The organism is Lentzea sp. NPDC055074 (assembly GCF_053608005.1).
This window is the reverse complement of record NZ_JBSGUQ010000007.1, coordinates 145,146-375,831: the sequence shown is the minus strand read 5'-3', so window position 1 is coordinate 375,831 and position 230,686 is coordinate 145,146. Positions and strand designations below refer to the sequence as shown.

Genomic DNA, 230,686 nt, shown 5'->3' with positions numbered 1-230,686 from the left:
GTGCGGCTCGATCTGCCCGCGTTGCGGAAGAGGGCGTTGAGCGACGGCGTACCCGTTGTGCTGCAAGGCCTGGTGCGCACGCCGGTGCGCAGGGCGGCGGACATCGCGGCGGACGACTCGCTGCTCGCCGGGCTCTCGGGCGCCGAACGGGCGCGTGCCCTGCTGGACCTCGTGCGGTCCCACGCCGCGACCGTGCTCGGCCACCGCTCCGGTGACTCGCTCGGCGCGCGGCAGGCGTTCCGCGACATCGGGTTCGACTCGCTGACGTCCGTCGAGCTGCGCAACCGGCTCCGTGCCGCGACCGGGCTGAGCCTGCCCGCGACGGTGGTGTTCGACCACCCGAACCCGGAGGCGCTGGCCGCGCACATCGACGCCCAGCTCGGCGGCACCACGCGACGGGCCGTCGTGCGGTCGGCCGCCCCCGCCGACGAACCCATCGCGATCATCGGCATGAGCTGCCGGTTGCCGGGCGGTGTCACCACACCGGACGAGCTGTGGCGGCTGGTTCTCGAGGAGGGCGACGCGATCGGGGAGTTCCCCGCGGACCGCGGCTGGGACCTCGACTCGCTCTTCGACACCGACCCCGGGAGGTCCGGCACGTCCTCCGCGTCGACCGGCGGGTTCGTCGGCGACGCCGCCGGGTTCGACCCCGCGTTCTTCGTGATCAACCGGCGTGAGGCGCTGGCGATGGACCCGCAGCAGCGGTTGCTGCTGGAGACGTCCTGGGAGGCGTTCGAACACGCCGGCATCGACCCGCATTCGGTGCGGGGCAGCCAGACCGGGGTGTTCGTCGGCGCGAGCAGGCAGGACTACGCGACGCTGCAGGCGGGCACGCCCGAGGAGCTGGAGGGCTACCTCGTCACGGGCAACGCCTCCAGCGTCGCGTCCGGCCGGCTGTCGTACACGTTCGGGCTGGAAGGGCCCGCGCTCACCGTCGACACGGCGTGCTCGTCGTCGTTGGTGGCGATGCACCTCGCGGCACAGGCGTTGCGGCAAGGGGAGTGCTCACTGGCGCTCGCCGGTGGCGCGACGGTCATGGCGACGCCGGGGATCTTCGTGGAGTTCTCCCGGCAGCGGGCGCTCGCCTCGGACGGGCGGTCGAAGGCGTTCGCCGCGCAGGCTGACGGGTTCGGCATGTCCGAGGGCGTCGGTGTGCTGGTGCTGGAACGGCTGTCGGACGCGCGGCGCAACGGGCATCGGGTGCTCGCCGTGATGCGCGGGTCGGCCGTGAACCAGGACGGTGCGTCGAACGGGCTCACCGCGCCGAACGGGCCGTCGCAGGAGCGGGTGATCCGCGCGGCACTCTCGAACGCTGGTCTGTCCACTTCGGACGTGGATGTGGTGGAGGCGCACGGGACCGGCACGACGCTGGGCGATCCGATCGAGGCGCAGGCGTTGCTGGCGACCTACGGGCAGGACCGCTCGGAGCCGTTGTTGCTGGGATCCGTCAAGTCGAACATCGGGCACACGCAGGCCGCGGCCGGTGTCGCCGGTGTGATCAAGATGGTGATGGCGATGCGGCACGGTGTCGTGCCGCGCACGTTGCACGTCGACGCTCCTTCTCCGCACGTCGACTGGGCTTCCGGTGCGGTGGAGCTGCTGACCTCCTCCCGTGAGTGGGCTGCTGACCGGCCGCGTCGTGCGGGTGTGTCGTCGTTCGGCGTGAGCGGGACGAACGCGCACGTGATCCTGGAAGGGGTCGAGGAGAGCTCCGAGGTGGCCGATCCCGGTGTGACGGTGCCCTGGGTGCTGTCCGGACGGACCGAGCGCGCGGTGCGGGAGCAGGCCGCGCGGTTGCGTGATCACCTTGCCGTGCACGAGATCTCTTCGGTGGACGTCGGGTTCACGCTGGCCGGTCGGGCCTCGTTCGAGCACCGGGCGGTGGTGTTCGACGCCGAGTCGCTGGCGGCCCTCGCCGACGGTGAGCCTGGTGTGGTGGTCGGTACCGCGCCTGATGACGCGCCTCGGATCGCGTTCGTGTTCCCCGGTCAGGGGTCGCAGTGGGTCGGGATGGCGGAGGAGCTCGTCGCGGTCTCTCCGGTGTTCAGGGCTCGGTTGGATGAGTGTGCGGAAGCGCTTGCGCCGTATGTGAAGTTGGATTTGTGGGAGACTGAGCGTGTTGATGTGGTGCAGCCTGCTCTGTGGGCTGTGATGGTGTCGTTGGCTGAGGTGTGGCGGTCGTTCGGTGTCGAGCCGGATGTGGTGATCGGGCACTCTCAGGGTGAGATCGCCGCTGCTGTGGTGGCGGGTGTGCTGTCCATTGAGGACGGCGCCAAGGTCGTTGCTTTGCGCAGTCAGGCGATCTCGCGGTCGTTGGCGGGCAAGGGCGGCATGGTGTCGGTCTCGCTGCCCGTCGAGCAGGTGAAGGCGCTGGTCGGTGACCGGTTGTCGATCGCGGCGGTCAACGGTCCGGCGTCGGTGGTCGTGTCGGGTGATGTCGACGCGCTGGACGAGCTGCTGGCGTCGAGTGATCGGGCTCGGCGGGTGCCGGTGGACTACGCGTCGCACTCGGCCCACGTCGAGCTGATCGAGTCCGAGCTGCTGGAACTGCTCGACGTCACGCCTCGGCAGGGGACCGTTCCGTTCCTCTCGACCGTCACCGGCGAGTACGAGACGGAGCTGGACGCCGGGTACTGGTACCGGAACCTGCGGCAGACCGTGCAGCTCGACGCGGCCGTGCGGGCCCTGGAGGGGCACGCGTTCATCGAGGTCAGCGCGCATCCCGTGCTGACGCCGGCGATCCAGGACGCGACGGCCGTGGGCACGCTTCGGCGTGACGACGGCGGGATGGACCGGGTGCTGCGGTCCGTCGCCGAGGCGCACGTGGCCGGTGTGGAGGTGGTGTGGCCGCTCGACGGTGGCCGGCTCGTCGACCTGCCGGCGTACGCGTTCCAGCGCGAACGGTTCTGGCTGTCGTCGGGTCCGGTCGCCCAGGCCGGGTTCGGGCACCCGTTGCTCGGCACTGCGGTGCCGCTGGCCGGGAGCGGTGGGCTGCTGTTCACCGGCACGCTCTCGCGGCAGAGCCACCCCTGGCTGGCCGACCACTCCGTGCACGGCTCGGTGTTGCTGCCCGGCACGGCGTTCGTCGAGCTGGCGATCCGCGCCGGTGACGAGGCCGGGTGCGGGGTGGTGGAGGAGCTCACGCTCGAGGCGCCGCTGGTGGTGCCGGAGAAGGGCGTCCTGCACCTGCAGGTGGTGCTCGACGCGCCGCAGGAGTCAGGACACCGGACGATCGAGGTCCACTCGGCACCGGACGGCGGGCCGTGGACGCGGCACGCCAGCGGACGGCTCGCGCCCTCGACGTCCGGGCACGTCGACGATCTGCGGGCCTGGCCGCCGGCGGACGCTCAGGAGGTCGACGTCGAAGGACTCTACGACCGGCTGAACGACGGCGGGTTCTTCTACGGCCCGGTGTTCCAGGGGCTGCGGGCGGCGTGGCGGCGGGGCGACGAGGTGTTCGCCGAGGTGGCACTGCCCGATGGTGCGGCCGACGACCGCTTCGGTCTCCACCCGGCGTTGCTCGACGCCGCACTGCACGTGGGCGCGCTCGACTCCGTTGCCGGTGGTGAGGGCAGGCTGCCGTTCGCGTGGACCGATGTCGTGCTGCACGCGACGGGTGCGACGGCGTTGCGGGTGCGGGTGTCACCGTCCGGTTCGGACGGTGTGGCGCTGCTCGTCGCCGACGAGGACGGCGAGCCGGTGGCCTCGGTCGGTGCGCTCGTGTCCCGGCCGGCGGCGCCGATGCGGTCGCGGGTCGCGGACGACTCGCTGTGGCACGTGACGTGGTCGCCGGTCGAACTGGAACCCGTTGTTCCGCAACGCCTCACCGTGCTCGGTGAGGACCACCTCGGCTTCGCGGACGCCGGGTTCGAGCTGGTGGACGACGCCGCCGACGTCGTGCTGCCGTGCGTCTTCGCGGCGGAGATCACCGATTCCGCGTCCGCGGCGCAGGCCGTGCACGGTGCGGTCGGACGGGTGCTGGAGGTCGTGCGGGACTGGCTCGCGGACGACCGTCGTGCCACGTCCCGGCTCGTCGTCGTGACCAGACGGGCGGTGTCTGCGGCGTCGGGTGAGGACGTCGTCGACCTGCTGCACGCCGGTGTGTGGGGCCTGCTGCGCTCGGCGCAGTCGGAGAACCCCGGCCGGTTCGCGCTGGTCGACGTCGACGAGGTCGATGCCACCTTCGCGGCGGCGCTGACGTCGGCCGAGCCGCAGCTGGCTCTGCGCGGTGGTGTGGCGAGTGCGCCGCGACTGCGCAAGGCACCCGCGAGCGGCGAGGTGACCCGGCTGAACGCGGACGGCACCGTGCTGATCACCGGCGGGACCGGTGGTCTCGGTGCGGAGCTCGCCCGGCACCTGGTGACCGAGCGGGGAGTCCGGCACCTCGTGCTGGTGAGCCGCAGCGGTGGCGCCGAGGAACTCGTCGGCGATCTCACCGCGCTCGGTGCGACGGTGCGGGTGGCCGCCTGTGACGTCGCCGATCGCGACGCACTGGCTCAGGTGTTCGCGGACGTTCCCCTGGAGCACCCGCTGACCGGTGTCGTGCACGCGGCCGGTGTCCTCGACGACGGGCTCGTCTCGGCGTTGACCACCGAACGGCTCGACGCGGTGCTGCGGCCCAAGGTCGACGCCGCGCTGCACCTGCACCAGCTGACCGTGGGGCTCGACCTCGAGCTGTTCGCGTTGTTCTCGTCGGCGTCCGGAGTGCTGGGCTCTCCGGGGCAGGCGAACTACGCGGCGGCCAACGCGTTCCTGGACGCACTCGCCGTCCACCGCCGGGCGCACGGCACGGTCGCGCACTCCCTGGCCTGGGGCCTGTGGGAGCAGGGCAGCGGCCTCACCGGGAACCTGGGCGAGGCCGACCGGCGGCGCATGGCCCGGGGCGGCATGGCTGCTCTGTCTACTGAGGACGGACTGGCGCTGTTCGACCGGGCGACCTCCGGCGGTGAGGCCGCCACCGTGCCGATCCGGCTCGACGTCCGCGCGCTCGGCCGGGACGTCCCGCCGGTGCTGCGCGACCTCGTCCGGCAGCCCGCGCGCCGGGTCGTGCGCACCGAGGAGGCCGACTTCGCCACGAAGGTCGCCGGCATGAGCGACGCCGAACGGGCGAGGACGGTGCTGCGGCTGGTGCGGACGCACGCGGCGGCCGCGCTCGGGTACGACGGCCCGGACGCGATCGAGCCGAGGCGCGGGTTCCTGCAGTCGGGCTTCGACTCGCTGACGGCGGTCGACCTGCGCAACCGGCTCACCGCGGCCACCGGGCTGCGGCTGCCCGCGACGCTGGTGTTCGACCACCCGAGTCCGTCGGCGCTGGCGGACCACCTGGTCGCGGCGCTGGCGCCCCGCACGCCCGAACCCGCCGCACCCGTTGTGGCGCAGGAGGTCTCCGTGGATCTGCGGGACGCCGGCGCCGACGAGATCTTCGACTTCATCCGGAAAGAGTTCGGCAAGTCCTGAGGCCTGGGGTGACCAAAGCTGTGTCCAACGAAGAGAAGCTGCTCGACCACCTCCGCTGGGTGACGTCCGAGCTGCACGAAACGCGTCAGCGGCTGCAGAGGGCCGAGGCAGGCGGGCAGGAACCGATCGCGATCATCGGCATGAGCTGCCGCTATCCCGGCGGTGTCGCGTCGCCCGAGGACCTGTGGCGGGTGGTGTCCTCCGGCGAGGACTCCGTCTCCGGGTTCCCCGCCGACCGCGGCTGGGTGACCGAGGGGCTCTACGACGACGACCCGGACCAGCAGGGCACGACGTACGTGACCGAGGGCGGGTTCCTCGACGGCGCGGACCGGTTCGACGCGGCGCTGTTCGGCATCTCGCCGCGCGAGGCCCTGGCCACGGACCCGCAGCAGCGGTTGCTGCTGGAGGCGTCCTGGGAGGCGTTCGAACGCGCGGGCATCGCGCCGGACTCGGTGCGCGGCAGCGACACCGGTGTGTTCGCCGGCGTCATGTACCACGACTACGCCGCACGGCTGCCGGAGATCCCGGACGGCCTGGAGGGCTACATCGGCAACGGCAGCGCGGGCAGTGTCGCGTCCGGCCGGGTGTCGTACACCTTCGGTCTCGAAGGTCCCGCCGTCACCATCGACACGGCGTGCTCGTCGTCGTTGGTGGCGCTGCACCTGGCCGCGCAGTCGTTGCGGGCGGGGGAGTGCTCGATGGCGCTGGCGGGCGGTGTGACGGTCATGTTCACGCCCGCGGTGTTCGTCGAGTTCTCGCGGCAGCGCGGACTCGCGGCCAACGGGCGGTGCAAGTCGTTCGCGGACGCGGCCGACGGCACCGGCTGGGGCGAGGGCGTCGGGATGCTGGTGCTGGAGCGGCTTTCGGACGCCGAACGCAACGGGCATCGCGTGCTCGCCGTGCTGCGGGGCTCCGCGGTGAACCAGGACGGCGCGTCGAGCGGGCTGACGGCGCCGAACGGGCCGTCGCAGGAGCGGGTGATCCGGTCGGCGCTGGCCTCCGCCGGTCTGTCCACTTCGGACGTCGACGCCGTCGAGGCGCACGGCACCGGCACGCGGCTCGGGGACCCGATCGAGGCGCAGGCCCTGCTGGCGACCTACGGGCAGGACCGTGCGGAGCCGTTGTGGCTCGGGTCGGTGAAGTCGAACATCGGGCACACGCAGGCCGCGGCCGGTGTCGCCGGTGTGATCAAGATGGTGATGGCGATGCGGCACGGTGTGCTGCCGCAGACCTTGCACGTCGACGCGCCTACCTCGCAGGTGGACTGGGCAGCAGGCTCCGTGTCGCTGCTGACCTCGGCGCGGGAGTGGCCCGCTGTCGACCGGCCGCGTCGTGCCGGTGTGTCGTCGTTCGGGGTGAGCGGGACGAACGCGCACGTGATCCTGGAGCAGGGACCGGAGCAGGAAGCGCGGCCCTCGGCACCGGTCGGGGCCGTGCCGTGGGTGTTGTCGGGACGGACCGCGCAGGCGGTGCGGGACCAGGCCGTGCGGTTGCGCGACCACCTCGCCTCGCGGGAGGTCTCGCCGCTCGACGTCGGGTTCACGCTGGCCACCAGCCGGTCCCGGCTGGAGCACCGGGCCGTCGTGTTCGGTGTCGATCAGCTGAACGCGCTGGCCCGGGGTGAGAGTGGTGCCGTCACCGGGGTTGCCCGCGGTGCTGCCGATGTGGCGTTCCTCTTCCCAGGTCAGGGGTCGCAGTGGGTGGGGATGGCGGAGGAGCTCGCCGCGGCTTCTCCGGTGTTCAAGGCCCGGTTGGACGAGTGTGCGGAAGCGCTTGCGCCTTATGTGAAGCTGGATCTGCGGGAGACCGAGAAGGTCGATGTCGTGCAGCCTGCGTTGTGGGCTGTCATGGTGTCCTTGGCTGAGGTGTGGCGGTCGTTCGGTGTCGAGCCCGGTGTGGTGGTCGGGCACTCGCAGGGTGAGATCGCTGCCGCTGTGGTGGCGGGTGTGCTGTCCATTGAGGACGGCGCCAAGGTTGTCGCTTTGCGCAGCCAGGCGATCGCGCGGTCGTTGGCCGGCAAGGGCGGCATGGTCTCGGTGCAGCTGCCGTTGGACGAGGCCCACGGGCTGATCGGGGACCGGTTGTCCGTCGCCGCGGTCAACGGGCCCTCCTCGGTCGTCGTGTCCGGTGACGTGGACGCGTTGGACGAGCTGGTCGCCTCCTGTGAGGCCGCTCGGCGGGTGCCGGTGGACTACGCGTCGCACTCCGCCCACGTGGAGCTGATCGAGGCAGAACTGCTGGAGCTGCTGGACGTCTCGCCGCAGCGCGGCACCGTGCCGTTCTTCTCGACGGTCACCGGGGAGTACGAAACCGAGCTGGACGCCGGGTACTGGTACCGGAACCTGCGGCAGACGGTGCAGCTCGACGCCGCTCTGCGTTCGCTGGTGGCGGAGGGTTTCGGGCCGTTCATCGAGGTGAGCGCGCACCCCGTGCTCGCGATGGCGGTGCAGGACACCGTGGACGTCGCGCTCGGGACGTTGCGGCGGGACGACGGCGGGATGGACCGGATGCTGCGGTCCGTCGCCGAGGCCTACGTCGCCGGTGTGGACGTGACCTGGGACTTCGCGGGTGCGGCCGTGGTCGACCTGCCGACCTACGCGTTCGAGCACGAGCGGTACTGGCTGGACGGGCGTGCGCGCACCGCGGACGTCTCGTCGGCCGGCCTCACCTCGGCCGAGCACCCGTTGCTCGGCGCCGCGCTGTCGCTGGCCGACTCGGGTGGTGTGGTGCTGACGGGTGTCCTGTCGCTGGAGGCGCAGCCGTGGCTGGCGGACCACGCCGTCAACGGCACGGTGCTGCTGCCCGGCACGGGCTTCGTCGAGCTGGCGTTGCGCGCGGGCGAGGAAGTGGGCCTCGACCAGGTCGAGGAGCTGATGCTGGAGGCACCGCTGGTCATCGGCGGGCAGGTGCGCGTCCAGGTGTCGGTCGGCGCCGAGGAGGACGGACGGCGTGCGCTGGCGGTGCACGCCCTGTCCGGCGACGAGTGGGTGCGGCACGCGACCGGCCTGCTCGGCGCGGGAACGTCCACTGTGGACGACCTGACGTCCTGGCCGCCTTCGGGTTCGGAAGTGCTGGAAGTGGAAGGGCTCTACGCGCAGCTGGCCGAGGGCGGCTACGGGTACGGGGCCACGTTCCAGGGGCTTCGCGCCGCGTGGCGGCGAGGTGAGGACCTGTTCGCGGAGGTCGAGCTGCCGTCCGGTGCCGATGCCGCTCGGTTCGGCGTCCACCCCGCCCTGCTCGACGCCGCACTGCACGTGCTGGGCCTGGCCTCGGAGCCGGACGGTCAGGTGCGGCTGCCGTTCGCGTGGACCGGTGTGCGGGCGCACGCCGTTGGTGCCACGGCGTTGCGGGTGCGGATCAGGCCGTCCGGTGACGGTGTCGCCGTGCTGGCGACAGACACCACCGGCGCGCCCGTCGTGTCGGTGGGCGAGCTCGTGATCAGGCCGATCTCCACGGCGTTGACGCCTGACTCGCTGTTCCGCGTCGAGTGGCACGCCGTCGAACCGGACGGTGAGCTGCCGGCGCTGGAGGTCCACGACGACCTCGCCGGCGTCACCGACGTGCCGGACGTGGTCGTCGTGTCATTGGTTCCGGAGGCGAGCGAGGACGTCGTCGCGGACACGCACGCCACCGTCGGCAAGGCGCTCGAACTCGTGCAGACCTGGCTGGCCGACGAACGCTTCGCCGAAGCGAAGCTCGTGCTGCTGACCAGCGGTGCCGTCCGGGTCGACGAGAACGACGCGATCACCCTCGCCAGCGCGGCGGCGTGGGGCCTGGTGCGTTCGGCACAGTCGGAGAACCCCGACCGGTTCGTTCTGGTCGACGTGCGCGAGGAGTCGATGGAGCACGTGCCCGCGGCGATCGCCACGGGAGAACCGCAGACCGTCGTGCGGGCGGGCGTGGTGCTCGCGCCGCGGATGGCGCGGGCCGAGGGCGGGCTGCTGGAGGCGCCCGCCGGTGCCGAGGCCTGGAGCCTCGACCTGAACAGCCGTGACACCCTGGAGGACCTGGCATTCGTGCCGGCGCCCGTGGTGCTGGAGCCGTTGGCGGAGGGACAGATCCGGGTGTCCGTGCGGGCGACCGGGCTGAACTTCCGGGACGTGCTGCTGGCGCTGGACGTCGTGCCGGCGAGCGACGTGCCGTTCGGTGGTGAGGGTGCGGGCGTCGTCACCGAGGTCGGTCCGGGTGTGCCGGACCTGCGTCCCGGTGATCGCGTCATGGGCTTCCTCGAGGGCTCGTACGGCGGTCCGGTCGCGGTGGTGGACCACCGGCTCGTGACGCGCGTGCCCGCCGGCTGGTCGTTCACCCGGGCGGCGTCGGTGCCGGTGGTGTTCCTGACGGCGTACTACGCGCTGGCTGACCTGGCGAAGGTTCAGGCAGGGGAACGGGTTCTGGTGCACGCCGCCGCGGGTGGTGTGGGCATGGCCGCGGTGCAGCTGGCGCGGCATTGGGGTGCCGAGGTCGTCGCGACGGCGAGCCCGGCCAAGTGGGACGCGGTGCGGGCGTTGGGCGTCGAGCACGTCGCGTCGTCGCGGGACCTGGCGTTCGAGCAGGAGTTCGGGCGGGTCGACGTCGTGGTGAACTCGCTGGCACGGGAGTTCGTCGACGCCTCGCTGCGGTTGCTGGAGCCGGGTGGCCGGTTCGTCGAGATGGGCAAGACCGACATCCGCGACGCGTCGGCCCACCCCGAGATCACCTATCGCGCGTTCGACCTCGTGGGCGACGCCGGACTCGACCGGATCAAGGTCATGTTCGCGGATCTCCTGCGGTTGTTCGAAAGCGGCTCGTTGCAGCCGTTGCCGGTGACGACCTGGGACGTGCGGCGCGCGCCCGAGGCGTTCCGGTTCCTGAGCCAGGCCAAGCACATCGGCAAGGTCGTGCTGACCCTGCCGCGTGCGCTCGACCCCGAAGGTTCTGTGCTGGTCACGGGAGCGAGCGGCACGCTCGCCGCCGCGGTGGCCCGGCACCTGGTGGCTCAGCACGGCATCCGCCACCTGGTGCTGGCGAGCAGGCGTGGTGCGCCGGTCGAACTGCAGGCCGAGCTGATCGCGCACGGAGCCGAGGTGCGGTCGGTCGAGTGCGACGTCTCCGACCGCGCCGCGGTGAAGGCGTTGCTGGAGTCGGTGGAACGTCCGCTGACGGCGGTGGTCCACACGGCCGCCGTGCTGGACGACGGCCTGGTCGGCTCGCTGGACGCCGAGCGCGTCGGCACCGTGCTGCGGCCCAAGGCGGACGCGGCCTGGCACCTGCACGAGCTCACCGCGGACCTGGACCTGGCGGCGTTCGTGCTGTTCTCCTCGGCGGCCGGCATCCTCGGCGGGCCGGGGCAGGCGAACTATTCGGCCGCCAACGCGTTCCTCGACGCACTCGCCGCGCACCGCCGTTCGCTCGGCCTGCCCGCGGTGGCGCTGGCGTGGGGCCTGTGGGCGGAACGCAGCGGCATGACCGGCCACCTCGACGACACCGACCTCGACCGCATGGCCCGCGGCGGGATCAGGAGCATGCCGTCGGACGTGGCACTGGCGTTGCTAGACCGGGCGCTGGACCGCGACGAACCGGTGCTGATGCCGATCGACGTGGACCTGGACGTCGTGCGGGGCAACGGCACCGTGCCCGCGCTCTTGCGCGGCCTGGTCCGGCCGAAGACGCGGCGGGTCGCCCGTGCGTCCGCGCAGTCCGGGGCGGCCTCGCTGACGGACCGGCTGACCGGCCTGGCCCCTGGGGAACGAGCGCGCGCGGTGCTGGACCTCGTGCGCACCAACGCCGCCGCGGTGCTCGGCCACGCCTCCGTGCAGACGGTGGAGGCCACCAGGGCGTTCAAGGACCTCGGGTTCGACTCGCTCACCGGCGTCGAGCTGCGCAACCGGCTCAGCACGGCCACCGGACTGCGGCTGCCCGCGACGCTGGTGTTCAACCATCCGACGCCGGCCGCGCTCGCCGACCGGATCGTCGCGGACCTGTTCGGCGACGAGCCCGAGCCCGAACCCGCCGACGTCGAACGGCTGCTGGCCTCGATCCCGGTCAGCAGGCTGCGGGAGGCCGGGCTGCTCGGCCGGTTGCTGGAACTGGCCGACACCACCGCGGCCGACGAACCCGCGCCCGCGGACTTCGACCTCATGGACGTCGACAGCCTCGTGCAGCGGGCTCTCGGCGGCACCGAATCCTGACGCGCCCCGGGGGAACAACATGGCTACAACGCAGGAAAAAGTCGTCGAGGCGCTGCGGGCTTCGCTGAAGGAGAACGAGCGGCTGCGCCAGCAGGCCCGCGAGCCGATCGCGGTCGTGGCCATGAGCTGCCGCCTGCCCGGCGGCGTCGAGTCGCCGGAGGAGCTGTGGCGGCTCGTCGAGTCGGGTTCCGACGCGATGACCGGGTTCCCCGAGGACCGCGGCTGGGACGTCGACGCGCTCTACGACCCCGATCCCGACGCGCCCGGCACGAGCTACGTCCGCGAGGGCGGGTTCGTGCGCGACCTCAGCGGGTTCGACGCGGCGTTCTTCGGCATCTCGCCGCGCGAGGCCGTCGCGATGGACCCGCAGCAGCGGCTGCTGCTGGAGGCCTCCTGGGAGGTCTTCGAACGCGCCGGGCTGTCGCCGGACTCCTTGCGCGGCAGCAAGACCGGGGTGTTCGTCGGCGCGGGCGCCGCGGACTACGCCACGTTGTTCGCCGGCAACGCCCCCGAGGGGTACGTCGTCACGAGCAGCGCGAGCAGTGTCGTGTCGGGCCGGGTGGCCTACACGTTCGGCCTTGAGGGACCGGCGATCACCGTCGACACGGCGTGTTCGTCGTCGTTGGTGGCACTGCACATGGCCGCGCAGTCGTTGCGGCAGGACGAGTGCTCACTGGCCGTTGTCGGCGGTGTCGCGGTCATGTCGACGCCGGGCGGGTTCGTCGAGTTCTCGCGGCAGCGCGGTATGGCTTCCGACGGACGCTGCAAGGCCTTCGCCGACGCCGCTGACGGCACCGGCTGGGGTGAGGGCGTCGGCGTGCTGCTGCTGGAGAAGCTGTCGGACGCGCGGCGCAACGGGCATCGTGTGCTCGCGGTCGTGCGCGGGTCGGCGGTGAACCAGGACGGTGCGTCGAACGGGTTGACGGCGCCGAACGGGCCGTCGCAGGAACGGGTGATCCGCGCGGCACTGGCGTCCGCTGGTCTGTCCACTTCGGACGTCGATGTGGTGGAGGCGCACGGGACCGGCACGACGCTGGGTGACCCGATCGAGGCCGAGGCTCTGCTGGCGACCTACGGGCAGAACCGCGCGGAGCCGTTGTGGCTGGGGTCGCTTAAGTCGAACATCGGGCACATCCAGGCCGCCGCGGGCGTCGCCGGTGTGATCAAGATGGTGATGGCGCTGCAGCACCGCGTGCTGCCGCAGACGCTGCACGTCGACAAGCCGACCACGCACGTCGACTGGTCGGCGGGCTCGATCGAGCTGCTGACGTCGTCTCGCGAGTGGGTCGCCGACCGGCCGCGTCGTGCGGGTGTGTCGTCGTTCGGGATCAGCGGGACGAACGCGCACGTGATCCTGGAGGAGGCCGAGAACGCGGAGGTCCCGGCGGCCGAGTCCGCCGGAGTCGTGCCGTGGGTGTTGTCCGGGCGGACCGAGCAGGCGGTGCGGGAGCAGGCGGCGCGGCTGAGCGAACACCTCGCCTCGACCGCGGTCTCCGCGGCCGACATCGGGTTCACGCTCGCCGGCCGGGCTCTGTTCGAGCACCGGGCCGTGGCGTTCGACGCCGAGTCGCTGGCCGCTGTCGCGTCCGGGGCCGCCCCCGTCGGATCCACGCCGGCCACGGGGACGCCTCGGGTCGCGTTCGTGTTCCCCGGTCAGGGGTCGCAGTGGGTCGGGATGGCGGAGGAGCTGGTTTCCAGCTCTCCGGTGTTCAGGGCTCGGTTGGATGAATGTGCGGAAGCGCTTGCGCCGTATGTGAAGTTGGATTTGCGGGAGACTGAGAAGGTCGATGTGGTGCAGCCTGCGTTGTGGGCTGTGATGGTGTCGTTGGCTGAGGTGTGGCGGTCGTTCGGTGTCGAGCCGGATGTGGTGATCGGACACTCGCAGGGGGAGATCGCCGCGGCTGTGGTGGCGGGTGTGCTGTCCATTGAGGACGGTGCGAAGGTCGTTGCTTTGCGCAGTCAGGCGATCTCGCGGTCGTTGGCCGGCAAGGGCGGCATGGTCTCGGTGCAGCTGCCGTTGGACGAGGTCCGCGGGCTGATCGGGGACCGGTTGTCGGTGGCGGCGGTGAACGGTCCCGCCTCGGTCGTGGTGTCCGGTGACGTCGACGCGCTGGACGAACTGGTGGCGTCGTGCGACCGGGCGCGGCGGGTGCCGGTGGACTACGCGTCGCACTCCGCGCACGTGGAGCTGATCGAGTCCGAGCTGTCGGAGCTGCTGGAAGTGGCGCCGCGACAGGGGTCGGTGCCGTTCCTGTCGACGGTCACGGGCGAGTACGAGACGGAGCTCGACGCCGGGTACTGGTACCGGAACCTGCGGCAGACCGTCGAGTTCGACGCGGCCGTGCGGGCGCTCGCGGACCACGCGTTCATCGAGGTCAGCGCGCATCCCGTGCTGGTGCCGGGCATCCAGGACGCGACGGCCCTGGGCACGCTGCGGCGGGACGACGGCGGGATGGACCGGGTGCTCCGGTCCGTCGCCGACGCACACGTCGCCGGGGTCGAGGTCACGTGGCCGGTCGAGGGGCGCACCGTCGTGCTGCCGACCTACCCGTTCCAGCGCGAGCGGTACTGGCTCGAGTCCGGCCCCGTCGTGGCCGACGCGGCCGATCTGGGGCTGCAGCCGGGGGAGCACCCGTTCCTGCGGGCCTCCGTCGCGCACGCCGACTCGGGCGAGGTGCTGCTCACCGGTGTGATCTCGGCGCGCACCAGCCCGTGGCTCGCCGATCACGCGGTGAACGGCACGGTGCTGCTGCCGGGGACGGCGTTCGTCGACCTCGCCGCGCACGCCGCCCAGCAGGTCGGGCTGGACGTCGTCGACGAGCTGACGCTGGAGGCACCGCTCGTGCTCTCCGGGCCCGTCACGGTGCAGGTGGCCGTGGCGCCCGCGGACGAGTCGGGGCTTCGGGCGGTCACGGTGCACTCGCGGTCCGGCGACGAACTGTGGGTGCGGCACGCCAGCGGTCTGCTCAGCTCTCGAACGTCCGAAGTGGACGATCTCGTGGCATGGCCTCCGACCGGCGCGGAAACGCTCGCGGTGGAGGGGCTGTACTCGCGGCTGGCCGAGGGCGGCTACGGGTACGGGCCCGCCTTCCAGGGCCTGCGAGCGGCGTGGCGGCGTGGGGACGAGATCTTCGCCGAGGTCGTGTTGCCGGAGGAACACCACGGCGACGCGGCGCGGTTCGGGGTGCATCCCGCACTGCTGGACGCGGCCCTGCACGCCACGGGCCTGAGCGGTCCCGCGTCCGAGGTGCGGCTGCCGTTCGCGTGGACCGGGGTCTCCGTGCTGGCCGCTGGGGCCACGGCCCTGCGAGTGCGGATCACTCCGGCCGGTGACGGGATCGCGATCCTGGCCGCCGACCCGTCCGGGCAGCCCGTCGTCTCGGTGGCCTCGCTGGTGTCGCGGCCGCTCGAGGGCGGGCAGGTGCGGGCGACCGGCGCCGAGCAGGAGGCGTTGTTCGCCGTCGACTGGACCCCGTTCTCGGGGGAGCCCCTGACCGGACCCGTCGGGGTGCTCGGCGAGGGGCTCGTGCTGCCGGGCGTCGACGTGGTGACCGACCACGCCGAGGTCGTGCTCACCAGGGCTGATGACGTCCACCACGCACTGGAGCAGGTGCAGCGCTGGCTTGCTGAAGAGCGGACCGCACGGCTCGTGTTCGTCACTTCGGGAGCGATGCCGATCGCCCACGAGGACGTGACCGACCTGCGGGGCGCCGCGGTGTGGGGCCTGCTCAGGTCCGCGCAGTCCGAGCAGCCCGGCCGCTTCACGCTCGTCGACCTCGGTCCGGCCTGGACCCCGAACGCGCTCGCCACGGCGTTGGCCGCGGACGAGCCCGAACTCGCCGTCCGTGGTGACGAGGTGTTCGTCCGGCGGCTCGTGCGAGCGTCCTCGAACGCCCTGGTGCCGCCGAGCGGACCGTGGCGGCTGGACGTGCCGAACGCCGGTGCGTTCGACGACCTCGTGCTCACCCCGGCGACCGACGTCACCGAACCGTTGGGGGAGGGGCAGATCCGGGTCGGCGTGCGCGCCGCCGGACTGAACTTCCGGGACGTGCTGATCACCCTCGGGATGTATCCGGGTGAGGCGCAGCTCGGCAGCGAGGGCGCCGGGGTCGTGCTGGAGGTCGGGCCCGGTGTCACGGGTCTCGTGCCCGGCGACCGGGTCATGGGCCTGTTCTCCGGCGGGTTCGGCCCGGTCGCCCTCGCGGACTCCCGCACGGTGACGCGGATTCCGGCCGGGTGGTCGTTCACCCAGGCCGCGTCGGTGCCGGTGGTGTTCCTCACGGCGTACTACGCGCTGACCGACCTGGCGAACGTCCAGGCGGGCGAACGGGTTCTGGTGCACGCGGCGGCCGGCGGTGTCGGCATGGCCGCGGTGCAGCTCGCCCGGCTGCGAGGTGCCGAGGTCGTCGCGACGGCGAGCCCGGCCAAGTGGGATGCCGTGCGGGCGCTGGGCGTCGAGGAGATCGCGTCGTCGCGGGACCTGGTGTTCGAGGAGAGGTTCGGCAAGGTCGACGTCGTGGTGAACTCGCTGGCACGCGAGTTCGTCGACGCGTCGCTGCGGTTGCTCGGACCCGGTGGCCGGTTCGTCGAGATGGGCAAGACCGACGTCCGGGACGCCGCTGATCACCCCGGCATCACCTACCGCGCGTTCGACCTGACGGAAGCCGGGTTCGACCGCCTCCAGGAGATGCTGCGCGAGCTCGTCGCGCTCTTCGAGAGCGGTGACCTGCGGCCGTTGCCGGTCACGACGTGGGACGTGCGACGGGCGCGGGACGCGTTCCGGTTCCTGAGCCAGGCCAAGCACGTCGGCAAGGTCGTGCTGACCGTGCCGAGGGCGCTCGACCCGGACGGCTCGGTGCTCGTGACGGGTGCGAGCGGCACGCTCGGCGGTCTGGTCGCCCGGCACCTGGTCGAGACGCACGGCGCGCGGCACCTGGTGCTGGCGAGCCGGCGCGGCATCCCTGCCGAGCTGGAGGCGGAACTGACCGCGCTCGGTGCCGACGTCACGTCGGTGGCGTGCGACGTGGGAGACCGGGACGCGGTCGCGGGGCTGCTGGGGTCGTTGGAACGTCCGCTGACCGCTGTCGTGCACGCGGCCGGTGTGCTGGACGACGGCGTGGTCGAGTCGCTCACGCCGGAACGGCTCGACGCGGTGGCGCGGCCCAAGGCCGATGCCGCCCGGCACCTGCACGAGCTCACCCGGCACCTGGACCTGGCCGCCTTCGTGCTGTTCTCCTCGGTGGCCGCCACCTTCGGCAACCGAGGGCAGGCGAACTACGCGGCCGCGAACGCCTACCTGGACGCGCTCGCCCAGCACCGCCGGGCCACCGGACTGCCCGCGGTGTCGCTGGCCTGGGGGTTCTGGGCCGAACGCAGCGCGCTCACCAGCGGTCTCGGCGAGGCCGACCTCAACCGCATGAAGGCCGGCGGCGTGCTGCCGCTGTCCACCGAGGACGGACTGGCGCTGCTCGACGCCGGTATCCGGCGCGACGAGGCACTGCTCGCGCCGGTGCGGCTGAACATCGCCGCCTTGCGCCAGCAGGCCGTGCCGCCGTTGCTGCGAGGCCTGGTCCGCGGCACGCGCCGCCGGGCCGCCCAGGCCGGCACCAGCGGGTTCGCGGACCGGCTGGCCGCGGTCACCGGCCCCGAACGCGAACGGCTGCTGCTCGACCTCGTCCGCACGCACGTCGGCGCTGTCCTCGGACACGCGTCACCTGATGCCGTGGAACCGTTGCGGGCGTTCAAGGACACCGGGTTCGACTCGCTCACGGCCGTCGAGCTGCGCAACCGGCTCACGGCGGCGACCGGGCTGCGGCTGCCGGCCACGCTGATCTTCGACCACCCGACCCCGATGGCGCTCGCCGAGCACCTGCGGGCCGAACTGGTCGGCGTCGAACCCGCCGCACCGGTGGTGGTGCAAGCGGAACCGGTGGACGAGCCCGTCGCGATCGTCGGCATCTCCTGCCGCTTCCCCGGCGGCGTCACCTCCGCCGACGACCTCTGGCGGCTCGTCGCGGACGGCGTCGACGCGATCGGCGACTTCCCGGACGACCGGGGCTGGCCCGACCTGTACGACCCGGACCCCGGCAAGCGCGGCCGTTCCTACACGCGTTCCGGTGGCTTCCTGGACGACGTGGCCGAGTTCGACCCGGGTTTCTTCGGCATCTCGCCGCGCGAGGCCCTGGCGATGGACCCGGCCCAGCGGTTGCTGCTGGAGACGTCGTGGGAGGCCTTCGAGCACGCGGGCATCGACCCGCACGCGGTCCGCGGCAGCCAGACCGGCGTGTTCGTCGGGTCGAGCGGGCAGGACTACGCCTCGCTCGGCAAGGGTGCGCCCGAGGAGGTCGAGGGGTACCTCGGCATCGGCAACACGGCGAGCGTGGCCTCGGGCCGCCTCTCCTACACCTTCGGGCTGGAGGGCCCGGCGGTCACCGTGGACACGGCGTGCTCGTCCTCGCTGGTGGCGCTGCACCTCGCGGCCCAGGCGCTGCGCCGGGGCGAGTGCTCGCTGGCGCTGGCCGGTGGCGTGACGATCATGTCGACGCCCTCGCTGTTCGTGGAGTTCTCCCGGCAGCGCGGGCTCGCGGCCGACGGGCGGTGCAAGGCGTTCTCCGCCGACGCGGACGGGGCCGGGTTCGCCGAGGGCGCGGGGGTGTTGCTGCTGGAACGTCTCTCGGACGCCCGGCGCAACGGGCACGAGGTCCTCGCGATCGTGCGCGGCTCGGCGGTCAACCAGGACGGCGCGTCCAACGGCCTCACGGCGCCGAACGGTCCCTCGCAGGAACGCGTGATCCGCGCGGCACTCGCGAACGCCGGTCTGTCCACTTCGGACGTCGACGCGGTCGAGGCGCACGGCACGGGAACCTCGCTGGGTGACCCGATCGAGGCGCAGGCCCTGCTGGCCACCTACGGCCAGGACCGTTCGGAGCCGCTGCTGCTCGGGTCGGTCAAGTCGAACATCGGGCACACGCAGGCCGCTGCCGGGCTCGCGGGCGTGGTCAAGATGGTGATGGCCATGCGGCACAACGTGTTGCCACGGACGCTGCACGCCGACGAGCTCTCGCCGCACGTCGACTGGTCGGCGGGCTCGATCGAGCTGCTGACGTCGTCCCGCGACTGGCCTGCTGATCGGCCGCGCCGGGCGGGCGTGTCGTCGTTCGGCATCAGCGGCACGAACGCGCACGTGATCCTGGAAGCGGTGCCGCGCGAGCACGAGGAGTCCGTTCACGCGGACGAGCCTGTCGCGCTGGTCGTGTCCGGGCACTCCGAGACGGCGTTGCGCGAGCAGGCCGCCCGGCTGGCCGAACACCTGACCGGAGCACCGCAGGACCTCGCGTTCTCGCTCGCCACCACCCGGTCGCGGCTGACGCACAGCGCGGTCGTCACCGGTTCCGGTGACGAGCTGCGCGCCGGGCTCGAGGCCGTCGCACGAGGTGACCAGGTGCTGGCCACCGGATCGCCGGGCGGGCGCACCGCGTTCCTGTTCACCGGCCAGGGCAGCCAGCGCGCCGGGATGGGCGACGGCCTGCGCGGCCTCCCGGTGTTCGCGGCGGCGTTCGACGAGGCACTGTCCGTTGTGGACGTTCCGGACCTCGGCGTGGACGAGACCGGTCGGGCGCAGCCCGAGCTGTTCGCGCTGGAAGTCGCGCTCTACCGCCAGCTGGAGGACTGGGGCGTCCGGCCGGACTTCCTGATCGGCCACTCGGTCGGCGAGATCGCCGCCGCGCACGTCGCGGGCGTGCTCTCGCTGCAGGACGCCGGAAAGCTGGTCAGCGCACGGGGACGGCTGATGCAGGCGTTGCCCGGTGGCGGCGCGATGCTGTCGGTGCGCGCCTCGGAGGACGAGGTCCGCGAGATCCTCCTCGACGCTGTCGGCATCGCAGCGGTGAACGGGCCGGCGTCGACCGTGGTCTCGGGAGATGCCGAGGCCGTCGACGCGGTCGCCGAACTCGCCGCGCGGCGCGGCTGGAAGACCAAGCGGCTGCGGGTGAGCCACGCGTTCCACTCCGCGCACATGGACCCGATGCTCGACGAGTTCCGCGAGGTCGTGGCGGGGCTGTCGTTCGCGGAGCCGGAGATCCCGGTCGTGTCGAACCTGACGGGTGCGCCCGCGCGGTACGACGCCGAGTACTGGGTGCGGCACGTGCGCGAGGGCGTCCGTTTCCTCGACGGTGTGCGCTGGCTGCACGCCGCCGGGGTGCGCCGGTACGTCGAGGTGGGTCCGGACGCGGTGCTGTCGCCGATGGCGGGGGAGTGCCTGGACGGCGCGAAGCCCGCGTTGATCCCGGTGCTGCGCCGCGACCGCGACGAGACGCGGTCGCTGCTGACCGCCGTCGCGCAGGTGCACGCCCACCACGGTGACGTGGACTGGGCCGCCGTGCTGCCGTCCGCGCGCCGGATCCCGTTGCCCACCTACGCCTTCGACCGGCAGCGCTACTGGCTGCGGCCGGTCGGCGGGGACGACGCCGAAGCCGTCGACCTCGGCGCGTTGCTGCCGGTGCAGCGGGGGAGCAGCGTCCCACTCACCGAACGGATCGCCGCGGCGGCCGAGGAGGACCGGTTCGTGCTGGTGCTCGACTTCGTGCGCACGACGGCGGCCGCGGTGCTGGGCCACCCGTCGGCGGACGCCGTCGCACCGGACCGCGAACTGCTGGAGCTGGGCTTCGACTCGCTGACCGCGGTGGAGTTCAGCGGACGGGTCAGCGCGGCCACCGGTCGCACGGCACCTCCGACGCTGGTCTTCGACCACCCGACGGCCGAGGCCATCGCCCACCACCTGCTCTCCGCGTCCGAGCCCGCGGGGTCGATGGCGCAGCTGTACTGGGACGCGACGGCACGAGGGCAGCTGCGGGAAGCGACCGAACTGCTCAAGGCTTTGGCGGCACTGCGGCCCGCGTTCACCTCGGCGGACGCGGCGGCGCACGCGACGAGCCCGATCCGGCTGGCCGAGAGCGACGGCGACGAGCCGGTGCTGATCTGCCTGCCGTCGTTCAGCCCCGCGTCCGGACCGCACGAGTACGCGCGGTTCGCCGCGCACCTGCGCGGCCTGCGCGAGGTGTGGGCGTTGCCGCAGCCCGGTTTCCTCGACGGCGAGACGCTGCCGGCCGACGTGGAGGCGTTGTCCGCCGCGCACGCCGAGGGCATCACCCGCTGCGCCGGCGACCGGCCGTTCGTGCTCGTCGGCCGGTCGGCGGCGGGCTGGATCGCCAACGCCGTGGCCGCGCACCTGGAGAGCATCGGACGTCCGGCCGCGGCCGTCGTGCTGATGGACACCTACTCGCCCGCCGCACTCGACGGGCAGTGGTGGATCCGGGAGGCGATGACGGAGGCGACGTCGGGCCGGGAGAGCGACGTCGTGCTGAACAACGAGACGCGGCTGACCGCCACCGGTGGCTACGACCGCGTCTTCACCGGCTGGGCACCGGTCGAAGTGGACACACCGACGCTGCTGCTGCGGGCGCTGGACCCGTTCGCCGAGTCACTGCGCGACCGCGCGTGGCAGGCGACGTGGGAACCGCGCCACCACGAGGCGGGCGTGCCGGGTGACCACTTCAGCATCCTGGAGGAACAGTCCGAAACGGCGGCGAAGGCAGTTCACGACTGGCTTGTCGTGAACCGAGAGGGGTCTGTGAGATGAAGGTCGTGATCGTCGGCGCGGGGATCGGTGGGCTGGCCGCCGCGCTCGGACTGGCGTCGGCGGGGCACCAGGTCGAGGTGTACGAGCGCGGCGACCAGCTGCGCACCGAGGGCAACGGGGTGATCCTCTGGCCCGGTGCCACGGGGGTGCTCGGGGAGCTCGGCATCGAGACGGAGAAGCTGGGGCGCTCCATGCACCGCGGCGAGCTGCTCACGTCGAGCGGCGCGCTGATCGTGTTCACCGACATGAAGAAGGTGTCCGACGCCTACGGCGAGGACACGATCCTGGTGCCGCGCGGACGGGTCGTGCAGCGGCTCGCCGAGCGGCTGCCCGAGGGCACGGTGCGGTTCGGCAAGCAGTGCACCGGCGTGACCCAGCGCGGAAACGAGGCCGTCGCGACGTTCTCCGACGGCACGGAGACCGTGGCGGACGTGGTGGTCGGCGCCGACGGCTACCGGTCCTCGGTGCGCGCCAGCCTGTTCGGTGACGCGGCGAAGCTCACCGGTGTCGCCACCTGGCACGGGATCAGCACCGCGAACTCGGACCTGATCGACGGCAACACCGTGCGCACGTTCTTCGGCAACATCGGCATCTGCGCGATCCACCCCGTCGGCGACGGCCTGCTGCACTGGGCGTTCGAGGGGCCGTGGCGCGAGGGCGAGGACGGCCCGCAGCTGCCGAAGCTGCGCGAGTGGTTCGGCGGCTGGGCACCCGAGGTGACCGCGCTGCTCGACTCGGTGTCCGAAGAGGACGTCCACGTCTTCCCGCACGCGCTGCACAAGGTGCCGAGGTGGTGGGGCCGCGGCCCGATCACGATGCTCGGCGACGCGGCGCACGCCATCCCACCGCGCGCCGGCATGGGAGCGAACCAGGCGCTCGAGGACGCGTGGGTGCTGACGGACGTGCTCACCAGGGGCGCCCGCAACCCCGCGGAGTCGTTGCGGGCGTACGAGACCGCGCGGGTCAAGCGGGTGCGCCGGGTGCGCAGCAGTGCCGCGTGGATGAGCCGCAGCAACAACATGCTGCGGATGCTGCGGGCGGTCCGGGTGGCGCTGCCGATGGACAAGCTGGCGCACGCGAGTGTGCGCAGTGGCAGCAACTTCCTGAACGGGCACAAGGCGGCGGTGTGAAAGAAGGGCGGGGGCCACGTGGCCCCCGCCCTTCTCACCTGCCCAGCCAGCTCGGTGGACGTTTCTCCGTGAACGCGCGTGGCCCCTCGACCGCGTCCTCGCTGTGCATGCGCCGCTCCTCCCACACGTAGCGGGTGGAGAAGGCCTGCTCCAGCGGCATGACCGACGACCGGGCCACCGCTTCCTTGACCGCCCGCACCGACAGCGGCGCGCACCGGAGGATGTCCGCGACCCAGCCGTCCACGCACTCGTCGAGCTCCGCGGCCGGCACGACGTCGTTGACCAGCCCCAGTTCGAGAGCGCGAGCGGCACTCATCCGCCGCCCGGTGATCAGGTGCCCGACCGCGACCCGCGACGGGATCTGCCGGGACAGCCGGAACACCCCGCCCGCGCCCGCGATCAGGCCGAGCCGTGCCTCCGGCAGAGCGAACTCCGCGTGCTCGGCGGCCACGACGACGTCACACGCCAGCACGAGCTCGAAACCGCCGCCCAGCGCATAGCCGTTGACCCGCGCCACCACCGGTTTCGCGAGCGAGAACCTTTCGGTGAGCCGCGGCCAGCCCGGTTTGCCCCTGCTGCCGAACGTCGACGTGCCCGCGCCGGCCCGGTCGCGCTCGGCCAGCTCCTTCAGGTCCTGCCCGGTCGAGAACGCCCGGTCGCCCGCGCCGGTCAGCACCGCGACCCACAGGTCGTCGTCGCGCTCGAAGTCGTCCCACACCTCGGCCAGCTCGGCGTGCGTCCGCAGGTCCATCGCGTTCAGCACGGCGGGCCGGTCGAGGGTGACCCGGGCGACGCGGCCGTCCTTCTCGTAGCGGACCCGGTTCACCACGGGGTGAAGGGCTGGTCGGCGCGGACCGTGAGCCACTGCCACTGGGTGAACTGGTCGGCGTTCTGCTCGGCGCCGTACCGGGCACCGTTGCCCGACGCGCCCCGGCCGCCGAACGGCACGAACGCGTTGTCGTTGATCGTCTGGTCGTTCACGTGCGCCATGCCGGTCCTGAGCCGGCCCGCGACCCCGAGGCCACGGGCGGGGTCACCGGTGCGGATCGCCGCGGTCAGACCGTGCTCGGACGCGTTGGCCACGCGCACGGCCTCGTCCTCGTCGGCCACCACGATCACCGGCGCGACCGGGCCGAAGATCTCCTCGGCGGCCGCGGGCATCGAGGGCGTCACGGCGGCGAGCACGGTCGGCCGGTAGAACAGGCCGTCGAACGTGCCCCCGGTCCGCAGCTCGGCACCCGCCGCCACGGTCTCGCGCACCACTCGGTCCACGTTGTCGCGCTGCTCCGAGGAGATCAGCGGGCCGAGGTCCACCTCGGACGTCCACGGGTCGCCGACCCGCAGCTCCTCGGCGCGCTTGGCGAGCTTGTCCAGGTACTCGTCCGCGACCGCCTCGACGACGACGTGCCTGCTCGCCGCCATGCAGACCTGGCCCTGGTGGAAGAACGAGGCCCACGCGCCCGCGGACGAGGCGGCGTCGACGTCGGCGTCGTCCAGGACGATGAGCGCGTTGTTGCCGCCCAGTTCCAGCGACGTCCGCTGCAACGCGCGCCCGGCGCGTTCGCCGATCTCCCTGCCCACCGCGGTCGAGCCGGTGAACGCGATCATCGCGACGTCCGGGTGACCCACGAGCGCCGCACCGGGTTCCGCGTCACCGGGCAGGAGCTGGAACACGTCCTCCGGCAGTTCGGCCGCCTCGAAGAGGTGCGCGAGCACGTGACCGCCGCACACCGCGGTCTTCACGTCCGGCTTGAGCACCGCGGCGTTGCCGAGCGCCAGCGCGGGCGCGACGGCCCGCATCGCCAGCAGCAGCGGCACGTTCCACGGGCTGATCACGCCGACGACACCGAGCGGGACCCTCCGGGCGAAGCTCTGCCCGGACTCGGCCGGGAGCAGCACGCCGTGCGGACGGGTGGCGAGCGCCGCCGCGGCCCGCAGCTCGTCGAGCGCCGAGTCGATCTCGTGCTCCGCCTTGGCCTTGGTGCCACCGCCCTCGCGCACGAGCCAGCGCAGGACGCGGTCGCGGTGCAGGTGCAGCTCGTCGGCGGCCCGCCGCAACGCCGCGGCCCGTTCGGTGGCCGGGGTCGCGGCCCAGCCCGGTTGTGCCGCGACGGCCTTCGCCACCGCCGCGCGCGCGTCCTCCGCCGACGCGACGCCGAGGCTGCCGAGCACCTCACCGGTCGCGGGTTCGCGGATCGGTTCCACGCGGCCGTAACCGAGCTGGAGGTCGAGTGTCGTCATGCGGGTTCCCCTGTGTCGTGGCCGGTGATGGGAACGTCGATGAGCAGCGGCGCCCCGAACGCCCTGCCGACGAGTTCCGCGAGGTGGTCGGTGCTCTTCGCGCGGATCGCCTCGATGCCGAAGAACTCGGCGACGGCGGTGAAGTCGAGGCGCGGCGGGGCCAGGTCGAGCCCGAGGTACTCGCCCGAGCGGGTCGACCGGCTGTTCCACTGGTCGAGCGTGTCCTTGAGGGTGCGGTACTCGCCGTTGTTCATCACGACGAACGTCACCGGCACCCCGTAGCGGGCGGCGGACCACAGGCCCTGCAACCCGAACATCGTGCAGCCGTCGCCGAGCACGGCCACGACCGGACGGCCGGGATCGCCCAGGCGCGTCCCGATCGCCGCGCCGATGCCCCAGCCGAGTCCGCCGCCGACCGTGTGCACCAACGACTTCGGGCGGTCCTGCCGCAGCACCGAGCGCAGCCGCACCCCGGACGTGATCGCCTCCTCGACGACGACGGCGTCCTCGGGCAGCCCGGCGACCACCGCGTGCACGGCGGCCAGCGGGTCGAGCGGGGCGTCTCCCCAGCGCGACAACGCGGTCGCGTCGACGTAGACCTCCCGGGCCTTGGCGCGATCACCCGCTTGCTCGATTCGTCGGGAGGCCTCGGGAACCTTGCCCTGCAACTGCCATGCGAGCTCGTCGAGCGTGGGTTTGAGACCACCGACGAGACCTGCCGCGACGGCGAAGTTGCGGCCGACCTCGGCGGCGTCGGTGTCGAGCTGCACCACGGTCGTCGTGGGCGGCACGGCCGGGCCGGGCGTGTAGTGGTGCGCCATGAACGCGTGGCAGCCGACGATGAACACGACGTCGTGCGGCGCGAGGCGTTCGCGGATCGCCTGGTTGGTCGGGGTGAGCCCGCCCGCGTGCAACGGGTGCGAGGCCGGGAAGTTCACGCCGTCGTTCATCGGCTGGTGGTAGACGACGGCGCCGATCGACTCGGCCAGAGCCACCAGTTCGCTCACCGCGCCGTCCCGGCCGACGCCGTCTCCTGCCACGACGACGGGATTGCGCGCCCCCGCCAGCAGTTCGACCGCACGGCTCAGGTCACCGGGCGCGCCGAGCGGCGCGACGACCGACTTCGCCGGGACGTCGACGAGCACGTCCTCCTGCGGCAGGTCCATCGGGATGGACAGGAACACCGGCCCCGCGGGCGGCTGCACGGCGAGCGCGAACGCCCGGCGCAGCATGATCGGCAGGTCGTGCGCGTGCTGCACGTCGAACGTGTGCTTCACGGCCGCCCGCGCGAGCCCGACGAGGTCACCGGACAGCATCGGGTCGCTGGCGAGGTGCCGGCGGTCCTGCTGCCCGGCGGTCACGACCATCGGCGTGCGGGAGCGCGACGCGTTGAGCAGGCCGACGAGCCCGTTGGCCAGTCCGGCGGCGATGTGCAGGCTCACGAACGACGGCCGCCCGGTCGCGCGCGCGTACCCGTCGGCCATCGCGACGACCGAACCCTCGTGCAGCCCCAGGACGAACTCGAACTCCGGCCGTCCGACGAGCGCGTCTACGAACGGCAGCTCGGACGTGCCGGGGTTGCCGAAGATCTTGCCGACACCCTCGTCGCGCAGGATGTCGAGCATCGCGTCGATCGGGCGCCTGCCGGTCATCGGGCACCCGCCGCGAACCGTCCCACCTTGGCGACGACGTCGTCGCCGTAGAGCCGCATCGCCTGCTGCAACGCGAACTCCGCCATGTAGGCGCGGAAGGCCGCCGGTGGCTCTTCGGCGAGGTTGAGCATGTGCCGGTTCGCGACGACGGCCGGGCTGTCGAGCCGGTCCGCGCTCTCCTCGACCGCGGCACCCACCTCACGCGGGTCGACGACGTCGTCGAAGAGCAGCCGTGCGTCGGGCTCGGTGGCCCAGATCCGCCTGCCCCACAGGATGACCTGCCGAGAGACGCGTCCGCCCGCGAGCTGCGTGAGCCGCAGGTTGCCCGCGCCGGGCACGATGCCCTCCTGCGCGGCGGGCAGGCTGAAGTACGAGTCGGCGCCCGCGACCACCCGGTCGAACGCCAGCAGCAGCTGGGCACCACCGCCGATCGCGAACGTGTCGACCGCCGCCACCCACGGCTTGGCGATCGTCTCGAACTCGTCGACGACGAGACCGCGCACGATCTTGTTGATGTAGCCCAGCTCCCGGCGCAGCAGGAAGCCGACGAGCGAGATCTGGCCCGCGTGCAGGAACTTGAGGTTGATGCCCGCGCTGAACACGCGACGGCCGGCGTAGCGGGGATGGCTCATCTCACCGCCCCGCAGCACCCCGACCCGCACGTCCGGGTCCAGCAGGACCAGGTCCACGGCGGTCTCCAGGTCGTCGACCTGGTCCGCGTCCTCGGCGTTGAGGTTGTGCGCGCGGCACATCGTCAGGTGTGCCGCGCCGCCGCGGCGTTCGATCCGCACCGCCTCCAGTTCCACGACACCGGTGGCGCGGAACGTCGGCAGCAGGTCCAGCGCTTTCGGTGTGGCGCGGCGCATGCTGTCCACCAGGTGCGGGCCCGCGAGATCGGACCGCAGCACCTCGCGGAAGAACACGCCCTGGTCGATCTCGAGGCCGTCCTTCTCCGCCTGCGCCAGCAGGCGTTCCCGCGCGATCTCGTCGCTGCCCGGTACGAGACCCGGGAACCTCCCGGCGGCGGCGTCCACCAGCTCCGGCAGGCGGAGGTGGGTGGTGCGGCCGTCGGTCAGCTCGTCGTAGAGCTCCGCGACGTTCGCGCGCAGGAACCGGGCGCGCAGCAACCGGGTGTGCGCCAACGCTTCGGCGACCCGCCGCTGCTGCTCCGGGGTGCGTTCGGACTTCGGCGGCAGCGACGCCAGCAGGTCCGCGTCCGCCGCTGCCGCGGCCTTGAGTTCGGTGTGCACGATGCTCCTCAGCGGGTGGAGGCGTTCTCCCGGGACCGGCGCAGCGCCCGGTCGCACGCGGCCAGGTGGGTGCCGAGCGCGTCCTCGAAGCTCGTCGTCAGCGCGTCGAGCAGCAGCCTGCGCCGGATCGCGAGCTCCGTGCCGGCGGTGCCGCCGAGCAGGTCGTGGGCGACCTCGAGGCCCTTCGCCACGTCGTCCGCGACGTCGTCGACGAGGCTCAGCCGCAGCGCGTCCTGCGCGGAGACGGCTGACCCGAACAGCGCGAGCTGCCGGACCCCGGCCACCCCGACCTGGTTCGCGAGGCGGTGCAGCACCATCCCCGGCCACAGCTGGCCGCCGAGCGACGGCAGGCGCAGCGTCAGGTCCGGCGTCGCGATGCGGTAGTCGGTGGACAGCAGCACCTCGGCCGCCGGTCCGCCGCACTCGCCGGTGACGACGCCGACCGTGGCGACGCCGACCCGTTCGAGCTTGCGCAGCGCGCGTTCCCACTTGTTGACCAGGTGGATGCCGACGTCACCCGGCCACGCGCTGTCGTCCGCCCCGGTCACCCTGACGACGGCGACCTCGCCGGCGCCCGCACCCTCGGCCCGGCTGCCGAACGCCTCGACCTCGGCGACGAGCTCGGGCGTCAACGGTCCTGTTCCGGCTATCTCGAGATACAGGTCACTGGAAGTCAACGTGCTTTCCGCCCCTCTTTCGGTTCGCGCTCTCACCAGCGGATCAACGCGGTTTCGATGGTCGACCCCGGTCCCATGGTCATGAGAACGCCGTAATCGCCCGGTGTGACGGTTCCTTCTTCCACGAGTCGTTCGTAGGAGAAGAGGAAGGAGCCGCTGGAAAGATTTCCGTAGTCGCGCAGCACGCCGGTCGTGTGCCGGACGTCGTGCCGCGTGAGACCGAGATTGATCATCACGGAATCAATGACCTTCTTGCCGCCGGAATGCACGACCCAGTGCGCTATGTCACTGCGCCGCAGATCCGTTCCCGCGAGCAGCCGGTCGAGGATGATCTCGGCGTGCGCGCCGACCACGTACGGCACGTCGCGGTCGAGGAAGAAGCTGAACTTGCCGGCGTCGGAGTCCCAGTCGTAGCGCATCGCCTCGAGCGCGTCGGGGATGATGCAGCTGGAGAACTTCAGCACCTGCGGGCCGCGGTGCTCGCCCGTGCCGCCCGCCAGCACCGCGACGCCCGCGGCACCGTCGCCGAACAGGCTGTTCACCACGGACGTGCGCATCGTGCCGTCGAAGACGTAGGCCGCGGAGCACGCCTCGACGCACACCATGACCGCGAGCTGGCCGGGGTGCGCCGCCGCCCAGCCGCTGACGGCGGTGAGCCCGTTCAGCCCTGCGTTGCAGCCCATCCCGACGACGTCGAGCCTGCTGCAGTGGTGGCTCAGCCCCAGTTCGCGGATCAGCAACGCGCTGAAGCCCGGGGTCATGAAGCCGGTCGAGGTCACGCAGCACAGGTAACGCACGTCGCCCAGTTCGGCGTCGGCGTTCTTGAGCGTCGCCTGCAGCGCGCGCGTGCCCATGTCGATGCCGCTCGCCCGGTGCTTGCCGAGCAGTTCGCCCTGGTCCTCCATCCGCCGGGTACCGTCCCCGGCCTCCGGCGGCAGCGTGAGGAACCGCCGGTCGATCGCGCTGTTGCGGAACACCGAGCGCACCCGAGGATCCTCGACGTGGAAGATGTCGAGCACTTCTTCCTGGGAATACGACGCCGCCGGGGTGGCGGTGCCGACACCGATGATCCGCGGATTGTTGCCGCTCAACAGCGTCGTCGCCGACGATTTCTCGTCGAGCAATGTCTGCGTCATTTTCACTCCATCAGAAGTCGCCGGATGTCGGCCACTCCTGGCACACTACGCACGCGCCTTCGAGTCAGCCACGAGGTTGCCGGAAAATAACTGGTCCAGCGCTTGCTAGGGGGTCGCGACAAGTGGCCCCTAAGGGTGGTTAGGGGTTTCGCGCGGTATCGCCGCGTCAATAGCGTTGGGCAATCCTATGTGCATGGGGGCGTTCAATGTTGCTTTCCGAGCTGATCCGGCCACTGCCCGAGCTCCTGCTCGCACGGGCCGAGCGGCACGGGGACAAGGTCGCCTTCCGCGACTCGCGTCGCGGTGTCGGCTACGCGGAGCTCGAACGGCGGACCGCGAGTCTCGCCGGACACCTGGCGGGTCGTGGCGACACCGTCCTGATCCTGCTCGGCAACTGCGTCGAGTTCGTCGAGAGCTTCTTCGCCGTCACCAGGGCGGGCGCGGTCGGCGTGCCGGTGAACCCGCAGTGCGCGGACGCCGAGCTCGACCACTTCGTCCGCGACTCCGGTGCCAGAGTGGTGATCACCGACCGGGCCAACGCGGCGCGAGCCCGCCGGATCGCCGCCGGTGCGACGGTCGTGGTGGTGGGCGAGCAGTTCGAGGAGTGGGCGACCAACCCCGTCGGGCCCGCCCCGGACTCGCTCGGCCTCGACGACGTCGCCTGGCTGCTCTACACCTCGGGCACCACCGGCAAGCCGAAGGGCGTGCTGTCGACGCAACGCAGCTGCCTGTGGTCCGTCGCCGCCTGCTACGCGCCGATCCTCGGACTGTCCGAAGAGGACGAGGTCCTGTGGCCGCTGCCGCTGTACCACAGCCTCGCTCACATCATGTGCCTGCTCGGCGTGATGGCGACCGGTGCCTCGGCGCGCGTCATGGCCGGCTTCTCGGCCGAGGAAGTGGCTTCCTCACTGGGAACCAGCACGGTCCTCGCCGGTGTGCCGACGATGTACCACTACCTGCTGCGCGACGGCGCGGCCGACCTCAGCGGCCTGCGGGTGGCCCTGTGCACCGGAGCGCCCGCCACCGGCGCGTTGCGCACCGAGTTCGCCGAGAAGTTCGGCGTCCCGCTGATCGACAGCTACGGCAGCACCGAGACCTGTGGCGCCATCACGATGAACGCGCCGGACGCGCCCGTCGTGCCCGGTTCGTGCGGCACGCCGGTGCCCGGCACGTCGGTGCGGCTCGTGAACCCGGAGACCCTCGACGACGTCCCCGCCGGGACGGAGGGCGAGGTGTGGGTCAGCGGCCCCAGCCTCATGCTCGGCTACCACGGCCTGCCGGAGCAGACGGCCGCCGCGATGCCGGACGGCTGGTACCGCACCGGTGACCTCGCGCGGTTCGACGAGAACGGCTACCTGCACATCACCGGGCGGCTCAAGGACCTGATCATCCGCGCGGGCGAGAACATCCACCCCGCCGAGATCGAGGACGTCCTGCGCGGCGTGCCCGGCGTCGCCGACGTCGCGGTCGCAGGGCACCCCGACCCCGTGTTCGGCGAGGTGCCCGTGGCGCACGTCGTGCCGGAACCCGGTGGGGTGGCGCCGGGTGACCTGCTGCGCGCGGCCCGCGAGGGTGTCGCGCACTTCAAGGTGCCCGAGTACTTCTACGAGGTCACGTCCATCCCGCGCACCGGCTCCGGGAAGGTGCGGCGGCACGCGCTGGCGTCGTCGCCCGGCCGCCTGATCGGGACGCGCGGCCCGCGGCACGAGTCGCTGAGCCACGTCTCCTGGCTGCCGGTCGAGCCCGTCGAGTCCGCGTCGCCGGACGTCGTGGTCGTCGGCGCGGACTCCCTCGGGCTGTCCGTGCCGGTGTACTCCGACCTCGCGGCGATCGAGTTCCTGCCGGACGTCGTGCTGGTGCCGTGCTTCTTCGACGCGATCGAGGGCGGCGACTTCGCCGGTGCGGTCGCGGCGACCACGGAGTTCGTACACGACATGGCCGCGCGCTGGCTCGCCGAGGAGCGGTTCGCGTCCGCCCGCCTGGTGTTCGTGACCCGCCGCGTCGTGTTCGCCGTGCCCGGCGACGACGTCTCCGGGCTGGTGCCCGCGCTGGTGTGGGGCGTGGTGCGGGCCGCGATGACCGGGCACGAGGACAGGTTCGGGCTCGTCGACCTCGACGACGCCCCGATCGGGCCGGAGTTGCCGGCCGCGCTGGCCGCCGGGGAGAACCGGCTCGCGGTGCGCGACGGGCGGTTGCTGGCACCGAGGCTGTCCGCGCTGGTGACGCCGGAGACCGCGACGCCAGGGCTCGGCGGCACGGTGCTCGTCGTCGGTCCCGTCGCCGGGGCCGGCGGAGAGATCGCCCGGCACCTCGCCGGTGCGCACGACGTTCGCGAACTCGTGGTGCTCGACCCTTCGCCGTCCGAAGTGGACTCATTGGTAGCCGATGTCGCGGCGCTCGGTGCGACGGTGAACGTCCTGCCGGTCTCCGCCGCGGATCCTGCCGCGCTGGCGCCCGCGTTGCCCGCGTCGCTGAGCGCCGTCGTGCACGCGGCCGAACTGGCGGAGGGCCGGGTCGACCCCGTGCTGAACCTGCACGTGATGACGCGGACGTTGCCGCTGAACGCCTTTGTGGTGCTGTCGTCGCTGGTGCCGACGATCGGGGGCACCGAGCCGCTGGGACAGGTCGCCGCGCACGCGTTCCTCGACGTGATCGCCCAGCACCGGCGTGCCCAGGGGATTCCCGGTCTGGCGCTGGCCGGGCCGTTCTCCACCGGTGCGCTCGATCTGGCGTTGGCGTCCGGGCATTCGTTGGTGCTCAACGCCCAGGCCGACGCCGTGGCGCTGCCCGCGGTGTCCACGGGCACGTCGGCGCGTGACCTGCTGGCGTTGGTCCGTGCCGAGGTCGCCGCCATTCTCGGACGTGAGGTCGGCGCCGACGCGTCGTTCACCTCGTACGGGATCGACTCGCGGTCCGCGGTCGTGCTGCGCAACCGGCTCGTCGAGGCGACCGGTGCCGCGCTGCCCGTCACGGCCGCGTTCGACCACCCCACCCCGGCGTTGCTCGCGGAGGAGCTGAACCACCTGCTCAGCGGCACGAGCCGGGCGGAGGAGCAGCACGACGAGGCCGATCTCGGCGAGCCGATCGCGATCATCGGCATGAGCTGCCGGTACCCCGGCGCGGGCTCGCCCGAGGAGCTGTGGCGCCTCGTCGCGGAGGGACGGGACGCGGTCGGCGAGTTCCCGGACGACCGCGGCTGGCCCGACCTCTACGACCCGGACCCCGACGCGGCCGGCAGGAGCTACGTGCGCCACGGCGGTTTCCTGCGTGACGCGGGGGAGTTCGACCCGGGCTTCTTCGGCATCTCGCCGCGCGAGGCTCTCGCGATGGACCCGCAGCAGCGGTTGCTGCTGGAGACGTCGTGGGAGGTCTTCGAACGGGCGGGCATCACGCCGGAGCAGGTGAAGGGCAGCCGGACGGGTGTCTTCACCGGAGTGATGTTCCACGACTACGCGTCCGGGGTGTCGCGGCCGCCGGAGGACCTGGAGGGCTACCTCGGCACGGGTGGCGCGGGCAGCGTCGCGTCCGGCCGGGTGTCGTACACGTTCGGGCTGCAGGGCCCGGCGGTCACGGTCGACACGGCGTGTTCGTCGTCGCTGGTGGCGCTGCACCTGGCCGCGCAGTCGCTGCGCACGGGTGAGTCGTCGATGGCGCTCGCGGGTGGTGTCGCGGTGATGGCGACGCCGTCGGTGTTCGTCGAGTTCTCCCGGCAGCGCGGGCTCGCGGCCGACGGCCGGTGCCGTTCGTTCGCCGACTCGGCCGACGGCACCGCCTGGGGCGAGGGTGTCGGCGTGCTGCTCCTGGAGCGGCTCTCGGACGCGCGGCGCAACGGGCACCGCGTGCTGGCCGTGGTGCGCGGGTCGGCGGTGAACCAGGACGGCGCGTCCAACGGGCTCACCGCGCCCAGCGGGCCGTCGCAGCAACGTGTGATCCGGCAGGCGCTGCGTCGCGCCGGTCTGTCCACTTCGGACGTCGATGCCGTCGAGGCGCACGGCACCGGCACGACGCTCGGCGACCCGATCGAGGCCCAGGCGATCATCGCGACCTACGGCCAGCAGCGCTCGACGCCGTTGTGGCTGGGGTCGCTCAAGTCGAACATCGGCCACACGCAGGCCGCCGCCGGTGTCGGTGGCGTGATCAAGATGATCATGGCGATGCGGCACGGTGTGCTGCCGAAGACGCTGCACGTGGACACACCGACCTCGCACGTCGACTGGTCGGCGGGCGCGGTGTCGCTGCTGACCGAGGCCCGGGAGTGGCCGCAGGTCGACCGGCCGCGCCGCGCCGCCGTCTCGTCGTTCGGGGTGAGCGGCACGAACGCCCACGTGATCCTGGAAGGGGTCGCGGCCGAGACCGGGTCCGCCTCCTCGTCCGGACCGGTGCCGTGGGTGCTGTCCGGCCGGACCGAGCAGGTGGTGCGGGAGCAGGCCGCCCGGCTGCGCGACCACCTCGCGGCGCACGAGGTCTCCGCTGCCGACGTCGGGTTCACGCTCGCCGGCCGGGCCTCGTTCGAGCACCGCGCGGTGGTGTTCGACGCGGAGTCGCTGAGCACCGTCGCGTCCGGTGGCACGGCGCGGTCCGTGGTGCGAGGTGTGGCACGGGGAGACGCCGAGGTGGCGTTCGTGTTCCCCGGTCAGGGCTCGCAGTGGGTCGGGATGGCCGAGGAGCTGGCCGAGGCTTCGCCGGTGTTCAGAACGAGGCTCGACGAGTGCGCGGAAGCGCTTGCGCCGTACGTGGAGCTGGACCTGCGGGAGACCGAACGGGTCGACGTCGTGCAGCCCGCGTTGTGGGCTGTGATGGTGTCGCTGGCCGAGGTGTGGCGGTCGTTCGGCGTCGAGCCACAGGTGGTGATCGGCCACTCGCAGGGTGAGATCGCGGCGGCCGTGGTCGCGGGTGTGCTGTCCATCGAGGACGGTGCGAAGGTCGTCGCCCTGCGGAGCCAGGCCATCGCGCGGTCGTTGGCCGGACGCGGGGGCATGGTCTCGGTGCAGCTGCCGTTGGACGAGGTCCGCGAGCTGATCGGTGACCGGCTGTCGATCGCCGCCGTGAACGGTCCGGCGTCGGTCGTGGTGTCGGGTGACGTCGACGCGCTGGACGAGTTGCTGGCGTCGTGCGACCGGGCGCGGCGGGTGCCGGTGGACTACGCGTCGCACTCGGCCCACGTGGAGCTGATCGAGTCCGAGCTGCTGGAGCTGCTCGACGTCTCTCCCCGGACCGGGTCCGTGCCGTTCTTCTCGACGGTCACGGGCGAGTACGAGACCGAGCTGGACGCCGGGTACTGGTACCGCAACCTGCGGCAGACCGTGCGGTTCGACGAGACCGTGCGGGCACTGGAGGGGCACGCGTTCATCGAGGTGAGCGCGCATCCCGTGCTGGTGCCGGGCATGCAGGACGCGACGGCCGTCGGTACGTTGCGCCGCGACGAGGGCGGTCCGGCCCGTGTTCTGCGGTCGGTGGCCGAGGCCCACGTGGCGGGTGTCCGCGTCGAGTGGCCGCTGGAGGGCGCGCTCGTCGACCTGCCCACGTACCCGTTCCAGCGCGAGCGGTTCTGGCTGGAGTCCGACGCACTGGCGGGTGATCCCGCCGGTCTCGGGCAGGTGGACGCGGAGCACCCGTTGCTCGGCGCCGCCGTCACCGTGGCGGACGACGGCGGGATGCTGTTCACGGGCGTCCTCTCGACCCGGACGCACCCGTGGCTCGCAGACCACTCCGTGCTGGGCTCGGTGATCCTGCCGGGGTCCGCGTTCGTGGAGCTGGCCCTGCACGCCGGTGCCGAGGTCGGGTCCGACCTGCTGGAGGAACTGACCTTCGAGACACCGTTGGTGCTCGACGAGGCCCCGGTCCCGGTGCAGGTGCTCCTGTCCGCGCCCGACGACGCCGGTCGCCGCAGGATCTCCGTGCACTCCCGCGCGGACGACACCTGGGTCCGGCACGCGATCGGTTCGCTGGCAACGGAACCCGCGCCCGCCGCGGTGAGCGCCACACCACCGGCCGATGCGGAACCGTTCGACGTCAACGACTTCTACGACAGGCTCGCCGACCGCGGCTTCGACTACGGCCCGGCGTTCCACGGCCTGCACCGCGCGTGGCGGCACGGCGGCGACGTCTACGCCCACGTCCGGCTGGCCGACGCCGAACGGGGTGAGGCCGCGAGGTTCGGGCTGCACCCCGCGCTGCTCGACGCCGCGTTGCACGCGATGACGTTCACCGCGGCAGGCCACGAGGCGGGGGAGGGCAGGCTCGCGTTCGCGTGGTCCGACGTGCGGCTGCACGCGACCGGCGCCGAAGAGCTGCTGGTGAGGCTGACCGCGCACGGCGAGGACTCGATCTCGGTCCAGGCCGCCGATCCGTCCGGACGGCCGGTGCTCTCCGCCGCGTCGGTCACGGTGCGGCCCGCGTCGCCCGCCGGTGTGCGTCCGGCCCGGTCGCTGTTCCGGGTCGACTGGGTGCCCGCGACGAGGGAGTCCGCCGGGCCGTCCGAGCACGCGCTCGTGCCGCTGACGTTCGCCTCGTCCGGCCACCTGCCGGCCGACGTGCGCGCCGCCGTCACCGAGACGCTGGAACTCCTGCGGGACAAGCTCTCCGGCACCGACACGCTGGTGTTCACCACGCGGTTCGCCGCCGCTGTGCGCGACGAGGTCCCCGACCTGGTGCAGGCCGCGGTCAACGGACTCCTGCGCACCGCGCAGTCCGAGCACCCCGGCCGGATCGTCCTGGCAGACCTCGACGACGACCCCGCGTCCGCCGAGGCCCTCGGCGCCGCTGTCGCCACTGGCGAGACGCAGGTCGCGATCAGGGCGGGCGAGGTCCTCGCGGCCAGGCTGGTCCGTGCGGACGCCGGCGAACCCGTGCGCCTCGACCCCGAGGGCACGGTGCTCGTCACCGGAGCCACGGGTGGGCTCGGCCGGCTCGTGGCACGCCACCTCGTCACCGCGCACGGCGTCCGGAACCTGCTGCTGACCAGCAGGCGTGCGGCTGACCTCGGCGACCTGGCCGATCTGGACGCGACGATCACGTTCGCCGAATGCGACGTGGCCGACCGCGACTCCCTGGCCGCGCTGCTGGCCACGATCCCGGCCGAGCACCCGCTGACCGGTGTCGTGCACACGGCCGGTGTGGTGGACGACGGCGTGCTGGTGTCGCTGACCGGCGACCAGGTGGACCGCGTGCTGCGGCCCAAGGTCGACGCGGCGATCCACCTGCACGAGCTGACGGCCGGTCTCGACCTGCCGCTGTTCGCGCTGTACTCGTCCGCCGCGGCCGTGTTCGGCGCGCCGGGGCAGGGCAACTACGCCGCCGCCAACGCGTTCCTCGACGCGTTCGCCGCACACCGTCGTGCGTCCGGCCGGTCCGCGGTCGCTCTGGCCTGGGGCCTGTGGGCCGAAGAGGCCGGGATGGGCGGCAGGCTGTCGGACACCGACGTCCGCAGGATGGCCCGGGGCGGCACCGCACCGCTCGCCGCGCAGGAGGGCCTCGCCCTGTTCTCCGCCGCGCTCGCCGGGCCGAACGCCGCCGTCGTGCCGATCCGGCTCGACCGCGCGTCGTTGAGGGACAACGACGTTCCGCCGTTGCTGCGGGACCTCGTGCCCGCGCGGCGGACGCGCACCGCGACCGGGGGCGACCTCGCCGGCCAGCTCCGCGGTCTGTCCGAAGTGGACGGTGATCGGCTGCTGGTCGACCTGGTCCGCGCCCACGCGGCCGCCGTGCTCGGGCACGCCTCGGCCGAGCAGGTCGACGTCGACCAGTCGTTCAAGGAGCTTGGCTTCGACTCGCTGACGGCGGTCGAGCTGCGCAACCGCCTGAGCACGCCGACCGGGCTGCGGCTGCCGCCGACCCTGATCTTCAACTACCCCACGGTCACCGCGCTCGCGGTGTACCTGCGGACCGCACTCTCCGAGGCGCCCGCACGGGTCGTCGCACCCGTGGCGGCACAGGCGACCGAGGCCGAGCCGATCGCGATCGTCGCCATCGGTTGCCGGTTCCCCGGCGACGTGCGCTCGCCGGAGGACCTGTGGCGGCTGGTCGCGGACGGCGGTGACGCGATCTCCGCGCTGCCGGTCGACCGCGGCTGGGACCTCGACGCCCTCTTCGACGCCGACGCGGACAAGCAGGGCACGTCGTACGTGCGGGAAGGCGGCTTCCTGCACGACGTCGCCGAGTTCGACGCCGGGTTCTTCGGCATCTCGCCGCGCGAGGCCCTGGCGATGGACCCGCAGCAACGCCTGCTGCTGGAGACGTCGTGGGAGGCGCTCGAACGGGCCGGGATCGCGCCGGACTCGTTGCGCGGCAGCGACACCGGTGTGTTCGCGGGCACGCACGGCCAGGACTACGCGGCACTGCTGTCGCCGCCGCCGGAGGGCCTCGAGGGCTACCTCGTCACGGGCAACGCGGCCAGCGTCGTGTCCGGCCGGATCGCCTACACGTTCGGGCTGGAGGGCCCGGCGGTCACGGTCGACACGGCGTGCTCGTCGTCGCTGGTGGCGCTGCACCTGGCCACGCAGTCGCTGCGCCGGGGCGAGTGCTCGCTGGCGCTGGCCGGCGCGGCCTCGGTGATGTCGACGCCCGAGGGCCTGGTGGCGTTCTCGCGCCAGCGAGGCCTCGCCGCGGACGGCCGGTCGAAGGCGTTCGCGGCGGCCGCGGACGGGTTCGGCATGTCCGAGGGTGTCGGTGTGCTGGTGCTGGAACGGCTGTCCGACGCGCGGCGCAACGGCCACCCGGTGCTCGCGGTGGTGCGCGGTACCGCCGTCAACCAGGACGGCGCGTCCAACGGCCTGACCGCCCCGAACGGCCCGTCGCAGGAACGCGTGATCCGCGCGGCACTCGCGTCCGCCGGTCTGTCCACTTCGGACGTCGACGTCGTCGAGGCACACGGCACCGGCACACGGCTCGGCGACCCGATCGAGGCTCACGCGCTGCTGGCCACCTACGGCCAGGACCGGGCCGAACCGCTGCTGCTCGGGTCGGTCAAGTCGAACCTCGGCCACACGCAGGCCGCCGCCGGACTCGCGGGCGTGATCAAGATGGTCATGGCGATGCGGCACGGAGTACTGCCGAAGACGCTGCACGTCGACGCGCCGTCGGAGCACGTCGACTGGTCCGCCGGGTCGATCGAACTGCTGACCGAGCCGCGCGAGTGGCCCGCAGACCGTCCGCGCCGGGCCGGTGTGTCGGCCTTCGGCGTGAGCGGCACGAACGCCCATGTGATCATCGAGGGCGAACCCGCCGAGGAGCCGGGCGCGGACGATGCCCTGGTTCCCCTGGTGCTGTCGGCGAAGAGCGACGAGTCACTGCGGGAGCAGGCCGAGCGTCTGCGCGAGAAGCTGGCCGACCCGCGGATCTCACTGCCCGGCGTCGCCCGCACCCTGGTCGACGCACGGGCGCGGTTCGACCACCGCGCGGTGGTCGTGGGACACCGGCACGAGCTTCTCGACGGACTCGCGGTGCTCGCGGCCGGTGAACCCGGTGCCACCAAGGGTGTGGCGCCCCGCGGCGGACGGCCGGTGGCGTTCCTGTTCCCCGGTCAGGGCTCGCAGTGGGTCGGCATGGCCGAGGAGCTCGCCGAGGCCTCACCGGTGTTCGCCAAACGGTTGCAGGAATGCGCGGAAGCGCTTGCGCCGTACGTGGAGCTGGACCTGCGCGAGACCGAACGGGTCGATGTCGTCCAGCCCGCGCTGTGGGCCGTGATGGTGTCGCTGGCCGAGGTGTGGCGGTCGTTCGGCGTGGAGCCGGACGTGGTCGTCGGGCACTCGCAGGGTGAGATCGCCGCGGCCGTCGTCGCCGGAGTGCTGTCCCTCGAGGACGGCGCGAAGGTCGTCGCGTTGCGCAGCCAGGCGATCGCCCGCTCGCTCGCGGGCAAGGGCGGCATGGTCTCCGTGCAGCTGCCGCTCGACGAGGTGCGCGGCCTGATCGACGAGCGGTTGTCGATCGCCGCGGTCAACGGGCCGTCCGCGGTCGTGGTGTCGGGTGACGTCGACGCGCTGGACGAGCTGCTGGCGTCGTGCGACCGGGCCCGCAGGGTGCCGGTGGACTACGCCTCGCACTCGTCGCACGTCGAGCTCGTCGAGCCGGAGCTGTCCGCACTGCTGCGGGTCGCTCCGAAGCCCGGACCGGTGCCGTTCCTCTCCACCGTCACCGGCCGGTACGAGACCGACCTCGACGCCGGGTACTGGTACCGCAACCTGAGGCAGACCGTCCGGCTCGACGCGGCGCTCTCCGCGCTCGACGGGCACGCGTTCATCGAGGTGAGCGCGCATCCCGTGCTGGCGACGGGCATCCAGGACGCGGTGGGCACGCTGCGGCGCGACGACGGCGGCCTGGACCGGATGCTGCGGTCCGCCGGCGAGGCGTTCGTGCACGGCGTCCCGGTGGTGTGGCCACGGCAAGACGCCCCGCTGGCCGACGTGCCGACCTACGCGTTCCAGCGTGAGCGCTTCTGGGTCACGGCGCCGGTGAAGGCCGGCGAGTCCGCGCACCCGTTGCTCAGCGCCGACACCGAGATCCCCGAGATCGGCGGCTTCGTCGCGACCGGCCGGATCTCCCGGCACACCCACCCGTGGCTCGCGGACGAGGCGGTCCTCGCCGCGGCGTTCGCCGAGCTCGCGCTGTGGGCGGGCGGGGGCGGCACGCTCGAAGAGTTCACGATCACCACTCCCGCGCTGCTGCCCGAGGCCGGCTCGACGCACCTGCAGGTCTGGGTCGGCGCGGCGGACGAGCGGGGCCGCCGCCCGGTCGGCGTGCACACCCGCGGCGACGACGAGTGGACGCGCAACGCGTCCGGCGTGCTCGTCCCGGACGTGGCACCCGCGACCACCTCCAGCGACGGAACCGAGCTCACCCTGCCCGACGAGCACGACCCGACGGGCTTCCTCATCCACCCCGTGTTGCTGGCGGAGGCGGTCGGGGGCGTCGCGGGAACGTGGCGCGGGCTGCGGCTGCACGCGCCGGGCACGTCGAGCGTCCGGATCCGCTCGGCCGTCGGTCTGGAGATCACCGACCTCGACGGACGGCCGGTGCTGTCGGCCGACTCCGTGGTGCTGCGCGAACGATCCGCCGTGACGGACTCGCTGTTCGGCATCGACTGGGTTCCGGCCGAGGCCACCGCGCCGCCGTCGTGCTCGGTCATCGGACCGGACCACTTCGGCCTGGAGGAAGCGTTGCGTGCCCAGGGGGTCGTCCTCTCGGACGACGCCGAGGTCGCTGTGGTGGCGTGCGGTGGTCCCGGCAACGACCTCGTCCCGGACGCGCACGACGCGGTCCACCAGACCCTCGCGTTGATGCGGGACTGGCTGGCGACGCGTGAGGGCCGCCTGGTCCTCGTGACGCGCGGGGCCGTGGCCACCGGCCCGGGCGAGGACGTGCCGGACCTCGCCCACGCCCCGATCTGGGGCCTGGTCAGGTCGGCGCAGTCCGAGCACCCCGGCCGCTTCACGATCGTCGACGCCGACGACGTGGACGCGCTCGCCCAGGCACTCGGCAGCGACGAACCGCAGGTCGCCGTGCGCGACGGCAAGCTGCTGGTGCCCAGGCTGGCTCCTGTTGCCGCGCACCGGATCGAACCGGGAGCGTTCGACGGCACCGTGCTCGTCACCGGCGCCACGGGCACGCTCGGCGCTCTCGTGACGCGGCACCTCGTCACCGAGCACGGCGCCCGTGACCTCCTGCTGCTCAGCCGAAGTGGTGCGGCGGAGGGACTTGCGGCCGAGCTCACGGACCTGGGAGCCCGCGTCGCCTTCGGCGCGTGCGACGTGACCGACCGGACGTCGCTGGAGAAGGCCTTGCTGGGCCACCGGCTGAGTGCGGTGGTGCACGTGGCGGGCACCGTCGACGACGGTGTGCTCGACTCGCTGACGTCCGAGCAGGTCGAGCGGGTCCTGCGCCCGAAGGTCGACGCTGCCGTGCACCTGCACGAGCTGGCGGGCGACGTGAAGGCGTTCGTGCTGTTCTCCTCGGCCGCCGGCGTGTTCGGTGGCCCCGGGCAGGCCAACTACGCCGCGGCCAACACGTTCCTCGACGCACTCGCCCAGCACCGGCACGCGAGGGGACTGCCCGCGACGTCGCTCGCCTGGGGCCTGTGGGAGGAACGCAGCGAGCTCACCGGCGTGCTGGACGACGCCGACGTCGCCCGGCTCGCCCGGCGCGGCACGGTCGCACTGTCCACACAGGAGGGACTCGCGCTGTTCGACGCGGCACTGGGCTCCGGCCGCGCCGCGGTCGTCCCGGTGCGCCTCGACCGGGCCGCCGTGCGGGAGCAGGGCACCGTTCCGTCGATCCTGCGCGGCCTGGTGCGTGCGACGAAGACCCGCCGCACGGCGGACAACTCGCTGTCCCACCGGCTCGGCACGCTGACCGGGCAGGAACAGCTGCGCGAACTGGTCGGGCTGGTGCGGGCGAACGCCGCCGCGGTGCTCGGGCACGCCGACGCGACCGGGGTGGCGACCGACAGGGCGTTCCGCGAACTGGGCTTCGACTCGCTGACCGCGGTCGAGCTGCGCAACCGGCTGCAGACCGTCGCGGGCGTCCCTTTGCCCGCGACCATCGTGTTCGACCACCCGACCGCCGCGGCGCTCGGTGCCGAACTGCGGACCAGGATGCTCGGCGAGACCGTGCGCGCCGAGGACACGCGATCGGTCGCCACGACCGGGGACCCGATCGCCATCGTCGCCATGAACTGCCGGTATCCCGGCGGCATCAGCTCGCCCGACGACCTGTGGGCGTTGCTGGCCGAGGGCGGCGACGCGATCTCGGAGTTCCCCGGCGACCGCGGCTGGGACGTCGGCGCGCTCTACGACCCCGACCCCGAACGGTCCGGCACGAGCTACGTGCGGCACGGCGGGTTCCTGCGCGACGCGGGCCACTTCGACCCGGCGTTCTTCGGCATCAGCCCGCGCGAGGCGGCCGTCATGGACCCGCAGCAGAGGTTGCTGCTGGAGACGTCGTGGGAGGCCTTCGAACGCGGCGGCATCGACCCGCGCACGCTCAAGGGCAGCCGGACCGGCGTGTTCACCGGCATCAGCGGCCAGGACTACGCGACGCTCGCCGTGCACGTCGCCCCCGGTGACGAGGGCTACCTCGCCACCAGCACCGGGGCGAGCGTGATCTCCGGCCGCGTGTCCTACGCGTTCGGGCTGGAGGGCCCGGCCGTCACGGTCGACACCGCCTGTTCGTCCTCGCTCGTCGCGCTGCACCTGGCGAGCCAGGCGCTGCGCAACGGAGAGTGCGACCTCGCGCTGGCCAGTGGCGTCACGGTGATGGCGACGCCGTCGGTGTTCGTGGCGTTCAGCCGGCAGCGCGGACTCGCCGAGGACGGCCGGAGCAAGGCGTTCGCCGCTTCGGCCGACGGGTTCGGCATGGCCGAGGGCGTCGGTGTGCTGGTGCTGGAACGGCTCTCCGACGCCCGCCGCAACGGCCATTGGGTCCTCGCGCTGGTGAAGGGCTCGGCGGTCAACCAGGACGGCGCGTCCAACGGGCTCACCGCCCCCAACGGGCCGGCGCAGCAGAAGGTGATCCGGCAGGCGCTGCAGAGCGCGGGTCTGTCCACTTCGGACGTCGACGCGGTCGAGGCGCACGGCACCGGCACGAAGCTGGGTGATCCGATCGAGGCCCAGGCGATCATCGCGACGTACGGCCAGGACCGCGACCAGCCGCTGTGGCTGGGCTCGGTCAAGTCCAACATCGGGCACACGCTCGCCGCGGCCGGCGTCGCGGGCGTCATGAAGATGGTGCTCGCGATGCGGCACGGCGTGCTGCCGAAGACGTTGCACGTCGACGAGCCCTCCCCGCACGTCGACTGGAGCGAGGGCGCCGTCGAGCTGGCGACCGACGCCGTCTCGTGGCCGCGGACCGGCCGTCCGCGACGTGCGGGCGTGTCCTCTTTCGGCATCAGCGGGACGAACGCCCACGTGATCCTCGAAGGCGTCGAACCGGAGGCTCGACCGTCCACACCGGACTCCGGACCGGTCGCGTGGGTGCTGTCCGGGCACACCGAGGAGGCGCTGCGGGCCCAGGCGGCCCGGTTGCGCGAGGTGGACGCCGGTGTCGCCGACGTCGCTCTCTCGCTGGTGAGCACGCGTGCCGCGCTCACCCACCGCGCCGTGGTCGTGGGCGACCGGGACGGGCTCCGCGCCGGTCTCGCCTCGCTCGCGGAGGGCAAGCGGGCCGTGAACACCGCGCTGGGCAGGCAGTCCGACGCCCCGCTGGCGTTCCTGTTCACCGGTCAGGGCGCGCAACGGGCGGGCATGGGCCAGGAGCTGCACGCGCGGTTCCCCGTGTTCGCGGCGGCGTTCGACGAGGTGTGGTCGCGGTTCTCCGTCGACCACCTGGACGTGGACGACACCGGGCACGCCCAGCCCGCGATCTTCGCGCTGGAAGTGGCCCTGCACCGGCTGCTGGAGTCGTTCGGGGTCCGGCCGGACCACCTGGCCGGGCACTCGATCGGTGAGATCGCCGCGGCGCACGTCGCCGGGGTGCTCTCGCTGGACGACGCCTGCACGCTGGTGGGGGAGCGGGCCCGGCTGATGCAGGCGCTGCCCCGCGGTGGTGCGATGGTGTCGCTGGTCGCCGCGGAGGACGAGGTGCTCCCGCTGCTGACCGGGCACGTGTCGATCGCCGCGGTGAACGGGCCGCGGTCCGTCGTGATCGCCGGTGCCGAGGACGAGGTCCTGGCCGTCGCGGGTCACTTCGAGAAGACCAAGCGGCTCAAGGTGTCCCACGCGTTCCACTCGCCGTTGATGGAACCGGTGCTGGACGAGTTTCGCGAGGTCGTCCGCGGCCTCACGTTCTCCGCGCCGCGGATCCCCCTGGCGGCGTCGGGTGACGTGACCGATCCCGAGTACTGGGTGCGGCACGTGCGGGATGCGGTCCGGTTCGCGGACAACGTCGCGTCCCTGGGCGACTGCACGTTCGTCGAGATCGGCCCGGACGGCATCCTGTCGGCGATGGTCGACGGGGCGATCCCGACGCTGCGCCGGAACCGTTCCGAGGTCGAGGCGTTGCTGCTGGCGCTGGGCCGGGTGCACGTGGCGGGAACCGAGGTGGCGTGGTCCGAGGTGTACCCCGGGGCCCAGGTCGTCGACCTGCCGACCTACGCGTTCCAGCGGGCCCGCTACTGGCTCGACGCCCCGGAGTCCCGTGCCGAGGAGCGCGTGCGGTCCGACTGGCGCTACCGGGTGGACTGGACGCCGGTCGTCACGGGCTCGGCGGCACGGACCGATCGGTGGCTCGTCGACCCGTCGCTCGCGGGTGTCGTCGGCGGAACTCCGCTGGACCTGGGCGGAGATCGCGCGACCGTCGCCGAACGGCTGCGCGCGGCCGGACCCGCAGACGGCGTGCTCGTCGCGGCGGAGTCGGTCGAGCAGACCCTGGCCGTGGTGCAGGGCTTCGCGGACAGCGGGGTCGAGTCGAAGCTCTGGGTCGCCACCAGGGGTGCCGTCTCAGTGTCCGAAGAGGACGTTCTCGGCGACCCCGACGCGGCACGGGTGTGGGGCCTCGGCATCGTCGCCGGGCTCGAACTGCCCGCACGCTGGGGCGGCCTGGTCGACCTGCCCGCCGACGTCGATCCCGGCGTGCTGCGGCGGGTGCTGGCCGGCAGCGAGGACCAGGTGGCGATCCGTGCCACGGGTGTCCACGCCCGCCGCCTGCACCGCGCGCCGCTCGCCGCCGCCGGTGACTGGAAGGCCCGCGGCACGGTCCTGATCACCGGCGGCACCGGTGCGCTGGCCGGCCACGTGGCGCGGTGGCTCGCCCGGTCGGGCGCGGAACACCTGGTGCTGCTCAGCCGCAGGGGCGCCGACGCGCCGGGAGCCGCCGAGCTGCGGGACGAGCTCGGTGTCCGCGTCACGTTCGCGGCCTGCGACGTGACCGACCTCGACGCCCTGCGGAACCTCGTGGACGAGGTCGGCCCGGTGCACGCGGTCGTGCACACGGCGGGCGTCGGCGACCGCGCGTCGCTGGCCGAGACGACACCGGAGGAGTTCGCGGAGGTCATGCGCGCCAAGGTGATCGGCGCGCGCAACCTCGACGAGGTGTTCGGCGAGCTGGACGCGTTCGTGCTGTTCTCCTCGGCCGCGGCCGTGTGGGGCGGTGGCAACCAGAGCGCGTACGCGGCGGCGAACGCCTACCTCGACGCCCTGGCCGTCCACCGGCGACAGCGCGGCCTGACGGCCACGTCGGTCGCGTGGGGCCTCTGGGCGGGTGGCGGTATGGGTGACGGTGCCGACCAGCAGCAGCTGCACAAGCGCGGCATGCGTGCGATGGCGCCAGAACTCGCGATGTCCGCGCTCCGAGATGCGTTGGCCGCCGGCGAGACCTCGGTCGTCGTCGGTGACATGGAGTGGGAACGGTTCGTGCCGAGCTTCACCGTGGCACGGCCCAGCCCGTTGCTGTCGGAGCTCGTCGCGCAGGTGGCCGAGGAGCCCGTCACGACGAGTGGCGCGCCGTTGCGGGACCTGGTCCTGGCGGCGGGCCCGGACGACCGGGAACGCGTGCTGGTGGACGAGGTCCGGGCGACCGCGGCCGCCGTGCTCGGCTACTCCTCACCGGCCGAGGTCGACGTCTCGCGTGGCCTGCTGGACCTCGGGTTCGACTCGCTGACCGCGGTGGAGCTGCGCAACCAGCTCGCCGCCGCCACGGGCCTGAAGCTGGCCGCCACCCTGGTGTTCGACCACCCGTCGGTGACGGCGATCGCCCGGTTCCTGTCGGGTGAGCTGGCCGGCGGCGAGGTGTCGGTGCTGGACGAGCTGGACCGGCTCGAGTCGCTGCTCGCGGTCGCGTCGGTGAACGGCTCCGCCCACGAGGTCGAGACGCGGCTGACCAGGCTGCTCGCGACCTGGAGGGGAGCGCGCGGGCTGGACGAGGTCGACCTCGGCTCCGCGTCGGTGGACGAGGTGCTGGAGTTCATCGACGAGCTCGGGCTCTCCTGACCGCACAAAGGAACGGCCCGCCGGGGACTTCCCGGCGGGCCGTTCGCGTGAGGTGCCTACCTGCCGAACGCGAGGAGCACGAAACCCTTGTCGTTCGGGTAGTACGGCCGGTATCCGGAGTGGACGTACACCATGCCGTCGACCACCACGGCACCACCGGCGCCGGAAAGACCGCTGCCGCGCCCGGTGATCCCGTTGACGCCCTGGAAGTCCCGGACCGTGTCGTACTCCCACAGCACCCGCCCGTCCCGCGAGGCGTACGCGCGCATCTTGCCGTCGCTGCTGCCTTCGTAGACGACACCGGGGGTGGTGGTCACCGCAGGAAGGTTGGCCATGACGCACTTGTCGGGGTGCTCGGCCGCCCCGCCCCAGCTGCATCCGTCGGCGGGGTTGGGCGTCTTCCACAGCAACGCGCCGGTGGCCGGGTCGAGTGCGTGCAGCGCACCGGGTCCGGCCTGGTTCGTGGCGACGTAGAGCCGTTCGCCGTCGTAGCTGCCGCCCCACAGGATGCCGCCCAGGCCGAGGTCGTTCGGCCGCGGCACGGAGAGCTGCCGCTGCCAGACGATCTCACCGGAGCGGGCGTCGAGGACGTGGTAGATGCCGCTCTTCTGGCCGACACCGACGAGCGTGCGGCCGTTGACCGTGAAGATGTTCGGCATCGCGCCGAGGTCCCAGTCGAGCGCCGTGCCGTTCTCCATGCCGGGGCAGAAACCGGGAGGCGCGGTCGGGTCCACGCAGATCACGCGCCACGTGTCCGGGTGGGTCATCTGGCGCTTCCAGCGGACCTGGCCCGTGAAGACGTCGAGCGCCACCAACGAGTCCGTGTCACCCTCGGTGCCGGTGTAGTTCTGACCGGTGCCGACGAACACCGTGCGGGTGGCCGGATCGATCGTCGGCGAGCTCCACACGCCGCCGCCCGACGGCTCGTACCGGGTGGCGCCGCTCGGCCACGTGCCGACGGCCTTCGGTTCCGGCACCGTGTAGTAGCGCCACAGCACCTGGCCGGTGGCCGCGTCGATCGAGTCGAGGTGGCCGCGGAACGTGCAGCACGCGTACTCCGCGCCGCCCACGTTGTCGCCGCTGGACGTGCCCACGAGCAGCCGGCCGGCGAACGGGATGGGGGAGCTGGTGATCAGCGCCGACGGGTGCTCGTCGAGACGCGTCGACCAGAGGAGCCGGCCGGTGCGCTGGTCGAGCGCGTAGAGGTAACCGCGGTAGTCGCCGAAGTAGACGCGGCCGTCGGCCAGCGCGGGACTGTTGCGCACCACGGCCGTGCCGACACCCGGCGCGACGGTGTTGAGCTCGAAGGTCCACTTGGTGGCACCGGTCTTGGCGTCCAGCGCGTAGAACTTGCCTTCGGGGCCGCCGAAGTACATGGTCCCGCCGGCGATCGCGGGCTGGCTGTGGGCCGTGAACACCGGGACCTTCGGGAACGCGAAGGCCCACTTGAGCTTCAGGTCCCCGACGTTGCGCGGGGTGATCTTCCACTCCGCCGCGTTGTGCCTGCTGCCGGAGAGGTCCTTCTGCCAGGACGTCCAGGAGGCGCCCCCGGCCGACGCGGCGGACCCGGGCAGGGCCACCGAGGCGACCAGCAACGCGGTGAGAATCGCGGTGACGCGGGTTATTCGTTTCGAGAACATGTGCACAGACGCTGACACCCGCTTCGCGGTAGTTCCACCGTCAAAACCCCTTCTCCCGCCCGGCGGTACCCCTATTGCTTCCGGGGCCCGGCAGGGGTCGGCGGAAAAGGACCCCTGAAACAGCCGCGGAGGCATTCGAGCGCGGAATTTCTCGGGCACAGTTGCGATCGCCGTCGTTGTCGCCATCACGTTGGGGGATGTCCATGACAAACACAAGCACAAGACGCAGACCACTGCTGGTGGTCCTGCTGACAGCCGTGCTCGCACTGGTGGCCGGCGTCCTCACCGGCGCACCGGCTGCGGGCGCCGCCGCACCGGTCCAGCTGTCGTTCCCGGCGCCGACCGGCCCGCACACCGTCGGTGTCGTCAAGGCGCACCTGGTCGACAAGGGGCGCAACGACCCCTGGAAGCCCGAGCGCAAGCGCGAACTGATGACCAGCATCTACTTCCCCGCGCAGAGCACCTCCGGGCTGCAGCTGGCGCCGTGGATGTCGCCCGGCGCGCTGCAGACCTTCGAGCAGCTGATGGCCGACCCCCGGTACCTCGCGATCCCGTCCGGATCGGTGAACTGGGCGGGCGCCAAGTCGCACTCGTGGAACAACGCGCGGATCAAGACCTCGCAGAAGTGGCCGATCGTGCTGTTCTCCGCCGCACAGGGCGCCTCGCGCGAGCTGAGCACCGTGCTGCTGGAGGAACTGGCGAGCCGCGGCAACATCGTGATCGCCATCGACCACACCTACGAGCAGTTCGCCGTCGAGTTCCCCGGCGGCCGCGTCGAGCAGGGCCTGCCGCTCGACCGCACGCCGGAGACGCAGAAGAAGTCGATCGACTCCCGTGTCGCCGACACGAAGTTCGTGGTGGACAGCATCATCGCCGCGAAGAACGGCACGTCGTCCGACATCGTGCTGCCGCCCGCCGTCGCGGCGAGCCTGAACACGAACAAGATCGGCATGTTCGGTCACGTGCACGGCGGCTACACCACCGCCGAGTCGATGTTCCAGGACAACAGGATCATCGCGGGCCTCAACCTCGACGGCGCGATGGCCTACGGGCAGGCCCCGTACCTGCCGGGAGCCGCAGCGCAGAAGGGTCTCGGCACCAGGCCGTTGCTGCTCATGGGTGCTCGCATCTACGGAGCGAACGGTCAGCTCGTCGACCACAACCACGTCAACGCGAGCGACCAGTCGTGGACCGACTTCTGGACCAACCACCAGGGGTGGAAGCGCGACCTCACGCTCGACAAGTCGGCCCTCGACAGCTACACGGACTTCACCGTGTTCCTGCCGCAGATCGCCGCGAAGGTCACCATTCCCCCCGGCATGGTCGAGATCTTCATCGGCAGCGTCGACCCAACTCGTTCCATCATCGCGCAGAAGGCGTACGTGAACGCGTTCTTCGGCCTGTACCTGCGTGGCGTGCCGACCTCCCTTTTCGACGGGGCGTCCGCGCTGTACCCCGAGATCAAGTTCGTTTCCTGACCTATTCACAAGATATCGACAGGGGAGTTTCGTGAGCCCGTCCATCGTCAACAACCAGAGCTCGGGTCAGGTCGACCTCGAGGTCGACTGCGCCATCCCCGGTGAGTTCAGCCAGGAGAGCGTCAACTACATCACCGTCACCGCTCCGGCGCAGGCGCGCGCGGGCGAGCCGGTGGAGCTGGCGGTCACCCTGAAGAGCCGTGCCGCGACGCCCCGGGAGCTCGCGAAGAACGAGGTGACGGCCGAGCTGCAGCTGGAGGTCCGCGGCCCGTCCACCACCACGCTGACCGTCACCGGTCTCACCAACCCCGAGCTCATCCCGCAGGGCGAGGTCGTCTTCCTCGACCTCGGCACCGTCTCGTTCACGCCCGACGCCGCCGGTGTCTACGAGTTCGTGCCCGGTGACCACACCGTCGTCACGTCCGACCACCCGGTGCTGTGCAAGGTGACGGCCGGGTCGGGCGTCGCCGCCACGACCGAAGTCAGCGCATGACCGCGATCAAGGTCCTGCCCGACGACTCCCGGTACCCCGACCTCGTCCGCGGCTGGAACGCCCGGTTCGTCGGCAAGCCGGACCACGTCCGCGTCGTGACGTCCACGAAGGACGTCGTGGAGTCCGTGGGCGAGGCGGTCAAGGCCGGCAAGCACGTCGCCGTGCGCAGCGGCGGCCACAGCTTCGAGGACTTCGTCGCGAACTCCTCGGTGGGCGTCGTCATCGACATGTCGCTGATGACGGACATCTACCACGACGAGGTGATGGGCGCGATCGCCGTCGAGGCGGGCACGCTGCTCGGCACCGTCAACCGGGGGCTGTTCAAGCGCTGGGGCGTGGCCCTGCCCGCCGGCACGTGCCCGTCCGTCGGCATCGGCGGGCACATCGCGGGTGGCGGCTGGGGCCCGCTGGCACGCCTCTTCGGCTCGGTCGTCGACCACCTGCACGCCGTCGAGGTCGTGGTGGTGGACTCCTCGGGCGAGGCGAAGGCCGTCGTCGCGACCCGTGACCCGGAAGACCCGAACCGCGACCTGTGGTGGGGGCTGACCGGTGCCGGTGGCGGCAACTTCGGTGTCGTCACGCGGTACTGGTTCCGTTCGCCGGACGCGACCGGGGACGACCCGGCCCAGCTGTTGCCGCGGCCTCCCGCGAAGATGCTCGTGGCGACGCTGATCTGGCCGTGGCCGTTGATGGACGAGGCGAAGTTCACCACGTTCGTCCGCAACCACAACGTGTGGCACGAGAACAACAGCCACGCGGACTCGCCGTACGCCGGGATGTACAGCGTGATCGGTGCGACGCCGAGGGAAAACGGCGGCGTCATCATCATGAGCATCCAGATCGACGCCACCAAGGGCGACGCGGAGTCGTTGCTGCGGGCCTACGTCGCCGAGCTGATCGACGGTGTCGGGGTCGAGCCGGTCGTGGTCGAGCAGCGCGAGCTGCCGTGGCTCAACACCACGACGTGGCCGGGCGTCACCGACCGCGCCGACCACACGATGCGCGCCAAGTTCAAGACGGCGTACCTGCGCAAGCGGTTGTCGGACGCGCAGATCGGCGCGATCTACCAGCACCTCACGATGCCGGACTACGCCAACATGACCGCGGGCGTCATGCTCGCGAGCTACGGCGGCGCGGTGAACCTCGTCGACTCCGGCGCGACCGCGATGCCGCAGCGCGACTCGATCATGCGGCTGATCTTCGCGACGGAGTGGAAGGAGCAGCAGGAGGACGACAAGCACCTCACCTGGCTGCAGGAGTTCTACGCCGACGTGTGGCGCGAGAGCGGGGGCGTCCCGGTGCCCGGCGAGGTGGCGGACGGCTGCCACATCAACTACGCCGACGCGGACGTGGCCGACCCGGCCCTCAACCTGTCCGGAGTGGACTGGCACACCTTGTACTTCAAGGAGAACTACGCCCGTCTGCAGGAGGTCAAGCGTCGCTGGGACCCGCTCGACACGTTCCGGCACTCCCTGTCGGTGCGGCTGCCGTGAGCCGGGTGAGCAAGGCCGCGACCTGGGGCCTGCTCGCCGTCTGGGCGGCGCACGAGACCGAAGAGGTCCTGACGATGGCCCGCTGGCTGCGGGACAACGTCCCTCTCCTCCGGCAACGCTTCCCCCGCGTGCCGGAACGGGTCTGGGCCCGCCTGTCCGAGGACGTGTCCCCGGCGCAGGTGCGCACCGCGATCGGTGTGATGGGTCTCGTGATGGCCGCGGCGTCGGCCGCCGGTGCGCGCACCGGCGGCCGTTCGCCGTTCTACCAGGCGGCTCTGGCGGGCTACGGCTGGCACGGGGTCGTGCACCTGGTGCAGTCCGCGGGGCTGGGCCGGTACACCCCGGGCGTGGCGACGAGCCCGGTGATCGTGGTGCCGTTCGCGTGGTGGGCGTGGCGTGAGCTGCGCCGGTCGGGCGTCTCGCCGCGGCTCGGCCGGGCCAGTCTCCTCGCGGGCCTGCTGTTCCCCGCGAGCCTCGCCGGTGCGCACGTCGTGGCGCGAGCGGCGCTGAAGGCCGTGGGCGCCGGACCGGAACGGGATGCCGGATGAGCGACGCCGACCTGTGGGTCCGCCGGTACCACCCGGCGCCGGAGGCCGCGGTCCGGCTCGTGTGCCTGCCGCACGCGGGCGGGTCCGCGTCCTTCTACTTCCCGTTCTCCGCGGCGCTCAGCCCGTCCGTCGAGGTGCTGTCCATCCAGTACCCCGGCAGGCAGGACCGCCGCGGGGAACCGTTGGCGGGCAGCATTTCAGAGCTCGCGGACGGTGTGACCGAGGCGCTCGCGGGCTGGACGGACAAGCCGCTGGCGTTGTTCGGGCACAGCATGGGCGCGTTGGTCGGCTACGAGGTGGCGCGCAGAATCCCTGGCGTCACAGAGCTTTTCGTCTCGGGCCGGCGCGCACCGCACCTCCAGCGCGACGAGTCCGTGCACACCCGCACGGACGACGGGGTCGTCGAGGAGCTGAAGTCGCTCAGCGGCACCGGGCAGCAGGTCTTCGGCGACGAGGAGCTGCTGCGCATGGTGCTGCCCGCGATCCGCGGCGACTACCGCGCGGTGGAGACCTACCGGCACGTGCCGGGGCCGCCCCTGGACGTACCGATCCACGCGCTGACGGGCGACAGCGACCCTCGCGTCGAGGTGTCCGAAGTGGAGGAGTGGGAGCGGCACACGTCACGGTCGTTCGCGCTGAAGACTTTCTCCGGTGGGCACTTCTACCTCGCCGGGCACCTGCGCACGATCGTCGGTCTGGTGACGGACGTCCTCGGCGCCTGACCCGTCACGCCGTGGACTCCCGCACCACCAGCCGGCACGGCGGTCAGCGCTCGACAAGTCCGCGTGCTGATGACACACGCCGGCCGTTTCCGGTGCCGGGCTGACGGACGCGAGGATCTTCAGATGTGACAGGTGGCCCCGGTGTGGACACCGGGGCCACCTTCCGGTCAGGCACCCGCCGGTGTGCCGGACCAGGCTTCCTGCGGCGTCAACGGCCGCATCGTGACGGTGTACTCGTAGGTGGAGTCGGGACGGACCTGATTGCGTTGCCGCACCGGGTTCGGCGTGTCACCGACTCCGGTCACGGCGTGGTCGGCGTGCAGCGTGAAGTAGCCCTTGTTGCGCTGCAACATGAAGGGGTACGCCGCGCGTTCCAGGTCGTCGTACTGCGTGACGCTGACGTCCTTCACGCCCGAGACCAGCAGGCCGGACGTGCGGCCGTCGGTGAGCAACGCCCACCGGGTGTCGGTGTGGTTGCCGTGGTCCTGCGGCCGGTGGTACTCGACGTACTGGTCCGCGACGGAACTGGAGTGCACCCCGATCGGTGTGCCGTCCTTGCGGTCGACGTAACTCTCGGCCTTCCGCCCGTACCAGGAGAACGTGGAGTAGCGGTCCGGCACGGACAGCTGGACGCCGATGCGGGGCAGGTACGGCAGCGTCCGCACCGACCCCTGCGGCGTGACCCGGTGGCCGAGCCGCAGCACCCCGGCGGAGTCGATCGCGTAGACCATCGTCTGGTCGAACCAGGCCCCTGTCACGCCGGGCGCGGCGACCCTGCTGTCCACGACGATCCGCGTGGTCTTCACACCGTCCCGCTCGACCCGCACCCCGGTCACGCTGGTCTCCAGACGGTCGAGGCCGGCCTTGCGCCAGTCCTCGCCCTCCGCGCGGCCCCACGTGTAGGTCTCGTTGCTGATCGGCGCGCGCCAGGCGTCGAGCTTCGGGCCGCTGGTGAGCAGTTCCCTGCCCTGCGACCTGATGGACGTCAGCGAGCCGGACTTCTTGTCGACGGTGTAGGTGGTGCCGGCCGCGGTCGCGGTGACCTTGGAAGCGTCCTCCTTGGTGAACACGACGGCCCAGTCCTGCGGCGCCTTGTCCAGGCCCGGGATCTTGCCGCCACCCAGCGAGAACTGGTCGTGGGCGAGCACGTGGCCGTTCGAGGTGACCGTCTCGACGGTCAGGAACCTCTCCCGGTCGGTGTCGTTCGCCGGTACCGGCACCGGGATCGGCGAGGTCGAGGCGGCGGCGACCCGCAACGGTTGCCGTCCACTCTTGACCGTCTTCGACCCCTCGGTGACGCGCCACTTCAACGTGAGGTCGTCGGTGCCGGTGAACTGTCGTTCGTTGGTCACCGTCAGCACGCCGCCCGAGTAGGCGAACCGGATCGGCTGGTGCGCCCAGGCCATCTGCGTCGTCTCGGGTTGCGGCTTGCGGTCCGTGCCGATCAGTCCGTCCACACCGGACAGCGTCGACCCGTACGCGAAGTGCGTGCCGCGTTCCCGCACGCTGTCGAAGTCCAGTGCCAGCACGGCCCCGCCGGCCGGAGCGGCGGACGTGCCGAGCTCCGCGGGGGTCAGCGCCCGGTCGTAGACGCGCACGTCGTCGACGTCACCGCGGGACAGCCGGCCGACGTTCGACGGGTCGTTCCACGACATCTCGAAGTCACGGCCGATGTTCACGTCCGCCGCGGAGTAGTCGATCGCGCCGGTGAACGGCAGGGTGCCGACCTCGGCGCCGTCGATGTACAGCCGCAGCGCCGTCCCGTCGTACGTGCCGCTGACCCGGTGCCACTTGCCGTAGAAGTCGGCGGGCACCTTCGCCTGCACGGCCCGCCACGTTCCACTGTGGACGAAGAACTCCAGCGTCGTCTCGTTCTTCATCTTGAGGGTCCACTGGTGGTCGCCCTTGGCGATGATCGGGAACTGGCCGGTCCACGCACCGGGCCGCACCCACGCGTCGAGCGTCAGCGCGGTGCCGGTGATGTCGAGCCCGCGGTCGCGGTAGACCTCGACGAAGTCGTCGAGGCCCGAGAGCGACAGGGCCTTGCCCCGGTGGCCGTCGACGAGCTTCGGTGCGCCCGACAGCAGTGCGGTGATGTCGTTGCCGGACGTGTCCGGCGTGGTGCGGGTCTTCTGCCTGATGTTCTGCTCGGCCCAGTCCCAGATGAAGCCGCCCTGCGTCTGGGGGTTGGCGCGGATGACGTCCCAGAACTCGCGGAAGTTGCCGAGGCTGTTGCCCATCGCGTGCGCGTACTCACCGAAGATCAACGGTTTGGTCGTGCTCTTCGCCTGCTCGGCGAACCTCTCCGGCGAGGGGTAGCGCGGCCCCCACACGTCGGCGAACGGCGCGTCCCCGTCGGGGTTGTTGGACTGGTGGTAGATCGGCCGGCCGGGGTCGTTGGCCTTGAGCCACCGCGCCATCTCGTGGTGGTGCGCACCGAGTCCTGCTTCGTTGCCGGTGTCCCACATGAAGACGCTGGGGTGGTTCTTGTCGCGCTCGACCATGCCGATCAGCCGGTCGAGGAACGTGTCGCGCCACTCCGGCTGGTTCGCCTGGCACCACCGTGCGCAGTTCTCGTGGTTGTGGGTCTCGATGTCGACCTCGTCGTCGATCCAGATGCCGTGCCGGTCGGCCAGGTCGTAGAAGTACGGGTCGCTCGGGTAGTGCGAGGTGCGCACGGCGTTGACGTTGAGCTGCTCCATCAACGCGACGTCGCGTTCCTGCGCGGCCCGTGGCACGTGCCGGCCGTGGTCCGGGTCGGTCTCCGCGCGGTTGACGCCCTTGAACAGCACGCGCTTGCCGTTGACCAGCAGCGTCCGGTCGCGGATCTCGATCTCGCGGAAACCGGTGGTGTCACTGGTGATGTGCGTGACCTCGCCGTCGGGCGAGGTGAGTGTCAGCACGACGGTGTAGACGTTCGGTGTCTCGTCGGTCCACTTGGCCGGGTTGCGCACCGGCAGCGTCAGCCGCGCCGTGCTGCCGGTGACCTCCTGGCTCACCGAACCGACTTCCTTGCCATTGGTGTCGCGCAGGCCGGCGGTGACGCGATGCGGTCCCGTGGTACCACCGGGTTTCTGGCCGAGCTCGACGTCCGCGGTGAGGGTCGCGTCGGTGTAGGTGGCGTCGAGATCGGTCCTGAGGGTGACGTCCTGGATGAACGTGGCGGGCGTCGAGTAGAGCGACACCGAGCGGAAGATGCCCGAGTACCGCCACTGGTCGTAGTCCTCCAGGTAGGAACCGGCGCTCCAGCGGTGCACCTGCACGGCGAGCTTGTTGCGTCCCGGCCGCAGCGCGGAGGAGATGTCGAACTCCGCCGGGGTGTACCCGCCCTGGTCGTAGCCGACGTACTTCCCGTTGACCCACACGAAGTACGCGGACGTGACGCCCTCGAAGCGCAGGAACGTCTCGCGCTTCGTCCAGTCCGCCGGCACCTCGAAGTCGCGGACGTACGCACCCGTCGGGTTGAGGTCGCGGGGGACGCGGGGCGGGTCGTCCGGCTGCACCTCGGTCGCGATGTTGCGGAAGATCGGGTGGTCGAGGCCGTCGGTCTGCCAGGTGTGGGGCACCGTCACGGTGCGCCAGCCGGACGTGTCGTGGTCGTCGGCGTAGAACCGGGCCGGGACCTCGGCGGGCCGGTCCGCCATCGCGATCCGCCACCGGCCGTCCAGCGACCGGACGAACGGGCCGCGTTCCTCACCCCGTGCGGCCGAGGCGATGTCGGCCTGCGGGCGCAGGAACGCGTGGTGCGGCTCCTGTCCCTCGGCGATCCTGCTCGGGTCCTCGAGGTACGTGTGCACGTCGGGAGGGGGATCGACGGCGGCGGCGATCGGCATCGTCGAACCGGCCGTCACCACCATGACTGTCGCAAGAACGATCGCGCGCCGCACGCGGAACCTCCATGTTCGGACAGAAGTGAACACAAGTGAACAGCCGCTGGACGGCGCCGACAAGGGGCCGCGAGTTCAGGGCCGTTCACGGGGCTCTGGTGTTATCGAACAAGTCGACGCTTGCGTTCGATCCTGTTCGACTGCACGCTCCGAGGGCATGGCCAGGACGTTCGTCTCACTGCTGACCGCCGTTGCGCTGCTCGTGCCGACGCCCGCGCAGGCGCAACCGGGGGTCGGCCTCGTCTCCGACACGGTGCTGGACGCCTCGGCGCTGTACTTCGTCTCGTACGACGGGCTGGTGAACAACAACTCGTTCCAGCAGGACGCGATCCTGACCTACCAGGGCCGCCAGTACGCCACCTGGTACACCGCGAACCGCAGTGCCGTGATCGCGCGCAGAACCGTGGGCGGCACGCGTTGGGAGACCGTGGTCCTGCCGCACCAGCTCAGCACCAACGACTCGCACAACGTGATCTCGCTGGGAATCTCCCCGCAGGACAACACGATCCACGTCGCGTTGGACACCCACAACACCCGCCTGTTCTACCTGCGCTCGGAACCCGGACTGGCGATCGGCGCGCAGCCGTGGACCGCCGCGTCGTTCGGCACGGTGCGGCGCACGCTCGGGGACGTCGAGCTCGGCGCGATGACGTACCCGCAGTTCGTCGTCACGCCGGAGGGCAGACTGCAGTTCAGCTACCGCACCGGCGGGTCGGGCAACGGCGTCAACGAGCTGGCCGAGTACACCGGCGGAACGTGGCGCAAGCTGGGTGCCTGGTCGTCCGCGACGGGCTCGTACACCGGGCCGAACGGCGTGGTCTCCACGACCCGCAACATGTACCTGCACGGTCTGACCTATGACCGAAGTGGACGGTTGCACGCCACTTTCACTTGGCGCGAAGGCAATGCGGGTGTGCTGTGCAACGCCGGCGGCCTGACGAACCACGACACCGGCTACGTCTACAGCGACGATCGCGGCCGAACCTGGCGCAACGGCGCGGGGACCGTCGTCGGCACGACCGGCGGTACGCGGGTCGGTGTCGGCTCACCGGGACTGGTCGTCGACCCGCTCGACCCGAACCACGGCCTGATGAACCAGGAGAGCCAGGCGATCGACACCGGCGGACGGCCGCACGCGGTGATCAGCTACGTCCCCGGCCGCTTCACCCAGTGCGTCTCGAACTACGCCGCCCAGCGCGCCCAGTACGGCCGCACGTTCCACGTCTTCCGCCGTGCGGACGGCACCTGGGCCAAGAGGGAGGTCCCGATCCCGCCGAACCACACCCAGCGCACCAGGATCGTCCTCGACCGCGACGACAACGCCTACCTGGTGATGCCGCGCGGCAAGATCGTGGCGGCCACGAGGGCGAGCGGCTGGACGGACTGGACGACCGTGTTCGACCGCCCCTCGCTGCAGGCGTTCGGCGAGGTCAACGTGGACACGTCCCGCGTTGCCTCACAAGGGATCCTGTCGGTGCAGTACCAGCAGACCTCCACCGGCACCACACCGTCGCCGATCCGCGTCGCCGACTTCAGGCTGGGTTCTTGACCGGGCCGGGGAAGAACATGTTGGTGGTGGCCTGGTACCGCGCGTAGTCGGGACGTTTCTGGACGCTGTAGTGCTCGGCGGGCCGCGCGCCGGTGTGCTTGGTCAGCGTGACGTAGAGCGTCCAGGAGGCGAGGAACAGCCCCAGCGCCAGCAGCACCCACACGACCAGCGGCGTGTCTCCGAACCGGGCCACGAGCGACGGCAGCGCGAGCAGGACCAGCGCGTTCCACTGCATCCACTGGAAGAAGTAGTTCGGGTGCCTGCTGTAGCGCCACAGCCCCTCGTCGCACGTGCGCCGCCCGCCACGCGCGGCGAACCGCTGCTTCTGCCTGTCCGCCACCGACTCCAGCACGTAGGACGCGGCCCACAGGACCAGGGCGACCGAGGACCAGACCGAGAGCGCCGGGTGGTCGGCCGCGACGAGGAGGGCGGGAACGGCGAGCACCGACGCGTTCGCGAGCCCCTGCAACCAGATCTCGTACTGGACGGACCACGTCTCGCTGCGGAACCCCTGCCGCTCCCAGCGCCGCCGCTGGTACTGGTACCGGGGCAGCTCGACCTTGGGCGCGCCGGGCTTCCACCAGCCGTGCTTCACCGTGAGCACCAGGCTCCACAGCCCCATCCGCAGGCCCATGGCGACGTAGGCGGCCGCGGTCGCGACCGTCACCACGCCGGGCTCGGCCGTGAACAGGGTGACCAGGCCGATGCCCACCAGCCCCCACGGCCAGGCGACGTCGACGTACGACACGTGCCGCGTGAGGTACCCGGGGATCGCCGCGGCCAGGGTGAACAGGACGACCTGCACCCCGAGGTTCCACCAGGCGGCCCCCGCCGTCGCCGGAGCGAGCAGCAACGCGGCCCCGGCCAGCACGAACGGCAGCATTCCCCAGACCCGCGGCATGCCGCACTCCTCGTCGCCAGGTGAGACATTCTGGCTGTTTGTCTCAGTGAGACACTTTATACATGCTGTCTCACGCCGAGGCCAACGTGAACCTGACCACCGAGCCCGAGGTGGATCCGGTGATCGCCTGCGCGCTCCGGCAGTTCCTCCGCGAGAGCCGCATCGACATGGGCGACCTCGCCACCGAGGCGGGGATCGGCCGGGCGACCCTCTACCGCCGGTACGGCGACCGCGACCGCGTCCTGGGCGAGGTGCTGTGGGCCATCACGCACCGGGCATGGGCACGTCTGTGGCGGGCCAGCCCGCAGCGGGGCATGGCGCGGGTGGTCGCGGTGCTGGACCAGGCGATGCGCGACACCGTCGCCTCACCGGCCCTGCGCGCCCTGCTCGAACGCGACCCTGAGACCGCGTTGCGGGTGCTGACCTCCCAGCAGGGCGTGGTGCAGCACCGGCTCGTGGCCGGCCTGGCCGACCTCATCCGCGCCGAACGCGACGAGGCCACGTCGGAGATCCCGCTGGCCAAGCTGGCCTACGCGGTGGTCCGGCTCGCCGAGTCGTTCTGCTACTCCGACGTCATCACCGGCGCGCCGCCGGACATCGACACCGCGACCGAGATCATCCGGAAGCTGCTCGCCTGACGTCGCGGGCCGATCGTCGGCGTGACACCACCCTCTGTCGGCGGTCCGTCACCTCTTCTGGGGGTTTAGTCGCGTTCGCACTTGATCTGTGACCTCGCAACTTCACCATTGTGCGCATGACCAGGACACCGATCTTCGACGAGCTGTACGCCAAGTACGTGGCAGGCCCACCCGCGCGGGACGAGACGCCCGCGCCGGTCACGGCTCCGGCGACCGAGCCGCTCGCCGCCTCCTACGCGTGGACGCACCAGGCTCCGCAGTGGCCCGCGGAAAACTGACGGTGCGATGAAGCCGATCGCTGCCGTGCGCGCGACGCCGGCATCGTGCGGTCGTCGTCCGGCAAGGCGATCGACACCCTCATGAAGGGCCTCTGACCTCACAGCTCGGTGTTGATGACCGCCTCCACCAGGACCTCGCCGTCGTCGGTGAGGGAGATGCCGTCGGGGGCGACCACGACCAGACCGCGTTCGGCCAGCGAAGCGAACTTCTCCCGCCACGGGCTTTCGTGCAGGGACGTGCCGTAGGTCGCGCGGTGCAGGTCCTCGCGCACCGGTTGCAGCGTCGACAGGGCCATCTTGACCGCTCGTGCTTCCTGCGCGGTCGCGTCGAACCCGGTGGCGGAGCCCAGGGGCACGCGGCCCGCCTCGACGGCCTGGGCGTAGTTCTTCCAGTTCACGTCGGTGATCGCCTCGGAGGTGCGGCAGCTGGAGCTGCCGCCGAGGCCGATCGCGACCTCGGCCTCCTGCTTGTCCTGGTCGACCATGATGGACTTCCACTTCTCGGGGCCGAGGCCGTCGCGGGCGAAGTACATCGTGGGGTGTTCGGTGTAGCCGGCGGCGCGCAGGCCGTCGGTGAGGACCTCGCGCATCCGGTACTGCTCCTGCAAAGTGGGCCAGAAGTGGCCGTCGCGCACGAGCTTCTCGCGGTACTGCGGCAGCTGCCACGGCGCGGGCTGCTCGCCGGCGACACCGGTCCTGGTCTCGGCGTAGGACTTGAGGTGCAGCTTGGTGCACACGACGGCGGTGACCTCGTTCTCCAGCACCACGTCGAGGTCGCGCCGGACGCTGTCGACGGTCTGGTCCAGCAGGCCGTACATGAGGTCGATGCTGATCCACTCGAAGCCCGCGTCCTGGGCGTTGCGCACGAAGTCGACGCACATCTGCGCGCTGTGCTCGCGGCCGCACTCGCGCAGCACGTCGTCGTCGAACGACTGGACGCCGCTGGAGAGCTTGGTGCAGCCCAGTTCCCGCAACGCCTGCAGCTTCGCCGGGGTGAACGTGCTCGGGTCGCCCTCGAACCGGATCGTCGTGTCCTGCGTGAACCCGAAGTTGTCCTGGTAGAAACCGAGGAGCCGGCGGATGTCGTCCTCCGGCAGCAACGACGGCGTACCGCCGAAGACGTTGAACTCGCCGACCGGGGCGTTCGCGAGCTCCGGCACGCGCTGCAGCCACAACTGCGCCTCGCGGATGTTCCAGTCGACCCACTGCGACAGCTTCTCCCGGTTGCGGCCGCCCTTGACGAGCACGACCGGGTACTGGCAGAAGCGGCACTTGTAGGCGCACGTGGGGATGTAGGACCAGAGGTGGATCGGCGCCGTGGAGGCGAGCTGGCCGCTCAGGTCGGCGAGGAAGTCGTCGACGCCGTAGCCGGGCACGTTGCCGGGGAACACGTGCGCGCCGAACGGGTCCTCGGTCACGTACTCGAGCAGGTGCGCGTTGGCGGGGTCCTGCAGAGCCGCCCACACCCTGGGCTCGGTCAGAACGCGGTCCATCAGAACACCCCTCCGTTGCCGAAGTAGTTGTGCGCCTCGCCGGACTCCCGGTCCTCGCAGTAGTACTTCACGAACTCGGCGAACCGGCCCTCGGGCACCTCGTCGAAGCACTCCGGCAGTGGAGGCGGGTAACCGATGTCCTCGCCGACGGTCGCGCGCAGCCGGGTGAAGATCTCGTCCCGGAACTCCAGGTACAGGCGGTACGACGGTGTCTTGTAGGAGTGGATGGGCAGGAAGTCCACCACGCCCATCTCCTCCTTGATCTCGGTGATCCGCTCCGCCAGCCGGGTCGCGAGGTCGTCGCCGAAGAACGCGAGTACCGCTTTCTCGTCCAGAAAGGACGGTGTGAGCAGCACCGGCAGGACGACGTTCTTGGGCGCGAAGTCCTTGACCGAGAACTCCCACGCCTGCACCGCCTCCGCCTCGGTGAGATCGGCGGTCTGCTTCTCGGGGGCCTCGGGACGGATGTCCCGCATGACGATGATGCCGTCGCTGCCGTACGCGCGGCCGGTGATCACCTCGTCGATCGTGTGGTTGACCCGGCGCGGGTTGATCTCGACCTTCGACCGCGGCACGTAGGTGATGTCGTGGCCGGAGCCGCGGACCTTGATGCCGAAGTCCCAGTCGTCGGACAGGTGGTTGACGAACCGCCCGTTCCGCAGCTGGTAGAAGATCTCGATCCCGCCGACGCTCTCGTAGGCCTCGCGTTCCACCGCGAAGCCCTTGCCGTCCGGGAAGCCGCCGAACAACGAGAACGTCACCGCGCGGCACCGCAACGTCCGCTGGATCGCGTCCCAGAGCCGTGGCCTGCCGACGAAGTGCTCGGCGTTGTAGTAGTAGTCGCAGACGCCGATCGCCGCCTTGCCCTCCTCCATCGCGGAGAACAGCTCGGTGAGCCAGCGGCGGTCCACCCGGCAGTCCGCGTCGGCGGACACCAGGTAGAAGCGCTCACCGGGATCCTTGCGGGCGCGGCTTCGGTGCGCGGCGAACTCCATGCCGGTCCTGCGGGCACACGCGACGCCCTGCTCGCGTTCGCTGATCACGTGCAGGGCCACCTTCGACCGTTCCGCGAACTTGCGCGCGAGGGCGACCGTGTCGTCGGTCGAGTTGTTGTCCACCAGCACGATCTCGTACGTGCCGGGGTCGATGTCGTCCTGGTCGTGCAGGGACTGCAGCACGCCGGCGATGTTCGCGGCCTCGTCGAAGACCGGCAACACCACGCTGATCCGCACGTCCTCGCCCATCGGTGGCGGGAACAGGGAACCGACCAGCTCCTGCGTCGCCGCGCGGCCGTGCACGCCGAGTCGTTGGTTGTGCGCCACCACTTCCGCCCGCCTCTCCGGATCCGTCATGAGCTCCTGCACCCGCGCGGCGAACTCCGGCGTCGGCAGGTCGTGCTCGAGGACGTCGAGCACGGGGGCCTCGAAGCCCGCGTACACCGTGTCGTACAGGGCATATCGGCTCGCGACGTACGGCACGCCGGCCGCGATCGCCTCGCCTATCGGGTTGCCGAAACTCTCGTAGTCGTAGGACGTCAGGAACGACACCACGTCCGCGTGCGCGAGAAGGTCGCGCACCGAGAAACCACCGGACGTCGACTCGCACGGCTCGAGCACCCCGCCGAACACGACGGACACCTGCAGCTCCTCCGCCAGGGCGCGCAGTTTCCTGGTCTCGTCCGGGTTCTCCTCGGTGTCACCCGCGATGAACAGCCACGCGTCCGGCAGCAGCGCGAGCAGGTGCAGGTCCCGGTCGATGCGCTTCTGCGGGATGATCCTGGTGAACCTGGCGATGAGCTTCGCGTCCGGCGGAACGCCGTGGTGCTCGCGGAAGTCGCGCCGCACCGGGAGGCTGGGCGGGGTGAAGGTGTTGGGCAGGACGTCGAGGTTGCGCAGGTGCGGCATCCACTCCAGCGTGCGCCGCTTCGCCTCCTCGTGCAGCGCGAAGTAGTGGATGTGCGGTGAGTTCACCATCGGGGGAGTCGCAGGGTAGGGGAAGCTCCCGTACTTCTCCGGCTCGCTCTGCCACATCAGGTCGTGGTCGCGCCACAGCACGAACCGGCCGAGATCGTGCGCGGCACCGTACGTCGCGATGGCTCGGTACAAGGCCTTCGTGTAGGCGACGTTCTCCGGCAACGTGCCGTTCTCGACCATCACCAGCGTGACGCCGCGGTCCTCCCACGTCCGCACGATCGCGTCGGCGAGCTCCGCGACGACGCGGTCGACGTCCGGAGGTTCGTCGCGTCGCACGGACTCCAGCGTCGCCGCCACGAACTCCTGGTCGTACCCCTCGATCCGGGCCGTGCCGTCGACCCGGTCGAGGACGATCCAGTCCGGCACGCCCTCGTCCCGGTACGGCCGGAAGAAGCGGCCCTTGTCGGCCTTGATGTCGTAACCGAGGTCGAGGTGCACCCGAAAGCCCCGGTCAGCGAAGGACTTGGCGATCTTGACGAACTCCACCACCACGCCGGACATGGCCGTGGCGTCGAACGAGACACCCCAAAGGACGGACACAGGCCGCTCCACTCCGAGTGATTCACTCGTCATCGAACGTAGCGCACACTCGCGTCCCCGCGCCGATCGCGTCTCAACAGGCGTTCGCGCACTGTCCTTTAAGGACTTGCTGGTGTGCGAGCGCGCTGCGGCCGGTCGTTCGCGACTCGAACGCGGCGCGAGGGCCTTCCCGGGAAAGAGACCGGGAAAGGCCCTCGCGCCGCGTTCGGGTCAGCAGGACAGGTTGTCGCCGGTCGGGACCCCGAGGATCCCGGTGATCTGCGTGTACTTGTCGATCCGGCTCTGCACCTGCGCGGGGTTGCCACCGTTGCACTCGATGGACCCGTTGATGCTGCGGATCGTCTCACCGAAGCCGCGGCCGTTGACCATGGCGTCGTGCGGGGTCATCGTGCCGGGGCCGTTCTGGGTGTTCCAGTACCAAAGGCCGGTCTTCCACGCGACGGCCGAGTCCTGTTCGACGAGGTAGGGGTTGCCGAGCAGGTCGATGCCGAGGTTGTCGCCGGCGGCCTTGTAGTTGAAGTTCCAGCTCAGCTGGATCGGTCCGCGGCCGTAGTACGCGGCCTGGCCCGCGGGACAGCCGTAGGGCTGACCGGCGTCGCAGTAGTGCGGGTAGTTGGCCTGGTTCTGCTCCACGACGTGGACGAGGCCGCCGGTCTCGTGGTTCACGTTGGCAAGGAACGCCGCGGCTTCCTGCTTCTTCACCGTGTCGTCGCCGGTGTTGGCGAAGCCGGGGTAGGCGTCGAGAGCCGCCGTCAGGCCGCTGTAGGTGTAGAAGCTGTTGCGGCCGGGGAAGATCTGGTCGAACTGGGCCTCGCTCACCACGAAGGACGCGTCCGATGTGGACGGTTGGGCGGACGAGCTCGTGGCGGGCAGCACCAGTGCGCCGGTGGTGGCGACGAGCGCGGCCACGGCCACTCCGGCGCGCTTCAGGAACCGGGGGGTCGACATTCGGAACTCCTCTTGTCATGCCGGTCGTGCGCGGTACGACCGATCCCGTTGGACTACGGCAATAGGTATGGACCAATCGCAGGGGCGTGAAACCGCTCTCATGGCAGAAGACCGCGACCGGCCCAGTGATCGCCTCGACATCTGGCGGTGAGTAGAGGATCACTGGGCCGAATGGGTGGCGAACGAGGCTGGAGGAGTGCGACGTCTCTACTTTCCGTAGAGATGTCCTGACCGATGCGACGACCAGTCGAGTGGCCTGGTGAGCCGGTGGAGCTACCGCGCGCTGGTGTCAGGCCTTGAGGGGCAGTGGTCGGTTCGAGGGCTCGGACCTGCTGGTGTTCACTTCCGGGCAACAAATGTCAGACGCTTCGGCCAGCGGCTTGACCTGCGGTTTCGCCGCCGTGAACGGCTGGTCGGGCCGCTGCCTGCCCTTGTGTCGGTCGCTGGACCGTGCCTATATTTGCCGAAACGAAATGATGTAAGCGCTTACATTGAGCGTGCGTGAAATGTAAGCGCTTACATCGATTCAGATGGTCGACGACAGGACGGCAGCGCAGTGCGCAAGCAGCAGCAAGCCTCTCCCGGCACCCCGGCGGCGGGGGCGACGATCTACTCCGTCGCCGACCGCGCCGGCGTCTCGATCGCCACGGTCTCGCGGGTGCTCCAGGGCGTGACGGTCGTGGCCGAGACGACCCGGCAGAAGGTGCTCGCCGCCGTCGACGAGCTGGGCTACGTGCCGCTCGGAGCAGCGCGGAGCCTGGCGGTGCGCCATCACGAGGCGCACGGGCTCGTGCTGCCGGAGCTGTCCGGTCCCTACTACGCCGAGTTGCTGATGGGCTTCGAGGCCCGCGCCGCCGAGCTCGCGCAGTCCGTCGTCCTCGTGCTCACCGACAGCCGCACCGATCTGACCGCGGCCGTGCGGCAGCTGGCCACGCGGGTGGACGCCATCGCGGTGTTCGCGGCGATCCCGGACGGGGTGGTGCGGTCGTTGCGCTCCCGCAAGCCGGTGGTCGTCATCGCCGGGGAGCCGGGGGACGGCGTCGAGGCGGTCGCGGCGGAGAACCTGGAGAGCGCGCGCGAGCTCGCCGGGCACGTGCTGGACCACGGCAGGCGGCGGGCGGTGTTCGTCGGTGACCCGGACAGCGGGCCGGACGTCCGCAACCGGTACGCGGGGTTCGTCGCCGCGCACCGCGATCGGGGGCTGCTCGCCGCCGAACCCGTGCGGGTGGCGTTGTGCGAGAGCGAAGGCGTCGGTTTCGCACGTGGGTTGCTCGCCGGTTCGCACGAGGCGGACGCCCTGATGTGCGCCAACGACGAACTCGCGTTGTCGGTCATGACGACGCTGCAGGACGCGGGACGTCAGGTGCCGGGCGACATCGCGGTGGTCGGCTGGGACGACGTCATGGCCGCGCGGTACGTGCGGCCGGGGCTGACCACCGTGCGCCAGCCCGTTCACGAACTCGGTGCGCTGGCCGCCGATCGCCTGCACGAGCTCGTCGCCGGCGAGGCGCCCCGGGCACACGCGCAGATGCTGCCGACGCGCCTCGTCGTGCGCTCGTCGTGCGGCTGCTGAACCACCGTCCACTTCAGACTGAGAGAAGGCGAGGAGTCCATGGTGCACAAGACAGCCAAGTCTCTCGCGGGGGTGTCGGCCCTCGTACTGGTGCTGGCCGCCTGCGGGCGCGGTGACGACCAGGCCGGTGGGCAGAGCAGCGCCGGCATCGCCGACGGCCCCGCCACCGGCACCGTCACCGTCTGGGCCATGGGCGCCGAGGGGGAGAAGCTCCCCGCGCTCGCCGAGGAGTTCGAGGACGCCAACCCCGGCGTCGACGTCCAGGTGACCGCGATTCCGTGGGACGCCGCGCACAACAAGTTCACCTCGGCGATCACGGCGGGCCAGACCCCCGACGCGGCGATGGTCGGATCGACCTGGATGGGTGAGTTCGCGGGCCTCGGCGCGCTCGACCCGACCCCGTCCACGATTGACAAGAAGGCGTTCTTCGAAGGCGCGCAAAGCACGACCGAGGTGGACGGGACGTCCTACGGCATCCCGTGGTACGTCGAGACGAGGCTCCTGTACTACCGCAAGGACCTGGCCAAGACCGCCGGGTACGAGACGCCGCCGAAGGACTGGCAGGGCCTCAAGGAGATGGCCAAGGCGTTGCAGGCCAAGGCCGGCGCCAAGTTCGGGATCGGGCTGCAGGCGGGCGGCACGGGGTCCTGGCAGTCGTTGCTGCCCTTCGCGTGGTCGAACGGCGCGTCCCTGACCAAGAACGACAACGGGGCGTACAACTTCGACAGCCCCGAGCTGAAGGAGGCGCTGGAGTACTACGGTTCCTTCTTCGCCGAGGGCATCGCGGACAAGGGAGCCCCCGCACAGCCCACCACCGAGCCCGACTTCGTCAGCGGCAGGGTGCCGATGTTCATCTCGGGTCCCTGGATGATGTCGGCGGTCGAGAAGCTCGGTGGTGACGGCTTCAAGGACAAGTACGACGTCATGCCGATGCCGGTGAAGAAGACGTCGTCGAGCTTCGTCGGCGGGTCGAACTTCGTCGTGTTCAAGGAGACGAAGAACCGCGACTCCGCGTGGAAGTTCGTGAACTGGCTGACGGACAAGAAGACCCAGGTGAAGTGGTACCAGCAGGCGACCGTCCTGCCGTCCGTGCGCGACGCCTGGCAGGACCCGGCCCTCACCGCCGACACCTTGCTAGCGACGTTCGGCAAGCAGCTCGAGACCGCTCAGGCGCCGCCGACCTTCGCCACCTGGGAGCAGGCGATCACCGCGCTCGACACCGAGGTCGAGAAGGTGGCCCGCTCCGGCGCCGATCCGGCCGCGGCCCTCAAGGCGGCCCAGGCGTCGGCCGACTCCATCGGCACAGGGAAGTGAGCTCGCCCGCGGCGACCCGCCGCCGCGGGGCCGAGCGGGCGGCGTGGTTGCTGATCCTGCCGTTCTGCCTGCTGTTCCTCGTGTTCACCGCGTGGCCGGTCGTCCAGTCGCTGTTCATGAGCCTCACCGACACCCGCAACCGCGACCTGCGCACGCCGTTCGCGGTGGAGTTCGTCGGCCTGGACAACTACCTGCAGGCGTTCGCCGACCCGCTGTTCCGCACCGCGGCCGCGAACACCGCGTACTTCGTGCTGGCCGGCGTGCCGCTCACGCTGGTCATCGCGCTCGGGGCGGCCGTGGTGCTGGACAAGGGGATCTCGCGGTTCCGCGCGTTCTTCCGGCTGGGCTTCTACACACCCGTGATCACCTCGATCGTGGCGGTCGCGGTCGTGTGGAGGTTCCTGCTGCAGGACGAGTTCGGGCTGATCAACACCGTGCTGGGCTGGGTCGGGATCGACGGCCCGAACTGGCTCGGCGACCCGGACTGGTCGATGCCCGCGCTGATCCTGATGGCCGCGTGGCGCAACTTCGGCACCGCGATGATCATCTTCCTGGCAGGGCTGCAGGCGGTACCGGCGTCCCTGCACGAGGCTGCGTCCATCGACGGCGCCGGCGCGGTGCGGCGGTTCCGGTACATCACGCTGCCGCTGCTGCGCCCGACACTGCTGTTCGTCTCGGTGACCACGGCGATCGGCTACCTGCAGTTCTTCGAGGAGCCCTACGTCATGACCAACGGCGGTCCGCTCAACTCGACGATCTCGGCGTCCATGTACACCTACCGGCAGTTCGGTTTCGGCAACTACGGCTACGCCTCCGCCATGAGCTACCTGATCTTCGTCGTGATCGCGGTCGTCACCGCCGTGCAGTTCCGCCTGCTGCGGGAGAGGAGCTGACCATGACCCGGCAACGCTGGTGGCTCTACGTTCCGCTCACGGTCGCGCTCGTCGCGGTGGTCGCGCCGTTCGCCTGGATGGTGCTGGGCAGCCTCAAGGGCGAGGGCGAGATCCTGGCCAACCCGCCGACGTGGCTGCCCGAGTCCGCGTCACTGGACAACTACACGCAACTGTTCTCCCGTCTGCGGTTCGGGACGTACTTCCTGAACTCGGCCATCGTCGCCGTGCTGGTCACGGCGGGGAACCTGCTCTTCTGCTCGATGGTCGGCTACGCGCTCGCCAAGCTGGAGTTCCGGGGCAGGCGGACGCTGTTCCTGGTCGTCATGGCGACGCTGATGATCCCCGGCGTGGTGACGTTCGTGCCGCTGTACGTCCTGGTCGTCAACGCCGGGCTGGCGAACTCCCTGCCCGCGCTGATCCTGCCGTTCCTCGTGTCGCCGTTCGGGGTCTTCCTGATGCGGCAGTTCATCACGGGCCTGCCCGGTGAGCTGCTCGACGCCGGACGCGTCGACGGCGCGGGCGAGGTGCGCATCTTCGCCCGCATCGTCCTGCCGCTGTGCGGGCCCGCGCTCGCCACGCTGGGCATCCTCACGTTCCTGGGCAGCTGGAACAACTTCCTCTGGCCACTGGTGGTGGCGCAGCAGGAGAGCGAGTACACGCTTCCCGTCGCCCTCGCCCTCTACTCGACCGGCCAGAACTCCATCCAGTACGGCCTGCTCCTCGCCGGGGCCACCATCGTCGTCATCCCGGTGCTGCTCGTCTTCCTGGTCTTCCAGCGGCGCTTCATCGAAGGCATCGCGACCACCGGCATCAAGTGAGAGGTCCGAAGGGGACTCACATGAACTCAGCCGCAGGGATCACCCGCCGAACACTGTTCCTGGGAACCGCCGCCGCGCTCGCGCTCCCCGGCACCCCGTCCGCACTCGCGGCGCCCGGCCGGGGGTACGACCCGGCCCGGATCCGCGGCTGGGCCCGCGACACCTGGCGCAGCCTCGTCGCCATGACACCGTCGGGCACCGGCCTGCCCGCGGACAACATCCCCGAGTCGCTCGCCCCGGCCGATCGCTCCGGTTACACCTCGCCGACCAACATCGGCGGCTACCTGTGGTCGACGGTCGTCGCCCGCGAGCTCGGGTTCATCTCGAAGGACGAGGCGTCGGCACGGCTGCTCCGGACGCTCACCACCCTGGAGCGGATGGAACACCACACCGCGAGCGGCATGTACTTCAACTGGTACGACGAGGAGACGGGGGAGGCGTTGCGCGCCTGGCCCGGCACGGGCGCGGTCGTCCACCCGTTCTGCTCCAGTGTGGACAACGGCTGGCTCGGCGCGGCGCTGCTCGTCGTGGCGGGAGCGGACCGCGCGGCGGCCCCGCCGGCACGGCGGCTCTTCGCGCGCATGCGGTGGGACTCCTTCTACAACCCCGGCGACGACCCCGAGCACCCGGTGCGGCCCGGCGGTCTGGTCCACGGCGGGTTCTTCCCGTTCGACCACGACCGCCCCGGCGGCGTCTACCGGGGCACGCACATCGGCGGCGACCCGGTCTGGCTCACGACGCACCACTACGACACCACGGTCTCCGAGACCCGCATCACCAGCTACCTCGGCATCATCACCGGCCAGATCCCGCCGAAGCAGTACTTCGCGATGTGGCGGACGTTCCCGGCGTCGTGCGACTGGTCGTGGCACGAGACGCAGCCGGTGGGGGAGAACCGCACCTACTACGGCATCGAGGTCTTCGAGGGCGCCTACACCTACCGCGGCATGCGGATCGTGCCGGGCTGGGGCGGGTCGATGTTCGAGGAACTGATGCCGGACGTGTTCGTGCCCGAGGCCAGGTGGGCGCCGCGGTCGTGGGGCCGCAACCACCGGCTGCACGTCCGCGCGCAGCGCGAACACGGGCTGGTCGAGGCGAAGTACGGTTACTGGGGCTTCAGCCCGGCGAGCAACCCCGCCGGCGGCTACCGCGAGTACGGCGTCGACGCGCTCGGCATGGGCCCGGGCAACGAGCCGGGCAACGGCGCCAACGGGTACTTCTCCGACCAGGAGATGACGAACTACGACGTCGGGTTCGGCTCCTGCCGTCCCGCCACCGCCCCCACGCCCACGTTCGGCGACGGAGTGGTCACCCCGCACGCCGCGTTCCTGGCGATGATGCACGAACGCGATGAGGCCTACGCCAATCTCGTTGGCATCCAACAGGATCTGCGTGCCTACGGTTCGGGAGGCTTCTTCGACTCGGTCGCCGTGCGGTCGGGTGCCGTCGCGCGGCGCTACCTCTCGCTGGACCAGGCGATGGTCATGGGGGCGATCGGCAACGTCCTGTGCCGGGACGTGATCCGGCGCGCGTTCGCGACCCCCGCCGTGGAGCGGGCGTTGCGGCCGGTGATCGGTGTAGAGGAGTTCGGCGCGAGCCGGGCTTGAGCACAACGGAGGTGTTGGCATGCGGCCCGTGCGGCTGATTTCCGAGGACGGTGTCGAGTACCGCGACCTCAACGGCAACGGTGTCCTGGACCCCTACGAGGACCCGCGGCTGCCCGCGGCCGAGAGGGTGGAGGACCTGCTGTCCAGGCTCACGCTGGAGGAGAAGGCGGGACTGCTGTTCCACACCGTCATCGAGGCGGGAGCGGACGGCACCGTGAAGGAGGCGCCGGGTGACATCAGCAAGTCGCCCACCAGCGTCGTGATAAAGGAGAAGCACCTCTCGCACTTCAACGTGCACGCACTCCACGACGCCCGCATGGCCGCGCGCTGGCACAACAACCTCCAGCGCATCGCCGAGAGCACGCCGCACGGGATCCCGGTCACCATCTCGACCGACCCGCGGCACGCGTTCCTGGAGAACGCGGGTGTCTCCTTCACCGCCAAGGCCTTCTCCCAGTGGCCGGAGGCGCTGGGACTGGCCGCGCTGCGCGATCCGTCGCTCGTGCGCCGGTTCGCGGACATCGCCCGCCAGGAGTACGTCGCGGTCGGCATCCGCTACGCCCTGCACCCCGCGATCGACCTGGCCACCGAACCGCGCTGGGCCAGGCAGGCGGGCACGTTCGGCCAGGACGCCGCGCTGACGTCCGAACTCGCCGTGGCCTACGTGCGGGGGTTCCAGGGGCCGTCGCTCGGACCGGACTCGGTCGCCTGCACCAGCAAGCACTTCCCCGGCGGCGGCCCGCAGAAGGACGGCGAGGACGCGCACTTCCCGTACGGCCGTGAGCAGGTCTACCCGGGCGGCCGCTTCGACGACCACCTGGCGCCGTTCCGCGCGGTCGTCGAGGCCGGTACGGCGGTGGTGATGCCGTACTACGGCATGCCGGTCGGGCTGGAGGTCGACGGTGAGCCGATCGAGCAGGTCGGGTTCGGCTACAACCGCCAGGTGGTCACCGGGATGCTGCGCGACCGCCTCGGCTTCGAGGGGGTGGTGCTCACCGACTGGGAGCTCGTCATGGACAACCACGTCGGCGACAAGGTGCTCCCCGCCCGCGCCTGGGGCGTCGAACACCTGGACCCGCACGGCCGGATGGAACTGGCCCTCGCCGCGGGAGCCGACCAGTTCGGTGGCGAGGAATGCGTCGAAGTCCTGCTGGAGCTGGTGGCGCAGGGCCGCGTCACGGAGGCGCGGATCGACGAGTCCGCCCGCAGGATCCTCGCGCTGAAGTTCCACCTGGGCCTGTTCGACGATCCGTTCGTCGACGAGGACCAGGCGGCGGAGACGGTGGGACGACAGGACTTCCGCGACGAGGGCCACGCCGCCCAGGCCCGTTCGGTCACGGTGCTGCAGGAGGGGCCGGACGCGGCCGCGCTCCCTCTGAGGCCAGGACTCAGGCTCTACGTGGAGAACGTCTCGCCAGAGGTGGCGGCACGCCTCGGAACCGTGGTCACCACACCGGAAGAGGCGGACGTGGCGCTGGTGCGGCTGATGGCGCCGTTCGACCCGCGCTCCGACCTGTTCCTGGAGTCGTGGTTCCACCAGGGCTCCCTCGACTTCCCGCCGGGCCTGGTCTCGCGGCTCGCCCGCATCGCCGCCGTCTGCCCGCTGGTCGTCGACGTGACGCTGGACCGCCCGGCGGTGCTGACGCCGTTGCTCCCGCACGTGTCGACCCTGGTCGTCAGCTACGGCAGCACCGACGAGGCCCTGGCCGACGCGCTGACGGGCGTCTTCCCCGCCCAGGGCAGGCTCCCGTTCGACCTGCCCCGCTCGATGGAGCAGGTGCGCCGGCACGCCGAGGACGTCGCGGGCTACGACGACCCGCTCTTCCCGTTCGGGCACGGCGCACCGTCGAGCTAGCCCAGGCCGCGTCACGTGAGTGGGCGGGCATCTGGCAGGACCGTCTCGGTGATCTCCACGAGTACGTCGAGCAGTTCCGGGGCGACGATGTTGTCGTTGGTGATCGAGGCAATGCCCTGGAGCGTGGCGAACGGGACGATTCCGACGGGACCGTCGCGGCGGAGTCATCCACGAGCATTGCCATGCTGCTTAACCTGCATGGACGAAGTATTCGGCACGCACAAAGTCACGGCACCGATGCAGACGACGGGACGTGAGGTCGTCGCGGTGGTCAGTTCTTGCCGTGGCGGTCGAGGTCTCGACGCCGACCAGGCGGCGCACCAGCGGTACCACCAGACCGTGGTGAGCAGGCCTGTGACGAGCGCGCCGAGCCAGTGCGGCGAGAGCGCCAGCGGGTGCACCACCTCGGTCTTGAGCCTGAGGTGCATCAACTGGTCGAGCCACCAGCCCGGTCCGCCGTCGACCAGTTGGTCGAGGGCTTGGGACAGCGGCAGCGAGGCTAATGGCAGCAACCTACGAGCGGCAACGGGAACCGGTACCCATGACGGTCATCGCGGGCGCCCTTGCGCAGGTCGGCCAGTTCGTCGAGCAGTTCGCCCGGATCAGTCGTCGTCTCGTTCCTCCCAAACTGTGTTGCGATGCCGCTAGGTCTGCGTTGCGCACCGGTCTTGTCAGTGCGGGCGGGCTGCCGAGAGGAGACGATCAGGCGGACCCGTCCTCCCATTGGTCGCGCAGCGCGACCGCGGCTCGGTACTCCGGGCGCTCGTGACGGTCGAACAGCATGATCGCCTCCTCCAGAGCAGGCAGCGCGTCTTCCGGTTCGGACTGCAGCCGGGCGCAGGTGAACAGCGCGTTGGCCAGGTCCGGTTCGAAACGGGCCGGCGCAGCCTGGACCGCTTTGCGGTAGAGGTCCACCGCCTGGGTCGCGTGCTTCAGTGCCGAGGACACGGGGAGCCTGGCCGCGAGACACGAGTGCGCTGCCGCGCGCCGGTGCACGTGGGCCCACTCATTCGCCTCGTACAGCCGTGCGGCTAGGTCGACGGCCTCCTGCGCCGCGGTCAGCGCGAGGTCGTCGCGGCCGGCCTCTGCCGCTCGTTCGGACTGGTTGACCAGCACCTCGGCGAGCTCCGGCTCGTACTGGAACGGTTGCGCGGCAGCGAGACCGCGCAGAATTCGCACGGCCTGGGTCACGTCCGCCAGGGCGTTCGCGTGTCCGGATCTGGCTTTCTGCCGGCCGAGGTTCGCGAGGGCGGTGCCGAGGTTCGCGTCCGGCCGCTCCCACTCCCGCAGCTGCATCCTGCTCAGCATCGACTCGGCGTCCTGCGCGAGCCGCAGCGCGCGGACTGGTTCGCTCAACTCGCCCAGCAGCACGCTCTGCAGGATCAACGACTCGCACAGGCCGGTGGTGTACTGGCGCGAGTCGCTCGCCCTCAGCCTGCGGTAGTCGGCGGCCGCGCGTTCCGCCGAGGCCAGCGCCATCTCCGGTTTGCCCGCGCGGAACTCGCTGCGGGCCAGCCGCAGGTGCAACGGGGCGTCCCGGGCCGGGCTGCGATCGCCCTTGAGCAGTAGCCGCTTCACCAGCAACTGTTCGACGGCGGCTATCGCGGGGTCGAGGTGCACCTGCCGTTGTGCGGCGGGTGGTGCCGCAGAGCTGAGCACCTCCAGCAGTTCGACGTCGGCGTTCGGGACGACCAGCATGATCGCCGTCGGGCCCGCGTCCATGACCAGCTCGGGTCTCCTGCGCACGAGCGGATTCAGGAACCGGACGGCGAGCTGCGGGTAGCGCGCCGCCGCGTGCCCCAGCGCCTCGACCGACCGGGGTGCTACTGCGCGGTCGGGGAAGCGGGACTCGGCGATGGAGGTGAGCAGCTCGCGAGCCCACACCGGGTCGACGCCGAACCCGCCGTCGCCCTCGGCCAGTACCGCGCCGAGCAGGTGGTCGGCGAGCTGGCACGGCCCCAGCGGGTCTAGCGACTCGTGGTCGAACGGGTAGAGGCGTTCGTACGCCGCGAGCAGCGGCAACCAGCCGTCTGCGGAGGCGATCAGTCCCAGCTGGACGCACAGCGTACGGGCGGAGCCGACGTGCAACGGTCGCAACAGTGTGGCGAGGAACACCAGAGCCGCGAGCTGCTCGCTCAACGCCGACTCCTGGTTCGCGCGGTACAGGTGTTCCTCGCGCAGCAGCACTTTCGCCGCCCGTGGGTCACCGTCGCGCCGCGCCATCGTGCTCAGTGCCGCCGCGACATCCCCCTCAGCGCCGAGCGCGTCGACGGCGAGGTCCGGGTCCGGTGCGGCCTCGCGCGCGGGCACCAGCCTCTGCTCTCTCCAGTCCACTTCGGACGCCGTGAACGTGCGCGCGATCGCTGTCCACCACGCTCCGGCGTCGAGTGACAGCAGCAACACGCGCGTCTGCACCGTGCCGTCCAGCAACGCCGCCAGCATGCCGCGCAGGTGTTCGGGCCGCCACGACTCGGCGCGGTCGACGACTAGCAGGATGCCGCTGCGGCCGGCCCGTGGTTTCTCGTCGCTCAGCCAGTGCGCCGCCGCCGGGTCCTGCCGTCCCCGGTAGACCTGCCACCCCTCCCGCTCGGCCTCCGAGGCCAGCTGCTTGGCGAGCCGGACGCGCTGTTCCTCCAGCTCACCGTGCAGCAGCCGTACCGCCGACCTGCCGTCCTGCGTCAGCCACGTGTGCAGTGCGGCGAGCGACGAACGGTCGACCGGTATCGAGTCCAGCACCTTCGTCAGCAACGCCACAGGCTGGCTCGCCCGGTCCGCCGTGCTGGTCCCGAACCGCACCGGTTGCAACCAGAACCGCGCGGCTTCGCCTCGTGCGCCGTCCAGCTCGACCAGCACAGGGGAGGCCTCCACCGTGTTGCCGACCGCTTCGGGGACCTCGAACACGCGGCCGTCCAACGTTCGCAACCACACCGCACCGGGACCTCCCGGGTCGAAGTGGGACCACCGCGAGAGGTCACGCCACTCGCCGCGGTCGTGCCCGCGTTCGGCGAGCCAGACGTACGGTGGAACGTGGTGCGGCAGCTTGATGGTGGCGCCGCCCTGGACACCGTCGCCCAGCACCAGCCGGCCGTCGTCCCAGCGCACGCCGACGGTCCGTCGCAGGTCGTCCTCGCCGACATCGTGCGCGACCGGTCGCAGGATTTCGTCGATCACCTGGTCGGTCATCTCCGAGGGCTGCGCGGTGATGTCAGCCGCCCGCAGCTTCCGCGCGTTGAGCACGAGGTGCCAGCCATCGGTGCTCTGCAGGACCTCCTGGGGCAACCGGCGCATGGCGTCCACGACCCAGCCTGCCACGCCCTCGCGGCCGTCGACCCGCATCGCCCTGGACGCGCGTCTCAGCAACGCGCATGCAGTCGCCAGCCCGTCCTCCCCACCCGTGCAGGCGAGCCAGGTGGCTTCCTCCTCCAGGGCCAGCACGGGGGAGAGGTTGCGGTGGATCTCGGTGATCACCGCGCGCAGGGTCTCCAGCACCGGTCGTTCGAAGCGGTCGAGCTGTTCCCGCAGCATGCACAGGAGGTTCGGCCGCAACGCGACCACCTGTGGCTGGCGCGCCCCGACCCAGTCGCTGAACCAGAAGTCGGACTCCGCTCCCACGTCGAGGTGGGGCAGGACGGCGAGCCGCACCGCGCGGACCAGCTCCGCCTCGATCCGCGTCGCGAGGCTCAGCGCCACCGCGAGCTGCACGTCCGGCCGGTGTCGCGGCCTGGCCAGTTCCTCCCGCAGGCGGTCCCGGATCACGCCGCCCTCCCCAGTGCCGCCCTCACGCCGCCGACCGTCGTCACGCGGTCCCAGCTCACGACGGGCAGCAACGCCGTCAGCCAGGCTGGCCAGCGGTCGCGGGAGAACGGCACGAGCGCCACCACTCGGCAGTCCCGTTGCCGGAGCCACCGCACGTACGACTCCCAGGAGGGCTGGTCCGCCCGTCCCCAGCGGATACCGAAGCCACCGACCACCAGCACCGCCCGGCCGGGCGAGGGGTGCCGGTGGCCGGGCTCCAGGCGGCTCGGCGTCCCGGTCAGCACGCTCACCCGCGTGGACGACGCTCCGACGACGTCGCGCACCACGTCGACGAGAGCACACTGGTCGCGCCAGAACAAGGACATCGCTTCGGACTCGTCCAGCAGCACGTGCGCGCCGAACCGCAGCGTTGGCCGTGAAGTGCGTGGCAGCTCGCGCACCGCCCGTGCCGACGCAAGCTGCTCCACCAGGTTAGGCACGTCGATCTCGTCGTCCGGTGCCCGTCGGGAGAGCAACGTCTGCACCACCGCCGACATCGAGGCCCGCCGCAACAGCGGCTCGTGCGGAGGATCAGTCATGAGCTGCCGATCGCTGAGCTTCGGCAGCGTTGGCACGGCGTCCGGCGCCCACGGAGGATCTGCGACCGTCTCGAGCCACAGTTCGCGCAGCCCGATCATCGGGTTCCGGTCCGGCTGCAGGGGTTGCGGTGCACCGAGCCACGGATCCCGCCGCCGGTCGGCGTACTCCTCCTCGCCCTGCGGGACCCGGTTGAGCGGTGGCGTCTCGGCTGGAGGTGCCGCAGGCTCCGCGGGAAGCGTCGGCGCCGAACCTGCATCCGGTGTGGACAGGAACTCGGCCGGATCGACACCGAGCATCGCGCGGATCTTCCCGATCGTCACAGCGTCAGGTTGCTTTTCGGCGGCTACCGCCCTGATGACGTCGGCATACCAGATCGCGGGCGTCACGGCAGCCACTCCCCGGCATCGCCGCCCCCGGAGCGCTTCTCGAAGATCATCTTGAGGATCGGGCCCAGGTCCGCGTCCTGCGGTTCGGTGACGCCCACGCCTCGGCACGCCCTGATGGCGTCGATGAACTCCGCGGTGCTCGGCTGCCTGCGGCGGTCTGTCTCAGCCTGGGCCTGGGCGCGCAGCAACTCCTCGATCAACTGGTCCAGCAGGGCGGTCGGGTTCTCTCCGAAATGCTTTTCCGCGATCAGCCGTAGTTCTTCGCTGGTGTGGTTGCGCAGCTCGTACACGACGCAGCGCCGTTCGAATGCAGGGGGCAGCTCGCGTTCCCGGTTCGAGGTGATGATGATCAGGCTCGGCGTGGACGACTCCTGCACCATCCTCGGCTCGCGCAGGTCGGTGACCGTGAAGTACCGGCCTGCCAGCGGTACCAGCAGGCTGTTGGGCACGTCCGGGTCGGCCTTGTCGATCTCGTCGATCAACACGACGGAGCCCGGTTCCCGCTTCCCGGAGTTCCAGGACTCGTAAGACTCCCGTGCGCGCGGAAGATCCTGTGCGCTCGCGCGGTCGAACGCCCACCACAACACACCGGGGAGCACGTATTTCTCGTCCTGCAGGTCTTGCGACCGCAGCTGCGCGTCGCCCAGTCTGCGGACGCTGTCGAACGACCACAGCAGGTCCTGTGCCGACGTGCGCGCGGTGACCACGTGTTCGTAGTAGCGCAGGTTTTCGGTGTAAGCGATGTGCTTGGCCAAAGTGGACTTGCCCGATCCTGGCGCTCCGAACAGGAGCAACGGCCGCTGCGTTGCCCGCGCCACTCGCACGGCGAGATCCAGGTCGTCCGACCGCACGTATCTGCCGGCGAACTTCTCGATCTCCGCGGCTCCCGTGCCGATGCTCATTGCCTCTCCACACTCAGATAGGTCCGGATGTCTTCCATGGCCTCGATCGCGTCGAGTTCCTGCTGGTGTTCGACGACGGTGTGGCAGTAGTTCCCGCCCAGGTGGTCGCGGAAGGCCTCCTCGTCCGGGTCCGCGTCCGGCCCGATCACCAGGACCACGACGACGTCCGGCCAGTTCGCCTGCACCGCGTGGACACCGGTCAGCCGCGACGAACGGCTCCGTCCTGCCTCGAGTACCAGGTAGTTCGTCTGAAAGGTGTTCCAGCGGTACTGCCTGCGCAGCAGTGGCGCGACTTCGTACGGCTCGCCGTACGGGATGTCGCCGGCCTTCTCCACCCGCACCCGCCCTCTGTCCCAATGTGTTGCCCTGTGCACGAAGTTCTTGCCAGTGGCCACGCAGATGCCGGTGCTGTCTGCGTCCGGGACTGGGTTCGCAGTACCCAGCACGCAGACCCGGTTCAGGCCCGGTGAGTCGTCGATGACCCGGCGGGCGGAGTCGAAGTCGATCCAGCTCGGCTCGATCAGGTCCGCGAGCCGGGCTCGTCTCTCCTTGTCGACCGAGCTGAGCAGTTCATCGCTGCTGCCGGCGAACATCGCGCGAACCTGCATGCTCAGCCTGGAGTTGAGGATGCGGTAAGCGAGGTCCTCCCTGGGCAGCAACGGAGCCAGCGTGGCGTTCTCGTCGAGTTGGCCGCACATCTTCTCGAGCATCTTCGGGTCGCTCGGCAGGAAGTAGGCGAGCCGCCGCACCAGCGACATCTCGCGTTCATCGAGGTGGGCGAGCACGTTCAGCGACAAAACGTGCTCCAGTTGCCGCAGGGCGTCCGTGCTGTCCGCAGCCTCGATCGACAGCGTCTGGAGTTCCTCCACGAGCTTCGTGAACTCCGCGATCCCCGCTTCCTGCACCTGCCCTCGGGTGAGGTCGACCAAGATCGCGATGATGCGGTAGTTCTTGCGGGTCGGCTGGTCGAGCATCTGCCGGACCTCCCGGCGCACCCACTTGCTGTCCAACGCGTTGGCGTCCAGCAGGACGATGCCGAAGTGGCTCTCGTTGATCCGGTCGCCGATCTTCTCCTCCCACCTGTCTCCCGGGTGGAGGAAGATCTGGTCCGCCTGCACCCGGCAGGCGCCCAGCGGGAACCGGTCGACGAGCTCCAGCAACAACTTCCTGGCGTTGCCCTCAGGCGCCGACTTCGTGCTGTGGCTGATGAAGACGTCCCAGAGGTAGTCCGTCACGACCGCGCCTTTCCCGAGGACCGCAGCTGCTCCAGCCAGTCCTTGTTCTGCAGTTCCAGGACGTGCTCGCACGCCGTGACGAACTCGTGGTAGGCCGCCGGGTCCGGCGTTTTCGGGAGCCGCTCGCACACGTCCTTCAGTTCGCCAGCGGTGCGCAGGTAGCCGGTGATCAGCTGTTCGTAGCCCGCCTGGGTGACGTATGCGGCGATCGCGCCGGTGACGGAGGTGCAGACACCGACCCACACGAGAGTGTTTTGCCCGGTGTACACGCCTATGAACGCGAATATCGTGGCGACCGCCGTCACGATGATCCCGGCCAGTTCGGCCACCCAGAGCGCGTTCTGGTAGCCGACCGCCTTCTTCTCGTGGTGCTCGATCTGTCTGTCGATGCGGTACTTCCGGTAGCCGGCGGCGTCGGCGAAATCAGGAAGCCCTCGGACTCGCTCGGGCGCTACCTTCGTCTTGGTCTTGCCGTAACCGCTCGTCAGATTGATGAGCATCTGACCCGCGTCGGCGCGACCGAAGGGGCCGGTACCGGCCAGGTACCGGTAGACAGCGGCCTTGAGCCCCTCCGAGTTCTGACGTGCCTTCGTCCACACCTCTGTGAGGAACGGCTGGACGGCCGAGCGGGTCAACGTCCCGATGAGCATCGCCATCGCCGTCGCGGTCGCCACCTGGTTCATCAGCGCGACGTCACCGGTCGAGAACTGGGCGGTGGCCACGGCTCCGACCGCGCCCGCGACCAGCGTCAGCAGCACGAACAAACGACACGCCCGCACCCACTGCTTGGCTCTGCCGGCCCGCACCGACCACCGCTGCTGCTGCTCCCACACCGCCTGCGCGGGACGGAGATCCGGTGCGTGGACGGAGGTGTCGGTGGTCTGGCCGCCGGCGTCCTGCCACACGAGGTGCATCCGTTGTTCTGCGCGCCAGCGCAGGGCTGTTGCGCGGTCGAGCTCCGGGTCCTGCCACTCGTCGAGGTGTTCGATCAGGAACACGGCCAGCGAGGGCGGGAGGCGGAGGTCGTGGACCCAGGCCGGAGCGCTGTGCCGCAGGGTCCACGAGTCCACGACCTCGACCCACCTCATCAGCTGCCGCAGCCGCTCGGTGACGGGACCGTCGCCGAACAGCACCTGCTGCAGCTCCACCTGTTGTGCGATGTCCAGCGAAGCGGTCGGCGGCGCTTGCGGCTGGGTGAAAGGTCTCGTCCGGCCTTCGGTCCTGGTGACCACATCGGACGGTTCTTCTGGCGCGGGCACCCGTTCGAGCACCTGGGTGGGCTGCTCTGGCTGGTGCTGGGAGTGCCGCGGGCCGGGCTCCGCGGCGGGACTCCCGCCGGACTGGACCGGGGCCCGGTGCACCACTCCGTTTCCGGTGCCGCTCAGCATCTCCCTCGCGGCCGCCACCCAGCGGTCCTGGGTGTCGAGCACTTCGCCCATCACGACCTGCTGCCGTCCGTCCTGCCTGTGCCGTTGGCCGGTGGGCGACGAGGCGAGGAAGATCAGCCTTGGCAGGTGGGTCCTGGCCACGTCGTCTATCTCGTAGGTGGAGAACGTCCAGTCGTCTCCGGGCAGCAACTGCTGCAGGCGCAGCGCCACGGCGAGTCGCAGCCGCGGGTCGTCGGGAAACCCGATCACGCTGCAGCCCGCCCCCGGCCGTTTCAGAGCGGCCGCGAGCACCGGCATCAGCAGCTCGTCGTCCACAACGGACGTGCCGGGCGCAGTGAGATCGGCCACCGCCGCCGGCGACAGCTTCAGCTGGAGGGGAGCGTCGTCGTACCAGCCGGTGAAGCCCGCCAGCCTGGGCAGCAGCTGAGCGATCATCCGGTGTTCACCGACGAGCGCGTGCGCGGTGTTGCGCCCGACCGCACCCGGCTTGGCGAAGCGCCGCATCAACGCGGCGGTGGAATCCGGAAAAGCGATGTAGGTGAAGGATTCCGTCGGTGGTGGTGGCGCGGGCGGTTCGCTGAGCAGCCGCGCGTACAGCTTCAGCTTGCCTTCCCAGCCGTCCCAGTCGGCATTCGAGTCGGTCTGGAACGAGGCCGACGCAAGCTTCACGCCCTCGCCGCCGACGCCGGCGAAGACGATCTGATCGAGTTCGGTCATCTGCCCACCTCCTGGGCCAATGGGTGTTCGACCGCGCCGCACATCGCCAGCAGCGACAGCAGCGGCCACAACACCCGTGCGGGTCGGACACCTCGGGGGAACTGGGTGTTGTCGTTGTCGGCGCCGCCACCCGTCGCGGACACGACGTGCAGGGTGCCGCGCTTGAACCTCGCGAACACGTCGAGCATCGCTTCACCCCGATAGCGCTCCAGGAACGCGTACACGTCCCTGCTCTCAGCCCGGAAGAGGCCGTCGTCGAGCGCGTGGTCCAAGTCGTCGTGCCGGATCCAGTGGTCGACCGGTTGCTCGTAGCGCAGCTGGTCGGCCTTCGACACCGCCACCGCGATCGGCAGGTCGGCCATGTCCTTCCGCCTTTCCAGGCGGTCCAGTGCGGAGGCGAACGCCTCGTTGCGGGAACCGGGCCCACGCCCGAACAAGGCGGGTACCGCACCGGCCGGCTCGTCGACGAACATCAGCGCGGTCGCGCCGAGCACGAACTGGCCGCCGAGCCTGCGCGGTCCCACCCTGGTGAAGTCCTCACCGGCCACGTCGAAGAACACCACCGGCCGTGCCCGCCCGGACCGGGTGCGCAGCAGCAGGTAGGTGGTGATCTCCTCCTTGAAGAAGTCGGTGGCCTGCAACGGTGTGCCGCGCATCAGCTGTGTGATCTCGCGCTGGAACGAGGCGTGCCGCAGCTCGTCGACCGGCTCGAAGCCGAGTCCGTAGTGGCGCAGGTCGTTGCGCAGCGCCGCGTGCACGATGCTCGCCAGCAGATGGGTCTTGCCGGACTTGCTCGGTCCCACCAGCCCGATGATGATCGGCGGTTCGTGGTTGCGGTAGGTGACCGGGATGTGGTGCTCGCGGTGCTCCCCCGCGGGGTTCGGGCACTTCACGTAGCAGCGGTCGTGCCGGTCCTGCCACTTCACCGGGTTGTTGATGTTCGACAGATCGGCGGGCTCCCAGCGCGCGCCGCTCTCGTCGACCACCCAGCGGAACAGCTCGGTCTCGTTCCAGTCGATGAACTCCAGGCAAATCGGGCACTGCACCTTCTGGGGCGCGGGGGTGGTCATCGGATCACCCACAGGACTGCGGCGGTGGCGAGCACCAGGAACAGCAACACCGCGAGTGGTGCCAACGGGATCTCCTTGCGCCGGGAGGGCCGCGACACTGGCGCCGGTGCGGGTGCGGCCATGGCCCTAGGGGGCGCGGTGGTCTTCGGTGGGCGCAGGAGGTCGAACCTCTCGTAGCCGGTGCGCATCAGGCTCAAGACGTTCACCGGCCGCGGCAACGGGGCGCGGTCACCCAACCGGTTCAGCATCTCCTCCGCGGTCGGGCGGTCCGCGGGCTGCGGGGCGAACACACCGCTCAGCAACCGGGCCAGGTACTCCGACTGCGACGCGAGGTCGGGCACCTCGCCTGGGCCTAGGCGCCTGCTGGTGTACAGCTCGAACACCACGCGGCCCGCCGCCTGCACGTCGTCGCCTGGGTGCGCGGTGGACTCACTGCCCGGCGGGCTCGAACGGTAGGCCTCGCCGTGTGCGACCGAATGTTCCAGGTGGGTGAGCTGCGTGGTGTCGCGGTCCCAGTACAACGACGCGGGACCGACCGAACCGTGCACCAGGCCCACCGCTGCGAGCTGGGCGAGCGCCCGGAAGAGCCCGACGGTGAACTGGTCGCGTTCGGTGCTCATCAGGTCGCTCAGGCCGTTGTCAAGGCGCCTGCCCCGGTACAGCTCGAGCAGCAGGAACGGCTCCGCCGAGTCGAAGTCGTAGCCGACCAGCGCCGGCAACTCCGGTACTGGTGTGCCGTACCGGGTGCGCAGCCTGGTCAGCGCCCGGATCTCGTTGTCCAGCAACGTCTCCACGCGCTGCAGGCCGAGTACGTCATCGGTCTCGGGCAGGTAGCGGCACAGCAGCACCTCGCCCTCGTGGGTCTTCACCTTGTCTGTGGCGAGCGCCGAGTCGGGCACGGAGCTCGAGTCGACGACCCTCACCTGCCACGTCATGGGCTTGCCGTCGGGGCCGCGGCCGGTGAGCGTGTCGTAGTTCGTGGCGGAGTACGTCACGTCGTCCCTCCTTCCTCGGACGTGGAGGTGGTGTCCGCGGCGGACGCGTGCACCTCTCGTTGGACGTAGCCGTGCAGGATCGGGGTCAGCCGCAGGGCGCCGACGGCATCACCGGGGGTGCGGACGATCTCCGTGGTGCCAGTGGCGGGCAGATCCATGTCGGCGGACGCGAAGTGCACGACGACCGCGCCATCGGCCTGCAGCAGCCGGATGTCGCCGGCCGCGCAGAGCTGGGTCATGCGGCTGCGTTCGGTCAGCCCGAAGATCCTCCGAGGGGAGTCGGAGCTCTGCCACAGCGTCGCGGCGAGGCGCCGGCGCGGGCCGTTGTCGACGATGAACAGCGGCAGCTCGCGCAGCCCGACCCGTTCGACGTGGTCGTTGTAGTCGCCGATCAGCTCCTGCGCGCGCCGCAACGCCCGCTCCGTGTCATTGGACAGCGGCATGCGGGAGGAGATGTCCTCGAACGACGGGCGCAGCACCTCCATCGTGATCTCCACGAGGTCGTGGTGCACCACCTCGCTCAGGCCCTCCGCGCCGCTGCCCCCGATGGCGTGATCGTCGTCCTCCCGCCGGCTCTTGATCACGTCGGTGAGCACGGAGGCCATCGCGTCGATGCCGCCCGCCACCACCAGTAGCGCGTCCGCGAGCCTGCGGTTGTGATCGGCGGGCGCCCAGCGTTCCGCGATCGCACGATCGAATCGGCCGACGAACTCGCGGTGCGCCGCGCTCGCCCTGCGCACCTGCGCCACGGCGGGCCAGGAGGTCACCGCACGGTTCCAGGCCATCACGGCGGCGGCCACGGCGGTCGCCACCGCGCCGACGACCACGACCGCGCTCAGCACTGTTCCCGGTGTGAGCCCGGGGAACCGGGTGCCCGCCAGGACGCTCGGCACCGCCGTCGCCGCGGCGGCAGCCATAGGCAGTCGTGCGTCGAGACGGCTTGGCGCACGGGCGAACAGCAGCCCGATGGCACCCAGCCACACCAGGCCGACACCCGACGCCCAGACCGGACCCGCCACCCACGCCGTCAGCAGACAGGTCAGGAACACCACCGGGAGCAGGTGCATGACCGGCGTGGGCCAGAGCCGAAACGGCTGCGGGGACAGCAGGTCGGACACCCACGACGCCGTCGCGGCGCCGGCTTCCCCGGAGGAGCCGCCGAGACCGCGCGCGGAGCCGAGACGGTTGCCCAGACCACGAGCCTGCTCGGCGAGACCGGGCAGCGTCCGGCCGGCGGTCAGCTCGGTGCTGAGCGCCTTGCGCAACGAGCTCGCGAGCTCGACCGAGTTCACCTCGGTCGGCGAGGGCAGGCCCTGCTCGGCGAGCTCGCTCGGCGCCGGATACCCGTCGGCCAGGCTGGAGTCCATGTCGGACAGCGCGCGCCTGATGACGCGGTGGTGGTGCGCGACGGCTTCGCCGGCATCTGCGAGCCTGCCCAGCACCACGAGGTGTGCACGGCGGCCACCGAGCAGCCCGGCGAGGCCGTGCAACGACTCGACCGCCTTCACCGCCGCGCCGACCTTGACCTCGGTCGCCCTGGCGGCCTCCGCGAGCGGCGAGCCCGGCCGGACGGTGACCGGCGCTCCGTCGGTCACGCCGCGCACCACCGATGCCAGCTCGGTCGACTCCCGGTCGTGCTGGCGCGCGGCCACACCGGTGGCCACCAGCTGGCGCAGCACCCGCAGCCGCAACGCCCGCATCATCGCGGGATCGACGAGCGCGTAGTCCACCTCCAGGCCAGGGTTGGCCGCCTGGTGCGGCATGGTCGCGACAGCGGCGAACACGCGGTCGAACACCGCGGGGAACCGCAGCGCGGTCAGCAGGTCGTCGAGATCGGCCTCGGCCCGACCAGCGCCGGGCCGCTGCGAGCCACCCTCCCACGGCACACCGGGGCCGTCGCCCACCCACAGCGTCACGCCGACGTTGGCGAGCGCGGACGGGGTACGCAGCACCGGGCTCCGGTGGCCGGGGTCGATCGTGCCGACGGTCACCAGCACGATCGCGGTGACCTGGGGCAGCCGTGCGAGTCGTTCGAACCACAGGTGGTGGTCGCTCAACGCCGTCGTGGTGTCGACCACCAGCACCCTGCTCGACGGCCCGAGCTCGTTCGCGTTGGGGCGCTGGAGGTTCTCCGCGTAGGACTGGCCCTCCGGCGTGCGGAGGTCCAGCGTCATCACCGGATCAGAGTTCACGGGCGCAGCCATTCCGGATCGCGGGCGACCCACTCGCGCAGGTCGTACAGGTTGTCCTGCAACGGGTTGTTGACGCCGCGGAACGGCAGTCGCAGTGCGCCTGGCAGGGTGTCCTCCCAGAACTCGCGCAGCGCGTGCAACCGGCGAACGCCGCTGTCACCGGTGCGCTGCCGCAGCTCCTGGTCGACCTTGGCGAGTTCGTCGGCGGCCATGCCGATGATGCGGTCGTAGAGCCGGGAGGGCTTCATCGGCCTGCTGTCCACCCCGCGCGGGGTCGCGCCGATCAGCTTGGCGCAGAAGTCGCGGCGGATCTGCTCGTCGTCGGTGAGCACCCATGCCTCGTAGGCCGACAGGACACTGGCCCACGCGGACATGCGGCCGAACGGTTCGAGCGGCAGCTTCATGGTCGCTTGGGCGCCCTCGCCGAGCCGGACGTGGATCGCGGTAGGCGACTCCTCGTCGCCCTCGACGGAGATCTGGTCGTTCCACGCGGTGCACAGCAGGTGGTGCAGAATGCGTTCGCGGTGCTCGGGAACCGTTGCCAGATAACCGAAGTCGTACCCGAGGCGTTGGCGCCAGCGCAGGAAGTCCTGCTGCTCCTCGTTCTTGAGTGCGTCGGACCAGTGCTTGAGCACCTCGCGGACCTCGGGCACCTCGGTGAGCCCCATGGAGCTTCGGAACAGCACCACGGTGATCGACTCGGCGGCGATCGGGCGGAACTCCACCACCGCGCCGGTGCGCGGCAGCGTGACCTCCTGCTGGAGGTACTTCTCCAGCTCGGGGTCTTTAGTGCCGGCGGGATAGCTGAACAGGATGCGCATGCGACCGGTGCCGCTGGGCGCGAAGCCTCCCGGCACCAGTCCCGCGAGTTTCTCCCGGAACTGTGCGAGCTCGTCGTCGCCCACGGCCACGCCCGGCTTGCCGGCGGCCGCGGCGAGCAGGTCCTGCAGAGCGGGCAGCAACGGGCGGTGCTGCCCGTCGCGGTAGGAGAAGAGGCGCTTCACCGCCTGCTTGACCCGGTCCTTGATGTGCGCCACCGCCATGGTGGCGCCGCGTCCGTCGAGAATCATGTCGTAGACGAGCTTCCAGCCCTCATCACCGAGGATCTCGGTGACCAGGTCGCCGGGCGTGGCGGTCGGGTGCAGCCTGCCGCCCTGGTGCACGTAGAAGTCCACGAACCGGCGCACCACCGCCTGGTAGAACGGTTCCAGGTCACCCTGGCGCGGCAGCAGGTACGTGACGCCGACGCGCTGCTGGTAGAGCTCGCGGGCGCGGGCGGTGAAGCGGCGCTCGCTCTGCCGTGCGTGGTCCTCGAAGGCGTTGACCAGCGAGAGCACCTGCTGCTGCACGGCCTTGAGTTTGAGGTCCCAGCGCACCGCCTGGTCGTTCCACGCGGCGTGCCAGATCCGGCGGGCGCGCCAGCCGTACCACTCGTCCTGCCTCGCGAGCGCGGCGCGCACCGGTGGGTCGGAGAACTGCAGCTTGCGCAGGAACTTGCCCTTGATGTCGGCGGAGGCGGGCGGCTGCAGCGTCACCCCCGGCGGCGCCAGGGGTTCACCGCGGCGCAGTTCGAGGATCCGTGCGAACCCGAGTGCGCTGGCCTCGTCGGACAGCCCGTCGTGGCCGTTCAGCACCCGGCGCAGGCGGAACAGGTCGATCTCACCGAGCAGCGACTTCACCGCCCGGCCGGCGTCGAAGGTCTGCACCAGGTCCGGTATCTGCCGGGAGAGCTGCTGTTCGAGTGTCCGCAGGCCGGACTCCATCGTGCGGGCGCGGGTGGCCAGCACGCGGGTGATCGCCTCCGCTCCGGACACGGCGGTCACCTCGTTGATCGGCACTGGCGCGCGCAGTCTCAGCGGGTCCAGGTTGGACTCGGTGAAGAACCTCTCGATGTAGGCGGAGTTGTTCTCCGCCAGTCCGGCGCCCGGTTCGTCGAGCTCCGTCACGGCTGCGGCGAGCAGACGTGCGCTGATGATGTCCGCGATGTCGTCCACCGGCACAGTCATCGACGCGACGGAGCTGGTCGACACGCCGCGGTTGCCGATCCCGGTCGGCGCGGGTACCTCGCGTTCAACCGCGCTGTTGATGAAGCTGTCCGCGAATGACATGTAGGTCTGCGCGATGGCCTGGCGGCCGCCGTCGCCCTCGGTGCCGAGATCGGTGCCGATCAACGACAGCACCAGCGACACGATCGACCGGTGCAGGTCGTCGCGCTGTACTCCGGCACCTTTGCCGAACAGGAACGCGGTCTGCACGGTGGAGGCGCGCAGCCGGATCTCCTCTCGATCCGGGTAGCGCACCGACAACGTGCCGCTGACGCCCGAGCTGTCCAGCTCGGTACCCGCGACCTGCGCGTTCTGGTCGTCGACCAGCCGGAACAGATCGAGCAGCGACCGGCCCGCGTTGAGCCGCGCGGCCCGGCCGCCCCCGAGTCCCTCGTCGAACGCGGAGGGCATGAGCACCAACGGGAAGATGCGCGCGCGGTAGTCCTGGTGCGCGAAGACGTCGCCGATCAGGTGCAGGAAGTCGAAGAATATGCCGCTTCCCGTGCCGCCCGCGACCGAGAACGCCACGAAGACGTCGCAGGACAGCGATCTCTTGCCGCCACCGAGAAGCGCGAGCTCACCCAGTGAGTTGTTGATCGCGCCAACCGCCTTGCGCAACGGGGCTTGCGCCGCCGAGGTGCCGCCGCGGAAGGTCTCGAACAGCGCCGCCCTGCCCACGGTCGGCAGCTGGCCGGCGCCGCGGGCCAGCGGGCCGATGCGCGGCTCGCCCTGCGGCGGCGGCAACCAGGGGTCGACGAGTCTCGGTGCGGCCAGGCGCAGGCTGCGCGCGACCTCCGGGTACGTGTCATGGTGCGGCACCAGTTCCCGCACGAGGTGCATGGTGCGTTCGGCCGCCGGCAGGTACTCGGGGTCGGGCACCACCCGGCGTTCCAGCGCGCCGAACTCGTCCTCCGACAGGTCGGCGTAGACGAACTGCAGGCACGAAGGCAGCTGGTAGGGCAGGAAGTTCTTGCCCTGCATGCGGTGCTGCAGCTCGGTGCCGTCCGGTCCACAGAGCTCTTCGCGCAACCTGCGCTCCAGCTCAGCTCCGACCCGGCAGCCGGTGCCACCCAGTCCGACGTACATCATCGGTTGGTAGATCTGCATCGTGGTCCTTCCGCTGCCCGTGGCTAGAGCAGGTGGTGATTGCCACCGGCGGGCTGGTCGCCGGAGAACTGGGTGGTGGCGAGCGGGTCGTGCCGGTCGCCGGGAAGCTCGGCCTGGGCGTGCTCGTCCAGCACCTGGACGGACAGCGTGGGACTCACCTCGACGCGGTCGCCGACGGTCAGCTGCCGGGTCTCGCCGTACGGAGTGCGCAACGTGAGTCGGCCTCCGTTGCGGCTAAGGACGTATCCGTCCTCGGCCCCGGCCGAGTGCGCGAGCTGTGGTACACCCGCGCCCGCCTCGCCGAGGTGGAAGAGGAACCGCGCTGACGGCTGTTCCGGTGCTGCCAGGTCTCCACGCGACCTGTGGCCCTCGTAGAGGTGTACGACGAGTCCACGGACATCCCTGCGGCGGCGCCACCTGATGATCAGGAGTACCGCAGCGGTGACGAGCGCGGCGGCCGTGATCGCGGCCGTGATCGCGGCCGTGTGGTCCGGCTTCACGTCCGCGGTGATCCGCCAGTCGTAGATCACGTCGTCGGGCCGTTCGTCGTCGACCACCCGGAGTGTCAGCGCGTTGGCGCCCTGGACCGTGCCGGTGGCGAAGGCCAGGTCGAAACCGAACGTGCCCGTGCCCGACGGAGGCAGTGGCAGTACGGTCTGCTCGCCGGGGATGGTCGCGAGCGTTCCCGGAGCCGGGTCGGCCACCAGGATCCTGGCCTTGCGGGCACGACCAGAGCTGTTGGTAACGGTGACCGATCCCTTCATCGACCCGCCCGGCTCGACGGTGCGGTCCGAGTTGCCGAACGTGCCGGTCGCAGTGAGTTCGGGTGGACCTTGCACGATGTCCGCGTCGACTGTCCGGGTGTCACCGCTGATGCCGATGCCCGCGACCGTGCCGGTGAACTTCACGGATCCCTTGGCCTGCTGGGGAATGACGACCTTGCCGGTGTAGATCCCGTCCTGGCCGGTGGGGTCACCGTTCTGGCCGTCGTCGCCGAGCGTGATGGGTGTGGCCCAGCCGTCCCCTGTCACGTCTGCGGTGAATGAGAGGTCGCGCAACGCGGACGGGTCGGTGATCGACCGGGTGCGCGTCTGCAGGCTCAGCGTGACGGTGACCTCATCGCCGGGACGCGGTGCGGGTGGGTTAGCGGTCATGTTCGAGCGCACCGCGCCCTGGTACATCACGACGGTGCTGACGTTGAGTGCGGGCACCCCCGGCGCGGACTTGATCTTCACGGTCCAGGTGCCCGGCACCGGGTTCACGATCCGCAGCGCCTCTACAACGCCGTTCTCCCCGCTGATCTGGAAAGACGAACCGTCCTGGTCGCCGGACTTCGGCACCGTCCTTCCCGCCGGGTCCGCGTAGGACACCGAGACGCGGGGGTCGTGCTTCGTCACGATGATCGAGCCGTCGGTCGCGATCGCGGGAATGACGACCTCGGCCTCCGCCTCGCCGCCGCTGCTGAGGGGCGTGCGCTGGATCGCGCCGGCGCCCGCGCACCGCGCTGCCTGGAACGCCTGGACCAACGCCTCGCCCACGTCCGCGCTGCTGTTCACGACGGTGGCGGACGGCGTGGGTGACTTGGGCCCGCACTTGCCCTGGAACGATTCCGCCGCGAACCGGTCGAGCTGTCCGCGGTTGACCTTGCCGAACCCGAGCGGCCAGACCTGGACCTTCTCGGCCACCGCCTCTTCGAGCGTCTTGCCGACCCGCCGGGAGGCTTCCTTGTTGCGTTCGTCGCCGACGTTGTCGGTGCCGTACCTCGGGCTGTCACTCACGTTCAGCTCGCCGTCGGTGAGGATGAAAACGAGCTTCGGGCCCTGCTTGTCGCCACGCAGATAGGTGAGTGCCTGTTGCAGTGCGGCAGCGTGGTCGGTGCCGTCGCCCTGGCCCAAAGGGCGGCTGCGCAGGTTCCGCACGCACTCGCTGAGCCGTTGCCGGTCCTGGGCGGTCGTGACGGTGCTCGGCGGGCACACCACGTCGACCGGTGACTGGGCGCCGTTGTCGCTGCCGAAACCGACGACCGCGATCGAGCTGGAGGGCGCGAACTCGCCGAGCGCGATCAGCGCGGCGGCCTCCCGCTCACGTTCTATGTCCTGCTCACTGATGCTGCTCGACTCGTCGACCAGCACCACTATGTGCGCGGGTGAGACCGTCGGAACGGGCTGCTGCTGCCGCGCCGCCGCGCCTGGCCACGGCTGCACCAGCAATACGGCTGCCACCGTTGTGGCGAGCACTGAGAGACGCATGAGTAATTCACCCACTGACGCTGGTGGAATGGAGCACGGGCAGATCGCGGTATTTCGATCGGGGGCATGCGGCGATTCGTTACCTCGATCTCTCGCGACTGGGTCGCAGGCAGCGCTGGGTCCAAAATATTCCACTGTTATTGGATTGCGACTTGCTGCGCTAAGCGGGTGAAAAATGTGCGACAGTGAAACGCTCTGCCTGCCGTTCGCGACTCCTGGTGTCCGCATCGTTTGAATAGTGGACAAATTATGGCCAAAAGATGTCTGTGGTGGAGGGGAGGTGCCGAGTCGACCGAAGTGCCTGCTGATCAGGTGGATTGCGACCTCTGGTCACCCTCGTCTCAAGCCGGGAGCGCTTTCAAAATGGACGGGACGGTCGGGAGCGGCGGTGCGAGTATGCGGCGGCACTACTGACCCGGGCCTTTCGTGTAGGTGACGGTCCGGCTTGAGGGCGTGTCAGGTAGCTCGTGGGCGTCCTCCTTTCGGTGTTCGGGGTCGTCACGGTGGACCGTTTTCGGCTGGGCATCGTTGGGATCCACTGCTCGATGAGGGTGGTACTTGGTTCGCGGGAACGGGTTCATGCGGGTCGGGTCGGTTGCGGTAGGCGGTGCAGGCGTTGTTGGGCAGTCAGGACCAGTTCGGTCCAGGGTGCGTGGCGGGCCAGCCGGAGATGGATTTGTCAGGCGTGGCGCTTGAGCGTCCGGCGATGGAGAACAGGCGTAGCCGCGGGCGTTTGGATTCCCATCTGCGGGCTTGATGGCCGGTCAGGGCGAGCATCTGGGGTCCAGGCGGTCAGATCGAGGGCGAGGCGACGATCGCGACCCAGATCCGGTTGTGGGCGTAGCCGTGCAAGGGCAAGTTGGTCAGCCAGGTGGCCCTCGCGGTGCGGATGCGGTGTTCGGCGCGGGCCGGGCGGCGGTGACGTAGTTCAAGGTCGGCGAGCTAGCGGCAGTTGACGTTGGTGGCGAACGCGATCAGCCGGGCCGTCGGCGTCGGTGAACCGCAGCTGCGCGTCGGCGTGTGGGCGTTCCTTCCGCGCGATGATCCGCATGCCCTGAAGCCATCTGGACAGCTCCAGCACGCCGGTGGCCTTGGCGCCCCAGGGTCCGTCGCGTGGGGTGCGGTTGTCGTAGGCGGGGGCCACGCGTGTGCGGGGACGCGGGCCAGGCGCTCGACCGCGTCGTCGGGTAGGTGAACCGAGTGAGTAGCCCAGTTTCTTACGTGCAGCCATTCAAGAAATTCCTGAGTGCTGCCAGCGGCGTCGGTGCGGACGAGGACCTTTCGGTCGACCCGTCCGCGCTTGGTGGTGGATGGCAACTGCCGCAACGTATCCCGAGCTAACGCGATGTGGTCGGCGGCGGTGTTTTATCCAGCGTTGCCCGGCCGAAGCCTGATCGCCAGTGGTTTGCCGGTGCCCTGTGCAGTGGTCGGCAAATGAGCACATCGGGTGGGCTCTGCAGACCGTGATGATGGCCTGATCCCATTGAGCGTCAACAAGATCAGGCGCATGCACGCCGCCTTGACCTGCACCCCGTACCCGCGGTCCCACGCCAAAGCCTGGTCACACTGGTTTCGACGCCACCAAACCGAGCCCAATGATGCCACTATCAGCGACGACTCAAAGAACACGGCCTACTGCTGTAGTACTAGACAGCGATCGGTCTGTTTCTGTTGCCTTAGTGACGGGCCTGACCGGACACGCAACGAGGCGGGTTTACTGCTGAAGTCGCCGCTCACTCAGGCCAGCGGAACGCGTCACGGCGAGGTTCGATCCGCTGAACCCCCGGGCGACGAAAGAACCAGTGTGAGACTCAGTGACTGGATGGCCGCAGCGACGACGCACGCCACCGCCCGCTGGACCGTGCGCTATGGCGAGGTGCTCCGCTTCGCGGGCTCGGACCTGCCCCGGCCTCGGACGATCCGGGTGCCCACCCGGCACGGCCGCGTCCGCGTGCACGTCTACCAGCCGCACTCCGCGCCGGTGCCCGGCGCCGCGCACGTCCACTTCCACGGCGGAGCGTTCCTGATGCGCTACCCGTTCATGGACGACTGGTGGTGCCGCTACCTCGCCGCGACGACCAACGTCCCCGTGCTCAACGTCGACTACCGCGCCGCCCCCTACGTCGCCTATCCCGTCGCTCACCACCAGTGCCACGACGTCGCGGCGTGGGCGGCGGCGGGCGGCGACGAACTGCGGCTCGACGGCGAGAAGATCTCGGTCGGCGGGTTCTCCTCCGGCGGCAACCTGGCGGCATCGGTCAGCCTGCAGGCCCGCGACGGTGGACGCTGGCTGCCCGCCTTGCAGGTGCTCGGGATTCCCGTGCTGGACTTCCACGACGAACCCGGGCACGAGCCCGGCATGATCACGCCGCAGCTCCGCCGGCTCGTGCGCCGGGCCTACTTCCCCGACCCCGCCAGCCGGTTGGAGCCGTGGGCTTCTCCTTTGCTGGCGCCGAACCTGTCAGGCCTGCCGCCCGCCGTGGTGCTGACCGCCGAACGCGACGTGCTCCGCCACGACGGCCGACGCTACGCCGCACGTCTGCGCGAGGCCGGCGTGCCGGTGCACCACGACGAGACGCCGGGCGCCGACCACTACTTCCTCACCGAGAACCCCGTCCGCGCCCGCACCACGATGGCCATGGTCGCCGGGGCCATCGGCGCGGCGGTGTCCTGACCACGGCCTCGGTGTCACACCCGACGCCGGCATCACCCTGTGCTCTGGCCTGGGCGAATCGTGCGGTGACCACGCACGCGGCCGCCGTCGTGCAGACGGCCGGGGACGGCCCTAGCGTTGCGGGCAGCAGAAGACGGCGAAAGGTGATCTCATGCGCTTCACCACGGCGGCAGTTCCTCAGCCGTTCCAGGCGCAGTGCACCCGGAACTTCGACCGGCCGGGGACGTACTGGGTGTCACCGTGTCCCGCCGAGTGATGGCGTCTCCGGCGCGCGAGTCCACCGCGCAGGACGTGGAGGAGGCTTCGCCGACTCGCGGAGCCTTGCCATCGGCGCGGACTCCAGGATGCGCGCTCGAACGAATGTGCTTGGGCGAGCTGATGACCGCCGTCGCCCAGGGTGACCGGACCGCCTTCGGCCGTGTTTACGACCTGCTGTCGGTCCGGTTCTACCGCCTGGTCCTGATCAGTGTGCGGACCGGGGGCTCCCAGGCCGATCGCGAGACGGCAGCGGAGCAGGCAGCGCTCGACGCGTGGACGAGCGTCTGGCGCGACGCCCCGCAGCTGCTGCTCTCCTCGCGTCGGCCACTGACCTCGGCCGACGCCGTCGCCTGGATCACGAACAAGATCATCGGCAGTCTGCCGGCCCCGGCGCGGCGCGGCTGAACCGGTCCGAGGTCTGTCCAAACTGGACTTGCACGAGTGCGTGCATGCGTCTGGGAGATCGGTTTCGTACGTCATGGTGGGTGATCGGCGGACGCGATCAGGACGTGTGTGGCGACCGCGTGATCGATGGTGAACAATGATCCGCTGTGTTCACGAGCGGGGAAGACGCGGACCCGGTGGCGGCGGAACTCGCCTGCATGATGATCGAATGCCGGTTCGCGGAAGTCGTGGACCGCACCGAGAACCTCGGCCCTGAACCCGATCTGCCCGTGGACAGGGCCCGGTGGCGGCTGGCGCTGTACATCCGGTCGGTGGCTTTCGTGAACCTCCTTCGCTACGACGAGGCGGAAGCCGCGTGTCAGGCCGTCCTGCGGTCGGCGGACGCGGATGGCGACCACGTCGCGCGCATCAGGGTTCTGGGATACGGCATCGCCGCCGCCTTCCTGCAAGGGGAGGTGGACGAAGCCCTGGGCCGGCTCGACGAGGTGCTGGCCGCCGCCGAGACCATGGACCCCGGGCCGGAGCGGACCTTCGCGCTCGTCGCCGCCGCGACCACCACCGGGATCATCGGGCTCTCGGAACTGAGCGACCGGCTGATCTCCGAGGTCGTCGGTCAGGTGACGCGAGCCGCATCCGCCGGCGTGATCCACCCAGGGGTCATGCGCATGCTCCACGCACTCATGGTCGTGAGGCGCTGTCAGCTGGCCATGGCGCTGGAATCCCGTGATCCGGAGCGCGCCGCGGAGCTGTACCGCAGTGTGGTCCACCTCGTCCAGCAGGCGGGGTGCGGCCCCGCTTCCACAACGACGGGTGACGGGCCCTCGTCGCCGGTGGGGGTGGGTCCGCTCGAACGACAGGCTTCGCTCTTCAAGGCGCACCACGCCTTCGCGCGCATCGCCGTGGGGGAGGAGGGGACGGAGCTGGAGATCCCGGCCTCTTCCGTCCTGCGGTCCGACCTGGACCCGCTGGACATGACCGCGGCGATCATGTGGGGGCTGTGCCGGCTGCGCGCGTTCCTGCGCGGCGACCAGTCTCGACCGGCCGAGCTCCGCGCCATGCTGGAGCTCGGCCGTGGCGTCACGGATCTGGCCGTGCGCATGCCCACGCTCGTGCTCCGTGCCGAGAGCTATCGCCTGTACCTGGCGCTCTCCGAACGAGCCGGTGAGACCCTGCTGAGTGCGATGCTCGCGGAGAGGCACGAGGCCGCGGTCCACGAACTCGAGTGGAGCGACCGGCTCGAATGGGCGTCCTTCTCGGGGTTTCGCTCGAAGATCATGCGGAGCGTCCGGGACGGCCTCTGACCGCGAAGGCCGTTCAGGGGTTCGCAGGCGCGCATGAACACGAACTTTCTTTCGAAAGTGAAACCACGTGGACGTGTTTTCCGCGTCTGTTCTTGTGCTGGCGATCAGGTTGCTGCTCAGCGCGAAAAAGTGCTGTGGTGCGAGTAACCCTCATGTGTCGAAGCTTCTCCAGTTGAGACGGCAGCTCGGCTTTCTTGACACATCAGAAACAACGAACTTACAGTTTCGAAAGTGATCGACAGCGTCACGCCGAGCGGTGAGCCGGGCTGCCACCGCCACTTCGGGACGGATGGAGGTGCGAGCGGACGTGAACAAGACGAAGACCATCGGCGAACCGGTGCTCGAGCGGGCTTTTCGGGTGCTGCGCACGTTCGGTGCGGAACGGCGGCCGCTGTCGTTGACTTCGCTGAGCGCGCGTTCCGGCCTGCCGAAGTCCACCGTGCTGAGGTTGACGCGGACGCTGGTGCGGCTCGGGGCGCTGGAACGGTGCGCCGAGGGCGGGTACACCATCGGGCTCGGTCTGTGGGAGCTCGCGACGCTCGCGCCGCGGGCGGAAGGGCTTCGTGTCCGAGCTTTCCCGTTCATGCGAGAGCTGCACGGCGTCACCGGGCAGCACGTGGTTCTGAGTGTGCTCGACGGCGTGGAAGCGGTGATGACCGAGTTGCTGTCAGCACCGGACGCGGTGCGGACGCCGTACCGCGTGGGCAGCCGATCTCCGTTGTACGCGACCGCGCAAGGGCAGTGCCTGCTGGCGAACGGCCCGGCGGCCCTGCAGGAGCAGGTCCTCACGGGCGAGTTGCTCGCGGTGCCGGAGAACGTCCCGACCTGCCCTCAGCGGCTGCGGTCGCGGCTGGCCGCCGTGCGGAGCGAGGGCGTGGCGGTGGTGAGCTGCGCGGTGCCGGAGGCGCACACCGCGGTGTCCGCGCCGGTGGTGGACCACAGAGGACAGGTGATCGCCTCGCTCACCGTCGTCGTGCGGGCGCCCGGCTGCAACGTCCCGGCCCTGCGCGCCGCGATCATGGCGACCTGTCACGCCGTGAACCAGAGCATCCGCACCTCGCCCGTCCACGGTTTTCCGGAGGACCCGCCCTCGCCAGGAGCCGGGATCGCCGGTCGTTCCTTCGGGTAGCGCGGCTTCCGTTTCGACCACTCATCCCGCGATGCGTCGGGTGATGTCGCGGGTCGCCGCCGAGTCGGACGACCTCCAGCAACACGCGGGTCGTTTCCGCTTGCAGCACAAGCGTTCTGGTGCGGTGGGCGAGTTCGGCGAGGCGCTGGGCCAGGACTTTCCGGTGGGCGGGGTCGACCTCGTCGTCCTGCAGCCAGATCGAGAACGCCGCGGTAGAGGCCTGCCGACTTCCCGGGCTCCCGGTGTTCGGGCTCGCTCAGGACGCTGCCACGAGCAGCTGTGCTCCGGTGGCGCGCAGTCGTTCTAGAGCACGGCGGTTCTGGATCGGTGCGGTGATGAGGGTGTGTTCTCCGCCCAGTGCGAGCCAGGGCGTTCCGCCGGTCGCGGCGAGAACATCGGCGGAGGCGAGCAGAACGGTGCGTCCGGAGGAGATGGTGGAGAACGCTTCGACGGCGGCCGACTGGTCTTCGTCGAGGTGCACCACGCCGCTGGTGTCCACGCGGTGGCACGGGAGGAAGGCGACGTCGACACGATCGCGCTGTCCGGCTTCCGGAGCCGGCTTCAGCACCCCGCCGTGCAGCGTTCCGCCGGTGACGCGCACGGTGAAGCGGTCGAGGTCGCCCGCGAGCTGCTCGCACGCCGCCAGGTCGCCGGTCACGACCGTGATGCCGGTGAGGTCGGAGCGCTGGTGCAACGCGGCGGCGACGTCGGCCGAAAGCCGGCCCGCACCGAGGAAGACGGTGTCGTGCGAGCGCAGCAGGGCCGCGGCCATCACCGCCTCCGCCACGGGATCGCGGCGAACTCGGAGTGACTCGCTCGCGGCTGGCTGCGCGCCTCCCCACACGCGGCGCACGTGCCCGGCGGCCTCCAGGTCACGCAGGTCGGACCGGATCGTCACTTCCGAAACCTGGAGCCGCTGACTGAGGTCCCCGATGCCGACGAAGTCCGCCCGTGCCACGATCTCCAGGAGCTGCCCCTGCCTGCGGACACGGTCCGACGGTGGTCGTCCCGCCATCCCGTCCTCCTCGCCACCCGCCGGCGTCGCCACGGGCTGTGAGCGTGCTGGAGCCGCCGCTCACCCAGTGTACATTTAGGTTTCAACATTCTCGCCTTCGAATGTGAAGGCCGGGTACGGGACGGCGAGCGAGGAGGGGTCGTGGCCACCGAGCAGGGACCCGGCGATCTCACCGTCACCGAACGCCGGCACCGCATCGTCGCGGTGGTCCGGCAGCTCGGGTTCGTCCAGGTGCGCCCGCTCGCGCAGGAGCTCGGCGTGTCCGAGGTGACCATCCGCCAGGACCTGCGGTCGCTCGAGGAGTGCGGTGCGCTGCACCGGGTCCGAGGGGGAGCGGCGGCCAGCTCCGGCACGGCCGCGCCGGCACGACCGGCGCGCGCGGACTGGGCCGACCCGGCCGTGGGCACCATGGTGGCCGCGTTCGTCCGCAGCGGGGACACGATCGTCCTCGACCACGCCCCCGGCATCCGGGCCGTCGCGGAGGCGCTCGTCTCCCGGCGCGACCTGTCCGGCGTCGTCGTGCACACCGAGTCGCTCCCCGTCCTCGCGCCGTTCGCGGGCCACTCCGACCGCTTCACCGTCGTCGTGCCCGCCGGCACCCTGGACGCGACCCACCGCGTCGTGCCCGACCGCGAGACCGAGACGAACGCGGACCTCGCCGTGCTCGGCTGTGCCGGCGTCAGCGTCGACGGACTCCTCGCGCGCACCGAACCCGAGGCCTTCGCCCGGCGCCGTGCCGCGTTCGCCGCCCGGCGGGGCATCGTCGTGGTACCGCCCGATGCCCTCGACCAGCCGGGGGAGCACGTGGTCTGTTCCCTCGACCACGTCGACGCGTGCATCACGAGCCGAGCCCTCGACGAAGCGGTGGCCGGGCCGTTGCGCGCCGCGGGGCTCCGGATCTTCGCCGTCTCCTGATCCGGCGCAACGCTTTCCCGCCGTGCGGCAGGTTGTGCCGCTGAGCGGAACGAGCACGTTCCCGCGCGCCGGGCCTTGTTAGCGTCCGGAACACCTTCGCCGATCTCGTTCCTCCCGTGCTCCCCGAGTGCGGGATTTCCGGCGTTCTTCGTTCCAGGGCAAGGAGGCCTTGTGATTCGACGAATCTCCGCCGTCTGCATCTCCCTTCTCCTGATGACATCCGCTGTTCTGGCGCTTCCGGCCGCCGCCGCGGTCCCGCGCCCGGTCGTCGTCGTTGCGGGTACGTTCGGTCCCGCGTTCTTCTACAAGCCCCTCGCCGACCGCCTCCGCGCGGACGGACGTGCGGTGGCGGTCTTCCCGCTCACCGGCCTGGGAACGGCCGACATCCGCGTCTCCGCACGCGATCTGAACAGGTTCGCCGACGACTTCCGCGCCGCGACGGGCGCGAGCCAGGTCGACCTCGTCGCGCACTCGCAGGGCGGACTGGTCGCCCGGCAGTACCTCAAGAACGAGGGCGGCGCGGGAGAGGTCGCGAACCTGGTCACCCTCTCCACGCCCCACTACGGCACCGTCGTCGCGAACATCGCCGACTTCTTCGGCGGCGGCGACTGCCTGAGAATCGTCGCCTGCCAGCAGATGAAGGTGGGATCGGACTTCCTGAACAGCCTGAACGCCGGGGACGACACGGTCGGAGCGGTGCGGTACACGAACCTCTACACCCGCTTCGACGCGCTCGTGCGACCGATCGAGAACGCCCGGATGAACGACGGCGCCACGAACGTCCTGGTGCAGTCGCAGTGCCCGTACCGGGTCGTGGTCCACCTCGGCATGCCCTTCGACGGCACTGTCCACAGCGGGATCCGGGACGCGCTGCAGGGCAGGGCGATCGCGTTGGACTGTTTCGGAGTCTGACCGGCATTCGACGGAGAACCGCGAGCTCTTGTTTCGGTGGACGGCACTTCCGTTGAGGCTCTCGTCCTCGTCTTCCTAGTGTTCGCCGCGGATCTCCGGTCGACGGATCGTCCCGCGGGACAGGTGATTCGCGCCGGACACCCTGCACATGTTCCACAGAAGGGTTCAGTCCTATGAAAAAGATGTTCTCGCGGAGGGTCGCGGCCGTGCTGGCCGTGAGTGCCGCGATCTTCGGTCTGGTACCGGCGGGGGCGGCCAGTGCGGCCCAGCAGTGCGACTTCTCGTTCAGCACGGGCAAGTTCGGCTGCAGCGGTGCCGGCAGCGTGCGCAAGAGCACGGACGTCATCGGTGCGCGCATCTACACCGGCACCGACTACACCGGCGACATGCTCACGATCTGGGTGCCGGCGCCGTGCCCCAAGAACGACAGGGTCGACCACTTCCTGGCGCTCAACGACAGTTCCTGGCGCAACCGGGTCAACTCCGCGCAGGCGTTCTCGACCTGCTGGGTGTGGCTCTACCGCAAGGACGGCAACCGCGACGGTCCGTTCCAGGGCAACCACCCGGACCTCACGTTCGCCGGGTACCGCACCTCCCAGATCGGCCTGAGCTGAAGGAGCACGACATGATCAGCAGGAGCAAGGTGCTGGCGGCGCTGGCGATGGCGGTCGCGGCCATGTTCACGGCCCTGCCGGCCGCGAACGCCACGCACGCCGGCCAGCCGACCACGCAGGAACTGATGTACAGGTGCGCGGGTGCGGACTACTGCCAGTTCAAGCCCTACGGCGCCATGGAGATCTTCAACGGCTCCCGTCAGCTGGCGGGCAGCGGGACCAACTGCACGAGCAGCCTGATGACCAGGGTCATCAACTACTCCGCGACCACCGGCACGAAGAACACGTTCGGTGTGGAGATCAGCGGCGGCGTCGAGCTCGGGAAGATCTTCGAGGCGTCCATCAAGGCGAACTACTCCCGTGAGTGGTCGTTCTCGGAGACGAAGACGGACGAGGTCCGCCAGGAGATCAAGCCCCGCAAGAAGGTGAACATCTTCGCCTCGAAGCAGAAGTCGCGCGTGAACGGTACGTGGGAGATCCACTTCGGGAGCCGCTACTACGGCCACTACTACTGGTACGTGAACGGCAGCGTCGACGGCCAGACCAAGGGCCAGGCGTGGGACATCAGGGCCGAGGAGGTCAACGCGGTCTGCTGAGTCCCATCGCCCACCGGGGCCCCGGCACTCTCCCGTCCGGGGCCCCCTCGACCCGCGAGGCCCACCATGCTGATCAAGTCGCTCGCGTGCCTGACCCTGCTGTTCGCACTGGGCACGGGCACCGCCGCCGCCCACGTGACCGCGCACGCGCCGGACAGTCCGCCGGAGAAGGGCGGGCACGGCACCGTCGTGCTGCGCGTGCCGAACGAGGAAACCCGAGCCACCACCCGCTTCGAAGTCACGCTCGCCCCCTCCTTCGGCATCACGACCGCCCGCACCCGTCCCGTCCCCGGCTGGGACGCCGCGGTGCAGCGAGGTGACGGCGGTGTCGTCACCTCGGTCGTCTGGACCGCCCGTGCGGACAGCGGAATCCCCGGCGGCAACGAGCACTACGAGGACTTCGGCGTCACTCTCGGGCCCCTGCCCGCCGACGCCGACCACGTCCTGTTGCCCGCGACCCAGTTCCTCTCCGACGGCAGCACGGTGAGGTGGGACGACCAACCGGACCGTCCGGCGCCGATGGTCGCGCTGGCCGAACCGTCCGGGCACGGACACCACGCCACGATCGCCTCCGACGTGCCCTGGGGCGCTGTGGTGAGCCTGCTCGCCGTGGGCCTGCTGCTCGCCGTCGGCGGGTTCGTCCTCATCCGCCGCAAGGGGATCTCATGACACGCGTGCTGCTCGTGATGTTCTTGCTGTTCCTCTGCCTCACACCGCAGGCCTCGGCGTCGCCCGCCCTGGTGTCCGCCAACCCGGGCACGAACTCGACGATCTCGGTGGCACCGCGGGACGTCCGGTTGACCTTCGACCGGACGATCGGCGGTGCCGGTCCGTACTCGATCGCCGTGACGGGCGGGGGCGAGCAGTGGTCCGAGCCGATGATCGGCGCTGACGACACCGTGCTGACCGTGCCGTTGCGGCCCGCGATGCCGGCGGGCGACTACCTCGTCAGCTACGAGCTGACACCTCCGGACGGCGTGCAGGTGAAGGGGGAGTACCGGTTCTCGCTCCAGGGCAGGGCACCGACGCCGTGGTGGGTGTGGCTCGTGGCGGGAGCGACCGTCGTCGGCGTGGCGGCGACGGCGTACCGGCTGGCGCACCGCTGAACCCGCACGACGAGGTGCGGGTGTCCGCACCTCGTCGACGTGGGGGAAGTGCTTCGGGCGGGATGCGACTGTTTCAGCGCGCGGCGCACACCTCGACGCTGTCGGGAGCGCCGCCGTCCTGCGCGGTGATGCGGAAGTCGCACGGGTCGTATCCGTTGCGCACCAGCGCCTTGACGATGCCGGCGATGTCCTTTCCGGACGGACGGGGAGTGCGTGCCAGCACGAAGCCCGACTTCCGGTCCGGCGCACCGACCACCGCCCACGCGTAGTCGGAGTCCAGGCCGATCACCCAGTACGTGCCAGGCCTGTCGAAGTTCCACTCCCCGCCCACGTTGACGAAGGAGACCTCCAGCTTGGAGGTGGAGCCGGGTTCGGACTGACGTGCCCTTCCCTCGATCGAGGACGTCGACCCGTCCTGGCGCGTGCAGGAGTTGAGCACCTTGACCTGCCCCTGCGGGAGCAAGGTGTACGTGGCGTTGTCGTTGCGCGCGCACTGGGCCTGGAACGGCTGCGGGATGGCCGCCAGCTGCACCCAGCGGCCCTGGTAGCGCTCCAGGTCGACGGAGCGGACCGGCCTGACCTCGGTCTGTCCCGCGGCGGAGGCCGGCGTGGTCATCACCGCGACGCCGAGCAGAGTCGCCATCACCGCAACAAGAAGCCGCATGGGTTGCCCTCTCGTGAGAAGAACTGCCTTGCGTCGACGCTATTGCGGCCTCGGGTGGTGTGCATGATGAGCGGGAGCGGTCAGGACGTGAGGGCCGCCACCCACTCGTCGTCGTTGAAGGTGCCGGAGAGCACGTGCGATCGCCTTGGTGTGACAGGCGCTGAGGGCGTGGCCAGCGCGCGCAGGTCGATCGGGCGTTGCGTGGTGTTGAGCAGGCGGACCCGTGCCCTGACGGGAAGATGCGGGTAGACGCGGTGCAGGTCGTTGAGCGTGCCGAGCACCCGATCCGCCCTGGCCCGTGCGGTCTCCGGCGTGGCGCCGGGGAACACGAGCAGGAACTCCTCGGCGTTGAGCCGTGCCGCGCGGTCGATGGGCCTGAGCTCGGCACGCAGCACGTCGGCGACGTTGTTCTCGGTGTGGATGGCCGCGCTGGCGCCGTGCAGGTCCTCGACCGCGCTCAGCCCGGGCACCTCGATGACCACGATGCCCAGCTTCACCGTGTCCGAGACGGCGTCACCGAGCCAGGCGTTCACCGAGTCCACGGTGTGCAGGCCCGTCCACGGATCTCGGGCGTCACGCCGCTCGTCCGCGGCCCGGGCGGCCGCGAGCTCCGCCCTGCGGCCGGAGCGGGTGAGCCTGGAGGTGAGGAGGTGCACGGCGGCCTCCGCGCGGCGCTCCACCTCCCCGGACGGTGGTGCGACGATGCTCGCCAGCACCCGGTCGAACGTGGTGCGCACGTGCGGCGGCAGCCGGTGACCCAGCGAGTCCCGCAGGCGAACGGCCTCGGCGTAGGCCTCGTCGCGCCGGAATCCCCAGCGCCCGCGGAACAGCCGGCTCGCCTCGACCGCGGTGCCCTCGAAGTCGATCTCGTCGAGGTCCGTCGCGACCACGCAGGCGCCGAAGGTGGGCGTGAGCACCACGACGGACCACTCGTCGGCCAGGTCCTCGTCCCTGTGCAGCAGCACGGGCGTGACACCGGTCGGCAGGTCCGGACGTGTGTCCGCCACCATGCCCACGATCGTCGCGGACGCCAGTGCGCCGATGTCGCGGTAGACCGCCGCCTCGCGTTCGAAGTAGGGCAACCGCTGGAACATCGCGAGGACGATCGCCGGTTCGTCCCGGCGGCCCGCCAAGGCCGCTCGTTCCACCGCGTGCGACGCGATCACGAGGGTCCGCTTGGTGAGCAGACCTGCTCTCGTCCCGCTGTTCGAGCCAGCCACCTGGGTGCTCCTGCGCGTAGTCCGGTCTTGGGGTCCGTTCTGTGACAACGAGATGGTGGGGCACCTGCTCACTCATCAGCGTCAGATTCCACTCGTGTGGGTGACGTTCTTCGTCTTTGGCTGAGAACTGCGCTAATGGACGCGCGGGCCACCCCCGAACACCCGTGGACGGCGACCCATACCTGATCGATAGCGGGTCGACAGCCGGAATGCCCATCGTGGCAACAGAAAGCCCGACGTGCACGGGAGAGAGCGGAACGGGACGCCTCGTCACCTCCTCCCGCGTCACCAGGGCCGGACCCGTGTCGATAGGGCCGACCGCCGCGCACCTCCGGCGGAGAGGTCGGCCCCTGGAAAGGAAAGCCATGACTGACTTCGTTCCACGAGCCGACCTGGACGTGGTGATCGTCGGCGCGGGCCCGCGAGGACTCTCCGTGCTGGAGAGGCTGGTCGCGCGTCTGGCGGACTCGCCCAGGGACGGCGAGGTGCGCGTCCACCTGTTCGACCCCGACGAGGCCGGTACGGGGAGGATCTGGAGGACCTCGCAGTCGGTGTGCTTCCTGATGAACACGGCCGCCGGTGAGGTGAGCGTGTTCTCCTCCGGACCCGACGGCGGTCCTGCCAGGGCGGGGTCCGGGCCGTCGTTCTCGGACTGGCTCTCGACCCATCCGCGCTGGTCCGGTGTCGGGCCCGACGACTACGGGCCGCGGGCCGTGTACGGCGAGTACCTCCGGATGGCGTTCGAGGCGATCGTCGCCAACGCACCCGAGGGCGTGACGATCCGGCACGTGGCGGAGAAGGCCGTGTCGCTCACCCGTGAGTTCGGGCTGACGACGGTGACCGGGTCCGGCGGCACGGTGGTGACCGCCGACAAGGTGGTGCTGACCACCGGGCACCCGCGGGTCAGGCCGGAGGACGGGGAGAAGGAGCTCCTCACGTTCGCCCGGCACAGGACCGGCCTGACGTACCTGCGCGGGGACTCCGCGGCCGACATGCCGCTGGGCGTGATCGCTCCGGGGGAACAGGTCGGGGTGATCGGCCTCGGGCTGACCTTCTTCGACGTGCTCGCGGAGCTGACGATCGGGCGGGGCGGCAGGTTCGTCGAGCGCGACGGGCAGACCGAGTACCTGCCCAGCGGACGGGAGCCGCACCTGGTCGCGGGTTCCCGCAGCGGGCTGGTGATGCTGGCGCGCGGCCGCAACCAGAAGGCCCCGACCTACCGCTACCAGGCCAAGTTCGTGACCGAGGACGCGATCATGCGTGCCCGGCGCGGCGCCCAGCGGATCACCGGCTCCGCGCAGCTCGACTTCGTGCGGGACGTGTTGTCGTTGCTGCGCCTGGAGATCGAGCACGTCTACTACACCGCGCACGTCCGGCGCAGGCACGGGGACGAGGCGGCGCAGTGGTTCGCGGCCGGTCACCTGGCGTCCGACGACCGCGAGGAACTGCTGGCGGCGTGGGACCTCGAGGACGTGCCGCCACTGGACCTCGAACAGATCGCACGCCCGTTCGTCGACAGGGAGTTCGACAGCCCGGACGCCTTCCACGACGAGCTGCTGGAGCTGTTGCGGCAGGACGTCGCCGAGGCTCGTGAGGGCAACGTCGACAACCCGCTCAAGGCGTCGCTGGACATCCTGCGCGACACCCGCGGGATGGTGCGGCAGGCCGTCGACTTCGCCGGGCTGCGACCCGAGTCGCACCGCGAGTTCGTGACGTGGTTCAACCCCATCAACACCATGGTGTCCGCAGGTCCGCCCTGGATCCGAGTGGACCAGGCGGCCGCGGTGATCCGCGCCGGGCTGCTGACGGTGGTCGGGCCGGGAACGTCCGTCAGGGCGGATCACTCGAGCGGCACCTTCGTGCTGGAGTCCTCCTGCGTCGCCGGATCGCGGCGCGAGGTCTCCACGTTGATCGACGCGCGCATCCCGCGGTCGACCCTGTCGTCCAACACCGACTCGCTCATCGCGGGCCTGGTGGCCGACGGGCTGATCACCGAGATGGTCAACACCGACCTGTCGAGCGGTGTGCGGTTCCGCGCCGGCAGCGTCGCGGTCACCCGGCGCCCGTTCCACGTCATCGACGTGCTCGGCAACCCGGACCCCGACCTGTACGCGCTGGGCGTGCCCACCGAGAACACGCGGTGGTTCACGCAGATCGGCACCGGCAGGCCCGGTCCGATGACCGGCTTCCACACCGACGCCGACGGCATCGCCGAGGACGTCCTGCGCCACCGCGCCGCCGCCCGGACGCCGAGAGCATCGGCCGTCGCGCACCCGGCCGCCGCGATCTGAGGGGAAGACCTGTCATGTCACCGAGAACAGCCACCGAGAAGTTTCGCGCCGCCCGGAACCTGCTGCTGGAGCTCCGCGACGACCACGACCGCGCCCACGCCGAGTTCAGGTGGCCGGAGTTCGACGAGTTCAACTGGGCGCTCGACTGGTTCGACGCCGTGGCAAGGGGAAACGACCGCACGGCGCTGCACGTCGTGGGCGGCCGGTCCGAGGAGAAGGTCTCCTACGCGGAGCTCTCGGAACGGTCCGACCGTCTCGCCAACGGCCTGCGCGCCGCCGGTGTGCGCCGCGGCGACCGACTGCTCATGATGCTCGACAACCAGCTCGCCGTGTGGGAGTCGCAGCTGGCCGCGATGAAGCTGGGCATCGTCGTCGTCCCGACCTTCACCACCGTGTCCGGCGCCGACCTGGTCGACCGCGTCGAACGGGCCGGCGTGCGGCACGTGCTCACGACGCCGGAGCTGACCGGGGGATTCGACTGGTTGCCCGGCCACGTCACGAGGATCTGCGCCGGACGGGTACCCGGCTGGCTCGCCCTCGACGACCTGCGGTCGGCGCCGGCCGGCTTCACCCCCGACGCGCCCACCCGTGCCGACGAGACGTTGTTCCTGTACTTCACCTCGGGCACGACCTCGCGCCCGAAGCTGGTGCGGCACACCCACGTCAGCTATCCGGTGGGGCACCTGTCCGGCATGTACTGGAACGGTGTCCGCCCGGGGGACGTCCACCTCAACGTCTCCGCTCCCGGCTGGGCGAAACACGCGTGGAGCTCGTTCTTCGTGCCCCTCAACGCCGAGGCGTCGGTGCTGAGCGTGACCACCCCCAACGGCAACGACCTGCTGGACCGCATGGTCCGGCACGGCGTGACGACGTTCTGCGCGCCGCCGACCGTGTGGCGGATGCTCATCCAGGAGGACCTGCGCCGGTGGCCAGTGTCGTTGCGGGAGGCGGGAAGCGTCGGTGAGCCGCTCAACCCCGAGGTGATCGACCAGGTCCGTGCGGCCTGGGGCGTGACCGTGCGGGACGGGTACGGGCAGACCGAGACGACGGCGCAGATCGGCAACAGCCCCACGCTGCCGGTCCGGCCGGGATCGATGGGAAAACCGTTGCCCGGCTACGACATCGTGCTCGTCGACCCGGCCACGGGCGCGGCGGGCGACGACGGCGAGGTCTGCGTCAGCCTCACGCCGCGGCCGCTGGGCGTGATGCCCGGCTACGTCGACGACGACGAGAAGAACGCCAAGACGTTCGCCGGCGGTTACTACCACACCGGTGACATCGCGCACCGCGACGAAGACGGCTACCTGCACTACCTGGGACGCACGGACGACATGTTCAAGTCCTACGACCACCGGATCTCACCGTTCGAGCTGGAGAGCGTGCTCCTCGAGCACGACGCCGTGGCGGAGGCCGCGGTGGTACCCGCTCCCGACCCCGTGGGTCTGGTGGTGCCGAAGGCCTACGTCGCGCTCGCGGCGGGCGAGCTGCCCGACGCCGACACCGCGCGGCGGATCCTCAGCCACGCCAGCGCGAACCTGGCTCCGCACCAGTGGGTTCGGCGCCTGGAGTTCACGACGCTGCCGAAGACCACGTCCGGGAAGATCCGCCGAAACGAGCTGCGGGCCCGCGACGTCGAGCGGGCCGCGGGGACCGAGTTCCCCGGCACGACCGAGTACCTGGCAGCCGAACTGCTGGAGACCGCGCTGCCCGCGGCTCCCGGAATCGGCTGAGAGACATCAGTTCCACCACCCGCACCACGACACCGAGGAGAGAACCGCCATGCGCGACATCAAGATCTACTCGTCCCTCTTCACCGGCGGCCTGCACAACGGCCAGATCAAGTGGGAGGAGTACGTCCAGCCGGGGCGCAACGAGGTGGACGTGGAATGGCTCTACACCGCGGCGGAGACCGGCCCCACCGGTGCCGAGGCCTACATCGCCCACTTCAAGCCCGGTTCGCACGGCGACCTGCACGAGCACCTCGGTTTCGAGCTGCTGCTGATCCTCGAAGGCGAGCTGCACAACGACAACGGCGACCGCTACCCGGCGGGGACGATGTTCATCGAGAAGCCGGAGAGCGTGCACCAGGTGTCGTCGCCGTCCGGGTGCTACGCGCTCGTGGTGCGGGAGAAGGGCACCCGGCGGCTCACCGACGACGAGGTGAACGCCACCGTCGCCGCGAGCGCCGCGGCCGAGTAGGTCCCCTTCGCGGTGGGGCCGGGCTCCGGCCCCACCGCACCACGCCCGTGTCCTCACGACCGGCGACCTCGTGCAACGACCCAGGAGAACATCCGATGTCCCAGCAGACGCAGGACCGACCACAGACCACCCAGCCCCCGCAGTCCGACGACATCGTCATCGGGCGCACCGGAAAGAGGCACTCCTCCCGCTACCGCTGGGGCATCCTCGGCATCGGGATCTTCGCCCAGGCGGCGTTCAGCGCCGCGTTCCAGGGCATCCCGACCTCGGGTTCCATCCTCGCCACCGCCTACGGTTACTCCCTGTCCCAGTTGGGGCTCGTGCTCGCGGCCGTGACGGCGGGCATCTTCGTCACCGACGTGTTCTGGGGCATCCTCTCCGACCGCATCGGTGAGCGCACCGTGCTGATCGTCGGCCTCGGCGGCACGACCGCCACCCTCGCCTACGTCACCGCGTTCCTGGTTCCCGGAGGGAGCACGGCTCCCGCGGCGTGGGCGCTGGCCGCCGTGCTGTTCCTGTCCGGTGCGCTCGGCGGGTGTGTCAACGGCGCGTCCGGCCGCGCGGTCATGGGCTGGTTCCCGGCCAACAAGCGGGGCTTCGCCATCAGCCTGAGGGTCGCCGCCGTGCCGCTGGGCGGCGCTCTCGGTGCCGCCATCCTGCCCGCGCTCGCGCTCGGCGCCGGCTTCCGGTGGGTGTTCGCGTTCCTGACGGTGTTCATGCTCGCGGCGACCGTCGCGGTCGTGCTGTGGCTGGACGAGCCGCCCATCGCGCGCACCAAGGCGTCCGGCGGCATCGCGGCGACGACGACCATCAGCCCGTTGCGGCGCTGGGACATCTGGCGCGTCGCGATCACCGCGTTCCTGCTCGACCTCCCGCAGTTCACCGTCCTCACCTTCGGCACGGTGTTCCTCACCTCGGAGATCGGCCTGCCGATCGAGGGCGTCGTGGTGGCGCTCGTGGTGGTCCAGGTCCTCGCCGCCGCCTCGCGGGTGTGGAGCGGCCGGTGGACCGACAACCGGGGAGGCCGGTACCGCCGGACCCTCGTGCGCGGGTACAGCTGGGCGATCGCCGCCGCGTTCGTCGGTGTGGCGGGCTACTCGTTCGCGCCGACCTGGCTGGTGATCGCGCTCTTCGTCATCGCCGGGTTCCTCGCCTGCGGCTGGCACGGCGTGCACTACGCCGAGATCGCCACGATGGCCGGCGCCGAGCGGTCGGGTACCGCGCTCGGACTGGAGAACACGATGGTGTTCGGCGGCGCGTTCGTCACCCCGCTGATCATCCCGATCGTGCTGTCGGTGTCGTCGTGGCCGGTGGTGATGCTGGTCGTGGGCGCGGTGCCGGCGGTCGCCTCCGCGCTGATGATGCCGAAGGAGCAGCCGGTCGGCTGACCTCGCTGAGCCGCAACGGCCGGGAAGCAGATGCTTCCCGGCCGTTGCGGCTGTTCGGCCCAGGGGCGTGAAACACGAAAAACCCCCGTCCTGAGACTTCAGGACGGGGGTTCGTCAGGGGGTTCGCGGTGGTGCAGGTTCACCAGTGGGTGTCCTCGACGCAGACCAGGAGGTCGGTGCTCCAGTGGGTGTCCTCCGGGCAGTTGCCGGGGCCCTCGGTGGTGGTCGCCGGGGTGTTCCAGTGCGTGTCGGCCGCGGAGGCGGTGCCACTCGCGATTCCGAGGATGGCGAGCGTGGCGATGATGAGCGAGACCAGCGTCGAGGCGGCGGACTTGCGGCTGGCGAACATCTTTACCTCCGGTGTTTTCGGGGGCGTTCCCCCTGGCTGACACCAGTTCAGCCACCGGCTCCATCGGTCCTCGATCGGTGCTCTGTCGGTCTGTGCAGGGTGGTTCGATAGCGAGTCGATAGAGGGAGAGACGGGTCTTTTCCGCTCAGAAAAGGGCGTTCAGCGTGCCGTAGTCGACACCCCCTTCCAGCTCGGCGCAGGTGCCCTTGGACAGGAGCTCCGCGGCGGCCCGTTCGGCGACGGCGTACGCGGCCTGGGCGACGAGCGGGCCGACGCTGAGCCTGCGCACCCCCGCCGCCTCGAACTCGGCCGCGGTGGGGGCGCCGGGAAAGGCCAGCACGTTGAGCGGCAGCCGGGACGCCTCGGCGATGTGCCGGATCGCCTCGAGGTCGCTCAGCCCGATGACGTAGAGGCAGTCCGCGCCGGCGTCCGCGTACGCGGCGGCACGGGCCAGGACCTCGTCGAGCCGTCCCTCCGGTGCCCCGATCCCGAGCAGGTGCACGTCGACGCGGGCGTTGACCACCAGTTCCGGCAGGCCAGCCGAGACCGCCGCGGCACGGGCCTCGAGCAGGCGGTCCACCTGCTCGGCGACGGGGAACAGGGTGCCGTCGCCCTTCGAGTCCTCGATGTTGACGCCGACCGCGCCGGCTCCGATCACCTCGCTGACGGTGGCGGCCAGGTCGTCGTAGCCGCCCTCGACGTCGGCGGTCACCGGTACGTCGACCGCGGCCGCGATCCTGGCGACGGCGCCGATCGCCTCCGCGCGGCTGAGTCCCTGGCCGTCGCGGCGGCCGAGCGACCACGCCACGCCGGCGCTGGTCGTCGCGACCGCTTTCGCCCCAGCCCGCACGACGAGTGCGGCACTGGCGGCGTCCCACGCGTTGGGCAGGATCAGCAGGCCGTCGTCGTGCAGGCTCCGGAACGTCGTTGCCTTCTGGTTCACGTCATCGCCTCATTCGGTGTCGGTGCGGGGCCACGCGAGAGCGGCCAGGGTCTCGTCGACCAAGCCCTGCGCCGCACCGAGGTAGCCGCTGGGACGGGTGAGGTCGGCGAGCTCGGTCGCGGTCAGGTGCGCGGTCACCGCGGGGTCCGCGGCGAGGACGTCGTGCAGTGGCGTCCTCGTCTGATGGGCGGTGAGGGACGCGGCGCGGATCGCCGTGGCCGCCTCGGTGCGGCCGAGCCGGGGCACCAGGGTGGCGGACAGGCGCTCCGAGACGATCAGGCCGTGCGTGAGGCCGAGGTTGTCGCGCATCCGTTCGGCGTCCACGGTGAGACCTTCGACGAGCTCGACGGCGGTCTCGGCGGCGCCCGCGCTGAGCCGGAGCAGCTCGCGCAGCGGGTGCCATTCGGCGTGCCAGGCGCCGGCGGGGCGCTCGTCCTCCGCGGGCAGGCACGACGCCAGGGTCGCGACCAGGCCCGGTGTCTGCGTGGCCGCCGCCCGGATGAGGGTGGCCAGCGCCGGGTTCCGCTTGTGCGGCATGGCGGACGAGACTCCGCGGCCTTCCGCGAAGGGTTCGGCGACCTCGCCGATCTCGGTGCGCGACAGCACCTGGACGTCCACGGCGATCTTGCCGAGCACACCGGTGACGAGTGCCGCGGCGAAGCCGGTCTCGGCGATGGGGATCCTGTTGGTGTGCCAGGGGAGCAACGGCGCCGACAGTCCCGTCTGCTTGGCGAACTCCTCGCCGAGCCGGCGCGCGTAGTCCTCGGCGACCTCGCCACCCGACTCGGCCTTCGCGCTCTCCAGGTAGCCGGCGAGGGTGCCCGCCGCGCCGCCGAGCTGGATCGGGAGCGTCACCCTGCTCACCCGCTTCGCGGCGTCGTGCACGGCCGCCGCCCAGCCCGCGGCCTTGAGGCCGAACGTGATGGGGACGGCGTGCGCGCCGAGAGTGCGACCGGCCATCAGCGTGTCGCGGTGGGCCGCGGCGAGCCGCAGCGCGGCGGTCTCCACCCGCCTGAGGTCTTCGAGGATCTCGGCGTTGGTGCGCGCCACCACGAGCATGGCGGCGGTGTCCAGGATGTCCTGGCTCGTGGAGCCCCGGTGCACGTACTGCGCGGCAGCCGGGTCGACCTCCGCCACGGCCGCGCCGAGCGCGCTCACCACGGCCACCACGGGGTTCGCGGCACCGCGTGCCGCCCTGGCGAGGGCGACGACGTCGAACTCGGCGGTGCCGGCGACCTTCGTGATGACGTCGGCCGCGTGGCGCGGTGCCACGCCGAGCGCCGCCTGGGCACGCACCAGGGCGGCCTCGGCGTCGAGCATGGCGCGCAACCACGCGGTGTCGTCGGTCAGCGACGCGGCCACGACGCCCGCGCGCACGGGGGCGAGGAGCCCGCTGTCGAGGGAAGCGCTGTCACGGGAAGCGCTGTCGGGCATGACGGACTCCTGGCTGGAAGGGGGTTGGGGTCTGGGCAGAAGGGAGCGGGGCGCCGCCGGGGGAGGTGCGGCGCCCCGCGGGATCGGGCGAACCGGTGGTGCGTCACGCAACGCCGGCGGCGTGATCCGCGCTCGACAGGACGCCTCACGGCAGTCGGAGTGCGAATCCCACCGGCGACGTTGCGAGCCACACCGCTAGAAGCCGGCGATGAGCGACGACCGCGGCACCGCCACGGCCACCGCGACGCACGCCTGGGCGACCGCGTCGGCGTCGGCGAGGATCACCGAGTTGACGCCGGGACGAATGCCCGCCGCCGTCACCCAGTGCACCGTCTCGGTGGGCACGCCGAAGGCGAACCGCCGGGGGTGCGGCACCCTGCCGGGACCGAGCACGGGGTACGGGCGCGGTCCGACGGCGAGGCCGCCGGTCTCGTAGTGGCCTCCACCGGAGAGGGGGATGCGGTGCAGCACGCACTCGCCTCGCGCGAGCAGTCCGCCCAGCAGCGGGTCCGTGGTGGTGCGGATGTCCGGTTCCGGCAGCCTCGCCTCGATCAGCGTGGTCACCTGGACCGGCTCTCCCGGCACCTGGGACGAGCTCACGAGGAAGGCGGACCCGTCGGGAGCCGGACGGACCTCCATGCCCGGTCCCATCACGCGCAGCACGCCCGCCTCGATCAGCGCGATCATCTCCTCGATCCGCCGCACGGGCGGGCCGATGGACACGAAGGCGTTGAACGGCGTGTACCACTTCTGCAGGTCGTCCCGGTACGAGTCGCCGCTGATCCCGGAGTGGTCGACGATCTGGCGAATCTCGTTGCGCAGGTCCCGCATGGCGTCCAAAGCGGACTTGACGGGGCTCTGCACGTTGCCGCGCAACGCTTCCCGCACGTCGTCCTTCAGGTACGACACGAGCCAGGCGCGGTACGCGTCGGCGTCTTCGAACTCCAGGTCGCCGTACGGCTTGGAGATGGCGTTCCAGTCCCAGCGGTCGGCCTCCGCGATGCCGAAGCGGTCGAGGAGCATGTTCTCCGCATCCGACCTCGGCTGGTCGAAGGGCTCACCGATGGGGGTGTTCGCGAACTCCTCCTCGCACACCGCGCGGTACCGGCGGGAGAACACCTCCGACTCGCAGGAGCACGAGCGCTGGGCGACCAGTGCCGTGTAGTACACCGAACGGACCTCGCGGTCGATCAGCGGCCAGATCTCCGTGCGGAAGTCGGCGGGACGGCCCCGTTCGGCGCGCCGGCGCAGGGTGCGGATCACCCACGGGGTCAGGAAGAGCGGTTCGTGCCGGCCGAAGGCTCCCTTCTGGTTCTCGCCGCGGGCGGTGTACGGGACACCGCGGCGGGAGCCCGCGATCAGCACCGGTTCCGCGCCGGACGGGTGGTAGGTGAGCGATCCGTCGTCGGAGCGGGCGAACCGGCCGCCACGTCCCGTGGTCAGCAGGGCCATGTGGTCGAAGAAGTTGAGGCCCATGCCGCGCAACGCGATCTCGTCGCCGGGCTGGACGAACGACAGGTCGGCGTTCGCGGGGTTGCCGGGAGCGACGTAGTTCAGCCCGTTGCGGGCCGCGTGCTCGGCGAGCTCGAGCTCCGTCTCGGACATCATGGTCGGCAGGTGGCCCTGGGTGAGGACCACCGAGTCGAGTCCTTCGAGGACGGTGCCGTCGCCGAGCTCGACGACCTGCGTGCCGTCCTCGGCGTCGGTCAGGTTGACAGCGGTCACGGTGTGCAGGGTGATGGTCAGGTTCGCGGAGGCCGTCCGCAGCAGGTGCCGCAGCACCCACCGCAGGTAGTGGCCGTACAGCGCGCGGGTGGGGTAGGAGTCGGCGCCGAGGTCCCGGCACTCGGCGCGCACCCAGTCCGGCAGCGCGTCCTCCTTGCCGAGGTGTTCGGCGAACCGCGCCCACTCGTGCAGGCTCGGTCCCGGCACGATCGGCCCCGCACAGGTGACGGTCTCGTCGGCGAACATGGTGATCTGGGCTGCGACGGTGTTCATCAACAGCTCGCGTGACTGGTCGATGCGCCACACCGCGCTGCCGCTGTGCAGGTTCGGGTCCACGACGTGGACGGTGATCGACTGGGGTGGGTTCTGCGCCGCGGCCGTCGAGTGCAGGCGCTCCAGCACCGATAACCCGCGTGGCCCCGCGCCGATGATGCAGATGTGCGTCACGGTGTCCTCCAGTGGGCACGACCACACTCGGCCCCTCGCGGTGGGGGAGTCGGTCGGAAAAGGGTTGGTAAGGAAGAGATCAGCGCTCGCTGTCGGCGAGAACGGGGCGCATGACACCCGCCATCTTGCGGCCGAGACCCATCGCGAGGAGCTCGAGCTTGCCCATGAGAGCGCCGAAGTCGGACGGCAGCAGCGCCTGCTTGCCGTCGCACAGCGCCTGCTCCGGCGCGACGTGCACGTCGATCAGCAGGGCGTCCGCGCCGGCGGCCGCCGCGGCCATCGAGACGGGCTCGACGAGCGCCGGGATGCCGACGGAGTGGCTCGGGTCGACCATCACGGGCAGGTGCGAGCGCTGCTTCATCAGCGCCACCGCCGAGATGTCGAGCGTGAACCTGGTGGCGTGCTCGAACGTCCTGATGCCGCGCTCGCACAGGATGACCTGGTCGTTGCCCTGTGCCAGCACGTACTCCGCGGCCGCCAGCGTCTCGTCGACGGTGCAGCCGAAGCCGCGCTTGAGCACGACCGGGCGGCCGGACTTGCCGACCTCGGTCAGCAGCTCGAAGTTCTGCATGTTGCGCGCGCCGATCTGCAGGCCGTCGGCGATCTCCGCGACCCGTTCGACGTGGCGGGGGTCGAGCACCTCGGTGAGGATCGGCAGACCGGTGTGCTGACGGGCTCCGGCGAGCAGCTCGAGGCCGGCCCACTTGAGGCCCTGGAAGGAGTACGGGGACGTGCGGGGCTTGAACGCGCCGCCGCGCAGCCCGACCGACCCGTAGTTGGCCGCGACGTCGGCGCAGGCGAGCAGCTGCTGCTCGTTCTCCACCGCGCAGGGACCGGCGAACACGTTGAGCGAACCGTCGCCGACGGCCGCGTCGCCGATGCGCACGATCGTGCCCTGAGGGCGCAGCTCCCTGCGGCCCAGCCGGAAGTCGCCCGTCACCGCGACCTTCGCGACCGGTGCGGTGAACGTCTCGGGTGCCCTGGTATCGACGCCCGGACCGTGGGCGAGGATGACGGGCGTGTCGCCGAGGAACTGCTGGACGGCGGTGGTGCCGTTGGTGTCGAAGAACTGCAGCCACTCGTTGAGACGGGAAGCCGGGGTGCCGGGGGCGAAGGACAGGATCGACTGACTGGACACGGTGAACCTCCTGGGCGCGGAAGAAAGTCTGGTGTGGACACTCGTGCCCCGCGGCAGTGGACCACCGCGGGGCACGAGTAGGGGATGCGACCGGGCCGGTCAGGCCGTCACGGCGAAGGACCGGGGGTCTGCGGACGTGGTGTAGGCGGGCAGGTCGGCGTACTTCTCGCGGAGGTTCCGCTTGAGCACCTTGCCGGTGACGCCGACGGGGAAGTCCTCGTCGGTGCGGGCCAGTTCGAGCGCGCCGAGCGTGAGGTGTCCCGCGCGGGCGAGCTCCTCGTTGGCGAACCTCAGCATCTTGTCCGGGTCCGGGTCGGTGCCCGGCTGGGGCACGACCACCGCGACCGGGACCACGACGCCGTCGGCCCGGCCGGCGACGACCGCGCAGTCCACGACGTCGGGCACGTCGGCGAGCAGGATCTCCTCCATGAACACCGAGTAACCGGTGCGCTCGGGGGTGACCAGCGCGTCGACCGTCCGGTCCACCAGGAAGTGGTCGCCGTTGGAGTCGCGGTAGCCGTTGTCGCCGGTGAGCCAGTAGCCCGACAGGCGGCTGCTGTAGTTGAGGCCGTGGTTGTCCCAGTAGCCCGGCGTGATGGCCGGGCCCTTGGCGGCGAGCAGGCCGACCTCGTTGTCGTCGGCGAACGTGCCGTCGGGACGCAGGATCGTCACTTCGGCGACCCCGACCGGTTTGCCCGCACATCGGTCGTTGCGCTCGGTGTCGAGCGTGCGGATCTTGAGCAGCACGCCCCAGCCGAGCTCCGTGGTGCCGAGCCGGTCGAAGAACGCCGACTGCGGCAGGTCCGGGCTGCGCCGGCCGAGGATGTCCTTGATGTGCGCCTCGTGCACCGCGTCACCGATGGACACCCACACGTTCACCGAGTCCAGTGCTCCCGGCGCCAGGTCCAGCGCGGGGATCTCGGAGTACGCGTGGGCGAACGACATGACCGTGGTCGGCCTGTACTCGGCCACCGCCTCGGCCAGTTCCTCGCCGGGGCGGTCGAATCCCGCTGTGGTCTGCGAGCCCGACAGCACCGCGTACACGGTGTAGGCGATGCAGCCCAGGTGCGACTGGGGCAGGCTGGTCATGGTCATCGAGCCCGGCTGTTCCTTGAAGTCGACCAGCCGGAACTTCGGGCCCGCGACGATGGAGCCGTGGGTGTGGATGGTCGGCTTGGGCAGGCCGGTGGTGCCCGACGAGTGCAGGACCGTGACCGGGTCTTCGTCGTTGTGGCGGAACTTCATCTCCGTCGTCAGCTCGGCCTTCGGCGGGAAGGGCTGCTCCTCCGCCACCTGCTTCCACTGGACGGACGGCAGCGTCGCCGCGAAGTCCGCCAGCATGTCCATCCGGGACTGTCCGGCGAAGATGCCGACCGGGGTCGTCTGACCGGTCAGCGACTCGGCGATCTCCTTGGAGGCCTTGGTGTTGATCAGCACCGCGATGGCGCCGATCTGGGCCAGTGCGTAGAAGTGGACGTGGTAGGCGAAGGTGTCCTCGATCCACACGACCACGCGGTCGCGCGGGCGGACACCCTTCGTGTCGTAGTACCAGACCGCCCAGCTCTGCACGAGCTCGTCCAGTTGCAGCAGGCTGAACTCGTTCTGGGCCTCGCCCTCGGTATTCAGGAGCGGCCTCAGCGTGCGGAGGAACGGCTGGTCCGGAGCCGGGCTCGCGGCGATGGCGGACGCCAGCAGGTTGCCGCCGCCGATCGTGGGATCGGCTGCGACGGCCGCGCGCTGTTCGACGGTCAGGACGGTGGGTGCGAACTTGGTCATGAAGAATCCCCTCTCGCGGTGATGACAGGTACTTCGCTCTGGCCGGCTTCGTGCTGCTGCGCCTGGAACATCCGCGCGCAGGAGGCGCCGTAACCGGGCAGACGATCGCCCAGCACGGAACGCAGAGCCGACAGAAGATCGGTGAACTCGGTCTCGCCCGCGCCGACCGCGGCGGCTAGGGCGGATGTGCCCGCGCGCAGTGCGTCGCGGGCGGTCTCGGCGAACGGGTTCGCCGACTGGACGTCCCAGTAGACCTCGGGAGTGCCGCCCGCGATCCGCGCCAGCAGTGCCAGCAGGGTCGCGTGCGGGGGAGGGGCGAGCGCGGCGAGCTCGTCGACGGTGACGTCGAGCTCGGCCAGCGCCGCCCCGAACGACAGGACGGCGGCGTGGGTGAGCGCCTGGGTCGCCGCGGCCAGCCGGTCGTGCCGGTCGGCCGTCACGCGGACGACGCGCGCACCCGCGCCGGTCAGCAGGTCCAGCAGCTCCTCGGTGCGCGGGCCGCCGTTGAGCTCCACGGCGGCCACCGGTCTTCCCGGGAAACCCAGTGAGGGAGCGAACATCGGGTTGAGCCCGAGAAGCTCCACATCGGACCGCGTGGTGGCCGCCGCTGCGGCGTAACGGCTCTTGACCGACAACGTGTCGACGACCAGCGCACCGGCCGACAGCACCGCCGTGACCGGTCCCAGCGCCCGCAGCGCAACGGTTTCCGGCACCGCGAGCACCACGACGTCGGCCATGGCGAGCTCGGCGGTCAGCAGCGGGTCCGGATCGGTGATGTCCGCTCCGGACCCGCTGTCCGCGACGTGCACCTCGGCACCCGCCGCGACCAGCAGCTCGACGAACAACGTGCCCACCGCGCCGGCACCGCCGGCGACGACGCAGCGGGCTCTCATGCCACGTCCCCGAGCGCGGTCTCGAGGGCGGTGTCGACGACCGCGGTGACCATGGCGCGGGACTTCACCGCGGTCTCCGCGAACTCCTCCTCGGCGTCCGACAGCGCGATGATCGCGCCGCCGACGCCGAACCGGACGCCGGACTCGGTCGCCACGAGCGTGCGGATGACGATGTTGAGGTCCACCGCACCGCTCAGGCCGAACCAGCCGATCGCGCCGGAGTAGACGCCGCGCGGGCCGTCCTCCAGCCGGTCGATGATCTCCATCGTGCGCAGCTTCGGCGCACCGGTCATCGAGCCGCCGGGGAACGCCGCGCGCACGCAGGCCACCGACGACTGCTCGGGCCGCAGCGTGCCGCGGATCGTCGACACCAGCTGGTGGACCGGGGCGTAGGTCTCCACGTCGAACAGCTTCGGCACGTGCACCGAGCCGATCTCCGACACCACGTTGAGGTCGTTGCGGATCAGGTCGACGATCATCAGGTTCTCGGCCTGGTCCTTCTCGTTGGAGAACAGGTCGGCCTTGAGCGCCTCGTCCTCCTCGGGCGTCGCGCCGCGCGGCCGCGTGCCCTTGATCGGCTTGGCCTCGGCGACGCGGTCCACGCCGATCGACAGGAACCTCTCCGGCGAGGCGCTCATGACCGAGACACCGGGGAAGTCGAGGAACGCGCCGTACGGCACGGGACTGATGCCGCGCAGGTGCGTGTAGGTGGTGAGCGGGTCGATCCGCACGTCCATGCTCACCTCGTTGGTGAGGCAGACCTCGTACGACTCGCCGTGGTCGATCTCGTGGAAGCACTCGTTGATGCGCTTGAGGTAGGCGTCGTGGTCGTGCCGCAGCACGGCGACCTTGCGCACCGCCGGCGAGTTCATGTCGGACCACTGCGTCGTCCTGGCGGCCGTCTTGCCTGCCCTCGACGTGGCGGCGACCTGGTCGCCCATGACCGAGAGCCAGGCCAGGGCGTCGGCGTCGGCGCCGTCGAGGCTCAGCGCGAGCAGGTACGTCTCGCCCGCGACGTGGTCGACCGCGACCAGCCGGTCCGCGAACACCATCGCGGCGTCCGGTTCCTCGGCCTCGTTCACCGTCCGCGCGCCCGACTCTGCCTTGAGCTCGTAGCCGAGATAGCCGACGTAGCCGAGGTTGAAGTCGAACGGCACGCCTTCCGGTGTCGGGATGGCGCGCTGGGCGAGCTGCTCTTCCAGGTAGGCGAAGAAGGGCGACTCGATCCGGCTGGTGGTGCCGTTCTTCTCGACGGTGACGGTGTTCTCGGAGATCCGGTAGCTCAGGTACTCGGCGAGCGGTCCAGACGCGTCACCCAGGTAGGAGAACCGCGACAGACCGTCGATCACGGAGCTGCTGTCGAGCCAGAACGGGTGCCTGCCACCGGCGAAGAGCTTGCGGAACAACGCTTCCGTGTCCGGCAGCGCCGCGACCTTGCGCACGTGCACCTGGTAACCGCGCTTGCGGGACAGGGCGAGGTCCCGGAAGTTGGCGAGGAGCTCGCGGCCGTACTCGCTGCTGATGGACTCCGGGTGGAACTGCACGCCCCAGATCGGCAGGCTGCGGTGCCGGACGCCCATGATGATGCCGTCGGTCCAGGCGATCGGCTCCAGGCAGTCGGGCAGCGTGGTCGCGGCCAGCGAGTGGTAGCGCACGACGTTGTACGGCGAGGGCAGTCCGGCGAAGACGTCCACGCCGGTGTGCTCGACCGGGAACACCCGCCCGTGCACCGGTGCCGGCGCCAGCCCGACCGTGCCGCCGAAGAGGTGGCAGATGCCCTGGTGGCCGAGGCAGACGCCGAGCACGGGCAGTCCGCTCTCGAGGATCGCCTTGGCGCTCACCCCGAAGTCGGTCGCGACGTCCGGGCTGCCCGGACCGGGGGAGATGACGACCGCGTCGAACTCGCTCACGTCGATCGACGACCAGTCGACGTCGTTGCGGACCACGGTGGGTGCCACGCCGTTGACCTCGCCGAGCAGCTGGAAGAGGTTGTAGGTGAAGGAGTCGTAGTTGTCGATCAGAAGCGTGCGCATGGTGGGGCCGCCCTTTCGCAGCTCTCGCGGTGGCTCAGGCGCCGATGACCTCGTCCTCCACGCGGCAGGTCTCAGCGATGATCAGGTCGTAGAGGTTGCGCAGGAAGTCCAGGTCGACGCCGTGCTCGAGGCCGTAGTCGGCCGCGCGGCGCTGGACGATGCCTATCCGGTGCGGCTGCATCATCGGCACGTCGTGTTCGCGCTTGTGCACCGCGATGTCCACACACACCCCGATGCGCCGGCGCAGCGTGTCGAGCAGCACGACGTCGATCGCGTCGAGCTTGGCGCGCAGGGCTTCCAGGGCGTCGTTCGTGACGGGGACCGTGGTCGGAGCGGTCATGTCGGAACCTCCGAACGTGCGACGAGGCCCCCGGCTCGTGCGTCCGGAGGCCTCGTCGGCGGGGTGAAGTAGGGGCATGCGGCGCCCCTGGCTCGTACGTCCAGGGGGCCGCCGGCTTGGGTGTGCGACGAGGCCTCCGGCTCGTGCGTCCGGAGGCCTCGTCGGCGGGAGGTGTGGGGTCTGTGGGTACGCGGCGAGGCCCCTGGATTCGTCTCCAGAGGCCTCGCCGGTGGGGGTCGGTGGTGTGGCTCTCAACGCCGGCGGCGTAGTTCACGCTCAGCAGGGCGCCTCGCGGCACCGCCCCCACGCCCCCATACGACTCCGGTATGAGGACGTGGAGCGGCACCACGACGCACCCGTCTGACCACGAACTCCACCGGCGACGTTGCGAGCCACACCACCACTAGCTGAAGTCGAACTCGCCCGTGCGGGTGCGCTTCAGCTCGAAGAACCGGGGGTACGCGGCCAGCTCGACCGCCGCGTCGAACAACCGGGCGGCCTGCTCGCCGCGCGGGATCGACATGAAGACCGGACCGAAGAAGGCCACGCCGTCGATGTGGATCGTCGGCGTGCCCACCTCCTCGCCGACCGGGTCCATGCCGCGGTGGTGCGAGGCCCGCAGCTTCTCGTCGTACGCGTCGGAACCGGCGGCCTCGGCGAGCGACGCGTCCAGGTCGAGCGCGGCCAGTGCCTCCGCGATGACGACCGGGTAGTCCTTGTTGCCGCCGTTGTGGATCCGCGTGCCGAGCTCGGTGTAGAGCTCGCGCAGAACCTGGTCGCCGTACTTCTCCGCGGCGGCGATCGCGACCCGCACCGGGCCCCAGGCCCGGTTGCAGAACTCGCGGTACCAGGGCTCGATCTCCTTGTGCTCGTTGAGCACCGACAGGCTCATCACCTGGAAGGAGAGGTCGATGTCGCGGTGCTGTTCCACCTCGAGGATCCAGCGGGACGTGATCCAGGCGAACGGGCAGGCCGGGTCGAAGTAGAAGTCGACGCGCGGTTTCTGGGCCGTCATGAGGGTGTTCTCCGGTTCAGTTGCGGTTCGGTGGCTTCCTTCACGACGCGGGCGAGCCTGCGCACGCCGATCGTGATGGCTTCCGGTTCTGGATAGGAATACGACACCCGGAGGTGATCGTCACCGTTGCCGTCGGCGAAGAAACCCGTTCCGGGGACATATGCCACACCTTCCTGGATCGCCCGCGGCAGCATCGCCTTGGCCCGCACGCCGTCCGGCAGCGCGAGCCAGAGGAAGAAGCCCCCCTCGGGCACCTGCCACCGGGTGCCGCGCGGCATCAGGGCCGACAGCGCCGCGACCATGGTCTGCCGGCGTTCCCAGTAGAGCTCGCGCAACGCCTTGACGTGGTCGATCCACGGCTCGTCGGCCAGGTACCGGGCGACGGCGACCTGGGCGAGCCCCGAGTGGCAGAGCATCGCGGCCTCCGCGGCCAGCACCACCTTGGCGGTGACCTCCGCGGGGGCGAGCGCCCAGCCGACCCGCAGCCCCGGTGCCAGGATCTTCGAGAACGACCCGAGGTAAACCACGCCGGGGTGCGCGGCGCGCAATGCGGCCAGTGGCTCGCCCTCCAGGCGCAGCAACCCGTACGGGTTGTCCTCCACCACCTGCAGCCCGATCCGGTCGCAGGTGGTGAGCACCTCCGCCCGCCGCGCCGCGCTGAGCGTGACGCCGGAGGGGTTGCCGAAGTTCGGCACCGTGTAGAGGAACGCCACCCGCCGGCCGGACCTGCGCGCCCTGTCCACCGCCTCGGCGATGGCGGGACCGCTGAGGCCCGCGCCGTCGTCGGGGACGTGCCGGACGTGGACGCCGTGTGCGGAGAACGTGGCCAGCGCGCCGACGTAGGCGGGCGACTCCGCGAGCACGACGTCGCCCGGATCGGCCAGCACGGCGGTGACCAGGTCGAGCGCCTGCTGTGCGCCGGTGGTGACGACGACGTCGTCCGCGTGTGCGGCGATGCCTTCCTGCGCCATCACGCCGCAGATCATCTCGCGCAGGCCGGGAGCGCCCTGCCCGGTGGCGTACTGCAGCGCGCCGGGCTCGGCGGCGACCTCACCGAGGATGCGCGCCAGCACCTGGCTGGGCAGCGCGTCCGCGGCCGGCATGCCGCCTGCCAGTGACACCACGCCGGGGCGCGCGGCCACGGCGAACAGCGCCCGGATCTCCGAGGCGCGCAGACCCCGGCTGCGAATGCTGAATCTCTCTGAGGGATCCATCACGGACTCCTCCTCTCAGTGTGTCGCGGAATCGTCAGGGCCGCCCGCGGACGAAGCCCACGTCGTCGCGGGCGGCCCTGACGACGGCCCTAGTGGCAGCGGGAGTGGTGCTCCGCCGCCGCGAGGAAGGCGTCGTTGGCCCTGGTGTCGCCGATCGACACCCGGACGCCTTCGCCGGGGAAGGCCCTCACGGCCACCCCGGCCGCCGCACAGGTGGCGGCGAACGCGACCGACTCCTCACCGAGGGGAAGCCACACGAAGTTGGCCTCGGACTCGGGCACGGTCCGGCCCTGGTCGAGCAACGCGGCCCGGACGCGGGCCAGTTCCTTCACCGTGGCCTCGACGCGGGCGGTGAGCTCGTCGCCGGCGCGCAGGGACGCCACCGCGGCGGCCTGCGCGATCCGGTTCACGCCGAACGACAGGCTCGCCGTGCGCACCGCACCGGCGAGCCGCTCGTCCGCGACGAGGTACCCGACCCGCAGACCGGCCAGGCCGTGCGCCTTGGAGAACGTGCGCACCACGGCCAGCGACGGCCTTCCGGCCAGCAGCGTCAGGCCGTCCGGTGACTCCCGATCCCGGACGTACTCGAAGTACGCCTCGTCCAGCAGCACCGGCAGGTCCGGCGGCAGTGAGTCCAGAAAGGACTCCAGCTCGGCCCGGCGCACGCTGGTCCCCGTGGGGTTGTTGGGATTGCACACGATCACCGCGCGGGTCCGCGGCGTCACCGCGGCCGCCATCGCGGGCAGGTCGTGCCGCTCGTCGAGCAACGGCACGGGCACCGGGTTCATGCCGGCGAGCTTGGTCATCGTCGGATAGGCCTCGAACGACCGCCACGGGAACACGACCTCGCCGCCGGGTTCCTCCACCGCGGACAGGAGGTTCGCGATCACGCCGCACGACCCGCAGCCCACCGCGACCTGACCGGTGCCGACGCCCAGCGACGAGGCGATCTCGCCGACCAGCTCGGCCGAGGTGTAGTCCGGGTAGCGGTGCACGTCCGCGGCCGCGCGGGAGATCGCGGCCGTGACCGACGGCAGCGGGCCGTCGCCGGACTCGTTGGCGGCCAGCAGGAACGTCTCTCCCGAGGGGGAGACGACCGGTGGGCCCGGCTTGAAGGTCGGCAACGACTCGACGACGGGACGGATCACGACGGCACCCCCACCTTCTCGGCGACCGGCCTGCCGGCCAGGACGAACCTGTACTGCCACACGATCACCGCGCCGAGCGCGACGTACAGCGCGGCCATGCCCCAGGCCGGCACGAGGGCGCCGAGCGTGACGCAGGCGGCGGCAAGTCCTTGCGCGACCCGGATGTTGAGGTTGTAGACGGCCATGTAGCGGGTGCGGCTGTGGTCCGGCACCAGGTTGGCGAGCAGTGCCTGCTTGACCGGCACGCTCATCAGCTCGCCGACGGTGAACACCAGGCCGGCGGCCATCAGGATCCAGCCGGACGAGCTCACCGCCATCACCGCGTACCCGCCGACGAACAACGCCGTGCCGAGGTACAGGCCGGTCCGGTCGGACACCCCGCGGAACAGCACGGTGGAGAACAACGCCAGGACCACGACCAGGATCGTGTTCTCGGCCCTCAGCAGGCCGATCATCCCGACCCCGTCCACGGCGGGCGCGAACGACAGCAGCTGCTGCGTCGGGAAGTCCGTGGCCAGGCGGACCGCGATGTGGTTCACGAGCTGGAACTCGACGGCGAGCGTGAGCGTCCCGGCGACCATGAGCCGCAGGAACAGCTTGTCGCGCAGCACCAGCCGGTATCCGTCGCCGAACTCCCGCAGCAGCGCGCGAACCCCTTGCGGGCGTTCGCGGGGCACCTCACTGTCCGGTTTGGACTCCGCGATGAGGAAGTACGTCGTGGCCAGCACCGCCAGCGTCGCCCCCGTCGCCACCGCGAGCACCACCGCGAACCGCGAGTAGAGCGCGGCACCGACGAGCGCGCCGATGGCGAGCGCCAGGTTGGTCGCCCAGAAGTTGATCGTGTAGACGCCCTTGCGGGTCTCCGGCGAGGTCAGGTCCACGATCATCGCGTCGTTGGCGGGCAGTGCGACGCTGGCGGCGAACTTGTTCGCGACGTACGCCAGGTACACCAGCAGCGCGCTCGAGAGCACCGGCGAGTCGGCCAGCGCCATCACGCCGAACGTCACGGCCGCGCCCGCCTCGGCGGCGAGCAGCGTGCGCCGTCTGCCGTGCAGGTCCGCGACGTGGCCGCCGAACAGCATTCCGGCCACGCCGAGCGCCACCACGACGATCAGCAGCACGCCGGCGGCCGCCACCCCCCACGCCAGGGCGAGGTGGACGGCCATGAACGACGTGATCATCGAGTCCACGAGCCGGTTGACGAACCCGACGCCGATGCGGACGCGGAGACTCGGGTGCAGCGTCCTGATGTTCATGTCGACACCTCCGCGAGATCGTCCACGGACACCTGCAGGAGCGCCTCCACGTTCGTAACCCGCCGCGCCGCCTCCTCGTGTGAGGCGGCGGACACGACCACGAAACCGTGGCGCGAACGCCAGTCCACCGTGAACGGCACCCGCGCACCGGGCTCGAACGGGAAGGACAGCTCGTCGACGAAGGGCAGCGCCCGGATCTCGTCGAGGCCGCTCACCGACCGCAGAACGCCCGGTGGCAGCGCGAAGTAGTGGATCCACGCCACGTCCTGCCGCGCACGCGGCGCCGGGTCACGTCCCGCCAGCGCGGCGAACACCGCGCGCTCCAGGTCGATGCCGGTGGCGAGCTCCACCAGGCGCGGGATCCGGTCACCGCCCAGCCGGGCCTGCGACTCGATGATCCTCGGTCCGGCCGGGGTGACGCGCAGCTCGGTGTGCGCCGGACCCGTGCGGTACCCGGCGGCGTCGAGCATCGCCACCACCGTGGCGCCGATGGCGTCGTCGGCCGCCGGTGCGGGATGGGCGTGCCCGGCCTCCACGAACAGCGGCGGCGCGCCGAGCCTCTTGTGCGTCACGCCGATCACGTGGTGCCTGCCGTCGACGCTGATCGTCTCCACGCTGTACTCCTGGCCGGTGAGGTACTCCTCGACCAGCACGGGGCCGGTGTAGCCGGTCTCGTCCAGCGCGGCGCCCCAGGCCTCGAACTCGGCCAGGTCGCGCACCAGCACCACCCCGCGGCTGCCGGACAGCTGCGTGGGCTTCACCACGACCGGCAGCTCGAAGCCCGCGAGCAGCGGGGCGGCCGACCGCCAGTCCGCCGCGTCGGCGTGCCGGACGGGGGAGAGGCCGTGCTCGTCGAGCAGCCGGCGCAGCGCGACCTTGTCGTTGAGGCGGTGCACGGACTCCGCCGAGTTCGCCGCGAAACCGAGGTCCCCGGCGACCCGGACGGCGAGGCCCATGCTCTCCTCCTGGCCGACGTGGCAGATCAGGTCCGCGCCGAACTCCCGTGCCGCCTCGCGCAGCACCTGCTCGTACCCCGCGGGGTCGGCGAAGTCGGCCTCCCAGAACGCGTCGGCCTGCGCCCGCACGTCGTCGAGGTACCGGTCGGCGAGCCCGCCGAAGATCTCGGTCGCCACCTTCGGGTCCCAGACGGCACCGACGCGGAAGCCCTCGGCCTTGGCCTTCGCCAGGTAGGCGCGGTAGGGCATGACCATCAACAGGTTGCTCATCTCACGCCTCCTTCGGTGTCGTGCGGATGTCGACGGCGCGCCGGACGCGTTCGGTGATCTCGTCGAGCTCGGCCGCGGTGGGCGCGTCGACGAGGAACGTGACGGAGCGGTCCTCGGAACAGGTGATCGGGCCCAGCACGGCGCCGCGCTCGGCGTGCACGTGCACGGCGTGGAGCGTGGCGGGTGCGTCCGCCGGCAGCGGTTCGGGCTGCTCCCAGACACCGGCCTCGCCGACCCACTCGACCTCCACGCCGGGCCAGTCCACGACGACGTCGTCGAGCACGCCCTCGGGGTGCTCGACGTAGACCTGCCGGGTGTGGCGGCGCGGTGCCGGGTAGTCGGCGTGCTCGCCGAGCGCGATGCGCAGCACCTCGGTCTCCAGCGGGCGGCCGGTGGCCAGCTCGTAGAGCGAGCACAGGCCGTCACCCGGCGGGCGGGCCGCGATCTCCATCAGGACCGGGCGTCCGTTCGCGGTGACCCGCCACTCGGCGTGCGTGATCCCGTCCCGCACGTCCAGCCGGTCGAGGACCGCCTGGTTGGCGTCCAGCAGGAGCTCCGTGACGGCCGCGTGGTCGCTCGGCACGGTGTGCCCGAGCTCCACGAAGTGCCTGCCGTCGTGGTCGTTGGTGTCCTTGCGGGTCACCGAGGCGAAGATGGCCTTCCCGTGCTGCACCAGGCTTTCCACCGAGTACTCCTGGCCGACGACCTTCTCCTCGACGAGCACCGTCTCCTGGTCGCCGTACGCGGCGAGCTCGGCGCGCAGCGACTCTGCGTCCGTCACGGTGACGACACCGGAGCTGGAGTGCCGGCCCGACGGCTTGACCACCGCGGGGAACCGCACGCCGGACAGGTCGTCCCCGGCGAACGCCACCTGGGGGCTGAACTCCGGCAGGTACCAGCGCTGCAGGTACTTGCTGCGGCACACGCGGCTGGCGCGCAGGCCGGGCCCCGGTACGCCGAGCGCGTCGGCGATCAGCCCTGCCGGTTCCACCATGGTCTCGCCGACCGCGTAGGCACCGACGACGTCGTACCGGCGTCGCCAGGCGAGCGCCGCGGCGATCGGGCCCGCGATGAGCGATCCCTCGTGGCGCACGCCACCGTCCACGAACGCGATGTCCTCGACGCCCGCGAGCGGGTGGCCGGAGTCCCCGGCCACCCGCTCCGCCTCGGCTCGCCAGTTCGCCGAGGTGATCAGCAGTACCCGCAGTCCGCGCTCGCGCAGTTCCGCGAGATAACGCGGCGCGCGGCAGACGGCCAGCAAGGAGCCGGCCAGGATGAATGCTCTCGGTAACGACGGTTCGGACATGGCGGCGCTCCAAACAGAGAATCAAGTGAATGCAGTCATCTCCACAACGCGCATCCAGTCGCGTGGGAGGAAACGAATCAGGGTCAGTTCCGGTGTCTGTCCGCCGTGCGGGCAAAGCGGTGCCCCGAGAACAGCGTGACATCTCGGGGGTGGTCGGTCAACCCTTTGTTCGAGAAAGTCCACATGTAGTTTTTCGTGCTTTTTCCGGACACGCGAACAGGGGCCCTCCCGTGTGGAAGGACCCTGTTCGTGGCCGTTTTTCAGACTGCAATTCTCGCCGCGTTCTCGCGCAGAATCTCGCGTAATTCGTCGAGGCTGTACTCGGCTTTGTTCCTGCTGCCGTACCGGGTGAGCTTTCCCCGGCTGGCCCATTTGCGGATGGTGGCCGTCGAGACTCCGGCGGCGAGCGCCGCGAGCTCGGTCGGCACGGTTCGCCCGCGCGTCCGCTGTTTCATGCCACGGTCCCCTGCGCGGAGTGCTGCTGGACGTCGTCGGACTCCTCGAGCAGCAGCCACTGGCCGGCCGAGATGTGGTGGCCGGCACCGCAGGAGGCGGCGTGCGCTCCCGCGTCGGCGCCGGCGCCGATCGCCGCGTAGACGGTCATGCCGCAGCCCGCCTCGCCGCAGGGGCCGAGGTCGAGGCGCTCGCTCATCGACGGGTCCAGCACGGCCCGCGCCGCGTCGGCCAGGTCGGTGATCTCCTCGGCGAAGTCCTGCGCGACCTCGTGGTTCAGGATCCAGTCGAGGTTGCGGTACAGGAACGTCGACAGCACGTGCACCCGGCGCGAGGGCGGCTTCACGGTGCCGGTCTCCTCGATGACCATCGACGACCACGAGGCCAGCACGCCGAGGATGCTCGTGCGCACCGAGACCGCGGTGAGGTTGAGGCTCATCCCGCCGGGCACGCGCGAGTTCTTGATCTGCACGACCTCGGGCCGGCGACCCGGCGTGAGCGACTGGGCGCACTGTTCGTGCAGTCCGGGCAGCGCCCGCAGCTCGTCACGCAGGGCCTGGCGGCACTGGTCGCAGCTGCGCAGACCGGACAGCGCAGTCGAGGTGCAGGAAGGAACGATGCGCAACTCGCAGTGGCTCTGGGACACGGACATGGTCGGCTCCTTGGGTATCGGCTGCTCGCCGCGAACGGACATTTCTCGGGTGGAATCAGTTGTCAGCGAAGGTTCCAAGTCCGGCCGCGGCGGCGGCTTGGTGGATGCGGCCCGCGAGGACGGGGTCGAGCTCCGTCCCGCCGCCGATCAGCTCGACGAGCAGGACGTGGTCGTGGTCTGTGCGACCGGGGTGTTCGCCCGCCAGCACCCGGCCGAGGTCGGAGACGACGGACGGGGACCTGTGTCCACGGCCGCCTCTGCGCGTCTCCCGGCGGGTCCTGGCGAACGTCCGGTCGCTGTCGGCGAGCCCTTCCTGGTCGTCGACGAAGACCGCGTGCACGCCGTCGAGCAGGGCGACGGGCAGGTCGACACCGGTGGTGTTGACGAGGACCGCGCCCTTCGCCAGCCTCAGCGCGCCGAGCCGGGTGGACCCGGCCAGCACGACGAGGTTGGCGCCGAACATCGCGTCGGCGGGGGTCTCCACCAGGGAGAACCCGATGCCGTCGCGGTCGAGCCGGTCGAGCACCGCCCGGTCGGGCGGCTGGTTCCCCAGCGTCGCCACAGCTATGTGGCTGACGTTGGGGACGTGGGTGCGCAGGATCGTGAGCTGCAGTTCCAGCGCGAACCCCGAGCCGATGACCGAGGCGGTCACGACTCCGGGCGCCACCAGGTGGCGGGTCGCCAGCGCGGTGAGCACCGCGAGCCGGTACTCGCGCAGGCCGGCGGCGGACATCACGCACCGCTGCCTGTCCTGCGCGGTCTCGTAGATCGCGGTCTCGCCGTCGTCGCGGACGGCGGCACCGACGGCCGCGAGGCCGGTGAGGTCCTCGCGTCCCGCTGAGCGTGCGATCAACGCCGTCGCCATCGCCTGGACCGCGTCGGCGTCCTCCACCACGTGCCGGAGGTCGTCGTTGCTGAGGCGGAGCGTCGTGGCGTTCATCGCCGGTCCCTCCCGTGTTCGTTGAACTCGACGGGACGAACGTTGCAGGGCGGGGCTGTCGATCGACTTTCGAGGCCCTATCGGCCGGTTTAAGGCACCTCGATGGCGGACGGAACGAGGACCGATGGAGCCGGTGGCTGAACTGGTGTCAGCCAGGGGGAACGCCCCCGACAAATCCGGAGGTAGAAATGTTCGCCAGCCGCAAGTCCGCCGCCTCGACGCTGGTCTCCGTCATCATCGCGACGATCGCCGTCCTCGGAATTGCGAGCGGCACCGCCTCCGCCGACACGCACTGGAAGAACACGGACGTCACCGTTCAGGGACCGAACGACTGCCCCCAGGACACACACTGGAGCGCCGACCTCCTGATCTGCGTCGAAGACACGCACTGGTGATCAGGCAAGAAATGAAGAGAATTCACGATCTCGCACCCGTCCAGCCCGGAACGTCACGCACGACGTTCCGGGCAGTGTTTCTAAACGGAGGACGAGAGCGCGGCGCGGGTCATTTCCACCTCGGCCAGCAGCTGAGCGGATTCCTTGGAACTGAGCGGCGCGAGCAGTTCGGCCGCGCGGAGCACGGCCACCAGAGCGTCCTCGCCGGTCTCGGAGGCCTCGGACAGCGCGAGGAGGGTCTTCGCCTGCCAGAGCGCCGAACCCAGGTCCTCGAACAGCTGCCGCGCGCGTTCGAGATGCGTGGTGCCCGCCGCGCCACCGCCGCGGGCGAGTGCGATCTGCCCCAGGGAGTACAGCGTCTTCGCCTCGATCAGCCGTTCGCCCATCTTGCGGGACAGGTCGAGGGCGTGCACCAGGGTCGTCTCGGCGTTGTCGAGGCGGCCTTCCTTGTGCCGCACCACACCCAGGCTGTAGAGAGCGTAGGTCTCGCCGATGCGGTCGCCGGTGTCGCGCACGATCTGCAGGACGCGGTGCAACGACTTGCGCGCCTGGTCGATCTGGCCGGTCACCACGTGCAGCTCTGCCACGCGGTGCTCCACCTGGGCCTCGGCGCGCAGGCAGTTGACCTCGCGGGTGATGCGCACCGCGTCGTCGAGCAGCTCCCGCGCGGTGGCCGTGTCGCCCTCCTCCAGGTGGTGCTTGGCCAGGCTGCGCAGGATGTGCGCCTCGCCGATGCGGTCGCCGGAGGCGCGCATCGTCACCAGTGCCGCGCCGTACTTGACGAGCATCGAGCCGACGTCGCCGCGCAGTCCGTCGACGTGGGCGTCGTTGCGCAGCACCAGCGCCTGGCCGTGCTCGTGACCCGCCACCCGGAAACCCGCCAGCGCCTCGCCGAAGCACTGCGCCGCCTCGTGCAGCCGGGTCTGGAACATGTGCAGCGTGCCGAGCGAGTACCGCATCGCCGCGACGCCGATGTCGTTGCCGGCGACCCTGGCGACGGTCTCGGCGGTCCTCGCGCACTCCAGCCAGTCGTCGAAGTAGCCCTTGGACTCGAACAACGTCACCGACGTCAGCGCGAGGTCCCAGCACAGCTCGTCCATCCCCGCCGCGGCGGCCTGGCGGACGGCGGCGACGAGAGATCTCCGCTCGCTCTCCATCCAGTCGATGGGGTTCGCGGTCAGGCCCATGTTCGCCCAGGTGGCGTCCGCCCAGCGGGGAGCGCCGCCGTGCATGATCGTGTAGTCGCCGCCGTACTCGCGCCGGTGCGCCTCCTCGGCGAGCGAGAGCCACGCGCCCAGCAGCCGGGCGAGGGCCTCGGTGCGTTCCTCCTGCGTGGTCGACTCGGTGAGCTTCTCCCTGGCGTAGACCTGGATCAGGTCGTGGAACCGGTAGCGCGTCGCCGTCGCGTCGGCGTACTCGACGGTGTCCACGAGCTGCGCGTCCACGAGGCTTTCGAGGATGTCCTCGGCGTCGTAGATGTCTATGTCCAGCAGCGCGGCCGCTGTCCACGCGGGGAACTCGGGCGCGCGGATGAGAGAGAACAGCTGGAACAACCGCTGGGCGTCCGGGGCGAGGCCCTTGTAGGTCAGGCCGATGTTGGACCGCAGCTCCAGCCCGTGGTGCTCGAACTCGTCGAGCCGCCGCGCCTCGTCGCGCAGCCTGCGGACCAGTCCGTCGATGCGCAGGTGCGGCCGCGACGCGAGCCGGGCCCCGGCGATGCGCAACGCCAGGGGAAGGCCGCCGCAGAACGTGATCAGCTCGACCGCGGCCTCCGGTTCGGCGTTCACCCGTTCCTGACCGATGATCCGCGCGAGCAGGTCCGCGGACTGGTCGACGTCGAACACGTCCACGTCGATCCACTGGGCGCCCGGCAGCCCGGACAGCCGCGACCGGCTCGTGGTGATCACCGCACAGGACGCGCTGCCCGGCAGCAACGGCAGCACCTGGGCCTCGTTGGTGACGTCGTCCAGCACGAGCAGCAGCCGCTTGCCGGACACCTTGCTGCGGAAGAGCTCCTCCCGCTCGTCGATGTCGTCGGGCACCGCCGTGCCGGGCACGCCCAGCGACCGCAGGAACCGGGCGAGCAGCTTTCCGGTGCGGTCGTCCGCGCTGTGCACGCGCAGGTCGGCGTAGAGCTGGCCGTCGGGGAACCGGTCGGCGACCTCGTGCGCGACCCGCACCGCGATGCTGGACTTGCCGACTCCGCCCTTGCCGGAGATGGCCATGATGGGCACGGCGTAGCGCTCTTGCTCGGACTCGGCGGCGAGGCCCGAGCGCAGCACCTCGATCAGGTCGTCGCGCCCGGTGAAGTCGGTGATGCTCGCGGGCAGCTGGCGCGGGATGGTCGCCGGGGCCTCGGCCGCCGCGGGCGGCGCGGCCTGGCCTGCCGGGGTCTTCTCGCGCGCCGGGGGAGCGTTGAGGGAGGGGGCGCGGTTGAGGATGGCCTGTTCCAGGTCCTGCAGCTCCTGGCCGGGCTCGATGCCGATCTCCTCGATCAGCACCGTGCGGGCGGCGCGACCCACCTCGAGCGCGTCTGCCTGCCTGCCCGCGCGGTAGAGGGCGAGCATGAGGAAGCCGTGCAGCCGCTCGCGCAACGGGTTGTCGTGCACGAGGGTCCGCAGCTCCCCGCAGATCTCCTCGTGCCTGCCCAGCATGAGGTCGAGCCGGATGCGTTCCTCCACGGCCGCGAGGCGCAGGTCGTCGAGCGGCACCGCGGCGCGCTGGACCAGGTCGCTGGAGACACCGGACAGCGCCGACCCCCGCCACAGCGCCAGTGCGGAGCGCAGGGTGGCGGCCGCGATCTCACCGGAGCCGGCGTCGCTCTCCTCACGGGCACGCGCGACGAGCGCGGTGAACTGGATGCTGTCGAGGGCGTCGTCGGGGATCTCCAGGACGTAACCGGGTGGTCTGGTGCGGATGGCCTCGGGGAGTCCGGCGTCGGTGAACACCTTGCGCAGGGCCGAGATGCAGATCTGGATCTGGCCCTTCGCGGTGGAGGGCGGGGAGCTGTTCCACACCGCGTCGATGAGCTGGTCGACCGGGACCACCCGGTTGGCGTTGAGTCCGAGCATCGTCAGCACCACTCGCTGACGAGGCCCGCCCAGATCGAGCGACCGCTGGTCCACCACCAGTTCCACTGGTCCCAGAAGTCTCAGCATGGCTGGTCCGCCCCTCAACTACCCGCCCTAGCAGTACTACCCGCTGCCCTTGCAGTCCGTTTTGTCTCTTCGGTTCTGAAAGAACCGGACATGCGTTCGCCCCGCGAGTCGACGATGACGATCGGCTCACGGTGCGAGGTTCCCGAGTGATGATGATGTCACGTGACGAGGAAAAAGGAGCGCGATGTTAAGAAAATTGCTCCCTCCGGCAGGGCCATCTCATAGTTTGGCCGTTGCGCAGCTGACCAATGCGATTGGTGATGGTGCCTATTATGTTTGTTCGGTCCTGTACTTCACCCGAATAGTCGGCTTGACGCCGACGCAGGTGGGACTGGGTCTGACCGTGGGGTGGACGCTAGGAACGTTTGCCAGCGTCCCGCTCGGGCATTTGGCGGATCGGCGTGGTCCACGTGGCGTGGCGGTGGCGCTCGCGGCGGCTACGGCGATCGCGGTCGCGGCATTCGCGGTGGTGCGTTCCTTCCCCGCGTTCCTCGTTGTGGCGTGCATCTATACGATTTGCCAATGCGGGTTGGTCGCGGCCCGGCAGGCCCTTCTCGCGGGAGTGGTCGACGCGGCCGGGCGGACGAAGGCACGCGCGTACATGCAGTCGACTGCGAACGCCGGTATCGCCATCGGCGCCGTGATCGGTGGCGTCGCACTGCAGTTCGACACCGAGGCCGCGTATCTGATCGCGTTCGCGCTGGACGCCGCCACATTCCTGGCCGCGGCACTCGTACTGCGACGCCTGCCTCGGGTACCGGGGGTCGCCAGGGCCGACAAAGGCGAGCCGGTGCTCGTTGTGCTGCGGGATCGCCCCTATGCGGTGCTGACGGCGCTCAACTCCGTGCTGATGTTGTACATGCCGTTGTTGAGCGTGGTGCTGCCGTTGTGGGTGGTCGGGCACACCGGTGCGCCGCGCTGGATGGTGTCCGTGCTGATGGTGATCAACACGGTGGCGGTGGTGCTGTTCCAGGTCTCGGTGGCGAACCGGGTGCACGACCTCGCCGGCGCGGTCCGGATCGTGCGCCTGTCGGGAGTGTTCCTCCTCGCCGCGTGCGTGGTGTTCGCGTTCTCGTCGGGGAACCAGGCGGCCTGGGTCGCGGCGGTGGTGCTCGCGGCGGGCGCCGTGCTGCAGGTCGCCGGCGAGATGATGCTGGCCTCGGGCTACTGGGAGATCAGCTTTGGTCTCGCGGTGGAGGGCAAGCAGGGGCAGTACCAGGGGTTCTTCGGCAGCGGCATCGCCGTCGCGAGGACGCTCGGCCCGCTGGCGCTGACCGCGCTGGTGATCGACGGCGGTGCCGTGGGCTGGCTGGCGCTCGGCGGGCTCTTCCTGGCCGCCGCGCTGGCGACCGGTCCTGCGGTCGCCTGGGCGCGCCGCAGCCGTCCGGTGCCGTCTGACCAGGCGATTTAGCTCTATCGATCCGCTATCGGCCGGCGTGCCATCGCCGAAAGCCGACCCAAAGGGCCTCCGCCCACCCTGAGGTTGCTGACAACCGACGGATGGGGAGGAGGCCCTCACTATGGAGCGGGTCACCACAGCCGCGCCGGCGCCGGGCACCGAGCTCGGACTGCTGCGCCTGTGCGGCGAGGACTGGGACACCGTGGTCGAACGGGATCCATCGATCCGCGGCCACGTGGAGGGACTGCTGCACCCGGCGCTGCCCGCGATGTGGGCCCATCGCGTCTCGCATCGCCTGCACACCGGCGGACTTCGACGGACCGCACGCGCGCTGATGCTGCTCGTGCGTGCCACGACCGGGGTGGAGATCCATCCCGGCGCGAGGCTCGGCCGCCGGGTGTTCATCGACCACGGCACTGCCGTCGTCATCGGGGAGACGGCCGTCGTCGGCGACGACGTCACGATCTACCACCAGGTGACGCTCGGCGCGGTCGGCTGGTGGCGCGACAACCTGCGCCCGTCCGGCGAACGCAGACATCCCGTGATCGGCAGGAACGTCGTTCTCGGCACAGGTGCCACCGTGCTCGGCCCGATCACCGTCGGCGACGACGCCGTGATCGGGGCCTGCGCTCTCGTCGTCAACGACGTGCCAGGCCGTGCCGCGGCACTCGCGCCGACGGCGGCCGTGTCCACCAGCCACACCCTTCGGAGGACGGCGTCATGACCACGACCCTGGGCACCCGGCGGGTCGCCGAGTCGATCGACGAGCTGGTCGGCAACACACCTCTGCTGCGGCTGCCCACCGCGAACGCGACGGTGCTCGCCAAGCTCGAGTCGGCCAACCCCGGCTCCAGCGTCAAGGACCGGGCGGCGCTGTGGATGCTGCGCGGCGCCGAGCGCGACGGCCTGCTCGTCCCCGGATCCGGCACCGTCATCGAGGCGACGTCCGGCAACACCGGGATCGCGCTGGCCGCGTTGAGCGCCGCACGCGGCTACCGGTGCGTCATCGTGCTGCCCGACAACGCCACCCGCGAGCGCATCGGACTGCTCGAGGCACTGGGCGCGCGGGTGGTGCTGACTCCGGCCGAGCTCCGCTACCAGGGGTGCATCGACCGGGCCAGGGAACTGCACGAGGCGACGCCCGGCTCGTGGTTCCCGCAGCAGCACGCCAACCCCGACAACCCGGCCGCGCACTTCGAGTCCACCGGGCCGGAGATCTGGGCCGACACCGCGGGCACCGTCGACGTGCTCGTCGCCGGTATCGGCACGGGCGGCACGCTCTGCGGCACCGCGGCCTACCTCAAGTCCCGCAACCCGCTGGTGCAGGCCGTCGGCGTGGAACCGGAGGGGTCCCCGCTGCTGTCGAGGGGGTACGCGGGCAGCCACGCCATTCCCGGCCTCAACGGCGGGTTCGTCGCCGACACCACGGACGTCGCGCTGATCGACGACGTGCTGACGGTCACCGACCACGAGGCCGCGAACACCGCGCTGTGGCTGGCCCGGCAGGTCGGCGTGCTCGCCGGGATCTCGTCCGGTGCCGCCGCCTTCGGCGCACTGCGCGTCGCCGAGAGACCGGAGAACGAAGGCAAGACGATCGTCACCATCCTGCCCGACACCGGTGAGCGCTACCTGAGCGTGCTGACGTCGGCCGGCATCACGAGAGGAGCTGACCGATGAGCACTCTGCTGCTGGTCGGAGGTACGGACGACACGGTCGTCAAGGCGAAGGAGCTCGGTGTCACGGTGCTGCTCCTGCAGCACCCGACCAAGATCTCGGCGATCCAGGAGGCGGCTGCCGACGCCGTCCGGATCGTCGACTTCACGAGCTGGTCCGCTGTCGAGCCGGTGGCCGAGGAGCTGTGGGACGTCCACGGCTTCGACGTCGCGTTGTCGCTGACCGAACCGGGCCTCGACAACGCCGGCCGGATCAACGACAGGTTCGGTCTGGGCGGCACCGGTCTCGAGGTCACCAGGCTGTTCCGCGACAAGCTCGCCATGCGGGCGCATCTGGCGCTGCACGACCCCTCGGCGGTGCCGGCGGCGCCGTTGGCGGAGCGCGGTGACCTCGACGCCTACGCGGCGCGCCACGGCTTCCCGTTCATCGTCAAGCCGACCGACGCGACCGCCGGGATCGGGGTGCTGAAGGTCGACGGACCGGATGAGCTCGAGCGCGCCTGGGAGCACGTGACGCGTCTTCGCGGGACTCGCACCGACCGCGTCTCGACGCTGTTCCTGCTGGGCGAGTTCCTGATGGAGCGGTACATCGACGGCGAGGAGTACAGCGTCGAGACGTTCAGCTTCAACGGTCGCCACGTCGTGGTCGCGGTGACGGAGAAGTGGGTCGAGCCGCGGTCGTTCGCGGAGGTCGGGCACGTCGTGCCGGCGCGGATGAGCGAGGCCGACGAGGAGCTGATCCGGGCGGAGGTGCCGCGGTTCCTGACCACCATGGGGCTGCGCGACGGTGTCGCGCACACCGAGGTCCGGGTCGGCTCGCGCGGCGTGCAGGTGATCGAGAGCCACAACCGGGTCGCCGGTGACGCCATCACGGACCTGGTCGAGGGCGCCTACGGGATCGACCTGATCACGTACTCGGTCGGCTGGCCGTTCGGCCTCGTGCCCGAGCTGCCGGAACGGCCCGTGGCCCACGCGGGCGCGAGCACCCGGTTCGTCGTCGGAACGCCCGGCCGCGTCCTGTCGGTCTCGGGTGTCGAGGCCGCTGCCGCCGCACCCGTGGCCCTGGTGGTGCGGGTGAGCGCCAAGCCCGGCGACGAGGTCCGCGCACTGCGTGACAACTGGGACCGGCTCGGGCTGGTCGCGGTCACCGGTCTCGACGCCGACGACGCCATCGCGAACGGCGCCAGGCTGATCGAGTCGGTGATCGACATCCAGGTCGAGACCGAGGACGGCACCGTCGTCCGCGCGGGTGCCGCGGAGGTCGCCGAGGCGGTGCCGGCATGAGCGTGCTGATCATCCACCGCAACCCGTTCGAACCGTTCCCGTACCGCCACTGGCTGTCCGGGTACGACGCCGACGTCGTCGTCCTCGCCGCTCGTGACCGCATCACCGGTGCGGGGGAGGAGGTTCCCGCCGATCACCTGGGGCTGACCCACCTCGAGGTCGTGCCGGACTTCCACGACGAGGAGCTCGTGTTCGACCAGGCGCTGACGCTGGCCACGAAGTTCGAGGTCACCCACGTCGTCGCGCACCACGAGGGCGACATGCTGGTGGCGGCGCGGGTGCGCGAGGAGCTCGGTCTCACCGGCGCGTGGACCGCGGACACCGTGCCGTACCGGGACAAGTCGGTCATGAAGCGGATGCTCGTCGACGCCGGGATCGAGGTCGCACGCCACGCCGTGGTCTCGAGTGCCGCGGAGGTGTGGGAGTTCGCTGAGGAGAACGGGTTCCCGGTCGTCGTCAAGGACGTCGCCGGGTTCAACTCGATCGGCCTGCGCGTGCTGCACGGCCCGGAGCCGCTGGAGCTCGGCGGCCCGGTGCTCGTGGAGTCGTTCGTGCCGGGCCGGATGTGCCACGTCGACGGCCTGGTCGTCGGCGGGCGCGTCGTGCTGGAGTGGGCGTCGCAGTACCAGTACTCGCTCTCGTCGTTCGGCTCCGATCCGGGTGCGCGCGTCGACCTGACGCTCGACGTGGCGGATCCGTTGTCGGTGCGGTTGCTGGAACTGACCGAGCGGGCGGTGACCGCGTTGCGGACGTCGGACCGGCACCTCGACCACGGCTTCCACGCCGAGGTGTTCCACACGCCCGACGACCGGCTCGTGGTGTGCGAGATCGCGGCCAGGACCGGTGGGGCCAAGATCCGCGAGGTCGGTGCCGCGATCTTCGGCATCAACCACGGCGAGTACGCGACGCGCGCGCAGCTGGGCCTGTCCCTTCCGCTTCTCGCCGCCACCCTCGCCGGCGGGCCGCGGCCCAGGCCCGCCCGGATGGCCGGACAGGTGCTGATGATGAAGCGGCCGGGTCTCGTGGAGGCGCTGCCGTCGACGGTCGTCGAGCCCTGGGTGGCGCGGTTCTGGCGCTACGCGGCCGTCGGCGACGTCATCCCGCCGGCGGCGGGGTCCGCGGACTTCCTTCTCGCCGCCGTGGCCACCGGCGCCGACCGGGCGGAGGCGGAGTCCCGCCTGCGCGCGCTCGGGGCCAGGTTCGAGTCCCAGACCCGCATAGTCCAGGAGGGATCGTCATGAAGAAGCACGCTCTGCCGGAGATGGACGTCCTCAACCCCGTCGACCTGGTGCTCGTCGCCGCCAACCCGAGCGGCGCCCGCGTCGAGCGGCCCGCCGCGCGGATTCCCGAGCAGCGGAGGAAGGACCGGCGATGAACGGCTGGAGGACCCGGTACCTGACCGGGATGGTCGTCGACGCGACCGGTGCGGGCATGTACCTGCCGTTGTCCCTGCTGTACTTCCACCACGTCACCGGGCTGCCGATCGAACGGGTCGGCGTGCTGTTGACGGCGGGCGCGCTGTTCGCGTTGGTGGGCAACCCGATCGCGGGGGTGCTCGTCGACCGGTTCGGTGCACGTGCCGTGGTCGTCGGCGGATACCTGTTGCGGGCGTTCGGGTTCGGGCTCTACCCGTTCGTGGACTCGGCGCTCGGCATGTTCCTCGCCGTCGCGCTGGTGGCGGTGGGCGACGGGTCGTTCTCCCCGTCGGTCCAGTCGCTGGTGGCCGACATCGCCCAGGGCGCCGAACGGGACAAGCTGCTTGCCGCACAACGAAGTCTGCGCAACGCGGGACTCGGTGCGGGTGGACTGGTCGCGGCCGGGGCGCTGACGCTCGGCAGTGACGCGGCGTACCAGGTGATCGTGCTCGGCACGGGCCTCGCGTTCGTGCTGGCCGCGGTGATCGTCGGTTCCATCCGGTATCGGCCGGTGGCGCCGGCGGTGAGAACCCTGGCGCGCGGCGGATACCGGACGGTGCTGGCGAACCGGCCGTTCATGACCCTGACCGCGCTGAACGTGCCGGTCGCCTTCGGGTACATGGTGCTGGCGGTGGCGTTGCCGGTGTACATCACCACACGACTCGGTGCCCCGACCAGCCTGGTGGGCACGTTGTACGCGGTGAACACCATCGGGATCGCGTTGCTCCAGATCCCGGTCACCCGGTACCTGGTGCGGTACCCGCGCACCAGGACCACGGCCGCTGGTGCGGCGGTGATCGGCGTGTCGTTCGTCGTGTTCGCCGCGCTCGGGGTGGTGTCGTCGTCGGCCGCGGTGCTGCTCGCGGGCGCGTTCGCCGCCACGGCGTTGTTCACGCTGGGAGAGCTGATGCACGGGGCGACCGCCTCGGCGCTGGTGTCCTCCGCGGCGCCGGCCGAGACGCGCGGGCGTCATCTGTCGGTGTACCAGTTCTCCTGGGCGATCCCGACCGCCCTGGCGCCGGCGGTCCTGACGTGGCTGATGACGTTCTCGGCGACGGGCATGTGGCTGGTGCTGGCCGCGGGGGTGACCGCGTCCGCGCTGGCGCTGGTGCGCCTGGAGCCCAGGCTGCCGCAGGAGGCCGTGCGCATCGCCGTCCCGGTGCCGCAACCGGCTTGACGATCCTTTGTGGACTGAAAACGCCCGGTGGTTTCTCCGCCGGGCGTTTTCGCTTCTCCGCCGTCCATACCGGACCGATAGCGCTTCGACAGCGCTCTTTCTGAACCTGACAGGGAGAAGGCTGCTGCAACGAAGGGGGTCGACGTGAAACGCGCCTTGCTGGACGCCGATGCGCACACACGGGAGTTCAACCGGACCCTGCGGGACGTGCCGGACCGGACGCTGGTGGACCTGCTCGACGAGCAGGTGCGCCGGCGCGGCCAGGACATCGCGGTGGTGCACGGCGACGAGCGGCTGACGTTCACGGAGCTCTCGGCGCGGGCCGCGGCTGTGGGCACCCACCTGAGGGGCCTGGGTGTGCGCGAGGACGACTGCGTCGGTCTCTTCGTGCACCCGTCGTCCGATCTGATCGTGGGTGCCTGGGGAGTGCTGCACGCGGGCGGTGCCTACCTCCCGCTGGCCCCGGAGTACCCGGAGGACCGCCTTCGGTACATGGTCGAGGACTTCGGCGGGCACCTCGTCCTCACCCAGCGGGAGCTCGCCGGGAAGCTGCGCCGCATGGTGCCGCCGCAGACCACCATCGTCGTGCTCGACGACATCGACACCCCCGCGGGCTCGCCGGCGCGGCCCTCGCCGGGAGATCTCGCCTACGTGATCTACACGTCCGGCAGCACCGGCAAGCCCAAGGGCGCGATGATCGAGCACCGGGCGATCGTGAACCAGATGTGCTGGCTCGCCGAGACGCACGGCATCGACCACAGCCGGGTCGTGCTGCAGAAGACGCCGATGAGCTTCGACGCGGCCCAGTGGGAGATCCTGGCGTCGGCCTGCGGCAGCACCGTCGTCATGGGCGCGCCCGGCGTGTACCGCGACCCCGATGCGCTCGTGGACACCATCAAGGCGCACGGCGTGACGACGCTGCAGTGCGTGCCGACGCTGCTGCAGGCCATCGTGGACACCGAGCGGATCACCGAGTGCGCGACCCTCCAGCAGGTCTTCTGCGGGGGCGAGGCGCTCTCCCGGTCACTCGCCCAGCGGTTCTTCGCCGAGCTGCCCGACCGCGAGCTGGTCAACCTCTACGGGCCCACCGAGTGCACGATCAACTCGTCCTCGCACCGGGTGGACCCGGCCGTGGTCGCGGACGGGCCGCCGACCGTGCCGATCGGCACACCGGTGCACAACACGCAGTACTACGTCCTGGACGGTGATCGCGGACCGGTCGCGGTCGGCGAGATCGGCGAGCTGTACATCGGCGGGCGGCAGCTCGCGCGCGGCTACCTCGGCAGGCCGGACCTGACCGCGGACCGGTTCGTGGACAACCCGTTCCACGCCGACTTCGGCTCGCCCCGGTTGTACCGCACCGGCGACCTGGCGTACTGGAACCCCGACGGCACAGCGGTCTTCGTCGGCCGCACGGACAACCAGGTGAAGCTGCGCGGGTTCCGGGTCGAGCTCGACGAGGTGCGGCTGGCGCTGGAGACGCACGAGTGGATCAAGCACGCGGCCGTGGTGGTGCGCGACGACCCGCGCACGGGGTTCCAGAACCTCCTGGCGTTCGTCGAGCTGAACCCCAAGGAGGCCGCCCTGATGGACCAGGGCAGCCACGGCGCGCACCACCAGTCCAAGGAGGGCCGGGTACAGCTGCGCGCGCAGCTGTCCAACCTGGGGTGCCGGGAGAAGGGCGAGCTGAGCGGCAAGCCGGTGCTCGACCTGCCCGGCCGCGAGCCGACGGCGTTGCAGCGCCGCACCGTCTTCGCCCGCAAGACCTACCGCTTCTACGAAGGTGGCGACGTCACCAGGAACGACGTCCTCGACCTCCTGCGGACGCGGACGACCGCGACGACGTCACGTGATCCGGCGTCGGTGGGGCAGGAGGAGTTCGGCCGCATCATGCGGTACTTCGGGCAGTTCCACAGCGTCAAGCGGTTGCTGCCCAAGTACGGGTACGCCTCGCCCGGCTCGCTCTACGCCACGCAGCTGTACCTGGAGGTCGACGGCCTGTTCGGCCTGGAGCCGGGGTTCTACTACTACCACCCGGTCGAGCACCGGCTGTACCTCATCCAGCAGAAGGCGGCCGGTCCGCAGCAGCGCGCCCGTGTGCACTTCGTCGGCAGACGGCGAGCCATCGAGCCGGTGTACCGCACCAACATCCTCGAGGTCCTGGAGATCGAGGCGGGGCACATGGTCGGCCTGTTCGAGCAGATCCTGCCGGAGCACGGCCTGACGGTCCGCGCGGCGGGGCACGCACCCGAGGTCATGACCCACCTCGAATGCACCTCCGAGGACTACTACCTCGGTGCGTTCGACTTCGTGCCCGCGCACCCGGAACCGGCCGAGGAACCCATGGACGTGTACGTGCAGGCGCACGGCGACCGCGTTCCCGGCCTCCCGGCCGGCCTCTACCGGTTCGAGCGGGACGGTTTCGAGCAGGTCGCGGACGGCGTGATCGAGCGCAGGCACGTCATCGCCATCAACCAGCAGGCCTACGAACGCGCCGCCTTCGGTGTCGCACTGGTCAGCCGCACCGGGCAGGAGTGGCTCTCCTACCTGGAGCTCGGCCGGGTGCTGCACCGCTACCAGGCGGTGCGCGGCCTGGGACTCATGTCCTCGGGTTACAGCTCGAAGAGCGGGCACGACCTGCCCTCGCACCGCCGGCTCACGGCGTTGCTGCGGGAACGCGGGCTGCCGGTCGGCCCGTCGTACTTCTTCATCGGCGGCAAGGTCAGCGAGGAGCAGATCCGCCACCGCGGCATGAAGGAGGACGCGGTGCACATGAAGGGTCCGACCGAGCTGATCCGCGACGACCTGCGCTCGTTCCTGCCGGACTACATGATGCCGAACAAGGTGGTCGTGCTCGACCGCCTGCCCCACACGGCGAACGGCAAGATCGACACGCGCTCCCTGGCCGAGTCCGACCTGGCCGCCGCGGACTTCTCCGACCAGCCGGTGGTCGAACCGCGCACCGAGTCCGAACGCCGGATCGGTGAGATCTGGGGCAGGCTCATGAAGATCGAGACGGTCTCGGTCCAGACCGACTTCTTCGCCGCGGGCGGCAACTCCCTGCTGGCGGTGGGCCTCGTGAACCGCATCAACCGGGACTTCGGCCTGTCCCTGCCGCTGCAGGTGCTGTTCGACGCACCGACGGTGGAAGCGCTGGCGAAGGTCGTGGAGGGCGGCGCCGCGGACGCGACGTCCAGGCTCATCAGGCTTTCCGCCGCGGGCACCCTGGAACCCGTGTACTGCTGGCCGGGCCTGGGCGGCTACCCGATGAACCTCCGCGAGCTGGCCGCCAGGGCGGGCCGCCCGTTCTACGGTGTGCAGGCCCACGGCGTGAACGCGGGCGAGACCGCGTACCCGTCGATCGCCGAGATGGCGGCACGCGACCTGGAACTGGTGCGCCGCAGGCAGCCCAGAGGCCCGTACACGCTGTGGGGCTACTCGTTCGGCGCGCGCGTAGCCTTCGAGGCCACCCACCAGCTGGAGCGGGACGGCGAGCGCGTGGAACAGCTCTTCCTGATCGCACCGGGCAACCCGAGAGCGGGCGGCACCGACCGGACCCCGAGCTGGCGCAGCCGCGGCTACGTCACGATCCTGTTCTCGGTCTTCGCGGGCGCGGTCTCCGGCGACCTGCTGGAGGAGTGCCTGCGAGCGACACGGGACGAGACCACGTTCACCACGTTCGTGAGCACCCGCCTGGACCTCGACCCGGACCTGGTCCGCCGAATCGCGCGCGTGGTGCACCAGACGTACCGCTTCGACCACAGCGACCACGACCTGGCACTGCGCTCGATCAAGGCCCCCGTGACCGTCTTCCGCGCCGTGGGCGACCAGCCGTCGTTCATCGAGCGCCCAGCGGTGCGCGCATCAGTGTCCTTTGTGGATGTACCGGCGGACCACTACGGAATGCTCCGCCTCCCGCTCGTCGACACGCTCATCGATCACATCCGTTCCGCCCCAGGAGGCCCACAATGCCGCACGTGACCGTCAAGCACTTTCCCGCCACCCTCTCCCCGGACCAGGAGTCCGCGCTGTCGACCGCGCTGACCTCCGCCATCACCGAGGCGTTCGGATGCCCGGACACCGTCGTCTCGATCGCGCTCCAGCCCGTGCCGGCCGAGGCGTGGGACGAGCAGGTGTACCAGCCCGAGATCGCCGGCCGCGACTCGTTGCTCAAGCAACCGCGGTACTGACGTCCGTCCCGCAGCACGAACGGCCTGCCGATGAGCTCATCGGCAGGCCGTTCGGCGTCTCGCCGTGGGTCGAGTGTCCACAACAGACCGTCGACCGCATGCCCTCACCGAGCCGCACGCAAACGCATGCGCGGACCGTCGGCAGTCGTGTGGATTCCTGACTTCGTGCGACGAGCTCCGTTGTCCTCGGCACTCTGCCCGCTGTCGTGTAAGAGCCGGGTCAAATCACCGGACGTCGCGTCTACATCGGCCTGGAGATGAAATATTTCCTTGTTCTTCAAGGTTTAGCTGCTGGTCCGCACGCTGTGTCCCTTGCGGGGACTGCGAGTCGTGCCGCCCGCGTCGCCCCGCCGGTGTTGACAGAGCCGGATCGGCGATCAACCATGGAAGCGCTCTCATAACCGGTCTGCACCAGTTGTCGGAGCGCGGGCACCGGCCTTTCCCTGAAGCAGGGCCGGAGCCTGCTGACAGAAGAACCCCTGCACAAGGAGTTGCATGCGCACTCGAACAAAGTGGTTGAGCGCGCTCGCCACAGTGGCGGCGACCGCATCGGCGGTCATCGCGACCGCCCCTGCCCAGGCGATCGGTCCTGACCTGTTGCCACTGAACGTCACCAACAACAGCGGCCGGTCCGAGGCCGTGCACCTGTACGTCCTCGGCACGGACATCCGCAGCGGACGCCTGGGCCACGTCAACCAGGCAGGCACGTTCACGCCGTGGTCGCCGGGCGGCAACCCGCCCACGCCCGCGCCGGACGTGTCCATCGACGGCCCCGGTCAGGGCGCCAGCGCCACGCTGAACGTACCCAGGTTCATCTCGGGCCGCGTCTACATGTCGTTCGGCGAGAAGCTCAAGTTCCTCCTGACCCCCGACGGCCTGGTCCAGCCGGCGCCGTGGGCGGGCGGTGACCCGAACAGCGGCATCCTGTTCGACTGGAGCGAGTTCACCTACAACGACGCCGGCCTGTGGCTCAACAGCTCGCAGGTCGACATGTTCGCCGTCCCGCACGCGGTCACCGTGACGGGCGCGAGCGGTGCCACGAAGAAGACCGGCGAGCTCAAGCCCGGCGGTCGCGACGCGGTCATCAACGGCATCCGCACCCAGTCGGGCTGGGGCGGGTCGATCATGTCCCGCTCGGACGGCACCGTCCTGCGCGTGCTCGCGCCGGGCAAGGCGGCCGACGTGGGCAACTTCGACCGCAACTACCTCGACCCCTACATCACCGAGGCCTGGAACGCTTACACGGGCAAGGACTTGACCGTGCAGCCGTTCGGTGACCGTCCGGACGTGAAGTACTTCGGCCGCACCTCGGGCAACAACATGAACTTCACGAACACCTCCGGCCAGCAGGTCGCGTCGTTCGCGAAGCCGTCCACCTCGAGCGTCTGGGGCTGCGACGGCGAGCTGCACGCGCCCAACGACCAGGTGGTCGGCCCGATCGCGCGCACCTTGTGCGCCGCACTCCACCGCTCCACGCTCGGACGCATCGACGTCCAGCCCGGCGGTGGCGCCGCGGACTTCTACCAGGGCGCGATCACCAACCACTACTCCAAGCTCGTGCACCAGAACATGGTGGACGGCAAGGCGTACGGGTTCGCGTTCGACGACGTGCAGGCCCAGGAGTCCCTGGTGCACGACGGCGACCCGCGTTCCGCCGGCATCGTCCTGACCCCGTTCAGCGGCGCTGCCTCAGCGTCCACGAGCGGTGTCATCGGTGACTCGCACGGTGAGGTCGTCGTTCCGAACCGGAACTTCGCCTTCAACTGAGCACACACGACAAGGCGCGCCCGGCAACCGCCGGGCGCGCCTTGTCGCATGACAGCGTCAAGTGATGATGTGGAACGGTTTCCGGCCGAAGCCCAGCTCTTGGCCCTGCCTGTAGGGCCGGCCGTCGCGCTGCTGGGTGTCGCGATTGCTCGCTCCACGATGTGGGAGATCGTCAAGACAGCCAACATCGGTTCGGCCCCGAGCTGGGCAACCGTCCGGGTGCACCGCTGGTCTGGAACCAGACCCTGCGGCGCGCGCGGCGCGGGTGGGAGCGGTACTACTCGTACCTGACGAGATCGCATGCCCAGCCCTAGATCGGACAGGACCGCTTCGGAGTCCTCCACGAGTATCGGCATGCCGCTGACCTGTGCGGACGTAATTTTCGGCACGCACAGGGCTGATCTGACGTGGAAAAACGCCGATCTGCTACCGAAGCCCCCAAAACAGGGTTCTGCGGGCGATGCTGGGATCGAACCAGTGACCTCTTCGGTGTGAACGGATCCTGCCGAGTGCCAGACGGTCTGGTCAGTCTCAATGGATATGCGCTGACCTGTGCGAAAGCGCCTCGCAGATCTGGTGAGGGCCGCAGGTATCTCGTTGGCGTCTATGCGTCTCAGGTACCGGTTTTGCTACCGAGTCGGGCTCGATGGAGCTCGCGCAGGACCGCGACGAGGTTTCGCATTGTGAGCAGAGTGCCCGGGTAGTTTCGCCCAGCACGCGGAGTTGTCAGGCCAGGGGTTCTTGTCGAGTTCATGCGCCGCTGATGCTCGCCCACCCCCTTCCGACGGTTGGCGAGGAGAGCCAATGCGGTGAGGGGTGTGGTCGGGTCAGGTGTGTTGGTGGGTGTGCGCGGTGCGGCGGGGTTGCCCGCTGGTCTGCGGAGGCAACTCGACCTGCAAACCGCGGCTGATAGGAGCTGTCGCGGTGGCCGGAGTCGGCTGGGTGCCGATGGATCCGTACGGGTCCGAGAGCAAGGGGGAGGGCAGCGGGGCAGGGCTTGCCGCGGCGGTCGCGCGGGCGAGGGACCAGCTGCCTCCCGTCGAGGAGCTGCGTGACCCGCCGGTCGCGGCGCCGAACGGTGATGGCAGAGCGGCGAACGACTCCGCCACGCGGATCCCGTGGGGACTTCTGCTCGCCGTGCTCGCCGTCGTTGTCGTCGGCTGGCTGGCCGGGATTCCGCTTGCGAAGCGGGTCCGGGCCTGGCGCAGGCGACGGCGGCCGGGCAGCGGCGCGGTGCTCGGTGCGTGGCAGGAGGTGCGCGACCGGATGCGCGAGCACGGGGTGCCGTTCAGCGAGGGCATGACCCCGCGCGATCTGGCCGCCGTCGCACCCGCGGCCGGGCTTCAGTCCGCAGTGGAAGGACTGCTGTTGCTCGGGTCAGCGGTGGACCAGGCGCTGTGGTCCGGTGCCGAGACCACCGGCGAGGTGCGGGATCGCGCCTGGCACGCGGCCGGGTTGGTGCGTCAGCGGCTCGCGAGGCGGGGGCTGCGGGCCAGGATCCGGGCCGCCGTGGACCTCAGCACCCTGATCAGGCCTCGTACTCCCGGATCCAGTCGATCTCCATCGTCGACGTGGTCGCGGTGGACAAGGAGACCTGTGGGGTGCCAGAACTCCGCACACATGCGTTGAGCTGCGGTGGTCGGGCACTGTCGTTCGGGCGGCATGGTCGTGGGCGTGGCGCTGCGACTGCTGTACCTCGTCTTTGTCCAGCTGGGTGGCTGGCTGGTTCTGCTCGGCCGGTCTTCGGTGGCCAAGGACGTCGAGTTGCTGGTGTTGCGGCACGAGGTCGCGGTGTTGCGCCGTGGTAGTCAGCGTCCGCGGTTGGATTGGGTTGATCGCGCGGTGCTGCCGCGTTGACGCGGCGGCTACCGGTGTGGCTGCGAGAGCGCCGGTTGGTGTCTCCGGGTGGCATCGGCGGTTGGTCGCCAAGAAGTGGACCTACCCGAACCGGACTGGGCGACCGCGGGTCGACGATACCGTCGTGGCGCTGATCGAGCGTATGGCGCGGGAGAACACGGGCTGGGTTACCGCCGTATCCATGGTGAACTGCTCGAGCTAGGTCACCAGACGGCCGCGTCGACCGTGCGTCGTGTGCTGAAGCGTCTGCGGACACCACCCTCGCCGATCCGGAACACCGGCACGTCGTGGCGGCGGTTCCTGCGTGCTCAAGCGGTGAGCATGCTGGCATGCGACTTCTTCCATGTGGATTGCGTGGTCACCCTGAAACGGGTGTACGTGTTCTTCGTGGTGGAGGTCGGCACCCGCTACGTCCACATCCTCGGCACCACCACCAATCCTGACGGGCACTGGACCACCCGGCAGGCTCGCAACCTCCTGATGAGCCTCGGCGACAGGGCCAGTTACTTTCGATTCCTAGTTCGTGACAGGGCTGGTCAGTTCACCGCGTGGTTCGATTCCGTTCTCGCGGACGTCGGTACCGACGTCGTGAAGATCCCGCCGCACTGTCCGCGGGCGAACTGCTACGCCGAACGTTTTGTCGGCACCGTCAGACGCGAGCTCACCGACCGATTGCTCATCATCAACGAGCATCACCTCAAGTCACTGCTGAAACCCGACGTGTCCCACTACAACCACCGGCGGCCACATCAAGCGCGACACCACATGAGGTCACACTCGGCCTCCAGACGTTGTCGGTGCAGCCGGTCGCGTTCGGCCTCGGCTCACTCACCGTCTACGCCGGTGGGAGACGGGCTGCTGCGTGGACCTGCTCCGCGTGGCGGCGGGCCATCAGGCCGATTCAATCCCGCCGACCGCATTCCTGCGCCGAATCGGTGTGGGATGGCGTGCATTCGCCATCCGGTTGCCGATGGTCTGCGGCCGTCATTAGCGTCGCTGTTGCTGGTCATGAACAGCAAACGTCAGTTCGTTCATTCTCATGGAGGTAACCATGTTCGAGGAAGCCACGAGCGGCGGCGACGGCGAAGACCTGCTGGCCCCCGGCCACCACGTGCAGGTCTTCGCGTCCTTCTCCTGGGACGCCGACGAGACCGACGAGGCCTGATCGGTCCAGCGCATGTCGGGCCTGGGCCGGTACGCCGGCCCAGGCCCGGTTTCCGAAAGGGTTGACGATGGCTTCATGGGCGGATTTCACCGCTGAGCATCCCGAAATCGCTGCGATCGGTCGACGCATTCTCTCGAAATACGGAGTTGCCTATCTTGCGACCGTTCGCGCCGACGGTGCTCCCCGTGTGCACCCGATCAGTCCCGTCGTCCGTGACGGCATGTTGCTCGTCGGGATAATCGGGTCGTCGCCCAAGCGTCGTGACCTCGACCGAGATGGGCGTTTCGTGCTGCACGGCCTGCCGGGCCCCGAGAACGCGGAGCTCTGCATCCGCGGCGTCGTCCGGCAGTTCGCCGTGGACGAGGCCGCCGCCCTTCTGGCATTGCGGGAGGAGCGGGGTGACGAGGCGACTGACACGGTCTTCTACGAGCTGGTCATGAGCCGTGTCGACTACACGTCGTATGAGGCGGGGACCGGGCTTCGTCCGGTGCCGACGAGAATTGTGTGGCGAGCGCAGGAGGTGATGGCGTGAACGTGGACGACAAGCCCCGGCTCGGGCGGGTCGAGCTGTTCCGGCATCCCGAGCGCGGCGCCCTCCTCGGCACGCCGGACGGCGGGCTGTTCCGCGTCCCCCTGCCGGTGGACCAACTGCGTGCGTTGCTGGCTGACTGCACCGGAACGTCGTCGATGGGCGAGTTGATCGCGCGGCATCCGCTGAACGGCACTGCGGCGGAAGTGCTGGAGTCACTGACACGTCACGGGTGTGTGTCCACTGAGGATCCTGACCCGCTGCCACAGCTGTTCGTGCTGGGAGACGAGGAGCTGGCTGGGCTGGTCGGCACCACTTCTCTCGGTGGAGCCGAAACGCTCCGCGAGAAGCAGGAACTGGCCGGAGTCGCCGGCTCCTCGGTTCTGCTCGTACTGCGCACCAGGCTGGACCAGGCGGAACTGCTCGACATCGAGGAGCGGTGCCGTGCAAGGGGGATCAGGTGGACGCATTTCCACCTGGAGACGAGCAAGGGCTGGTTCGGCCCACACGTCGAGAGCGGGCGCGGTCCTGGGGTCGGAGACCTGCTCGACCGCCGCCGCACTGCCACCGCGGATCGGTTGCTCCTCGACGCGTTGAACGCGCCGGTCGACGTCGGAGAATCCCGGCTCCCAGGCGAAGCCGAACTGCACTGGATGATCGACGCGGTGGTCTTGGACATCGTGAACTGGGTCTCCGGCCGTGTGGCACGAGCGGCGTGGCACGAGGTCGAACTCGATCCGGTGCGCCTCGCTGTCACCGCCCATCCCGTACTGCCACTCGGCGAGGTCGACGTGCCGTCGCACGTCGGCAGGGAGCCGCACGACTGGCTGGTCGACCCGAGGACCGGCATCGTGCGCGGACTCACCGACGTGCGTCATCACCCGTCGATCCCGCGCACTCTGAAGACCGTGCACGCCAAGGTGAGTGACATCAGCCGGGTCAGTCCTTGGCGCAACGACCCGGTGGCCGGCGGCAGCACGTTCGGCGAAAGGGACGCTGCGGCGCGCGCCGCGGTCGGTGAGGCGGTCGAGCGGTACTGCGGCAACATCGTGCAGGAGGATCTGCTCGTCCACTCGTCCTACGACGACTTGATGCGATCGGGACAGCACGCGGTGGACCCGGATGCCCTTGTGCTGTTCTCACAGCGCCAGTACGACGCTCCTGGTTTTCCGTTCACGCGGTTCACCCGCGACCTCCCCGTGCACTGGGTCCGCGGACGTTCGCTCACCACGAACAGGTCGGCGTGGCTGCCGGCAAGCATGGTGTACGCGAACTGGTACACGCCGACCTTTGCCGCCGATCCGCCGACCAATCCGACGTTCTTCCCCGGCATTGCCGCAGGGGAGAACTTCGACTCGGCGGTCGCCGCCGGACTGCAGGAGTTGGTCGAACGGCACACCACGATGACGTGGTGGCTCAACGCCGTCAGGCTGCCCGCGGCTCGTCAGACCGCGGCGCTGCGGGCTGTGTGGCCAGAGGGCACCGCTCAGCGGAGCTGGCTCATCCCACTGGACAACGAGTTCGGCGTGCCGGTGATGGCCGGGTGCGTCGAGAACCCGGACGACCACCTCCTCACCATCGGTTTCGCCGCGCGCCCCGACCCCGTCCAAGCAGGACTCAAAGCGTGGACGGAAGCTTTGACGCTCCAAGACATCGCCCGCGACCTCATGGAGCCGAACGGCTCCTACCGCAAGGCCGTCGGTTCAGGCCGGATCGACGCGTCCGGCGTCAAACCGCATCGCGCGGACCGCTGTTACCTGAACGACTACCGGCCGGACTTCCGCGACGTCGCGGATCTCACGGGTCAGGTGCAGGTTCATCTGGACGTCCGCGCACAGAACCTCGTCCGGCCCTGGGTCGACGTGCCGGAGGAACGCGATCTGCCGCCGGCTCTGCACGGTGACTTGCGCATGGCCGTGGAAGCGCGCGGCTACGAGGTGTTCTGTGCCGACATCACCACTCCGGACGTGCGGGCGGCAGGACTGCGGGTCGTCCGCACGTTGGTGCCCGGCCTGGTGCCCAACTCGGCGGCGGCGTTCCCACACCTGGGACTGGGAGTGGTCACGCGCACCGCGGTGGCGCTGGGCTGGCGGGAGTCGGAATTGCCGGAGAGCGACGTGAACCTGGTGCCGATGCCCCATGCCTGAACCCGAGGTGGTCGGTGCGCCGGTGGAGCGCATCGACGCCTGGGACAAGGTCACGGGCGGTCAGCGGTTTCTCAGCGACCGCACATGGCCCGGTGACGCGTGGGCCAGGGTGGTCCGCTCGCCGTACCCGAAGGCGACTCTGCTCGATCTGCGGGTCGACTCGCCCGGTGTGATCGCCGTGTATCTGCCCGAAGATGTTCCCTCGCAGCGATTCAACCCGGCTTTGGCTCCTGCCAGTGACCAGTTGCGGCGGGCAGCTGACAAGCGGTTGCTCACCAGGAAGGCGCGTCACGTCGGCGACGGGGTCGCTCTGGTCGTGGCGAACAGCCAGGCGGAAGTCGATCACGCGGTCGAGTCCGCGGAGGCGACGTGGCAGGTCGAGCAGCCAGCACTGTCCACAACGGACGAGAACAGTGCACGACTGGGCCGGATCGGGTTCGGGGACGAGACCGTTGTGGACCGCGCGCTCGCGGGATCCGCCGCAGTCGTAGCCGAGACGTTCGAGGTCGCCGGTGCGCAACACGTGTGCCTGGAAACCCATTGCTGCCGCGCGGAAGCTGATGGCGACGGGATCGTCGTTTGGTCGAACACCCAGTCTCCGGGCGAGTTGCGCGCACTGGTGGCGGAGGTGCTCGGCCTTCCGCAGGCCGGTGTCCGGGTCCTCAAGGTGGAAGAGGGCGGTGGGTTCGGCTGCCGCCAGGAGATGTACGAGGAGGCGCTCGTCGCGTGGGCGGTGATGGGGACAGGGCGCCCGGTGCGGCTGACCTACGACCGCGCCGAGGAGTTCGTCGCGGCGCGTCGCAGGCACGGGGTGCGCGCGGATGTCCGTCTCGGCATCGCCGGCGACGGCGAAGTGCGCGCTGTCGACGTGCGAGCGGTGGTGGACTCCGGTGCGTACGGCTCTCACGCTCCATACGTGGCCAACGCGATGGCACTCACCGCCCGAACCGCCTACCCCCGAGCCGCCCACCGGTTCGTCGGCGAGATCGCTCGCACCAACACCTTGCCCGGCGGGGCATATCGCGGTTACGGCGTCGCGCAGCTCAACTTCGCCGTGGAGACCGCCCTGACCGCGGCGGCGCGACAGCTGGAGCTGGATCCGGTGGACGTGCGCGTCCGCAACGCACCCGCCCGCCTGGCGCACTGCCTCGAAGTCGGGCGCGAAGCGTTCGGATGGCCACGTCCGGCTGCACCAGGGCGGGGTCACGGCGTCGCAACGGCGATGAAGGCCACCGTGACAGGTGAAGAGTCGGAAGTCAGCACGGCGTGGGTAGAAATCGAGGGGGACCGAGCCACCCTCGTGACCGGGACCTGCGACAGCGGCACCGGGTCGTCGACGGTCCTCGCGCAGGTCGTGGCCGAGGAACTGGGCCTGCCGGTGGGCAACGTCCGGGTCGTCGAGGGCGACACCGAGCTCACTCCGGCGGACATCGGCAGCGCGGCACAGCGCAGCGTGTTCCTCGGGACGGGGGCGGCACGCGAGGCGGCGCGGCGCGCCCTGAGCAGTCCGGGCGAGCGGGTGACGTTCCGGGCAGGCCGCGCTCCGGCGAGCTACTGCGCGTGTTTCGTGAGCGTGGCGGTCGACGCTGAGCTGGGCACAGTGGTGGTGGAGGACTGCCTCGTCGTGACCGACTGCGGTCGAGTGCTCAACCCACTCGGTGCGGCCGGCCAGGTGCACGGAGGAGTGGTCCAGGGAATCGGGCTCGCCCTGATCGACCACTGCCCGCCAGGTGGTGTGACGACGATCCAGGAGCACGGCGTGCCGCTGGCTGTCGACGTCCCGTCGATACGCGCGTTGTTCACAGGTGACCCGGTGCCCGCGGCACCGTGGGGCGGCCTGGGCCTGGGGGAACTGCCGATCGTTCCGGTGCCGGCGGCGATCGCCGGTGCCGTGGCGAATGCCACGGGGGTCGTGCCGACGTCGATCCCGATGCGACCGGAAGTCCTGTGGTCTGCGTTGACGGGAGCGGAGAGGTGATCGGTCGGGGGGCTCCTCGCCGGATCTTGCGGCCCACGTCCGAGCGAGAACTGGACCGGATGATCGAGGAGCACCCCGAGGCGGCGCTGTTCGCGGGAGGAACGCTCGCGGTGCCGGACTGGCGTCACGGGAAGCCACCGGAGGTGGCGCTGCACCTGGGTGGCGTGGCCGGCCTGCGGTACCTCGGCAGCGACGGATGCGGCGCCTTGACCACGCTCGCCGACCTCGCCGCAGACGACCGCGTCCCCAGGGCGGTGCGCCAGGCCGCCGCCTCGATCGGCGGACCCGCGGTGCGGGCGATGGCGACAGCGGGCGGCAACGTGGTCGCCGTGCGGCCGGGCTGCGTCGCCGTCGCCCTGCTGGCGGCAGGAGCGACCGGACTCGGATCTTCTCCTGGGCACCGAAGTGTGAACGGAAACTTCTCTCTCAATGATTTATTTATGACGCAAAGGATTCTGCTACGTTCGATCCGCTGGCTCTCGGACCGCGACTCGGCTTTCGCGAAGGTGGCGATCCGCGCGGCCAGCGGGCCCAACGTGGTGAGCGTCGCGATCGGTCGCGGCGACGACGGGGCGGTGATCGCGGTGGGGGCACCCGGCGTCCTGCCGCACCGGCTCACCGCGGCGGAGATCCTGTGGGACGAGGGGGCGGAAGCGCGCGAGGTCGCTGCGGTGGTCGAGCAGGAGGTGTCGCCGACGGACGACATCACTGCGACGACCCGGTACCGGAAGGCGGCCGCGGCGGTCCTCGTGCGCAGGCTCATCACTGACATAGAGGGGGGTCAATGGTCGAGGCGGAGGTCAACGGCACCGCGGTCGAGCTGCCTGACGACGGACGAAGCCTGGCGCACTGGATCCGCGAGGACCTAGGACTCACCGGAACGAAAACTCCTTGTGGCAGCGGGCACTGCGGAGGATGCACGGTTCTGGTCGACGATCAGCCGATCCTGTCGTGCTGCACACCGGCGGTGCTGCATCAGGACACCCGCATCACGACGGTGGAAGGACTGGCGCGACAACAGGACCCCCTGCTGCAGGAGTTCGTGCGGCACGGGGCCGTGCAATGTGGTCTCTGCACCGCGGGAATGCTCGTCGCCGCACGGGCGCACCTCATCGGGCGAGGTGGTCGCGCCACGTCGGAAACCGAAGTCCGCCAAGCACTTGCGGGGAACGTGTGCCGCTGCAGCGGATACACGGCGATCGTCGCCGCGGTCCGGTCGGCGGCCGGGGAGGTTTCCGGTGCGTGAGACCCTCCACAACCTCGCTCTGGTCAAGCGGAATCCGGTGTTCCGCCGGTTCTGGCTGGGCATGCTGATCTCCCGGACGGGCGACGCGTTCACGACGATCGCCCTGTCCTGGCTCGTGCTCACCGTCGCCGGTCCGGCAGAGCTGGGTGTCGTGCTGCTCTGCTTCGGCCTGCCGCGGCTGGTCAGCGGGCCGGTGGCGGGACGGCTGCTCGACCGCTTCCAGCCAAGGGTGCTGCTCGGCTGGGACAACGCGCTGCGCGGAGTCTTCATCGGACTGTTGCCGCTGTTGAGCGTTCTGGGGGCGCTGAGCATTCCGGTGATCTGCGCGATCGCGGTGTGCTGCGCGGTGCTGTCCTCGGTCACCGAGGTGGCGGAGAGCGCACTGGTGCCGCGACTGGTCGAGGACCGCGAGCTGGAGGCGGCGAACTCCTTGCTCGGGGTGAACTGGGAGATCGCCTACATCGCCGGGCCCCCGCTGTCGGGGTTGTTCATCGCCTGGGTCGGCGCACCGACCGCGCTCGTGCTGGACGCGGTGTCGTTCGGCGTGATGAGCCTGATCTGCTTCGGGTTGCCCCGGATCGAACTGGACGGAGAACAGGACGGCGGCACGCAGAGCTTCTTCCGCAAGTGGCTGGGTACCGGCGCGTTGTTCCGGCTTCCGGCGGTGCTGGTGCTGACGATCTCGACCGTCGGCTTCCTGTTCCTGCAGGGCATGTCGGAAGTGTTCTTCCCGGTCTACAGCCGGACCGGACTGAACGCCGGGCCCGGGGTCTACGGCGTTCTCGTCGCAACGGCGAGTGTGGGAGCGCTGCTGGGCGTGGTCTTCGGACCGAGCGTCTACCGCAGGTTCAAGCCCCGGCTGAAGATGTCGCTGGTGCTCATGGCAGGAGCTCCGTTGTTCGGTGTGGTGGCCTTCGTGGACCACGTGCTCGCGGCGGCGGTCCTCCTCGGCCTGGCGGCGTTCCTGTGGGGTCCGTACTACGTCTTCGAGCGGTCGCTGGCGCAACGCTTGACGCCTCCCGACGTGCGTGGCCAGGTCATGGGGGCACGGACGGCGATCTCGTCGCTGGGCTTCCCCCTGGGCAGCGCGACCGCAGGGTTCTTGTTCGCCGAAGCCGGCCTGGTCCCGGTGGTTCTCGGTATGGCCGCGGCCTACGCCGTGCTCGGAGTCCTTCCGTTGTCGTCCGCGGCGCTGCGCAGGGCCGGTGAGGTCCCGGAGCCGGTCGCGGCACCGTAGGCGGCGGCTTGGGTCTCGTACATCTCGCGGTACAGGCCGTTCGACGTGATCAGTTCGTCGTGTGTGCCCTGCTCGACGATCTGGCCGTGAGCGAGGACGACGATGCGGTTCGCGTGCCGGATGTTGGCCAGCCGATGGGTCACGAGGACGGTGGTGCGGGTGGCACCGGCCTGCGTGGCGCTCGCGTTGCGCAGCGCTTCGAACACCTGCGCCTCCGCCTTGGCGTCGAGCGCGGCCGTCGGCTCGTCGGCGATGAGGATCGGAGCGTCGCGGTAGATCCCGCGGGCGATGCCCAGCCGTTGCCACTGTCCCCCTGAGAGGTCTCGGCCGTTCTCGAACCTTCGCGACAGCAACGTTTCCTGGCCGTGGGGAAGTGAGCGCACCACGTCCTCGGCGCCGGACTGGCCCACCGCGCGTCGCCACCGGGAGTCGTTGTGGTCGTCGTGGTCGAGCCGGCCCAGCCGCACGGCGAGCTCTGCGGTCACCGGCCACTCCGCGGGCGCCTGGGCGATGACCGCGATCTGGTCCTGGATGCTGAGCGGGTGGGCCGTGCTGAGGTCGACACCGTCCCAGGAGACGGTGCCGGCGTCCGGTGAGTACAGGCCCGCGACGAGTTTGCCCAGGGTGGTCTTCCCGGAACCGTTCTCGCCCACGAGCGCGACGACCTCGCCACGGTTGATGGTCAGGTCGAGGTCCTGGACTGCGGGGCAGTTCTGGCCTGGATAGCTGAACGAGACGCCGGACAGCCGGATCACCGCCGGATCGGACGGAGCCGCGACCGTCGTGACAGGACCGCAGCGCAGCGCCGCCTCGGTCAGGTAGTCGCGGTACAGCTCGAGGTAGTGGGATCCCTCGTACAGCACGTTGATCATGCGGAGGCATTCGGTGAGCGCCGATGAGGTGACGCGCATCGTCAGCACGGCTGTCCCTGAGATGGCCAACGGCATGTTCCCGGTCCAGAGCAGGACGGCCAGCACGCAGTAGGCCGCTGTGGTACCCGCACCCGAGACGGACCTGCCGACGAGCCGGACGAGCGCGCTGCGCCGGGCCAGCCGGACCTCCGCATGCGCCAGATCCGCGGTGATGCGGGCGTGCTCGCAGAGCAAGCGGTCCTGCAGCGCCAGCGCGTGTCGCTCGAAGGCGAAGGTCCGTGAGGTCGTGGCCTCCGTGACGACGCTTTTCATCATCTGGCGCGTCACCGTGTCGAGGAAGTGTCTGCGGTTGAGCCTGCTGATCCGATGTACGGCCCATCCGTCAGCGCTCGCAGCGGTCAACAGCACGAGGGCGAGCCACGGGTTGAGCACCGCCGCGGTGACCAGCGCCGCCCCCATCGACACCAGCGCCGCGGTCAGTCCGGCGATCTGCCGCACTCCGTTGCCCACCGACTCGATCCCGTCGCTCGACGCCCGTCTCGCCAGCTCCTGGAAGTCGGCGTCCTCGAAGGCGATCAGCGCGACACCGGCGGTCGCCTCGGTGATCCTCTGCTCGGCGGCACGGACGACCAGCGGGCGCAGCGCACCCTCGGTTGCGGTGAAGATGGCGTCGAGCAGCGCCTTTCCCGCGTAGGAGCCGCCGACGACCAGAATCGCCGGCACCGCGGCCGTGAGTCGCTGCGCCGGTGAGCCTCCCTGCAGCAGCGCCGTGAACACCTCTGCTGTGGACAACAGCCCAAAGGCCGAGACGCAGCCGGACACCACCTGCAGAAGCACGGCGAGCGCGGCGAGTGGGCGCGACACGCGCCAGGCCAGGCGCGCGACCAGCGTCACCGCCTGCGGCACACCGCGTGCCGAGCGCCAGAAGCCTGCTGCCGCGATCTCCTCGCCCTGCCGAGCCCACTCGGGCACGGAGAGGCGGTGCACTTCCAGCAACGACCTTCGGTTGTTCATGCTCGCCGACCCCCGGGAACGTGCGCAATGGGACAGTCAAGCGAGCTTAATGTCGCGGCGGCGATGATTAATAACCTGCGGAGTGGCGAGGTCTCGCCATCGGTGTGTTCTCGGCAGAAGCCTCGATTAATATCCCGGCGATCTTCGCTGCCTTACGCCAATCGGGTGATGTGTGGCTTGTGGGTGGTCGGCCTTGGGGTGATGGATTAAATTCGAGTCGTCCCTGCTGGGGGGAAGTGTTCGGGGCCGGAGGCTGGGGGGCCGTGGCGTTGTTGCCAGTTTATTGCATCTGTGCTGTGTTGCGCATTGATGCGGTCGGCGCGCTGTCCCGCCGAGTCTGACGGTGTTCGTTGACACTCGTCGACGGAACGGAGAGAGCGCCTTGTGCTACACCGACAGGCAAGGCTTGACACAGGGGGTTGACGGACCATTCGCGGCAATAGTCGAAGCGCTGCGAAATGTCGTCGTCACGTTGGTTCGCAGTGCACCGCACGCCACGTTCCCCGACACCGCTGCCGGGTGGTCGGCGGTGTCGGTGGCGCTGGCGCGAAGTCTGGACCTGAGTGGTGGTGATGTCGTCCGCAGTAGAGAACTGGTTCCGGCGCAGACATTGCGCCACATGCGAGGTGAGGACCAGCTGTTCGGGTTGCTCCCGGACGTTCTCGTCGATCGCAGAAGGGTCGTTTTCGCGAGCGGCCAGGTCATACCGGTTCGCAGTTCTGGAGACGCGCGGCTGGACGGAGCGCGGGTAGCGGACCACGAGTTCCCGTGGACTGTGGTGGCGGTCGAGCACTCGTTCGTCGTGATCCGTGACAAGGAGGAGGTGCTCAGGGTTCTGGCCAACGCCAAGGAGCTCGTCAGTGCGTTGGCGTTGCTGCATGATGCGTTGTGGCTGCTTCTTGGCCGGGAGGCGGAGCTGGAAGGGGCCTCGCAGGTGCCGCCAGAGCACCTGCAGCCGGTGCTGGAGACGCTCGCGGAAGGGGCCACCGACCAGGCAGCTCAACGTGCATTGGCGCTGTCGTCGAGGACTTTCAGCCGGCGAGCTTCCGAGCTGATGGACGCGCTGGGCGCGCGTAGCCGGTTTCAGGCAGGTGTGGAGGCGGCGCGCCGCCACTGGGTATGACGCCGTGGGGGCCCGGCAGGGCCCCCACGAGACGTTCAGGCGAGCGGCACCTGCCAGCGCAGCTCGAGCGTTCCGCCTTCGGGTACGGCTGCCCACTCGTCGGCCGCCGCAGCCATGAGCCGTTCGACAACGGTGAAGTCGATCTGCTCCAGCGGAGCTTCCTCGAGCTGCGGGTACTTTTCGACCATCCGCCCGCGCAGATTGTCGGCTGGAGTCGTTCCGGTCAGCGGCAGTACCTCCTCGATGGCGCTGATCAACGTCTCCGCCACGCCGATGCGCTTCATGCACCGCTCGGACACCGCTTCGGACTTCGCCGCGGCGGCGGAGCGATCGCCTTCGAGCACGGACATGCTCCTGAACACCATTCCCTGCGCGATCGAACCCCAATAGCCCCAGTCCATGCGCAGGTGGTCCTCGACCACGTAGTGAGCCATTTCGTGCGGAACCCGGTGTGCGTGATCGGTCTCGTAGGCGTGGACGACAATTCCGTCCTCGCGCACGGCGGTGGCGACGTGGCCGCCCGTTTGGGTCTTCTCAAGTCGGATGAGCATGGTTTCTCCTTACGTCCGGTGCGTCGTTCAGGACCGTACTTTCCGTTCACCGCTGCACCAGAACGGTTGGCGTGTGCACGCCATTCAATGGATCGTGCGCGCGGATCGTCGTCAAATCGCTCAGTCGTCGAGCAGAAGGAGGGGGCATGGGTAATGCACTGGGGGGCGAGGCCCGAATCGGTTTGCTGCGCCGCTTGAGCAGTCGTGACCGCACCAGGCTGACCGGAATGGCAGCGTTCGTGGTCCTCCTGCACATCCTCGGCGTCGGTCTGTTGCTGCTCGTGGTGAGCGGCGGGGCAGGAGCCGCCCAAGGCTTCGGGTTCGGGCTGGGGGTCACGGCTTACGTGCTCGGCATGCGGCACGCGTTCGACGCCGATCACATCGTCGCGATCGACAACACCACGCGGAAGCTGCTGGCCGACGGCAAGCGGCCCTTGGCGGTCGGGTTCTGGTTCTCGCTGGGACACTCCAGCGTCGTGTTCGTGCTCTGCCTGGCGCTCGGTCTCGGTATCAAAGCGCTCGCGGACGACGTGACGAACGAGTCTTCCGGGCTGCACCACGCCACCGGGCTGTGGGGGACCTTGATCTCAGGCCTGTTCCTGGTGGTGATCGGGCTGCTCAACGCGCGTGCGTTCGCCGGTGCGCTGAAGGTCGCCAGGGACGTGCGGAAGGGGCGGTTCGACGAGGCCGAGTTCGAGCGACTTCTGGAGTCGCGGGGCGTCATCGCCCGCATTCTCGCGAAGCTCACCAAGACCGTGCGCAAGGACTGGCACATGTACCCGATCGGGTTTCTCTTCGGGCTGGGCTTCGACACGGCGACGGAAGTGTCACTGCTCGTGTTGTCGAGCAGCGCCGCGGCCTTCGACCTGCCGTGGTACGCGTTCCTGGCACTGCCCTTGCTCTTCGCCGCCGGCATGTCACTGCTCGACAGCGCGGACGGCGTGTTCATGTCGGCGGCGTACGACTGGGCGCTGCTCAGCCCGGCCAGGCGGATCTACTACAACCTCATCGTCACCGGCTTGTCCGTGGGAATGGCCTTCCTCGTGGGCGGGGCAGGTCTGATCGGCTTGCTGGTGGAGGAGTTCGGCATCAGCTCCGGGGTTCTCGGGTGGTTCGCCGGGCTCGACCTCGAACACATCGGCTACGCGGCAGTCGGGTTGTTCATCGTCACGTGGGCGGTCAGCGCGATCGTCTGGCGTGTGTTCCGGGTGGAGGAACGCTGGAGCCAGCGGGTGTGATCTCCCGCGGCTCATCTCCTGCCTCGTTTCGACGAGATTGGCGAATCGTCGCCAAGCTCTTTGCCTGGCAACAAATCCCGGCCGACGATCAAACCAACCATTGAGCACCAACGAGAACAAGGGGTCGATGTGAGTCACGTTTCCACCGAAGCGCCGATCGAGGCGCCTGCCGACGGCTTCTTCTACCACGGCAGGCCGGACTGGCTGACCGACGACGTGCTCGGCGGCATGGTCGCCGAAGCGGACGCACTGCGTCCTGGCGCGGTGCAGCTGCATCGGCAGCACCACACGCCGTGTGGTCCAGTGGCGTCGGCGTTCGCGGACTCTCCCGAGATGCACGCGTTGATCCGCGAGCACGCAGGTCCCGCGTCCCCCGCAGGACGCGCGAACTACCTCTACTACGACGAACAGGGCCAGGGCATCGACCCGCACATCGACCATGGTGGCTTCCGGCTCAACGTGCTGATGACTTTGCAGCACGACGTCGAGAACACGGAGCGGTCGACCCTCGTCCTGTTCCCGCACGGCCCGGAGAAGCCGTTGCGCCTCCACCAGAGTCCTGGTGAGCTGGTGCTGTTCTGGGCGACGGCCGTCGTTCACGCGCGCACCAACACGGCGGCGGGTGAGAGGGTGCGCAACATCGGCATCGGATACCAGCCACGTTTTGTCCTGCCGTCATCGCCCTACTGGTCGATCGTCCAATGACCTTTGGCTGACAGCCTCCTACCCGACATTGGTGGTGTTGTGCTGTCGCCTGAGGGCGGCACGATCGTGAATGTGCCGGTTGTCCTGTTGCACTTCGTCTTTGTCCGGCTCGTCGGTTGTCTGGTTCTGCTCGGCTGGTGTACACGAACAAGGACCTGGAGTTGATCTCTCTGCGGCACGATGTCGCGGTGTCGCGCCGTACTCACAACTGTCCGCGCTCCCGGTGTGGCCTGCGAACGGTGGGCGTTGGTGCGCGGCGCGACGAGTCGCTCGTTGTCCAACCGCTGTGTTTCCTACTGCAACCATCTTTGATCACACCGGCGCGGACCGCACTCCACCGCGACCGGACCACCCGATCGCAGAGCCCGGCTGCAGGTCCGTACGTCGAGGCCGGGTAGTCGGCGACTTGATCAACGGGTGCGAACCTGCATCGGCTTGATGCGCCGTCCGCCTCGATGTCCGATCCGACGGCATGAACTGGCGCGACGTCGCCACCGGCTCCGACTGCGGTGACGCCGAGTTCTATCCAGCTCGCGTTCGGTCTCCCGGCGTTTGAACGCTCTCTCGCAGGCGTGGGGTCTGTGCCCGGCGATCACGCCGAGCAGGCCGGTCGGGTTCTCGGTTGCTGAGTCGGGTGCCTGCGTTCCAGCCCTGTAGTCGGCTGCGTCCGATCGACACTTTCAACGAGGAACGGTCCCCGGCCAGGAGGGTGGTCAGGTGACGGTCTCGCTCGCGCCGAACTGCACCTGACTTGCCTGTTTCGCAGGGTAGCGAGCCGTGAACCCGTATTTGGAGGTTGAGGGGCCAGCCAAGTGAGGGCGGTCGTTACCGAGGCGGTTCGCGGGCGGCCTGATTCAGGTCCCAGGAGAGATGCCCAGGTAGACGTGCCGGAGGCCTGGCGACCCCTTAGGTGGCAGCTAAGAGATCACCAGCAGTTCGATGAGTCCAATTCGCTGACCTGCGGATTTGCAAATCTCGGTGACAAGACTTCGCATAGACCTAGCGAGTTGAGGGAGGACTTATGCTCCCAATCTGCTCCCGCGCAACGCAAACGGGGTGTCGATGAAGATCATCGACACCCCGTTTGAACAGGTAAAACACACTATGGGCGATACTGGGATCGAACCAGTGACCTCTTCGATGTGAACGGCACCGGCCATGTCCCAGTAGGTCACCTGGTGCCCAGGCGTGACGCGCTGAGCTGGTGGTCTCTGCTGAGGCGTCTCGCCGCGTCTCGCTGAGCCCGGCCTGTTGCGTGCTGTGCTGGCTACCGTTTCGAGCGCAGCCTGCGCTGTACCAAGCCGATTGCGACCTCGGCAATTGGTCTAGCCGATCTGTACCGGGGCGTTGGCGTCGTAGCCGCGAAGGATCACGTAGGCGATTGGTCCGCTCTCGAGCGTCCAGTGGTGGACCACTGCGGCGACCTGTGCGTGCAGAGGGCCGTCAACTCGGACCGGTTTCTCGAACACGACGTGCTCGCCGACTCGAGCCAAGATGCTGCCGGGGTACTCGTCCATCACCTGCGCAGGTTCGAGGCTCAGTTCACGGCTGCCGCGTATCTCTCGCCAAACCGGCGTTACCTCCGGGGCTTCTGCCAGCAGCATCACGATAGTTGCTTCGTCGGACACGTCATGTTCCCTTCGAGGACACGCCGGCCATCTCGCCGCCCCGGACGTTGGAATGATGCGCAGCGGCCAGACTGCGTTCACGCTGATCACGTGGCTTCGGTGTCGACCTGATTGGGTTATTGCGTGGTCATTTCACGCGCGTTGGATCGAACAGAGTTGCTAGGTGCTGGCCGATTTTTTGTGCTGCACCAGCCCAAGTCAGTGCCCGGCTGGTTGTAACTTGCTCACCGTCACCGTGTGCAATCTTCTTTCTTGCGGCCACCATGGCGCCAAGTTGGCTTCGGAGTATCTGATCGTCGGCATCGAGCGCAGTTTTGAGAGCTTCTCTCCATGCTGCATCAAATGATCCAACAAATGTAAGCAGTTGGTCGGGCATGACCCCCTGTCCTGTGCGTAGATGATGTGTGATGCGTCGATGTAGACGCGGATGCCCAGTTGAGTAGGCATACAAATCTGCCAGGTCATCGCGGACGGCCTCGATGTAGCCGACTGCCCGCACCGTGAGATAGCGAGCAAGAGCGCGCGACACGGCATCGGGCTGATTTTTGTCGAGGTTCCGGAGGCAATCCTCGACCTCTTTGAGGTCGAGGAGGCGCTGCCGGATAGTTGCCAGGTGTGGCGTTGAGTTGACCATTACGTGAGTGCGGTCCGTGCTCGCATAAGCCTGGTCTCGACTGCATCTTTGTCGGCTGTTGCACGCCCGGTGTGCTTGAGGAACTGGCCATCCTCAAGTAGGCGCGTTATGCGGTCGGCAAGATTATTTGGTAGTCGGTCGCCTGCGATCGCCTCCATTGTTGCGACACATACAGCCTCGGCTTGGGCTGTGTTTACCTGCTTGCCGCCAGGGCGGCGAAAGGCTCGCTGGCCAACCTGATCATGGATCGCACTGCAGGCGCGAGTAAATAGGATCCCGAGCTCCTCCTTGGTTACGTCCACTGACCGGTTTCGCTGTGCAAACCTGTTTAGAAAATTCTTCAGTGGCCGATTGTATTCGTCGCCCATTGAGTAAAGTGCAAGAATTCTAGTGATGAGTTCATGGTCTCGAATTCGCTTAGACTTTGGCCCGAACATGACTCGCCACTCTGAGGCTTCGTTTAGGCTCTCGATCGAGGCCATTAGCGCGCCTGCGTACAAAGCCGCCCTAATCTCGTGCGGGGTTAGCTGAGTGCCGCCAGAGTTTAGACGCTCGAAGATTTGGAATATGGCTTCGTCGACCTCGGGTGAGCCGTCCGCAGCAACGATCGTTGCCTGTATGTAGGAGTCGTCGAGCTTGAACTGAAGGCTTTCATCTAGAGTGCTGTAGGTTGCGCCCTGGAACTCGTCGGCAACGTAGTTCAGGGAGAATTCTTTTCCGTCATGCAGTCCGTTGTAAAAGCGCTGTAGTGTAACTAGGCGCTGCTGGCCGTCCAGGATGAGCATGCGGTTGTCATTGGCCTGCTTGACAAGGAAGATTCCCGGTACCGGATATCCGAGCAATAGTGACTCGATGAACCTGTCCATTTGCGCTTTGGACCACACGAATCCGCGCTGAAAGCCGGGAACTTGGACCAATTCTTCCTTGCCGCCGAACTGTGGCACGAGCATCGACTTTCGATCGAGGCGCTTGACGAGGCCATCGACATTGAAGTCCTGCGTTGTGAAGGTCACCCTCGCGGGTGAGGATTCAGTGTCGATAAGGTCAGCGAGCTCGTCGTCACGTAGCGTCCGGTCATCGGTGCTAGCAAGATCCTCGAACAGATGGTCGTCCGTTGACATGGGTGAACGGTACATCCTGTTGGCGATCGAGAAGTCCAGGTCTGCGAGCGGTGCTGGTAGACGCGTGGTCGTGCGCGTGTCTCCGTGGCTTGGCGGACTCTGCACTCTGGGAGGGCCGACCTCGTTCGGGGTGTACAACCTAGGTCTGGTTCGTGTCAATCTTGCTATCGATGGTCTCTAGGGTGTTTGAATAAAGTCCTCGGCAGTGGCGTCCCAGTACCAGCGTGGAGTGCTTTGCCATAACCGTGGCAACGCCAGGATTTCCCGCTCCTCAGGGACGAGATATGGGTTGCTGCCGTCGAAATAGGTCGGCTGACCGGTTGACATGTCGACGAAGCCGCCAGTCTGCACTCGAATTTGGCGCACGCTTGGCTGCCAGTCCGGCTCTCCGATTAGCAGGGCTGCGACACGAACGACATCCAGGTTAAGTCCGGGAAGCTCGGGTAAAACTGGGATGCGCCACTCTCGCTCGGCTAGCCAGTCGGATCGATTTCCGGGAGCCGTTTCGAATCGCACTGCCCAAGGTAGTTGCGCCCGTTGGAGTTCGTCGTGCTGTGCGCTCCTGGCGTACCAGACTGACCCTCCTTCGATGTCATAGACACTCTGGCGCGTGAACAGCACGCCCCAAGGTGCCCATCCCTGATTGAGCAACCAACGCAGATGCTCTGGCGGGCTTTCGGACAGGCAGACCATCGGTTGGTCTGCCTGTGCGCCGAATGGTGGAAATCCGCGTAGATTCTCATGCCACAAGATTTCGTCAAGCCGTTCTGATGCTGTGAGCTTCAAGATTTCGGACGGTACTAACGGTGTTGATTTCGTGCCGCCTGGTCGGCCGCAGAAGTGAATCAGCCATTCGTGTTGAGCAGGTCCAGCCTGCTGTAGTGGCCCAGGCGCGCAAACCTCCTGTCGACTGAACCGGTGGAGTCTCTATAAAATGGAGATCTGGTCGGATGATATGTGTCACGCGTTGTTGAGGATGTGATTCCGGAACTGCCAAGAGCGAGCGAGTATGCAGGCTCCAGGTGAAGCCATCGGCTCCGACGTCAGCATCCGCTTGACCGTTTCCTCGGTGAACGGAACGCCCTCGGATACCGACGTCGACTCGATGGCTGTCACCAACGCTCCCTCAGCGTTGATATGCACCGTGTTCCCGAAGATGTCATCGAAGACATCGTCGCAAGTAATTGGTCCAGCCGACATGACGCTCGTAGGGCGCGGCAGTGGATGTGCTGTCGTACGGAGCTTCGAAGTATGAGCCGCTCATGGCTGACCTGCAGTTGGCATCCCGTTGACCGTTCTGCGGCCACAGCGGCCCGAACGTCCTCCGCCGCATCGTCCGTACTGCGCGACGATCACGCTGCCTGAACCTGGCCGCTGAGCTTGCTTGATCCGCTGCGCGCCGTGGTGAGGGGGCTGAAACCGCTGGTAGAGGCGCTGCGCACCCGACCCCCCTCAAGCCTGTGGACAACACCGGACTAGCTGTGCTCCAATGATGGAACACGGTTCGATCGGCGTTCCGTTGTTTCGGAAGGGCGTGAGGCGCGTGGAGAGCTTCCTTCGCGATCTCGAGAAGGTCGCACTAGATGATCTGTATCCAGACCCAAACAACCCGAGGCTCGGGCTTGATGACGCGCCGGGCTATCAGGACCCAGCTGCTCTGTTCGACGAGGCGGTTCGCCAGCGAATTTTCGATGATCTTGGCCAGGACGCGTACGACGTGGCGGGCCTGGTAGAGGCTGTCATCGCTCAGGGCTGGATGCCGATCGACAACATCATTGTGTGGCAGCATCCGCTGATGCAGGGTCGCTACGTCGTTGTTGAAGGAAACCGTCGGCGGCTGACTCTCGAACGCATCCGTACTGTTGAAATTGAGAAGGCCAAGAAGAAGCTCGCCAGGATGCGAGCCAAGGCCAGCGTTTACCCGAAGACGGACATCGATGAGCAAGCTGCGCTGGTGGCTAACCTGGAGCAGATCATCGCCGACACCTCGACTCTGGACGTCGTCCCGATCAACGCGACGACAATCGAGGAACTGGAGCACAAGCTGCCTCGTGTGTTGGCCGTGCGTCACATCACTGGCGCCAAGGGCTGGGGGAACTTCGCCGAGGATCTGTGGTTGCTCAACCGGTTCAACCAGCTGTTCGAGGACACCCACGGCGCCGATGCCGCGATGTTCTGGGATCAGAACGTGATGTCCCGGGTGGCTGATGAGGCGTCGTTGGGGCACACGGTGGCCAAGCGCAAACTCAAGGCCGCAAAGTGGTACAGCCATTTCCGCGCGGAGTGGGAGGACGAACTGCCCGACGGGGAAGAGTTCGAGTCCTCTGACTACTACCTTTTCGAGAATATCAGCCGCAAGCCGTGGGTCCGCCAACAGTTCGGCATTGGCGAAGACGATATGGTGATATCACCGGAGAGCGAGCAGACGCTCTTCGCCTGGGTGTTCCGGCTACCTCGAGGCAAGACCGCTGCGGACAACCCGAACGTCTTCTATCGCCACGAGAACATCCTGGTCTGGGATCAGATGAAGCGCTACGACGATGAGCACGGCTCAGACTTCGCTGGCCGCTTCCAGGTCGAGAACCCCGACGACGCACCGACAATGGCCGAAGTTGAGGCTGAGTGGCGGATGCATAAGGTGCGCCGCAAGCCGCACGCCGTCCTCGATGAACTGCTGCGTCGCCTGGCTGAGCTTTCGGCGGAAACCCTGACCTCGGAAGGGCGGGTACTGCGCGCCCAATTGCAGAGGCTCGGCGAACTCGCCGACAAGTACATCAAGATGATCGACGCGGCCGAGGCCTAACATGCCACGTCATCATCTCAGTGACCCACGAGTTCAACGTGTTGTAGATCGCTTGGTTGTCCAGTTTCTTCGCCTGGGCAGCGTAAACGCACTTGCCGAGGCACTCTCTCCGGCCGACGACGCCGGATTGGGCAAGCGTGTTCATCCGAACCGGCTGCATGGCCTGCTGAGTGAAGACGCCGCACGTAGCGTCAACACCGCTACTCTGGAGGTGATCGAGGCAGGTTTGCAGCAGCTGGAAGCGTTGCCGGTCGAGGCCGGCGATGACCGGATCAAGCAGCGCATTGCTGCCGCGGTCGACGAGGCGCCTCCGGAGGCCGACCGCATTACGTGGGCTGCTGCACACCTGGGGCTCCCCGTGGCTGTCGTTCGTCGGGTTGCGCCGCGCGAAACCGGCGACACCCTCACAACGCAGCCAGCATCACCTTCCTCGGACCCTGACTGGTCGTGGCAGAACGACGCGATCCGTGCAGCTCTCCATGCGCTGCGTAAAGCTCCGCGACACCGCGTGGGTTTGATCATCCCCACAGGTGGCGGGAAGACCAACATTGCGCTCCAGGTCGCACTGCAGCGACTGGATCAGGACGCTACTCGGTCAGATAGCACCGTCGTCTGGGTTACTCACCGGCGACAACTGCGTACTCAGGCGCGTCGTTCCCTGCAGCGGCTCCTTCAGCGGCCAGACATGCCTGAGAACGCTGCCGCGCTATTTGCGCATCGCATTGAGTTCATCATGGTTAATGACCTTGCGCCCACTATTCAGCGCTTGAATGACCGCCTAGAGCTGATCATCATCGATGAAGCGCATCACGCCGCGGCACCGTCGTACGAGCCGATCTTTACCGCGGCTAGGGCCCCCGTTCTGCTGTTGACCGCCACCCCTAATCGTACGGATCGGCAAGCCATCGGCATCGACGAGGTTGCCTACACGACGAGCTATCGTCATTTGTTCGAACGCGGTTGCCTAGTCACGCCTGTCTTCGATCCACCGCTCGATCTCTATGGGCTGGATTGGACCACGGTCAATGGTCTCTATGACCTTGCCGATTACCTGCTGGATCGCACTGAGAGCGACTTTCGCAAGTTGCTCGTTACCGTCACCACGCGCGACAAGGCTGAGATGCTGCACCAGGCTCTCATTGGCTTGAATGATGCGCGTGACGACCACCCCTTCGACGCAAGCGATATCGGCTACGTGCACGCTGAGCGCTCGAGCGTTGGTATAGCCCCTAGTGACTTTCTGGACGAATTTGCTGGACGGCCTGCAGGACTTCTGGTCGCAACCGGACAATTGATAGGTGAAGGCTTCGACGACCCTTCGATTGATGCCGTTGTTGTTACTTATGCCTCGACGAGCATCAGTCATCTGATGCAGGTAGCTGGTCGTGCGCTGCGTTGGGCGCCAGGCAAGGGCACGGCACACGTCGTGCAGGTTCGTGAGAACGCGTTGCAATACCATTTTGATCAGCGCTGGCTCTACCAGGACATCTCTGATCAACTGCGGCCGGCGCTGGTGGACATGACCTTCAGTTCGACCTCTGACCTGTCAGACCAGGTTGCGCGCCTGCTGGATCAACACCGCGTCAGCGCAGCTGTGCGTCGCCGAATTCTCGGTGAGCTGGCAGAGATAGAGCCGTATGAAGACGTCAGCATAATGTTTACCGGTGTGCCCTACTTTGGCGGATCCTCAACATTTAATCGAGACGCCGAGTGGGGGGCTATCTGTGTTTCACCTGCTGAGCGCGTTCGCTTCCTTCGGATCTTCAATGACGTCTCCTCTCGCGTAGAAGATATCAAGGAAGAGCTTCTCTATTTGCCTAAGTACATCCAGCCAGACAGTCGTGCGGGAAGTCTGTGGAAATCCTACGTCGATTTGATCGCGGCAATGGAGTATGCCCGCCGTGAAATCCAAGGAAGCGACTATGCCGATCGATCTAGCCGAGGCTACGAGCTCAATCTCAGCACCACATGGTTGCAGTACGTAACGATAAAGTATAGGCCCACGTTGCCGGATTCTCTGCAGGAATTCCTGCGCGACGTTGTAAACGCCAACGAAATTGCGGCTTCTTATGTTGCGACACCGTACGCGTGGTCAGCTGCAGTCAAAGTAGAACTTCCGCTAACCGGCTATTTCGCATACCTTCTCAGCGTTGAGCAGGAAAGCTGGCTAGAAGCCAATCGACGCGCATTGATCAACGAACTTCGCAATGAATCTGACATTGGTGGATGGGCGGTGCTGGTTGCATGGCGCTCCGGCCTGCCTGTGAGCCCAATGCCTATGGTGGTGATGGATCAAATATCTCAGCTAACCAGGCCGGAGCGCTTTGTTAGTCAGTACCTGGCGCTTGATTCGGAAAAGGAAAGCTAGCTCGGGGGTGTGTCGCCCTCGTGCGGTTGGCGTTCTCGCCGCTGTATTGCACAATCGGTGCCACGTTCCGGTCGATCGCGTGGATCATGACACTGCTGTAGTGGCGGAGGGCTCGCCGACGCCCGGCACGAGCTCGCCCTGCTCCACGACTTCGGCCCGCTCCTCGCTGCTCTTCCCGTCGCGCTCTCTGAAGCGCTGGACGTCCAGTTCGACGCTCCGGAAGGCAGGCTCGCCTGCCTTCCGGAGCGCGAGCTTGGCGTCCGGCGGGCGGCCGCCGAGGCCTCGCCGAACACGCGCTTGGTTTCGACCGCGCTCGACTTGGAAATGATCGTGCGCTAACGCCCAAGCGCGTCGTGGTGCGAAGCTCGATGTAACACGCTGGGCTCGTACTGGGGCATGACTATCGTCGGCTCCTCAGTCGGCGTAGATATCTAGCCGTGCTGGTTGATTTTCATTCCCTCCCACTGGCGTGAGATTTGAACCGTTTGATCTAATCGTAGGCTAGTAGGTCTCTACTGCGTTCCTGTTAATCTCCATCATACGCTTGGCGATATCGGCGATTTCCGTCTCGGCTGTCTCTATGGGTAGGTCAAAATGGCTTTCATGAAATTCTTCGTCGCGCTCCGACTCGAGGGTGACCTGCCACCCCTTGGGAGAGATAAAGAGCACTAGATCGATGGCATCGTCGGTTTCGCGTTCGACCCCCAAGAACTCCCTCGGATCTAGGTGAGCTGATTCTACCGGGACCTCATCTTCTTCGCGATAGGGCTGCCCAGGTTCCCAACCCTCAGGTTCTAGCCAATTTCCGCCTAGATAGGTAACGAAGTCATCCGAAGAGGAAAATTTCTTCAGCTCGGTGATGACGGTCATGATGCGCCGCGAGTATTCGTCGAGCTTGGACATGGCTCCCTACTTTACTGGTAACTAGACGGTGTGGCGACACCTGAGATCTCTGATGATCTCCTCGGTGTGAACTACCGGCATGAAGGTCATCTACGGTCTCTGTCGAGGTCAGACGGGTCGATGCGAGTCCCTCGCGGTCACCTTCGACCGATGCGGTTGCTGTACTTCGCTGCTGTGCAGCAGCGCCTCGACCGGTAGTTCGATCGCGTCGACCACCTGCCGGTTGTCCAGCACTCTGAGCACCACACTGCCAGCAACCAGCAAGGTGGGTTCAACCCGATGATCTCAAGCAACATGTCTCTGACCTGAGTGCGTGAGTGGCGCGGAGGTGGCTGCCGTTGCTGTCAACTGAGCACAACATCCGCTATTCGTCACCCTCGCCAGACTGGCTACCGTTACGAACGGATACAAGGTAGCCCCAGATCCCCTCTTGTCCTTCTATCACAGCTTCTTGCGGCGAATCTGGGCGAGTGACAAAGAATTGATCTGGCCAGCTTCTTAGTGGTTCTGGAAATACGCCGAGTCGAACTCGCGCCCTGTCGAAACTGGTTTGCCCCTCGAACGTCGCCTCGCCAAACCCGGTGCCTCCCTCGAACGTCGCCTCGTCAAACGAGGCGTCCTCGAACATCGCTCCACCGAACGTCGCGGACCCCTTGAACGTCGCCCTGTCGAACCCGACGCCCTCCTCGAACGTCGCCCCGCCGAACCAGGCGTCCTCGAACGTCGCCGAGCCGAACCCCGCGAACCTCTCGAACGTCGCCTCGCCGAACCTCGCATATCCGAACGTCGCCCTGCCGAACCAGGCGGTCCCCTCGAACGTCGCCCCGCCGAACGAGGCGGTTCCCTCGAACGTCGCCTCGCCGAAATCAGCTGTCCGAACGCGGCAATTCTCAAGGTCGAGTTCGGTGAGTGTTGCTCCGGTGAGATCGAGGTCAATGTTTTCCCAGAAGATTTCCGCTGGGTGGTCAGCGTCGCCTCCTGGGTGGAGATGCTTCGTGATAATGCGTTGCGCGGTAAGTCGTACTTCACGCTCCTGTATACGGCGTTCGTTCTCGGCGCGGTCCCCGGTCAGCCCTGCCTGCTCATCGGCCGGCGACTGGAAGGGCATCCGGAGATAGGAGCACAGCACGTTGACGATGGTCTGTCGTTGGTCCGGTACGTTCTGCGCCAGGCGTTCAAGCGCGTACATGCCGCCCAGGCGCACCGGGGCCTTCTCAGAGCCGAGCTGCTCCACCGCCTTGGTGTACAGCTCGGTTATCCGTCGTTCAGCAGCATCTTGCTCCTGGTGCGCTTGATCAATGTCCTTCTGCCGCAGTGCGATCTCTGCAGCTTGCTGCCTTCGGGCCGCCAACCACAACGCCGCCGCTCCCCCTGTGCCGATGACGATGGTTCCGGCTGTCTTGATCGCATCCAAGCGCGCCTTGTCGGCCTCCGTGCCGGTGCCGTATGCCAGGAGCAGCGCCGCCGCCACACCCGCCCCGACCACTACCAAGACCACTCCGAACCACACGATGGTCCTGGTAGATAGGACCTTGTAGGTTGGCCGGTCCTGCTGTTCTCTCATGAGAAGAGAATCGTTGGTCGACTACTGACGGTTACAACCGGGCTCTTTAAGTCAATAGAGGTGCTTCGCGCCATCCCGTCGACCATCCCTGGAGAACTGCCGCGCGGCGAGCGCATGTTTGATCCTTTGCGGACGCCTCCGGGGGCCGCAAGGCCCGCTTGGGCGCGCCCGCACTACAGGAGCGTCGGTCCTTCGCCGTCGGCCTGGCACCAACGGTCAGCGGCCCGCAGGGTCGCCTTGATGAAAAGAAGAGAAAGTTTGAATACCTGCGATTGCGCAGGATGCAGACTCCTTCGGTGTGAACGGCACCTGGCATGTCCCAGGATCACCACCGGAACTCAAGTATGGCGCGCTGAACTGGAGGTTCGTCTTGAGGCGTCCCAGCGTGTCTCATCGTGAGCGTCTTGGTGCGCGCTGTCCCGGCTACCGTTTCGGGTACAACAACTCCGGCGTGAGTCACGTTGTGGGTAGCGATTGGTCTAGCTGAGATGTATCGGAGCGGCGCCAACTCGTCATAGTGTCACGCAGACGGCAACTTGCTCACCTGCGTCCAGTAGCTAAACGCTCGGTCAGAACCTTGTAGGTCGGCTGGGTATTCTGAAACCGAGCCTCTCCGAAGCCGTGACGGCTCAGAAACTCGTCCTGTCCGATCTTGTCGCACTCGGCTATCGCAGCAAGCACGGCTGCCCTTGTGATGTCCTTCAATGCCATGACTTGAGCAGGTTAGAACGGTCCACCGTTACCCTAAGTCTGACCACTTGGGTGTGAACTGGCGACCAGACAGTCCATTAGAGTCTCCGCCGAGGTCAAGCAGGCTACGGTGGTCAATCACAATCGTCCGTGATCAGCATCATTGCTGTGTTGCTGCATGGCAAGCCGTTACCAAGTCCTACACCTGCGGCTTAGCTGACTTGGCGTCCGCGCTGCTGGGAGGACGTAGGTACCCCCACCTGCCGTTCTGATTTGATAGGTGTGAGTTTTCCTTGGTTGAGGGACCGACCACAACCAAGTCGGACGGCCAACTCCGCTCGATCTCCATAGAAACATCGATACGAACTCGTGCCTCGTTGAACACGACGTCCTGGCTGAATCGCGCCTTACTGAACTGGGCGGCCTCACTGAACTGCGCCTCGTTGAACCGGGCGGCTCCGCTAAATCCCGCCTCGCTGAACTCGGCGACCTTGGCGAACCGCGACCCGATGAATTCGGCGTTCTGCCTAAACCGTGCGTCGCTAAACCGGGCGGCCCCGACGAACTGCGCCTCGTTGAACCGGGCGGTTCCGCTGAACCCCGCCCCGTTGAACCAGACGTCGCGGCTGAACTGCACTCCGTTGAACCAGATGTCCCAGCTGAACTGCGCTTCGTTGAATCGGGCGGCCCCGATGAATCGCGCCTCGTTGAACCAGCCGGCCCCGGTGAACCCCGCCCCTAGGAACCGAGCCCCGACAAACCTGGCGTCCTCGCTGAACCGCGCCCTATCGAACAAGGCGACATCGCTGAACTCCGCCCCGCTGAACTCGGCAGTCCCGCTGAACCCTGCGCTGCTGAACACGGCAGTCCCGTTGAACCTTGCGGCGGCAAAGGAGGCAGTTCGGATTTGGCAATCGCGGAAGTCGAATTCTAAGAGTGTCGCGCCGGTGAGATCGAGGTCAATCTCAGTCCAGAATGTGTCGGCGGATCGGCTGTGTCCGTTAAACCTGCGCAGGTGTGTGGCTAGGATGCGCTGTGCAGTAAGGCGCACCTGGCGCTCCTGTTGTCGATGTCTGTTCTCTTCACCAGTTATGGGCCTAGTCGTTTCGGCAGTTGTACCCTTGACGCCGTCTGATGATGCGGTGGGCGTTTCGGGTTCGTCAGCCGTCGAATCGTCCTCGGTTGGCGGCAGGTAAGGCATTCGCAGGTAGGCGCATAACACGTTGACTATGGTTTGCCGCTGCCCCGGCACGTTCTGAGCCAGGCGTTCCAAAGCATACATACCGCCGAGTCGCACTGGAGCTTTCTCTGATCCGAGTTGCTCTACTGCCTTCGTGTAGAGGTCAGTGACGCGTCGTTCGGCAGCGTCGTGTTCGCTCTGGAGTGCTACCCGCTCTTGGTGAGCCTGCGTCGTCGCGGCTACCGACTCCGTGTGTGCCGCTACCCGTTCTTGGTGAGTTTGGTCCTTGTCCTTCTGGCGGAGTGCGATCTCCGATGTCTGTTGCCGACGGGCCGCCAGCCACAGTGCGGCAGCTCCTCCGGTGCCAACCACGATCGTGCCCGCAGTCTTGATCGCTTCTAGGCGCGCCTTGTCGGCGTCCGTGCCACTGCCGTAGGCCAGTAGGAGCCACACTGCCAAGCCAACTCCGGTGACCATCAAACCCATCGTGGCCCACACGATCGCGCGCGTCGACAACACTCGATACGCCGGGAATTTCTGCTCGTCGCCCACGAATCTCCAATCGCCGGCGGTGTGCTGCGAGTTACGCAATCACAAACCGCCACAACGCTCCGAGGCCCATCGTGCGGTGTTTCCCTCAAGGACAGCGCATGGCCAGTCGGCCCCTGCTACAGCGGGATGAGGTCTGTGAAGCGGCTGTAGTGCAGTTGGTGTGCCACAGTCGACCCTCATGACCTTTTCGCTGGTCACGAGTCAAGCTTTGAGTTGTGGCAGGTCGAGCGGCAACATGACAGCGCCAGTGCATTCTGGGCACAAGCCCCGGATCTGCGCGTGAAGTCGGTCGCATTCGAACTACAGCCGCAACGGCGCAGCCGGATCAACAGGCCGTGTCAGGACGTAGGCCATCGCCCCGACCTGCTCGCTCCAGTGGTGCACCACAGCGGCGACCCTCACCTGAGTGAACCCATCCGGGACTGCCGGTGATCCACTCATGATGTACTCGCCTACCTGCGGCACTACGTTCGCTTCGTAGTCGTCGACCAACCGCGCCGGCGTGTAGCTCAGCACGTGTTCGCCGCTTACGTCGTCCCAATGCGGCGACACGCTCTCGCTCTCCGCAACGAACACCAGCACATTCACGCCCAGCTTATGATCGTCTGCCACAAGGTCACCGTACGCACCGTTGCCTGCCAAGCCAGTGGAAGACTATCTGGCGAACCGTTCTTGGGGGTGTCATGGCTGACCGTGCTGCGGACGCACGTGACCTTGTTGAGCGAGAGGTACGAAACGGGAACCTCAGCGAGGTAGCTCAACGCGTCGCAGAAGGAAGATGAGCAGCAAGGTGTTTCCGCACGATCGCGACGACTGCGACAGCTGTCGCAGCTTCGATGCTGGTATGGCGGTTGACGTGCTCGATGACCACGGCGGGCTCGGGCAGCGCAGCCGCTGGTGTGAGCGTTGTGCAGGGCCGCTGCTCGCGCGGCTCGTGCTCCAGGGGCACACCGCGGTTGTTGCCCCACTCGATTCGCCGCTGCCTCGTCGGGAGAGCGTGGCCTCCGAAGTTCGACGTCGTCGCGACGCGGGTAAGCCCTCGTCGACGTGGAACGTCGACTTCGCGGTGGAGGTTCTGCGGCTGGCGCAGCCGTCCGCCTCGGTCTTCCTGCGGGCTCTGGTTGACGAGGGCGGCACCGCCAGCGCCGAGCGGCTCAAGGAGCGCACCAGCAGCGACAAGTTGCACCACATGACTCAGACGCTGAACACGGCGGCCAGATCACTGTGGGTCGGGCCGGTTCCGGGTGACGCGTCGCGGCTGTTCGTCGCGCAGCGACTACACGATCCGGACAACCCCCGTGACAAGACAGTGCGTGGCTACGCGTTGCCTGCTGAGCATGTGTCTATCTGGGATGAAGCCCTCCAGCGGCTCAACCGTTAGCTCACAGGAGTTGGTCACCATGGCGTGTATGACGGTTGGTCAAGTGCGCTTGGTGAACGTCTTAGCTGCTGAGGGCTCCAGGGCGTTGTCGTTGATCAGCAGCGGTTAGGGTTCCGGTGTGGGGATGAGGCGTTGGGTGTATCCGGCCTCCACGAGCCTGTTGAAGGCCTCCGTGACCTCATTCGGGATCTCCTGTGGAATCGCGTAGCCGGCTTCCGCGAAGAGACTCATCCGCTGTGTGTCACCCACCAACATGCTGATCACAAAGTCGACGTCGCCGATCCCTGCGACGTACTCATCGATCGGAGGCCGGTACGAGGTGCAGACGATGTCCAGCTCGGGCCATAGCTTCCTGCACGTCGCGTACGACCGCCGCTCCTGGTAGGGGCGTGAGACGAGCACGGCGGATGAGACCTCGATGCCGTTGGAGGCCAGGACCTTCTTGCTCAGTTCGAAGTTCTCTGCCGTGTTCGTTGCTTGCGTCTCGATCAGGATGCGCTCGTCCGGTACGCCTTGCTCCAGCGCGTACTCGCGATAGTGCACAGCTTCGCCGCGCGGGAACCTCTTGACGGTTGTCGGAGCGTTGGCGCCGGTGAACAGCAGTCGCGGAACGAAGCCGGCGTGGTAGAGCGCGACTGCGCGCAGGGCTACGCCGATGTCATGGCTGCCAAGTCCGATGCCGATGTCGGTTCGCCGGACTTCATGGCGCATGTCGTGGTAGTTCCACAGCGTCAGCACGTCGTCGCGAACCTCGTCAAGGATCGTCTTAGATGTCATTGGCGCAAGACCTCAATCGGGCATTGGGAAGCTGTACGACCACTCGAAACGGCTTGCCGCGTGCACGCCGCGGGCAAACTCGATGGGCACGTCGTCCTTGGTGAATGTCCGCCGCTTGAGGATCATCACTGGCTCGCCGGCGGGCAGTTCCAGCGTCTCAACCTCGTCGGGTGTCGGCATCCGGGCATGGAAGCTTTCGGTCATGTGGTCAGGCTCGAGACCCTGCAGCGTCAGGACGGCGAAACCGCCACCGGGTGTAGCTGGGCCTGGCTTCGGGTCGACTAGAGGTGTGCCCTCGACGTGGACCGGGTTGTAGTAGCTCGTCAGGGTGTGAGTCGGCGTGCCAGCGTCTTTGACGAGCCGTGCTCGCTCGTAGACCATCGCGCCCGGCTCAAGGTTCAAGGCTGCGGCGATCTCCTCATCAGCTTTGACCTCGCGGACGGCGTTCGTCTGATCTCCAGGCTTCCACTGCCGCCCGGAAGCCTCGCGGTCTGCGGCGAACGCGACAAGCCCGAACTTCCACTTGCTTTTCGCATAGCGCTCGACTCCGAGGCGCTTCATCGGAGGACGTTCACGGACCACTGTGCCGCGTCGACGGACAGAGTCGACTAGGCCCTCTGCTTCAAGCACGGCAACGGCCTTGCGCACGGTGTTGATGTTCACCCCGCGCTCGGTAGCGATGTCTTCCTGCTTGGGCAACGTGGTTCCTGGCGGGTAGTCGCCCGCATGGATCGCTTCCCGCAGCACTGCGGCCAGCTCGCGGTAGCCGGTCAAGCTCACCTCCTCGGTGTGGACGAATAACTCTATCTCTACACGACTCTGACCAGCGACTTTATCAGATAGAGCTATCTCTATTGACAACTCCTCTCGTGTCTGCCGTAATAGAGATAGTTCTAACCGGTGTTGGTCAGTCTCAGGAGGTAGCCATGTCGCTTCGGTCTCTCGCAGAGGTCCTGCGGGCCGATCAGTTGTCGCTGATCCAGTTGGACGTCATCGAGGACGCGGGCCCGCTTTCAGACCTCGACCTGCTGGCCGATGCGCTGGCCGAGGCGCGTGCGGCACGGGAGAGCGGCGAGATCTTGGGTCCTGAGGTCGACGAGTTGACCTTGCGCCGGGCTGAACGCCGCGCCCGCCTGTCGGACGGCAGCCGGGAGCACAACGCGCTGGTGTTGGGCGGTGTGGCATGAAGACGGCCCGCGAGATCGAGAAGGCCCGTGTAGAGCACTCGCTGAGCAGGCACAACGGGCTGTACCAGCTGCTGACGAACCTGCCGGGCACGAACTTTGGTGGCCACCCCGCGTGCGCCGACGACGACCCGGAGCTGTTCTTCCCTGAGCCCGGTCAGGTAACGCAGATCAGCGACGCGAAGTCGGTGTGCGCGGCCTGCCCGATCCGCACGGCGTGCGTGTCCTACGCGCTGCGGCACGGAGTGCAGGGCGTGTGGGGCGGGACCACCGAAGAGGAGCGCCGCGAGATCCACCGCGCGGACCGGACCAGGAAGGCGGCGGCCTGATGAGGGTGGAAATCACTCCGGCGTTGCGGCAGGCCGCGCACCTCATGGCACTGGCGCAGCACCTGACGAGGCACCCCGACCTGAGCCCGGTCAACGTCCACGAGCGTGGCGGCGACGAGGCGCAGCAGATCCAGGTTCGTCGCGGGTCCGCCGCCCGCATGTTGGTGGAGTGGGCGGACAGCTTGAGCGAGCCGCACGTGCGAGTCCGGCGCATCGAAGACGAGGCGTTCGTCTACGTGTCGGGCGGAGCGCCGGCGATGCAGGTGGAGGTGTGGACGACCGTGCCGGGACTGCTCGAACACCTCGGCTGGAAGTCCGCCGAGAAGACCCGCCTGGTTGCGGTGGAGGAGTTGCGGATGTTCGCCGCGGTCGAGGGGGTGGCGTGATGAGGTTCTTCGCGACGTTGCCGTTGGGTGCGTTCTGGACGCTGGTCAAGCTGGTGTTCTGGGCTGTGGTGATCGGCCTGTTCTGTTACTTGGCGTTGCCGGAGTCGTTGCTGCCGTTGGCTTTCACGGGTCTGGGCGGTTTCGTACTGGCGATGGCATTGGTGCTCAAGGCGGTCACGAAGTCGCGCTCGGGGCGGGGTGAGCGGTGATGACGCTGCTGGACCGCAAGGCCGTGCGGATCGCGGCGAGTACCGAATCGGAGATCCGACGCGCGGACGCCGCGGCGACGCGGTCGCTGGAGGCACAGCGCGCGGAGATCGAGCTGGCCCGTGAGCGTGCGGCGGACGAGCGTGCGGAACGCCTGGCGCGCAACGAGGATCGGCGTGCGGACCGCGCTCGCAAGTACGCAGAGAGCCAGGAGCGCAAGGCCGAACGGCTGGTGCGGGCTGAACAGCGCCGGGTGCAGCGTGCAGCCTGGTCTGCGCGGGTGACGGGGTGGTTGGCGGACCGGGTGATCGTGGTCCCGATCGTGCTGGCGATGGTTGGCGCGTGGTGGGGGCAGTTCCAGCTGTTCAGTCAGCGGCTCGGCTGGCCGGCGCCGCTGGCCGCTGCCGCGGCGACGGGTATCGAGTGCATCGGGTTCGTGTGCGGCCGGTTGGCACACGTGGCCCGGCAGCCCGTCGAGGTGGCTGGCGAGGTCGCGGTGACGCGGGATGACTCCGCGTGGGTGGAGCGCCTGGTGATGTGGCTCGTGGTCGGGTACGCGGCCGGGTCGAACTGGGCGCACTCGGGTGACCCGACGGTGGGCGTGTTGTCGATCGTCGGTGTGGCGGTGTGGGAGACCCGCGAACGCCGTGCGCACCGCCAGGCGCTCGCGGTGGCCGGTCGGCTGCCGGCGCGGCGCCCGCGGTTCGGTGCGGTGGGTGCGCTATCCGATGTGGACGTGGCGGGCATGGTCGGTCGCCCTGCGGCACGGCCTGACCGACGCGACCGACGCTCTTGCCGCCGCGGACCGCGAGGCGACCGAACAGCGCGCCCGCCGGACCGCGAACAAGGCTCTTGGCTGGAGGGCGCGGCGCCGGTTCGGTCGCGTCGTGGCCGCCCGGATCGAGGCGACCGACGAGGAACGCCGGCGTGCGGCCAAACAGGTCCTCCGCGAGGCAGAGCAGGTGACCGGGGCAGCCACACTGCTGTTCGGTCCGGCTGCTCTCCGGCAGCAGGCGACCGGCGCGGCCGGGCCGCGGCCGACCAGCGACAACGCCACCGACGACCGCGACGACGAGGGGCATGGCTGGTCGCGTCGGTTCGGGTGGCTGCGGGTGGCCGGTCGCAGCGACCACGAGGCGACCAAGGCCACCAGGGTTGAGCCCGTGGTGATCGACGGTGTGGACATCACGGACCTCATGCCCGCCGCCCGTCAGGCCGCGACCGAGCTGGGCGACCGGCTCTCCCGCGACGCCCTGTGTGACGCCCTGCGTGCAGCTGGGTTGTCGGTCGGGGGCAAGCGCCGCAAGGCGGTCTATGACGCGGTGCTGGCCGAACGCGACCGGGCTGCATGACCGGCGGGGTGCGGCACCCACACCCGCGGTGGGTGCCGTGCCTGGCAGGCCAGAGCAGTCGGCAGGCCACAGTCCCGAGAAGGGGAAGGCACATGAGCAAGCAACTGACCTTCGGTGAGCCGGAGTTCTTCGCCAGCTCCCACATCCACGACTACTGCAACAACGTGCGCGGCCTGATCCGCCCGTTGGTGAGCGAGCTGCACGTGAGCGCGGAGGAGATGGAAGCGGCGCTCAAGCACGTGAAGTCGGTCAACCCGCACGCGTTCGGTCTGGACTCGCGGGTGCGGGCCAAGCTCGTCGCCGCGCACCTGCGCCGCGCGTCGGAGGCGGCGGAGGTGATCTGCGCGTCGGCGGTGCGCACCTACCTGAGCTTCCGCAAGCACTACGTCGCCGAGATCGACATGACCGCCAAGAACCGCGGCAAGAACTTCCAGTTCGACAAGTAGGACGTCGCGAAACCGTTGGTACCGCGAGGAAACCGCACGGAAGGGAGAGATCAGTGGGAAGCAGGCGGATGGCAGGCGGCGACCTCGCGGCCAGCAACTCCGAGCAGGGCTACTACGTCCCGCGCAACTACGTGGGCAGCAAGGTCGCCCCGTACCTGGGGCAGTGGATGCTCATGCTGCTCGCGTGGCCGGTCGGGGCGCTGACGCACTGGATGATGGCCGACTCCGCGCAGCTGCCGTGGCTGACGCCGGGTCTGGCCGTGATGGGTGCGGTTCTCGCTGGTGTGGCGTGGAAAGCGGGCGGCACCCGGTCGCCGATCACGCAGACGCACGCCGCGGTGACGGTGCTGATCGGCACCGGGTGGATGGTTGCCTGCGCGATCACCGCGCCGTGGACGAACCCGCTGTTCGGACTGTGGCTCTACGGCGGCGCGGGCCTCGCGATCTCGTGGAACATCCGCCGGGCCATGCGCGGCGGTGGTGACGGGGACACCACGGGCGGGCTGTTCGAGAAGGTCAAGCTCGCCGGGGTGAAGACGAAGGCGATCGAGGTGGCCCCGAACAAGGTCACCGCGGCGCTTGCGCTGCCTGCGGGGGAGATCGCGGTGGAGGACGTGCAGGGCGCGGCGAACAAGCTGGCCGGCGCGCTGCGGCTGCACAAGGGCGCGGTGCGGATCAGCGGCGACCCCGACGACCTGTCGCAGGCCACCATGACGATCGTCCCCAACGATGTGCTGCGCCACCCGCAGGCCTGGCCCGGCCCGTCGGCGCCCGGTGGATCCATTGTGGAGCCGCTGGTTCCGGGACTGTACGAGGACAACGAGCCCGTTCAGCTGTGGCTGCCCGGTGACAAGAAGACCGCCCGCCAGCTCACCCACGTGCAGGTCAACGGAATGAACGGCTCGGGCAAGTCGCACGGCGCCAAGATCGCGTGGACCGAGATTGCCACCAGGCGGGACGTGGTGCTGATCGTGCTCGACCCGTCCAAGGGGGAGCAGACCGTCGGGTTCCTCGGGGACAACGTGCACACCGTGACCGGGCACAAGGAGTGCGCGCAGTTCATCACCCGCGTTCCCGCGGTCATCACCGAACAGGCCTCCCAGCTGGGCAAGTGGGGCTTTGACCAGTGGGTGCCGCGGGCCTACGCGGAGCACGACCTGCCGTTCATCGTGCTGTGGATCGAAGAGGCCTCGCGCGTGCTCGAAGACGCCGCGACGCTCACGACGATCGCCGAAGAAGCCCGCTCCGCCGGCATCTCCGTCGTGCTGTCGCAGCAGAAGTCGAGCTTCCGCCGAATGAGCACCGACATCCGTTCGCAGCTGGGTGCGGGCTGGTGCTTCGGCGTCAACGAAGCCGCCGACGCCGGGTTCTGCCTGTCCGACGAGGTCATGGAGGCCGGGGCGGCACCGGAGCGGTGGAAGAACCGCCGTGCGGGCGCGTTCTACCTGGAGGCGCCCGGTATTGAGGAGGACCGGATGGTCATGCCCGCCCGCACGTTCGCCACCACCGACGCCGACATGTCCGCGGCCATCACCGACTGTCGCGACGTGCGCGCCGCGCTGTGGCCGCGCACCGCCGAACTGCTCGGACTGTCTGTCCGCCCGGCGGGAACCGCCGCTGCGCCGGCGGGTATCCGCAAGGACTTCGCGCCGCTGCACAGCCTGGAGTCCATGCCCAACATCACCGACGAGGAAGCATCCACCCCGCTCGCTCTGCCGTCCGACCCGGAGTCCGATCTGGACGGCGACATGGACACCGAGTTGCCCGACGACATCGGAATGGACCTGCCGACCGGGCGCCCGCCGCGCCGTGTAGCTCGGGATCGCCTGCGCCGCATCGTGGAGAAGCTCGTGGCCGACGGCCGCCAGGAGATCACCGTCCGGGACCTGCCCGACCCCGAGACCACCTTCGGCCGTGGCCGGTCGTGGGTCTCGGGTGAGCTGGCCGCCCTGGTCCGCGACGGCGTCCTGGACGAGGTCGGCACCGACGGCAAGGCCACCGTCTACCGCCCCGCCCGCGACCACGCAGCGTGACACCTAGCGGGCACCTGACGTCGCAGCACGTCACCTGACGTCAGGCGCCCGCACTCCCGCCCAATGCGCGCGGGTGCGCGCGTGCGCGCGAAACCCCATTCATAACACCGTTTCTGACAACAGCTGACGACACGTCGGCCTGGTTCCGCACACCCAAAATCAGCTACCCAGAGTCACCACTGGAGGGCGTCATGAGCAGCACCGAGTTCATCGCAGTCCCCGTCGAACAGCACGACACCACGGCCGTGACGGCGGCAGAACTGGACGTGCGCGACGAGCTGCGCCGCACCGACACCAAGGCGATCGGACTGCTCGGCTTGTTCGGCGTCACGCTGGCCGGCCTGCTCGCGCTGATCGCCGCGAACCCCAGCACGTTCGCCACCGTCCTACTGCGACTCGCGGCCGGTCCCATCGGCGCATCGGTAGTGGTGCTGCTGCTCGTCCTGCGCCCGGTGATCCTCCGCGCCGGCGCCCACGGATTCCCCCGCTGGTCGACCTACCGCAAGCAGCCGGAAGCACTGCTCGAAGACCTGACCGCGCAAGGTTCCCTGCTCTGCCGAGTCGACGTCCTGGCCGACCTCTCCGCCGTCCTGATTACCAAGTACCGGCGCATCCGCCTGGCGGTGCACCTGCTGCTCACCGGCCTCGCCCTGCTCGCCTTCGCCTCATTCACCGCCTGAGCACAGGGGAGCCCACCATGACGACCGCCGCACAACAGGCCGTGTTCGAGATCGAGACCCTGGCGCACCACGAGGCCGCGCACGCCGTGATCGCCCTCGTCGGTGGCGGCACCGCCCCGAAGGTGCGGATCTGGCAGGCCAGCCCGACCCGGTGGCGCGGCTGGACCGACATGACGTTCGACGAGACCCCCGAGGGCGACCAGGCCGCCGCGCTCGCGCTGCTGGCCGGCGTCCCCGCCGAACGATTCTGGCTCGAAACCCACCACGTTCCGCGCGCCCGCTGGCCGCACGACGTCGAGAGCAGCGGCGCCTACGACCGGCAGATGGTCCACGAGTGCCTGGCCCGCATCCCGCGAGACCAGCGCCCCGCCTTCCACACCATGCAGGGCAAGGCCGAACGCCTCGTCGTCGCGCACTGGGACCGCATCACCGACCTGGCCGCGCGCCTGGCCGCCGACAACACGATCCACCACGTCACCCGCTGAACCACCGAGAAAGGGACACGATCATGGCCGGTCTTCCCGAGGTCACCGTCGCTGGAACCCTCACCGCAGACCCCGAGTTGCGGTTCACGCAGTCTGGTATCGCGGTCGCGAACTTCACCGTGGCGTCCAACGAACGCCGCCGCGACCCGCAGTCCGGGCAGTGGGTCGACGGCGACGCGACGTTCCTGCGCTGCACGCTGTGGCGCCAGCCCGCCGAGAACCTCGTCAACTCCGTCAGCAAGGGCGCGCGAGTCCTGGTCACCGGGACGCTGCGGCAGCGCAACTTCGAGCACGAGGGCCAGAAGCGCACCGTGCTGGAGCTGGACGTCACCGAGTGCGGGCCGTCGGTGCGCTGGGCCACCGCGAAGGTCACCAAGGTCTCCCGCACCGACGGCAACGGTGCCAGCCCGGCTGCGGACGCCTGGGGCAGCGCCCCGCCCGCGGGCGGTTCCGGGTTCGCCGACGAGCCGCCGTTCTGATCGGGCCGGTGTTGCGGGGCGACGCCGGCAAGCACCTGCCTCGCAACTCCGCTCTCCACCGCTTCCACGGTTTCGAGGAGCCACCCATGAGTACCACCAACACGATCCTGCTGACCAGCACCATGGCCGCGACCGCGGGCTACCTGGCCACCAGCGCCTACGCGGTGCACCTGTTCGGCCGCCTGCACATCGACGCACTGACCGGCCTGGGCAACCGCGAGGCACTGGGCATCCTGGCCCGCCGCACGAACTCACGCCGCCCCGGCGCCGCAGGGTTGTTGCTGCTGGACGTCGACAACTTCAAGGCCGTCAACGACACCCACGGCCACGAGGTCGGCGATGCCGTACTGAAAGTGATCGCCGCCCGGCTCGACTCCCTGCGGCTGCCGGGGGAGCGCGCGGTGCGGCTGCACGGGGATGAGTTCGTGCTGTGGCTGGGAAACGTGCCGTCCGGCGAGCCGGGCCGCCGGGCCGCCGCGCACCGAGTCGCCGCCGTCCGCGCGGCGCTGACGAAGCCGATCGTCGTGGACGGCCTGCGGCTGCACCTCGCGGTCAGCATCGGCGCGCAGACCCTGCCCACCCGCGGTGTGCAGCTCTCCGCGCTGCTCGCTGGCGCCGACGCGGCCATGTACGCGGACAAGCACGGACGCCGCCTCACCAGCCTGCCCACCACCGGTCGCCTGCGCGACCACCGCCCCGGACGGGAGAGCGCCTGATGGGCATCACCTACCACGGCGCCTACGCCGACCTGATCGACTCGGGCCAGCACGAGGGCTACGCCGCCCGCAAACTCCCCAGCGGCAGGCTCACCGCCACGTGGACGCACGCGACCTCCGAGTTCGTCGCCTATGTCGCGAAGTGCGCGTGCGGCTGGACCGGCACCACGCAGTTCGAGCCCAGTGAGGACGGCCGCGAGGCCGCGGGCGACGAGTGGGAACACGCGCACCTCAAGCCGCTCATCACCAAGGCCACGCGCGCGTGGGACCGGTGGGCCGATCAGACCGCCGAAGACATCCGGCACATCCCGCACCTGGTCCGCGACCAGGAGTTCGGCATGGCAGAACAGGCGCTGGCCTGGCTGATCGAGCAGTTGCAGACCCGCCGCCGTGTCGTCGCGGAACTCGCCGAAGGACGGGACTAGCGATGGGCAGCCGCACACGCCCGATCAACGAGGTAGTGCTGCCATGGAACGGGCAGAGCGCGTTCTGCCGCGGCAAAGAGGGCGGGCTGATCGTGTTTGCCTGGCGCGGCAGGCCCGGCGCGGTGCCGCCCGGTCTGGCGACCCGCCGCCAGTTGCGTGCGATCGGCCTGCGCCCCAACGGGCAGGGCGCGCAGGCGCTGCTGTGGTTCCGCCACCGCAGGCCGTTCCGCCGCGAGGAGCTGTGCGACCTGTTCCGGGTGGACCTGGCCGCGCCGGTCCGGCCGCTCACGGCCGCCCGGATCTTCGCGCTGGACAAGGCGATGGCCGCCCGCCGCTGGTGCCCGCAGTGCGAACAAGACGTCGGGTACTGCGTGCCCACCTCCTACGGCCGCTGCTGGACCTGCTTCGAGGCCAACGAATGTGCGGAGGCGGCGTGAACCCGCCCCTCGCGCTCGCCCTGGCCAGCGCCTGAACACCGGACTCCGTGGCGGGACGAGTGCCGCCCCACCTCGCCCGCCACGGCCACCACCTCACCCCATTGGGAGCCCCCATGACCGCCGAAGACGAGTACCTCAACGAGATCCTGCGCGCTGCCGCACGTGGGTGGCACGTCTTCCCCGCGGTGCCCGGCGCTAAGCGCCCGTTCGTCGACCAGTGGGAAGCCCGCGCCACCAACGACCACGGGGTGATCCGCGACTTCTACACCCGCTATCCGCGGCACAACGTCGCGATCGCCACCGGCCCCTCCCACCTCGTCGTGGTCGACTGCGACCTGGCCAAGCCTGGGGAGGTGGCTCCGGATGGCTTCAACATGCTCGGAGTGGCCACGGGGCTCGATGTCCTGACGCTGCTGGCCGAACGCGCTCACACCACGATCCCGGCCACCTACACCGCGCGCACCCCGTCTGGCGGCACGCACTTCTACTTCCGTGCCCCCAAGGGCGCGGCGCTGCGCAACACGGCAGGCACGCTGGGCTGGCTCGTCGACACCCGCGCACACGGCGGTTACGTCATCGCCCCGCCGTCGACCACTCCGACCGGTCGTTACGAGATCACCGACGACCGCCCGCCGGTCGAACTGCCCGCCTGGTTGGTCCAAGCACCCGCCGTTAAGCCGCCTGCGGCCGTCTCAGCGCCTAACCAGAGTGTCCCTGCGCAGCGCTCCGCGTACTTGGACGCCATCGTGCGCGGCGAGTGCCGCAAGGTCGCAGGAGCGCAGCGAAGCCGCCACAACAAGACCCTGTTCCAGGCCGCGTTGACCCTTGGCCAGCTGGTCGGGGGCAACGAGATGAGCCACTCCGACGCTGCCCGCATGTTGGAGCAATCCGCCACGCACATGGCCTCCGGTGACTGCGACTGCACCACCTCGCAGATCACCGCCACCGTCCAGTCCGGACTCAAGCTCGGAGCCACCAACCCGCGCAGCCTGGACCGTGGCGAAGGCGGTGCGGCGGCATGATCGAACCCACACCACGCTTCCTGCTGGGAGCACACCAACCGGGCTGGTTACGCACTGCGGGCGTGCCGCTGTTCGTGTCGGACTCCCGACTGCGCCGCTACCGAACCTTGCCGCGGGCAGCTGCGCCGTGGGCGCTCGACAGCGGCGGTTTCACCGAACTTCAGCAGAACGGACGCTGGACGGTCACCGCGACCGAGTACGCGGCCAGGGTGCGCCGGTACCGCGACGAGGTGGGCAGCCTTGAGTGGGCTGCGCCGCAGGACTGGATGTGTGAGTCCATCGTCATCTCCGGCGGCCGGGTCGGACGTATGCACTTCGTCGGCACCAAGCTGTCGGTGCCGGTCCACCAGCGCTACACCGTCGACAACGCCGTCGAACTCAGCATGATCGCCCCGGACCTGCCCTGGCGGCGCGTCCTGCAAGGCGACACCAGCGACTCGTACATGCGTTGCGCTGACCTGTACGAACAGGCCGGCATCGACCTCACCACCGAACCCCTCGTCGGACTCGGCTCCGTGTGCCGGCGCCAAGCCACCGGCGAGATCGCCGACATCGTCCGACGCCTGCGCGAACGCGGCATCACGCGGCTGCACGGCTTCGGCGTGAAAACCCTCGGACTCAAGCGCTACGGCCACCTCCTGACCTCCGCAGACTCCCTCGCCTGGTCCGAAGACGCCCGCCGCATCGGCCACCCCGTCTGCGGCACCACCCACCCCCGCGGCGGCAAGAACTGCGCCAACTGCCTTCCCTACGCCCTGGCCTGGCGCGAGCGCCTGCGTCAAGGCCTGCGACGCCCCATCCAGCTCGACATCTGGCACGGCCTCGACACCGCCGCGTGACCAGCCCCAGATCTGGTCCCCAAGCCCACCCCGGCGGGGTAGCGCATCCGGCACTGCCCACGCCACCGCTCAACAACACCAGGGAGAACCCATGTCGAAGTGCAGCACGTTCCTGTCCCACCTCGAAACCGCGGTCGAGGCGCTCAACGCCGCCAACGCCGCCAAGGGCTTCGAGTTCGCGAAGAAGGAGCAGATCACCACGGCCGCGCACGCCGGTGACCAGATCGCGAAGGACCTCACCGACATCCTGCTCGCGATCGACACCGCGCTGGAGAAGCTCGCGGAGACGGCCAAGGAGCAGGGTGTGAAGGCCACCGGCTCGATCAGCGACGCCAGCGCGGCGTTCTTCGCCGCCGGGCGCGCGGTCAACGCGGCGCTGAAGCACACGGCCAAGGCGACCGACGCCGCGCACGCCGTGAACTTCCCGGCCATCAACAAGTAGCACCACAGCCCGGTACCGGCCGCGTGCTGGTACCGGGCACCCATCCGTCCACTCCAGACACCGCAGTTGGAGGCACCCACATGAACGCGACGAACACGCATCCGCACGAGAGCGGTGCTGCGCGCGTTCTGCGTGCAGTGCCGGACGAACCCGGCCAGTTCGGAGACGGCTGGGAACAGCCGGTCCCGCTCACGACCACACAGCGCGCGTTGCCGCCGTTCCCAGTCCATGTGCTGCCCGGATGGATGGCCGACATGGTCAACGCCGTCACCGAGTTCACCCAGACCCCGCCCGACCTAGCCGGATGCGTCGCGCTCTCCGCGCTGTCGACAGCCGCCGGCGGGCGTATCACCACCTGCATTCGGCCCGGCTGGACGCAGCCGGTCAACCTGTTCGTCATCGTCGCCCTGCCGCCCGGCTCGCGGAAGTCCGACGTGTTCGCCGCCATGGCCGGACCCATCCGCGCCGCGCAGGCCGAACTCGTCGACCTCGCCCTGCCCCGCATCGAAGAGGCACGCGTGCAGAAGGCCGTCGCCGAACGCGAGGCGGAGAAGCTGGAGAAGAAGGCCAGCACCGCCGACGCCGTGTCCATCGGCATGGCCGGAGACGCCGCGCTGCGCGCACAGGAGATCGTGATCCCGGCCAAACCCCGCCTGGTCGTCGACGACGTCACCGCGGAGATGGCCGCCACCATCATGTCCCAGCAGGGCGGACGCCTTGCCGTGCTCGCTCCCGAAGGCGGCATCGTCGCCAACATCGCTGGGCGCTACTCCGGCACCCCGAACTACGAGGTCTTCCTGCGCGGCCACGCCGGCGAGTACCTCGAAGTCGACCGCCAGGGCCGCGAATCCGACTTCATCGAACACGCCTACCTCACCCTCGGACTCGTTGTGCAGCCCCAGATCGTCCGCGACCTCGGACAGATCAAGGCCGCCAAGGAACGCGGCCTGCTCGGACGCTTCCTCTACTCGCTCCCCGTCAGCACGGTCGGACACCGCGCGATCCGCGTCCCCGAGATTCCCGACCATGTCGCTGCGGACTACCGCGCCCGCATCGGCGGCCTGACGCTGCAACTGGCCATGTGGTCGGCACCCGAAGTCGTCGACTTCAGCACCGCAGCCGACGAGGCGATGTTCGAGTTGCAGGCCGAGATCGAGCCCCGGCTGGGACCGAGTGGTGCCTGGCACCACATCGCCGACTGGGCAGGCAAATACGCCGGAACCGTTGCGCGCCTTGCCGGACTGCTCCACCTCGCCGACCGACCGTCCGACGCCTGGCACTACGAGATCGGTGTCAGCACGTTCGCTCGCGCTCGGGAACTGGGCTCGTACTTCCTCGCACACGCACTCGGGGCGTTCGACCACATGAGCAAGGACGAGTCCTACGACGACGCCCGCGCCCTGCTCACGTGGATAGCCGGCGACCACGTTCCGCAGTTCACCCGCCGCGACGCACACCGCGCCAACCGCAAAAGGTTCGCCTCCGCCAGCGAGGTCGGCTCGGCTCTCGAACTGCTCGAAGAGCACGGCCACATCCGTCAGATCCCGCTCCCTGATCGCCAGGGAGTAGGTCGCAAGCCGAGCCCGACCTACGTTGCCCATCCGGTTCACCTGTCCGCAGGCCCGGGACAGTTTGGACAGAATGGACAGAATCATGGGTGAGCATGGTTTCCGCAGTTCAACGGCGTGCCAGCTGATCAAGGTCGCCGTGGACAGAATGGGACACAATCGGGACAGAATTCAGGCCGCTGCCGCCGCCCGAGGACCGCCAACCGGCCGCCGGCAATTGTGTCCCGATTCTGTCCCATTCTGTCCCGGCAAACCAAGATCACCGGGCACTGGCGCTGAGCAGCGCAAACGGTACCTCGCGACCAATTCTGTCCATTCTGTCCAAACTGTCCCGGCCCTGGCGCGCCCAGGTCTCTGAGGAGCACCCATGTCCGAGAGGCTCGCACTCATCCCCGGCCAGCCTGCTGGCCCGCGTGACGCGCAAGACGTAGCGACCACCGTGATCCAACCTCGTTGGCTCACCGTCAGGCAGGCAGCACAGCACCTCGGCTACAGCGTCTCGAAAACGAAGATGCTCGTGGCCACCCGGCAACTGCGATCGCTCAAAGACGGAGGCAGCCGGCGGATCCTGCCGGAGTGGGTCGAGGAGTACGTGCAGCGACGCGCTCAGGAGGCTGCCTGATGGCAGGCAAGGCGCGCGAGAACGGCGAAGGCTCGATCTACCCGCACCGCAACGGCTACGCGGCCTACGTGTGGGTCACCACCCCGTCCGGGCAGAGGAAGCGGAAGTACGTCTACGGGCCTGATCGGGAGACGGTCCACACCAAGTGGATCAAGTTGCAGAACGAGGCCAAGGACGGCCCGGTCAGCACCGCGGTGCCGAAAGTGGGGCCGTACCTGTTCTGGTGGCTGGACGAGATCGTCAAGCCCAGCTTGGCGCCGCTCACGCACAAGACCTACGAGACGTTCGTCAGGGTGCACATCGAGCCGTACCTGGGGGAGAAGGAGCTGAACTTCAGCGTCCGTGAGGGCCAGCTCTGGATGAACAAGCTCGCCCGGACCTGCCAGTGCTGCAAGCAGGGCAAGGACGCGCGGCGACCGGAGGAGAAGCGGCGGTGCTGCGCGGTGGGGAAGTGCTGCAACGAGTTGCTGACGTTGCGGTCGCTCAACGACATCCGGGCGTGCTTGCGTTCGGCCCTGACGTACGCGCTGGTCGAGGAGCTGATCAAGCGCAACGTCATGAAGCTGGTCAAGGTCAAGCGCTCCGGCGAACGCCAGCAGAAGCGTAAGAAGAAGCGGAGGTGGACGACCGCGGAGGCCAAGACGTTCCTGGTGTCCGCGCGTGAAGATGATGACCCGTTCTATTCCGCTTACGTCCTGGTGATCGCGATGGCGATGCGGAAGGGCGAAGTGCTGGGCCTGCCGACCTGCGCCGCAGACGAGGTGGACCAGGTCCTCGACATCAGCTACCAGCTGCAGCGGGTTGGTGGTCGGCTCCTGCACCGCGAGACCAAGACGGCCAGCTCCGACGACATGTTGCCGACACCGTCGATCGCCGCCACAGCGATTCGACTTCGGCGGAAGCAGCGCGAAGTCGACAGGAGAGAGGCCGACGTGTCGTGGCAGGAGAGCGGCTTGCTCTTCACGACCCGGCACGGTACGCCGATCGAGCCGCGGAACTTCAACCGGTCATGGGACCGCCGGTGTGAGAAGGCGGGCGTTCCGAAGATCACGGTTCACGACGGCCGGCGGAGCTGCGCCTCACTGCTCGCGGAGCTGAACGTGCACCCGAGCGTGATCATGCGCATCCTGCGTCACGCGAATATGAGGGTCACGATGGAGATCTACACCGAGATCTCCGACGAGGAGACGAGGAAGGCGCTTCAGCAGCTGAGCGAAAGCCTCGATTTCTGACCCGCTGCTGTACTTTGCTGCTTGCATCAACGTCAAAGGCCTGGAACCTCGTAAGGTTCCAGGCCTTTGACCTGCAATGGGCGATACTGGGATCGAACCAGTGACCTCTTCGGTGTGAACGAAGCGCTCTCCCGCTGAGCTAAACGCCCGTGTTCTGTTGTCTTGCTGTTCCGCTCTCGCGGTGTGGCCATAGCCTACAACATCATCAACGAGAACCAAAAATCGGGCTCTGCAACCAGCTCCACTCGACGCCGAACCAGCCGCCTACCAGCGCGAACACGTTGAGGAAGTAGCAGGTTACGAGCACGATGGCGCAGACGCCGGCCATCACCAGGCCTCGGACCCAGGACGGCTGGCGCTTGAGCCACTCGACCCAGCGGTCGTAGTAGCGCTTGGCGAACTTCAGGACTCGGCCCGCCCACTCGAACTCCGTGGCGAGGATGGCGAGGCCCGCGAAGACCACCAGCCAGCCCGGGCCGGGGTACGGGATCATGATGATGCCCGCGACCAGCACCAGGCCGCCGATCACGCCCACGCCGATCCGGTAGGCGAGGTTGAGCGCCGGGTTCCTGTGGAACCAGTGGCGCCAGCCCTTGTGCTCTTCGGGCTTCACGTCGGGCTTCGTCATGTGTCGATCATCCTGTTTGGAATCAGGCGGGTGCAACCTGGCCGCCTGCTAGCACTTCCGAGGGTTTCGGCGGGGCTTGGCGGCCTGGTTCGAGCGACACCGCGAAGGTCGTGTGCTTGTGCGCGTCGGAGGACCAGGCCAGCAGCTGCGGGTCGGTCGAACCGGCTCGTACGTCGAACACCGCCAACGGTACCGGCGCTTTCGTACTTGCGCCCCAAACTACGTAAACGTGGCCCTGGTCGTTTGGTTTGAGGTTCATCGGCATCACGGCGCCCGAGGTCGGGTTCGAGAGGACTACAGCCACCTCGTCGCCTGTGCCCGTGCGCAGGACGGCCCTGTTCGTGGCCGGGTCCGCGGCCAGGGAGAGGGCCTTGTTCAGGTCGTTGGTGCGAGCCTCGGAGGCCGCCACCTCGTCCGAGAGCTGGTTGACGCGCACGCCCAGGTAGCCGGCGCCTGCCAGGACCGCCAACGCTGCCGCAGCGGCCAGCAGGGCTCGGCCCGTGCCGCGGCGGCGGTGTTGCGGGCGCAGCGGTATCACCGGCGCCGCGTGCCGCGGGGTGTGTTGTGCGGGTGGTTCCTGGGGGATGTGCTCGATCTGTTCCATCAGCCTCGCGCGGAGGTGAGGTGGTGGTTGTTCCTGGCGGACCGCGCCGCCGATGCCTGCCAGCACCTCCTGCGTCGCCTGCACGGTGCTCCTGCACGTCGCGCAGGTCGGCAGGTGGTCGCTGACCAGTGCTTCCTCGTCGGGCTCCAAGGAGTGCATCGCCCAGCCGACGGCGAGCTCCTCGTGAGCGCACAGGTCGCCGTTCACCGGTGAACTCCTGTCGTCTCGCCGGTCTCGCCGGCCCACAAGTTCCCCAACGTGCCTCTCAGGCGTCTTATCGCCGCGAACGTGCGCGATTTCACAGTCCCCAGTGGGACGCCTGTCAGCTTTGCCACCTCGCACTGCGTGTAGCCGCCGAGATAGGCGAGCGCTATTACCTGGCGCTGTTCTTCCGGCAGCGTGTGCAGGGCCGCTCTGACCTCGGCGCTCACCACGCTGATCAACGCTGCGTGGTCGGAGCCTTCGACCGGAGGGGATGCATCGTCGGTGAGGGGAACAGTCCGACGACGCTGAGTGTTCTCTTTACGTACGGCGTCCACCGCGCGGTGGTGAACCAAAGTCATCAACCAGGTGCCGAAACTTCCGCGGGCGGGGTCGAACCTGGCGGGGTGCCGCCAGAGCGCGAGGAAGGCTTCCTGGACGACGTCCTCGGCCAGTTCCGGGTCCACGCAGATGCGCCTGGCCAGCGAATATGCTGGTGTGCCGTACCTGTCGTACAGCTCACCGAACGCCGACCGATCGCCCTGTGCGAGTCTTTGCACGAGCTCGAAATCGGTCGGCCGGCCGTCGCTCGACGCAACGGTTGGGCCGGGCGAGTCAGCCACCAGAGATGTCCTCACGTCCAACATTCGCGCAACAGCCGGTACCGGGTTCAGGTTAGACCCAGCAAGATGGGAGTCGCTGAACACCGGCTAACGAGCGAGGAGGCCACGGAGCGCGTGCACGCGGTCGCGTTACGGAGTCAAGCTGACCCGATGGGGTGATCTGTCCCCGAATCGCGAGCGTTCCTCGCCACATGCACGTCACAACTAAGCTGCTCGGTCGTTTCATTGACCGGGAAGGGAGAAGAGGGTAACGACGATGCGCAACGATCACGTGACGCTCCGCTCGACAGCGGTCTTCGACCTGCTGGCACCGAGGACCCCGGCGGTCCCGGTTCAAGTGGAGCTGCGATACGACACGAAGGACCCGTACGCGGTCGTCGCCGCGTTCCGCACCGGCCGCGCCGGTTGGGTCGAGTGGGTGTACGCCCGCGACCTGCTCGCAGACGGACTCATCGCCGACGCCGGCGACGGTGACGTCCGGATCCGCCCCGCCGCCGACGACCCCGAGGTCGTCGTGATCGAGCTGAGCTCGCCTTCCGGGCACGCCATGTTCGAGGCGTCCGCCCAGGAACTCGCAGACTTCCTCGACCGCACCTACGACGTCGTCGTACCGGGCAACGAGCACCTGTGGGTCAACGTCGACGAGGCGCTCACGCACCTCATCTCGAACGACCTGAGCTGAATAATCCGAGGTAGGGGGCCCGCGAAGGCGATGCGGGCACCCCCGGTGAAACCCGGTTGAACCCCTCGTATAAGCTTTGTTTCAACATCATGAAGTCAGTGATGTAAGCGGATGTAGCGCAGTTGGTAGCGCATCACCTTGCCAAGGTGAGGGTCGCGAGTTCGAGTCTCGTCATCCGCTCTGTGGTTCCACGGTGTACCTGCCGTGGGGTCATGCTCCTGGCGGAGTGGCCGAGTGGCTTAGGCAAGGGCCTGCAAAGCCCTGTACACGGGTTCGATTCCCGTCTCCGCCTCGGACGATTAGCTCAGCGGGAGAGCACTACCTTGACACGGTAGGGGTCACAGGTTCAATCCCTGTATCGTCCACTTCGGATCATCAGCGGGGCCAGGTGCACAGCGCACCTGGCCCCGCTGTCGTTTCCGGGTCCGGCAGGCTCAAGATCAGCCGATTTGGAACTTCGGGGGACCGTCGGATAAAGTTCCTCTCGCACCACGGGAAACCGAGGGGCAACGCGGATGTAGCGCAGTTGGTAGCGCATCACCTTGCCAAGGTGAGGGTCGCGAGTTCGAGTCTCGTCATCCGCTCGGACGATTAGCTCAGCGGGAGAGCACTACCTTGACACGGTAGGGGTCACAGGTTCAATCCCTGTATCGTCCACTTCAGACAGGAAGCCCTCGATCATCATGATCGGGGGCTTCCGTCGTTACGGGGTGGGTTCAGGCGCCCAGTTATTGTCCAATTTTTGGTCCGAAGCACTGAAAATGCCCACTTTTTCGTCTTTTATCGGCGCGGTGTCCGCATCTACCGTGATGCGCTGTGTCCGGCTACAAGTACGACTTCTTCATCAGTTACTGCCGCCATGGCAGCGTGCAGAGGTGGCTGCTCAACCACTTCCTCGACAAGCTCAAGGAATGTCTGGCGGATCAGTACGCGCCGACCCCGACGGTGTACGTCGACCGCACCATGGAGCGAGGGGTGCACTGGCCGTCGAACCTGCGGGACGCCTTGCGGCACAGCAAGATCATGATCCAGCTCCAGACGCCGCAGTACTACGAGTCGCGCTGGTGCATGGCCGAGCAGACGAGCATGCGAGCACGGGAGAACGTGCTCGGAATCGCCAGTCTGAAGAATTCTCAGGGATTGATCTATCCCATCCTCTACTCCGACTCGGAGAACTTCCCGGAGCAGGAGAAGGAAAGGTCCTGGGTGAACTTCAAGGACGTCGCCCATCCGGATCTCGTGTACCAGCAGAGCAAGAAGTACCTCCGGTTCCACACGCGGGTCAACGAACTGGCGGCCGATCTGGTCCGGCTCGCCAAACAGGCGCCGCCCTGGCAGTCGGACTGGCCTGACATCGACACCCCTGAACCGCCGCTCATGCCGCCGCCGCAGATGCCGAGGTTCTGACCATGACTGGCACCGTCATCACCTTCTACTCCTACAAAGGCGGCGTCGGGCGCAGTTTCACGATGGCCAACATCGCCGTTCTGCTCGCTCGGTGGGGATATCGGGTGCTGACGATCGACTGGGACCTGGAAGCGCCTGGACTGCACCACTACTTCAGGCCTGTCCTGCGGGAAGAACCCAAGGGCGGCGTGATCGACCTTGCGCACGACTTCCTCGCCGGCGCTGTGGAGCCCGCCCCGCACATCGAGCAAGTCGATGTCGGCGGCAGCGGCGCTCTCGGGTTGCTGGCCGCGGGGAAGATGGACCGCTCGTACATGGGTCGGATGCAGTCGATCGACTGGGACAACCTCTACAGGCGGGGATTCGCGAGCTTCCTCGAGGTGTGCCGGGCCAGGTGGACGGCTGAGCACGACTTCGTGCTGATCGACAGCAGGACCGGCATCTCCGACATCGCGAGCATCTGCACGGCCCACCTGCCCGACCGGCTGGCCGTCATCTTCACCGCCAACGACCAGAACCTGGACGAGGTCGTCGAGATCACGCGGCGCGCCGACGACGCGAGGGACCGGATGCCGTACGACCGGCCTCGGCACGTTGTGCTCCCTGTGCTCTCACGGCTGGACAACAGGGTGGAGTACAAGCGCGCGGAGGCCTGGAAGATCAAGTGCGCCGCGGCTGTCGCTCCGCTGTTCGAGAACTGGCTGGTCAAGAGCGTTCCTGAGGACCTGATGCTGCGGCACCTCACCGTGCCGTACGTGTCCTATTGGAGCTTCGGTGAACAGCTCCCCGTGCTGGAGGAGCCCACCCCCTCGCCGGAACAGATCTCGTACGCGCTGGAGACCGTCGCCGCGGTGATCGCACAGGGCTTCGACCGGACCGACGTGCTCGCGGACAACCGCGATGCGTACGTCGCCGCTGCTCGCAACCACCACCGCCAGTTCGACCTCGACCTGCTGGTCTCCAGTCCTCGGACTCTGCTCAAAGCCACCGAGAAGCTGATCGTGGAACTCAACGCGCTGGGCGTTCGAGCGGAGCGCTCTGTCTCCGGCGATCCGGAGATGCTGGAGCAGGCAGGCGAACAGGCGCAACACCTGTGTCTCCTCGTTGACGGGAACGCGAGCCGCTGGCAGATCACCGAGGCCGAGCGGTTCCTCCGGCACGCGATCGGCCTGGAAGGCGAGCAACGGCAGTTGTTCTGCGTGGTGTCGCGGAACACCGACCGGGACCAGCTACCGGGCTTCCTGCGCAACCTGCGCTATCTCGAGCTCGGCTCCCGGCCGGAGCTGGTCGCGCGGCAGCTTCACGACCTCATCCAGGGACGAAGCGAGCAGGAACCGAACTTCGAAGCCCTGACGAACGCGGCTGACGCGTTGCGCGGCGTGCCGGACCAGATGCCGTACGCAGGACGCTTCGCACTCGTCCAGGAGACGGTGCTCGGCATGAAGGCAGCACTCGACGCCGGCGACGTGAACCTGCTGCTCGACCACTCCGCCGACCTGGCGCTGATCAGCAAGACGCACGGCGACGGCGCTCACGCAGCCATGCCGCCGGACCTGCGAGCCGCAGTGCGAGAGCTGCTCGCGCGGATCGATCGACGACTCAACGCGTTCACCGACTGAGAGAGGCGGCGTGATGCCGGAGAAGTTTGGTGCCCCTGAACGTGCGGCACTGATGGTGCTGATGCTGGAGAACCGCAAACTGCTCAACACCGAGCTGAACGACCAGGTCAAGCTCACCAAGGCCGGTCGCGACAAGTTGAACAAAGCCGGTTTGATCCAGACCGACGACACCGTCAGGCCGATGGTCCACGAGATCACGGACGAGGGGATCTCATGGTGCCTGGGCGACCTCGTCAGCGGTGACCTGCCGCCGAGGACGCCGTCACATGCGCGAGCCGGTTTCGCGCTGCTCAGGAAGTTCGTTCTGCACCATCAGGAGCGCGGCACCCTCGTCGAGGTGATTCGGTCGCGCGACCTGGAGTCGCTGATCCGGTCTGTCTACGAGGACCTGACCGTGGAACCGCAGGACTGGATCCGGCTGGCACGCATCCGGCCCCGGCTCAACGGCGCGGACAAGGGCGAGGTCGACGTCGTGCTGGTGAAGATGATGAAGACCGGCACGGTCCACTTCGCGCCCGAGTCCAACACGAAGGTGCTCACCGCCGAGGACCACGCCGCGGCGCTGCGGGTCGGGAGTGAGGATCTGCATCTCGTGGCGATGGAGGAATCATGACCGCACAACTGCGGGAGGCACTCGCCGCGCTGAGGCTCAACTCCGTCCTGACGCCGGACGACGTCTGGCGCACCTCGCCGTCTCACGTGGAGGGTCTGCACACGAGGGCCGAGTACCGCATCAGGACGGCCATCGCGGATGCCAGGGACAGCCGGGGGCCGAATCCGATCGGACTCGTCCTCCAAGGGCGCAAGGGAGTGGGGAAGACACACCTTCTCGGCACCGTGCGCAGGATGGTGCAGGAGACGGGCGGTTACTTCTTCCTGATCGAGGTCTCGTCGGCGGTGATGTTCTGGGAGGACGTCGCCGACGCGATGCGCAGTGAGTTGCTCAGGACCGACGACGACGGCGAACTCCAGCTCGTCGTGTTGCTGAGGCAGCTCTGTCGAGGTGCGGACGTACCCGAGGACGTCACTCGGGCGATCCTCAACGAGGCGACACTGACTCCTGATCACCTGCGCGTGCTCCTCACCGGTCTGCGCAAGGTGGATGCCCGGATCGCGAGCGAATGCGAAGACGTCATCCGAGCGTTGGTGCTGTACGCGTCCAGCCACACGTCGATCGGCAGGACGTATCTCGAGGGGCTCGAAGACGGTGCGGCCGAGCGCCGCGAGTGGGGTTTGTCGGCGAGGTCGAAGCCGGCGCAGCACCTGGTGCGGGACATCTCGCGCGTGCTCGCGATGACGGGACCGTGCGTGGTCGCGATCGACCAGCTCGACACCGTCGTCAACAAGAGCCAGGACCTCATCGAGGACGAGATCAGTCCGGAGGAGGCTCGGGAGCTCGCGCTCATCTCGGACGGGTTGATGCAGCTGCGCGAGATCACTCGGCGAACGCTGACCATCGTGGCCTGTCTGCCGACGACCTGGGTGAGGGTGAACAAGGCCGCGAGTGACACCGTCGGCGACCGGTTCACGACGACCCCGATCCTCGGCGCGATCATCGACCCTGCGATCGCCAAGACGCTGGTCGCGAAGTGGCTGGCTGTCATCTACCAGGAGCAGGGAATCAGCCCTCCTCATCCCACCTGGCCGGTGGCGGTGGAGGCGTTCGGCGACGACTGGCAGGCGGAGACCCCGCGCACTCTGCTCAAGCGCGTCCACGCCCACGCGGAAGCCTGCCTGCACGGTGAGATCCGGGAACTCCGCTCGTTCAGGGAACCCCAGCGCGAAGAAGCGGCGCAGCCCGTCGCGCCGGCCGTGGAGAAGCCGATCTCCGAGGAGGGCTACCTCTCCGAGCTCGACGCCAAGTTCCGGCGGTTGCGGGAGAGAGCCGCACTCGCCGCCGCAGACGTTCGGCCGCACAACGAGGACGACGTCATGCCCGAGCTGCTGTTGGCAGGGCTGCGGTCCTGGGTCACCGAGATCGGCAACGACGACCTCACTTGGCATCCCGAACCCCAGTCCGCGGACAAGAGCCTGCACGCCAGTCTGCGGCACACCGTCGACGAGGAGCGGGACGTCGAGGAGCGCTGGGTCTTCCGGCTCATCGCGAGCAGTCACGGCAACCGGGTGCTCCGCAAGCTCCGGGACGCGAGGGCCGCTGCGGAGGACGGTCGTGGCAGGCACCTCGTTCTGATCCGCAACGGCTCCAAGGGATGGGCCGGGGCGAAGACCAAGGGTGAGGTCGCGGAGTTCGAGAAGCGCGGTGGCAAGAGCATCGATGTGTCCGATGACGACCTGCGCACGTTCATCGCGCTCAAGGAGATGTGGTCGTCTCAGTCGCACCAGCTGCTCGCGTGGCTCGTGGCGCGGAAGCCGGCCAGCAGCACCACGTTCCTGCAGGTGATCCTCCCAGACCCGGTGAGGAGTGCCGCGAGGACCGGACATCAGGAGACGCGTCCGCCGCCGCGACCGAAGCCGAAACCGCAGTCCTCGCCTCAGCCGAAGCCGCAGCCCGGCTCAGCACCACAACCGCAGCCTGAGGCCGAGAAGCCGGTGTCCGCATCGGGTCACGGAGCGATCTTGCTCGGCATGGACGGGGAGATCCGGATCGAGCTGGAGTCGTTGCGCAAGCACGCGATCGTGTTCGCGGGGTCCGGTAGCGGCAAGACCGTGTTGTTGCGGCGGATCGTCGAAGAGTGTGCGCTGCAAGGGGTTTCGGCGATCGTGCTCGATCCCAACAACGACCTGGCGCGGCTCGGGGACGCCTGGCCCGAGGTGCCGGGGGAGTGGCGGGCCGGGGACGAGGCCCTCGCGGCCGAGTACCTGTCGGGTACCGAGGTTGTCGTGTGGACGCCCGGGCGGGCCGGTGGGCGGCCCTTGAGTTTTCACCCGCTGCCCGACTTCGCGTTGGTTCGGGGGGACGAGGACGAGTTCGAGGCCGCTGTCGAGGCCGCTGTGGCTCGGTTGGTGCCTCACGCCCGGATCGCCAGCGAGACGAAGTTCGCTGTTCGGGGGCGGGCTGTGCTCAAGGAGGCGTTGAAGCACTATGCGCGCAATGATCGGCGTGATCTGAACGGGTTCGTGGACCTGTTGGCCGAGTTGCCGGACGGGGTCAGCAAGTTGTACTCCGCCACGGCCACCGCTGCTGACCTGGCGGAGACCCTGCGGGCGGCGATGGTCAACGACCCGTTGCTCGCGGGGACCGGGGAGGCCACCGATCCCGGGGTGTTGTTCGAGCCTTCGGCCGGGAAGAAGGCTCGGATCTCGGTGGTCAGCTTCGTCGGGTTGCCGTCCGACGAACAGCGGCAGGGGTTCATCAGCCAGTTGCAGCTGGAGGTGTTCGCCTGGATCAAGCGGAACCCCGCTGCCGATCGGCCTCTCGGTGGGCTGATGGTGATGGACGAGGCTCAGACGATCGCGCCGTCCGGTGGGGTTTCGGCCAGTACCCGGACGACGATTCTGCTTGCTTCGCAGGCGCGGAAGTACGGGCTTGGGTTGTTGTTGGCCACACAGGCGCCCAAGGGGGTGCACAACCAGGTCACGGGGAACGCGACCACGCAGTTCTTCGGGCGGTTGAACAGTCCCGCGCAGATCGCGGCCGCCACGGAGATGGCTCGGGCCAAGGGGAGTTCTGTTTCGGACATCTCGCGGCTGGAACGCGGGCAGTTCTACGTCACCGGGGACACCTTCGGGTTCCGGCGGATGCGGGCGCCGTTGTGCCTGAGTCACCATCCGCCCAGTCCGTTGCGGCTGGAGGAAGTGATCGAGAGAGCCAGGCAGTGAGCGAAGGGCGGTGCCGTGAGGCACCGCCCTTCGTCATTGCGTCACAGCGCGGTGAGCATGTCCTCGATTCGTTGCCACAGAACGGGGAGCTGTTCGGACGAGCCGCCGAGCACGACGAAGTTCACCGTCTCCTCGGCGTTGTCGACCTGGAGCGCGTAGACCGCGTCGCCCGCCCGTTCGACGCGCAGGGCGATCGTGGCGTCGCCCTGGTGCAGGGTGCCGGTGAGACCGCGGCCGGCCAGGGCCGGTGAGGCCGCGGCGAACTGTTCTGCCAGCAGGCGCAGGCCGTTGGCCGCAGGGGCCGGCTGCTTGTGCGCCGCTGCCAGGTCTGTGACCAGTGCTCGTTCCTCGCCCGCGGTCTCGGCGGCTTCCACTCGGGCGACCAGGGCGTCGACGAGGTGCTCGTCCGCGCGCAGGTAGACCACGTCCGACGACGCGGGGGCCTCGCCGGTCAGGACCGGCACCACGTGGTCGCGGTCGACCAGGTCGTCCACCGTGGACACGAACGGCACCAGGAAGCGCACCTGGGCTTCGGGCAGGTCGTTGCCCTCCAGCACCGTCAGGCCGCGCTGGCGGCACGCCTCGACCACCTCGTCGACCACGGGGCGCTGTTCCTCGGCGAACGACACGGCGATGTCGTAGGTCGCGGGTTCGGTCACTCCAACCTCCTCGGTGAGTTCCGGCCGGCGGCCGGGCGCGCGCAGCATTCACCTGGGGTGTCGACCAGAAGTGGATGAGGAGTGGACGTGTTGACCACCTCGGTGGGCAACGGGAAACACCTGGTTTCACGCTTTTCGAAGACGAATGCTCGAAGGGAGCCCGCAGAGAGCGGGCGAAATCCGGAAATCAATTCCGATCACCTTCGGAGGATTCGCCATGTCCAAAATCGTGTCCACTGTCGCCGCCGGCGCCGCCACGCTCCTGACCGCGATCGCCGTCGCGGCCTCCGTTTCCGGTGGTGTCGCGGCCAACGCCGACGGCAACCCGCCGCCGCCCCCCACCACGACCACCACGGAAACGCAGGACGGCGGGGGCAACGTGTGGCACGGCTGAGATAGTCGTGAAAATCGCCCCGGCCCATTGTTGATGAGGCCGGGGCGATTGCCTCGCACACGTTCGGATGATGTACTCGGAACACGCCGGAAGGGGAGGTAATCGTGGCCGCGACTTTTGGTGAGCTGTTGCGCCGGCATCGCATCGCCGCAGGAATGTCGATGGGGCAGCTGGCGAAGCTGATCCACTACAGCAAGGGCTATCTCAGCAAGATCGAGAACGACCTCAAACCGCCCACCCCGACGGTCGCGAGGCTGTGCGACGGCGTGCTCGACGTCGGCGGTCTGCTGGTCGAGGCGGCCACGCGCCCGGCCTCCAGCGGACGGAGGCAGGTGCTGGTCGCCGGGACGATGCTCGGCGCGGGCACCGTGCTCGGGGTCGCGCCGCTCGGAGGCGGCGGGGCGCGGTCGGTTCCGGACGAGATGGTGCTCGCCGGGATGCGCACGTCGTTCGAGACGCTGCAGGGCCTCGGGCTGCGGGCCAGCCCGCTCGTTCTCGTCGAGCCCTTGAAAGCCTTGCAGCACACGGTGCACGGGATGGCCCGCGAGAACACCGGGCCGGTCGGCACGCGGTTGCTGCGGCTCGCCGCGCGCATCGCCGAGTACACCGGCTGGATGTGCCAGGAGGCCGGGGACGAGCCGAACGCGCTGTGGTGGACGAGGCACGCGTCCGAACTCTCCCGCGCGGCGGGCGATCCCGACATCGCCGCCTACGCGTTCGTCCGGGAGGCAGGGCTCGCGCTCTACCGGCAGGACGCGGCCACCACGATCAGCCTCGCCCAGCAGGCGCAGTGGATCGGCAGCGCCGGGTCGAGGGTGCTCGCTCTGGCCGCACGCCGTGAGGCACAAGGACATGCGCTCGCCGGCGACCGCTACGGCACGGAGAGCGCGTTCGACCGGGCCGCGCACCTGATGCAGACCGTCGACCCGGACACCCCCTATCCGGCGCTCGGTTCCAGCGCGCCCGACCCGCTCGAGCTGGCCAGGGGCTGGTCGCTGTCCGACCTCGGGCTGAACGAGGAGGCGGCGACCGTGCTGGACCGCCAGCTCGCGCTGATCCCCGCCACGTCCCGCCGTTCCAGGGCCAGGTTCGGGACGCGCCGGGCACTCGCGTACGCGCTGTCAGGTGAGGTGGACGAGAGCTGCCGGACGCTCGCCTCCGCGCTGGACGACGCGGCGCAGGTCGACTCCGCGACGGTGCGGACCGACCTGCGGCAGCTCGCGAGGACCCTGGGGCGGTGGCACAACCACGGCGCCGTCCAGGAGGTCTACCCGGACCTCAAGCGCCTGCTCACTCACCGCTGACCGCACGCGCACGTGAACGCCGCCCGCTGAGCTCGCACCTCCTCGGCCTCGGGTTGTTCGAGCTCGCGGAACAACGCCCCGGCGGCGTTCCAGTGCGGGACCGCCTCGTCGTGCCGGTTCAGTTCGTGCAGCATCCGGGCGACACCGATCTCGCCGTGCGCCTGGTTGGTGCGGTTGCCCGTGCCGGTGGCCTCGTCCAGTGACTTCTGGAAGAGGAGCAACGCGCCGAGCAGGTCGCCGCCGTCCCGGACGGTGGCGGCGTGGTCGCGGTAGAGCCGTGCTTTCAAGTCCGGGTCGTGCAGTCCTGCCGCGGCCTTGAAGGCCAGGCCGTGGTGGTGCAACGCTTCTGTGAGCCTGTTCGAGAGCCGGTGGGCGTCGGCGATGTTGGTCAGGGCGAACGAGGCTGTGCTCGCGTCGCCGATCTCGTCGGCGATGTCGTGCGCCTCCAGGTGGATCGGGATGGCCTCGTCGAGATCGCCGAGGTGCTGCCGGATCGCGCCGATGTTGTTGAGCGCGTGCGCGAGTCCGAGCTTGAACTCGATCTCCCGGAAGACCTCGGCGGCTTTCTGGTGCTGCGTCAACGCGATGTCGTAGCGGCGGTGCTGTTCGTTGAGGAAGCCGAGCATGCTCAACGCGTGCCCGCGGCCGCGTCGGTCGCCGCACTGCTCGCACTTCGCCTGTGCGGCCTCGAAGTGCTTCATCGCCCGGTCGTGCAAGCCGAGTTGGAGTGACGACACGCCGAGCGCGCCCAACGTCACCGCCTCACCCGCCACATCGCCGAGCCGGGTCCAGCGCTCCAGCGCCTGCTCGGCCAGCTCCAGCGCTTCGGCGTGCCGGCCGGACCTGTCACTCGCGGTGGAAAGGCGTTGCAGCACATGGGCTTGGCTGTAGTCGTCCTCCGTGCGCACGTGTTCGACGGCCTTGATCCAGTCTTCGAACAGGTTCAGCGTGAGGAACTGCCGCCAGATCAGCGCCGCCAGCCGCCAGGCGTGGTCCGAGCCCGAACGCCGGATCGCGGCCATCAGGTTGTCGCGCTCGGCGGTGATCCACGTCAGCGCGTCGCTCTCGGACGAGAACCTGATGCTGTGCGGGCTCTCGCGTTCCGTGGAAGGCAGCGCGAGGCGGTCGAACGGGTAGGCGACGCTCACGGCGTCGGCCAGCGTGACGAGGTAGAAGTCCAGCAGGCGCACCAAGGCCTCGGCAGGTACCTCCTCCTGGGCGGCGAACTCCTTGACGGAGTCGAGCATCTGGTAGCGGTCCGGGGCGACCTCCTCCAGCAGGCAGACCTCGTGCAGGTCGTAGAGCAGCTTGCGGGTGCCGGCGATGTCGAGGCCGGCGAGGGCGGCCGCGCCGACGACGTCGACGTCGGGGCCGGGAAGGTGTCCGAACAGCCGGAAGACCTGCTGCTGCCGGTCGTCGAGCTCGCGGTAGGAGGCGTGGACGGCGGCGAAGCCCTCCTGCCACGACCCGCTGTCGTCCATCCGGCCGAGCAGGTCGTCGAGCGACCACCTGTCGTGCTTGCGGAACAGCGCCGCCGCGATCGTGATCGACATCGGCAGGTGGCCGCACCGCTTCACCAGCCCGGCCACGTCCGTCTGCCTGCCGCGCACCCGCGACCCGGCCAAGTTCCGGAACAGCGCCTCCGCGTCGGGGTGTGGCATCGGGGAGAGGCGGACGTGTTCGCTGATGTCGGGCTCGCCCATCCTGCGGCTGGTGACGATCGCGAAGCAGTCTCGTGCCTCGGGCAGCAACGGCCTGATCTGTTCGGGTGAGACAGCGTTGTCCAGGACCACGAGCGTTTTCGTGCCGTAGAGCTGGGTCTGGTAGAGCGTCGCCTTGCGGCCCTCGGTGTCCGGGATCTGCTCGGGCGGGATGCCCAGCTCGGTCAGGAGCTGCGTCAACGCCTCCGACACGGACATCGGGGCCACGTTCGGCGTGAACCCGTTGAGCCCGACGAGGAGCTGGCCGTCGGGGAAGCGGTGGCGCAGGAGGTGTGCGGCCTCGACGGCGAGGCCGGTCTTGCCGACGCCGGGGGTGCCGCTGATCCACACCGCGCGGCGTTCGTTCGATCCCGCGGCGGCGGTCTCGATCGTGCGGAGTTCTTCGGACCGGCCGGTGAAGCCGCCTGGGCGGGTCGGCAGCGAGCTGGCCGGTTCGCCGCGGCGGGCGCGTTCGGCGAGGTTGCGCAGCACGGTTCCGGGTTCGAGGCCCAGGTCGGCGAGCGCGTCGGACGCGGCGTCGAAGGCCTTGATCGCCCCGACCCGGTCGCCACCCGCGATCAGCGCGCGCATCAGCAGTTCCGCGTACTTCTGGTGGGCGGGCTCGAGGCGGGTCGCGCGGCGCATCCTGTCCCGGGCCGAGCGGTGGTCGCCGGTCAGGAGCTCCAGTTCGGCGAGGTCGCCGAGCGCGTCGAGGTACGCCTCGTCCGGCGGGATCACCTCGGTGCCGCCGATGCGGTCGATGTTGATGTCCTCCAGGAAGTCGCCGCGCCACAGCGCCACCGCCTCGCGCAGCAGTGCGACGGCGCGTCGTTGGTCGTTGTCCTGGAGGGTTTGGGCGGCCTCGGCGCGCAACCGGTCGAAGCGCAGCGAGTCGATCTGGTCGTCGGCGACGCGCAGCAGGTACCCGGTGGCCGTTCGCTCGATCTCCACGTCGGTGCCGTCGAACGCCTTGCGCAGTTTGTTGATGTACCCGCGCACCAGGGTGCGGCGTTCCGGGTTGTCCGGCCACACGACCTCGGTGATCCGTTCGGGTGACACGGGTTTGTTCGCGTTCAGCAGGAGCACGACGAGGATGAAGCGTTGTTGCTGGTCCCCCAACGGTATGGCGGCGTGGTCGTGCCACGCGTCCAGTGGACCCAGCATCCGAAATTCCACGCCGCCTCCTGGTCTGAAGCTTCCGTCTGGGGGGAATGTCGCGCAAGGTCCCTTCCGCGTGTCAGGGAATCATCTTTTTGTCCACGTTTGATCAACGCGATCCGGTAACGGTGCACGTCATGGTGCCCGATGTGTTGCCGTGCTACTTGGTGTGCGACGTGTCGTTCTCGATGAGCGACCACATCGACGAGGTCAACGCCGGAATGCGCGAGTTCCGCGGGGTGGTGCACGCGGATCGGCGTGCGGCCGCGCAGATTCGGCTGTGCGTGGTCGCTTTCGCGGAAAGCCCGCTGGTCGTGCGGCCTTTGCTGCCCGCGCTCGATCCGGCGGAAATGATTCGCCCTCGCCAGGAATCGGGATCCGACTTCGGGTCCGCGTTCACCCTCGTGCGCACCGTCATCGAACGCGACGTGCGCACCCTCAAGGAACAACGGTTCCGGGTGCGCCGCCCGATGTTGTTCTTCGTCTCCGACGGCAGGCCGACCGACCCGGCCTGGCCCGCCGCACTGGCACGGCTGACGGCCACCGCGTCGTGCCCGGAGATGATCGCCTTCGGGCTCGGCGCGGTCGACCAGCCGACGCTCGGCCGCATCGGCACCTCGCGCGTCTTCCTCGGTCGCGACGGCGTCCGCCTGGGCAACGCGCTGGCCTCTTCGGTCGCGCGGACGGTCCTGCGAGCGGAGCACCTGTGAGGAATCCACGGCGTGTCCACTTCTCGTCCACACGCGCACCGCAACCTGCCTCCGCCGCACGTCGGAGACCACGGGAGGGAGATCGGGAGATGATGACGAACCTGGTCCGGGAGCTGAAGACACTCCGCAAGGGACGGGGCGTGCACGCCGGCCGGATCGCGGACAGGGTGGGCCCCTCGCTGGCCGCCGCCTGCGGGATCACCAGCTCGGACGGGTCGGTCGCGGCGAAGCAGAAGCTCGTCACGCGGCTGACCGAGCTGGTCGAGCAGCTCCCGGAGGACCTGCAGCTCGCGGCACGTGCCGCGTTCGGGCTGATCGCCGACGTCCGGCAGCCGCTCTACCAGGAGCGCGTCACCTGGGTGGCCGCGCGGATCGACCGCGACTCCCGCACCGTGCGCCGGCGGGTGGACGAGGCCGTGGAGCAGCTGGCCGAGCTGGCCGCCACGACGTCCCCGCGCGCGGACGGCGGCTGGCACACCGCGGAGCTCAGCGTCGCCGTGGTGCTCGACCAGGGCCAGCCGGAGGTGCTGGAGCGCTACCAGGTCGTCGTCGACCAGGACGGCGTCGACTCGCTGGACTTCGCCCCGGTCTTCCCGGTGCGGCGGCGCGACGTGGACGTGCACCTGCTCTACGGCGGCACCCTGCAGGAACGTGGCGACGGCGGCCGTCCCGGCTTCACGCTGGTCCCGGCCGAACCGCTGGGGCGCGGCGAGACGCACGACTTCGCCATCCGCTACCGCATGTCGCACCGCGATGCCATGCACCCGTGCGTGCTGCACGTGCCCGAACGGCCGTGCGAGCTGTTCGACCTGCGCGTGCGGTTCGAACACGACCGCAAGCGGTTGGTGCGGGCGTTCGACGGGGTGCTGGTGCAGCGGTCCGACGCCGAGCCGGCCGGGATGCAGCAGACCGTGGACCGGGCAGGGGAGATCCACCTGCGGTTCCGGCGGCTGCTGCCCGGGCTGCTCTACGGGGCGCGGTGGGGGAGCGCGGCGGTGTGCTCGGCGCGCCGGGCGTCATGAGCGGCGGGGCTCGTACCAGCTCTCGCCCACCGGTTCGCCCGCCATGTTCCACGCCCAGACCCGCGTCGGCGTGATCCGGCTGTAGACGCCGGGACCGATCATGCCGACGCGGTCGGCCGGGTCGTCGGCGACGCCGTAGACCCGGATCGCCCTCGCGACGAAGGGGCTCATCGAGACCAGGTCGTCGACCACGAGCGACACCTGGCGGCGGCCGGCGGTGATGTTGCGGAACTTGCGGGTGTTCCTGACCTGGTCACCCGCACCGCCGACCCAGAGGTGCGTGCCGTCGTACTCGAACGCGACCGGGACCACGTCCGGCTGGCCGTCCTCGTTGACGGTGGCGAGGCGGGCGAGGGGTTGTTCGCGCAGGTAGGTGATCTCTTCTTCGGTGAACATGCCCCCCATACGAACAGGGCCGCGCGAATTCGACCAGCGGACGGGCATGCTGGACGGGATGAGACCGCTGATCCTGCTCGACGTCGACGGCCCGCTGCACCCGTACGCGGCGAACCCCAAGCCGGACAACTACCGGCTGTTCGAGATCAAGACCGGCTGGCGCCGCAGACTGAGGGTCTGGCTCGACCCCGATCACGGCAGCCAGTTGAGACAGCTGGCGGAGGACACGGGCGCCGAACTCGCGTGGGCCACGACGTGGCTGCACCGGGCGAACACCGAGATCGGACCACGTCTGGGCCTCCCGCCGCTCAAGGTGATCGAGTTCCACGACGAGACCGGGTGGAAGTACCCGGCGGTGGCGCGCTACGCCTATGAACGGCCCCTCGTCTGGTTCGACGACGACTTCGGGCTGCACGCGTCGCGCCGCGAGGAGTTCGTCCACAAGCGACGGCGGCTGACCACGGCGCTCATCCACGTCGACCCCGGTACCGGGATCTCGGCACAGCACCTCGCCGAAGCTCGGAAAGCATTCAGCGGCAACCCGTAGGCCGCCGAGAATTCACGGTTGGAGTCGAGAAGGTCTCAACCGGCGCGGCTGGCTTGACAACGAAAGCATCCCGAGCCAATCCTCCGCTCGTGCTGAAGCGAGGGAACGTCACGACGAAGTTGATTGGCGTCGGCGCGTTGGTGCTGGCGGTGGCCGCATGTGGCGCCCCGCCCGCCAAGGAGACGCCTGCCGGTGCAGCCGGGACCGCGAAGTCCGCGAGCGAGCTCGGCGGCATGGAGAAGCTGGTCGAGGCAGCCAAGAAGGAGGGCAAGCTCAACGTCATCGCGCTGCCCCCGGACTGGGCCAACTACGGTGAGATCATCAAGGCCTTCGAGGCCAAGTACGGCATCAAGGTCGACTCCGCGCAGCCCGACGCGAGCAGCCAGGAGGAGATCAACGCCGCCAAGCAGCTCAAGGGCAACGACCGCGCGCCCGACGTGTTCGACCTCGGGCTCAACGTGGCGCTGGCCAACAAGGACCTGTTCGCGCCCTACAAGGTCAGCACCTGGGACGACATCGCCGCGGAGCTCAAGGACGCGGACGGCGCGTACTACGGCGACTACGGCGGCTTCATGTCGATCGGCTACGACGCCGCGAAGGTGCCGGCGCCGACGAGCGTGAAGGACCTGCTCAAGCCCGAGTACAAGGGCAAGGTCGCGCTCAACGGCGACCCGACGCAGGCCGGTGCCGCGTTCTCCGGTGTCGTGATGGCGGCGCTGGGCAACGGTGGCTCCGCCGACGACATCGCCCCCGGTGTCGAGTTCTTCAAGCAGCTCAAGCAGGCCGGCAACTTCCAGCCGGTCGACCCGTCGCCCGCGACGATCGAGTCCGGTCAGACGCCCGTCGTCATCGACTGGGACTACACGAACGCCGCCCAGACCGACAAGCTCAAGGGCAAGCTCGACTGGAAGGTCGTCGTCCCGGCCGAGGCCCAGATCGGCGGCTACTACAACCAGGCCATCAGCAAGGACGCGCCGCACCCCGCGGCCGCGCGCCTGTGGCAGGAGTTCCTCTACTCCGACGAGGGCCAGAACCTCTACCTCAAGGGCATGTCCCGCCCGGTGCGCCTGGACAAGATGGGCGACAAGGCGGACAAGGCGGCGAAGGAGAAGCTGCCGAAGACCGACGGCAAGCAGGTGTTCCAGACGCAGGCCCAGGCCGACAAGGCCAAGGCCGTCCTGACCGCGACCTGGGCGCAGGCCATCGGATGACCTCTGTCGCTCCCGTAGCGGCGGCAAAGCCCGGCGGCTCCACCTCCAAGAAGGGTGGGGCCGCCGGTCGGCCATCTGTGGCCGCTTGGCTCGTCGCGGTGCCGTTCCTGGCGTTCGTCGGCACCTTCCTCGTCTACCCCACGGTGCTCGTGCTGTTCGGCGCCTTCCAGGACTCGAACGGCGCGTTCACGCTCGACAACCTCACGACCCTGTTCACGGGCGTCGTCTTCGACGCGTTCGTGCGCAGCATCGAGCTCTCCGCGCTCACGGCGGTCATCGGCGCGATCTTCGGCGCGCTGCTCACGTGGGCGATCGCGGTCGGCAACCCCGACGGGATGCTGCGCCGGATCGTCGTCGCGGGTAGCGGTGTGCTCGCCCAGTTCGGTGGCGTGCCGCTGGCGTTCGCGTTCCTCGCGACGGTCGGCTTCGAGGGTCTCGTCACGAAGTTCCTGCGTGACAACGTTGGCATCGACCTGTTCGCGGGCAGCGCGTGGCTGTTCGAGCTGCCCGGGCTGACGCTCGTCTACACGTTCTTCCAGATCCCGCTGATGGTCATCGTGTTCCTGCCCGCACTCGACGGTCTGCGGCCGCAGTGGCGCGAGGCGAACGCGAGTCTCGGCGGCACGAGCTGGACGTACTGGCGGCACGTCGGCGGGCCGATCCTGACACCGCCGTTCCTCGGTGCGCTGCTGCTGCTGTTCGCCAACGCCTTCAGCGCGTACGCCACGGCCGCGGCCCTCGTCTCGCAGGGCAGCCCGATCGTGCCGCTGCAGATCCGCGGGTTCCTCACCGGCGAGGTCGTGCTGGGACAGGAGAACCTCGGCAAGGCGCTCGGCCTCGGCATGGTGATCGTGGTCAGCATCGCCATGGGCGTGAACGTGCTGCTGCAGAAGAGGGTGGCCAAGTGGGTTCGCTAGTGAAGCAGCGCGTCCTGCGCACCGTCGTCCTGCTCGTCCTCGGCGTCTACTTCGTCCTGCCGCTGATCGCGATGGCCGAGTTCTCCACGCGTGGCAGGGAGGGCACGCGCAGCCTGGAGTCGTGGACGTCCATCGTCGACGACGAAGGGCTGATGGAGGCTCTCGTCAACTCGCTGCTGTTGTCCGTCACGAGTGCGGTGCTGATGCTGGTGCTGCTCGTGCCGACGATGGCGTGGATCCGGCTCCGGCTCCCGCAGCTGCAACGGCTCGTCGAGTTCCTGTGCCTGCTGCCTCTGGCGATCCCCGCGATCGTGCTCGTGGTCGGCATGGCGCCGCTCTACGCGTGGGTGAACTACTTCCTCGGCGACTCACCGCTGACGCTGACGTTCGCGTACACGATCCTGGTGCTGCCGTTCGCCTACCGCGCGGTCGACGCCGGACTCTCCGCGATCGACCTGAAGACGCTGGCCGAAGCCGCGCGCAGCCTCGGCGCGTCGTGGTTCACGGTGCTGTGGAAGGTCGTCGTGCCGAACATCCGCGTCGCGCTCATCGGTGCGTCGCTGCTGTCGGTGGCCTTGGTGCTCGGCGAGTTCACCATCGCGTCGTTGCTCAACTTCGACACGTTGCAGGTGCAGGTGAACCTCCTGGGCAAGCGGAACGCGGGTGTGTCCATCGCGGTCTCGTTGCTGTGCCTGATCTTCGCGTTCGTCCTTCTGTTCGCACTTTCTTATGTCGGCCAGCGGCGCCGTCAGACCGTGGTCGAGGAGTGAAGATGAGTCACCTGGTACTCAAGGGACTGCGCAAGACGTTCGGCGACAACACCGCGCTCGACGGTCTCGACCTGGAGCTGGCCGAGGGCGAACTGGTGTCGCTGCTCGGCCCGTCGGGCTGCGGCAAGACGACGGCGCTGCGCATCGTCGCGGGCTTCGAGACGTCCGACTCGGGCACCGTCACCGTGGGCGGCAAGGACATCACGAAGGTCCCCGCGAACAAGCGGGACATGGGCATGGTCTTCCAGGCCTACAGCCTCTTCCCGAACATGACCGCGGCGCAGAACGTCGCGTTCGGCCTGAAGATGCGCAAGGCGGACGCCAAGAAGGCCGGCGAGCTGTTGGAGCTGGTCGGTCTCGCGCACCTGGGCGGCCGGTACCCGCACCAGATGTCGGGTGGTCAGCAGCAGCGCATCGCGTTGGCGCGCGCTCTCGCGATCCAGCCGCGCGTGCTGCTGCTGGACGAGCCGCTGTCCGCGTTGGACGCCAAGGTCCGCGTGTCGCTGCGGGACGAGATCCGTCGCATCCAGACGGAGCTCGGCATGACGACGCTGTTCGTCACGCACGACCAGGAGGAGGCGCTCGCCGTCTCCGACCGCGTCGGCGTGATGTCGCACGGCCGGCTGGAGCAGCTCGACACCCCGTCCGTCGTGTACCGCGAGCCGAAGACGGCGTTCGTGGCGCAGTTCGTCGGCGTCACGAACTCGGTGGAGGGCAAGGCCGAGGGCCAGACCGTCGTCGTGAACGGCGTGACGCTGCCGGTGTCGCACGACCAGCCGTCCGGAAGCGACGTCCGGCTGATCGTGCGCCCGGAGGACATCGGCGTTTCCGCGCACGACGGCGACGCCGGTGGCAAGATCGTGGGCGACGTGCTGACCCAGTCGTTCCTCGGGCCGGTCACGCGGATCTCGGTGAGGGTGGGGGAGCAGGTGCTGCGCATCGACCAGCCCTCCAACACCGCCGCCGCGTACCAGCCGGGCACGCGGGTCGCGCTCGACCTCAGCGAATCAAGGATCATGGTGGTGCCGGGATGATCAGGAAGCTCCTCGCGCGCGACACGGCGGAGGCCCACCGGGTCGCGACGCCGTTGGAGCTGCTGTTCGACCTGAGCTTCGTGGTGGCGGTCGCCCAGGCCGCCGCCTCGCTGCACCACGCCGTCTCCGAGAACCACGCCGGGGCCGGCCTGCTGGCGTTCTGCATGGCGTTCTTCGCGCTGTGGCTGCCCTGGCTGAACTTCACCTGGTTCTCCAGCGCGTTCGACAACGACGACACGCTGTACCGGATCATCACGATGGTCCAGATCGCCGGTGTCCTCGTGATCGCGGCCGGCATCCCCGCCGTCTTCGAGCGCCAGGACTACCGGATCGTCGTCGGCGGTTACGTGGTCATCAGGCTCGCGATGGTCACGCACTGGCTGCGCGCCGCGCGGGACAACCCGGAGCACAAGGCGTGCGCGCACCGGTACGCGGGCGGCATCGCGGCCATGCAGGTGCTGTGGGTGCTGTGGCTCTTCGTGCCGCCGGGCCTCGCGCTCGGGCTCTGGGTGCTCGGCATGATCGCCGAGCTGCTGATCCCCGCCTGGGCCGAGCGGACGGGCGCGACGACGTGGCACCCGCACCACATCGCCGAACGGCACGGGCTGTTCACGCTGATCGTGCTCGGCGAGTCGATCCTGGCGGCCACGCTCGCGTTCCAGAAGGGCTTCGACACCGGCGTCAACCTGATCTCGCTCGCCGCGGCCTCGCTGGTCATCGTGTTCTCGGTGTGGTGGATCTACTTCGAGGCGCCGTCGCACCTGCACAACCTCAGGAAGGCGTTCCTGTGGGGGTACGCGCATCTCTTCATCCTCGGGTCGATCGCGGCGCTCGGTGCCGGGCTCGCCGCGTCGGTGGACTACGACCTGCACATCTCGCACGCGCCGGGGACGACGGTCGCCGCGTTCACGACGGTGCCGCTGGCGGTGTTCTTCCTCTGCGTCTGGTACGTGCAGGACTGTCCCGGGCAGGCCGGGGTGCGCAAGTACCTGCTGCCGATCGGGGCGGTGGCGGTGCTGGCGGCGACGTTCGGGCCGGCGCCGATCCACGTGACCGCGGGGATCGCGCTGGTGCTCTGCGTCGCGACCAGGCTCTCGCTCGGGGCTCAGCGCGTCGAGGTGTGAGGCACTTTCGCGTCTTCTCGTCCTTCTGACACCGGTGGTGCGATGATCGTCGCCATGACCGGTGTCCGTGAACTCCGCCTAGTCGTCACCGCGGCCGACTACGACGAGGCCCTGCGTTTCTATCGAGACGTGCTGGGTCTCGAGCAACGGGCGGCGTTCGCGTCCGACGGCGGGAGGGTCACGATCCTCGAGGCCGGGCGGGCGACGCTGGAGATCGCCGACCCGCCGCACGCCGAGTTCATCGACGCCGTCGAGGTCGGCGAGCGCGTCGCGGGGCACGTCCGGGTGGCGTTCGAGGTGACGGACTCCGAGGGGACGACCCGCCGGCTCGAAGCCGCCGGGGCCGAGGTGATCGCGGAACCGACGCGGACGCCGTGGAACTCGCTGAACGCGCGGTTGAAAGCGCCTGCAGGGTTGCAGCTGACGTTGTTCCAGGAGCTGGGCGAGTAGATGACGATCTCCGCTGCCGGGTACCGCGACCTCGCGAACCGGGACGTGCTGGCGTGCGCCGTGGTGACGGTCGCCGCGAAGCTGCCGATGTCGATGACGCCTCTGATGATGGTGTTCCTGACGAGAGGGCTGCCCGGCGGGTACGTGCTGGCCGCCTCGCTGGTCGCCGTCTACGTGCTCGGCGAGGTGCTCGGTGCCGCGCTGCTCGGGTTGTTCCTCGACCCGTCGCGGATGCGCGGGCAGCTGTCGATCGGGCTGGTCGTCGGCGCGGCCGCGTTCACCACGCTGGCGCTGACGCAGAACGTGACGGTGCTGGCGATCGCGGCGTTCGTCGCGGGTGCCGGGCCCTCGACGACACCGGGCGGGTTGCGGGCGATGTTGCTCGGGCTGGTGCCGGACGCGTTGGTGCCCAAGGCGATGGGCTTCGACGCCATGATCACGCAGGTGGTGTGGGCGGTGGCGCCCGCGCTCGTCACGGTGCTGGCGCTGAGCGTCGACCACCGGGCGCCCGTCGTGGTGTCGGTGTCGCTGGTCGTCGTGGCGGCGTGGCTCGTGTTCATCCTGCCGCGCGGACACGTGACGTCGCGGTCGGGCACGGCGAAGCCGCACGTGGTGGCGTCGGCGTGGCCGATCTACCTGGTGAGCGCGGCGGCGCTGGCGCAGCTCGCGGTCGCCGAGCTGGTGCTGCCCGCGTTGCTGGAGCACCGGGGGATCTCCATCGGCTGGATCGGGCCGCTGCTCATGGGGTTCGCGGCGTGCAGCGCGCTGGGTGCGGTGCTGTACGGGCTGCGGCCGTGGCCGGGATCGTTGCGAACGCAGGGTCTGGTGCTGCTCGTCGTCACGGCGACGTGTGTCGGCGCGCTGGCGTTGTTCCCCAACCTGCCGGGCATCGCGGGCGCGTTGCTCGCGGCCGGGCTGTTCCAGTCCGGGGTGCTGGTCACGCGCAGTCTGGCCTTGCGCGAACGGCTTCCGGTCGGCGCGCACGCGGCCGGGTTCTCGATGATGTACGCGGTGACGGGCGCGGGCTACGGGCTCACGGCCGTGGTCGCCGCGTGGGCGATGGACGTCGGCAACCCGGTGTGGGCGGTCTTCGGTGGTGTCGCGGTGACCCTGGTCCTGACAGCAGTCAGCGCGGCTGCCGAACGCCGGCAGCCGCGCTGATCAGTGAGGGAGCTTTCTACCCGCGGTAGAAGTTCCCCTGGGTCTGCACGTTCAGCTCGTCCGTGCGGAACAGCTTCGCGATGAACGTGCGCGGGTCGCGCATGTCGATCACGTCGAAGCCGCGGCCCATCTCCGAGGAGTAGATGTAGCCGTTGTACCAGTAGGTCGACCAGGTGCCGCCGCCCTGGTTGTTCGGCATCGGGCCGCGCTCGAAGAAGCCGATCTCACGCGGCTTGGACGAGTTCGTGAAGTCCCACACCGAGATGCCGCCCTGGTACCAGGACTGCACCATGATGTCCTTGCCGGGCACCGGGATCAGCGAACCGTTGTGCGCGACGCAGTTCTCCGAGTCGGTCTGCATGCGCGGGATCTTGTAGTAGGACTTGAAGACCAGCTTGCGGTCCTTGCCCTTGCCCACGATGTCGTAGATGCCGTTGGCGCCGCGGTTCGGGCCGATCTTCTCGTTGCACGTCGCCGCGCCACCGCCACCGAGCTCGTCGGTGAAGACGACCTTGGTGCCGCTGTTGTTGAACGTGGCGGAGTGCCAGAACGCGAAGTGCTTGTCGTCCTGGACCCGGTTGATCTCGACCAGGTTCTCGCGGTTCGAGATGTCCCAGAGGACGCCGTCACCCATGCACGCGCCGGCCGCGAGGTCGAGCTGCGGGTAGACGGTGATGTCGTGGCAACCGCTCGTGGCCGACGTGTAGCCGGTCTCGATGGTGCCGGGGACGCCCACGTTGCCGCCGTCCGGGAAGAGGACCGGTGCCTTGAGCAGCGAGGCAGAGGCCGGGTTCTTCACCGGGACCTTGACGATGGAGATCTTGTCGTGCGGCGGCTGGCAGTCCGGGAACGTGGCGTTCGGCGAGTAGGAAGAGACGTAGAGGTACACGTCCTTCTTGTTCTTGCTCGGCACCATCGTGTGGGTGTGCGAGCCGCAGGCGGTCTCGACGGCGGCGACGTAGCGGGGAGCCGCCTTGTCACTGATGTCGAAGACCTTGATGCCCTCCCACGACTCCTTGATCGTCGCGGGCTGGGAGACGCTGCTGCACGAGTTGTCGCTGCGCGACGAGTCGGTCGACAGGAACAGCAGGTTCCCGTACACCGAGATGTCGTTCTGCGAGCCGGGGCACAGGACCTGGCTCTTGATCGTCGGCTTCTTCGGGTTGCGGACGTCGTAGATGACGAAGCCGTCGTAGTTGCCGACGAACGCGTAGTTGTCCTGGAACGCGATGTCGGTCTGCGTCGAGCTGAGCGGAGCCTGCTTGTCCAGGTGGGCGACCGGGACCATGTTGCGGCTGCGACTGATCTCGTCGACGCCCGGAAGGGCGGTGCTCCCGTCCGCCCGCGACTCGAGCTGAGCCTCGCTCAGACCCTTGCCGTCGGCAGGCAGATCGGGCTCGGCGTTCGCGGGCGCGGTCACCGTCGACAGCGTCAGCGCGAGCGCCCCCAGAACCGCCAACGGCGCTCTGCGCCGCCAGGCCGTTGCGCGTGAAGTCACTGCTTTACCCCCTCATTACGGGTTGGTGAGGGGGAGTATGACCCTTTCGCCTTGCTAAGGGCCAGCTTCTTTCGGAGGGTTCTGCGCTCTTTGTCCACACACGGGGAACAGGACAGACGACTTGGAGTGATTGTCCGGTTCCTCCGCGTGACCGGCAGTATGCCACCCGACGAGGCCAGTGATCGCGGCCTCGTGAACTGTATTGTCCGAAGCATGCGTTCTGGGGTCTTGGTCATCGTGGCGGCGATCGCGTTGCTGGCGGGCTGCACGTCGGAGCCCGCCACCCCGCCGATCATCGCGCCGGACACTCCCGGCGGCTCCGCGCCGACGGTCGCGCTCTCCGACGTGACCGGGGTGACCCAGTCACCGCCGAACGACGCCGACCGCGAGTACGTGGCGATGATGATCGCCCACCACGAGCAGGCGCTCGCGATGACTCGGTTCGCCCCCGACCGTGCGGAGAACGAGACGGTGAAGGGCCTGGCCGACCGCATCCGGTTCAGCCAGGAGCCCGAGATCGGCGCCATGAAGCAGTGGCAGCGGACGTTCAACGCCATCGGCACGCACGGCGACCACTCGTCGATGCCCGGCATGGCGACGCAGGACCAGCTGACCGCACTGGGCGCCGCGCGCGGCAAGGCCTTCGACCGGATGTTCCTGGAGCTGATGATCAAGCACCACGAAGGTGCGATCAAGATGGCGACGGACGTGCGCGGGGCCGGTGCCAACGTCCAGGTCGAGGAGATGGCCGACGACGTGGTGGCGACCCAGGACGACGAGATCAAGCGGATGAGGAAGCTGCTGACGGAGCTGTGAGCCGGGCGCGGGCCTTCGCGGCGTCAGCGTGGCCCAGGCTGTCGTAGATCTCGACGGCCTCCTGCCAGACGCGGCGGGCCTCGTCGTGGTCGCCGGTCGCGGCGTGGGTGTCGCCGAGGTTCACCAGGGTCGTGGCCACCTCGAAGTGCTCGCCGATGGCGGCGAACGCCTCCAGCGACTGCCGGTAGTGCGTGATCGCGCCGGCGAAGTCGCCGTCGTGGTGCAGGGTGTAGGCGATGCTGTCGAGAGTGCTCGCCTCGCCGAGCCGGTCGCCGCACCGCCGGTGCAGCACCAGCGCGGCCCGGCAGTGCTCAAGTGCTTGCGCGCGGTCGCCGAGCAGGCCCAGGTACCAGCCCGCCTGGTTCATCGAGCCCGCGAGGCCGGAGACGTCGCCGACCCGCTCGCTCAGCCCGGCCGCACGCCGCGCGTGCCGCAGGGCGCCGGCGATGTCCCCCGACGTCTCCTTGCAGGACGCGAGGTGGCGGTGCACGCGGATCTGACCGTCGATGTTGCCCGTGCGTTCGTTGAGGCGCAGTGCTTCGGCGAGACGGGACTCGGCGCCGGTGACGTCACCGAGCCGGAGTTCGGTGTGGGCCAGCAGTTGGTGCAACAACGCTTCGGCGCGTTCGTCGTCGAGGCGGCGTGCGGCGGCCAGGGCGTCGTGCAGCAGGCCGGCCGACTGGTGCCAGCGGCCGACGGTGTCCATGTAGTTGCGGATGGCCCAGGTGAGCTGCCACGCGTGCCGGTCGGCGCCGCTCGCGAGGGCGAGTTCGCACGACGCGATCAGGACTTCGAGCTCCGCCTCGAGCCACAGCCGCGCCTCGTCGTGGCCGGACGTGGTCTCGGGCACGACTCCCGGGGCGGGTGCGCCGGTGTCCACATCGGACAGGAACTGGTGCAGCTCCCAGGCCGCGGTGACCGCGCTGTGCAGGTAGTGGTCGAGCAGGCGGCGCAGTCCCTCGGCGCTCTCCGCGTCGCTCGCCAGGGCGCGGGCATGAGCGCGGACGAGGTCGTGGAGCTCGAAGCGGCCCGGCCTGGTCTCGGTGACGAGGTTGGCGGCGGCGAGCTCGGCGAGCGGGGGAGCGCCCGCCGCGAGGCTGCGGGCAGCGGCGGCGGACACGTCCGGGCCCGGATGCACGCCCAGCAGGCGGAAGAGGCGTTGTGCCGCAGGGGAAAGGCGGTGGTAGGACCAGTCGAAGACGGACCGGACGCTGGTCGTCTCCTCGCCCGTGTCGAGGAAGTCGAGCACGTCGTCGTCCGCGAAGTCGTCGGCGAGCGCGGTCAGCGAGTGCTGCGGGTCGGCACGGGCGGCCACGATCGCGAGGGCGAGCGGGAGTCCGCCGCACAACGCGGCGAGTCTCGACAGGGCCTGGGGTTCGGCGGTGGCGCGGGTGCCGATCCGCTGGGACAGGACCTCCTGGGCCTCCGCGTGGCTCAGCACGTCGATCCGCACCCTGGTGGTGCCGTCGAGGTCGTCCATCCGGTTGCGGCTGGTGATCACCACACGGCAGGCGGGGTCGTCCGGCAGCAGCGGACGCACGTGGTCGGCGTCGCGGGCGTTGTCGAGCAGGAGCAGCATGTCCTTGCCGCGCAACAACGTCCGGTAGAGCTGTGCTTGTTCTTCTGTACCTGACGGCAGGTTGTCCGGCGGGACGCCCAGAGCGCCGAGGAAGCCGCGGATGGCGTCCTCGGCGCGTGCGGGTGCTGTGGGGTCGAAGCCGCGCAGGTTCACGTGCAGCTTGCCCGCGGGGAAGTCGGCCTCGTTCGCCCACTGCAGCGCGAGGGTGGTCTTGCCGGTGCCGCCCACACCGCTGAGCAGGGTCACCGGGCCGGAACGGCGCAGCGCGGCCAGTTCGCGGTCACGGCCGGCGAACTGGGCGGGTGGTGCGGGGACCTGGCACGGCACCGGGACGAGCGCCTCGGAGGCCTCGCGTTCGCGGGTCAGTTCCCGGGCGGTCGTGCTGACCGCGTCGATGCCCTCGAACGGGTCGCCGCGCCACAGCGTGAGCGCTTCGGCGTGCCTGCCCTGGTCGCGCAGTGCGCGGAAGTCGATCAGGTCCGAGTCGGTGACGTGGGCGAGGTACCCGGTCTCGTAGGTGCGGATGAAGTCCGCCTCGCCCAGTGCCCGCCGGAGTCTGCTGATGGCGGTGCGCAGGGCCTGGGTATCGCCGAGTTCGTGCAGTGGGACGACCTCGTTCGCGCGGGCGACGAGGAGCGCCAGCAGGTCTCGTCCGCGGCCCGCGGGCAGCACGATCGGCTGCCCGCTCACCTCGACCGCGAGCGGGCCGAGCACCAGGAAGCGGACGTCCCCCACGCGGGGGAGTATCGCCTACTCGGTGCGCTGGCGCGGGAGAACCATGTCCTCGGCGTGCGTGAACCGCTCCGGCTCGTTGCCCGTGACCAGGCGTGCGATCGTGCGGTGGCCCTTGTGCGCCTCGCGGAACGCGTCGGAGGCGACCCACGCGCGGAAGGCCTCTTCGGACTCGAACTCGTTGACCGAGACGTACGGCTGGTCGTCCTGGGTCGGCTTGAGCAGCGTGCTGCGCAGCAGGCCGGGGACTCCGGGCAGGTGGGTGCGCATGTTGCCGCGGAAGTACCGCTCGAACTCCTCGGACATGTCCGCGTTCACGAACATCCGGTTGGTCGCGATGAACATGCTGGCCTCCCCTGATCCCGACGCTCTGTCGGGAACTATTCCAACTCCCCGTCGGGAAATCAAGCGCGATACGATCCCGATGTGCCGAGGATCAGCGCAGACACCGTCGCGGAGCATCGCGCCAACCGGTTGCGCGCCCTGCTGGACGCCGGGCGCGACATCGTGGCGACCGAGGGAGCGGAGGCGCTGACGCTCGCGTCGCTCGCCAGACGGGTCGGGCTGTCGCGGCCGAGCCTCTACGAGTACTTCCGCTCGCGCGAGGAACTGGTCGCCGCGATCGTGTCCGACGCGCTGCCGGAGTGGGCGGACAAGCTGGAGGACGCGGTCAACAGCGCGTCGTCCGTGCCGGCGAAGATCGAGGCGTACCTGCGCACCGAGCTCGCGATCATCACCGACGGCAGCCACGGCGCGGTGGTGGCGTTGTCCGCGCACACGCTGCCGGACTCGTCGCGCGAGCAGATCCGGGCCGAGCACGAACGGTTGCTGGCGCCGCTGGTCGGGGTCTTCAAGACCGCTGGAGTGGAACGGGCGCCGTTGCGGGCGATGCTCGTGCACGCGATGGTCGAGGCGACGTCGCGGATGATCACGCCGGGCCGCAACGAGCACAACGAGGCGGTCATCCGGACGTTGCTCGACCAGGTGGTGCACGGGCTGGACAAGCCCATCAGCTGAACGGCACGACCTCGCCGTGGCGGACGAGTTCGCCGTACTGGGCGGGATCGAGCGGGCGGAGGGCGAGGTCCAGCAGTGCCCGCGCCGCCTGGTCCGCGGTCGGGGCGGTGCTGACGTCCCACCACAGCGCGGAAGTCGGCGTGTTGATCATTCCTGGGCACACCGCGGCGACCAGGATCCCTCTGGCCAGGTCGGTCTCCCGGCGTTCGCCCGCGAGCACGCGCACGGCGGCGACCTGGCCGATCTTGGACGGGATGTTCACGAACCCAGGCCACGCCCCGGCCCTCGCCCTGCCGCTCTTCACCTCGTCGCGCCAGCGGGCGATCTGCTCGTCCAGCTCATCCGCAGTGGACGGTCTGGTGAACCGCCCGTGCAGCACCGGTGCCAGCTGGTGGAGGGTGCCGAGCGAGCTCGCGACGACGATCAGCCTGCCGTTGTCCTTCAGCAGTGGCGCGAACGCCTTCAGCAGCCTGGTCGTGCCGAAGTTGTTGACCTGCGTGTAGTCGTCGATGATCTCGCGCGGATCGTCGTCGGGGCCCACGCGCATCACGGCGTTGCCGAAGACGACGTCGACACCTCCGTGCCGTTCTTCGAGCTGTGCTGCGACTTTCGCGGCGGCGCTCTGGTCCGCGACGTCCAGCAGCTCGCCGCGGACCTTCGCGCCACCGCCCGGCATCGACCGCACTGCCTGGGTGACCCTGTCGATGTTCCTGCCGGTGAGGTAGACGGTGTCGGTGGGCTCCAGCCGCTGGGCGAGTCCTTCTGCCAGCGCGAGGCCGAGGCCCTGCGTGGCGCCGGTGACCAGTGCGACCGTCATGTCAGGCCTTCGCGAGCAGGGTCTCGGAGTACGTCCACAGGCGGGCCGCGTTGTCCGGGTCGACGGCGTAGCGCGCGACGCCGTGCAGCGGTGGGGCCTCGTCCCGGCTGTCGACGGTCGGCGTCTCGTTGCAGTCGTCGAAGTAGCGGCCGCCGACGCCCTCGAGCAACGGTGAGGTGGCCAGCAGCACGGACGTCGCCGCGCCCTGCTCCGGGGTCTTGATCGTGGAGAGGTCGACGTCGGCCTCGGTGATGCCGAGGTGGGCCGACAGGTTCGTGAAGATTGCACCGGGCATGGCGGCGTTCGCGGTGATGCCGTCCGCGGCCCAGCGGCGGGTCGCCTCGACCGCGAACAGCACGTTGGCGGTCTTGCTCTGGCCGTAGGCGGTCCACGGGTCGTAGGTGCGGAACGCGTAGTTGACGTCGTCGAAGACGACCGGCGAGAGCATGTGGCCGGTGGAGGTGACGACGACGATGCGCGCGTTGCCGGCGGCCTCGAGTGCCGGGTGCAGGCCGGTCGCGAGCGCGAAGTGGCCGAGGTGGTTCGTGGCGAACTGCCACTCCCAGCCCTGCTCGGTGTACTTCTCGGGGACGGCCATGACGCCCGCGTTGGCGACCAGGACGTGCAGCGGGCCGTCCCAGTCGCGGACGAACGCGTCGATCGAGGCGAGGTCGGTCAGGTCGAGCTTCGCGACGCGGACGTCGCCCCCGATGTCCTGAGCGGTCTTCTCTCCCGCGGCGACGTTGCGGACGGCCAGAGTGACCTCGGCGCCCCTGCCCGCGAGCGCCCGTGCGGTCTCGACGCCGATCCCCGAGGCCCCACCGGTCACGACGACGCGCTTCCCGGTCAGGTCGACGCCCTCCGCGACCTCGGCGGCGGTGCTGCTGAATCCGAACTGAGTCTTGAACACCCCTTCACGCTAGGCCGTCCGGAGGCATGCGGGTAGCGAGAGATTCTCAAGTGGGGTATGCGTTGACGTCATGGCTCTCACCGATGCGTCACTGGTCGCGCTGCGCGTGTTCCGCGAGGTCGCCGAGCGCGGAACGCTGACCGCGGCGGCGACCGCGCTGGGGTACACGCAGTCCGCGGTGTCGCGGCAGATCGCGGCTCTGGAACGTGCGGCGGGTGCGGACCTGCTGGAACGCCGCCACGACGGAGTGCGGCTCACCCAGGCCGGACGGCTCGTGCTGCGCCGCGCCGCCGCCGTGGTGGACCAGGTCGACGCGGGCGCCCGTGAGCTCGCCGGGCTGCCGGAGGACGTGAGCACCATCCGGCTCGGCTGGATCGCGACGGCCGGGGCGTGGCTGGTCCCGCGCGCGTTGACGGCACTGGCGCGCACGCACCCGTCGATCACCGTGGTGACGCGGGAGGGGAGCACGCCGGCGTTGGTGCGCGCCTTGCGGGCGGGCACCGTCGACGTCGCGCTGATCTCGTCGGCACCGCCGTTCCGCGCGCCCGACGACGAAACGCCGCCGCTGGAGGTGGACACCCTCGTCGAACGCAGTCTGCGCGTCGCCGTGCCGTCTACGCACCCGTTGGCGCGCAACGACTTCATCGACGTCGCCGACCTGCGCGGCCAGCGGTGGATCTCCGGCCCCGGCGACCAGTGGGTGATGGGCGTGTGGCCGGGACTGGACGAACGGCCCGTGATCGCCCACACCGCACGCGACTGGCTGGCGAAGGTGCACCTGGTCGCGGCGGGGCTCGGCATCACCACGATCTCGGCGTCTCTGGTCGCCGTCGTGCCCGCCGGGGTGCGGATCATGCAGGTGCGGGGCGGGCCCGCGGAGCAACGACGGACCATGCTCGCGCGGCTGCCGGGGCCGATGCCCGAACCCGTCGCGCGGCTGGCCGCCGCCTTGCGGGCCGCCGTTCTGGAGACTGACTAGTGGTGTGGCTCGGAACGTTGCCGGGGGAATTCGCGGTCAGACGGGGTACATCGTGGTGTCGCCCCCGCGTCTTCGTACTGGTTGTACGGGGGCGTGGGGGTGGTGCCGCGAGGTGCCCTGCTGAGCGTGGATCACCTCGCCGACGTTCCGAGTCACACCACTAGTCACATCAACCGATCGGTTGATCCGGGTCGCGCTCGTTGTTCGATGATCTTCGGGCGGCGTTCTCGCAGGCTTGGGGCATGGCAATCATCGAAGTGAGCGACCTCGGGAAGAGGTACGGGCCCCGCGTGGCGGTGGACTCCGTGTCGTTCGAGGTCGCCGAGGGGGAGATCTTCGGGGTCCTGGGGCCGAACGGGGCGGGCAAGACGACGACGGTCGAGTGCGTGTCGGGGCTGCGCACACCGGACCGGGGGAGCGTGTCGGTGCTGGGACAGCGGCCCGCCGACGTGCGCGCGGCGATCGGGGTGCAGCTGCAGGCGTCGGAACTGCCGGAGCGCATGCGGGTCAGCGAGGCGCTCGCGTTGTTCTCGTCGTTCTACCCGTCCCCGGCCGACTGGTCGGAGCGGCTGGGACTGGTGCCGCACCTGAAGTCCGAGTTCGGGAAGCTGTCCGGTGGGCTGAAGCAGAGGTTGTCGATCGCGCTGGCACTGATCGGGTCGCCGCGGGTGGCGATCCTGGACGAGCTGACGACGGGCCTCGACCCGCAGGCGCGGCGGGACACGTGGTCGGTGATCGAGGAGGTGCGGGCGGCCGGCGTGACGATCCTGCTGGTCACGCACTTCATGGAGGAGGCAGAACGACTCTGCGACCGGGTGGCGGTGTTCCGCGACGGGCGCATCGTCGCGCTGGACACGCCGTCCGCGCTGGTGTCGCGTGTGGACGGTGCCACGCGAGTGCGGTTCGTGCCGTCGGTCGCGCTGGACGTGTCGTTGCTGGAGGCGCTGCCCGAGGTCACATCGGTGTCGTCGGTGGGGGAACAGCTCGTGGTCAACGGGTCGGAGGACCTGCTGCACGCCGTGACTTCACTGCTGGCACGCAGACAGGTCGTGGCACGTCAGCTCCGCGTCGACCAGGTCTCCCTGGACGACGCCTACGTCGAGCTCACCGGGGGTCGTGATGGTGAAGATCATTGAGATCGAGGCGCGGTTGTTCCTCCGCGATCGGCTGAACTCGTTGTTCGCGATCGTGTTCCCGAGCCTGTTGTTGCTGGTGCTGGGCGCGATCCCGGCGTTGCGGACGCCGGACGCGAACTTCGGCGGCCAGCGGTTCATCGACAGCTACATCTCGGCGCTGCTCGTGTTCACGTTGGTGTTCATCGGCTTGCAACGCCTGCCCACCGTCGTCGCGACCTACCGGGAGAAGGGCGTGCTGCGACGCTTGTCGACGACGCCCATGCACCCGGCGCGGCTGCTGGCCGGGCAGATGGTGGTCAACTTCGTCGCGGTGATCTTGTCGGTGCTGCTGCTCATACTCACGGGGTACGTCGTTTTCGGCGTCGACCTGCCTCACCACCCGTTCGGCCTGGCGTGTGCCGTTCTGGTGGGAGGCGCGGGGACGTTCGCGCTGGGCCTGGTGATCGCCGCTCTGGCTCCGAACGCGCGGGCGGCCGGTGGTGTGGCGACGGTGGTGTTCATGCTGCTGATGTTCTTCGGCGGCGTGTACCTGCCGCGGTTCATGCTGCCCTCGGTGATCCAGGCGATCGGGTCGTACACGCCTCCCGGTGTGGAGGCGTTGCAGCAGGCGTGGCTCGGTACCGCGCCGGACTGGAGGCATCTCGCGATCATGGGGCTGGTGAGCCTCGTGGCAGGTACCGTCGCGGCCAAGACTTTCCGCTGGGAGTAACTCTGTGGACATGGCCGCGCTGGGACGGTGGGAACGCAGGCTCGTCTCGATCGCCCGCGTGATCCCTTACTTCGTGCTGACCGTGACGACGGTGCTGTACTCGATCTTCACCACGCAGTCCGCGGCGGAGCGCTGGTTCACCTACGGCGTCGTGGCGTTCGGCTTCGTGTGGATGTTGTGGTGGTTCACGCTGCATCCCGCGTGGCACCGGCGTCCGGAGCTCATGGCCGTGTTCGTCGGCGGCATGGTCGTGTTCTACGCGGTGCTCGGCATGCGGGAGCACTGGTTCGGCGCGGTGTCCTACGCGGTCTACGTCTACGCGAGCGAACTCCTGCGCGGGCGTTGGATGTTCCTCGTCGTGGGGCTGACGGCCGGGCTGGCGACGCTGTCGTTGTTCGGTGGTTACCCCACCGACGCGCCCGCGGCGTTCTGGTTGCTGATGCTCGTCTTCGTCGTGCTGGCGTGCACGTTCACGTACGTCGGCCACGTGACGACGGAACAGTCCAGGCTGCGCAAGGAACTCCTCGACGAGAACGAGGGGCTGCACGCCCAGCTGCTGGTGCAGGCGCACGAGGCGGGCGTGCAGGACGAACGCCACCGCATGGCCGGGGAGATCCACGACACGCTGGCCCAGGGCCTGGCGGGCATCATCACGCAGCTGTCGGCGGCCACGAGCACCGACTGGGAGCGCCGCGTGGCGGTGGCCGCGGAACTGGCGCGCTCGAACCTGGCCGAGGCGCGCCGCTCGGTGCACGCGCTGCGCCCGCCTGCTCTGGACTCGGCGGCGCTGCACGAGGCGTTGGACGACGTCGCGTCGGGCTGGTCGAAGCACAACGGCGTGCCGATCTCGGTGACGCTGACCGGAGCCGTGCGCGAGATGCATCCGGAGGTGGAGGTCGCGTTGCTGCGCACCGCCCAGGAGGCCCTGGCGAACGTGGCGAAGCACGCCTGCGCGTCCCGTGTGGGCCTGACCCTGTCGTACATGGAGGACGTGGTGACCCTGGACGTGCGCGACGACGGCGTGGGCTTCGACCTCGCGGTCCAGTCCGACGGCTTCGGCCTGCCCGCGATGCGCCACCGCGTGCACCGGCTGTCCGGCGCGCTGTTCGTGGAGTCCGAGCCGGGCGCGGGCACGGCGATCTCGGCGCGGGTGCCCGCGTGATCCGCCTGGTGATCGTCGACGACCACCCGGTGGTCCGCGACGGACTGCGCGGCATGCTGTCCACCGAGGACTTCGAGGTGGTCGGCGAGGCCGCGTCGGGCGACGAGGCGGTCGCCGTCGTCACCGCCGTGTCGCCGGACGTGGTGCTGATGGACCTGCGCATGCCGGGCTCGGACGGCGTCTCCGCGATCGAACGGCTGCGCGACCACCCGTGCCGCGTCCTGGTGCTCACCACCTACGACACGGACCGCGACGTGCTGCCGGCCATCAAGGCGGGCGCCACCGGCTACCTGCTGAAGGACACCCCGCGCGACGAGCTGCAGCGCGCCATCCGCGCGGCGCACTCGGGTGAGGCGGTGCTGTCGCCCGCCGTGGCCACGAGGCTGCTCGGCCAGGTGCGCGAGCCCGCGCTGGAACCGTTGTCCGCGCGGGAGATCGACGTGCTGGCGCTGGTGGCCAAGGGGACGACGAACCGGGCGGTGGCGGCGGCGTTGTTCATCAGCGAGGCGACGGTGAAGACCCACCTGCTGCACGTGTACGCGAAGCTCGGGGTGTCGGACCGGGCGGCGGCCGTGGCGGTGGCGTACGAACGCGGACTGCTCAAGGGAAGCGGGCGCTGAGGCTCGCTTTCGCGAGGCTGAGGCTTCCCCTGCGGCGAGCCCGGTCGGAACCGGGCCCGCCGCCTGCGGCAACTCCCCCTTGCCAGTGGCACCCCCCGATGCCACTTCCCTCACCCCTCGCGATGAAGGAACTCCCGCCAGTCCCCCAGATACGAGATGTCTCGTATGTCACCTGAATGGAGCAACGGGTCGACCATCGCGTCGCGCAGGACGGTCGCGAGGGCCGCGCTGCCGTCCTCCAGCTCGATGACGCCGATCTCGAGCTCGGCCGGCTCGGCGGGGACCAGGTGGTCGCGCAGGACCTTCAGCGGCAGGTCGTAGAGCTCACCGACCACCGAGGCCGAGCCCGACTCGTGCATCGCGGGGAACTGTCCCCGCACCGAGAAGTACCGGTACCTGGCCGCACTGCGCGCCTTGCACACCATCGGCGTGCCCTGCAGCTGCGAGTGCAGCGGTCCGCCCTTCATGCCGCCGCCGTTGAGGAAGATCAGTGCCATGACTCTCCAGGGTTCGGTGGATGGGGGTGGTCAGCGAGGTCAGCGGGAGGCCGGTGCCGCCGTGCCGCACGGCGACGAGCTCGGCCGCGATCGACACCGCGGTCTCGGCGGGGCTGCGGCCGCCCAGGTCGAGGCCGACGGGGGAGTGGAGTCTCGCCAGCGAGGCCTCCGGGACGCCCTCGGCGCGCAGCCGTTCCAGTCGTTCCCGATGCGTGCGGCGGGAGCCCAGCGCGCCGACGAACGCCAGCGGGCGGGCCAGGGCTTCGGTGAGGACCGGGATGTCGAACTTCGGGTCGTGGGTCAGCACCACGACGGCCGTGGACGCGTCGGTGTGGGTCGACGCGAGATAGCGGTGCGGCCAGTCGACGACGACTGAGTGGGCCGCGGGGAAACGTTCGGGAGTGGCGAACACGGGGCGTGCGTCGCACACGGTCACGTGATAGCCGAGGAAGCGTCCGATCTCGGCGACCGCGGCGGCGTGGTCGATGGCGCCGAACACGAGCAGGCGCGGCGGTGGCATCCACGACTCGGTGAACACCCGGCCCTCGGCCTCGAAGCGGACCGAGAGCGGTTGTCCCGCAATGGAAGCCTCCAGAGCCGCGCGCAACGAGGGGGAGTCGCGCTGCACCAGCACGTCCAGTGAGCCGCCGCAGGTGAGGCCGACCGCGAACGCCGTGTCGTCGGAGTAGCCGAACGACGCGAGCGCGGGGACACCGGAGGCGAGCACCTGGCAGGCCAGGTCGTGGACCTCGGCCTCCACGCATCCGCCGGACACGCTGCCGATCACCTCGCCGGAGGGGCCGACGGCCATCGCGGCGCCGACCGGGCGCGGCGCACTGCCGCGCACGGCCACCACCGAGGCGACCGCGAACCGGTCCCACGAGAGCAGGGTCGGAGCCAGGTCACGCATCGAACCTCCCAGGAGTGCGGGCTCGGCCGGGTGGGGGGCCCCGCCCCGCCCCCCCCGCCCGCCCCACCCCCCCGCGGACCTGCTCCGCCACTCCCCCG

The 230,686-nt window shown here is 69.4% G+C and carries 172 protein-coding genes, 6 tRNA genes and 1 pseudogene (1 of these 179 running past the window's edge); 107 read left to right on the top strand and 72 right to left on the bottom strand.

Going from position 1 to position 230,686, the window contains the following annotated elements; all coding sequences use genetic code 11:
- The 4 genes in view from ACWF7A_RS19480 to ACWF7A_RS19465 are tightly spaced (at most 20 nt apart) and all read left to right on the top strand, a layout consistent with a single transcriptional unit that may run on beyond the window.
- Positions 1 to 5,457, top strand: partial view of an SDR family NAD(P)-dependent oxidoreductase gene (locus tag ACWF7A_RS19480; protein ID WP_452251842.1) — the final stretch only. It extends 5,658 nt beyond the left edge of the window; only the last 5,457 of its 11,115 coding nucleotides appear in the window; the start codon falls outside the window, past its left edge; its stop codon occupies positions 5,455 to 5,457.
- A 20-nt stretch (positions 5,458 to 5,477) separates the two neighbouring features.
- Positions 5,478 to 11,624 (top strand): SDR family NAD(P)-dependent oxidoreductase, encoded by a 6,147-nt coding sequence (locus tag ACWF7A_RS19475; protein ID WP_452251841.1) that lies wholly within the window; start codon positions 5,478 to 5,480, stop codon positions 11,622 to 11,624.
- Between the two features lie 19 nt (positions 11,625 to 11,643).
- A complete protein-coding gene (locus ACWF7A_RS19470; protein WP_452251840.1) occupies positions 11,644 to 21,261 on the top strand; it encodes an SDR family NAD(P)-dependent oxidoreductase in 9,618 nt (3,205 codons plus the stop codon).
- Complete coding sequence (locus tag ACWF7A_RS19465) at positions 21,258 to 22,391, top strand: FAD-dependent oxidoreductase (RefSeq protein WP_452251839.1); 1,134 nt, start codon at positions 21,258 to 21,260, stop codon at positions 22,389 to 22,391. Before ACWF7A_RS19470 ends, ACWF7A_RS19465 begins: the two co-directional genes overlap by 4 nt.
- Before the next feature lie 34 nt (positions 22,392 to 22,425).
- Here the strand turns inward: ACWF7A_RS19465 and dpgD are convergent, their stop codons facing one another.
- From dpgD to dpgA, 6 genes are all read right to left on the bottom strand, one after another.
- A complete protein-coding gene (dpgD, locus tag ACWF7A_RS19460) occupies positions 22,426 to 23,217 on the bottom strand; it encodes an enoyl-CoA-hydratase DpgD (protein ID WP_452251873.1) in 792 nt (263 codons plus the stop codon).
- Positions 23,214 to 24,632: an aldehyde dehydrogenase family protein gene (locus tag ACWF7A_RS19455; protein ID WP_452251838.1), complete on the bottom strand. Its 1,419-nt coding sequence runs from the start codon at positions 24,630 to 24,632 to the stop codon at positions 23,214 to 23,216. The genes dpgD and ACWF7A_RS19455 overlap by 4 nt, the downstream gene beginning before the upstream one ends.
- Positions 24,629 to 26,284 carry a thiamine pyrophosphate-binding protein gene (locus ACWF7A_RS19450; RefSeq protein ID WP_452251837.1) on the bottom strand — a complete coding sequence of 552 codons (1,656 nt, stop codon included), beginning with the start codon at positions 26,282 to 26,284 and terminating at the stop codon, positions 24,629 to 24,631. Before ACWF7A_RS19450 ends, ACWF7A_RS19455 begins: the two co-directional genes overlap by 4 nt.
- Positions 26,281 to 27,534: a (3,5-dihydroxyphenyl)acetyl-CoA 1,2-dioxygenase DpgC gene (gene dpgC, locus ACWF7A_RS19445; RefSeq protein WP_452251836.1), complete on the bottom strand. Its 1,254-nt coding sequence runs from the start codon at positions 27,532 to 27,534 to the stop codon at positions 26,281 to 26,283. Before dpgC ends, ACWF7A_RS19450 begins: the two co-directional genes overlap by 4 nt.
- 8 nt (positions 27,535 to 27,542) lie before the next feature.
- Complete coding sequence (gene dpgB, locus ACWF7A_RS19440; RefSeq protein ID WP_452251835.1) at positions 27,543 to 28,166, bottom strand: enoyl-CoA-hydratase DpgB; 624 nt, start codon at positions 28,164 to 28,166, stop codon at positions 27,543 to 27,545.
- 77 nt (positions 28,167 to 28,243) lie between these two features.
- On the bottom strand, positions 28,244 to 29,347 hold the full coding sequence (gene dpgA / locus ACWF7A_RS19435) for a 3,5-dihydroxyphenylacetyl-CoA synthase DpgA (protein WP_452251834.1): 1,104 nt from the start codon (positions 29,345 to 29,347) through the stop codon (positions 28,244 to 28,246).
- A 206-nt stretch (positions 29,348 to 29,553) separates the two neighbouring features.
- On the opposite strand from dpgA, the gene ACWF7A_RS19430 reads away from it, so the two are divergent.
- A complete protein-coding gene (locus ACWF7A_RS19430) occupies positions 29,554 to 46,263 on the top strand; it encodes an SDR family NAD(P)-dependent oxidoreductase (RefSeq protein WP_452251833.1) in 16,710 nt (5,569 codons plus the stop codon).
- A 56-nt stretch (positions 46,264 to 46,319) separates the two neighbouring features.
- Here ACWF7A_RS19430 and ACWF7A_RS19425 read toward each other — a convergent pair whose 3' ends face one another.
- The gene (locus ACWF7A_RS19425; protein ID WP_452251832.1) at positions 46,320 to 47,903 is read right to left on the bottom strand and encodes an outer membrane protein assembly factor BamB family protein; all 1,584 of its coding nucleotides are present in this window, start codon (positions 47,901 to 47,903) and stop codon (positions 46,320 to 46,322) included.
- 203 nt (positions 47,904 to 48,106) lie between these two features.
- On the opposite strand from ACWF7A_RS19425, the gene ACWF7A_RS19420 reads away from it, so the two are divergent.
- Genes ACWF7A_RS19420 through ACWF7A_RS19400 form a run of 5 tightly spaced genes read left to right on the top strand, consistent with a single transcriptional unit; the run spans position 48,107 to position 52,637 of the window.
- Complete coding sequence (locus ACWF7A_RS19420) at positions 48,107 to 49,381, top strand: alpha/beta hydrolase (RefSeq protein ID WP_452251831.1); 1,275 nt, start codon at positions 48,107 to 48,109, stop codon at positions 49,379 to 49,381.
- A 31-nt stretch (positions 49,382 to 49,412) separates the two neighbouring features.
- Positions 49,413 to 49,874, top strand: a complete 462-nt coding sequence (locus ACWF7A_RS19415; protein ID WP_452251830.1) for a hypothetical protein — start codon at positions 49,413 to 49,415, stop codon at positions 49,872 to 49,874.
- The gene (locus tag ACWF7A_RS19410; protein ID WP_452251829.1) at positions 49,871 to 51,367 is read left to right on the top strand and encodes an FAD-binding oxidoreductase; all 1,497 of its coding nucleotides are present in this window, start codon (positions 49,871 to 49,873) and stop codon (positions 51,365 to 51,367) included. Before ACWF7A_RS19415 ends, ACWF7A_RS19410 begins: the two co-directional genes overlap by 4 nt.
- On the top strand, positions 51,364 to 51,915 hold the full coding sequence (locus ACWF7A_RS19405; RefSeq protein ID WP_452251828.1) for an HXXEE domain-containing protein: 552 nt from the start codon (positions 51,364 to 51,366) through the stop codon (positions 51,913 to 51,915). The genes ACWF7A_RS19410 and ACWF7A_RS19405 overlap by 4 nt, the downstream gene beginning before the upstream one ends.
- The gene (locus ACWF7A_RS19400; protein WP_452251827.1) at positions 51,912 to 52,637 is read left to right on the top strand and encodes a thioesterase II family protein; all 726 of its coding nucleotides are present in this window, start codon (positions 51,912 to 51,914) and stop codon (positions 52,635 to 52,637) included. The genes ACWF7A_RS19405 and ACWF7A_RS19400 overlap by 4 nt, the downstream gene beginning before the upstream one ends.
- A gap of 167 nt (positions 52,638 to 52,804) precedes the next feature.
- On the opposite strand, the gene ACWF7A_RS19395 is transcribed toward ACWF7A_RS19400, so the two are convergent.
- Positions 52,805 to 56,494: a glycoside hydrolase family 2 TIM barrel-domain containing protein gene (locus tag ACWF7A_RS19395; protein ID WP_452251872.1), complete on the bottom strand. Its 3,690-nt coding sequence runs from the start codon at positions 56,492 to 56,494 to the stop codon at positions 52,805 to 52,807.
- A 187-nt stretch (positions 56,495 to 56,681) separates the two neighbouring features.
- Between ACWF7A_RS19395 and ACWF7A_RS19390 the strand changes: the two genes are divergently transcribed.
- Complete coding sequence (locus ACWF7A_RS19390; protein WP_452251826.1) at positions 56,682 to 58,073, top strand: BNR-4 repeat-containing protein; 1,392 nt, start codon at positions 56,682 to 56,684, stop codon at positions 58,071 to 58,073.
- Here ACWF7A_RS19390 and ACWF7A_RS19385 read toward each other — a convergent pair.
- The gene (locus tag ACWF7A_RS19385) at positions 58,057 to 58,974 is read right to left on the bottom strand and encodes a DUF1295 domain-containing protein (protein ID WP_452251825.1); all 918 of its coding nucleotides are present in this window, start codon (positions 58,972 to 58,974) and stop codon (positions 58,057 to 58,059) included. The genes ACWF7A_RS19390 and ACWF7A_RS19385 overlap by 17 nt on opposite strands.
- Before the next feature lie 62 nt (positions 58,975 to 59,036).
- On the opposite strand from ACWF7A_RS19385, the gene ACWF7A_RS19380 reads away from it, so the two are divergent.
- On the top strand, positions 59,037 to 59,612 hold the full coding sequence (locus tag ACWF7A_RS19380; RefSeq protein ID WP_452251824.1) for a QsdR family transcriptional regulator: 576 nt from the start codon (positions 59,037 to 59,039) through the stop codon (positions 59,610 to 59,612).
- 116 nt (positions 59,613 to 59,728) lie between these two features.
- Positions 59,729 to 59,890 (top strand): hypothetical protein, encoded by a 162-nt coding sequence (locus ACWF7A_RS19375; RefSeq protein ID WP_452251823.1) that lies wholly within the window; start codon positions 59,729 to 59,731, stop codon positions 59,888 to 59,890.
- Positions 59,891 to 59,988: 98 nt separating this feature from the next.
- On the opposite strand, the gene ACWF7A_RS19370 is transcribed toward ACWF7A_RS19375, so the two are convergent.
- The 3 genes from ACWF7A_RS19370 to ACWF7A_RS19360 all read right to left on the bottom strand — a co-directional run bounded on the left by ACWF7A_RS19370 (position 59,989) and on the right by ACWF7A_RS19360 (position 64,844).
- The gene (locus ACWF7A_RS19370) at positions 59,989 to 61,383 is read right to left on the bottom strand and encodes a radical SAM protein (RefSeq protein WP_452251822.1); all 1,395 of its coding nucleotides are present in this window, start codon (positions 61,381 to 61,383) and stop codon (positions 59,989 to 59,991) included.
- Positions 61,383 to 63,896 (bottom strand): glycosyltransferase, encoded by a 2,514-nt coding sequence (locus ACWF7A_RS19365; RefSeq protein WP_452251821.1) that lies wholly within the window; start codon positions 63,894 to 63,896, stop codon positions 61,383 to 61,385. Before ACWF7A_RS19365 ends, ACWF7A_RS19370 begins: the two co-directional genes overlap by 1 nt.
- Positions 63,897 to 64,106: 210 nt before the next feature.
- A complete protein-coding gene (locus ACWF7A_RS19360) occupies positions 64,107 to 64,844 on the bottom strand; it encodes a chitinase (RefSeq protein ID WP_452251820.1) in 738 nt (245 codons plus the stop codon).
- 556 nt (positions 64,845 to 65,400) lie between these two features.
- Between ACWF7A_RS19360 and ACWF7A_RS19355 the strand changes: the two genes are divergently transcribed.
- The 6 genes from ACWF7A_RS19355 to ACWF7A_RS19330 are packed head-to-tail and all read left to right on the top strand — an operon-like array spanning position 65,401 to position 72,904.
- Positions 65,401 to 66,417 (top strand): LacI family DNA-binding transcriptional regulator, encoded by a 1,017-nt coding sequence (locus ACWF7A_RS19355; RefSeq protein ID WP_452251819.1) that lies wholly within the window; start codon positions 65,401 to 65,403, stop codon positions 66,415 to 66,417.
- A 42-nt stretch (positions 66,418 to 66,459) separates the two neighbouring features.
- Positions 66,460 to 67,731 carry a sugar ABC transporter substrate-binding protein gene (locus tag ACWF7A_RS19350; protein WP_452251818.1) on the top strand — a complete coding sequence of 424 codons (1,272 nt, stop codon included), beginning with the start codon at positions 66,460 to 66,462 and terminating at the stop codon, positions 67,729 to 67,731.
- Positions 67,728 to 68,624 carry a carbohydrate ABC transporter permease gene (locus tag ACWF7A_RS19345; protein ID WP_452251817.1) on the top strand — a complete coding sequence of 299 codons (897 nt, stop codon included), beginning with the start codon at positions 67,728 to 67,730 and terminating at the stop codon, positions 68,622 to 68,624. Before ACWF7A_RS19350 ends, ACWF7A_RS19345 begins: the two co-directional genes overlap by 4 nt.
- A 2-nt stretch (positions 68,625 to 68,626) precedes the next feature.
- A complete protein-coding gene (locus tag ACWF7A_RS19340; RefSeq protein ID WP_452251816.1) occupies positions 68,627 to 69,442 on the top strand; it encodes a carbohydrate ABC transporter permease in 816 nt (271 codons plus the stop codon).
- A gap of 20 nt (positions 69,443 to 69,462) precedes the next feature.
- Positions 69,463 to 71,049, top strand: coding sequence for a glucoamylase family protein (locus ACWF7A_RS19335; RefSeq protein WP_452251815.1), 1,587 nt, complete (start codon positions 69,463 to 69,465; stop codon positions 71,047 to 71,049).
- A gap of 19 nt (positions 71,050 to 71,068) precedes the next feature.
- Positions 71,069 to 72,904: a glycoside hydrolase family 3 protein gene (locus ACWF7A_RS19330; protein WP_452251814.1), complete on the top strand. Its 1,836-nt coding sequence runs from the start codon at positions 71,069 to 71,071 to the stop codon at positions 72,902 to 72,904.
- 164 nt (positions 72,905 to 73,068) lie between these two features.
- Here the strand turns inward: ACWF7A_RS19330 and ACWF7A_RS19325 are convergent, their stop codons facing one another.
- From ACWF7A_RS19325 to ACWF7A_RS19275, 11 genes are all read right to left on the bottom strand, one after another.
- Entirely contained in the window at positions 73,069 to 73,416 is a 348-nt protein-coding gene (locus ACWF7A_RS19325; protein ID WP_452251813.1) for a hypothetical protein, read from the bottom strand.
- Positions 73,417 to 73,606: 190 nt separating this feature from the next.
- The gene (locus tag ACWF7A_RS19320; RefSeq protein ID WP_452251812.1) at positions 73,607 to 76,660 is read right to left on the bottom strand and encodes a hypothetical protein; all 3,054 of its coding nucleotides are present in this window, start codon (positions 76,658 to 76,660) and stop codon (positions 73,607 to 73,609) included.
- The gene (locus ACWF7A_RS19315; RefSeq protein ID WP_452251811.1) at positions 76,657 to 77,559 is read right to left on the bottom strand and encodes a hypothetical protein; all 903 of its coding nucleotides are present in this window, start codon (positions 77,557 to 77,559) and stop codon (positions 76,657 to 76,659) included. The genes ACWF7A_RS19320 and ACWF7A_RS19315 overlap by 4 nt, the downstream gene beginning before the upstream one ends.
- 62 nt (positions 77,560 to 77,621) lie before the next feature.
- Entirely contained in the window at positions 77,622 to 78,527 is a 906-nt protein-coding gene (locus ACWF7A_RS19310) for an AAA family ATPase (RefSeq protein WP_452251810.1), read from the bottom strand.
- Positions 78,524 to 79,762, bottom strand: coding sequence for a toll/interleukin-1 receptor domain-containing protein (locus tag ACWF7A_RS19305; protein ID WP_452251809.1), 1,239 nt, complete (start codon positions 79,760 to 79,762; stop codon positions 78,524 to 78,526). Before ACWF7A_RS19305 ends, ACWF7A_RS19310 begins: the two co-directional genes overlap by 4 nt.
- Complete coding sequence (locus tag ACWF7A_RS19300) at positions 79,759 to 81,867, bottom strand: DUF4231 domain-containing protein (protein WP_452251808.1); 2,109 nt, start codon at positions 81,865 to 81,867, stop codon at positions 79,759 to 79,761. The genes ACWF7A_RS19305 and ACWF7A_RS19300 overlap by 4 nt, the downstream gene beginning before the upstream one ends.
- The gene (locus ACWF7A_RS19295; protein WP_452251807.1) at positions 81,864 to 82,937 is read right to left on the bottom strand and encodes a TRAFAC clade GTPase domain-containing protein; all 1,074 of its coding nucleotides are present in this window, start codon (positions 82,935 to 82,937) and stop codon (positions 81,864 to 81,866) included. The genes ACWF7A_RS19300 and ACWF7A_RS19295 overlap by 4 nt, the downstream gene beginning before the upstream one ends.
- Positions 82,934 to 83,932 (bottom strand): hypothetical protein, encoded by a 999-nt coding sequence (locus ACWF7A_RS19290; protein WP_452251806.1) that lies wholly within the window; start codon positions 83,930 to 83,932, stop codon positions 82,934 to 82,936. Before ACWF7A_RS19290 ends, ACWF7A_RS19295 begins: the two co-directional genes overlap by 4 nt.
- A complete protein-coding gene (locus ACWF7A_RS19285; RefSeq protein WP_452251805.1) occupies positions 83,929 to 86,106 on the bottom strand; it encodes a hypothetical protein in 2,178 nt (725 codons plus the stop codon). The genes ACWF7A_RS19290 and ACWF7A_RS19285 overlap by 4 nt, the downstream gene beginning before the upstream one ends.
- Before the next feature lie 14 nt (positions 86,107 to 86,120).
- Positions 86,121 to 89,276 (bottom strand): tubulin-like doman-containing protein, encoded by a 3,156-nt coding sequence (locus ACWF7A_RS19280; RefSeq protein WP_452251804.1) that lies wholly within the window; start codon positions 89,274 to 89,276, stop codon positions 86,121 to 86,123.
- A 23-nt stretch (positions 89,277 to 89,299) separates the two neighbouring features.
- Positions 89,300 to 91,525, bottom strand: coding sequence for a VWA domain-containing protein (locus tag ACWF7A_RS19275; protein WP_452251803.1), 2,226 nt, complete (start codon positions 91,523 to 91,525; stop codon positions 89,300 to 89,302).
- Between the two features lie 1,822 nt (positions 91,526 to 93,347).
- On the opposite strand from ACWF7A_RS19275, the gene ACWF7A_RS19270 reads away from it, so the two are divergent.
- The 4 genes from ACWF7A_RS19270 (at position 93,348) to ACWF7A_RS19255 (ending at position 97,292) form a co-directional block, all read left to right on the top strand.
- Positions 93,348 to 94,199 (top strand): alpha/beta hydrolase, encoded by an 852-nt coding sequence (locus ACWF7A_RS19270; protein ID WP_452251802.1) that lies wholly within the window; start codon positions 93,348 to 93,350, stop codon positions 94,197 to 94,199.
- Between the two features lie 366 nt (positions 94,200 to 94,565).
- Positions 94,566 to 94,862: a hypothetical protein gene (locus ACWF7A_RS19265; protein ID WP_452251801.1), complete on the top strand. Its 297-nt coding sequence runs from the start codon at positions 94,566 to 94,568 to the stop codon at positions 94,860 to 94,862.
- A 146-nt stretch (positions 94,863 to 95,008) separates the two neighbouring features.
- Complete coding sequence (locus ACWF7A_RS19260; RefSeq protein ID WP_452251800.1) at positions 95,009 to 96,163, top strand: hypothetical protein; 1,155 nt, start codon at positions 95,009 to 95,011, stop codon at positions 96,161 to 96,163.
- Positions 96,164 to 96,470: 307 nt separating this feature from the next.
- Positions 96,471 to 97,292 (top strand): IclR family transcriptional regulator, encoded by an 822-nt coding sequence (locus ACWF7A_RS19255; RefSeq protein WP_452251799.1) that lies wholly within the window; start codon positions 96,471 to 96,473, stop codon positions 97,290 to 97,292.
- A gap of 256 nt (positions 97,293 to 97,548) precedes the next feature.
- On the opposite strand, the gene ACWF7A_RS19250 is transcribed toward ACWF7A_RS19255, so the two are convergent.
- Entirely contained in the window at positions 97,549 to 98,340 is a 792-nt protein-coding gene (locus ACWF7A_RS19250) for a DeoR family transcriptional regulator (protein WP_452251798.1), read from the bottom strand.
- Between the two features lie 108 nt (positions 98,341 to 98,448).
- On the opposite strand from ACWF7A_RS19250, the gene ACWF7A_RS19245 reads away from it, so the two are divergent.
- From ACWF7A_RS19245 to ACWF7A_RS19220, 6 genes are all read left to right on the top strand, one after another.
- A complete protein-coding gene (locus tag ACWF7A_RS19245; RefSeq protein WP_452251797.1) occupies positions 98,449 to 99,222 on the top strand; it encodes a DeoR family transcriptional regulator in 774 nt (257 codons plus the stop codon).
- Positions 99,223 to 99,435: 213 nt separating this feature from the next.
- Complete coding sequence (locus ACWF7A_RS19240; RefSeq protein ID WP_452251796.1) at positions 99,436 to 100,134, top strand: lipase family alpha/beta hydrolase; 699 nt, start codon at positions 99,436 to 99,438, stop codon at positions 100,132 to 100,134.
- Positions 100,135 to 100,307: 173 nt separating this feature from the next.
- Positions 100,308 to 100,748 carry a hypothetical protein gene (locus ACWF7A_RS19235; protein ID WP_452251795.1) on the top strand — a complete coding sequence of 147 codons (441 nt, stop codon included), beginning with the start codon at positions 100,308 to 100,310 and terminating at the stop codon, positions 100,746 to 100,748.
- Between the two features lie 11 nt (positions 100,749 to 100,759).
- A complete protein-coding gene (locus ACWF7A_RS19230; protein WP_452251794.1) occupies positions 100,760 to 101,344 on the top strand; it encodes a hypothetical protein in 585 nt (194 codons plus the stop codon).
- Between the two features lie 66 nt (positions 101,345 to 101,410).
- On the top strand, positions 101,411 to 102,013 hold the full coding sequence (locus tag ACWF7A_RS19225) for a DUF1775 domain-containing protein (protein WP_452251793.1): 603 nt from the start codon (positions 101,411 to 101,413) through the stop codon (positions 102,011 to 102,013).
- A complete protein-coding gene (locus ACWF7A_RS19220; protein WP_452251792.1) occupies positions 102,010 to 102,450 on the top strand; it encodes a copper resistance CopC family protein in 441 nt (146 codons plus the stop codon). The genes ACWF7A_RS19225 and ACWF7A_RS19220 overlap by 4 nt, the downstream gene beginning before the upstream one ends.
- 73 nt (positions 102,451 to 102,523) lie before the next feature.
- Here the strand turns inward: ACWF7A_RS19220 and ACWF7A_RS19215 are convergent, their stop codons facing one another.
- Together ACWF7A_RS19215 and ACWF7A_RS19210 are read right to left on the bottom strand one after the other, a co-directional pair.
- Positions 102,524 to 103,114 carry a lipocalin family protein gene (locus ACWF7A_RS19215; protein WP_452251791.1) on the bottom strand — a complete coding sequence of 197 codons (591 nt, stop codon included), beginning with the start codon at positions 103,112 to 103,114 and terminating at the stop codon, positions 102,524 to 102,526.
- A gap of 80 nt (positions 103,115 to 103,194) precedes the next feature.
- Positions 103,195 to 104,334, bottom strand: a complete 1,140-nt coding sequence (locus ACWF7A_RS19210; RefSeq protein ID WP_452251790.1) for a sensor domain-containing diguanylate cyclase — start codon at positions 104,332 to 104,334, stop codon at positions 103,195 to 103,197.
- Positions 104,335 to 104,699: 365 nt separating this feature from the next.
- Between ACWF7A_RS19210 and ACWF7A_RS19205 the strand changes: the two genes are divergently transcribed.
- The 4 genes from ACWF7A_RS19205 to ACWF7A_RS19190 all read left to right on the top strand — a co-directional run bounded on the left by ACWF7A_RS19205 (position 104,700) and on the right by ACWF7A_RS19190 (position 110,212).
- Entirely contained in the window at positions 104,700 to 106,625 is a 1,926-nt protein-coding gene (locus ACWF7A_RS19205) for an FAD/NAD(P)-binding protein (protein WP_452251789.1), read from the top strand.
- Between the two features lie 14 nt (positions 106,626 to 106,639).
- Positions 106,640 to 108,355, top strand: coding sequence for an AMP-binding protein (locus ACWF7A_RS19200; protein WP_452251788.1), 1,716 nt, complete (start codon positions 106,640 to 106,642; stop codon positions 108,353 to 108,355).
- 49 nt (positions 108,356 to 108,404) lie between these two features.
- Entirely contained in the window at positions 108,405 to 108,824 is a 420-nt protein-coding gene (locus ACWF7A_RS19195) for a cupin domain-containing protein (protein ID WP_452251787.1), read from the top strand.
- Between the two features lie 95 nt (positions 108,825 to 108,919).
- On the top strand, positions 108,920 to 110,212 hold the full coding sequence (locus tag ACWF7A_RS19190) for an MFS transporter (protein WP_452251786.1): 1,293 nt from the start codon (positions 108,920 to 108,922) through the stop codon (positions 110,210 to 110,212).
- A 139-nt stretch (positions 110,213 to 110,351) separates the two neighbouring features.
- On the opposite strand, the gene ACWF7A_RS19185 is transcribed toward ACWF7A_RS19190, so the two are convergent.
- The 18 genes from ACWF7A_RS19185 to ACWF7A_RS19100 all read right to left on the bottom strand — a co-directional run bounded on the left by ACWF7A_RS19185 (position 110,352) and on the right by ACWF7A_RS19100 (position 130,500).
- Entirely contained in the window at positions 110,352 to 110,561 is a 210-nt protein-coding gene (locus tag ACWF7A_RS19185; protein WP_452251785.1) for a hypothetical protein, read from the bottom strand.
- 145 nt (positions 110,562 to 110,706) lie between these two features.
- A complete protein-coding gene (locus ACWF7A_RS19180) occupies positions 110,707 to 111,504 on the bottom strand; it encodes an isocitrate lyase/PEP mutase family protein (protein WP_452251784.1) in 798 nt (265 codons plus the stop codon).
- Between the two features lie 9 nt (positions 111,505 to 111,513).
- Positions 111,514 to 112,938, bottom strand: a complete 1,425-nt coding sequence (locus ACWF7A_RS19175) for a class-II fumarase/aspartase family protein (protein WP_452251783.1) — start codon at positions 112,936 to 112,938, stop codon at positions 111,514 to 111,516.
- A gap of 195 nt (positions 112,939 to 113,133) precedes the next feature.
- On the bottom strand, positions 113,134 to 115,110 hold the full coding sequence (locus tag ACWF7A_RS19170) for an FAD/NAD(P)-binding protein (RefSeq protein WP_452251782.1): 1,977 nt from the start codon (positions 115,108 to 115,110) through the stop codon (positions 113,134 to 113,136).
- Between the two features lie 79 nt (positions 115,111 to 115,189).
- Positions 115,190 to 116,248, bottom strand: coding sequence for a 3-deoxy-7-phosphoheptulonate synthase (gene aroF, locus ACWF7A_RS19165; RefSeq protein WP_452251781.1), 1,059 nt, complete (start codon positions 116,246 to 116,248; stop codon positions 115,190 to 115,192).
- Positions 116,249 to 116,347: 99 nt separating this feature from the next.
- Complete coding sequence (locus ACWF7A_RS19160) at positions 116,348 to 118,024, bottom strand: class I adenylate-forming enzyme family protein (protein ID WP_452251780.1); 1,677 nt, start codon at positions 118,022 to 118,024, stop codon at positions 116,348 to 116,350.
- Positions 118,021 to 118,917: a prephenate dehydrogenase/arogenate dehydrogenase family protein gene (locus ACWF7A_RS19155; RefSeq protein ID WP_452251779.1), complete on the bottom strand. Its 897-nt coding sequence runs from the start codon at positions 118,915 to 118,917 to the stop codon at positions 118,021 to 118,023. The genes ACWF7A_RS19160 and ACWF7A_RS19155 overlap by 4 nt, the downstream gene beginning before the upstream one ends.
- Positions 118,914 to 120,950: an aminodeoxychorismate synthase component I gene (gene pabB / locus ACWF7A_RS19150; RefSeq protein WP_452251778.1), complete on the bottom strand. Its 2,037-nt coding sequence runs from the start codon at positions 120,948 to 120,950 to the stop codon at positions 118,914 to 118,916. The genes ACWF7A_RS19155 and pabB overlap by 4 nt, the downstream gene beginning before the upstream one ends.
- Positions 120,951 to 120,984: 34 nt before the next feature.
- On the bottom strand, positions 120,985 to 121,290 hold the full coding sequence (locus ACWF7A_RS19145; protein ID WP_452251777.1) for a chorismate mutase family protein: 306 nt from the start codon (positions 121,288 to 121,290) through the stop codon (positions 120,985 to 120,987).
- A gap of 403 nt (positions 121,291 to 121,693) precedes the next feature.
- Positions 121,694 to 122,305: a mycothiol-dependent nitroreductase Rv2466c family protein gene (locus ACWF7A_RS19140; RefSeq protein WP_452251776.1), complete on the bottom strand. Its 612-nt coding sequence runs from the start codon at positions 122,303 to 122,305 to the stop codon at positions 121,694 to 121,696.
- Entirely contained in the window at positions 122,302 to 123,519 is a 1,218-nt protein-coding gene (locus ACWF7A_RS19135; RefSeq protein WP_452251775.1) for an aminotransferase-like domain-containing protein, read from the bottom strand. Before ACWF7A_RS19135 ends, ACWF7A_RS19140 begins: the two co-directional genes overlap by 4 nt.
- Positions 123,520 to 123,608: 89 nt before the next feature.
- The gene (locus ACWF7A_RS19130) at positions 123,609 to 124,667 is read right to left on the bottom strand and encodes a histidinol-phosphate transaminase (protein ID WP_452251774.1); all 1,059 of its coding nucleotides are present in this window, start codon (positions 124,665 to 124,667) and stop codon (positions 123,609 to 123,611) included.
- A complete protein-coding gene (locus ACWF7A_RS19125; protein WP_452251773.1) occupies positions 124,664 to 125,923 on the bottom strand; it encodes an MFS transporter in 1,260 nt (419 codons plus the stop codon). Before ACWF7A_RS19125 ends, ACWF7A_RS19130 begins: the two co-directional genes overlap by 4 nt.
- Entirely contained in the window at positions 125,920 to 127,149 is a 1,230-nt protein-coding gene (locus ACWF7A_RS19120) for an ATP-grasp domain-containing protein (RefSeq protein WP_452251772.1), read from the bottom strand. The genes ACWF7A_RS19125 and ACWF7A_RS19120 overlap by 4 nt, the downstream gene beginning before the upstream one ends.
- Position 127,150: 1 nt before the next feature.
- Complete coding sequence (locus tag ACWF7A_RS19115; protein ID WP_452251771.1) at positions 127,151 to 128,455, bottom strand: ATP-grasp domain-containing protein; 1,305 nt, start codon at positions 128,453 to 128,455, stop codon at positions 127,151 to 127,153.
- Between the two features lie 260 nt (positions 128,456 to 128,715).
- Positions 128,716 to 128,910 (bottom strand): hypothetical protein, encoded by a 195-nt coding sequence (locus ACWF7A_RS19110; protein ID WP_452251770.1) that lies wholly within the window; start codon positions 128,908 to 128,910, stop codon positions 128,716 to 128,718.
- On the bottom strand, positions 128,907 to 129,560 hold the full coding sequence (locus ACWF7A_RS19105) for a hypothetical protein (protein ID WP_452251769.1): 654 nt from the start codon (positions 129,558 to 129,560) through the stop codon (positions 128,907 to 128,909). The genes ACWF7A_RS19110 and ACWF7A_RS19105 overlap by 4 nt, the downstream gene beginning before the upstream one ends.
- A gap of 55 nt (positions 129,561 to 129,615) precedes the next feature.
- Positions 129,616 to 130,500 (bottom strand): hypothetical protein, encoded by an 885-nt coding sequence (locus ACWF7A_RS19100; protein ID WP_452251768.1) that lies wholly within the window; start codon positions 130,498 to 130,500, stop codon positions 129,616 to 129,618.
- 188 nt (positions 130,501 to 130,688) lie between these two features.
- Here ACWF7A_RS19100 and ACWF7A_RS19095 point away from each other — a divergent pair, with 188 nt between their 5' ends.
- Positions 130,689 to 130,895, top strand: a complete 207-nt coding sequence (locus ACWF7A_RS19095; RefSeq protein WP_452251767.1) for a hypothetical protein — start codon at positions 130,689 to 130,691, stop codon at positions 130,893 to 130,895.
- A gap of 80 nt (positions 130,896 to 130,975) precedes the next feature.
- On the opposite strand, the gene ACWF7A_RS19090 is transcribed toward ACWF7A_RS19095, so the two are convergent.
- Positions 130,976 to 134,053: a BTAD domain-containing putative transcriptional regulator gene (locus tag ACWF7A_RS19090; protein ID WP_452251766.1), complete on the bottom strand. Its 3,078-nt coding sequence runs from the start codon at positions 134,051 to 134,053 to the stop codon at positions 130,976 to 130,978.
- A 184-nt stretch (positions 134,054 to 134,237) separates the two neighbouring features.
- Here ACWF7A_RS19090 and ACWF7A_RS19085 point away from each other — a divergent pair, with 184 nt between their 5' ends.
- The 19 genes and pseudogenes from ACWF7A_RS19085 to ACWF7A_RS18995 all read left to right on the top strand — a co-directional run bounded on the left by ACWF7A_RS19085 (position 134,238) and on the right by ACWF7A_RS18995 (position 157,117).
- On the top strand, positions 134,238 to 135,464 hold the full coding sequence (locus tag ACWF7A_RS19085) for an MFS transporter (RefSeq protein ID WP_452251765.1): 1,227 nt from the start codon (positions 134,238 to 134,240) through the stop codon (positions 135,462 to 135,464).
- A gap of 109 nt (positions 135,465 to 135,573) precedes the next feature.
- A complete protein-coding gene (gene epsC / locus ACWF7A_RS19080; RefSeq protein ID WP_452251764.1) occupies positions 135,574 to 136,176 on the top strand; it encodes a serine O-acetyltransferase EpsC in 603 nt (200 codons plus the stop codon).
- A complete protein-coding gene (locus ACWF7A_RS19075) occupies positions 136,173 to 137,129 on the top strand; it encodes a PLP-dependent cysteine synthase family protein (protein WP_452251763.1) in 957 nt (318 codons plus the stop codon). Before epsC ends, ACWF7A_RS19075 begins: the two co-directional genes overlap by 4 nt.
- Positions 137,126 to 138,409 (top strand): ATP-grasp domain-containing protein, encoded by a 1,284-nt coding sequence (locus tag ACWF7A_RS19070; protein WP_452251762.1) that lies wholly within the window; start codon positions 137,126 to 137,128, stop codon positions 138,407 to 138,409. Before ACWF7A_RS19075 ends, ACWF7A_RS19070 begins: the two co-directional genes overlap by 4 nt.
- Positions 138,406 to 139,650, top strand: a complete 1,245-nt coding sequence (locus ACWF7A_RS19065) for an ATP-grasp domain-containing protein (RefSeq protein WP_452251761.1) — start codon at positions 138,406 to 138,408, stop codon at positions 139,648 to 139,650. The genes ACWF7A_RS19070 and ACWF7A_RS19065 overlap by 4 nt, the downstream gene beginning before the upstream one ends.
- The gene (locus ACWF7A_RS19060) at positions 139,647 to 139,784 is read left to right on the top strand and encodes a hypothetical protein (RefSeq protein ID WP_452251760.1); all 138 of its coding nucleotides are present in this window, start codon (positions 139,647 to 139,649) and stop codon (positions 139,782 to 139,784) included. Before ACWF7A_RS19065 ends, ACWF7A_RS19060 begins: the two co-directional genes overlap by 4 nt.
- Complete coding sequence (locus tag ACWF7A_RS19055) at positions 139,781 to 141,001, top strand: MFS transporter (protein ID WP_452251759.1); 1,221 nt, start codon at positions 139,781 to 139,783, stop codon at positions 140,999 to 141,001. Before ACWF7A_RS19060 ends, ACWF7A_RS19055 begins: the two co-directional genes overlap by 4 nt.
- Before the next feature lie 144 nt (positions 141,002 to 141,145).
- Positions 141,146 to 144,982: a non-ribosomal peptide synthetase family protein gene (locus tag ACWF7A_RS19050; protein WP_452251758.1), complete on the top strand. Its 3,837-nt coding sequence runs from the start codon at positions 141,146 to 141,148 to the stop codon at positions 144,980 to 144,982.
- Positions 144,979 to 145,191 (top strand): hypothetical protein, encoded by a 213-nt coding sequence (locus tag ACWF7A_RS19045; protein ID WP_452251757.1) that lies wholly within the window; start codon positions 144,979 to 144,981, stop codon positions 145,189 to 145,191. The genes ACWF7A_RS19050 and ACWF7A_RS19045 overlap by 4 nt, the downstream gene beginning before the upstream one ends.
- A gap of 495 nt (positions 145,192 to 145,686) precedes the next feature.
- On the top strand, positions 145,687 to 146,958 hold the full coding sequence (locus tag ACWF7A_RS19040; protein ID WP_452251756.1) for a beta-1,3-glucanase family protein: 1,272 nt from the start codon (positions 145,687 to 145,689) through the stop codon (positions 146,956 to 146,958).
- Between the two features lie 924 nt (positions 146,959 to 147,882).
- The gene (locus tag ACWF7A_RS19035) at positions 147,883 to 148,587 is read left to right on the top strand and encodes a DUF4129 domain-containing protein (protein ID WP_452251755.1); all 705 of its coding nucleotides are present in this window, start codon (positions 147,883 to 147,885) and stop codon (positions 148,585 to 148,587) included.
- A 45-nt stretch (positions 148,588 to 148,632) separates the two neighbouring features.
- Positions 148,633 to 148,815: a hypothetical protein gene (locus tag ACWF7A_RS19030; protein WP_452251754.1), complete on the top strand. Its 183-nt coding sequence runs from the start codon at positions 148,633 to 148,635 to the stop codon at positions 148,813 to 148,815.
- A 321-nt stretch (positions 148,816 to 149,136) separates the two neighbouring features.
- Positions 149,137 to 149,559, top strand: a pseudogene (locus ACWF7A_RS19025) (integrase core domain-containing protein); the annotation flags it as partial.
- Between the two features lie 488 nt (positions 149,560 to 150,047).
- A complete protein-coding gene (locus ACWF7A_RS19020) occupies positions 150,048 to 150,512 on the top strand; it encodes a hypothetical protein (RefSeq protein ID WP_452251753.1) in 465 nt (154 codons plus the stop codon).
- Positions 150,509 to 152,656: a YcaO-like family protein gene (locus ACWF7A_RS19015; protein ID WP_452251752.1), complete on the top strand. Its 2,148-nt coding sequence runs from the start codon at positions 150,509 to 150,511 to the stop codon at positions 152,654 to 152,656. Before ACWF7A_RS19020 ends, ACWF7A_RS19015 begins: the two co-directional genes overlap by 4 nt.
- Positions 152,649 to 154,634 carry a xanthine dehydrogenase family protein molybdopterin-binding subunit gene (locus ACWF7A_RS19010; RefSeq protein WP_452251751.1) on the top strand — a complete coding sequence of 662 codons (1,986 nt, stop codon included), beginning with the start codon at positions 152,649 to 152,651 and terminating at the stop codon, positions 154,632 to 154,634. Before ACWF7A_RS19015 ends, ACWF7A_RS19010 begins: the two co-directional genes overlap by 8 nt.
- Entirely contained in the window at positions 154,631 to 155,503 is an 873-nt protein-coding gene (locus ACWF7A_RS19005) for an FAD binding domain-containing protein (protein ID WP_452251750.1), read from the top strand. Before ACWF7A_RS19010 ends, ACWF7A_RS19005 begins: the two co-directional genes overlap by 4 nt.
- Positions 155,419 to 155,880: a (2Fe-2S)-binding protein gene (locus ACWF7A_RS19000; protein ID WP_452251749.1), complete on the top strand. Its 462-nt coding sequence runs from the start codon at positions 155,419 to 155,421 to the stop codon at positions 155,878 to 155,880. Before ACWF7A_RS19005 ends, ACWF7A_RS19000 begins: the two co-directional genes overlap by 85 nt.
- The gene (locus ACWF7A_RS18995; protein ID WP_452251748.1) at positions 155,873 to 157,117 is read left to right on the top strand and encodes an MFS transporter; all 1,245 of its coding nucleotides are present in this window, start codon (positions 155,873 to 155,875) and stop codon (positions 157,115 to 157,117) included. Before ACWF7A_RS19000 ends, ACWF7A_RS18995 begins: the two co-directional genes overlap by 8 nt.
- On the opposite strand, the gene ACWF7A_RS18990 is transcribed toward ACWF7A_RS18995, so the two are convergent.
- Positions 157,033 to 159,003 (bottom strand): ABC transporter ATP-binding protein, encoded by a 1,971-nt coding sequence (locus tag ACWF7A_RS18990; RefSeq protein WP_452251747.1) that lies wholly within the window; start codon positions 159,001 to 159,003, stop codon positions 157,033 to 157,035. The two genes, ACWF7A_RS18995 and ACWF7A_RS18990, sit on opposite strands and share 85 nt — an antisense overlap.
- Before the next feature lie 382 nt (positions 159,004 to 159,385).
- Between ACWF7A_RS18990 and ACWF7A_RS18985 the strand changes: the two genes are divergently transcribed.
- Positions 159,386 to 160,126, top strand: coding sequence for a hypothetical protein (locus tag ACWF7A_RS18985; protein ID WP_452251746.1), 741 nt, complete (start codon positions 159,386 to 159,388; stop codon positions 160,124 to 160,126).
- 35 nt (positions 160,127 to 160,161) lie between these two features.
- Here the strand turns inward: ACWF7A_RS18985 and ACWF7A_RS18980 are convergent, their stop codons facing one another.
- The gene (locus tag ACWF7A_RS18980) at positions 160,162 to 160,677 is read right to left on the bottom strand and encodes a hypothetical protein (RefSeq protein ID WP_452251745.1); all 516 of its coding nucleotides are present in this window, start codon (positions 160,675 to 160,677) and stop codon (positions 160,162 to 160,164) included.
- Positions 160,678 to 160,904: 227 nt separating this feature from the next.
- On the opposite strand from ACWF7A_RS18980, the gene ACWF7A_RS18975 reads away from it, so the two are divergent.
- Complete coding sequence (locus ACWF7A_RS18975) at positions 160,905 to 161,915, top strand: HoxN/HupN/NixA family nickel/cobalt transporter (protein WP_452251744.1); 1,011 nt, start codon at positions 160,905 to 160,907, stop codon at positions 161,913 to 161,915.
- Between the two features lie 129 nt (positions 161,916 to 162,044).
- Positions 162,045 to 162,620: a hypothetical protein gene (locus tag ACWF7A_RS18970; protein ID WP_452251743.1), complete on the top strand. Its 576-nt coding sequence runs from the start codon at positions 162,045 to 162,047 to the stop codon at positions 162,618 to 162,620.
- Positions 162,621 to 163,945: 1,325 nt separating this feature from the next.
- Here ACWF7A_RS18970 and ACWF7A_RS18965 read toward each other — a convergent pair.
- From ACWF7A_RS18965 to ACWF7A_RS18950, 4 genes are all read right to left on the bottom strand, one after another.
- Positions 163,946 to 164,248, bottom strand: coding sequence for a hypothetical protein (locus ACWF7A_RS18965; protein ID WP_452251742.1), 303 nt, complete (start codon positions 164,246 to 164,248; stop codon positions 163,946 to 163,948).
- Between the two features lie 127 nt (positions 164,249 to 164,375).
- On the bottom strand, positions 164,376 to 164,882 hold the full coding sequence (locus tag ACWF7A_RS18960) for a hypothetical protein (protein ID WP_452251741.1): 507 nt from the start codon (positions 164,880 to 164,882) through the stop codon (positions 164,376 to 164,378).
- A complete protein-coding gene (locus tag ACWF7A_RS18955) occupies positions 164,882 to 166,003 on the bottom strand; it encodes a DUF262 domain-containing protein (RefSeq protein WP_452251740.1) in 1,122 nt (373 codons plus the stop codon). Before ACWF7A_RS18955 ends, ACWF7A_RS18960 begins: the two co-directional genes overlap by 1 nt.
- A gap of 177 nt (positions 166,004 to 166,180) precedes the next feature.
- Positions 166,181 to 166,789 (bottom strand): hypothetical protein, encoded by a 609-nt coding sequence (locus ACWF7A_RS18950; protein ID WP_452251739.1) that lies wholly within the window; start codon positions 166,787 to 166,789, stop codon positions 166,181 to 166,183.
- A 757-nt stretch (positions 166,790 to 167,546) separates the two neighbouring features.
- Here ACWF7A_RS18950 and ACWF7A_RS18945 point away from each other — a divergent pair.
- Both ACWF7A_RS18945 and ACWF7A_RS18940 read left to right on the top strand, forming a co-directional pair.
- Positions 167,547 to 168,806, top strand: a complete 1,260-nt coding sequence (locus tag ACWF7A_RS18945; RefSeq protein ID WP_452251738.1) for a hypothetical protein — start codon at positions 167,547 to 167,549, stop codon at positions 168,804 to 168,806.
- A gap of 52 nt (positions 168,807 to 168,858) precedes the next feature.
- Entirely contained in the window at positions 168,859 to 171,174 is a 2,316-nt protein-coding gene (locus tag ACWF7A_RS18940) for a DEAD/DEAH box helicase (RefSeq protein ID WP_452251737.1), read from the top strand.
- Positions 171,175 to 171,675: 501 nt separating this feature from the next.
- Here the strand turns inward: ACWF7A_RS18940 and ACWF7A_RS18935 are convergent.
- The 5 genes from ACWF7A_RS18935 to ACWF7A_RS18915 form a co-directional block, all read right to left on the bottom strand.
- The gene (locus ACWF7A_RS18935) at positions 171,676 to 172,077 is read right to left on the bottom strand and encodes a hypothetical protein (protein ID WP_452251736.1); all 402 of its coding nucleotides are present in this window, start codon (positions 172,075 to 172,077) and stop codon (positions 171,676 to 171,678) included.
- 364 nt (positions 172,078 to 172,441) lie between these two features.
- Positions 172,442 to 173,641, bottom strand: a complete 1,200-nt coding sequence (locus tag ACWF7A_RS18930) for a pentapeptide repeat-containing protein (protein WP_452251735.1) — start codon at positions 173,639 to 173,641, stop codon at positions 172,442 to 172,444.
- Positions 173,642 to 174,181: 540 nt separating this feature from the next.
- Positions 174,182 to 174,352 carry a hypothetical protein gene (locus tag ACWF7A_RS18925; protein WP_452251734.1) on the bottom strand — a complete coding sequence of 57 codons (171 nt, stop codon included), beginning with the start codon at positions 174,350 to 174,352 and terminating at the stop codon, positions 174,182 to 174,184.
- 178 nt (positions 174,353 to 174,530) lie between these two features.
- Positions 174,531 to 176,063: a pentapeptide repeat-containing protein gene (locus ACWF7A_RS18920; protein WP_452251733.1), complete on the bottom strand. Its 1,533-nt coding sequence runs from the start codon at positions 176,061 to 176,063 to the stop codon at positions 174,531 to 174,533.
- Between the two features lie 300 nt (positions 176,064 to 176,363).
- Positions 176,364 to 176,675, bottom strand: coding sequence for a hypothetical protein (locus ACWF7A_RS18915; RefSeq protein ID WP_452251732.1), 312 nt, complete (start codon positions 176,673 to 176,675; stop codon positions 176,364 to 176,366).
- A gap of 166 nt (positions 176,676 to 176,841) precedes the next feature.
- Here ACWF7A_RS18915 and ACWF7A_RS18910 point away from each other — a divergent pair, with 166 nt between their 5' ends.
- The gene (locus ACWF7A_RS18910) at positions 176,842 to 177,444 is read left to right on the top strand and encodes a hypothetical protein (protein WP_452251731.1); all 603 of its coding nucleotides are present in this window, start codon (positions 176,842 to 176,844) and stop codon (positions 177,442 to 177,444) included.
- 105 nt (positions 177,445 to 177,549) lie between these two features.
- Here ACWF7A_RS18910 and ACWF7A_RS18905 read toward each other — a convergent pair whose 3' ends face one another.
- Both ACWF7A_RS18905 and ACWF7A_RS18900 read right to left on the bottom strand, forming a co-directional pair.
- Complete coding sequence (locus tag ACWF7A_RS18905) at positions 177,550 to 178,221, bottom strand: YdcF family protein (RefSeq protein WP_452251730.1); 672 nt, start codon at positions 178,219 to 178,221, stop codon at positions 177,550 to 177,552.
- A 12-nt stretch (positions 178,222 to 178,233) separates the two neighbouring features.
- Positions 178,234 to 178,995, bottom strand: coding sequence for a GntR family transcriptional regulator (locus ACWF7A_RS18900; protein WP_452251729.1), 762 nt, complete (start codon positions 178,993 to 178,995; stop codon positions 178,234 to 178,236).
- Between the two features lie 152 nt (positions 178,996 to 179,147).
- Between ACWF7A_RS18900 and ACWF7A_RS18895 the strand changes: the two genes are divergently transcribed.
- From ACWF7A_RS18895 to ACWF7A_RS18805, 19 genes are all read left to right on the top strand, one after another.
- Positions 179,148 to 179,408, top strand: a complete 261-nt coding sequence (locus ACWF7A_RS18895) for a hypothetical protein (RefSeq protein WP_452251728.1) — start codon at positions 179,148 to 179,150, stop codon at positions 179,406 to 179,408.
- Positions 179,405 to 179,734 carry a WhiB family transcriptional regulator gene (locus ACWF7A_RS18890; RefSeq protein ID WP_452251727.1) on the top strand — a complete coding sequence of 110 codons (330 nt, stop codon included), beginning with the start codon at positions 179,405 to 179,407 and terminating at the stop codon, positions 179,732 to 179,734. Before ACWF7A_RS18895 ends, ACWF7A_RS18890 begins: the two co-directional genes overlap by 4 nt.
- Complete coding sequence (locus ACWF7A_RS18885) at positions 179,734 to 180,120, top strand: hypothetical protein (RefSeq protein ID WP_452251726.1); 387 nt, start codon at positions 179,734 to 179,736, stop codon at positions 180,118 to 180,120. The genes ACWF7A_RS18890 and ACWF7A_RS18885 overlap by 1 nt, the downstream gene beginning before the upstream one ends.
- Positions 180,120 to 180,329, top strand: coding sequence for a hypothetical protein (locus ACWF7A_RS18880; RefSeq protein ID WP_191300176.1), 210 nt, complete (start codon positions 180,120 to 180,122; stop codon positions 180,327 to 180,329). The genes ACWF7A_RS18885 and ACWF7A_RS18880 overlap by 1 nt, the downstream gene beginning before the upstream one ends.
- A gap of 645 nt (positions 180,330 to 180,974) precedes the next feature.
- Positions 180,975 to 181,679: a hypothetical protein gene (locus tag ACWF7A_RS18875; protein WP_452251725.1), complete on the top strand. Its 705-nt coding sequence runs from the start codon at positions 180,975 to 180,977 to the stop codon at positions 181,677 to 181,679.
- Positions 181,680 to 181,771: 92 nt separating this feature from the next.
- Positions 181,772 to 182,125 (top strand): hypothetical protein, encoded by a 354-nt coding sequence (locus ACWF7A_RS18870; RefSeq protein ID WP_452251724.1) that lies wholly within the window; start codon positions 181,772 to 181,774, stop codon positions 182,123 to 182,125.
- 53 nt (positions 182,126 to 182,178) lie between these two features.
- Positions 182,179 to 184,158 (top strand): plasmid transfer protein TraB, encoded by a 1,980-nt coding sequence (gene traB / locus ACWF7A_RS18865; protein WP_452251723.1) that lies wholly within the window; start codon positions 182,179 to 182,181, stop codon positions 184,156 to 184,158.
- Positions 184,159 to 184,349: 191 nt separating this feature from the next.
- On the top strand, positions 184,350 to 184,838 hold the full coding sequence (locus ACWF7A_RS18860) for a Pycsar system effector family protein (protein ID WP_452251722.1): 489 nt from the start codon (positions 184,350 to 184,352) through the stop codon (positions 184,836 to 184,838).
- Between the two features lie 17 nt (positions 184,839 to 184,855).
- Positions 184,856 to 185,323, top strand: a complete 468-nt coding sequence (locus tag ACWF7A_RS18855; protein WP_452251721.1) for a hypothetical protein — start codon at positions 184,856 to 184,858, stop codon at positions 185,321 to 185,323.
- Between the two features lie 23 nt (positions 185,324 to 185,346).
- A complete protein-coding gene (ssb, locus tag ACWF7A_RS18850; RefSeq protein ID WP_452251720.1) occupies positions 185,347 to 185,802 on the top strand; it encodes a single-stranded DNA-binding protein in 456 nt (151 codons plus the stop codon).
- Positions 185,803 to 185,888: 86 nt separating this feature from the next.
- Positions 185,889 to 186,518, top strand: a complete 630-nt coding sequence (locus tag ACWF7A_RS18845) for a GGDEF domain-containing protein (RefSeq protein WP_452251719.1) — start codon at positions 185,889 to 185,891, stop codon at positions 186,516 to 186,518.
- Positions 186,518 to 186,943 (top strand): hypothetical protein, encoded by a 426-nt coding sequence (locus tag ACWF7A_RS18840; protein ID WP_452251718.1) that lies wholly within the window; start codon positions 186,518 to 186,520, stop codon positions 186,941 to 186,943. Before ACWF7A_RS18845 ends, ACWF7A_RS18840 begins: the two co-directional genes overlap by 1 nt.
- A 2-nt stretch (positions 186,944 to 186,945) precedes the next feature.
- Positions 186,946 to 187,380, top strand: a complete 435-nt coding sequence (locus ACWF7A_RS18835) for an RRQRL motif-containing zinc-binding protein (protein WP_452251717.1) — start codon at positions 186,946 to 186,948, stop codon at positions 187,378 to 187,380.
- 113 nt (positions 187,381 to 187,493) lie between these two features.
- A complete protein-coding gene (locus tag ACWF7A_RS18830; RefSeq protein WP_452251716.1) occupies positions 187,494 to 188,402 on the top strand; it encodes a bifunctional DNA primase/polymerase in 909 nt (302 codons plus the stop codon).
- The gene (locus ACWF7A_RS18825) at positions 188,399 to 189,241 is read left to right on the top strand and encodes a deazapurine DNA modification protein DpdA family protein (protein ID WP_452251715.1); all 843 of its coding nucleotides are present in this window, start codon (positions 188,399 to 188,401) and stop codon (positions 189,239 to 189,241) included. Before ACWF7A_RS18830 ends, ACWF7A_RS18825 begins: the two co-directional genes overlap by 4 nt.
- 91 nt (positions 189,242 to 189,332) lie before the next feature.
- Positions 189,333 to 189,683: a hypothetical protein gene (locus tag ACWF7A_RS18820; RefSeq protein WP_452251714.1), complete on the top strand. Its 351-nt coding sequence runs from the start codon at positions 189,333 to 189,335 to the stop codon at positions 189,681 to 189,683.
- A gap of 80 nt (positions 189,684 to 189,763) precedes the next feature.
- Complete coding sequence (locus ACWF7A_RS18815; protein WP_452251713.1) at positions 189,764 to 191,344, top strand: YfjI family protein; 1,581 nt, start codon at positions 189,764 to 189,766, stop codon at positions 191,342 to 191,344.
- A gap of 274 nt (positions 191,345 to 191,618) precedes the next feature.
- Entirely contained in the window at positions 191,619 to 191,873 is a 255-nt protein-coding gene (locus ACWF7A_RS18810; protein ID WP_452251712.1) for an excisionase family DNA-binding protein, read from the top strand.
- The gene (locus ACWF7A_RS18805) at positions 191,873 to 193,105 is read left to right on the top strand and encodes a site-specific integrase (protein WP_452251711.1); all 1,233 of its coding nucleotides are present in this window, start codon (positions 191,873 to 191,875) and stop codon (positions 193,103 to 193,105) included. The genes ACWF7A_RS18810 and ACWF7A_RS18805 overlap by 1 nt, the downstream gene beginning before the upstream one ends.
- 77 nt (positions 193,106 to 193,182) lie before the next feature.
- Here ACWF7A_RS18805 and ACWF7A_RS18800 read toward each other — a convergent pair.
- From ACWF7A_RS18800 to ACWF7A_RS18785, 4 genes are all read right to left on the bottom strand, one after another.
- Positions 193,183 to 193,254 (bottom strand) — tRNA-Val (locus ACWF7A_RS18800).
- Positions 193,255 to 193,310: 56 nt separating this feature from the next.
- Positions 193,311 to 193,733 (bottom strand): TIGR02611 family protein, encoded by a 423-nt coding sequence (locus ACWF7A_RS18795; protein WP_452251710.1) that lies wholly within the window; start codon positions 193,731 to 193,733, stop codon positions 193,311 to 193,313.
- A gap of 22 nt (positions 193,734 to 193,755) precedes the next feature.
- Positions 193,756 to 194,544 (bottom strand): anti-sigma factor, encoded by a 789-nt coding sequence (locus tag ACWF7A_RS18790; RefSeq protein ID WP_452251709.1) that lies wholly within the window; start codon positions 194,542 to 194,544, stop codon positions 193,756 to 193,758.
- Positions 194,541 to 195,161: an RNA polymerase sigma factor gene (locus ACWF7A_RS18785; RefSeq protein WP_452251708.1), complete on the bottom strand. Its 621-nt coding sequence runs from the start codon at positions 195,159 to 195,161 to the stop codon at positions 194,541 to 194,543. The genes ACWF7A_RS18790 and ACWF7A_RS18785 overlap by 4 nt, the downstream gene beginning before the upstream one ends.
- 256 nt (positions 195,162 to 195,417) lie before the next feature.
- Here ACWF7A_RS18785 and ACWF7A_RS18780 point away from each other — a divergent pair, with 256 nt between their 5' ends.
- The 10 genes from ACWF7A_RS18780 (at position 195,418) to ACWF7A_RS18735 (ending at position 202,649) form a co-directional block, all read left to right on the top strand.
- Complete coding sequence (locus ACWF7A_RS18780; protein WP_030477975.1) at positions 195,418 to 195,843, top strand: SsgA family sporulation/cell division regulator; 426 nt, start codon at positions 195,418 to 195,420, stop codon at positions 195,841 to 195,843.
- A 107-nt stretch (positions 195,844 to 195,950) separates the two neighbouring features.
- Positions 195,951 to 196,023: transfer RNA gene (locus tag ACWF7A_RS18775), tRNA-Gly, on the top strand.
- A 40-nt stretch (positions 196,024 to 196,063) separates the two neighbouring features.
- Positions 196,064 to 196,135: transfer RNA gene (locus ACWF7A_RS18770), tRNA-Cys, on the top strand.
- Position 196,136: 1 nt separating this feature from the next.
- A tRNA-Val gene (locus ACWF7A_RS18765) sits at positions 196,137 to 196,208 on the top strand.
- A gap of 146 nt (positions 196,209 to 196,354) precedes the next feature.
- A tRNA-Gly gene (locus tag ACWF7A_RS18760) sits at positions 196,355 to 196,427 on the top strand.
- A gap of 1 nt (position 196,428) precedes the next feature.
- Positions 196,429 to 196,500 (top strand) — tRNA-Val (locus ACWF7A_RS18755).
- Positions 196,501 to 196,659: 159 nt separating this feature from the next.
- Positions 196,660 to 197,250, top strand: coding sequence for a TIR domain-containing protein (locus ACWF7A_RS18750; protein WP_452251707.1), 591 nt, complete (start codon positions 196,660 to 196,662; stop codon positions 197,248 to 197,250).
- Positions 197,251 to 197,252: 2 nt separating this feature from the next.
- A complete protein-coding gene (locus tag ACWF7A_RS18745) occupies positions 197,253 to 198,869 on the top strand; it encodes a tyrosine-protein kinase family protein (RefSeq protein ID WP_452251706.1) in 1,617 nt (538 codons plus the stop codon).
- Between the two features lie 13 nt (positions 198,870 to 198,882).
- A complete protein-coding gene (locus ACWF7A_RS18740) occupies positions 198,883 to 199,482 on the top strand; it encodes a hypothetical protein (protein WP_452251705.1) in 600 nt (199 codons plus the stop codon).
- A complete protein-coding gene (locus ACWF7A_RS18735; protein ID WP_452251704.1) occupies positions 199,479 to 202,649 on the top strand; it encodes an ATP-binding protein in 3,171 nt (1,056 codons plus the stop codon). Before ACWF7A_RS18740 ends, ACWF7A_RS18735 begins: the two co-directional genes overlap by 4 nt.
- Positions 202,650 to 202,690: 41 nt before the next feature.
- Here ACWF7A_RS18735 and ACWF7A_RS18730 read toward each other — a convergent pair whose 3' ends face one another.
- A complete protein-coding gene (locus ACWF7A_RS18730) occupies positions 202,691 to 203,308 on the bottom strand; it encodes a hypothetical protein (RefSeq protein WP_452251703.1) in 618 nt (205 codons plus the stop codon).
- A 217-nt stretch (positions 203,309 to 203,525) separates the two neighbouring features.
- Between ACWF7A_RS18730 and ACWF7A_RS18725 the strand changes: the two genes are divergently transcribed.
- Positions 203,526 to 203,702: a hypothetical protein gene (locus tag ACWF7A_RS18725; RefSeq protein ID WP_439660207.1), complete on the top strand. Its 177-nt coding sequence runs from the start codon at positions 203,526 to 203,528 to the stop codon at positions 203,700 to 203,702.
- Between the two features lie 104 nt (positions 203,703 to 203,806).
- Positions 203,807 to 205,006, top strand: a complete 1,200-nt coding sequence (locus ACWF7A_RS18720; protein WP_452251702.1) for a helix-turn-helix domain-containing protein — start codon at positions 203,807 to 203,809, stop codon at positions 205,004 to 205,006.
- Here ACWF7A_RS18720 and ACWF7A_RS18715 read toward each other — a convergent pair.
- On the bottom strand, positions 204,997 to 207,870 hold the full coding sequence (locus ACWF7A_RS18715; RefSeq protein ID WP_452251701.1) for a tetratricopeptide repeat protein: 2,874 nt from the start codon (positions 207,868 to 207,870) through the stop codon (positions 204,997 to 204,999). The two genes, ACWF7A_RS18720 and ACWF7A_RS18715, sit on opposite strands and share 10 nt — an antisense overlap.
- A 131-nt stretch (positions 207,871 to 208,001) precedes the next feature.
- Here ACWF7A_RS18715 and ACWF7A_RS18710 point away from each other — a divergent pair, with 131 nt between their 5' ends.
- Positions 208,002 to 208,574 (top strand): vWA domain-containing protein, encoded by a 573-nt coding sequence (locus ACWF7A_RS18710; protein ID WP_452251700.1) that lies wholly within the window; start codon positions 208,002 to 208,004, stop codon positions 208,572 to 208,574.
- 92 nt (positions 208,575 to 208,666) lie between these two features.
- Positions 208,667 to 209,596 carry a hypothetical protein gene (locus tag ACWF7A_RS18705; RefSeq protein WP_452251699.1) on the top strand — a complete coding sequence of 310 codons (930 nt, stop codon included), beginning with the start codon at positions 208,667 to 208,669 and terminating at the stop codon, positions 209,594 to 209,596.
- Here the strand turns inward: ACWF7A_RS18705 and ACWF7A_RS18700 are convergent.
- Positions 209,591 to 209,992, bottom strand: coding sequence for a PPOX class F420-dependent oxidoreductase (locus tag ACWF7A_RS18700; RefSeq protein ID WP_452251698.1), 402 nt, complete (start codon positions 209,990 to 209,992; stop codon positions 209,591 to 209,593). The two genes, ACWF7A_RS18705 and ACWF7A_RS18700, sit on opposite strands and share 6 nt — an antisense overlap.
- A gap of 58 nt (positions 209,993 to 210,050) precedes the next feature.
- Between ACWF7A_RS18700 and ACWF7A_RS18695 the strand changes: the two genes are divergently transcribed.
- From ACWF7A_RS18695 to ACWF7A_RS18660, 8 genes are all read left to right on the top strand, one after another.
- Entirely contained in the window at positions 210,051 to 210,539 is a 489-nt protein-coding gene (locus tag ACWF7A_RS18695; protein WP_452251697.1) for an HAD domain-containing protein, read from the top strand.
- 89 nt (positions 210,540 to 210,628) lie between these two features.
- Positions 210,629 to 211,750 carry an ABC transporter substrate-binding protein gene (locus ACWF7A_RS18690; RefSeq protein WP_452251696.1) on the top strand — a complete coding sequence of 374 codons (1,122 nt, stop codon included), beginning with the start codon at positions 210,629 to 210,631 and terminating at the stop codon, positions 211,748 to 211,750.
- Positions 211,751 to 211,827: 77 nt separating this feature from the next.
- Complete coding sequence (locus tag ACWF7A_RS18685; RefSeq protein ID WP_452251695.1) at positions 211,828 to 212,667, top strand: ABC transporter permease; 840 nt, start codon at positions 211,828 to 211,830, stop codon at positions 212,665 to 212,667.
- The gene (locus ACWF7A_RS18680) at positions 212,655 to 213,437 is read left to right on the top strand and encodes an ABC transporter permease (RefSeq protein ID WP_452251694.1); all 783 of its coding nucleotides are present in this window, start codon (positions 212,655 to 212,657) and stop codon (positions 213,435 to 213,437) included. The genes ACWF7A_RS18685 and ACWF7A_RS18680 overlap by 13 nt, the downstream gene beginning before the upstream one ends.
- A gap of 2 nt (positions 213,438 to 213,439) precedes the next feature.
- Positions 213,440 to 214,471, top strand: coding sequence for an ABC transporter ATP-binding protein (locus tag ACWF7A_RS18675; protein ID WP_452251693.1), 1,032 nt, complete (start codon positions 213,440 to 213,442; stop codon positions 214,469 to 214,471).
- Positions 214,468 to 215,595, top strand: coding sequence for a low temperature requirement protein A (locus tag ACWF7A_RS18670; protein WP_452251692.1), 1,128 nt, complete (start codon positions 214,468 to 214,470; stop codon positions 215,593 to 215,595). The genes ACWF7A_RS18675 and ACWF7A_RS18670 overlap by 4 nt, the downstream gene beginning before the upstream one ends.
- Positions 215,596 to 215,649: 54 nt before the next feature.
- Positions 215,650 to 216,045, top strand: a complete 396-nt coding sequence (locus tag ACWF7A_RS18665) for a VOC family protein (protein ID WP_452251691.1) — start codon at positions 215,650 to 215,652, stop codon at positions 216,043 to 216,045.
- Entirely contained in the window at positions 216,046 to 217,206 is a 1,161-nt protein-coding gene (locus tag ACWF7A_RS18660; protein WP_452251690.1) for an MFS transporter, read from the top strand. It begins immediately after the preceding gene.
- A gap of 16 nt (positions 217,207 to 217,222) precedes the next feature.
- Here the strand turns inward: ACWF7A_RS18660 and ACWF7A_RS18655 are convergent, their stop codons facing one another.
- On the bottom strand, positions 217,223 to 218,704 hold the full coding sequence (locus tag ACWF7A_RS18655; protein WP_452251689.1) for an LVIVD repeat-containing protein: 1,482 nt from the start codon (positions 218,702 to 218,704) through the stop codon (positions 217,223 to 217,225).
- Positions 218,705 to 218,917: 213 nt separating this feature from the next.
- Here ACWF7A_RS18655 and ACWF7A_RS18650 point away from each other — a divergent pair, with 213 nt between their 5' ends.
- On the top strand, positions 218,918 to 219,520 hold the full coding sequence (locus ACWF7A_RS18650) for a DUF305 domain-containing protein (RefSeq protein ID WP_452251688.1): 603 nt from the start codon (positions 218,918 to 218,920) through the stop codon (positions 219,518 to 219,520).
- On the opposite strand, the gene ACWF7A_RS18645 is transcribed toward ACWF7A_RS18650, so the two are convergent.
- Both ACWF7A_RS18645 and ACWF7A_RS18640 read right to left on the bottom strand, forming a co-directional pair.
- On the bottom strand, positions 219,486 to 221,834 hold the full coding sequence (locus ACWF7A_RS18645) for an ATP-binding protein (protein WP_452251687.1): 2,349 nt from the start codon (positions 221,832 to 221,834) through the stop codon (positions 219,486 to 219,488). The two genes, ACWF7A_RS18650 and ACWF7A_RS18645, sit on opposite strands and share 35 nt — an antisense overlap.
- Positions 221,835 to 221,849: 15 nt before the next feature.
- Positions 221,850 to 222,176 (bottom strand): antibiotic biosynthesis monooxygenase family protein, encoded by a 327-nt coding sequence (locus tag ACWF7A_RS18640; RefSeq protein ID WP_030477998.1) that lies wholly within the window; start codon positions 222,174 to 222,176, stop codon positions 221,850 to 221,852.
- Between the two features lie 81 nt (positions 222,177 to 222,257).
- On the opposite strand from ACWF7A_RS18640, the gene ACWF7A_RS18635 reads away from it, so the two are divergent.
- Positions 222,258 to 222,848, top strand: a complete 591-nt coding sequence (locus ACWF7A_RS18635; protein ID WP_452251686.1) for a TetR/AcrR family transcriptional regulator — start codon at positions 222,258 to 222,260, stop codon at positions 222,846 to 222,848.
- On the opposite strand, the gene ACWF7A_RS18630 is transcribed toward ACWF7A_RS18635, so the two are convergent.
- Both ACWF7A_RS18630 and ACWF7A_RS18625 read right to left on the bottom strand, forming a co-directional pair.
- Positions 222,841 to 223,665 (bottom strand): SDR family NAD(P)-dependent oxidoreductase, encoded by an 825-nt coding sequence (locus ACWF7A_RS18630; RefSeq protein WP_452251685.1) that lies wholly within the window; start codon positions 223,663 to 223,665, stop codon positions 222,841 to 222,843. The two genes, ACWF7A_RS18635 and ACWF7A_RS18630, sit on opposite strands and share 8 nt — an antisense overlap.
- A 1-nt stretch (position 223,666) precedes the next feature.
- Positions 223,667 to 224,575 carry an SDR family NAD(P)-dependent oxidoreductase gene (locus ACWF7A_RS18625; RefSeq protein ID WP_452251684.1) on the bottom strand — a complete coding sequence of 303 codons (909 nt, stop codon included), beginning with the start codon at positions 224,573 to 224,575 and terminating at the stop codon, positions 223,667 to 223,669.
- Positions 224,576 to 224,645: 70 nt separating this feature from the next.
- Between ACWF7A_RS18625 and ACWF7A_RS18620 the strand changes: the two genes are divergently transcribed.
- From ACWF7A_RS18620 to ACWF7A_RS18600, 5 genes are all read left to right on the top strand, one after another.
- On the top strand, positions 224,646 to 225,554 hold the full coding sequence (locus tag ACWF7A_RS18620; RefSeq protein WP_452251683.1) for a LysR family transcriptional regulator: 909 nt from the start codon (positions 224,646 to 224,648) through the stop codon (positions 225,552 to 225,554).
- 242 nt (positions 225,555 to 225,796) lie between these two features.
- Positions 225,797 to 226,690: an ABC transporter ATP-binding protein gene (locus ACWF7A_RS18615; RefSeq protein WP_452251682.1), complete on the top strand. Its 894-nt coding sequence runs from the start codon at positions 225,797 to 225,799 to the stop codon at positions 226,688 to 226,690.
- Positions 226,674 to 227,399, top strand: a complete 726-nt coding sequence (locus ACWF7A_RS18610) for an ABC transporter permease (RefSeq protein ID WP_452251681.1) — start codon at positions 226,674 to 226,676, stop codon at positions 227,397 to 227,399. The genes ACWF7A_RS18615 and ACWF7A_RS18610 overlap by 17 nt, the downstream gene beginning before the upstream one ends.
- Positions 227,400 to 227,409: 10 nt before the next feature.
- Positions 227,410 to 228,561: a sensor histidine kinase gene (locus tag ACWF7A_RS18605; RefSeq protein WP_452251680.1), complete on the top strand. Its 1,152-nt coding sequence runs from the start codon at positions 227,410 to 227,412 to the stop codon at positions 228,559 to 228,561.
- On the top strand, positions 228,558 to 229,181 hold the full coding sequence (locus tag ACWF7A_RS18600; protein WP_452251679.1) for a response regulator: 624 nt from the start codon (positions 228,558 to 228,560) through the stop codon (positions 229,179 to 229,181). The genes ACWF7A_RS18605 and ACWF7A_RS18600 overlap by 4 nt, the downstream gene beginning before the upstream one ends.
- Positions 229,182 to 229,291: 110 nt before the next feature.
- Here the strand turns inward: ACWF7A_RS18600 and ACWF7A_RS18595 are convergent, their stop codons facing one another.
- Together ACWF7A_RS18595 and ACWF7A_RS18590 are read right to left on the bottom strand one after the other, a co-directional pair.
- Positions 229,292 to 229,621 carry an allophanate hydrolase-related protein gene (locus ACWF7A_RS18595; RefSeq protein ID WP_452251871.1) on the bottom strand — a complete coding sequence of 110 codons (330 nt, stop codon included), beginning with the start codon at positions 229,619 to 229,621 and terminating at the stop codon, positions 229,292 to 229,294.
- The gene (locus ACWF7A_RS18590; protein ID WP_452251678.1) at positions 229,506 to 230,588 is read right to left on the bottom strand and encodes an XdhC family protein; all 1,083 of its coding nucleotides are present in this window, start codon (positions 230,586 to 230,588) and stop codon (positions 229,506 to 229,508) included. The genes ACWF7A_RS18595 and ACWF7A_RS18590 overlap by 116 nt, the downstream gene beginning before the upstream one ends.
- Positions 230,589 to 230,686: the final 98 nt, after the last annotated feature.

Bases quoted from the DNA above. Each gene is read 5' to 3' on its own strand.
- ACWF7A_RS19470 (WP_452251840.1), top strand. From the start codon at position 11,644: ATGGCTACAACGCAGGAAAAAGTCGTCGAGGCGCTGCGGGCTTCGCTG.
- ACWF7A_RS19465 (WP_452251839.1), top strand. From the start codon at position 21,258: ATGAAGGTCGTGATCGTCGGCGCGGGGATCGGTGGGCTGGCCGCCGCG.
- ACWF7A_RS19455 (WP_452251838.1), bottom strand. From the start codon at position 24,632: ATGACGACACTCGACCTCCAGCTCGGTTACGGCCGCGTGGAACCGATC.
- ACWF7A_RS19450 (WP_452251837.1), bottom strand. From the start codon at position 26,284: ATGACCGGCAGGCGCCCGATCGACGCGATGCTCGACATCCTGCGCGAC.
- dpgA (WP_452251834.1), bottom strand. From the start codon at position 29,347: ATGACGCAGACATTGCTCGACGAGAAATCGTCGGCGACGACGCTGTTG.
- ACWF7A_RS19430 (WP_452251833.1), top strand. From the start codon at position 29,554: ATGTTGCTTTCCGAGCTGATCCGGCCACTGCCCGAGCTCCTGCTCGCA.
- ACWF7A_RS19425 (WP_452251832.1), bottom strand. From the start codon at position 47,903: ATGTTCTCGAAACGAATAACCCGCGTCACCGCGATTCTCACCGCGTTG.
- ACWF7A_RS19420 (WP_452251831.1), top strand. From the start codon at position 48,107: ATGACAAACACAAGCACAAGACGCAGACCACTGCTGGTGGTCCTGCTG.
- ACWF7A_RS19410 (WP_452251829.1), top strand. From the start codon at position 49,871: ATGACCGCGATCAAGGTCCTGCCCGACGACTCCCGGTACCCCGACCTC.
- ACWF7A_RS19400 (WP_452251827.1), top strand. From the start codon at position 51,912: ATGAGCGACGCCGACCTGTGGGTCCGCCGGTACCACCCGGCGCCGGAG.
- ACWF7A_RS19395 (WP_452251872.1), bottom strand. From the start codon at position 56,494: ATGGTGGTGACGGCCGGTTCGACGATGCCGATCGCCGCCGCCGTCGAT.
- ACWF7A_RS19390 (WP_452251826.1), top strand. From the start codon at position 56,682: ATGGCCAGGACGTTCGTCTCACTGCTGACCGCCGTTGCGCTGCTCGTG.
- ACWF7A_RS19385 (WP_452251825.1), bottom strand. From the start codon at position 58,974: ATGCCGCGGGTCTGGGGAATGCTGCCGTTCGTGCTGGCCGGGGCCGCG.
- ACWF7A_RS19380 (WP_452251824.1), top strand. From the start codon at position 59,037: ATGCTGTCTCACGCCGAGGCCAACGTGAACCTGACCACCGAGCCCGAG.
- ACWF7A_RS19375 (WP_452251823.1), top strand. From the start codon at position 59,729: ATGACCAGGACACCGATCTTCGACGAGCTGTACGCCAAGTACGTGGCA.
- ACWF7A_RS19370 (WP_452251822.1), bottom strand. From the start codon at position 61,383: ATGGACCGCGTTCTGACCGAGCCCAGGGTGTGGGCGGCTCTGCAGGAC.
- ACWF7A_RS19360 (WP_452251820.1), bottom strand. From the start codon at position 64,844: ATGTCGACCCCCCGGTTCCTGAAGCGCGCCGGAGTGGCCGTGGCCGCG.
- ACWF7A_RS19340 (WP_452251816.1), top strand. From the start codon at position 68,627: ATGACCCGGCAACGCTGGTGGCTCTACGTTCCGCTCACGGTCGCGCTC.
- ACWF7A_RS19335 (WP_452251815.1), top strand. From the start codon at position 69,463: ATGAACTCAGCCGCAGGGATCACCCGCCGAACACTGTTCCTGGGAACC.
- ACWF7A_RS19330 (WP_452251814.1), top strand. From the start codon at position 71,069: ATGCGGCCCGTGCGGCTGATTTCCGAGGACGGTGTCGAGTACCGCGAC.
- ACWF7A_RS19310 (WP_452251810.1), bottom strand. From the start codon at position 78,527: ATGAGCATCGGCACGGGAGCCGCGGAGATCGAGAAGTTCGCCGGCAGA.
- ACWF7A_RS19300 (WP_452251808.1), bottom strand. From the start codon at position 81,867: ATGACCGAACTCGATCAGATCGTCTTCGCCGGCGTCGGCGGCGAGGGC.
- ACWF7A_RS19295 (WP_452251807.1), bottom strand. From the start codon at position 82,937: ATGACCACCCCCGCGCCCCAGAAGGTGCAGTGCCCGATTTGCCTGGAG.
- ACWF7A_RS19285 (WP_452251805.1), bottom strand. From the start codon at position 86,106: ATGACGCTGGACCTCCGCACGCCGGAGGGCCAGTCCTACGCGGAGAAC.
- ACWF7A_RS19280 (WP_452251804.1), bottom strand. From the start codon at position 89,276: ATGCAGATCTACCAACCGATGATGTACGTCGGACTGGGTGGCACCGGC.
- ACWF7A_RS19275 (WP_452251803.1), bottom strand. From the start codon at position 91,525: ATGCGTCTCTCAGTGCTCGCCACAACGGTGGCAGCCGTATTGCTGGTG.
- ACWF7A_RS19270 (WP_452251802.1), top strand. From the start codon at position 93,348: ATGGCCGCAGCGACGACGCACGCCACCGCCCGCTGGACCGTGCGCTAT.
- ACWF7A_RS19240 (WP_452251796.1), top strand. From the start codon at position 99,436: ATGACATCCGCTGTTCTGGCGCTTCCGGCCGCCGCCGCGGTCCCGCGC.
- ACWF7A_RS19235 (WP_452251795.1), top strand. From the start codon at position 100,308: ATGAAAAAGATGTTCTCGCGGAGGGTCGCGGCCGTGCTGGCCGTGAGT.
- ACWF7A_RS19230 (WP_452251794.1), top strand. From the start codon at position 100,760: ATGATCAGCAGGAGCAAGGTGCTGGCGGCGCTGGCGATGGCGGTCGCG.
- ACWF7A_RS19225 (WP_452251793.1), top strand. From the start codon at position 101,411: ATGCTGATCAAGTCGCTCGCGTGCCTGACCCTGCTGTTCGCACTGGGC.
- ACWF7A_RS19220 (WP_452251792.1), top strand. From the start codon at position 102,010: ATGACACGCGTGCTGCTCGTGATGTTCTTGCTGTTCCTCTGCCTCACA.
- ACWF7A_RS19215 (WP_452251791.1), bottom strand. From the start codon at position 103,114: ATGCGGCTTCTTGTTGCGGTGATGGCGACTCTGCTCGGCGTCGCGGTG.
- ACWF7A_RS19205 (WP_452251789.1), top strand. From the start codon at position 104,700: ATGACTGACTTCGTTCCACGAGCCGACCTGGACGTGGTGATCGTCGGC.
- ACWF7A_RS19200 (WP_452251788.1), top strand. From the start codon at position 106,640: ATGTCACCGAGAACAGCCACCGAGAAGTTTCGCGCCGCCCGGAACCTG.
- ACWF7A_RS19195 (WP_452251787.1), top strand. From the start codon at position 108,405: ATGCGCGACATCAAGATCTACTCGTCCCTCTTCACCGGCGGCCTGCAC.
- ACWF7A_RS19190 (WP_452251786.1), top strand. From the start codon at position 108,920: ATGTCCCAGCAGACGCAGGACCGACCACAGACCACCCAGCCCCCGCAG.
- ACWF7A_RS19185 (WP_452251785.1), bottom strand. From the start codon at position 110,561: ATGTTCGCCAGCCGCAAGTCCGCCGCCTCGACGCTGGTCTCGCTCATC.
- ACWF7A_RS19175 (WP_452251783.1), bottom strand. From the start codon at position 112,938: ATGCCCGACAGCGCTTCCCGTGACAGCGCTTCCCTCGACAGCGGGCTC.
- ACWF7A_RS19160 (WP_452251780.1), bottom strand. From the start codon at position 118,024: ATGACCAAGTTCGCACCCACCGTCCTGACCGTCGAACAGCGCGCGGCC.
- ACWF7A_RS19155 (WP_452251779.1), bottom strand. From the start codon at position 118,917: ATGAGAGCCCGCTGCGTCGTCGCCGGCGGTGCCGGCGCGGTGGGCACG.
- pabB (WP_452251778.1), bottom strand. From the start codon at position 120,950: ATGCGCACGCTTCTGATCGACAACTACGACTCCTTCACCTACAACCTC.
- ACWF7A_RS19145 (WP_452251777.1), bottom strand. From the start codon at position 121,290: ATGACCGCTCCGACCACGGTCCCCGTCACGAACGACGCCCTGGAAGCC.
- ACWF7A_RS19140 (WP_452251776.1), bottom strand. From the start codon at position 122,305: ATGACGGCCCAGAAACCGCGCGTCGACTTCTACTTCGACCCGGCCTGC.
- ACWF7A_RS19135 (WP_452251775.1), bottom strand. From the start codon at position 123,519: ATGGATCCCTCAGAGAGATTCAGCATTCGCAGCCGGGGTCTGCGCGCC.
- ACWF7A_RS19125 (WP_452251773.1), bottom strand. From the start codon at position 125,923: ATGAACATCAGGACGCTGCACCCGAGTCTCCGCGTCCGCATCGGCGTC.
- ACWF7A_RS19120 (WP_452251772.1), bottom strand. From the start codon at position 127,149: ATGAGCAACCTGTTGATGGTCATGCCCTACCGCGCCTACCTGGCGAAG.
- ACWF7A_RS19115 (WP_452251771.1), bottom strand. From the start codon at position 128,455: ATGTCCGAACCGTCGTTACCGAGAGCATTCATCCTGGCCGGCTCCTTG.
- ACWF7A_RS19110 (WP_452251770.1), bottom strand. From the start codon at position 128,910: ATGAAACAGCGGACGCGCGGGCGAACCGTGCCGACCGAGCTCGCGGCG.
- ACWF7A_RS19105 (WP_452251769.1), bottom strand. From the start codon at position 129,560: ATGTCCGTGTCCCAGAGCCACTGCGAGTTGCGCATCGTTCCTTCCTGC.
- ACWF7A_RS19100 (WP_452251768.1), bottom strand. From the start codon at position 130,500: ATGAACGCCACGACGCTCCGCCTCAGCAACGACGACCTCCGGCACGTG.
- ACWF7A_RS19095 (WP_452251767.1), top strand. From the start codon at position 130,689: ATGTTCGCCAGCCGCAAGTCCGCCGCCTCGACGCTGGTCTCCGTCATC.
- ACWF7A_RS19090 (WP_452251766.1), bottom strand. From the start codon at position 134,053: ATGCTGAGACTTCTGGGACCAGTGGAACTGGTGGTGGACCAGCGGTCG.
- ACWF7A_RS19085 (WP_452251765.1), top strand. From the start codon at position 134,238: ATGTTAAGAAAATTGCTCCCTCCGGCAGGGCCATCTCATAGTTTGGCC.
- epsC (WP_452251764.1), top strand. From the start codon at position 135,574: ATGGAGCGGGTCACCACAGCCGCGCCGGCGCCGGGCACCGAGCTCGGA.
- ACWF7A_RS19075 (WP_452251763.1), top strand. From the start codon at position 136,173: ATGACCACGACCCTGGGCACCCGGCGGGTCGCCGAGTCGATCGACGAG.
- ACWF7A_RS19070 (WP_452251762.1), top strand. From the start codon at position 137,126: ATGAGCACTCTGCTGCTGGTCGGAGGTACGGACGACACGGTCGTCAAG.
- ACWF7A_RS19065 (WP_452251761.1), top strand. From the start codon at position 138,406: ATGAGCGTGCTGATCATCCACCGCAACCCGTTCGAACCGTTCCCGTAC.
- ACWF7A_RS19060 (WP_452251760.1), top strand. From the start codon at position 139,647: ATGAAGAAGCACGCTCTGCCGGAGATGGACGTCCTCAACCCCGTCGAC.
- ACWF7A_RS19055 (WP_452251759.1), top strand. From the start codon at position 139,781: ATGAACGGCTGGAGGACCCGGTACCTGACCGGGATGGTCGTCGACGCG.
- ACWF7A_RS19040 (WP_452251756.1), top strand. From the start codon at position 145,687: ATGCGCACTCGAACAAAGTGGTTGAGCGCGCTCGCCACAGTGGCGGCG.
- ACWF7A_RS19020 (WP_452251753.1), top strand. From the start codon at position 150,048: ATGGCTTCATGGGCGGATTTCACCGCTGAGCATCCCGAAATCGCTGCG.
- ACWF7A_RS19010 (WP_452251751.1), top strand. From the start codon at position 152,649: ATGCCTGAACCCGAGGTGGTCGGTGCGCCGGTGGAGCGCATCGACGCC.
- ACWF7A_RS19000 (WP_452251749.1), top strand. From the start codon at position 155,419: ATGGTCGAGGCGGAGGTCAACGGCACCGCGGTCGAGCTGCCTGACGAC.
- ACWF7A_RS18990 (WP_452251747.1), bottom strand. From the start codon at position 159,003: ATGAACAACCGAAGGTCGTTGCTGGAAGTGCACCGCCTCTCCGTGCCC.
- ACWF7A_RS18980 (WP_452251745.1), bottom strand. From the start codon at position 160,677: ATGCTCATCCGACTTGAGAAGACCCAAACGGGCGGCCACGTCGCCACC.
- ACWF7A_RS18975 (WP_452251744.1), top strand. From the start codon at position 160,905: ATGGCAGCGTTCGTGGTCCTCCTGCACATCCTCGGCGTCGGTCTGTTG.
- ACWF7A_RS18960 (WP_452251741.1), bottom strand. From the start codon at position 164,882: ATGGTCAACTCAACGCCACACCTGGCAACTATCCGGCAGCGCCTCCTC.
- ACWF7A_RS18955 (WP_452251740.1), bottom strand. From the start codon at position 166,003: ATGTCAACGGACGACCATCTGTTCGAGGATCTTGCTAGCACCGATGAC.
- ACWF7A_RS18935 (WP_452251736.1), bottom strand. From the start codon at position 172,077: ATGTCCAAGCTCGACGAATACTCGCGGCGCATCATGACCGTCATCACC.
- ACWF7A_RS18930 (WP_452251735.1), bottom strand. From the start codon at position 173,641: ATGAGAGAACAGCAGGACCGGCCAACCTACAAGGTCCTATCTACCAGG.
- ACWF7A_RS18925 (WP_452251734.1), bottom strand. From the start codon at position 174,352: ATGGCATTGAAGGACATCACAAGGGCAGCCGTGCTTGCTGCGATAGCC.
- ACWF7A_RS18910 (WP_452251731.1), top strand. From the start codon at position 176,842: ATGAGCAGCAAGGTGTTTCCGCACGATCGCGACGACTGCGACAGCTGT.
- ACWF7A_RS18905 (WP_452251730.1), bottom strand. From the start codon at position 178,221: ATGACATCTAAGACGATCCTTGACGAGGTTCGCGACGACGTGCTGACG.
- ACWF7A_RS18895 (WP_452251728.1), top strand. From the start codon at position 179,148: ATGTCGCTTCGGTCTCTCGCAGAGGTCCTGCGGGCCGATCAGTTGTCG.
- ACWF7A_RS18890 (WP_452251727.1), top strand. From the start codon at position 179,405: ATGAAGACGGCCCGCGAGATCGAGAAGGCCCGTGTAGAGCACTCGCTG.
- ACWF7A_RS18885 (WP_452251726.1), top strand. From the start codon at position 179,734: ATGAGGGTGGAAATCACTCCGGCGTTGCGGCAGGCCGCGCACCTCATG.
- ACWF7A_RS18880 (WP_191300176.1), top strand. From the start codon at position 180,120: ATGAGGTTCTTCGCGACGTTGCCGTTGGGTGCGTTCTGGACGCTGGTC.
- ACWF7A_RS18870 (WP_452251724.1), top strand. From the start codon at position 181,772: ATGAGCAAGCAACTGACCTTCGGTGAGCCGGAGTTCTTCGCCAGCTCC.
- ACWF7A_RS18860 (WP_452251722.1), top strand. From the start codon at position 184,350: ATGAGCAGCACCGAGTTCATCGCAGTCCCCGTCGAACAGCACGACACC.
- ACWF7A_RS18855 (WP_452251721.1), top strand. From the start codon at position 184,856: ATGACGACCGCCGCACAACAGGCCGTGTTCGAGATCGAGACCCTGGCG.
- ssb (WP_452251720.1), top strand. From the start codon at position 185,347: ATGGCCGGTCTTCCCGAGGTCACCGTCGCTGGAACCCTCACCGCAGAC.
- ACWF7A_RS18845 (WP_452251719.1), top strand. From the start codon at position 185,889: ATGAGTACCACCAACACGATCCTGCTGACCAGCACCATGGCCGCGACC.
- ACWF7A_RS18840 (WP_452251718.1), top strand. From the start codon at position 186,518: ATGGGCATCACCTACCACGGCGCCTACGCCGACCTGATCGACTCGGGC.
- ACWF7A_RS18835 (WP_452251717.1), top strand. From the start codon at position 186,946: ATGGGCAGCCGCACACGCCCGATCAACGAGGTAGTGCTGCCATGGAAC.
- ACWF7A_RS18830 (WP_452251716.1), top strand. From the start codon at position 187,494: ATGACCGCCGAAGACGAGTACCTCAACGAGATCCTGCGCGCTGCCGCA.
- ACWF7A_RS18825 (WP_452251715.1), top strand. From the start codon at position 188,399: ATGATCGAACCCACACCACGCTTCCTGCTGGGAGCACACCAACCGGGC.
- ACWF7A_RS18820 (WP_452251714.1), top strand. From the start codon at position 189,333: ATGTCGAAGTGCAGCACGTTCCTGTCCCACCTCGAAACCGCGGTCGAG.
- ACWF7A_RS18815 (WP_452251713.1), top strand. From the start codon at position 189,764: ATGAACGCGACGAACACGCATCCGCACGAGAGCGGTGCTGCGCGCGTT.
- ACWF7A_RS18810 (WP_452251712.1), top strand. From the start codon at position 191,619: ATGTCCGAGAGGCTCGCACTCATCCCCGGCCAGCCTGCTGGCCCGCGT.
- ACWF7A_RS18805 (WP_452251711.1), top strand. From the start codon at position 191,873: ATGGCAGGCAAGGCGCGCGAGAACGGCGAAGGCTCGATCTACCCGCAC.
- ACWF7A_RS18795 (WP_452251710.1), bottom strand. From the start codon at position 193,733: ATGACGAAGCCCGACGTGAAGCCCGAAGAGCACAAGGGCTGGCGCCAC.
- ACWF7A_RS18780 (WP_030477975.1), top strand. From the start codon at position 195,418: ATGCGCAACGATCACGTGACGCTCCGCTCGACAGCGGTCTTCGACCTG.
- ACWF7A_RS18745 (WP_452251706.1), top strand. From the start codon at position 197,253: ATGACTGGCACCGTCATCACCTTCTACTCCTACAAAGGCGGCGTCGGG.
- ACWF7A_RS18740 (WP_452251705.1), top strand. From the start codon at position 198,883: ATGCCGGAGAAGTTTGGTGCCCCTGAACGTGCGGCACTGATGGTGCTG.
- ACWF7A_RS18735 (WP_452251704.1), top strand. From the start codon at position 199,479: ATGACCGCACAACTGCGGGAGGCACTCGCCGCGCTGAGGCTCAACTCC.
- ACWF7A_RS18725 (WP_439660207.1), top strand. From the start codon at position 203,526: ATGTCCAAAATCGTGTCCACTGTCGCCGCCGGCGCCGCCACGCTCCTG.
- ACWF7A_RS18715 (WP_452251701.1), bottom strand. From the start codon at position 207,870: ATGCTGGGTCCACTGGACGCGTGGCACGACCACGCCGCCATACCGTTG.
- ACWF7A_RS18710 (WP_452251700.1), top strand. From the start codon at position 208,002: ATGGTGCCCGATGTGTTGCCGTGCTACTTGGTGTGCGACGTGTCGTTC.
- ACWF7A_RS18705 (WP_452251699.1), top strand. From the start codon at position 208,667: ATGACGAACCTGGTCCGGGAGCTGAAGACACTCCGCAAGGGACGGGGC.
- ACWF7A_RS18700 (WP_452251698.1), bottom strand. From the start codon at position 209,992: ATGTTCACCGAAGAAGAGATCACCTACCTGCGCGAACAACCCCTCGCC.
- ACWF7A_RS18695 (WP_452251697.1), top strand. From the start codon at position 210,051: ATGAGACCGCTGATCCTGCTCGACGTCGACGGCCCGCTGCACCCGTAC.
- ACWF7A_RS18675 (WP_452251693.1), top strand. From the start codon at position 213,440: ATGAGTCACCTGGTACTCAAGGGACTGCGCAAGACGTTCGGCGACAAC.
- ACWF7A_RS18670 (WP_452251692.1), top strand. From the start codon at position 214,468: ATGATCAGGAAGCTCCTCGCGCGCGACACGGCGGAGGCCCACCGGGTC.
- ACWF7A_RS18665 (WP_452251691.1), top strand. From the start codon at position 215,650: ATGACCGGTGTCCGTGAACTCCGCCTAGTCGTCACCGCGGCCGACTAC.
- ACWF7A_RS18660 (WP_452251690.1), top strand. From the start codon at position 216,046: ATGACGATCTCCGCTGCCGGGTACCGCGACCTCGCGAACCGGGACGTG.
- ACWF7A_RS18650 (WP_452251688.1), top strand. From the start codon at position 218,918: ATGCGTTCTGGGGTCTTGGTCATCGTGGCGGCGATCGCGTTGCTGGCG.
- ACWF7A_RS18640 (WP_030477998.1), bottom strand. From the start codon at position 222,176: ATGTTCATCGCGACCAACCGGATGTTCGTGAACGCGGACATGTCCGAG.
- ACWF7A_RS18630 (WP_452251685.1), bottom strand. From the start codon at position 223,665: ATGACGGTCGCACTGGTCACCGGCGCCACGCAGGGCCTCGGCCTCGCG.
- ACWF7A_RS18620 (WP_452251683.1), top strand. From the start codon at position 224,646: ATGGCTCTCACCGATGCGTCACTGGTCGCGCTGCGCGTGTTCCGCGAG.
- ACWF7A_RS18615 (WP_452251682.1), top strand. From the start codon at position 225,797: ATGGCAATCATCGAAGTGAGCGACCTCGGGAAGAGGTACGGGCCCCGC.
- ACWF7A_RS18610 (WP_452251681.1), top strand. From the start codon at position 226,674: ATGGTGAAGATCATTGAGATCGAGGCGCGGTTGTTCCTCCGCGATCGG.
- ACWF7A_RS18605 (WP_452251680.1), top strand. From the start codon at position 227,410: ATGGCCGCGCTGGGACGGTGGGAACGCAGGCTCGTCTCGATCGCCCGC.
- ACWF7A_RS18590 (WP_452251678.1), bottom strand. From the start codon at position 230,588: ATGCGTGACCTGGCTCCGACCCTGCTCTCGTGGGACCGGTTCGCGGTC.